We start from the raw sequence: 230686 nt of genomic DNA, 5'->3' as shown, positions 1-230686 counted from the left end.
GGTCTGAGTTTGCCTCTGGCTATCATTTCTTCTGCAAAATCCAGTTTTAAAAATCATTCTGCAAAAGAATTTTTTATCACAATCAAATCTTTTCTGAAACAAAAAGACCAACGAAATCTAAGCCAAGAAGAAATCAAATTTATCCGAAATCTACGCTGGAAAGAATTTTTCAAAAATTTCGGTTTATGAAAAGAATTGCTTACATAGAACTTGATACACACGCAGAATTAGCCGCTAACTTCTATGAATTGACAAAAAATTCATCGGAACTTTCTGTTGATTTCTATTTCTCGGAAAAAATTTTTAAACTGTTGAACATTCACGGGAAAAATGTTTTCCTAACCGATTATTCCCAGCTTTTAGAGATTTTGGATAAGATAAAGTATGATTTAATTATTATTGGAACAGTTCATCGTCATTTCATTTTCTACAAAGCAATTGTGCAGAAATTCAACACGGCAATTCTTGTTCATAATCTGAATTTTGCTAAAGCTTCAAAATGGGAATTATTCAAAAATATTTTCAAAAATGATTTTAAGTATCGTTTGAAATTATTTCTGAAAGAAGGACTCTTGGAAGCTCCAAAAGTCTATCAAAAATCAAAATATCTTTTGGGAATCGACGAATTGATTTCTCAGAAAAATAATCTGGAATTTTTGCCGGTTTATTTTAATCAATTCGATTCCGAAAAATCAGATAAGGAAACAATCAGGATTGTAGTTCCTGGTACTGTTTCGCAAAGCAGGAGAGACTATAATACGTTTCTTTACAAGCTGAAAAACTTTGATAATACCGAAGTCCATTATGAAATTATTTTCCTTGGGAAAGCTTCCGGAAAAGAATTGAAAAAATTAAAGTCAACTATAGATAAACTCCCACAATCTATTAAAATACAGTTTTTTGAACATAAAATTCATCAGCAACAATTTGATGAATGGATGAGAAAATCAGATGTTTTATATTGCCCAATTCAAAATGAAACTGAGTTTTTATCTGTCAAAGAAATCTACGGAAAAACTAAAATCAGCGGCAATATTGGAGACGCCATCAGATATGCAAAACCAGCGATCTTTCCCACAAGCTATGAAAGCGATTTAGAATTTATCATCCCTGAAAAAGAGGATTTACAAACTCAGCTTTCCGAAGTAAAAAATCAAAGATTCGGCTTTAAACTATACTCAAGGGAAATTACTTCAAGAAAATTAATTCAATTAATAAAAAAACTTTAAGACTTTTCTTTTTTAAAACTCTTTCTCAAAACAATTTTCGACTTTCTCAAACCTTTTATTGAATTAAACCTGATTCTCTCATTATACAAAAACCAACCACCAACACAGCCGATAACACTACCGATTAAAATCTCCAACAATCTCATTTTTAAAAGGTAATCAGGATTAAGTGAAGTGGAGCTTCCGGTTTCAGCAAGCAGAATTCCCATTGGAGTCAGAAACATTACTGCTAATGCATAATGCCTCGTAATCAGCATTTCCACAATGATCTGAAGACAGATAATTGCAATGCAAATCCACAATGTATCATTAATGTAAGAAAATATAAACCACGCAATCACAAGGCCTATCAATGTACCAATAATCCTGTGAAGACCACGTTTCCAGATGTGATATTGGTTGACACCTTGTAAAACTGCCAAGCTGGAAACCGGAATCCAGTAAGGATAATCAAGTTTAAAAATCTGTCCAATCAAAACCGAAGCAAACATACAGATCCCGATAATTTGTGATTCTACAAGATTAACATACGGATTGATCTGGAGCGTAGTTACATTTTTACTAGGTTCTTTTTTGGATTTTAATAAAGTATAAATCAAGCAAATAAGACAAGCATTCAAAGTCCCGATGGTGAAAACGCCGATTTTCTGCGGAATAGCTTCCGGATTGTGGGGAAGTCCGATAGCCAAAGAAGCCATCATAATAAAGAAAAAACTTCCCGGAGGTTTGAGATTGAAATATCGGACAATATAATAAACTATTGCTGAAAAAATCCCAAAAGCTAAAGGTGCAATCCACATATTGAAACTAAAAACCAAACCGAAAATGTAAGAAATAATCATCCCGAAAGAACAGACAAACATCTTCATCATCATTTCAAAAATATCTTTTGTATTCGGGATGTAAAGAATTACCAAGCCTGCCAGACTTGCTGTTAATGAAGCCTTTACATTTCCGGAATAATATCCGAATATCAAAGGAATCCCAACAGAAAGTCCCGCAAGAAAAGGAATGTGCCAGCTTCTGGGTGATGGTTTCAGTTCAAAAAATGATCCGATTTCTTTTTTTATATTGATTTTCAATGGATTGATTTTACTTTTAGAATTAGAAACAGCGATTTGAAAAACTATTTTTTGCCAGTGCAAAATTACCCATTAATCGTGGAAATTCAAATTCTAATGAAATGAGAAATTGCATAAAAATCGCTATTTTTGTTATCTTAAAATTTTGAGACTATAATGGATTATCTGAAAGGATTAAATGAAGCACAGTTTGAGGCAGTTACTACGTTACAAGGACCGTTGATGGTTTTGGCGGGCGCAGGTTCCGGCAAGACCAGAGTTCTGACGATGAGGATCGCGCATCTGATTACCAATGGTGTTGACCCTTTCAATATTCTGGCTTTGACCTTTACCAACAAAGCAGCAAAAGAGATGAAAGAACGTATCGCAAAAGTCGTTGGCGTCAGCGATGCGCGGTCACTCTGGATGGGTACATTTCACTCGGTTTTTGCACGTATTCTCAGAAGCGAGGCGCATTATCTCGGTTATCCTTCCAACTTTACGATTTATGATGCACAGGATGCTCTCAATGTTTTGAAGAAGGTGATAAAGGATATGAACGTTGATGCGGAAATTTATAAGCCAAAGAAAGTTTTGGCGAGAATTTCTCAATACAAAAATAATCTGATTACGGTTAACGCCTATTTCAACAACCCGGAATTGATGGAAGCTGATGAAAGAGCGAATATGAGATTGATTGGTGAAATTTACAGAAAATATGTCGAAGCCTGTTTCAAAAACGGCGCAATGGATTTCGATGATTTATTATTGAAAACCAATGAACTATTAACAAGATTCCCTGAAGTTTTAGCTAAATATCAAGACAGATTCCGATACATTCTGGTAGATGAGTATCAGGATACAAACCATTCTCAATATTTGATTGTCAAAGCTTTAGCTTCTAAATTCGAGAATATCTGTGTCGTTGGAGACGATGCACAGTCGATCTATTCATTTCGTGGTGCGAATATTTATAATATCCTGAATTTCAAGAAAGATTATCCCGATGCGGTAACCGTTTCTCTGGAACAGAATTACCGTTCTACCCAAAATATCGTAGATGCAGCCAATGTTGTGATTTCTAAAAATTTACAACAATTCAAGAAAAATGTTTTCAGCGAAAATGAAGTCGGGGAGAAAATAAAAGTCTACCGAAGTCTTTCCGATGCTGACGAAGCGAATTTTGTCTCAGCCAATATTTTTGAGTTGCATAACACACAACAGAGAAAATTCTCAGACTTTGCGATTCTTTACAGAACCAACTCGCAGACCAGAGCTTTTGAAGATGCGCTCAGAAAGAAGAATATTCCTTACAGAGTTTATGGCGGATTATCTTTCTATCAAAGAAAAGAAGTCAAGGATCTATTGGCTTACCTCAGGATTTTGGTTAATGAAAATGATTCCGAAGCCTTGTCAAGAATCATCAATTATCCGGCAAGAGGTATTGGAGAAACAACGCAAAATAAACTGATTGTTTTTGCAGATTCCCGCAATGTTCCGATAACTCAGGTTTTGGATAATCTTGGATTTTATGCACCGCAATTGGGTTTAAATAACGGAATCATCACCAAACTTGGTGATTTTTGGGCGATGATAAAAGCTTTTCAGGTGATGCTGAAAACCGAAAATGTTTACGATGTTGCCATGGAAGTAGCAAAACGAAGTGGTTTGATTAAATTCCTGAAAGAAGATCAAACGCCGGAAGGTATTTCCAGAGTTGAAAATATCCAGGAATTATTGAACTCAATGCAGGGTTTTATCGAGGAACAAAGACAGATTGAGGACGGCGACCCAAGCTTGTCCAATTTCCTGGAAAATATTGCATTATCATCCGATACTCAGAACGATAAAGATGAGGGCGAAAAAGTGTCGCTGATGACCATTCACTTATCGAAAGGTCTGGAGTTTCCTGTAGTTTATCTTGTTGGACTCGAGGAAAATCTATTTCCAAGTTTTATGAGCTCATCCACGAGAGAAGAACTCGAAGAGGAAAGACGTTTGTTCTATGTCGCATTGACAAGAGCGGAAAAGCAGGCTTATTTCACTTATGCTGTTTCCCGTTTCCAATGGGGAAAAATTACAGATTCGGAACCGTCAAGATTTTTGAGCGAAGTGGATTCGAAATATATAGAATTCATCAACCCAATGTTGGAAGCAAGATTTGTGAACAATTCCGGAATCAATTCTAATATTTTTGATGAAAGGCCGTCTGAACCTAGATTTTTCAAAAAGAAAGAGGAGAAAAAAACGCTGGAGAGAAATATCAATAATCCACCACCAAAAAAGACTTTAAAACCTGTCGCCACGGCTAAGATTATCAATCCAAGCGGCTCATCTTCAGAAAATATAGAAGTAGGTGACAAAGTTCGTCACGACCGTTTTGGTATTGGAGAAGTGACTTTTCTGGACGGAACCGATCCTCAGAATATCAAAGCTAAAGTTATTTTCAGTAACGAAGGCGAAAAAAACCTTATTCTGAAATTTGCTAAATTAACCAAGATTTAAATGATATAATCTGATAGTATGGTGATTCGATAATCTGACAATGTTTTTTTAATTATCGAATTAACAAATGATCACATCAACCTATTGAAAATAATGATTCGAGCAAAAAATATACATAAATTCTACGGAACGCTGGAGGTTCTGAAAGGTGTCGATATCCATATCAAACCAAGCGAAGTTGTCTCTATTGTCGGAGAATCCGGAGCCGGAAAATCAACATTGCTCCAAATTCTGGGAACGTTGGACAAACCTTCTGACATTGGTAGTTACGGAACAGAAATCTCATTAGACGGGAATTCCTTTCTAAATATGAAGGATAGGGAATTGTCAAAATTTCGTAATAAAAATATTGGATTTGTTTTTCAGAACCATCAGCTTTTACCAGAATTCACTGCACTTGAAAATGTTTTGTTGCCGACAAAAATCGGAGGAATTGCGGAAAGAGAAGTGATCGAAAAAGCACATTCACTTTTCGAAGACCTTAATATTGCGCACAGGCTGCATCACAAACCTTCTGAACTTTCCGGTGGTGAATCTCAAAGAGTTGCCGTTGCAAGAGCCTTGATTAATTCTCCAAAAATCATTTATGCCGACGAACCAACCGGAAATCTGGATTCCAAAAATGCTGATGCCCTTCATCAGTTATTTTTTGATTTGAGAGATAAATATCAGCAGACTTTTGTGATTGTCACACACAATCTGGTTTTAGCTGAAAGCACCGACAGAAAGTTGGTAATGAAAGACGGACAGATCATTAATAATTTATAATTAATAACTCAAATTGAGCATCAAATCCCTTGCGGAAGACGACCGCCCAAGAGAAAAATTCCTTTTGAAAGGCAAAGCAGCAGTTTCGGATTCGGAACTGCTGGCAATTATCATGGGAAGCGGGAATCGTGAAGAATCTGCCGTGGAATTAGCAAGAAGAATTTTGAAATCGGTGGAAAATAATTGGCACAGATTAAGTCAGTTATCAATCAAAGATTTGATGAAATTCAAAGGCGTTGGAGAGGCAAAAGCCATTTCCATTGCAACAGCCCTGGAAATCGGGAACAGAAAATCCCAGCAGGAAGTTCTTGAAAGACAACAAATCAGTAGTAGTAAAGACATCTTCGAGATTTTACAGCCACATCTTTCAGATCTACCAACAGAAGAATTCTGGGCAGTCTTTCTTAATCATCAAAATAAAATTCTATATAAAACCTGCCTTTTTCGAGGTGGAATTGCAAGTTCCGTAGCGGATGTCAGAGTAATTTTCAAAACAGCTTTGGAACACTTTTCCACCAGAATTGTTATAGCTCACAATCACCCGGCAGGAAGTCTGAAACCCAGTCAGCAAGATATTGCAATCACCAATAAAATAAAGGATGCAGGAAAATTATTGGAAATAGAGCTTCTTGACCACATCATTATTGCTCAAAATAAATTTTATAGCTTCAAAGAAGAAGGGATTTTATGATTAAACGACTATCTTATCAAGAAATTGATTTTGAAAAATATAATCAATGCGTAGAAAATTCTTTCCAGAAAAATTTCTATTGCAATAAAGAAACGCTTGATTTTTTATGTAAAAATTGGGAACTCCTGGTTTATAATGATTATGAAGCTGTGATGCCGATTCCTTTTGTTGAAAAGGCTTTTTTCAAAATCGTAATAATGCCTCTGTTTTGCCAGCAATTAGGAATCTTTGGAAATTCTAACAGGGAAATCAATCAAATTTTTCTTGAGTATTTTAAAAAGCATTATAATATTCTGAATTACGCTTTTAATTTTAATAATGAATTCAAAACAGAATTATTAACGAAAAAAAATTTTGTTATACCTGTTCAGGAATACGCTTTTCTCAGAAGAAAAAAGTATTTCAAAGGAAGAAAGTCAACTGTTAAAACTGCGCAATACTTAGAATTTAAAGAGGTTTTCACCCACGAGCATATTTTGGATTTTATTAAAAATAATTTCAAAGGCTTAGAAAAACAAAGTGATCAGGATTTTTTCTTGGAATATCTTTTCTTTCTTGAAAAATCAAATAAACTAAAAATGTTCGGAAGTTATTTTGAAAATCAATTGACAAATATCACAATACTAACAGATGATTCGGATTCGTACTCGCTTTTAGGATTGATAAATAATGAGGAGCTCAAAAATCATAATGGCGCTTCTTTTTTGATTGACAGGATTTTACAACAGAATATAGAATCCAAAGCTTTTAATTTTATGGGCGGAAGCATCCGTGGAATTGAGGTCTTTTTCAAGAGTTTTGGTGCAGATTTGCAGCAATATCAAGTAATTCAGAATTCTAAAAAAGATATCATCCTTAATTGTCTAAAAATTTCTTAATTTTGCAATCCGATTTCAAATATGTTTGACTCAGATTATTTACCTTATGCTGTTGCAGTTATCATCGCATTACCTTTTCTGGTTTTTGCGAAACAATTCGTGAACAGTTTTGTCAGGCTTAAAAAACAGGAAATAAATTTCCTGGCAAGCAAGTCTAATAATGAAATCAAACTTCAGGCTTTGGAAAGAATGACATTGTTTTTGGAACGTCTGAAACCTTCCAATCTTGTGATGAAATTTGATAGAGATCTTCAGCCGCACGAGTTTGTTTTCCTTACAGAAAAAAATATCAGCGAAGAGTTCGAATATAATTCTTCGCAACAATTATACATTTCGAAATCTTCCTGGCAGGATATTCTTACAAGCAAGAACAACGTCATCCAGCTTCTGAGAAAAACCTACGAAGAACTGAACGAAAACTCAAAACTGGAAGATTTCAAAACTGTTTTTCTGATGAGTTACGTCAATTCCGAAGATTATATCTCGGACACTATAGAAAATCTTAGAAAAGAACTTAACAAAATAATATAAAATAAACATGATTCCTAATTTTAAAGCACATCCTTGGCACGGGATCTCTGCAGGAGAAAAAGCGCCTGAGGTGGTAAACGTTTTTGTAGAGATTGTTCCTACAGATACTATAAAGTATGAAGTAGATAAGGAAACCGGATATCTTAAAGTAGACCGTCCTCAGAAATTTTCCAACATCATTCCTGCTTTATACGGATTCATCCCGAGAACATATTGCGAAGAGGAAGTTAAAAATCTGGCTGTGGCAACAGGCGCAACAGACGTAACAGTAGGCGATCACGATCCTTTGGATATCTGTGTTCTCAGCTCGCACAACATCACCTCCGGTAATATTTTGATGGAAGCTATTCCAATCGGCGGTTTCCAGATGATCGACAAAGGAGAAGCAGATGATAAGATCATTGCCGTATTGGTGGAAGATCAGGTTTACGGACACATCAGAGATATTTCGGAATTACCTAAAGCAGAGGTCAATCGTTTGCTTCACTATTTCCTGAGCTATAAAAACCTGCCAACTGAACCTGCAAAAGTTAAAATCGATTTGGTTTATGGGGCAGAGCACGCTAAAAAAGTGATTTTGGCTTCACAAAAAGATTACACGGACAATTACGCGAAGTAAAATATCCCAATCAAAAAAAATAAAAAAATGTCATCTCAAAAAGGTGGCATTTTTTATTTAGGTGCTTTTTTTCAACTGTAGTTTATCCTGAGGAAGATGAAGAATTCCCTTTTTTTCCTTTTCAGGAAAAGAGCTCTAGTTAGACCGGGGTGTGTTTCGCAAAGATTTAAAATTGGTCAGAAAAATTGAATCGATCAGAGAAGTTTGCCGGTAAGGAACAATCCTGCAACAGAAAAATAAATAATCAATCCCGTAACGTCCACTAATGTTGCCACAAAAGGAGCAGAAGAAGTCGCGGGATCGAGTTTTAGTTTTTTAAGAACAAAAGGAACCATTGATCCGGAAATTGTTCCCCAAAGAACGATCAGCATCAAAGAAAAAGCAATGCTAAGTCCTACAAAAACCCAATGTTCACCATAATTGAAAAGCCCGGTTTGCTGCCAAAGCGCAATCCTAAAAAATCCAATAATTCCTAAAATACTTCCAAGAAAAATTCCGGTAAATATTTCCTTTCTGATAACATACCACCAGTCTTTCAGACCGATTTCCTGTAATGCCATTGCACGGATAATCAAAGTGGCAGCTTGTGAACCTGTATTTCCTCCGCTGGAAATAATCAAAGGAACAAACAGTGCCAATACAACAGCTTTTTGTATTTCGTCCTCAAAATAGCCCATAGCAGAAGCCGTCAGCATTTCGGAAAAGAAAAGAACGACTAACCAGAATCCTCTTTTTTTCACCATCTCGAAAACTGAGGTTTGGGTGTAAGGAAGATCCAGCGCATCCAAACCTCCAAACTTTTGAATGTCTTCTGTATTTTGAGATTCGATTTGATCCAAAATATCATCAATAGTTACAATTCCAACCAAAACGCCATTTTCAGTAATGATCGGCAATGCACTTCGGTCATATTTCTCAAAATAAGGAACTGCATTTTCTTTGGAAGTTGTTGTCTTGATTGCAACAAAATGATCGTCACACAATTCGGAGATCAATTGTTCTTCATCTGCCAATAGGAGAGAACCTATTGTGATATCGTCTATCAATCGGTTTCTTTCGTCAACTACATAAAGAAAATTGAGTGTTTCCACTTTCTTACCAACTTTCTTAATCTGCTGAAAACATCTTTTAACTGTCCATTCTTTCCGGATCTGGACATAATAAGGTGTCATCAGACGGGCAATAGAATCCGCTTCATAACCAAGGAGTTTCAAAGCAACTCTACGTTCTTGCGGGTTAAGCAGATTGATTGAATACTTGATTAATTCATCCGGAAAATCCTCGAAAAGCTGAGTTCTGTCATCGGGTGACATTTCGTTCAGGATGTCAGAAACTTCGTGGCTTGCAATACTTCTGATGGTATCTTCTTGGAAATCAGGATCGAGATGAGAAAACACTTCCGCCTTTTCAGATTTCGGAAGTTTCAAAAACTGCAGAATACGTTCTTCCACCGGCAATTTGCTAAGTGATTCTGCAACGTCAGCAGGATTCAATATAATTTCTTGATTCTCGATTTTTTAAAAATTTAGCTTTGCAAAAATATTAAAATCTGAATAATTATCGAGAATAACAGGCATTAAAATTACTTAATAATTAAGTTGCATCATTATTCACAACCTGACGGTTTCTGAGCTCTTTACTGATTTTCCTAATGGCACCCTTTGTCCCGATAATTACAGAATTTTCTGCGGATCCCAGCAATCTGCCGTTACCTTTGTAAGTATCATAAGCAGTTTCCATTACAAAAATGCCTTCAGAATTATAAAGCTTCATACTCACAATTACCTGGTTGGAAAAGACATATTTTCCGAAACCAACTTTGAAATATTTCACTTTCGGAATCACTGCAAGATCTGCATTATTGTTTCTGCAGATTTCTTTAACAGTACCTGCATCAACATTATCGAAAGAAATTGGTGTATCAATTTTGAGATATTTAAGGTTGCCCAGAGATTTCATCTGGTCAGAAGTGGCTGTATAAAAAGCAGTATATGTTGGCTCTTTGATCTCTGAGATGTCCGGAAAAATCTCGGGATTGAAATATAGCACTGTTTTTACTTTCGGGATTTTGGCATTCTTATTAAAATAAATCAGGCTATCTCCCAAATTTGCGCAAGAAACAAGGATATTTAATAGAAGGAAATTAAAATAGAAAGGGTATAGTGTTTTTTTCATTATCGCATACAAAATTACGACCAATATTTGACATAATAAATATTTTTTTAAGAAAATTTAACATTATAATAAAAATAAAAACTGCCTAAAAATAGGCAGTTAAAAATAGTATTAGTTATTAGTTTTAATCTTTTTTAATAATTTTAAACGTTTCTGAATCGTTTACCGTAAATGTTTTAAGAATGTAAATTCCTGAGTTTAATTTCTCAATATTAATTCGTGTTTCTTTTTTATTTACAGTTTTTTCCAGGATTTTTCTTCCGGACATATCAAATATTTCTATCTTCCGCACTTCTTTTGGAGACTGAAGATACAATATATCTTTCGCAGGATTAGGAAATATGAGTACCTTCTCACTATTTATGTTGTCGACTGCTAAAGTTGAGCAATCTGACACTACATTGATATATCCTGTTTTTGTCATGGTATCTGTTCCGTTATAATTCGCTACTACCAGCTTAACCTGATACAGTCCCGGTGTATTGTAGGTAACATTAACCGTTTTTGTAGTTGCAGTAGCAGGAGATCCACCGGAAAAAGTCCAGTTCCAACCTGTTGGTTTATTTGTAGAGGTATCGGTAAAAACTACAGTCTGTCCTACGCATATGTTAGTCTTATCTGCCACAAAGTTTGCAACAGGAGGATTAATTGGGCAAACATCCTCAGTTTTGTCTTTTGCAAAACCATCTCCATTTCCGCCAAAATAAGCATAGAAATGATAAGGCGTAGGACAATTACTATTTTCGATAGTTTCCGTTGCAAATCCGTCGCCACTTCCCCCGAAATATGCATATTGATGAAACGGAGTAGAGCAGGTAGCATTTTCTAAGGTCTCTGTTGCAAATCCATCTGCATTTCCGCCAAAATAAGCATATTGATGAAAAGGGGTAGAACAGATTGCATTGGCTATAGTTTCTGTTGCAAATCCATCTGCATTTCCGCCACGGTAAGGATAAACTTCTTCTCCTTGGGCTTTGAGATGAGAATTCAGGAGAAAGATGAGACAGAAAACCGATAATTGGGTTAGGTATGTTTTCATCTTCTAATTTGATTTAATTGTTATTTTAAAAATTGGGTAGAAAGTTATCTTTCTTTTCAAATTAGAAATGATTATCTCACACCACGTCCACCATATCCTGCGTTCCTGGTTGCTAGAGCAGCACCGGATGCCCTATCAGAAATCCTTAAAAACGAACTGTTGTTTCCGTTAAAATTTGCTGCACCCAAAAAGTCTCCTCCTCTTAAGTAAACGCCTGTGTTATCCGGCCAGGAGGCCTGGTTAGCGTCTCCATCCGTTGCAGTAGTTGTTGATAATTCTCCGTCTCCAACCAATCCTGTATAAGTATTACCTGTTGCTTTTGTAGTGACTGCAAATTCATAAGTATTACCACTCATTTCCATAGCGCCGTAATACGCCGCTGCTGCGGTTGCTCTTCCTGAAGAATTGGTTGCAGAAAAACCGACTTTAACAGTTCTCCCGGCGCCAACATTTGTCCATCCACTTGACGCGTAATAATTAGCTCTGCCATTGGCAACAGTGTTGAATCCTTCGCTTGCAGTATAAGCGTTGGTAATACCTGTGGAAGAAGCAATATTTATTTCTGTTGTTCCCCAGGCATATTCTCCGGCAACAGGAGATAATGGACCTCTGCATATTTTTTCGAATTCCAGTTCCGTCATTGGTCTTAGTGCAGACCAGTCCAAAAATGCAGCAGTATCAGACCAGGAAAGTTGATTCATTGCAACATTCTGCCCATCATTCACATCATTATAATCTCCTGTGGTCACATCACAACCATACAATGCCGGTATAGATGCATTATTACCTGGAACCTGTATCTTGATACCATTTCCATAAGCATTGCTGAATGCAAAAGTTCCTGCAGCAGAATTTGGCGCAGCTACAGATCTTCTTGCCTGCTGGTTATAGGTAAGTGTGTTTAAAAATTCTGCATACTGCTCTTGAGTAATCTCATATTTCATGGAGTAAAAAGCATTATATCCTTTTGGAAAAGCTACCGGTGCACTGTCACCGCTTCCTAATGATGAGGTAGCGATTGAGCTGTTGCCAGTAATGGTATATTGTGTGTAAGTGGATGTAGACGTTCCGTCACCAACAGAAAATGATCCTGAAGGAATATTAACCATTTCAACACCGAACACTTTAAAATTGTAATTTTCGTAGTTTGCTGCAGCTACGTTCATCTTAAGAGTTACAGAAGTTGAGGAGATATTACCACCACCTATTGCACTTCTATAAACAAAAACGCCTTTGCCATCTGTAACAGCATCTATTTTAAGAGGAGAAGCAGTAGAATGATCAGAGGATGCAACACTTAGATTAGCATGCTTCCACAGCTTATCCGCACAATCCTGATACTTTACAAATACCCATACCGCATCATAATTGGCAGGAGCAATATTTGTCCTCCAGCTATTATCCCATTGGATGTTAAAAGTAACGGTTCCTGCACTCGTATCAACACTTGTACCGGTGATTTTTAAATTATTTGCCTGAACATTAAAAGCAAATAATCCCATTGCAGCAATTGCAATTTTCTTGAAGTAGTTTTTTGAATTCATGATATAATTTTTTATTAATTATAATTCACAAATCTAACTTGGTACATATTGTAAAGAAATAAGGCAAATGACGTATTTTTAATTTTCATTGACAGAACAAACAAATTCCTTACTTTTGTTTCTATGACTTCTACAGACAAAAGATTATATCTCATCGATGCCTACGCCATGATTTTTCGTGGGTATTTTGCCTTCATCAAAAATCCAAGAATCTCTACAAAAGGTGTTAATACATCAGCTATTTTTGGTTTTACCAATTCTTTGATAGAATTGATTAAAAGAGATCGTCCGACACATTTGGCAGTAGTATTTGATGTGGGAAAAACCAATGTTCGTCACGAAGATTTTACAGAATATAAGGCCAACCGGCAGGATACACCGGAACCTATTCTGATTGCAGTTCCATATATCCACAGGATTCTGGAGGCAATGCACATTCCTATTTTGGGCGTTGAAGGTTATGAGGCGGATGATGTCATCGGAACTATTGCCTGCAAAGCGGAAAAGCAAGATTATAATGTTTTTATGGTAACACCGGATAAGGATTTTGCCCAGTTGGTTACTGATAAGATCAAGATTTACAAACCCGGACTAAAAGGAGGGGATATTGAAATCCTTGGTGTTGAAGAAGTTAAAGCCAAATATGAAATCAGTGATCCAAAGCAGATCATCGATTATCTTGGAATGATGGGTGATGCCGTTGATAATATCCCGGGTCTTGATGGTGTCGGTGAGAAAACGGCTAAGAAATTTATTCAGGAATTTGGATCGATGGAGAATCTTCTGGCCAATACACATACATTAAAAGGAAAGCTTAAAGAAAAAGTTGAAGCCAGCGCAGAAAGAGGTTTGTTATCCAAAAAGTTAGCAACGATTCTCTGCGACGCACCGATCGAATTCATAGAAGAACAATATGACCTGGAAGTTCCGGATTTCGAAAAAGTAAAAGAAGTCTTTGACGAGCTGGAATTCCGGAGATTATATGAAAATCTTTATCGGGCTTTTGCTAACAAAGAATATGTGGAAGAACTAATGGAAGGTGACGATGATAAAGTTACAGTTAAAGAAGTTGTGGATGCAACGGTAACAGTACACAAAAACGGAACAATGGATCTGTTTGCCACTTTTGAGCAATTGGAACAGGCAACAACGACCAAAACCAATATCACGGAAAACGATCATCTTTACCAATATATTGATAGCCCGAAAGCGCAAAAGATCCTGGCAGACAATCTTCTTAAGCAAAAAGCGGTTTGTTTTGATACCGAAACGACCTCTCTTAATGAACTGGAAGCAGAGTTGATAGGAATGAGCTTTTCCTACAAAAAAGGATTGGCTTATTACATTCCGATTTCTGAAAATCAGGAAGAAGCCCAGAAAACTGTTGAGATATTTCGTCCGTTTTTTGAAGATCAGAATGTTCTGAAAATCGCTCATAATCTGAAATACGATTACAAAGTTCTTCAGAATTATAATATTGAAGTCGAAGGAAAGCTGTTCGACACCATGATCGCACACTATCTTCTGAATCCCGACGGACGACACGGGATGGATTATCTTTCCGAGATGTATCTGGATTATAAACCTGTTTCCATAGAGTCTTTGATTGGAAAAAAAGGAAAAAATCAATTGACGCTGCGTGAAGTTGACATCCAGACTCAAACCGATTATGCGGCAGAAGATGCTGATGTTACATTTCAACTTTATGAATTATTTGCACCACAGTTAGCCAAAGAAAACCTGGAAGAATTGTTTTACAATGTCGAAATGCCATTGATGAAAGTTCTTGCAAAAATCGAATTAACCGGTGTAAAATTAGATAACAATTGGCTGGCTCAGGAAAGTAAAGACCTCGAAAATGATCTTAAAAACCTGGAATCGAAGATATTTGAACTGTCAGGAGAAGAATTCAACATGAATTCACCAAAACAATTGGGTGAGATTCTTTTCGAGAAAATGCAGCTGGATCCCAAAGCGAAAAAAACCAAGACCGGGCAATATGCTACATCGGAAGATATTTTGCAAAAATTAGCCAGTAAACACGAGATCATAGAACATATCTTAGAATACAGAACCTATCAAAAATTAAAATCTACTTATGTAGATGCGCTGCCGGGTCAGATTGACAAAACCGATAACAGAGTTCATACCAATTTCTCGCAGACAACGGCTGCAACAGGAAGATTAGCTTCCGTTAACCCGAACTTACAAAATATTCCCATCAGAACTTTAAGAGGTCAGCAAATCCGTGGTGCCTTTGTCTCTGATGTAGGCAAGAAGATCATTTCTGCCGATTATTCTCAGATCGAATTAAGGTTGATTGCAGAGATTTCCGGGGAACAAAATATGATTGCAGCTTTCCAGAACAACGAAGACATCCACGCTTCTACAGCGGCAAAGTTATTTGATATAGAATTGTCCGAAGTGTCAAAAATCCAGAGAAGTCAGGCAAAAACAGTAAACTTTGGTATCATTTATGGACAAGGTGCATTTGGATTAGCAGATCAAACCGGACTTTCCCGAACCGAAGCCAAGAAAATGATAGATGCTTATTTTGAAACCTACCCAAGGTTGAAAGAATATATGAATGAGCAGATCGAGAAAGCCAGAAAGCTCGGTTATGTGGAGACGATTCTCGGAAGAAAACGTCATTTGAAAGATATTAATTCTACCAATTTTGTAGTCAAAGGTCACGCCGAGAGAAATGCTGTGAATGCGCCAATCCAAGGAAGTGCTGCTGATATTATCAAACTGGCAATGATAAAAATCGACAGCGAGCTGGAAACTCAAAAACTGGAAACCAAAATGCTTTTGCAGGTTCACGATGAATTACTTTTCGAAGCACCAATTGATGAAGTGGAAACTGCAAAATCACTCATTAAAAAAGAAATGGAATCTGCTTTTCCAACTAATGTTCCTCTTTTGGTGGAAGTTGGTGTGGGCGATAATTGGCTGGAAGCGCATTAAAATAATGATTATAAATAATTAATTTAAAAATATACAAATATGAAAGCAGTAATTTTTTACGAACACGCAACTGACAAATCAATGGATGAATTTATGGCAGTTTTTCCCCGCCATGAAGAGTTCGAAGCGGAGTTTATAAAGTCTGGAAAAGTCTTAGGAACAGGCGCTTTTGGTAATCCGGGAGAAGGTGCAATGGCAATTTTTGTCGATAAAGAATCGGCTGAGGCCTTTGTTAATGGTGATCCTTTTGTTCAGGAAGGTCTGATCGCTAAAGTCACCATCAGAGAATGGAATGATGAATTAGCTTAAATTTTATAACTAAATAAAATTCAATATATGATTTCACAAATAATTCCCAAGCTGCCTTTTATTGATAAGCAGAATACAATCGATTATTATAAGAATTTGGGTTTCGAATTCACGGCAGATTATGGCAATTATTTGATTGCTGTTTATAATAATTCAGAAGTTCATTTCTTCGAGTTTAAAGAGTTGACGCCGGCAAAATCAGATTTTATGCTTTATCTGAAAATCTCAAACAATATTGATAAATTTTATCAACAGATCCAGGATAAAGGAATTGCAATTCATCCAAACGGTTCATTAGAAAGCAAATCCTGGAGCATGAAAGAATTTTCTCTGATTGATCCTGCAGGAACTTTACTGACATTTGGAGAAAAAATATAAATAATTGGAAAATTGACTTTAATTCCTAATATAGAAAATTAGAATGTTGTTAAAAAATTTTCCAGCACAGATTATTCATTGAAGACTTTTATTTTGTTAACAGAAATTGATAATTCTTAAAACAGAATTTAAAATCAAAAAGTTTCAAAAGTCTTTGTAACATTCATTTTATTACTTCGACTTAATATTAAAAAATATATGAGAAATGTAAAACTGTACGGTTTTTTGATCGGAGTTGCCGTTCTTAACAGCTGCGCTTCCACAAAAAATTTCACTTATGAAGGAAAAGGTTTCAAAGATGCATATAACAGCATCACCGTGAACGAACTGAAGGAAAATCTTTACGTTATTGCTGATGACAAGATGGAAGGCAGAGACACCGGAAGTGCTGGTCAGAAAAGGGCAGGAGAATATATGATTGAACAATACAAGAAGAATGGCATTGGATTTCCTCCGGCATTAGGTTCTTATTATCAGAAAGTTCCTTCCGAGGCTATGAAAAAATATGGTGAAACACTTCCTGATTCAGAAAATATTTTGGCTTTCATTCCCGGATCAGAAAAGCCTGATGAAGTCATTGTTGTTTCTGCCCATTACGATCACGTTGGGATGAAAAAAGGTGAAGTTTACAATGGTGCAGACGATGACGGAAGCGGAACAGTGGCTGTGATGGAAATTGCCGAAGCTTTTCAGGAAGCCAAGAAAAAAGGTTACGGACCAAAGCGTTCTATTCTTTTTTTACACGTAACAGGTGAGGAACACGGACTTTTTGGTTCAGAATATTATTCGGATCATCCTGTTTTTCCTTTGGCTAATACCGTAGCAGATCTCAATATTGATATGATCGGACGCGACGATCCGGAAAACAGAGGCAAACAATATGTATATGTTATCGGTTCAGAAATGTTGAGTTCGGAATTGAAAAAAATCAATGTTGCAGCCAACGAAAAAACGGTAAATCTTGAACTGAATTATAAATATGATGATCCAAAAGATCCGCAGAGATTATATTACAGATCAGATCATTATAACTTTGCTAAGCACAATATCCCTGTCGCATTTTTCTTTGACGGAATCCACGAGGATTATCACAAACCAACCGATACACCAGATAAAATTGATTATCCATTGTTGCAAAAGAGAACGCAGCTTGTTTTCGCAACGGCTTGGGAACTTGCTAATAGACCAGACCGGATCATTGTTGATGGAAAAAATACAAGATAAAAATTAAAAAAAGCAACTCAATAGAGTTGCTTTTATTTATCCAGAAAATCAGCATTTGAAATTTTGGGATTATCCAGGAATCTGTAAAGATAGGGCGCTTTGTTGGCCGATCCGCTGTAATGCTTTTCTAATCTTTCCAAAATATTGAGGCTTAACATTTTTCTCTGGAAATTATTGCGTCTCAGAGGTTCTCCAAGAATTGATTCATAAAGATGCTGGAGTTCTTTCATCGTAAACTTGTCCGGAAGAAGGTTGCTTCCCATTACCTGATAATCAATATTTTTTCTAAGATATAAAAGTCCTTTTTCGATCATCTCCTGATGGTCAAACGCCATGTTAGGGATTTTATCAATATCAAACCATTGGCAAATCTCATTAAAAGAATCGGGGAAAGTATGTGTCAAGGTGTAATCTACTAAAGCACAATAGCCTACGGATATAAATCGTTGATAAATCCAGTGGTTTTTTTCGACTTCGATATTTCTGTTTTCTAATAATTTCTGGTGTGTATTATTCTCTGTTCTTTTGCTATCCCCAAAAGTGTAAAACTGCTCCAAAAAAACGTCCGAAAGATGTGTTCTTTCATATAAAGTTCTGGCAGCAGCATCATTCAGATTTTCATCATTAAAGATAAATCCCCCCGGAACAGCCCAAAGATCAAGGTCGTGATATTTGAGCAAAAGAACCTTTAAAGTATCCTTATGGAAACCGAAAATCACACAATCCACGGAGACATGTTCTACAAAGTCTTTGGTGTCGATAAGTTCTTTAAGATTCTGCTTGATTTTATTGTTTTTGGCCATTGATTATTGAAGTTTTATTTAAGAAAAAAGTGAGTCCAAATATAATTAATAATGGTAATGAAATGAAGAAAGGATAAAAATAACTTAATTTTTCATGAAAAATCATTGCCATATACAGCGATCCGACCGAACTTCCCAATGATGAAAATATTACAACCCACGAGACAAATAAATGGGTTTTCTGCTTAGAAACCTGGTTCAATATCTCTGAATTATAGAGCGGAAACAGTGGCGAAAGAAATAGTCCGATGATAGGTATAATGAATACAAGTAAAAATTTGAAATCATTATAAAAATATATTATCACAATTTGGGAAATTGCCAATATAAACAATACCATGCACAAACATATTATAACAAATCTGTACCAATGAAATCTCAGTATTAATCTGCTTGTAATTAACCTTCCAAAAAAAGAAAACAGTGCCAGGAAAGCAGATGATTGTAGTGCAAAATAGGAGTTAACTTTAAGATTATTTTTGAAAAAACTTGGCAGCCAGGAATTAAAACTCTGTTCTACAAAGACCACAAAAAAAGCGACGATAAAGAATATGATTATTTTGGGCTTGAAAAAAAATTTCCACTCTCCGGGCATTGCTGGCTCTATAATTTTGTCTTCTTCAATTTTTAAAGATTTCAACATTATTACATTAATGATGCTCAATAATGCAATAATCCAAAACCCAAATTTCCAATAGTTAGCGTAAGAACTTGTCAATAAACTTCCAAAACCTATGTTGACAAAGAAAATACCGATCATAAATGCCGCATCAACACTACTTATAGCGCTAGCCAGTTGCCTGTCTTTAAAATTATTTTTTATAATACTGAAAACTGAAATTTTAGCCAACGCAAAGCTGACTCCAACAATACTCAGCCATATTTTAAAAAACCAAAAAGCATCCACAAGTGGCAATGCAACACAACTTATTATAACAAACAGGAGAGAAATAATCAATGCGTTTTTATTACCCGTCTTATTAATCAGATTAACACATAACAATGAGACGATAACAATTGGAATATCTTTAAAAGATTCTAAAACCCCCAAACCTTTATAGGAAACCTGATTGGAAAGTTGAAGAATAATTACCCCCATACTGTTAAGCAGCATTGAAAAGATCAAAAAATTCAAAATCAATGGCGCTTTTATCTTATTTCTATTAACAGTCATTTAAATCGTTATTAACTTATTATTAACATTAGACATCTTTTTTGGGGATTCCAAATATAATAAAAATAATAATTTTCTATGATAATCATCTCTTTAAATGTCTCATTAATAAAGGAATATTTAAAAAATTAAAAAAAAATTTTGTCGTATCAAAAAAAAAGATACTTTTATTGTCTCAGTTTGAGATTAACAAAAATTAATTAAATATGAACTTAAAGTATTCAAAATGTCTTGGGTTAGCAGCTGTGCTTTATTTCACAGCCAACTACTCAGCTCAGCAACAGGTAAGAGATACTGCTTCTAAGGAAAAAGCAATAGAAGAAGTAGTTGTTATCGGTTATGGGGCTCAAAAGAAAAGCAATGTAACGGGGGCCATTGCAAGTATCAAAGCTTCGGATATTGAAGAAATCCCAGCCGGAAAACCGGAACAGGTTTTACAAGGTAGAGCTGCTGGTGTATCTGTTGTTACTAACTCTGGACAGCCAGGATCTGGAGCAACTGTAAGAATTAGAGGTCTTACTAGTTTTGGTGCTGGTGGTAATGATCCAATGTGGGTTGTAGATGGAATTATAGTTGATGGAATTGGTTGGTTAAATCAATCTGATATAGAAAGTATTGAAGTTTTGAAAGACGGAGCTTCTTCAGCTATTTATGGTGTAAGTGCTGCACGCGGTGTTGTTCTCGTTACTACAAAAAAAGGAAAAAAAGGAGTACTTAATTTATCTTACAATGGAAGTTTTGGAACTTCTTCTGTAGCAAGAAAGCTTGATTTATTGAATGCTACTCAATATGCAACCATTATTAATGAAGGTTTTGCAAATGACGGTTCGCCTATTAGATTTTCAAATCCAAGTGCTTTTGGACAAGGTACAGATTGGCAAAATACTATTTTCAATACAGGAAACAGACAATCTCATGAGGTAAGTATCAATGGTGGAAATGATAAGTCTACTTATTACGCTTCTTTTGGGTATTTTGATCAGACGGGTATTGTAATGGGAGATATCTCTAATTATAAAAGAATTAATGCTCGCTTAAATTCTACCCATAAAGTTACCGATTTCTTAACTATTGGACAAACGTTTTTGTATACTCATCAAAGAAGTCAGGGGATTGGAGTTAATGAAACTTTTGGAGGACCGTTAAGTTCTGCAATCAACTTAGATCCTACAACACCAGCTGTTGTAACAGATTGGTCTTTAGTTAATCCCGATACTTATCCAGAAAATAGACCTATGATTAGAGACGCTAATGGTAATCTTTATGGTATTTCTCCATGGGTAAATCAAGAAATGTCAAACCCTTTAGCTTATCGTTACACACAACAAGGAAGAAATGGATGGTCAGATGATTTTGTTGGAAATGTTTTTGTTGATTTAAAGTTAGCACCCGGCCTAAATTTTAAAACTACTCTGAATGGTAAAAAATCTTTTTGGGGTAGTGAAGGATTTACGCCTAAGTTTTATTTAAGTTCAACATTAAGTAATCTTATTTTTAATAGTTTGAATAGGACCACTCAGACTAAATTTGAATGGAGCTTTGAAAACACTTTAACATATCAAAAAAGATTTGGAGATCATAACTTTAATTTAATGATCGGTCAAGGTGTTTATAGATATAATGTTGGTTCTGGCGAGAGTGTGACCTATACCAATTTACCTGTAGAAAATTGGTATGAAGCTGCCTTTTATTCCGTAGATGCTAAGAACATCACAGCAAGTGCTTGGGATACTTCTCAAACCAGAAGAGCATCTTATTTCGGACGCTTCATATATGATTATCAAGATAAATATCTATTTACTGGAACATTCAGAAGGGATGGCTCGTCCAAGTTTTTAAAATATTGGGGTAATTTCCCTTCATTCTCTTTAGGTTGGAACGTACATAAAGAAGGTTTTTGGAAAGATAATGAGATTATTAACACTTTAAAAATAAGAGGAGGATATGGAGTCTTAGGTAACGATGCTATTGACGATTTTATGTATAGGAGTTCCTTAGTTGCTGGCAGTAATTATCCTAATGGAGAAATTAATCCTGCTATAATTATTGGTTATAGCCCTAATACACTAGGTAATCCTAATCTTAAATGGGAAGAGACAGCTCAAACTGATGTTGGAGCAGATATTCGTTTTTTAAAAGATTTTACACTTGGGTTTGATTGGTATTATAAAAAAACGACTGATATCTTACGTAGAGTTGCAATCCCTGGATATGTAGGTGTACCTACAGATCCATTTGCCAATATTGGAGATATGGAAAATAAAGGTTTAGAATTTGAGCTTGGATACAAAAAAAATTGGGAAGATTTTGGAATTTCATTTACAGGTAACTTCTCTACAAATAAAAATAAGGTTCTTAGACTTGAAGATGATGTAGAATGGAGAGAATTTTCATCATTACATTCAATGGGAACAGTTTCTAGATTACAAGTGGGTAAACCTGTAGGAACTTTTTATGGTTACACATACAATGGTGTATTTCAAAACCAGGCACAAATCAATTCTTATGTTAATTCAAATGGAGATATGATTTTACCGAATGCTAAACCTGGTGATTTTATTTGGCAAGATAACAATGGTGACGGTAAAATTACAGAAGATGATATGGTGGATATCGGAAGTTCTTTACCAAAATATACTTATGGATTCACAATAAATATGAATTATAAGAATTGGGATTTAATGGTATTTGCTCAGGGTCAAGGGGGTAATAAGATTCTTCAAGGGCTTAGAAGATTAGATATGTTGGATGCAAACTATCAAACATCCATTCTTGATAGATGGACTGGAGAAGGATCCACTAATGACAATCCAAGACTAACAAGATTGGATCCTAATGGGAATTACACAAAAATGTCTAGTTATTATTTACAAAAAGGAGATTATATGAGAATCAAATTAGTTTCACTAGGTTATACATTGCCGAAAGATGTTACTACTAGATTCGGTGCTAATAAGGTTAGAATTTTTGTAACTGGAGAAAATTTATTCACATTTACTAAATATACAGGATATGACCCTGAAATAGCAGGAGGTAATGAGTATGGTATCGACAGAGCATACTATCCACAAGCAAGAACATTTTTATTCGGAGCAAATATTCAATTTTAATTATAACAAAAATGAAAAATAAAAGAATTATATATAAAAGTTTAGCAATATTTATGCTTACTGGGATTAGTCTTGGAAGTTTAAGTTGCACTGGAGATTACATCGGTGATGTAGAAAATATAGGCTCATTTGATGACGTTAATTATTTCAAAACAGAGGATCAATGCCTAAGCGCAACAGCATCTGTGTATGATATAATGAAAAAATACGCTGGCGGTTTTGAAAATATGGTTACTTTTTTCAATGCCGGGTCCGATGATTTTTATGCTGGTGGGGGTAGTTCAACAGATGGAGCAGGAATTCAGGGATTTAATAATTATAGAATTAACCCAATTACAATGCCCGCAAGTTATTGGAAAGATTATTATCAAGGAATAGCGCGAGCAAACTGGGTAATTGATAGAATCCCTAGTGCACCTGTTAATGATGCTTTTAAAAAGAGAATCTTAGCAGAAGTAACAGTTTTGAGGTCATTATACTATTTCGAGTTAATAAAAATGTTTGGAAACATTCCTTTAATTCTAAAACCGATTAATTCTGATGATGATTATTGGAATATTCCGCAAACACCTCGTGAGGAAATATATAATAAAATCGAAGGAGATATTGTTAATGTTCTAGCTGATTTACCAATGACAGTTTCAGGATCCGAAAATGGACGTATTACGCAAGGAGGAGCAAGGGCTATTCTAGGAAAAATATATTTGTATAATAACAAAAAGACTGAGGCAGCTGCTCAATTTGCACAAGTAAATGGAACTCCTGGCCAAATTAGTCAATATGGTTATAAATTGGTAGATGATTATAAAACTTTGTTTGAAATGTACAAAGTTTCAAATGACAAGTATGAATATCATAAATTTACATCTGAATCAATTGTCGAAGCAGTTTATACAAATGCTGGTATGTCAGATTGGAGTTTTTGGGGACAAGGTAAAGATGAAGGAAACTCAATTTGTATTATGACAGGGCCAAGATCTTATACTTTATCATCAGGTAGTAATGCCCCAGATATTGTTTCTGGTTGGGCTTTTAATACTGTTACAGATGATTTATTCAATTTTATGCAAGGCGATCCAAGAGCTGACGTAACTATTCTTAATGCAAAAAAACTTCAGCAAGACGGTCAAATAACCTACTCTCCTGCATATTCCGACACCGGTTACTTTTTGAAAAAATATGCTCCATATAGAACTGGTGTATCTGACTTGCCTGGGTCAATGGAGCTTAATTTTAGACAAAACTATATTTTAATCCGTTTAGCAGATACTTATCTAATGGAAGCAGAGGCTCTTGGTGCAACAGGCTCTCGAGCACAAGCATTATTAGATGCGGTAAGAGCAAGAGTCGGATTAGCATCAGTACCTGTTTCTTTACAAGCTATAAAAGATGAGAGAAGACGAGAGCTGGCAGGCGAAGGACATCGTTGGTTTGATCTTGTAAGATGGGGAGATGCAGCTTCTAAACTTTCTTCTAAAGGATTTGTAAGTGGAAAAAATGAAGTATTACCAATTCCTTACACTGAATTACTTAACACAGCTTTAAATCAAAATCCACAATATTAATATCGTAAAATTAGTTTTATGAAAACAAAAATTTCGAGAAAAATTTTAAGTATAATATCAGCTTCTCTGTTGATTTTGTCTTGTGTACCCGATACTGTAGATGGGGATGGAAATGGTCTAACACCTACCAACTCTGATGCATCTTTCACAGTAACAAAGACATCCGAAAACCACTACAGATTAACGTCATCCAATAACAATTATATTCAATCAAAATGGGATATAGGTATTGGAACATTTTCGCCCGGACCCAATATTTATGATATTTTTTTACCTGATGAAGGTACTTATGATATCAGGCATCAAATCATTGGACAAGGTGGAATGGTTGGAGGTACGGCCAGCCAATCTATTACAGTACCTGTACGTGATCCTAAAGCAGGAAATTTGATTCAAGGTGGAAAGTTTATGGACGCTGCTGATGTGGCAAAATGGACTTTAACATTCCCTAATCCTTCCAATACAGCTCTTTGGGCTTGGGGAACTGGAAATGCAACTTTTACATCATCTGGATGGAATAGAAATGTTATGTATCAGGCTGTGGAAGTAGTTGAAGGTACAAAATATCAAGCCGATGCTATTGTAAGCTCAAAATCTGGTGTAGAAGACTCTTGGTTTGAAATCTATGTAGGCTATACTAAACCAACCCCAAACAATGATTACACTGGCGATGGTAATGATACAACGTGGTTAAGAGGTATCAACACCTGGGCAGGAAGTGGAAAAAATCCTTTTGAAAAAGCTAAAATATCTGTAATAGGATCAAAAAATGTTAATAATCCTGATGGTTATTTCACTGCAACTAAAACCGGCACAGCGTATTTTGCAATCCGTTCCGGGGGTAATAACATGAAAGACGGAATAACTATTACAAGTGTAGAATTCCGAGGAGTAAACTAATTTTTTCTTATCATATTCTTAGGGTGAAAGAGGTCCTCAAAAACCTCTTTCATTTTTTTCACACTCAATTAACATCAATTAAGCTTCTCTTTTAAAAAGAGAGCTGTATTGGAAAATCTAAATTATTTCAATACAATTTTCTTTGGAAGCTGTTGATTTTCAATAAATCTATTAAAATGTACAATAATAAAATTTTCCCTAACAAGTTATTTTTCTTAGGAATTACGTTTTTTTCTCTCCTGTTTTGTCAAAGCAGCAGTGTAGATGAACAAGCCAATCCTCCCGGTGACAATGGAGAAGATAATGGAAATTATACTTCTGCATCATTTTGGCTGACAAAAGCAGATGAAACGGTTAAACTTCAAAAGCAAAACGATATTTATTTCAAAAATGCTTCTAATAATTATCAAACGATAGATATTGACTCAGAGCAGAAATATCAAATGATTGACGGTTTTGGCTATACCTTGACAGGTGGTAGCGTTCAGGTAATCAATCAATTATCAGCATCAAAAAAAGAGGAATTGCTTCAGAATCTTTTTTCCAATAATGAGAATTCAATCGGAGTAAGCTATCTCAGACTAAGCATCGGTGCATCTGACCTTAACGCAGAAGTTTTTTCTTATGACGATATGCCTGCAGGACAGACAGATCCTTCACTTTCTCAATTTTCATTAGCAAAAGATCAGGCAATGATTGATATGCTTAAAAAAATCCTGACAATCAACCCAAATATCAAAATCATTGCAACGCCCTGGTCACCACCGGTTTGGATGAAAGATAACGGAAGCAGTGTTGGTGGCAGTTTATTACCTCAATACTATAGTGCTTATGCTCAATATTTTGTAAAATACATACAGGCGATGAAAGCGCAGGGAATCACTATTGATGCTATTACACCTCAGAATGAACCTTTGCATCCGGGGAACAATCCAAGTATGTATATGACTTCTGCACAACAAGGGGAATTTATTAAAAATCATTTGGGACCTGCTTTTCAAACAGCTAATATCAGCACCAAAATTATTCTTTATGATCACAATTGTGACAAGCCGGATTATCCAATGAACATCTTAGCAGACGCTGAAGCTGCAAAATATGTTGACGGCTCAGCTTTTCACCTTTATGCTGGAAATATCTCAGTTTTAAGTAATGTACATTTAGCATACCCAAACAAAAACTTATATTTTACAGAGCAATGGACGGGTGCTAATTCTTCATTTTCAGGAGATTTTGTTTGGCATACTAAAAACGTCATCATTGGCTCTATGAGAAACTGGAGCAAAGTAGCACTGGAATGGAATGTTGCTAATGATGCTTCATTTAATCCTCATACACAAGGCGGGTGTACAGAATGTAAAGGCGCCATTACAATTAATTCGAGTGAAGCTTTTACAAGAAACGTAGCTTATTATATCATCGCTCAGGCTTCTAAATTTGTTCCTCAAAATTCTCAAAGAATTGCATCAACGCAGCCGGGAAATCTGAGTTCGGTTGCATTTACAAGACCCGATGGAAAGACAGCTTTGATTGTTCTGAATGAAGGTGATACTACCGAAAATTTTAATATCAGATTTAAAAATAAAACCGCAGTTACATCATTAACGCCAAAGTCTGTCGCAACATTTGTCTTTTAATTTCAAACAATTAGTATGAAAAGAGTTTTTTCTATTTCTAATATTATTTTGTTGTCTATAGCAATATCCTGTTCCACAGCAAAAGACAAAAGAGAGTTGATTTTTCAGGATGAATTTAACGGAGCGATGATTGATCCTTCAAAATGGACATTCGAAGTGGGAGGAGATGGTTTTGGTAATAATGAGCTTCAGTTTTATACCAAAGACCGAAAAGAAAACGCTAGAGTAGAAAACGGAAATCTCATCATAGAAGCCAGAAAAGAAAAATGGGAAAAGAATGATTATACTTCCGCAAAGTTAATTACAAAAGAAACTTTCCCTTTTCAGTATGGAAGCATTGAAGTGCGAGCTAAGTTACCAAAAGGAAAAGGAACATGGCCAGCTATCTGGATGCTAAGTAAAAATATCAAGGAATGGCCGGATGACGGGGAAATCGACATAATGGAACACGTGGGTTACAACGAGGGTTTTGTCCACGGATCTGTTCATACCAAAAAGTACAATCATATCATCGGAACTCAGAAAACTGATACGATTATTGTGAAAGATGCAACCAGCCAATTTCATGTTTATAGAGCTGATTGGACTCCTGACAAAATAGAAATGTTCGTAGATAACAAAAAATACTTTACTTACATCAATACAGAAAAAACTTACGACGCCTGGCCATTTGATCAGCCGTTTTATTTGATTCTTAATCAAGCTGTCGGCGGTAATTGGGGTGGGAAAGAAGGCGTCGATTCGGGGATTTATCCTCAGAAATTCTTAATCGATTACGTAAGGATTTATAAATCAAAATAACTAAAATACAATTCTATATTTTATAGATTTTCATCTAATGAATAGATTAATTTTATCTTGCTTTTTGACAGGAATGATCATTAATGCCAATGCGCAGAATTACTGGAAAAAAGGAATGAAAGAGGGTAGAGTCTTCATGACTTCCCAAAAAAATAACGAAAAATTTGCCAAGAAAGCGAATGCCAAATTCATAGATTTTCCTCAACCTAAAGAAACCGACATCTGTGTTTTCGTAGATCCTGATTTCAAATACCAGAAACTGATAGGATTTGGTGGTGCCATTACAGACGCGTCTGCTGAGGTTTTTGCTAAACTTCCAAAAGAAAAGCAGAAAGAATTGATCGAAGCTTATTATGGGAAAACCGGTTTGGGATACAACGTTATCAGAACCAATATGAATTCTTGTGATTTTTCCAGCGACAGCTATACCTATGTAAAAGATAATGACACTTCGTTAAGCTCATTCGATATCAAGCACGATGAACAGTATAAGATTCCATTGATAAAACTAGCACAACAAGCTATCGATCCAAAAGATTTCAGATTTTATTTCAGTCCGTGGAGTCCGCCAGCGTGGATGAAATCGAATAATAATATGCTGAAAGGCGGGCGTCTTTTGGATAAATATTATCAGGTTTGGGCCAATTATTATATCAAATTCATTCAGGAATATGAGAAAAGAAATATTCCGGTCTGGGGACTCAGTGTTCAGAATGAACCAATGGCGACTCAGACCTGGGAATCTTGCCTTTATACAGCGGATGAAGAAGCCAAATTGCTAAGAGAAAATCTTGGTCCGGCATTGTGGAAAAATGGCTACAAAGATAAAAAAGTAATTATCTGGGATCATAACAGAGACCTGATGTATCAACGCGCTACAACCACTTTACAAGACCAGGAAACTTCCAAATACGCTTCCGGTATTGGTTATCACTGGTATGAGACGTGGAATAACAAATCGCAATTATTTGATAATGTGGCTGAAACTTACAGAGCTTTTCCTGACAAATTCCTGATTTTCACAGAAGGTTGCAAAGAACAATTTGATTTTTCTAAAATTTATGATATAAGCTTAGGCGAATTGTATGGACGAAATATGATTAACGATTTCAACAAAGGAACTTCTGCCTGGACAGACTGGAACATTCTTTTGGATGAAAAAGGTGGCCCCAATCATGTGGGTAATTTTTGTTTTGCACCAGTTATCGCAGATACCGGAAAAGGGGAGTTGCACTACACTTACGAATATTATTACATTGGCCATCTTTCAAAATACATCAAACCCAATGCTCGGCGTGTAGGAAGTTCTACCAACAAAGACTTCTTATTATCAACAAGTTTTATGAATGAAAATGGGAAACTGGTCGTTGTAGTGATGAACGAAGGTAATACCGACACAGATTTTAATTTATGGATCGAAGGAAAATCTTCCAAACTTTCGGCGCCGGCACATTCTATACAGACTATAGTTTTATAAATTATATATTTTTAAGGGTAATACAGCAGTTTTTAGCTGCTGTATTTATTTTAAATGTTTACAATCAGTTGGTGTTAATCGTCTTCCTTTGGAATAATTAATTGCTTTGGATGAAACGTAAACTTGGTTTGGAGAATTATTATTTGAATAACTTCCGATTCCTTCAAGCAAAACACCGCTATCCTGTAAAAAGTAAACTTCGCGCTCGCTTGTCGTACCTTCAGACATAAACTTATAATTCAGTTTCAAAGTATCACCGGAAACGGTTCCGGAAACATCACCGGTTGAAGAATCTTTTTCAAAATTTTTGTATGCCAATTTACCGGAAACTTTTCCGTTAACAATTTTATAGGATAATGTCATAGAATCTTTAGCCAACACATTCATGTAACAATAATCAACATTTTCTGTTGTAGAAATCTGATTTTTTTCATTATCAGGAATGGCTAACGTATCAGGTTTTCGGTTTTCAACATTCAGTTGTTTGCCGTCATTTTTTTCACAAGAATGGATAATTGTAACGCCTGATAGAATTAAAATAATTTTTTTCATAATAGATTATTTTGTGACAGAATAAAATTAGAAAATATTATACCAAAATATCACATAGAAATAGTGTCGGATATGCTCAGTTTAGCAATTATAAAATGTCCTATAATTTATATTATGTTAAATAGAGTATTGCAACCAACTCATAAAAAGCTGATTAATAAAGGTTAAATTACTGATTTATTCTATAACGAAATCGACCAACGATTCAAGTTTTGGAAATCTTTTTTGTGAAATAAATTTCTTATCTGTACAGTCAATTTCCTGCCAGCCTTTTTTATGATTCAGATCACCAACTTCAACAACGTATGGCTGATAAGTCAGATTATTATTTTCATCAAGAATTTCTCTATATTGTATGGCGATATCCAAAATACATTCGAATTCTGTATTGAGCCTGACATTCCTGTAGATCAGATCAAAATGAGATTCTTTGTTCTGAGGAATGTCAAAATAAGTTTCATAGCTCAATGTGTCACCTTTAAGGACTGACATTGCCTTTAAAGCAAAATATAAAGCTTGAGTATAAAATTCCCGAGTCTTACCCCGTTCCAAATCATTTTCAAAATATCCACCTTCAAACAATATTGCAGGTATCCCGGCTTTCATAAAATTATCACCACTGGATGTTGGGTAAAATTCGTCTGTATATTTGGCAATCCTGTCAGGGAGAATTTGTTTCATCTGCATATAGATCGCAGCGATTACAGCCATACTTCTTTTTCTGTTTTCTGTGATATCACGATCAGCATTTTCCGATGGCGCCAAAAATGATAACGTTGCAGGATGTTTTCCATCGGTCGTAAAAATTGTTCTCTGATCATGAAGATTTAAAAGATAGCTGTAATTATTATTGAGAATTAATGATTTCAGTAATTTCATTTCAACACTCGAAGTCCTCAAGAAATCTCTGTTGATATCGATGTCAAAAGCATTTCGTCTTGTCCAGGCTTCAGAACCATCAGGATTCAGCATAAAGATGAAATCTAACTGTATTAATTCAAATAATTTCTCTTTCAGTTCCGGATGCTTTTCAAATATAGCTAATAGATCCAGCATTGCCAAAGTCGCTGTAGATTCGTTACCGTGCATTTGCGACCAGGCAGCAACCTTGATGTTACCTTTTCCGAGGGTCATCATGTAGATAGGTTTCCCGAGACTGGATTTTCCTACCTCTTTGATGTAATCGCTGTAATCGTCCTGTAAGTAAGAAAATAATTTTTCAGGGGAAATATAGCGTTCTGGGAAGTTTACATTTTTAAAATAAGGGAAACTGAAATTCATTTTTACGGTATTTGATTTTTCACAAAAATAACATTTAATCACAAATATCAGTGTTTACATTTGTAAAATGATTAAACATTGACAAATGTCACTTTGTCTGTTGATTATTTTGTGGAATACATTATTTTTAATTTATTTTCATATAAATTTAAATATCAATATTTTACGTATTTTAAATTAAGTAATTATTTATATTTACTTTAAGTATAGAAATAGTGTTAATTACTAATTTGTTCAGGAATTCACTAAACGATTTTCCATACATTTATTACTGTTTTTTACAAATGTACAACGCATTAAATCACAATTAATTCGCTATTTTTGTCCATTAAAAAGTTATGATGAGCAACGAAATTCTATTTCTTTCAGGATTTTTGGTATTTATAATTACGATACTACTTTTAGATCTGGGCATTTTTAATAAAAAGGATTCTGCAGTTTCTCTTAAACAAGCCGGGTTGATGAGTGTTTTCATTATTCTGTTATCACTAGGTTTTTATATCCTACTCACCTATTACGGCCATCTGATTCATGGGATAGACAGTATGGAAAGACTACAGGAGATCGTAGCAAAGCACAAACATCCTATAAAAATTGTACCCGGGAATCTGGAACATAGCATAATGGTATATGACAAAAACCTGGGATTGGAGTTTCTTACAGGTTATCTAGTAGAATATGCTTTATCGGTCGATAATATCTTTGTCATTCTTCTTGTCTTCAGCGGATTCGGAGTTGCACCGCGTAATTATCACCGGGTTCTTTTTTGGGGAATTTTTGGGGCAATTGTAATGCGTTTTCTCTTTATATTTATAGGAGCAGCACTGATTCAGAAATTCGAATGGATAATGTATGTCTTTGGAGCATTTCTGGTTTATACAGGGATTAAAATGTTTATTGACAGAAATAAGGATGAAGAAATTGATCCACAGCATCATCCGGTTGTCAAATTTGCACAAAAGCATTTTAAGGTTCATAATCAGTTCGTTGGGAATAAATTCTTTGTGGTCGTTGATGGAATCAAGAAAATGACACCTTTATTCCTTGTATTAATTATCATAGAATTAACAGATTTGATTTTTGCGGTTGATAGTATACCGGCGATTTTTTCTATAACCAAAGATCCTTATATCGTGTTCTTCTCAAACATATTTGCAATTATCGGGTTAAGATCTATGTTCTTTCTTTTAGCCGGGATTGTTAATAAGTTCAGGTTTTTAAAAATTGGTTTGGCTGCGTTATTAGCGTTTATAGGTCTGAAAATGATTTTTCACCATTACCTGGAAGATATTGGTTTCGGGACTTCAGAATCACTAATCGTGATCATGTCAATTCTTCTGTTAAGCATAGGTACATCCCTACTCTTTCCTGAGAAAAAATCAAAAATGCTTAAATCTTAGGCTTAAAATTGAGACATTTAAAGACTTCAAGCTTCCTTTAGGAGGCTTTTTTTATGGTCTAAATCAAAGTTTTCAATGCTTCATGTTGTAATATTTATCTTTTTCACATTATCCACATAAATATTGAGATTATAATTCTTTTATTCACACTTATCCACAAATAATAATATAACTAGTTAAAAACTAAGCATTTATAATTAATAATCTTATCAATTTAATTTGTTTACAAAAGTAAATAACATGAAATTACATTTGTAACATTTCTTATCACTTAATTTATTACATTTGTAAAATGGAATTTAATGATAGAATTACAAAAGTTATCGAATATACAGAGCTTACTCCCGCTGAGTTTGCTGAAGAGATTGGTGTACAACGTTCAAGCATTTCGCATATCATTTCTGGGAGAAACAAACCCTCTCTTGATTTCATTTCTAAAATAAAAACCAAGTTTCCAGAGCTTGAATGGGAATGGCTAATTACAGGTTTTGGAGAAATGCTTATTAATAAGGAAGAAAATTCTCCTACAACTATTCAATCTATTGAAGAAGTTAAGTCTGTAAAAAAAACATTACCGGATTTATTTTCGTTAATCGATGACGAAAATTTTGGAAAGGAAGAAAACGAATTAAAATCTCAAAAAAATAATAACTCATCAGAATCGAATATTTCCGCACCTTCTATAGAAAAGAAAAATATAGCCGATTCTCAGCGATTAGAAAATTTTGATGAAAAGCAAGACAATTCATCAAAAAAAATCAAAAGAATTGTATTTTTTTATCAGGACGGAACTTTTGAAACTTATGAAAATTAGTTAACTTTAACTCCATCATTTTGGCCTCATAGTTCAACGGATAGAATAGAAGTTTCCTAAACTTTAGATCCAAGTTCGATTCTTGGTGAGGCTACAAATTTATAAACCTTAACTTTGCCGAAAATAATCTTTTGAAAGACCTTCTACTGATCACCCCGCCTTTCACCCAGCTTAATACGCCATACCCGGCGACAGCTTACATCAAAGGTTTTCTGAATACGAAAAACCTATCAAGCTATCAAATGGATTTGGGAATCGAAGTGATATTGGAACTTTTTTCTAGAGAAGGTATCCAAAAGGTTTTCAATACGGATATCGATTTCCATCATACTTCTGAAAATTCTCAGCGAATCTTTGCTTTACGTGAAGAATACATCAAAACCATAGATCAGGTCATTCTCTTTTTACAGAATCAGAACCCTACATTAGCAAGACAGATTTGTTCTATGAATTTTCTTCCGGAAGCTTCCCGATTCAATCAATTAGATGACATGGAGTTTGCCTTTGGAAATATGGGATTGCAGGATAAGGCAAAACATTTGGCAACATTATATCTGGAAGATCTTTCCGATTATATTGTAGAAAATATCGATTCTGATTTTGGCTTCAGCAGATATGCGGAGCGATTGGGAAAAAGTGCCAATTCTTTTGATGAATTATATTCTAAAATTAATGCAGATCCAACTTTCATCGATGATTTTACATTAAAGATTCTTAAAGAAAATCTGGAACTGGTTCAGCCAAAGCTGGTTTGTTTTTCGGTGCCGTTTCCTGGGAATTTATATTCCGCTTTCCGATGTGCAAAGTTCATCAAAGAAAATTATCCGAACATCAAAACTGCAATGGGCGGTGGTTTCCCGAATACAGAACTCAGAGAAGTTAAGGATGTGCGCGTATTTGAATTCTTTGATTTTATCACTCTAGACGACGGCGAATTACCATTGGAATTGGTTTATGAAAATATTTGTCATTCTGAACATTGTGAAGAATCTCAATATAAAAGAACTTTCCTACTAAAAAGCGGAGAAGTAACTTATAAAAACAATTCCAACAGACACGATTATAAACAATCCGAAATCGGAACGCCTGATTATTCGGATCTTCAACTGAACCGATACATTTCTGTCATCGAGGTGGCTAATCCAATGCACAGCTTGTGGAGCGATGGGCGCTGGAATAAGCTGACAATGGCGCACGGCTGCTATTGGGGCAAGTGTACCTTCTGTGATATTTCATTAGATTATATCAAGATTTATGAACCGATCTCTGCCAAAATCCTGGTGGACAGAATGGAGCAATTGATTCATCAAACTGGTGAAACAGGTTTTCATTTTGTAGATGAAGCTGCTCCTCCAGCTTTGATGAGAGAAGTAGCCTTGGAAATTCTGCGGAGAAATCTCGTCGTGACTTGGTGGACGAATATCAGATTCGAAAAAAGCTTTACTCAGGATTTATGTTTTCTCTTGAAAATATCCGGCTGCATTGCTGTTTCCGGAGGATTGGAAGTTGCCAGTGACCGATTACTGAAATTGATTGATAAAGGTGTTTCTGTGGAGCAGGTTGCCAAAGTTACCCGCAATTTTACCGAAGCTGGTATTATGGTTCACGCTTATCTGATGTATGGCTACCCGACTCAGACCGTTCAGGAAACAGTCGATTCTTTGGAAATGGTTCGTCAGTTATTCGAGATGGGAATTCTGCAAAGTGGTTTTTGGCATCAGTTTGCAATGACAGCACACTCTCCTGTCGGCATTAATCCAGAAGAATTTGGAGTGACACCAATTAAGCAGGAAATTAAATTTGCTAATAATGACATTGATTTTACGGATAAAACAGGAATCGATCACAGCCAATTTAGTTTTGGTCTGAAGAAATCTCTGTTCAATTATATGCACGGCATCAATTTCGAAATCCCTCTGCAGGATTGGTTTGATTTCAAAATCCCGAAAACGACTATTCATCCGGATTATATCCATGATTGTTTGTTGGAAGATGAGAATTTCATTTTCAAAGGCAATTCTAAACTGATTTTCCTGGATAAAAATGTCATAGCAAAAGACATTATCAAAACAAAAAAAGGCAACTCCTGGGAATTGAAACAGATTACTTTTCATCTCAAAACCAATATCGTAAAGATAGAGCTGGACAAAGACAAAGCTGATTGGCTGATTAAGATCCTGGAAGAGAATTCAATAGAAAATCCAAAAAAAATCACTCTGCAACAATTGAAGAATCAGTTTGAAGAACTGTTTGAAGATTTTGAATTGTTCTGGTTTTCAAAACCAATTCAGCAACTCAAAGAAAACGGAATCATCCTAAGTTTATAACATAAAAAAATCCCGAAAATTAGTTTCCGGGATTTATATTTACTTGATGCCTAAAAGTTCCACTTCAAAGATCAAAGTGCTGTTAGGTCCTATCTCTTTGCTGATCTGCTCTTCGCCATAGGCAAGATTTGGTGGCAGGGTCAGTCTCCATTTGCTGCCAACCGGCATCAGTTGCAAACCTTCTGTCCAACCAGAGATTACACGGTTCAATGGAAAAGACGCCGGCTTTCCACGTTTTACTGAGCTGTCAAAAACCGCTCCTGTAATTGTGGTGCCGTGGTAATGAACCGTTACCGTATCCTTCGCTTTTGGTTTAGCGCCCTCGCCTTCTGTGATGATCTCGTATTGCAATCCGCTTGGCAGGGTTACCACACCTTCCTTCGCAGCGTTCGCTTCCATATAAGCTTTGCCGTCATTAAGATTTTTTTCAGCTAAAGCTTTTTTCTTTTTTAGTAATAAATCTGCAACTCCCATAATATCTATTTAAGAACACAAAAATAAGGTTTTAAAAATAAAAGTGGTCACACAAGAGCCACTAAGTGATTACTGAGGAGGATTGTTATCTTGAGAATTATTCGGGAGATCCGAATTCTTTGCCGCTTTTACCAACTCATTGACATCGGCGTAGAAAAGTTTCCAATCGGTGACATCTTTCATTGCGGTGATGAGGTTGAGGAAAGATTTCAAAGACCTTTCCAGATCTTTGCGGATTCCTGATGCTGTTTTCTGATTCCGAAGATCGGCATTGGCAGAGGCTTGTTCTGCAAAGAGTGTTTCAAAAGCTTCCTGTTTATTTTTCATATCTGTGAAAGCATCTTCCAGAGACAATGCTTTTAACTTTTGGCTGTTATCAGATTTCTCCAGTTCCTCGATCAGTTTTTTCATTTGAGCGGTTTGGGAGGAATAGCTTAGCTTGTACAGCTCCAGACCAAACAATTTGAAAATCTGATACAGGTCTTCTGCATATTGATAGTTAGCAACCGAGGATAACTTTCTGTACCCATTTAAGAATCCTTTCAGATCAGAGAATGCGTTATCTCTTTCTTTATCCGCTTGAGCAACCGAATCTCCTTTCCCACTGTAGATTTGTTTAGCATACACGGCATCATAATCCGCATATTTCAATTTGAGTTCTGCCAATAGTGGATGAGCTGTGATGACAGCATAAGTTCCGGACTCTGAAACATTGATGGTCCTTTGGGCAAGTGTAGCCAAATCTTTGGTACTTAACTTTGATAGTGTAATTTTCATACATTTAGTGTTTTTGTTGTTAATTATTTAGTTTTTTACACATTTTAAATGTATAAAAATATTCTTTAGTCACAAAACTATAGTTGGGAAACAAAAGTAAAAGTCATTTTATTACAAAACGAAGGTTTTCTGACTTACGCCAAAGTTGTTTGCTTACAAAACCCTCGTTTGGAAACCAAAGTAAAAGTTGTTTTGTTATAAAACTAGGGTTTTGTGACTTCCGGAGGAGTTGGGTAGGTTGGAAAACGAAGGTTTTTAATTTTGGAAGTTTTTATTAATTGCAGTAGAAATACGGAAGGATGGGAATTTGGATTGGTTTATTTTTGAGATTACGGAAAACCGTAAGGTTAAAGCCTCCTTAATTTGTATATTTGAAGTTATTCTTTAATAGAACAAGATTTATTAAGGTAATTATATATTTATATAAAATCGAACATATGAAACTAATTAATTTTAAGGGTAACAGAATAAATGAGTACATTGATATTGACATTGAATTTAATGAAGATCTATCTATTTTAGTTGGAACAAATGGATCTGGTAAAACAACTACTATTGATCTTATTCAAGCTTTATTATTACCAAACTTATTAGACTTAGTTAGAATTCCTTTCGATTATATAGAACTTGAACTTGAAATACGAGGCGAATTATATAAAATTACGGCACTAAAAAAATCTGGCGAATTAACTATAAGTATTAAAAAAGGACAATTATTTGAAAAAGGACAGTTGTTTGAATTAGATTTATATGAACCATTAATTATAAATCGAAAAATTCTAGACGAATTTGAATATATAAAAATTGAAAAGCATACAAAAGCAAATACAATTATATTAAAGAGATATATTGAAAATCCTGTAATTATTTTCATCAATGATATTCAAAAACCAATATTTATAGGATTAGAAAGAACAAATAACGATGTGAGGGAAGATTATAAAAACTATCTGTACGAAAGAAATGTAATAAGCCGAAAATATTCTAAATATGAAGATACAGGTAATTTCTCTTCACTCACAAAAGATAATTTGGGGGTGTCAATATTGGAAACCGAATTATTGATTCAAAACGTATATAAATCATTAAAAATTATTCAAGAGAAATATTTTAAAAAAATACAGCGTGAACTAATTGCTACATCTTTTGATTTTATAGAATTTGATATTGACGACTTACCAAATGAAGTTAATATTAAAGAAAAATATTTAATTATTGAGCGAAGAAAAGAGATTGAGGACTCTTTAAAAAATATTGGTTTTTTAGATAAAGTTGTTTCACATAAATTAAATACATTTTTTGATAAAATAAATCAATTATTTGAGCCTAGTCCTGAGTTGAAAAATAAAGGAGTTACTATTGAATGGCTTTTAAATAAAGCTCAAGTCGACAAACTTATTAGAATTGTTGGAATTATTGATGAATATAATACTACCTATTCGGACACTTTCAAACCGGTAAATAAATTTCTAAACATCATTAATACTTTTTTTAAAGACACTGGAAAAAAATTGATTGTCGATGAAGTAGGTAGATTATTTATAAATAAACCATACGGTAGAGCATTAACTGTTGATGAATTGTCGTCGGGAGAACGACAGCTTATTATTTTATTTGCTAACGTTATTTTTAACAAATTAAAAGAGTCTAATAAGAATAATACAACAGAAATATTGGTGATTGACGAGCCTGAAATCTCATTACACATTAGGTGGCAAGAGCTATTTATAAATTCTCTTTTTGAAGCTTCAGATAAAACTCAATTCATCATTGCTACACATTCACCTGACATAATTGGAGATCATAAGTTTAAAACAAAAAAAATAAATAAAAAATAAAATGGCAGAAAGAAGTACTAGTTCAAAATCTGCTAGATCAGTATTACTTGAAGATTTTAATGAAATAGATGTTTACGTTGAGGACACCTCTGTAGAAACAAAAAAACTTTATACAATTATTTTAAATAAAGCTACAAATTCAAAATATTCAATTGAATCAGTATTACCATTAGGCAACTCAAAATCAGTAATAGATGAGTGGAAAAAACATAAAGGTATAAATGATGGGAGAAAGAAAGTTTTTATAATTGATGGAGATTTTTATCTAATAAATGAAGATATTAATGAGGTTATTAATGATGATAAAATATCAGATTTGACAGGTTTATATATTTTACCAAAATATTGTATTGAAAATTTTTTAATAGATGAATCTGCATTAATTTCTCTTATACACGATGATGATCCTATTCAAAATCATAGTCAGATTAGTGAAAATTTAAATTTTCAAGAATGGGTAGTAGAAAATGAAGAACAACTATATAATTTATTTATTCTCTACTCTATTATCATAAAATTTAAATTAGGAATTCAAAATGTCCAATTCGGAGTAGGTAAATTATGTACTGACTCAAGTGGGGTGGTTTGCAAAACAAAAATTCAAAATAGAATTGATGATTTAAAATCTGAAATAACTGCAAAAATATCTATTAATTTAGAGCAAGAAATTAAAATAAGGAAAGAAAAACTACATCTTGCGGAAAATAAATTATTAAAATTCGTATCAGGCAAAGATTATTTATTTCCTTTATTGAAAAGTCGAATTAAATCGAAACATAAATTCAATCCAGACCAAGCATCATTTAAAATTAGACTGGCTAAAAATTGTTCTTTTAATGAAATTCAAAATGTATTCGACAATATAATTTCCTAAAGTAAAAAAAACCTGCTTCACAGCAGGTTTTCATATTTATAAAGCAAAAATCTTAATGTCCAGACTTAGCATCCGCATCCTGCTTCACGTGGCTAAGATACTTAGTACAATAAGCTCCAAAAACAAAAATCACAAGATAACAGAACACAGGAATAATAAAAGAATGTTGTACCCCAAAAGTATCTGCCAAATAACCTTGGAAAATCGGAACAATCGCACCTCCTAAGATAGCCATTACAACTAAAGAAGAACCTTGACTCGTATATTTTCCTAAGCCGGAAATCGCCAATGTATAGATATTGGAGAACATAATCGAGTTGAAAATCCCGATTCCTAAGATGCTATACATTGCCAATGCACCGTGATTCAACATCGCTGAAATTAATAAAACAACGTTCACTGCAGCGAAAATGGATAATGTTCTTGCCGGAGCAGATTTCCCGATAAAAAATGCTACGAAATTCAAAGCAATAAAGACAAGGAAAAAGCTAATCTGTGCAAACGTCAAGTCAACAATACTAAAAATCACCAGGAAAACAGCGGCTGCCGTACCTAACATATACAAAGCTTTCTTCCCTTGACCGATAGAATGATTCAATGAAATCGCTCCAAGAAAACGTCCAATCATCGCACCACCCCAATACAGAGATAGGTAGTTTTTACTTACGACTTCGGAAAGATTCATGACTTGTGGCTGTTCCAAAAAGCTGATAATAAAACTTCCAACCGCCACTTCTCCGCCAACATAGCAGAACATCGCCAAAACTCCGAACTTCAAATGATTATGCTGCAAAGCACCAAAGCCTTTTACCAATTCTTCGCCTTTTACCTGGAAGTCAGGAAGCTTAACCCGCGAGATCAATAAAGCAACCAACAAAAGGATCGCTGCAAAGATCAGATAAGGAATTTTAGTTGCTGCTGCAGAGAAAGATCCATCCGGAGCAGAAAACAATTCGAAGATCAGATGTCCGCCCAAAACCGGCGCAATCGTTGTTCCGAAAGCATTGAAAGCCTGGGTCATATTCAGTCGGCTGGATGCGGAATCTTCCGGTCCCAAAAGAGAAACGTAAGCATTTGCGGTAATTTGTAATACCGTAAATCCTAATCCTAAAATAAATAATGCTCCTAAAAATAATGGATAAGAAGCGAAACTTGCCGCCGGATAAAACAGGACACAGCCTAAAGCCGCCAGGAAAATCCCGAAAAGGATTCCTTTTTTGTAACCTACCTTATCAATCGGGTCACCATTGGTTGTTGAGATTAAAAAGTAAATCAGCGAGCCGATAAAATAAGCTCCGAAGAAACAAAACTGCACCAGCATCGATTCAAAGAACGACAGGCTGAAAAGCTGTTTCAGGTAAGGAATGAGGATATCATTCATACACGTGATGAATCCCCACATAAAAAACAAAAGGGTAATGGTAATCAGAGGAACTGTGTAATTCCTCTTAGATTGTACTTCATTCGTCATAATCATTCATTTAAAAAGTGCCTAAAGATAGTCTGTTTTGTTGATAAAAGCTTATTTTGAGACATTATATTTCTTAAATAAATGCTATCGTTTACAATGTGATTCTCCTTTGGTTGGTTAGATTTTATTAATATATTTGTAATATTGAGTTTTTGTAATAAATATGATAGATTCTAAACAACAGTTTTTAAATCAGTCCAAAGAGGCTAAAGAATTTTTTTTACCCCATCTATCCGCAGACACCGTTGTTTTCGGATTTGATCAAAATGAATTGAAAGTTCTTCTTTTAAAAATGAACTACAGAAAGCAGTGGTTGTTACCCGGTGGATATATTGCAAAAGATGAAGATCTGGATGAAGCTGTTGTAAGGATATTAAAGGACAGAGCTGGTGTAACCGGTGTTTATCTTGAAGAATTTGGTGTTTTTGGGAAAAAGAACAGAAGTGAATTCTATTTTGAAGATTTTGATGAGACCTTATTTCAAAAACAAAGATTCATAACCATTGGATTTTATGCATTATACAGTGCTTCGGAATTGCACCCAATACCAGATCAATTCAGTGAAACTTGCGAATGGGTCTATCTGAGTCAGCTCCCTGAGATTGAACTGGCCATGGATCATCGGGAAATTATAGACAAAGCACTACTGACTTTAAGAGAGCGCATTTCTATTAAACCAATCGGATACAATCTGCTTCCTGAAAAGTTTACATTATCAGAATTGCAAAAGCTTTATGAGACAATTCTGGGTAAAGAACTTAACAGAGGAAATTTTTACCGTAAAATCAAGAATCTGGGTATTCTAAAAAGGCTTGATGAACAAAGACGTGGTGGTGCTCACAAAGCTCCAGATCTCTATTCTTTTGACAAAGAAAATTATAAAAAAGCTCTTCAAAATGGTTTGAGCAACTGGTAATTTTTATCATTCTATAAAACAAAAAAGAATCATTAAATAATTAATGATTCTTTTTTATTATGTGATTTTAAGGATTTTTATTCGCAAAGAATAATTCCTTTATCATTATTAAATTCTAAAACACCACTCTTAATTTCATAAGAAAAAACAGATTTAGCATCATTTTCTTTTGTAAGGTATTTTTGATAAGCAGAACCTACTTTATCTGTGTAGATCTTAACTTTACCACTTACCAAAGCAGAAACGATTGCCGCGTGGTTTTTGAATATCTGGAATTGCCCGCTTTTCCCAGGAAGAAGAATTGAATCTACCTCACCATCAAAAACAACATATTCCGGAGTTAAAATTTTTATATTCATTTTGTTAGATTAAAGAGTAAAGAGAAAAGAAAAAAGAGAACTATCTTGACTCTTTTTTCTTTATTCTATTTTCTAATTAAGCGTTCTCAGCTAACATTTTTTGTCCGGCTGCAATAGCTTCTTCGATAGTTCCTTTCAAGTTGAAAGCAGCTTCCGGATATTGATCCAATTCTCCATCGATGATCATATTGAATCCTTTGATGGTATCTTTGATATCAACCAATGATCCTGGGATACCAGTAAACTGTTCAGCAACATGGAAAGGCTGAGATAAGAATCTCTGAACTTTTCTAGCTCTGTAAACTACCAATTTATCTTCTTCTGAAAGTTCTTCCATACCAAGGATCGCAATGATATCCTGAAGAGCTTTATATCTCTGAAGAATTTCTTTTACTCTCTGAGCACAGTTGTAATGTTCTTCGCCAATGATTTCCGGCGCTAAGATTCTTGACGTAGAAGCCAAAGGATCTACTGCTGGATAAATACCTAACGAAGCGATTTTTCTATCTAGTACTGTTGTTGCGTCCAAGTGAGCAAATGTAGTTGCAGGAGCCGGGTCAGTTAAGTCATCCGCAGGTACGTAAACCGCTTGTACAGACGTAATTGAACCATTTTTAGTTGAAGTAATTCTTTCCTGCATCGCACCCATTTCAGATGCCAAAGTTGGTTGGTAACCTACCGCTGATGGCATACGACCCAAAAGTGCAGATACCTCGGAACCAGCCTGTGTGAAGCGGAAGATGTTATCTACGAAGAATAGTACATCTCTACCCTGACCAGTTTCTCCACCATCTCTATAATATTCAGCTAAAGTCAAACCAGACAACGCTACTCTAGCTCTTGCTCCTGGCGGCTCATTCATCTGTCCGAAAACGAAAGCAGCTTTAGAATCTTTCATAGCTTCTAGATCTACTTTAGAAAGATCCCAACCTCCATTTTCCATAGAGTGCATGAACTCGTCACCATATTTAATAATCCCCGATTCCAACATCTCTCTCAAAAGGTCGTTCCCTTCTCTTGTTCTTTCACCTACTCCTGCGAATACGGAAAGACCACCGTGTCCTTTTGCGATGTTGTTGATCAATTCCTGAATCAATACTGTTTTTCCTACACCAGCTCCACCGAACAACCCAATTTTACCTCCTTTTGCATAAGGCTCAACAAGGTCGATTACTTTGATCCCTGTGAAAAGAACTTCAGCAGAAGTTGATAACTGATCGAATTTTGGTGCTTCTCTGTGGATTGGCAAACCTCCTTCTTTTGACAAATTCTGGATCCCATCAATAGCATCTCCTACAACGTTGAAAAGACGACCGTTAACTTCATCACCAACCGGCATTGTAATTTGTTTACCTGTACCAGTTACTTCCTGACCTCTCTGAAGACCATCTGTAGCATCCATTGCGATACATCTTACCGTATCTTCACCAATGTGCTGCTCAACCTCTAAAACAACTTTTTCTCCATTGCTTTTAGTGATTTCTAAAGCGTCATATATTTTTGGTAATTCTTCAACTTCATTAAAAACCACGTCGATAACCGGTCCGATAATTTGTGAAATTTTTCCTTTAATTTGGTTTGCCATTACTAAATTTTTACTTGTGCGCAAAGATAATAAAAGTTTGTTAACGAGCATTGTCAGAAAAAAAGATTTTTATCATATTTGTATGACAATTTATAGCACACTATTTAGGTGTATTTTTACACAGGCAGATTTGATTACTTTTTGCCATAAAATTCAGAATTTGAAAATCATCAGAGATCTTACAGACTACCAATCTAGGATACCATTAGCATTATCTTTGGGTATGTTTGACGGTGTCCATCTGGGACATTTATCCATTATTAATAAACTAAATGAAATTGCAGAAAAAGAACATCTGGAATCTGCCATTCTAAGTTTTTGGCCACATCCAAGAAAATTTCTCAATCCGGATGATGATGTAAAAATGCTCAACACGCTGGAAGAGAAATTAGAACTTCTTGAAAAAAGCGGCATTAAGAATATCTTCTTAAAAACTTTTGATGAAGAATTCAGAAATCTGACAGGAACAGAATTTTGTGAAAAAATTTTGGTTAACAAGCTCAATGTCAAGCACATCATAATAGGTTACGATCATACATTCGGGAAAAATAAAAGCGGGAATTTTGAATTGTTGAAATCTCTTTCCAATGAATTAGGTTTTCAAGTCAATCAATTGGAAGCTATACAAAAGAATGACCTTAATATCAGTTCTACAAAAATCAGGATAGCACTTTCGGAAGGCAGAATCAATGATGCTAACCAAATGCTGGGCTACAATTATCCTTTGACTGGAAAAGTTATTCACGGTAAAAAACTCGGTAGAACTATTGGTTACCCAACCGCAAATATTGAAGTTCCAATCAACAAGCTACTTCCTAAAAAAGGTGCTTATATTGTTGAAGTGTGGATTGACAATCAATTCTACAAAGGAATGCTGAGTATTGGAACCAATCCTACGATTGACGACAAAAATCAATCTTTACATACCGAAGTTTATATTCTGGATTTTGACCAGGATATTTATGATAAAGAAATCACTATCAAATTCCGGGATTATCTACACGATGAAATTAAGTTTGAAGGTTTGGAGAAGCTGATTGAAAGATTGGATGAAGACAAAAGATTGACTGCAGAATTTCAGTTTTAAGAAATAGGAAAGGATAGCAATTGCTATCCTTTAATTTTATATTTCCAATAAAACTTATTTCAATGTAAACTTGATTTTAGTTCTGATATCAGAAGATGAACTTCCTACCAGCGCTTCGAAATCTCCCGGTTCTGCAACCCAATCGTGTTTCACCGGATCAAAGAAACTCAATGCAGATTTATCAACTGTGATAGAAACATCTTTGGATTCACCGGCTTTCAAATAAACTTTATCAAAGCCTTTCAGTTCTTTCAAAGGTCTTGGCAAAGATGATTTCAGATCGCTGATGTACAACTGTACCACTTCTGCTCCATCCACTTTACCTGTATTTTTCACATTAACTGTGAAGGTTATTTTATCATTCGTTGTCAGTTCAGATTTATCTGCTTTGACTTTTCCATATTCAAAAGTCGTGTAACTCAAACCGTGTCCAAAACTGAATAACGGTTTGATATTTTTGGTATCGTGCCAACGGTAACCAACGAAGATTCCTTCATTGTAAGTAATATTAATCGGATTTTTCAGTTCTTTTCCTTTTCCGGCAGCCAGCTCTTCTTTGTTTCCAGGATATTCTCCCAAAGCATGCGCCGAATTATCTTCTAACTTAACCGGAAAAGTGAAAGGCAATTTTCCGGAAGGATTGATATCACCAGCAAGAATTGCTGCAATGGCATGACCAGATTCTGAGCCGAGATACCAAGATTGTAATACGGACGGAACTTCTTTGATCCAGGGCATTGCAACAGCATTACCGGAAACCAGTACAACGGCAAGATTTTTATTCGCTTTTGCCAAAGCTGAAATTACTGCATCCTGATTGTATGGCAAACCATAACTTTCTCTGTCCATACCTTCTGCATCCTGATGGTCACTTTTATTAAGACCTCCGACAAAAACCACGAAATCAGATTCTTTCGCCAATTTTACGGCTTCAGCAATTAATTCAGCAGAAGAACGCGTCTCTTTAAGATTTTGTCCGGATTTTACACCATTATATTCGCCACCTACATCGCCAACATAACCTCTGGCATAAGCTACTTCTGCTTGTTTTCCGAAACGTTCTTTGATTCCGTCAAGTGGCAATGTTTCATATTTCACTTTAAGAGAAGAACTTCCACCGCCAACGGTCATCATTTTGATAGCATTCTCACCTATCACGGCAATTTTTTTAGTCTTGGCTAAATTGATTGGTAATATCGCTTTTTGATTCTGAAGCAAAACAATTCCTTCAGAAGCGATCTGTTTTGCTGCAGCAATATGAGCTTCTGAAGCAATAGATCCAAAAGGCTTGTTCTTGTTCATAGATGTTTTATAAGCTAAACCGAGAACTCTTCTCACTTTGTCGTCTAACTCTTTAGTTCCGATTTTTCCGGATTTGATCAGATCCAAATAAGGTTTAGCCAGATAATAATTGTCATAAGCATTGCTTGTTCCTTTTGACAAACCATTGGTCCATGTTCCGAATTCCAAATCCAAACCATTATGAATAGCCTGATTGGTATCTAAAACTGCGCCCCAATCCGAAACTACAACACCCTTATAATCCCATTCACCTTTCAGGATATCATTCAATAAGTATTGATTGTGGCTGGCATGCTGTCCTTTATATAAATCATAAGCACCCATTATTGTCCAGGAATCACCTTCCTGAACCGCTGCTTTGAACGGTGGTAAATAAATCTCGTACAAAGCTCTATCATCAACAATCACATTACTCGAGTGTCTGAAAGTTTCCTGATTGTTCAATGCAAAATGTTTTACACTTGTAGCAACACCATTGGACTGAACACCTTTGATATAAGGAACAACCATTTGAGAGCTTAAAAACGGATCCTCTCCCATATACTCGAAGTTACGGCCATTGAGCGGAGTTCTGTAAATATTGACCCCAGGTCCCAGAATAACATCCTTTTTTCTGTATCTTGCTTCTTCACCAAGAGATTTACCGTAGATGGAAGACATATTCCTGTTCCACGTTGCCGCCAGGGCTGTCAGCGCAGGATAAGCTATAATTGAATCATTGGTCCAGCCAGCCTGATCCCATTCGTCCCAAAGCACTTCTGAACGTACACCATGAGGTCCGTCTGCAGTCCATAATTCCGGAATTCCCAATCTCGGAACTCCGTGCGAACTGAATTTGGACTGAGCATGGATAAGATTAATTTTCTCCTCCAAAGTCATGCTTGACAAAGCATCTTCAATACGTTGTTCAACAGGTTTGGAATCGTCTAAGTAAATTGGGGTTGTTTTCTGAGCGAAGCTAAAATGTGATATACAGCTAAGTACAGAAAGTAATATTATTTTTTTTATCATAAAATTCACTCTTTTCAAATAGAAATTTTCGAATGCCTAATATACAAATTATTTTATTATCTCAAAATGAGAAAATAAAAAACATAAAGGTATTAACAAGCTTAAATGTAAGACATCTCTCTTTGTTGTACATCTAATTCATTTGAATTTAAAACCAGAAAATTAACTATTCAGAATTTCTTCTCTTGATTTTTTAGTTAACGAATTAAAAACCAAATCGTAAGAATGATCAATTAATTTAAGAATCAAATCTTTTTTGAGACCTTCACAGAGAACTGAGTTCCAATGAGTTTTGTTCATATGATAAGCGCCGGAAATCTGAGGATGATTTTCACGGAGTTCTTCGCTCCATTCCGGATCAGCTTTTGCAGAGAATGTTGCAGGTTGCTTTTCTAAAGAAATTAAAAGAAACATTTTACCGCCAACCTTGAAAACCAAAGTCTCATTATCAAAAGGAAAGCCTTCTGTTACAGCTTTTTTGGATAAACAATATTCGCGGATTTCTTCAGTTTCCATTTTGACCAAATCAGAATTTAAAAGTATTTTTCGGTAATTCTTTGTTGATTTCGATTTTATTGATCATCATTACATAATCGCTGTCTTTTTTAGGTGAAGACGATTCGATTCTGTATGGCATTAGTAAGTTTCCAACCTTTCTGTAATCTGAATAAGTCAGGATTTCATCTTTCTTGATTTCACGGAACAACATATAGTTTTTGACATCAAAAAAGTAAATAGTTTTATTCACATTTTTCGTCAGTTCCACTTTGAAATACAATTGTTCCCCGATTTTTTCCTTGCCTAACAATTCAGCTTCAAAACCCTTGTTTTCCCAATCGATAAAGTCATTATCAAAATTTTCAGGAATGTAATCTGTGTATTGCTGGAGCTTGTTCTGAGCATAATTCATTGCATAACCATTCTTTCCGTCAAAACCTTCAACAGGTGTTTCTTTTCCACCCATTACAATTGCTGTTTTTGTCAGATTCGGACGTTGCTGATAGATTTTAATCGGGTAAGAATCATTAACTCCCAAGGTCACTCTCCCCTGTATCTGAACCGTATTCAGAAGTTTCCAATTGGTAAGACCTCCAGAGTTTTCTATGTTTTTATCGATGATATCCTTTGCCGATTGAGCAGACAAAACGATAGAAAATATAACAGAAAATATGAGGATTAATTGTTTCATTCAGAATTTTTAAGGTTGCTAAGATAAAATTTTCATTTGGCTTCTTGTCTTAAAGAACGTTAATTTTAACATTAATAACGGCTAAATTAAATCAGTTTTTTTGCCTTATCCAAATCTTCCGGCGTATCGATTCCAATGCCAATGAAATCTGTTTCGACCAATTTAATTTTCATCCCATTTTCCAAATAGCGCAGCTGTTCCAATTTTTCAGAAATTTCCAAAGGTGTCATTTCCAGAGAAGAGAATTTAATCAAAGCTTCTTTCCTGAAAGCATAAACGCCAATATGTTTGTAATATTTGACATTGTAAGCCAATTCGCGGTGAAAAGGAATTACTGAACGACTGAAATATAAAGCAAATCCATTATTATCTGTGATAACCTTGACGTTATTCGGATTTTGAATTTCTTCAGATTCTTTTAATTGAATTTTTAAAGAGGCTAAAGAAATTTCTTTTTTATCATCATTAGAAAAAACATCAATCAATTGCTTCAGTGGTTCTTTTTTGAGAAAAGGTTCATCGCCCTGAACATTAATAATGATATCACAATTGATATTCTGAACAGCTTCCGCAATTCTGTCGCTCCCGGTTTCGTGTTCTCCTGTCATAACAGCTTTTCCACCATTTTTTGAAATCTCATCAAAAATCAATTCAGAATCCGTAGCGACAAAAACGTCATCAAACAAACCAGTATCGACAACATTCTGATAGGTAGTATTAATCACGGTTCTGTCCCCTAAGATCTCCATTAGTTTTCCGGGAAACCTGGTTGAATTATAACGAGCAGGAATAACTGCGATAACTTTCATATTAGTGAATATATTTTATTAAAAAAATGACTCCATAAATCCATGATATATATAATACAGAATAAAAAAGTCCAAATCCTAAACTTTTAACGAGATTATCTTTACATCTTTTTGAATTTTTGAATATTAGTCTCAAAGCTCTAAAATATATCCAGTAAAGAATTGCTAATAAAAGTAATAAAACTGACCAAAAGAAAACACCTACAAAGTATAGAGCGAATAATACTGCTACAGTAAATGCAATCCAAGCAAGTACCGATAAAATAACACCTCCAATTCCATCCGCACCAATGCTTGGAACATCAATATTTGGAGTAAAATCAGAGGTGGATCTCATTCGTTTATTAAAATTTTCTTTCGTTAAAATCTTGCCAAGATTATCTCTTAATCCAACTCCTCTATACAAACTAATACTCACAAAAAGAAAAAATGCAATCGCAAGAATAGAAGTTGAAAGAATCGAATTTTGAAATAATGTTTGATGAGAATTTTTTCCAGAAATCCAAACACTTAAAATCACTAATAGCATAATTACTATTGATGAATAAAAAGTAAACTTGGTTTCAAGAAATATTCTGCTTCTCAATTTATTTTAAATTTTCTAAGGCTTTTTGCAACTTCGGAAGACAATCCTTAATATCATCCAACGAACAGCCTCCAACAGAAGCTCTGAACCAAGGCACTGACTTATCATTTCCAAATGCTGAGAACGGAACCAAAGCCATTCCTGCATTATTAATCAGATAGAAAACCAAATCTGTAGAATTCTCGATCATTTTTCCCTCTGGAGTGGTTTTGCCCAAATAATCCAATTTAATGGTTAAATAAAGCGCACCCATTGGCGAGATACTTTCCACAGCCAATCCTTTCGATTTTAAATCTTGGATTCCTGCGTGAAGTTCTTTCAAACTTGTATTCAGTTTTTGTTTGTAATCATCAAGAAATTTATCCACTGCAGAATCATCAGTTAAAAATTCAGCAACCGCTTCCTGTTCTGGTTTTGGCGCCCAAGCTCCAACGTGTGTCAAAAGAGCTTTCATTTTATCAATTACCAAACTAGGTCCGAAGCCCCAACCTACTCTAACACCTGTTGCAGCAAAACATTTAGATGTTCCGTCAACATAAATCGTGTAATCTTTCATTTCAGGGAAAAGACTTACCGGATTGTAATGGTCAGCACCAAAAGTCAACATTGCGTAGATTTGGTCATACATCAGGTAAAGCGGTTTTTCGTCTGGTCCTCTTCTTTTATTTTCTTCCAGAACCAATTCGCAAATCTCAGACAATTGCTCTTTTGTGAACATTGTTCCTGTTGGATTCAGAGGAGAACAAAGACAGAGCAAAACAGCGCCATCAACATAAGGACGAAGGTCGTCCGCTGTCGGTAAGAAATTATTTGATTCCTGTGTCTGAACTTCAACTGCATTAGCTGTCGTTAAGTAAGCGTAATGGTTGTTGTTCCAGGAAGGAATCGGGTAAATTACCTTGTCTCCTTCGTCAACAATTGTTTTGAAAACCGCATAAATTAAAGGTCTTGAACCAGCCGTAATCAAAATATCATTGGCTGAATAATCCAGATTCCAACGTTTTTTAAGGTCATTGCTTACGGAAGATCTTAGAGATTGTAAACCGTTTGCCGGTGGATAATTGGTCAGATTATTTTTATAAGCTTTCTCAATTCCCTGTTTCAATTCGGATGGAATTGGATAGATGTTAGAATTAAGGTCGCCAATTGTAAGATTTGAGATTTGTGCACCTTTGGCTTTCAGATCATTGACTTCATTTCCGATTTTAATGATTTCTGAACCAATCAGGTTAGATGCGAGTTTTGATACTTTCACTGAGATATTTTTTGATGTTGTTCCGGAGTGCATCCGGATTTTTACTTTTTATGATTTGCAAATTTGTTAAATGTAACAGATTAATTCAAGTTACACAACAAAAAAAGTTCTCAAAACTAAATCGCTTCAGTAATTGAGAACTTTAGGTTAAAAATATTTTAGATTATATTTCTATTCTGATAAAATTTCAATTACAGATTAAGGTCCTGTTTTACCTTCGCAATTTTCGCTTCCAACACAGGAAGTTTTGCAACAAAATCTTCTTTGGAGGTGATGCTGTCTTTTACAGAAACATAGAATTTTATTTTTGGTTCGGTTCCGGAAGGACGAACACAAACTTTAGTTCCGTCTTGAGTATAGAAAATCAATACATTAGACTTCGGAATATCGTCCATTACTCTTTTTTCGTTTTTAGAAACAACAAAACAAGTCTGTTCCTTGAAATCCTTCACTTCTTCTACAGGAGAACCGGCAATTTCTTTTGGCGGATTACTTCTGAAATCGCTCATCATTTGTGTAATTTCTTCAGCTCCTGTTCTACCCTTTCTTACAACATTAATCAAGCCTTCGTAATAGAAACCAACTTCTTTGTAGATTTCAATCATATATTCGTAAACCGTTGTTCCATTAGCTTTACACCAAGCAGCGATTTCACAGGCTGTCAGGATTGAACCACAAGAATCTTTGTCACGAACAAAATCTCCAGTCATAAAACCGAAACTTTCCTCGCCGCCGCAAATAAACTTTTCCTGACCTTCAAAATCACGAATCATCTTGCCGATCCATTTGAAACCTGTCAAACCAACCTTGCAATCCACTCCGAATTTCTCTGCAACATCAAAGAACACGTCAGAAGTTACAATGGTAGAACCAATGAACTCTTTTCCGGTGATTTTTCCTGCTTTTTTCCACTGGTCAAGAATATAATATGTTAAGATTGTATTGGTTTGATTTCCGTTCAGAAGCTGCATTTCGCCTTCAAGATTTCTAACTGCAATTCCTAGCCTGTCGCCGTCCGGGTCTGTTCCGATAACTATATCAGCATTGGTAATTCTTGCCAAATCCATTGCCATAGACAATGCTGCTGGTTCTTCCGGATTCGGGGAAGCTACGGTTGGGAAATTTCCGCTTGGAATCATCTGTTCCTTAACCAAATCCAATTTTGTAAATCCGGCTTTCTTCAATGCTTTTGGAACGGTCGTATAAGTTGTTCCGTGGATGGATGTGAAAACAATGTTTAAGTTATCTCTTCCAACATTTTGATAAAGAGAATTTTCCATACAAGCATCGATGTAAACATCATCCTGGTCTTCGCCAACCCATTCGATTAAATCATCATTTCCGTTGAATTTGATGTCCTCAAACTTAGTTGCATAAACTTCTCTGATGATATTTTCATCATCCGGCGGAACAATTTGCGCACCGTCATTCCAATATACTTTATAACCGTTGTATTCCGGTGGATTGTGAGAAGCCGTCAAAACGATTCCTGCATTACATTTTTTATCTCTAACTGTGAAAGACAATTCCGGAGTTGGGCGATGTTCTTTGAACAACAGAACTTTGATTCCGTTTGCTGTTAAAACATCTGCAACAATTTTCCCGAATTCTTTGGAGTTATTACGAACGTCATAAGCAATCGCTACTTTAATTTCTTCATTTGGAAAAGATTGATGAAGATAGTTCGCAAGTCCCTGAGTAGCCTGACCTAACGTGTATTTATTTAAACGATTGGTTCCAACTCCCATTACACCACGCATTCCTCCTGTTCCGAATTCTAATTCTCTGTAAAAAGAATCTTCCAAATCAGGTGAATTGGAATCGATTAAAGTTTGTACTGCATTTCTGGTTTCTTCATCAAATGCTTCTGCAAGCCAAAGTTTTGCTTTATCTAATGTTGATAATTCTGACATTATTTATAGTTTTTTGTTTAATTTAATTTCCTGTTCTCTAAAGTCGCTTTATCAGTTACTTTCAGTTTTTTCGAAGGATTTCCGTAATAAATCAATTTTGATGTATTACCGATTTTCCCTTTGATTTCTTCATCGACATTCAGTTCTGCATAATTCCCGTTCTGAGACTCTATTTCCAAATCTTTGATATACCAATACGGCGAAATAATACTCGCGGTATCTTTGATATTAAGCTTGGCTAAAGTTGTTTTTCCCAGCAGATTAGCCCGGCTTTTGTTTGCCATTTCTATCTCAGCCTTTTCCGAAATCACTGAACCGATAAATTTAGCATTATCTTTTAAATGAAGTGCAAAATTTTCAACTTTCATTTGGCTTGAGATGTTAAGCTCTACAGAATCAGCTATTTTAATCACATCAAACGGAGTTTTTCCGTAAATCGTAATATTATAAAAATCAACTTTATCCGTTTCGTTTTTCTCAGAAATTGACAGATTTTTATCTTTAACTTCAATATTAAGATTATCAAAGAAGCTAGGATAAGTTTCCACGTTCACGAAATTGTGCGGACTCTGAACATAAAAAACACGGAATTTTCCTTTTAAATCCAATTTATTAAACTCGGCCAATTCTACATCTTTGGATTGGATTTCGCCTTTTGGTTTTACTTTTCCGCAGGAAATGGCTGTGAAAATTAGAAATAAGTATAAATAATATTTCATTTTTAAATTATATCAATTCCTCAATATGATAATTCTTATGCTCACGATTAGTCCTAATAATCAATTCGCCTAAAAATCCAGCTACAAACAATAAACTTCCCAGAATCATCATCGTCAAAGCAATGAAAAACCAAGGATTATTAGCAATCAGATTACCGTAAATTTTGAAGATATAAACATCAATCAGTTTTGAAACGCCTAGCCAAACTGCCGATAAAAATCCGATAATGAACATCAATGTTCCGGCAGCGCCGAAGAAATGCATCGGTCTCCCACCAAATCTGCTGACAAACCAAAGTGTCACCAAATCCAAAAATCCACGAACAAAACGCTCAGTCCCAAATTTTGAGGTTCCGTAAGGTCTTGCCTGATGCTGAACCGGTTTTTCGGTAATATTTCTGAAACCTGCATTAGCCGCCAAAACCGGAATATAACGATGCATATCGCCGTAAACATCAATGGATTTTACGACTTGCTTTCTGTAAGCTTTCAAACCACAATTGAAATCGTGAAGTGAAACGCCGGAAACTTTTCTGGCCGCCGCATTGAACAGTTTTGATGGAATATTTTTGGTCATTACATTATCGAAACGTTTCTTTTTCCAGCCGGAAACAATATCATAATTGCCCAGAGTTACCATTTCGTACAATTCAGGAATCTCTTCCGGAAAATCTTGTAAATCTGCGTCCATTGTAATAATCACATCGCCATTGACTTTTTCGAAAGCTGCGTGAAGCGCCTGAGATTTTCCGTAGTTTTTAGAAAATTTAATCCCATGAATCTGTGGATGTTGGATTTTCAAATTTTCAATAATGGACCAGGACAAATCCGTACTTCCGTCATCGATGAACCAGACTTCGTAAGATAATTTGTTATCTCGGCAAACGTTGTCGATTCGGGTGAACAACTCTTCCAGAGAGTCTTGCTCGTTAAGTAATGGGACAATTATAGAAAGATTCATTTTTTTATAAAAGATGTTAGATGTTAGATTTTAGATATTAGATTTTATAATCTTAGGGATAAATAATTAATTTAATAATTTAAAAAGAGCCCCATAATTATTTATTATCCAACATCTTACTCGTATCGTTTTTTATTTTTCAAAAAGCCAGCAATGATAATAGACAAAAGTAAATAAAATAGTAAAAATCCACCAAAAACAGCAGACAAAAATTGGAAAGAAAAATAATTGCGGTTCTCTTTCTGAGCCGCTACTCTAGCTTCTTTGGCATTTTTATAATCTGTTTCCAGCTCTTTGATTTTAGTCTGGTCCTTCAGATTCGCTGCTTCCAATTTTTTCTGTTCATAAGCTACGTCTAGGTTATCCAATTCGGTTTGGATGTATTGATGACTCAGCATATCTCTAGCATCGGTATCAACATAATTCAGAAATACAAAAATAGACAACATTGAAAGAAATCCACCAACGAACAGTGTCACAAAAGATTGTTTAAAAGCCTGCGGATAAGTGATTTTATCTTTTCCACGAAGCCAAAGCACAGAAATAAATCCACCAAACACGTAAAGAAATGTCATTCCAAAAGCATTGACTCTCATCGTCGTGTTCCAATAATTGGCGTCTGCAAAAAAGTAATAAACAACGAAGAACACTAACATTGTCGCTAAAAATAAACCAAAGCCAACGGTTACAGGATTTTTTGTCATAATTTTATTTTTCTAAAAAAATTGAAAATTTTTAATTCTGAGAATCAGTTTTTTAAAATCATAATTATATAATTAGTCTTAATATCCTGTATTTCTCATTTTTTAATTCAATATTAAATTTTTATCTTTGCACCGGCAAGTCCTAAACAACCAGCTCCTGAGAATCCTCCAGGGTGGGAACGCAGCAAAGGTAATCGGTTGTAGCGGTGTGATTTAGGTAGCTTGCCATTTTTTGTATCTATACATCAAGAAATTCTGAGATTAAGTGATTTAGAAATTATTTAATCTCAGAATTTTTTTAATTAAAATTCGAACTCCTCGCCTAGTTTTGGTAAAGTAAACTCGATGTTTTTATCTGAGAAATGCTTTTTCGCATCTTCGTGATTGATTTCAATCGCAGGAAAAGTATCAAAATGACAACCAATAACTTTAGGGGTTTTCAATAACTCTGATGCTGCAAAAGCGGCTTTTCTAGGACACATCGTATAATGTTTCCCAACCGGAAGGATGGATAAGTCCAAAGTTCCGAAAACCTGCGGAAACAAGCTCATTTCTGAAGTTACACTTGTATCTCCGGCCAGATATAAATTTCTTTTATCCTCAAATCTGAAAATATATCCTGCAGCCAAACCGCCGTAACTTCCGTCTGGGAAAGAACTTGTGTGTAAAGCAGGAACCATAGAAATCTTCAAACCTTCCAATTTTGCAGAACCTCCAAAATTGATATCAATATTATTGGAATGTCCAAAATAACCACAAATCTCAGGTTGTCCGATAACCGTTGCGTCAGGATGATTTTCAAGAACTTCTTTTACGTCTGCAATGTGGTCGCCGTGTGCGTGCGTAATCAAAACGTAATCAATTTTCTGAGCTTTGATATCAAAACCGGATTGCTCTTTCTGGTAGTTGTAAAAAGGATCGGAAAGAATCGTTTTCCCGTTATATGTGAACAAAAAACAGTTTTGTCCTAAGAATTTTATTTTCATTTTTATTCGATTTATTAATTAACAAAATTAAGTCCGACAGCCGTTAAGACAGCCATCATAAGAGTTAAGATTCCTACCTGTTTTAAGAAGGGATCAAGCAATTTTGGTTCTTTGATTTGCATAATGGTTCTTCTTAATTTCATAAAAGGAAATATCAGAATCATCACAATGAATGGGTAGTAATTTCTCTGATCCTGAGCAAAATTGATCATCAGGAACATCAGCATCAAAAGGATTGGTAACTGTAACAAAATAATCTCATAAATCATGGCTTTTTTATAGCCTAATCTCAGCGCAAAAGTTTTTTTTCCGGACAATTCATCATTTACTATATCTCTCATATTATTGAGATTAAGAACGGCCATACTCAGCATCCCGATTGCAGAAGCCGGAATCAGAATATCATAATCAAAGGTTTTTGTGAACAGGAAATAACTGCCGCAAACTGAAACCAAGCCGAAAAATACGAACACAAAAATATCACCTAATCCCAAATATCCGTAAGGTTTTTTACCTACCGTGTAACCAATTGCAGCTAAAATGCAGGCAACTCCTAACCCTATAAAAATCCAGAATTCTTTGGTATAATCAGGATAAAAAGCTACATACAATAGAGTAACAGTTGCAGCAAAAGACAGAACCGATAATAAAATTACAGCATTTTTCATTTGATTTGCTGTGATTTTTCCGGAGGCTACCGCTCTTTGCTCAGCTTCTCCTATTCTGTTTTTATCTGTTCCTTTCACCCCATCACCATAATCATTAGCGAAGTTGGAAAGGATTTGATATAATAATGTTACGAGAAGTGCCAGAGCAAAAATTTTCCAATCCCAAGTTCCTCCATTCTCAGAAAGTCTCCATTTTGCAATGAAACTCCCCATAATAATTCCACTCAAAGAAAGTGGTAATGTCCGCAGCCGGGCTGCCTTTATCCAATCAGTCATTTTTTATTTTTAATCTGTAATTATAGATTCGCCATTCAAATTCGTTGTAAGTACCTCACTCATATAATCAAAAAAGGGGCGCATCGCAAGAAAAGTAGAAATAATTTCTTCCTTAAAATCATCAGAAAAGACCTCCTTATCAGAAAATTTTCTCTTCACGACATATTGTTTCTTTTTGATTAAATCAATAGCTGGGTGATTTTTATCAAATCCTTTAGGCGCGGTTTTCACAGCATCTTCTCCTTCCAGTTTTCCGAAATAGTTAACAAAAGTTTTGTCCGAAGTAATTCTATTGATTTCTGTTGTATTGCTTTCAAATTCCTTTCGGATTCGGATCAGATCTTCAGAATTTGGTCCCCAAAACCCTCCGCCAACAAAACTGTTATCGGGTTCTAAATGAATATAATATCCACCTCTCAAAAACGGTTTTCTACGGGATAATCCTGCACCGAAATTGGTTTTATAAGGCACTTTGTCTTTAGAAAAACGTACATCATTATAAATTCTGAAAACATGGAGATTTGCTAAATTATCATATTCCTGAAAGTCCGAGAATATCTTATCAAAGAAAATTTTATTAGCTTTCGCAATCGCATCGTATTGCAGTTTATGTTCAGAAAACCACTCACGATTGTTGTTTCTGCAGAGTTGTTTCAGAAATTCAAATCCTTTCTTCAAACCGATACAATTTTACTGATTTTTATGATATCCACTGATTATCTCCGAAATCAGGTTTACGTTTTTCCAGGAAGGCATTTCTGCCTTCTTTCGCTTCTTCTGTCATATAAGCTAAACGCGTTGCCTCTCCTGCAAAAATCTGCTGACCAACCATTCCATCGTCTGTTAAATTCATGGCAAATTTCAGCATTCTGATGGAGGTTGGAGATTTTGCAAGGATTTCCTGAGCCCATTCGTAAGCTGTGTCTTCTAATTCAGCGTGAGGAATTACCGCATTGACCATTCCCATATCCGCCGCTTCCTGGGCAGAATAATTTCTGCCTAAGAAGAAAATCTCCCTTGCTTTTTTCTGACCAACCATTTTCGCTAAATAAGCAGAACCATAACCTCCGTCAAAACTCGTAACATCAGCATCGGTTTGTTTAAAAATCGCATGTTCTTCGCTCGCCAAAGTCAAATCGCAAACCACGTGAAGCGAATGTCCACCTCCAACAGCCCAACCATTTACAACAGCGATCACAGCTTTTGGCATAAAACGAATCAAACGCTGAACTTCCAAAATATTAAGACGATGTCTTCCATCTTCGCCAACATAACCTTGGTGTCCACGTGCTTTTTGGTCGCCACCGCTACAGAACGCGTGACCGCCGTCTTTTGGACTCGGACCTTCGCCTGTCAGCAACACGACCCCGATTGACGAATCTTCATAAGCATCATAAAAAGCATCGTAAAGTTCTGAGGTTGTTTTTGGTCGGAAAGCGTTTCTGACTTCTGGTCTATTGATAGCGATCCTTGCGACGCCATTTGATTTTTTATAGGTAATATCTTCGTATTCTTTGACGGTTTTCCAGTCTGCCATTTTTTAAAAATTTAGAGTGTAAATATACGGAGATTAAAGTCCTCCTACAAAGTATTAGACTATTAAAATAAATGCTCAAACAAAAACCATAAATGATTATATTTGACAAAACTTTCAACCATTATGGCAAGAAAATTATACTCTTTTATTTTATTTTACTTTTTTACATTTTCTTTTTCTCAGAATGTAACTATTCCAGACCAAATTTTTAAAGCTTATTTGCTTAATATTAATCCAACAAAATATCAAGCTAAAGATTTACAGGGAAATTTCACCAGTATTGATTTAAACAATGATGGAGAAATTCAAGTAATTGAAGCGGAAAACATCAGTTATCTTGCAACAACTTATCAAAACAATATCATTGATATTACTGGTATCGAAGCTTTTAAAAATCTAACAGAATTAAATATTGAACATAATACTAATCTTAAAACTTTATCATTATCAAATAATACTAAATTAAAAAAGATCAAAGGCTTATATAATAAAGCTTTAGAAAGCATAAATATTGAAAATTCTATACTATTAGAAGAACTTGATTTATTTGATACTATAATAAATTCAGTGAATGTTACCAATAATACAAAACTTAAAAAACTCGTGATTACTGGACAGTATAATTCTTTGGATTTGAGTAAAAATATAAATCTTGAAGAAATAAGGATTGGGTCTAACTATTTAAAATCATTAAATCTTGACAATTGTAATTTGCTCACTAAAATAAGAATTGATGACGACGATTTAGTGACATTCAATTTTTCTCCTTTACAAGGATTACAAGATATTACTTTTGCAAATACAAATATGGTATCCATAGATTTCAGTAATTCGAACGTTATGTATGTAAACTTTGGGTATAACTCTCCTAATTTGAATTCGCTTTTGCTACCACTGCAAAATTCAAATCTACGAGGAGTAAATATTCCTGAGAATATAAATTCTATTGATTTAACAAAGAGCTTGAATTTGGAATATTTTTCAATAAGTAATAATAAAATTTCTAGTCTCGATTTCAGCAAAAATCTGAAATTAAAAAAAATTCTTATTAGTGATTCAAACTTAATATCCTCTATAAACGTCTCACAAAATATAAACTTAGAAACTTTAAATGTTTTTAGACTACCAAATCTTTCAAGTATTTATATTAAAAATGGGAAAAAGCAAAATTTTGATGAAGGCTTTTTAGAATGTCCGAAACTCAATTATGTTTGTTGTGATGAGAATGAAAAAGATTTTTTCATTAATAAAGGAATTCCAAATGTAACAACTGATTGCTTGCTTGCTTCTCAAGAAGTTAATTCTTTAAATGATTTTAAAATTTACCCTAACCCTTCTTCAGATTATTTGAACTTTAATCATAAAATTGAATATGTAAAAATATTTGACATTCAAGGAAAATTAGTTTTAAATAGAAAAATCAATTCTAATAATCTAAATGTTTCTGAACTAAAAAACGGAGTATATATTGTAGAAGTCTTCTCTGAAAATAAAAAAAGCAGTCAAAAATTTATAAAAAAATAAAGCTGATTCTTTAATCAGCTTTATCTTAAATTTATCTTAATCAATTTACTCTACAACCTTGATGGCGCTTGCCAAAAATCTTGTTTCAGTCTTTGGTTCTGTAATCGCATCGATTTCAACCTGAGGTTTTTTAGCATCTTCCGCGTAATGTTGCAATTCTTTTACAGAAGTCGTTTTGCTTTCTGCGCTACCTTCCAACACTACAGTTTTGCCTTCCAAAGCAGTCGGAACGAAGAATGCATAATCTTTCATTTTAACAAAAAAAGTTTCGCCGGAATCTGTAGCCAGACTTACCCAACATCCTTTTTTAGGACACACGCCAGTAACTTTTCCTTTCACGGATGTTTTAGAAATTTTCGGTGTTAATTTTAATTCTTTATTCAGTTCGTCTGTAGAAATTGCTTTCTTAATAGCTTTTGCGGAAACATCCTGACCATAGAACTCTCCTGCTTTGGCATCACCAGCCGGCGGACCGGATTGTGCGAATGCTGAAACAGAAAGGCCTATCAATACGAAAGCAAACAATATGTTTTTCATAATCAATAATTTATTTTTAATGCTGTAAATTTAGAAAATTAATTAAAATGAAAATTTTTATTTTTTGAATGTAACGAAAAAGACTTTTCAATTGTCATATTAATAACAAATCAAAAACTATAAAAAATTATACTTATGAAAATAAAACTTTTATCCCTAATTCTTTTGGCTTCTGTTACCAATTTTTCCTGCATACAGAAAAATGGTTCCAATGACGTGATGTTTTCTCACCTATTATCTGACTCCGGAAAAGGCGAAGTGATCGAGAAATCTTATTCGATGGATTTTGATGAGTTACAAATCTCAACTTCTCTTAGCGCAGAAGTTTTTAAATCCAGCGAAGAAAAAATTGTGGTGTATGCTCCTTCTGACCTGATGAAATATGTAGTCGTAAAACAGGAAGGCAGAAAAGTCCAGGTGAAAATCCAATCGGAAGGTAAATTGAACATCTCAACCGACAGAATCAAAATTAAAGTTTATGCTAAGGATTTTGACGGATTGGTAGCTAACTCAAGCGGAAGCATTGTTTTGAAAGATGATTTCAAATTTTCTGACCTTGATGTGAAAGTTTCAAGCTCCGGAAACATCAAAGGAAATATCAACGGAAGCAACATTAATATCCAAGCTTCCAGCAGTGGTGATTTTTATGGAGAAATCAATGCAAGGAATCTAAATCTGCAGTCTTCTTCATCCGGAGGAATCAATATCAAAGGAAAAGCAGATACTGTAAGTGCTCAGGCATCTTCAAGCGGCGATATCAAAGCTGAAAATTTAACGGCAGACAGCGCGGTTCTTACCACTTCTTCTTCGGCTGACATTACGATTGGTGTTCGTAATAGCTTAACAGCAAGCGCTTCTTCCAGCGGAGATATCAACGTTGTGAAAAGAGGTGACCTGAACAAAGTGACCAAAAACGAAAGCAGCTCCGGTTCTGTTAATATCCGGTAATTTTATATTAATTTTCTCTCAAACGAAAAGAGACCTGAATTTCAGGTCTCTTTTGTCTTATATTTTAAAAAAATCTTAGTTGAATTTGATAATATCTAACATTTTAGCAGTTTCTTCGTTCACCAGCTCATCATCTACCAAGATTTTTCCAGAATGCTCATCGATAATAATTTTCTTTCTTTGAGCTATTTCCATTTGTTTTTGTGGCGGGATTGTGAAGAAAGAACCTTTTGGCGCTCCTCTTTCCAAACCTACAACGGCAAGACCTGTAGATGAACCTTGACGGATTCTTTGGTAAGAAGCCAACAATCTGTCATCGATTTTCTCAGCAAATTCTTTAGATTTTTCCAATAGATAATCTTCTTCTTTCTGTGTTTCAGAAATCAAATTATCCAATTCGTTTTTCTTGTGCGAAAGGTGGTTTTTCAATTCGTCAATCTTAGCATTAAGATCAGACAAAGTTTCTTTCTTATGATCGATTCTGGATCCGAATTCTTTAATTCTTTTTTCAGCTAATTGGATCTCTAACTCCTGGTATTCTACCTCTTTTGCTAACGCTTCGAATTCTTTGTTATTTCTAACGTTATCTTGTTGAGCTTTGTATTTATCAATAAGGTTTTGAGCTTGCTTTGCCAACTCTTTTTTGTTATTGATCTCAGCATTTTGTTCAGCAATTTCAGCCTCAAATTTTTGTGCTCTTTTTTCAAGACCTTCAATTTCTATCTCAAGATCTTCTACTTCAATTGGCAATTCGCCTCTTGTATTGCGAATCTCATCCAAACGGGAATCGATAATTTGCAAATCGTAAAGAGCTCTTAATTTTTCTTCAACAGAAATTTCGTTTACTTTAGCCATATCTATATAAAATAATTAACAGGATTTGTTTTTTTTGTCGTTTTAGCGATTGCAAATGTAGTGAATTTTTCGGACAAAATTTCAAATAATTGTTGAGTTACAAATTGTTCTGATTCGAAATGTCCAATATCGCAAATCAGCATTTTATCTTCCCCGGAAAAAAAGTCGTGGTATTTCACATCGCCAGTCAAATATGCATCACATTTTGCGGATAATGCAGACTTGATTCCGCTTGCTCCGCTTCCACCCAAAACACCTACTCTTTTAATTTTTTTCTGAATTAAATTATTGTGTCTGATAACATTAAGATTGAATTTTTCCTTTACGAATTTCAGAAAATTAATTTCATCCATTTCTATTTCCAAATCCCCAAATCTTCCCAAACCAGTATATTGATTTTCGTTTTCGAGAGAAATTAATTGATAAGCGACTTCTTCGTAAGGATGATTTTGTTTCATAACAAACAGAATCTGATGCTTTTTATAGTCTTCAAATATTACAGAAAGTAAAACTTCATTAGCATTTTCTCTTTCATTATGACTTCCTGTTACCGGATTTGAACCTTCCAAAGGTCGAAAAGTTCCGTTGCCATTGATTGAAAAACTGCATTGATCATAAAAACCAATATTTCCAGCTCCAGCTTCAAATAGAGCATTTTTCAACTTCTCAGCAGAATCAACAGGAACATAAACTTCCAATTTTTTTAATTGATTATGCTTTGGCACCAGAACATTTTGATTCTTCAAACCAAGAACTTCGCAGATTTTATAATTTACGCCAAAATAATCATTATCAAAAGCCGTATGAATCGCATAGATTGCAATTTTATTTTCCAAAGCTTTCAGAACAGCTCTTTCTACATAATTCTTTCCAGTAATTGACTTCAGCCCGGAAAAAATAATGGGATGAAAACAAAGAATCAGATTATAATTCTTTCCAACCGATTCATCAACAACGGATTCCAAAGCATCGTGCGCAATCAAAATACCGGAAATATCTCTGTCAGGACTTCCACAAAGCAAGCCAACATTATCGAAATCTTCTGCCTGTCTTATTGGAATGATTTGTTCAAATTCCTTTATAAATTCTTTGATCTTCATTTAATTCTATTTTTATCTGATGAATAGTCTGTCATCAAAAGTAAACTTTTCTATTTTCTTGATTTTAACATCAGAAAAATCAATATGTTTTGGATTAATAATATAATTGAATTCTCCTTGTACAGCCGCAGAATGAACCTTCATAAACAGGAATTTGTTTTCTTTGAGAAATCGATCTCCAATTTTCTGCGTGCTGTCGGGATGAGGAAAAGTATTCCAGTCTTTTGGTAATCTTTTGGGTTCAAAAAAATCAGTATCCGGAATTTCTATATGAATCAAACGGTAATCTTTTGGTAAAATCCCCAAAGGAATATGAACAGCTATTTCCGTTACGCATAGCGCAATGGATTGTGCCGTGTATAAAGCAGCACTGCCTTTGCTGTTCCATCGCCCGCCGGCTATTTCCGCTCCTTTTCCGGAAAGGTCGTTTGCATAAACTTCCTTCGAAAGCCTGTAAACTATCATGGCTTACGCTAAAATACCGTGCTCTATACGAGTTAACTCATCCATAAGAAGTGATATCCCAAAACTACTTCCTAACAAATCTTGCGGCTTTGTTTTTCCCAAAGCCACATTCTCTGTTTGCAACCAAATCAAGAAATGCTCTGCAGAACCAAACACCTTCTCTCCTCTTGTGTATAACATCTCTATCTGAAGAATCTTTTCTGACTGTAGTGTATCAAAGGTTTTTTCTTCTTTCTGATAGCGAGACAGTGTTTTACCTGAGATATGTAAAAACTCCGCCCACTCCTGAAAAGTGAACGGAAACTTCTTCACCAGATTATCAAAAAACTTGAAAGAAATACCCTTTTGTGCTATATCTATTATTTTAAACACACCAGCATCATCAAAGTTCTGATAACCATACAATGCGATAGGCTCATTAACAACATTGGAATCGTCTATTGTCTTATACTTTTTCATTTCTTTGTTTTTATATTTACAAATATAAGACTTTTGTCCAAATAAAAAAGACTTTTGTCTATAATTTATCAATCTATTTACATTTTTTTTTATTAACTTCATATTTTATTTTAAATCAATGAAAATAAAACCAGAATTTGATCTTATTCCGGAAGAAGGCTGGAGAAAAAAAATCTACGAAATCGTTTATTTATCCAACACAAAAGCCGGAAAAATTTTTGATATAAGCTTATTGACATTAATCCTAATTTCTACCATTCTATTAATGGTAGAAACTATTCCTATCATAAGACTACAATATTATCGAGAATTTTATTACGCCGAGTTTTTCATCACATTGATATTTACGATAGAATATATCCTGAGAATTATTTGTATAAAAGACAGGAAAGAATACATTTTCAGTCCATTAGGAATCATTGATTTTTTATCAATTATACCATTTTATATCAGTTTATTTTTTCCTGTATGGCATTTTGTCGCAGTTATAAGAATACTCAGAATACTCAGGATTTTCAGGATCTTTAATCTTGCCGACTATATGCACGATGGGAGATTCATTGTTTCTGCATTACGACACAGCTCCAGAAAGATTTATATTTTCCTTTTATTTATGATTATTTTTATCATAATTATTGGCTCACTGATGTATATTGTTGAAGGAGGAAAAAATGGATTCAGTAGTATTCCTCAAAGTGTTTATTGGGCTGTTGTCACCATTACAACCGTAGGGTACGGCGATATCTCTCCGGGAACCCCTGTAGGAAAAATCCTTTCCATCATTGTGATGCTATGCGGTTACAGCATTATTGCCGTCCCAACCGGCATTGTAACATCCGAGTTCAGAAAACAAAATAGGAACAATTTCCAATGCAAAAGATGTGGTAACCAAGACAATGATGATAATGCTCGTTACTGCAAAATTTGTGGTGAAAAAATAATTTGAATCTCATCTTATAAAAATCTGCTCAAATTCTTCTTCATTTTCGGAAAAAGTTCGTTTTGCTTCTTCGTAACCGATTTGAAAAATCTCTTCTAATCTTTGTGGTTTTCTTTCAAAGGTACCATATTTTGAAAGTTTTTTGGAAGTAATAAACCAATCACAAAATGCAAATTTGTAAATTTCCGTCCTGTGTGATAATAACTCATAGGCGCGCGTAGTTACCGAACGAATACTTCTCAGGTCATTAGCTTCTACATCTTGTGGTGGCGTCACATAAACACCTATCATTGTATCACACTCATTATGAATGACATCCGCAGGAAAATTATTGAGAACACCTCCGTCACTATACATTTCTGTTCCTATAAAATAAGGTGTGGAAATCCCTGGAATACAAGACGAAGCAATAATTGCATCAACCACTTTATAATTTTTCTCGAAAACTTTCTGTTGTCCCGTAATCAGTTCCGTTGCAACGATCCTGACATCTTTTTTCAAATCACCTAAAGTCGAATCTTCAAAAATCGGATTAAGATAAGTTGAGAAAATTGCTGATGAAACCAAGCCCGGTTGGTTGAATGTAAAATGTTTCCAGTTGAAAAAATATACAGACTGGAAAAAATCCAAAATTTCTTCTGGTGATTTCCCAAATGCATAAAGAGAACCAACGATTGAACCAGCACTACAGCAGGAGATAATATCCGGCTCTATATTTTTTTCATTTAGAAATTTCAATACTCCTGCATGGGCCAAACCACGCGTTCCTCCACCTGACAAAACCAATCCCAACTTTGAATCTTCCATAAAGTAAAATTAAAAAAACCACAGAACAATCTGTGGTTTTATAATATGAATATTATGTTAATCTCATTAAATATGAATCACCTCTCCATAAGCAGCAGCAGCAGCTTCCATAATAGACTCAGACAACGTTGGGTGTGGGTGGATAGATTTGATGATCTCGTGACCAGTTGTTTCCAATTTTCTTGCAACAACAGCTTCAGCAATCATATCAGTTACACCGTCACCAACCATATGACATCCTAACCATTCACCATATTTTGCATCAAAAATCACTTTGATAAATCCGTCTGTATCACCGTTTGCAGTCGCTTTTCCTGATGCTGACAATGGGAATTTGCCCACTTTAAGCTCGTAACCTTTTTCCTTAGCTTGTTTCTCAGTCAAACCAACGGAAGCAATTTCCGGATGGCAGTAGGTACAACCAGGAATATTGCCATAATCGATTTTTTCAACATGAAGACCTTTGATTTTTTCAACACAAGTGATTCCTTCAGCAGAAGCGACGTGAGCCAAAGCCTGAGTCGGGATAATATCGCCGATCGCGTAATAGCCAGGTACAGAAGTCTCATACCATTCATTAACCAAAACTCTTCCTTTATCGGTTTTGATTCCAACTTCTTCCAAGCCTATTCCTTCTAAGTTAGCAGCAATCCCGACAGCAGAAAGAAGAATATCAGCTTCCAATGTAATTTCTCCATTGGCAGTTTTTACTTTTGCCTTTACGCCATTCCCGGAAGTATCCACAGATTCCACAGAAGAATTGGTCATGATCTCGATACCTGATTTTTTCAGAGATTTCTCAACGTGTTTTGAAACTTCTTCATCTTCCAAAGGAACAATGTTTGGTAAAAATTCCACCACGGTAACTTTAGTTCCCATAGAATTATAGAAATCAGCAAACTCAATTCCAATGGCGCCAGAACCTACAACAATCATAGATTTTGGCTGCTCAGGAAGAGAAAGTGCCTGTCTGTATCCGATTACTTTTTTACCATCCTGAGGAAGATTTGGTAATTCTCTGGAACGTGCTCCGGTTGCAATAATAATATGTGTTCCTGTATATTCCGTAGTTTTTCCTTCAGCATCTACAACAGAAACTTTTTTACCAGCTTTTACCTTGGCAGTCCCCATGATCACATCGATTTTATTTTTCTTCATCAGGAACTGGATTCCACTGCTCATCTTAGAAGCAACCCCTCTACTTCTCTGGATTACTTTGGTGAAGTCAAATCCTGGGTTCTCCACTTTATTAAGACCATAATCCTCGGCATGTTTCAAATAATTGAAAACGTGAGCCGATTTCAGAAGTGCTTTTGTTGGGATACAACCCCAGTTAAGACAAATACCTCCAAGATTTTCTTTTTCGACAATGGCTGTTTTGAAACCCAATTGAGCAGCTCTGATTGCAGTCACATAACCGCCAGGTCCACTTCCTATAACTATGATATCGTAGTTCATGTGATTAAAAAATTTTATGCGAATTTACGGATTTTTTTTGAGCTTTATGTTAATACCATTAATGCTTGATGAAAATCATTAAACTGAAACTTAAATCCATTTTCCAACAAAATCTCAGGATAGACATTCCTGCTTTTTAACATAAGTTCTGTTTCTGTTTTGATGAAGACTGAAGCTAATTCCAATAACCAAACTGGACTTGGAATCCCAAATGAGACTTTAATCTTTTTCCGAATTTGACCCATCATATTTTCGTTAGATAAAGATTTTGGAGCTGTAATGTTAATTGCACCTTCAAGGTTTTCGTTTTCAATAATAAAATTAACGGCTTCACAAAAATCATTAATATGAATCCAGCTCATCAACTGATTGCCTCTACCCTGCTTTCCGCCTAATCCTAATTTTGAAATTTGTTTAAATTTTGGAAAAGCACCTCCATTTTTTCCAAGAACGATAGAAGTTCTGAGCGCCACTTTTCTGATATTTTGATTTCCTTTTTTGAAAAATTCTTTCTCCCAGGATTTACAGATATTCATTGAGAAATCGTCACCGATGATTCCGTTTTTTTCTGTATTGAGATGCGTCTCTGAGTGAACATAAATAGTTGCAGAACTTGCATTAAGCCAGATTCTAGGTAGATTTTGACATTTATCGATTGCTTTTTGCAAAACTCTTGTTGAATCTATTCTGGAATTGTAAATTTCTTTCCTGTTCTTATCATTATAACGACAGTCTACTGACTTCCCGGCAAGATTGATGAGAACATCTGCATGTTCCAGCTCGTCTTTCCAAATCCCGATTGTTTTTGCGTCCCAAAAAATTTCGTTTTTACGCTTTGGGTTTCTTGTCAGTATTTTGACCTCGTAATTTTTATCAAGAAAATAGTTTTCGAGATTTCTTCCAAGGAAACCGGTTCCAGCTGCAATGATTATTTTCATTTTGATAAATTTTAAGTTGTTAATTTCTTTTTACTGCCTAATGTTATTTTGTGAAACTCGCGTAGGCTTGAGCGGACTCTTCTAGAACTTCAGAATGATAAGCGGAAAAGAGGAAGGATATTAGGCATTTATGAATTCGAAACAATGTATAAGAGAATAGCTCCGAAAGTGATTCTGAACAACATCCAGGAAATGGTTGGTATCATCCCAAATTTCAGAATTGTGCATCGTCTGAGATGTTCCAAAAACATTAAGAATACTACAGTTCCGAAATAAATGAAGTAGAATATTTGACTAAAGTTGAAGAATAATGCCGGAATTAAAAGCAATGTTCCAAGCAAGGAAACCGTCATCATATTTCCCAGATAATCCCAAATTCTTCCTTTGAGATAAATTCCCATAAATGTTCCTTGCCAAACGATTTGCATACAGCAGATGAAAAATTCGAGACCAAAATTATTTTTGAAATTCGGAAACAATCTTTGATTATAAAATCCTAAAACATAAGCGGAAAATATTAAAACAAATCCAAGATAAAGAAGTCTATATTTTAGATTAAAATCCGGAACGCAATTGTCTTCTGTCAAATCTTTTTCTGAAGGAATAATTTGTTTTCTATTGTAAGAAACGAATTTGTAAAGTCTCTGAAAAAACCAATGAAAAGGTTTTATTCTTGCAAATTTTTCCAAAATCGGAAAAGAATTACCGATGATTGTGAGTAGGCTTTCTAATCCGTAGATTACTCTATTATTTTTTGTATCAATCAATGCGATTTCATTTTTTGACCGATGAACATCAATCTTATTTTTGGTTTCGGATGTGATTTCTGAAAAAGCTTCTCTGCCGTTTTTATCCAACATCCCGGATTTGACAAACCCTTTTGAATAGATATTGCACAATGGACAATCATTGTCATAAATGAGAATGTGATTTTGTAATGTTTTCATTTTGCTTGATTTTATAGTTTGAGGAAATCGCCTTTTGTTCTTTTGCTATTTCTGAAAAGAATTGTCATAAAAATCCTAAATAACAGGTTTCTCATAATTTTAAACATTTTATATTTTCAGTAATTTTTGAAAATTAATCCGAAATAAAAAAGGATTGATCCTTTTCTATTTTAACAAGCTGGTAATTTTCCCTACCAGCCAGTGATCATCACTTTTTATCGCTAAGTCCATTATATTGTTGATTTTGTTAGTCACGTTTCCAAAATCATCCATTAGTTTAACAAATTGTTTTGCTTCTTCGGAATCTTCATCTACATTCTTCAGCTCTTCCAAAAATGAAACAACAGGTTCTATTTCTCGCTTTCTACGTTCTTTTGTAATCTGTTTGAAAAGAAACCAAACATCTTTCTCGGCAACAAAATATTCTTTTCTGTCACCTTTTACCAGTTCTTTTTTTACAATTCCCCAGTCCATCAGATTCCGAAGATTCATATTGGCATTACCTCTTGAGATTTCCAGTTTATCCATCACTTCATCCGTGGATAAAGGTTTGCCTTCTGCTAAAAGCAAAGCATGAACCTGCGCCATTGTTCTGTTGATACCCCAATTGGTTGCAAATGTTCCCCAGGTTTGTATGTATTTCTCTTTAGCTTCGTCGAGTTTCATTTTTTATTGGTTTGAATTCTTGTACAAATATAATTAAAATTTCTAAACTTTCAAAAATAATTGAAAATAAAATAATCTAGGTTTAATTAAGAAATTTAATATTCAAATAATATTTTGTTTATAAAATGTATACATAAAAATTAATTTTTAATTAATAAAAAAAATAAATTGATTTCGTTACATTTGCTGAAAACTTTACATCTAATGAAGTATACTTTGTTAAAAAGAAACAAAAGCTTCCGGACAGATTCTCATACAAATTTTATCAGATGGATGAGAAAGATGGATCTGCAGCAATGGAATGATAACAAAGACTTTATGGAAGGTTATGCTTACCGAAAATCAACTTTCGAAAATATTGAAATCCGTTTTCATAATGAAGAATCTTTCATAGAAGATCTGCAAAAAAATAACCTTTTGAAAATAGAATCTTCAAAAGGTTTATTTGGCTTATTTTAAAATTTCAATTTAGTAAATCGCTGGATATTTCTCCGGATTCAATTCATTGAACAATTGATATACTTTTTCCACAATATCATCTGCGGAAGGCTTACTGAAATAATCTCCGTCACTTGCATAAGCTGGCCTGTGATTCTCAGCAGAAATTGTCAACGGATCCGAATCCAAATATCTGAAGGCTTTTTGTTTTTCCAAAATCTGCTGAAGAATAAACGCCGAAGTTCCTCCTTCAACATCTTCATCTATTATTACCAATCGGTTTGTTTTTTTCACACTCTCAGCAATCTCGTGAGATAGATCAAATGGAATCAGGGACTGAACATCAATAACTTCTGCAGAAATCCCTAGCTTTTCTAATTCATTTGCAGCTTCAGTCACAATTCTCCAGGTAGAACCATAAGTTACTAAAGTTACATCTGTACCTTCTTTTGTTACTTCTATTTTTCCAACTGGAACTGTGAATTCTCCTAAGTTGTCCGGCTGTTTTTCTTTCAGTCTGTAACCGTTCAGACATTCTACAATCACGGCTGGTTCGTCACTTTGGAGCATCGTATTGTAAAATCCTGCGGCTTTTGTCAAATTTCTTGGAACCAAAATATTGATCCCTTTGGAAAGATTAAGAATTCCTGCCATTGGCGAACCGGAATGCCATACGCCTTCCAACCTGTGACCTCTCGTCCTGATAATGACGGGCGCTTTTTGCCCACCTTTGGTCCTGTATTGAACCGTTGCCAAATCGTCGCTCATCCCTTGAAGACAGTACAAAATATAATCAAGATATTGGATTTCGGCAATTGGTTTCAAACCTCTCATTGCCATTCCAATTCCTTGTCCAAGAATTGTAGCTTCACGGATTCCTGTATCAGCGATTCTTACATCACCATATTTTTCCTGTAGTCCTTCCAAACCTTGGTTGACGTCTCCGATATTTCCCGTATCTTCGCCAAAAACCAAAGATTGAGGATATTTTTCAAAGATTTTATCAAAGTTATTTCTTACAACTACTCTACCATCTACTTCTTCGGAAGAATCAGAAAATATCGGCTTGATCTCTTTAACATTAGTCGCTTTCCATTCCGATTCAGAATACAGATGAGAAGAATAATTATCTTTTTCGATTTTTAAGATTTCTTCGTATTTCGATTTCAATATATTTCTTTCAGCTGAATCTTGGTTCCTTGTCAACAATAATGTCTTTCTTATCAATTGGAAAACATCCTTTTTGCTCACAGAAATGATTTTATTGAAAGTCTCGATCAAATTTCCAATTTCGAAGTTTTGGTTTTTAATGGATTCTACTAAAGGTAAAACGTCAGACTTAAGATCAGAAATTGTTTTTTGGTAAGCTTCCCAAGCTTTTTTTTGTCCTTCTTTTACTAATTTTTTAGCCTCCGAATCAATTGAATCTAACTCCTCAGCGGTTGCCAAAACTTCTTCCTGGCCTTCGATTTCGATGCTGTAATCCAAAATCCATTCTCTGAATTTAATTAATCCATCAAATTCAGATTCCCAGCTTAATCTGTCTTCAGATTTATAACGCTCATGCGAACCAGATGTTGAATGGCCTTGCGGCTGTGTTACTTCCGTTACATGTATTACAACAGGAACACTTTCATATCTGGCAAAATGTTCGGCTTTCGCATAAGCTTCCATCAGCGCCGGATAATCCCAGGCTTTTACCTGGATAATTTCACAGCCTTGATTTTCACCTTCATTTCTCTGAAAACCTGAAAGCATTTCGGATATATCCGCTTTTGCTCTTTGATTCTGAGTAGGAACCGAAATTCCGTAACCATCGTCCCAAATCGAAACGATCATTGGAACCTGTAATGCACAAGCCGCATTCAGAGTTTCCCAGAAATGGCCTTCTGCTGTAGAAGCGTCACCAATTGTTCCAAAAGCAACTTCGTTTCCGTCTTTCGAAAATTTCTCAGAACCTTCAAATTTTACAGATTTATAAATTTTAGAAGCCTGAGCCAGTCCTAACAACCTCGGCATTTGTCCCGCCGTTGGAGAGATATCAGATGAGATATTTTTCTGAGCTGTCAAATCTTTCCAACTTCCATCAGCATTTAGGCTTCTTGTAGCGTAATGCCCGTTCATTTGACGACCTGCTGAAGCTGGTTCTCTTTCTACACTTGTATCAGCATATAACTGTGCAAAAAAACTTTCTACAGAAACCGCATCAATTGCCAAAGCAAAAGTCTGATCCCTGTAATAGCCAGAGCGGAAATCTCCATTTCTGAAAACTTTTGCCATTGCCAGTTGCGGCAATTCTTTACCATCTCCAAAAATTCCGAATTTTGCTTTACCAGTAAGTACTTCCCGTCTTCCTAAGTATGACATCTCGCGGGAAATTCTTCCTAATCGATAATCATCCAGAATACTGTTTTTGAAGTCCTGAAAAGAGATCTGTTGAGTTTCTATATAAGTTGATTGCATATCAAAGAGTTTTGACAAATATAAAATTTTTTAGCTAATTTTTGTGAAAATGACATTTTGACTTTTTAAAGAATTTTTAATTAATCATAAACTATCATAAAGATCGGTAAGACTATACGATATTTTGATATTTTTAAACAAAATAAATTAAATGAGAAAAACTGCACCACATATACTTAATGCATCAACAAATCTATTAGGGTTTTGTCTTGTGATCCTGACATCCTTGAAAATTGCAAAATTTCAGCATCATTCTTACCTAAACGAGTTTGCAGTTTGTGCTATTTTATGTTTGGTAATGAGCTGTACACTTTCATTTCTTGCTATTAAAACTGACAAAGAAAAGGTTTCCGGAAAGCTCGAAAATTTTGCTGATGTGCTTTTTTTTGCAGCATTGCTATGTATCACATTAGCAATATGTATAGTAAGTATCGATGTTGTCTAACCAATTTTTATCGTTTCCAAAGCTTTCGGCAGAAAAGAGTTAGGAAAAATCTGTCTTGCCTCATCCGTCATAACACTTAAGTCACTGTAACGATTGGAAAAATGTCCTAAAATCAGCTTTCCGACTTGTGCTTTTTTGGCTATAGTTGCAGCTTCCAAAGCAGTGGAATGCCCCGTATAATCTGCCATTTCTTTCAGATTATGAAGGAAAGTGGATTCGTGGTAGAGAATATCTACATTTTCTATGATCTGGATAATGTCTTCTTTATATTTGGTATCACTGCAGAATGCATAAGAAACCGATGGTTTTGGATCTGTCGTCAGTAATGCATTATTGATGACGGTTCCATCTTCCGTTACAAAGTCTTTTCCTAAACGTAGATTCTGGAAATCACAGATTTCGATTTCTTTATATTTGGAAATCTCCTTCATGTTTAGATGACGCTCTTTTGGTTTTTCCCTGAAAAGGTAACCATTGCAATAGATCCTGTGATTAAGTGGAATAGTGAAAACCTCTACCCTTTTGTCTTCATAGATTTTTACAGATTCTTTACCCTCTAGCTCGTGATAAATGACTTCAAAACCTTTGTATGTTTCTGTAATTTCAAAAATAGTATCCATCATTTTCTTGATACCTTTTGGGCCGTAGATATTCAGCGGGGTTTTTCTTCCTAATAATCGGAAAGACGCTACCAATCCCGGCAAACCAAAACAATGATCACCATGAAGATGTGAAATGAAAATATGATTAATCTTAGAAAAACGGACTTTAGCCTTACGCATCTGCACCTGAGTTCCTTCGCCACAATCTATAAGGAAATGACGTTCTTCCATTTCCAGAAACTGAGAAGTCGGAGAAGAGTTAATAGTCGGAATTGCTGAATTGAATCCTAAAATTGTAAGATATGTACTCAATTTTTCTTAGATGTATTGAAATTACGAGGTAAATATACAAAAACATTATAAAAATCACACAACACCCCCTCTGGAATTAAGAAAGTCTAAGAATTTTTTCAAAGCTTCACTTCTGTGACTGATTTTATTTTTTTCTTCGGGCTGCATTTCAGCAAAAGTCAAATTGTAATCGTCCGGAACAAAAATCGGGTCATAACCAAACCCTTCTTCTCCGAAAACTTCTTTTGTCAAGTTACCATAAACCCGGCCTTCGAAATAATGCTCGCCGCCCTCATCTTTGTAACACAAAACAGTTATGAAGTAGGCTCTTCTATTTGGTTGATCCTTCATTTCTTCCAAAACTTTTTCGATATTTTTTTTGAAATTGTGATTGCCAGCATATCGCGCAGAAAAAATGCCCGGCCGCCCACCTAATGCTTCTACAACCAGTCCACTGTCATCACCAACACTTGGTTTGCCTGTCTTCTCGAAACAGTATTTAGCTTTGATAAGGGCATTGGCCTGGAAAGTATCACCGTCCTCGATGATTTCTTCATTCAAATCGTAGTCCGATAAACTGGTCACAACATAATCGGTTCCTAATATCTGCTGTATCTCTTCTTTTTTATGTAAATTATGTGTTGCTACTAAAATCTCCATTTATATATAATTGATGGTTGATAAATTATCATTGATTATGTTTGAAATGTTCTATTTTCTTGACATTTGTTTTTATGACCAAATTGCAGCCCGGCTTGAGCGGAAATCCTTTTTTGCTTGTACTCAATTTCTATTTAATCTGAAAAATCTCTGCAAAAAAGATTGGGAGCGGAAGACGGATTAAGCTGCCCTAAATTTAATCTTTATAAATAATATTCTTCTGGATTGCGAAAAAATAAAACGGTATTATAAAAATCGCTAATCCTGCTGCTAATAGTAGTTCAGGTTTAATTTTTAACAAATCAGAAAACGTTTCTGAATCTGAGTATAACATCATCATCGCCGACAACAAATTGTTGAATGCATGAAGCAAAATTGGCATCAGCAGCGATTTGGTTTTGTAATACACCAAACCTAATACCAAACCGAGCAGCAATGCGCCCGCAAATTGCCACGGATTGAAATGGACAACGCCGAAAATGAATGCCGAAACAATAATTGCCGTAACTGGTTTGACTTTGTTATTCAGCATTCCTTTCATAATGATGCCTCTAAAAAGGATTTCTTCCAGAATTGGCGCCAGAATGACTGTCATTATCAGTAACGAAATGGGTTCTTTAGCGAGTTTTGCAAACTGTTCTGAGTACATTTTGTAAATCTCGCCAAGTAAATCGCCTGTAGTCGGAATGAGTTGTGTGGTGTAATCTGCAACCAGCATCATCCCGAACATCATTGGAAATATCAATAGATAAACCCGAAATGGTTTGGTTGAGAAATCGAAATTGAGTTTGTTTCCGTCTTTTCTTACAATAAAAAAATCGAAAAAGAGAATGGGAACTACCATTGTTGCCGTATACATCAAAATATTAAAAATCCCAGTATCACTAATATCCTGTCCAAATAACGCAGACAATCCTAAACCAATTGCATACATCAACGACTGACCGATAAACAGCCCGACAACCAATAAAATCCCAACAAAAAAATCGACTTTATAATTCTGTTCTTTCATTATTTGAGCGCTTTCATATAAATTAAAGGTTCTGATTTGAAAGTTACATCTTCCGGATGAAATATCTTGAAATAATCTCTCAAAACCAAATCGCATCTTACAACACCCGATTCGAAATAGTCATTGGCATTGTCTTTTTCGCGATTGTTTATCATATATAAGTTCCCAGAATTGAAGACTTTCATTTTGCTGTAATTTGGATTGAGAGTCAATAATTCTTTTTTGTTCCTATGCGGACTGATATTGATCCAATAATTGACATTCTCTGATTTCACAAAAACTTCCTCAAAACTCAAAGGCACAGAAGATGATTCTTTGTTGTCTTTCAGAATATAATGCCCCCCAGCATCATTGATTAATCTTGCGACAAAGGAATTCCCGCCTGGTAAAAACCATTGACTTCCATACATTTCATTGCAAAGAATATTTGGTTTGTTGAAGGTTTTAGACGCTAAGGTTTGAATTTTTTTATAATTGTTCTCAATATTTTTAAACGTTTCCTCCGCTTGTTTTTCTGCTCCAAATAGTTTTCCAAATAACAGAAGATATTTTGATTTTTCTAATGGATTTTGCTCTAGAAATTCGTCCAGGAAAATCAATGTGATTCCGTTTTTCTTTAAGATGTCATAAGTATTGGCAAAATTGGGAACGTAATTGGTAAAAATAACGTCCGGTTTGTTGGAAAGGATTTTTTCTATGTCGTATTTCTGTTCGTTACCGATATTTTGGATTTTATTTTCTTTGATTAATTGATGGATTTTTTCAGAAAAAATATACTCGGGACTTGAAACGCCTGTTATTTTATTTTCTAAATTAAGTTCAGAAAAATAGCCAATCAGGCTTGAATTAAGCAACATTGCTTTCTGAAATGGTAATTTTTTTTTTGGAATGACATTTTTAAATTTTCCTGAGTTAATAACCAGATTTTTTGACTCATCCGAATAATTAACTCTTTCCGAGATAGTTATATTTCCAAAATCTGATTTTGAAATTTCTTTTTTACAAGAAAATGCAAAAAGAAAGAAAATTAAAAGTAAAAAAATGCGTTTCATCTTCCAAAGAAAGCAAAAAAGTGCTATATTTGCAAACCTTTAAACAGGGCCTCGTGGCGCAACTGAATAGCGCATCTGATTACGGCTCAGAAGGTTACAGGTTTGAATCCTGTCGAGGTCACACATAATCAAAATAAAATAGCGTCATTAAAAGTGACGCTATTTTTTATTAGAATCCTGTTGACTTGAATTATAATTTCAAATAATCTCTGATAATACTTACTACACCGAAGTCATCATTTGTGAGAGCAGAATAAGTTGCATTTTCTTTTACAAACGGATGTGCATTTTGCATTGCATAGGAAAATTTGGAGTTTTTCAGCATTTCAATATCATTCATATAATCGCCAAAAGCCATTGTTTCAGAAGGAAGGATATTTAATTTTTTCTGAATAATTTCCAGAGCTTTTCCCTTATTGATGTTTCGGTTCATAATATCAACCCAGTATTTTCCTGAGACTACAACCTCAAGATTCTCATTTTCAAAATGTTTAAGATATGGATAGATATTTTTCTCTGAACCTTCCGGATGGTAAATAGCAATCTTAAAAGCATCATCATCCACCTCCAAAGTCAAATCATCAACTTTCTGATTTTCCGTATAATATCTGGTAAAATAATTCACAAATGCTTCATCCTCGCTTTCATAGTACGCTTTTTTCTTTGCAGAAAGAACAGCTCTCGCACCAGGTATTTCACGGATGGTTTTTATAATTTCGACTATGAATTGATGATCCAGTTTATCTGCAAACAATTCCTCATTTTTATAGATAACATAACCACCGTTCTCAGCAATAAAACCGATTTCATTTTCAATTTCTGTAAAATACTGCGTAATTCCCGGCATTTGTCTTCCGCTTGCAGGCACGAAAAGGATATTTCTCTTCTTCAATTCCTGATAAATCTGAGGGAAATCCGGACTGACTTCGTATTGAGAATTTAGAAAAGTACCATCCATATCGGTGACAATCAGTTTAATGTCTTTCATAAATTTAATGTAATAGAAAAATCGATTGATTTTCTCTGATTAATAAAAGTGTTGCAAAGATAAAACTATCTTTTTATCCGCATTTATAATGTGTGTTAGAAAGACTTTTCAATATCTCCGCACTCTGCTCCGGTGTAACGTCACGCTGCGCTTCAGCAAGCATTTCATAGCCGACCATGAATTTTTTCACTTCCGCACTTCTCAGCAATGGCGGATAAAAATGCATGTGGAAATGCCATTCAGGATGAGGTTTTCCATCAGTTGGCGATTGATGAATCCCGGCTGAATACGGAAAAGAAATCTCAAAAAGATTGTCGTATTTCGTAGTTAAATCTTTTATTATTGATGCTAAAGATAATTTTTCGTTTTCGGAAAACTCAATCAGATTTTCAATCTTTCTTTTGCTGACAATCATGGTTTCGTAAGGCCAGACCGCCCAGAAAGGAACTAATGCGACAAAATCCTCATTTTCAAGAATAATTCTTTCATTAATTTCCAGCTCTTTTTTCACATAATCTTCCAAAAGAGAAGTTCCGTTTTTATCAAAATACTTTTTAAGGTTTTCCTGTGTCTTTGCCACAATAGAAGGAACTGAAGACTGCGCCCAGATCTGCCCGTGCGGATGCGGATTGCTACAGCCCATCACCTGACCTTTATTCTCAAAAATCTGAACGTGGCTGATATAATCTAGTCCTCCCAATTCTTTATATTGCTGTTGCCAAACATCAACGACTTTTTTGATGTCATCAACTTCCATTTCAGGTAGTGTTAGACTGTGATTTTTCGAAAAGCAAATGACACGATTGATCCCTCTTTCAGGTTTTAATGAAAAAAAATCAGAACTTTCCTCAGAAAATTCCACATCATCTTTCATCAGAGAACCGAAATCGTTATCAAAAACGTAAACACCTTTATAATCAGGGTTTTTCTCGCCGTTTACACGAACATTTCCTGAACACAAATAACAATTCGGATCATGAGCCGGAAGCTGTTCTTCTGATGTTTTTTCTGTTTGTCCCTGCCAAGGTCGCTTTGCACGTTGCGGAGAAACAAGAATCCACTCGTCCAAAAGCGGATTATATCTTCTGTGAGGATGGTCTTTTTGATTAAATGACGATTTCATTTCTGTAGTATTCATTAATTCCGTCCGATATTTTTACTTGATAGACTTTCATGTCGATGTTGTAAGCCTGTTTATATTGAGCACTGATATTTTCAATGACCTGACTTACATTTTCATCTTTAATAAGGTTAATGCTGCAACCGCCAAAACCGCCGCCCATAATTCTCGCGCCAAGAACGCCATTTTCCTGTAAGGTCTTTTCAACCATAAAATCCAGTTCGTTACAGCTTACTTCAAACTCGGTCGAAAGTCCGGAATGCGTTTCGTTCAAAAGTTGACCAAGATATTCTACATCACCTTCTGACAAAGCTTTTGCAGCTTTTTCCACCCTTTTGATTTCTTTGAGAAGATAAAAGCATCTTTTATAGGAAATCTCACCCATTTCTGTTCTTGCCTCATCCAGCATTTCAAAAGTAAAATCTCGATATTTCTTTATTTCAGGAAATTTTTGCCACAATATTTTTTTGCCGTTATCTACATCATTTCTACGGTCATTGTAGCCGGAAGTGAGGTGTGTATGCTTCACACAACTGTCAAACAAAACCAGACTGTAACCTTCAAGATTGGCCTCAAAATACTGATGGTCCAAAGAGTTACAATCAAGCATTATCACCTGATGTTCTTTCCCGAAAACAGAAGAAAACTGGTCCATAATGCCACATTTTACACCTACAAAGGTATGCTCGGATTTTTGTCCAATCAAAGCGAGTTCTTTTTTATTTAAATGTAAATCGAAAAGTTCATTGAGAATATAAGCAAATCCACATTCCAAAGCTGCCGAAGACGACAAACCTGAACCCATCGGAATTGTACTGCTGAAAGCAATCTGCAAACCTCCTACTTCTTTTCCTGCTTCCTGAACGACATTGAAAACGCCCAACAAATAATTAACCCAGGTCTGCGAAACCGGAAACTGTTTTTCATTAACATCAAAATTGAAAGAATCGTTAAAATCTTTGGCAAAAAAAGAGATTGTAGAATCATCCGTTTTTTTTACGGCAAAGCAAATGTGTTTATCAATGGCAGCCGGAAGCACAAATCCGTCGCTGTAATCTACGTGTTCTCCAATGATGTTGATTCTTCCAGGAGCGAGAAAAATTCGTTCCGGCTCCGATTCAAAAGCCGACCGAAAGGCCTCTTTTGTGTAATTGATTAAATTCTCCTGCATAAAATCTGCAAATTATATTGAATGGAAAGTTTAAGTTTAAATTTAAATTAATGACTAAAGTTACGGTTTTCTGTTTAGGTGACTGTCCTGCTCAATCGGAGAAGACAGTTGGTGACGTGACAGGATTCATATTGATAACCGAGACCTTTCTATTTTTCTGTTTCGATGACCTTCTTTTTAACCACTAAGAGCACAAAGAGATTCACAAGGAGCACAAAACTTGTGACCTTTCTGCGAATTTCGTGTTCCTTGCGGTAATAAACGCATTTTCTAACAATGCAATATTACAGACTTTCTGCTCATCACTTTTTTAACCACTAAGAGCACAAAGAAATTTACAAGGAACACAAAACTTGCGAACTTTGTGAAAAACCTAGTGTACTTTGTGGTTAAATAACCGCATTTCTAACAATGCAATATTACAGGCTTTCTGACTTTCTGCTCATCACTTTTTTCACTGCTTCAACAATATCATTCGCTGTTAATCCGTATTTTTCCATAAGCTGATCAGGCGTTCCGCTTTCCCCGAAACTGTCATTGACGGCAACATATTCCTGAGGCGCAAGATATTCTGTAATCAGAAGCTGTGCAACGCTGTCGCCTAGTCCGCCTAGTCTGTTGTGTTCTTCCGCAGTTACTACACAACCCGTTTTTTTAACGGAATTAAGAATGGCTTCCGAATCCAAAGGTTTAATAGTATGAATATTAATAATTTCTGCATCGATGCCCTGCTCTTCAAGAATTTCTCCGGCTTTAATGGCTTCCCAAACCAAATGTCCTGTTGCTACAATCGTTACATCTTTTCCTTCATTCACCATCCAGGCTTTCCCGATTTCAAATTTCTGATTTTCATCGGTAAAAACAGGAATTACCGGTCTTCCGAATCTTAGATAAACCGGACCTTCGTAATCTGCAATCGCAATGGTTGCCGCCTTGGTCTGGTTGTAATCGCAGGTATTGATGACCGTCATTCCGGGAAGCATTTTCATCAATCCGATATCTTCGAGAATTTGATGCGTTGCGCCGTCTTCACCTAAAGTTAAGCCAGCGTGGGAAGCACAAATTTTCACATTTTTTCCGGAGTAAGCAACTGACTGACGAATTTGGTCGTACACTCTTCCCGTAGAAAAGTTAGCGAAAGTTCCGGTAAACGGAATTTTGCCTTCCGTTGCCAAACCTGCTGCCATTCCAATCATATTAGCTTCCGCAATTCCGATTTGGAAGAATCTTTCCGGTGCTTTTTCGATGAATTTTTCAAATTTTAAAGAACCGATAAGGTCTGCGCAAAGTCCGACAACATCGGGATTTTTATACGCCAATTCTGCCATTCCCGCTCCGAAGCCGCTTCGGGTGTCTTTTTTTTCTGTGTAGGTATATTTTTTCATTTGATTAATCTGTTGATTTTGTTTTAAACGCAAAGAGCGCAAAGATTTTTTTTATCTTATTGAGGATATTTTCCGTTCGCAAAGGCGCTTCGCTCAGCTAAGAAAGTGGATTCCTCAAGTAAGTTTTATCCGATGTTTTTACAAAATATTTTTTTTGTGAATACTAAAAGCTTTACAGGTCACTTCTACGAGGTTTTGTGATGCCGAATTATTTTTGATCTATTATCAGTTCGCTCCTACGGAGCATTTATTATTCTAAAACGTATTTAGATTGAGCCACAGCGTGGCGAGCTGTTAATAGAAAAATTAATTCTAGAGAATCCAGCTCCGTAGGAGCGACCTGTAATTTAACATCACAATAAATTCCATTGTTCTTCCCGAAAACTTTTTCTCTTGAATGTTTTGTTCGTTGATTGATTTGGAACGGCGAATCTATCTCCACTTTATTATTTTTTATTTTGAATCGATGAATCTCGTTCCTCGATTTCTCGCAGCCCGGCTTGAGTGGAGCTCTTTTTGCAAATTTGGTATGGGAAAAAGCGTTGGCAAATTTGCAAAAAAGCGGGAACGGAAGACGGATTAAGCTGCCCAAATAATTCTCAAATTAATAATCACCTAAAGTTTCCTCGAGTTGATCTAAAGCTTTTTGTAATTGCTCGTCATTCGGTGCTTTCCCGTGCCACGAGTGAGTTCCCATCATATAATCGACACCGTAACCCATTTCTGTTTTCAGAAGAATACAAATCGGCTGACCTTTCCCTGTCAAAGATTTGGCTTCGTCCAGAACTTTCAGAATTTCTTCCATATCGTTTCCGTTTTCTACCTCAAGAACTTTCCAGTCAAAAGCTTCGAATTTGGTTTTAAGATTTCCGAGAGATAGTACTTTGGATGTTGGCCCGTCAATCTGCTGACCGTTGTAATCGACCGTTGCGATAAGATTGTCAACTCTGTTGTGAGAAGCGTACATAATCGCTTCCCAGTTCTGCCCTTCCTGTAATTCGCCATCGCCGTGAAGACTGAACACCAAATTCGGATCTTTATCTAATTTTTTTCCGACCGCGTGACCAACTGCCACAGACATTCCCTGTCCAAGCGAACCGGAAGCAATGCGAACTCCGGGAAGATGCTCGTGCGTCGTCGGATGTCCCTGCAATCTGGAATTCAGCTTTCTGAAAGTTGCCAGCTCAGATTTGTCAAAATAGCCTGCGTGCGCCAAAACACTGTAAAAAACTGGGGAAATATGGCCGTTGGAAAGATAAAAAACATCTTCACCTTTTCCCGTCATATCAAATTCCTCTTTTCTTTTCATCGCATCAAAGTAAAGAGCTACGAGAAAATCTGTACATCCTAATGAACCTCCCGGATGTCCCGACTGGCATGCGTGAACCATTCTTACAATATCTCTGCGAACCTGCGAAGCAATACTTTTTAATTTTTGAATATCGTGCATATATTTTATTGCATTTTTTGTGAATCTTTGATGAACTGCTCCAAGCCGGAATCCGTTAAAGGATGCTTCAGCAATGACAAAATCGGTGGCAAAGGACAAGTTACGACATCGGCGCCAATTTTTGCACAGTTGATGATATGCATAGAATGGCGAACAGATGCTGCCAAAATCTCAGTTTCATATCCATAATTATCGAAAATGGTTCTGATTTCCTGGATTAAATGAAGACCGTCTGTGGAAACATCATCCAGCCTTCCTAAGAATGGAGAGACATAAGTTGCTCCTGCTTTTGCTGCTAAAAGTGCTTGTCCGGCTGAGAAAATCAGAGTACAGTTGGTACGGATTCCTTTTTGGGAAAAATATTTGATGGCTTTGATTCCATCTTTGATGATGGGAACTTTTACCACGATATTTGGATGAATGGCTGCCAATTCTTCGCCTTCTTTGATCATTTCTCCATAAGTTGTGGAAAGGACTTCTGCCGAAATATCGCCGTCTACAATTTCGCAAATGTCTTTGTAATGTTGCAAAATAGCTTCTTTCCCGCTGATTCCTTCTTTTGCCATCAGGGACGGATTGGTTGTAACGCCATCAAGAATTCCCAGATCCTGAGCTTCTCTTATCTGCTCCAGGTTGGTAGTATCGATAAAAAATTTCATAGATTATATTGTTAATTTTATTTAAGTGTTGAAATTACACTTAATTTACAAAACAAACAACTTCCTGTCTCAAAAAGATTCAGAAAGTTATTTGTTTAAGTTTAAATAGATTTATTAATTGTGATGTCCCATATTGAGCTTGATTTTCTTTAAATCGTCAAGCTGGTGAACAGGTTTTTCAATATCAGACGGAATTAGTCTTTTGGAGAATGTCTGAAAATATAACAGGCACGCATCTTTCCACCAAACGGCATCTTCAGCCTGAATCTTCAATTTATTCTGAACTTCTGAAAACCTTTGCTGATCAATATAAGGTTGCATTTTGTCCCAGGTTTTCTGATAATCTCTCACTTGGTGAACTCCAGAATCATATTTGTAACACAACTCATCCCAAAGTGTTTTTCCGTCTTTCATTTTATAATCCCAAGGAACGTGATGGAACCATAAAATCAGATTTTCAGGAGTTGTCTTGATGTTGCCGTAAATTTCATTCAATGGCGGAAAATATTGCGAAACGGCATTGCTTCCCGTTTTTGTTCTGTCAAATCCGATTCCTTCTGCATTGGCCTGATGATAATACACCGGTGACCAATCGGGTCTTCCGCCTTTGTAATCGCCCCACGGTTCCGGACCGTAATGGTGTCCACCGGCAAAAATGTGGTGAAGACCAAGCGGCATCATATAATCTACGGCAGTTTCACGTGAAGTAAGCATTATTTCTTTGACCGGATTTACAAAGTTTTTGTTATCCGTGAAAGTCATTTTAATCCATTCATCTGCAATCTGTTCTGAGGTTAAATCGTGATTCCAGGCCAGACGTCCGAAAGCGTACCAATTAGCTTGTGCAAAGTGATGCCCCGTCCAGTTTTTATCTTCCCCTATATTGGCAACTGCTGAAATGGCCGTCAGTTTTGCAGGTCTTAAAGTTCCGTCTGTAATTTTAGCAATCGTAGAACCTTTCCCATCCGAAAAAGTATCACTGTCCAGAGTTTCTTTGAATAACGGCGCCAAAAAAACCAGATGATTGGCCTGTCCCAAATATTCCTGGGTAATTTGAAATTCGACCATTTCCGAAGTTTTTCTCAACGCTCCAAAAAGCGGATTGAATGCTTCTCTAGGTTGAAAATCTATGGGTCCGTTTTTAATCTGAATAATGACATTATCTCTAAATTTTCCGTCTAACGGAACAAATTCCAGATGCGCCTGTTTCGCACGGTCTTCTTTGCTCGGACTGTAAACAAATGCCCTCCACATAACGATTCCGCCATAAGGTTTCAAAACATCTGCCATCATATTGGCTCCGTCTGCGTGCGTTCTTCCGTAATCCTGCGGTCCGGGCTGTCCTTCGGAATTGGCTTTTACCAAAAATCCTCCGAAATCAGGAATTAATTTATAAATTTCTGCCGCTTTATCTTTCCACCATTTCTGAACATCCTGATTCAATGGGTCTGAATTCTGTAATCCACCCAAAACTTTTGGTGAAGAAAAATTGACAGACAGATAAACTTTGATTCCGTAAGGTCTGAAAATATCGGCTAAAACTTTGACTTTTTTAAGATAATCTTCACGAAGCATATTTGGTGAAGCATTCACATTATTCAATACTGTTGCGTTGATTCCGATGGATGCGTTGGCTCTTGCATATTCTTCGTATCTCGGCGAAATTTTATTAGGTAAATCTTCCCACTTCCAAAGCGAATGGCCGGCATAACCACGTTCAATGGTTCCGTCGAGATTGTCCCAATGGTTAAGAATTCTTACATCATAGGAAGGTTTTTCTTCAAGTTTCAGATTAGAAAAATCGGCTTTCTGCTGCTGTAAATTCAACAGATGATAGCTTCCGTACAACAATCCTAAGTCTGTTTTTGCCAAAATGCTGATTTTTTTCGGAGTAGAAACGATCTTATATCCGTCTTTAAAATTTTCCGGAAATCTATCAATTTTTAAATCAACGGCTTGTCCTACCCAATGTTGGTTCAGTTCCTTTTTGGCGATTTCAATGGTAGGACTTTTACTGTTTGAATTTACAATATTTCTTGGCTTCGGATTGACCGGATATCTCAGCCATAACTGACTTCCGTCTTCAGCAAAAGCCATTAACGGAAGAATTAGAAACAGTAATATGTAATGTCGGAAATGTTGCATTCTTAAATTTTTAAAATTATTTAAGTTTTGGCTAAAGCCAAATGGTATGTCACTTTTTTAAACGGGCTAAAGCCCGTTCCTATTGATGGCCTTCCAGTCCTTCAATCGTCTTGATTTTACCGTCGTTATCGTATTCAATTTCTACGACCTTCATACTTCTCAACCATGTTCTTCCACCGCTTGGGACGGAATCGTGGAAAAACAGATACCACTTTCCTTTGAATTCTACAATACTGTGATGTGTAGTCCAACCTACAACAGGCGTCAAAATTTCACCCTGGAAAGTAAACGGACCGTAAGGATTATCACCAACGGCATAACAAATCAAATGGGTATCTCCTGTGGAATATGAAAAGTAATATTTTCCGTCGTATTTATGCATCCAGGACGCTTCAAAAAAACGATGCTTATCGCCGTGAAGTAGAGGATTTCCGTTTTCGTCCAAAATCACAACATCTTTCGGTTCTTCGCCAAATTCCAGCATATCATCGTTTAACAACACTACTTTTGATGAAATGGCAGGCTCATTATCGGCAGGAAGAATGGCAGATTCCAATGCTTTGTTATTTCTGTAACGTTGCAATTGCCCGCCCCAGATTCCGCCAAAATACATATAATACTTTCCGTTATCCTCAAAAAGACAAGGGTCGATACTGTAACTTCCCATCATCGGATGCTTTTCAGGAATGAATGGTCCATAAGGTTTATCGCTAACCGCAACCCCGATTCTGAAAATATCATTTTTGTCCTTCAGTGGAAAATACATATAATATTTGCCATTTTTGAAAGCCACATCGCAATCCCACAGCTGTCTTCCCGACCAAGGAATATCCTTTACCGAAAGGACTACGCCGTGGTCCGTAACTTCGCCATTTTCCACGTCATCAAGGGAGAAAACGTGGTAATCGTTCATATCGAAATGATCGCCGTTGTCGTTTTCTTCAATACCACTTTCACGGTCGTGTGATGGATAAATATAAAGTTTTCCTTCAAAAACGTGTACGGAAGGGTCTGCCATATAATCTTTCGGGAAAAGGTATTTTGCTTTGTTCATTTTTATAGTTTAGATATTTAGATAATAGATTTTATTTTTTAACCACAAAAGACACAAAAGAAATGATTGAAAATTTTAGCTAATCAAAAGTTCAAAAAAGGAAGCCGCAGTAGACGTTTTGCTTTTTTGTTCTTTTGATGCTCTTAACTGTAAAGTAAGTCTTTTGTTACTTTTGTGGTTTAATAATTATTTTTCTTTCGTTAATTGAATTAATTTCTCTACAACTGGTTTTGCCTGATAATTTCTGTCGAATGGAAGCGGATAATCGGTTCTGCCTTTTACAGGGAAATCGTTTTTCCAGGATTGATTGTCGGTAACGCCCCACAATGTCACTCGTCTGATTTTATCCTGATGTTTCAGGAATAGTCTGAAGAAATCCAGATAGCGGTTTTCCCACTCTTTCGTCACATTTTCAGGTAATCCTTTGGTGTAAGGATTCATTTTTGCTTCGTATTCTACTTTGTCGGAAACGTTGGCTGAAGTTCCCCACGGTGAAGGCAGTGCGCTGATTTCCATTTCGGTAACGTTGATTTTTACTCCTGCCGCTGCGTAATTGGTGATTGCTTTTTCGTATTCTTCCAGTTTTGGATTGTCCAATCCAACGTGGGTTTGCATTCCAATTCCATCGATACGGATTCCTCTTGATTTCAAATCTTTAACAATTTTGGTAACGGTTTTTACTTTTTCCGGAAACCATTCGTTGTAATCGTTGTAATAGAGTTCGGCATTCGGGTCAGCTTCCTGCGCATATTGGAAAGCGAGCGGAATAAATTCTTCGCCCAGAATTTCGTAAAATTTGCTTTTGCGGTACGTTCCGTCTTCCATAATCGCTTCGTTTACGACATCCCAACCTTTTACACGGCCTTTGTATCTGCCAACCAAAGTTGAAATATGGCTCTTCATTCTCTGTTTCAGAACTTCGGGTGAAACATCTTTTCCGTCATTGTCCACGAAAAACCATCTTGGTAACTGAGAATGCCAAATCAAGGTATGACCGATGATAAACATTTTGTTTTTCTCCCCGAATTCTACGAATTTATCCGCGTCACCAAAGAAAAACTTCCCTTCATGAGGCTGGATAAACATCGATTTCATACAGTTTTCCGCAACAATGGAGCTGAATTGCTTCTTGATGATGTCATCCGATTTCACATCGGTACCGTCAATTTGCGGAAGGCTCATTGCGGTTCCGATGTAGAATTTATTTTTGTAGGCATCTTTCAGGGAATCTTTTGAGGATGCCGAACTTGCTGTTTTGCAGGAAACGGTCAAGGCTAAAATTCCTAATAATGCGGCTATTTTTTTCATTGTTAATTTTTTAAATTTTAAACGCAAAGAGCGCAAAGATTTTTTTGACTACTATACTTTTTTAAGGTTCGCAAAGGCGTAAACTCAGCTAAGAAATACAGAACTTAATTTTTTAATTATCATTAAATTAAAAAATCGAATCTCTCGCAGCCCGGCTTGAACGGAGCTCTTTTTGTGGAGCAAAGCGGAACAAAAAAGCGGGAGTGGAAGACGGATTAAGCTGCCTAAATAATCAAACCAATATTAATCTTCTTTTTTCCTTCTTTCTTTGAGTTCCTGTTCGATTTGGGTTTCCATTTTTTTGTTGATTTCGTAGAACATTAACAATCCACACGCCGCAAAAAACGGAATGGCCGGAAAAATACTGACCAGCATCTGAGCACCGTTTGCAACGGATTCCGGTTGGATAACATTTTCGGTTCCTTCGGATGAAATATAGCCGTAATGACCAATGATGGAAGAAACCAACGAACTTCCGATGCTCAACCCAACTTTTAATCCCACCATCATTGCGGAAAAAATAATTGCTGTGGCGCGTCTGTTGTTTTTCCACTCGGAATAGTCGGCTACATCGGCAATCATTGCCCAAAGCAACGGTGTACTGATTCCGTAGAAAAAGCCGTGTAAAATCTGGGAAAGGAACATTAATCCTACCGATTTTGGCGGATAAAAGATGAATGCAACAATAAATAAAGTTGAAATAAACAGGGAAGCGATGAACGCATCTCTTTTCCCGTATTTGTCGGCAAATCTTTTTGAGAAGGTAATCCCAACAATCATCATAATGATTCCGCCAGCATTGAAGAGCCCGAAACCTGCTGAACGAGGGTCTTCACCGAAGAAATTCATTCCGATGGAACTGAAAAATGCGGTAATCGGCGAAATGAAATTTTTCAAAGAAGTTTCATCCACATAATTGTTGAAATAATAAACGTATGAACCGCCTTTCATTGCCAAAGTAATGAAAATCAAGGCTGTAACTACCAACATTATTATCCAAGGCTTGTTTTTCTTTAAGTCTTTTAAATCGGCTCCTAAAGAGGACTCCTGCTCCGGTTTTGGAATGACTCTTTCTTTGGTGGTGAAAAATGTAATAAGCAACATAATCGTTCCGATAATCGCCAACCAGGTCATTACAATTTCGATTCCGGCTGCTTTGTCGCCTTTCCCTGCCGATAAAATTATTGGCAACATAAATACCTGAACGAAAAACTGTGCAAACATCACCGCTACAAAACGGTAAGATGAAATACTATTTCGCTCGCCCATATCGCCTGTAATCACGCCGCTCAGTGCTGCGTACGGTAAATTATTAGCTGCGTACAGGAGTAATAAAATTGTGTAGGTTGCTGCTGCATAAACCATTTTTCCCTGATACGAAAAATTGGGTGTGCTGAATGCAAAAAGTGCTGCTGCACCGAGCGGAACGGCAGAAAATAAAATCCACGGACGGAATTTTCCCCATTTGGTTCGTGTTCTGTCTGCCAAAGCGCCGACCAGCGGATTGAACCCGAAACCGGCAATAAGTCCGACGATCAGAGTGATAATGGAGGCGTCTTCCGGCTTTAATCCGTAGATATCGGTGTAAAAATAAGCTAAGTAAGTCACCAAAGTCTGGAACACCAGATTGGCCGCTAAATCTCCCAAACTGTAGCCGATTTTTTCAACGACAGATATTTTCTGAGATGGATTGTTCATATAGTTTATGGTTGTTTTTTATTGAGATAAATAGATAATAGACTGATAGATGAAAGATTTTTAAACATTAAGAATTTAAGAGACTTAATTTTTCTTAAATAAAATTGACTTGTTAATTTCTTAAAATTTTTACTTATTATTAAATTTCTTAAATCCTTAATGTTTAAATAAATTAGAAATAAACAAGTTTATTTAAATTAAGGAATTTAAGCTTTAAGTTATTCCGTTGTGAAAGGCGATGCGGGAAGTCCCGTTTTATTTTTCAGGTTTCCATCGGGATTGTCTGCCCAGTCGTAACGGACTGCAACTGGAGTTGTTACCGAATCATCCCAAACCACAATTGTTTTTCCTTCGATTTTTGCTTTTGCCCAAGCCCATTTTCCATCGGCATTTTTGATGGCAAAACCTTTCAATTCTGAAACTGGCGCAAAATCATCGGTTTCTTTTTTGAAAGTAAGAACGATTTTATTTCCGTTTGATTTCATTGACTGATAAACCGGTCCGTCTGCAACGATGTTTTTCCCGTAAGCCAATTTCATCGCCTGCAAAGCCAACCTGTCTCCTACTGTTTTTTTATCGAGTGGATGAATGTCATTCCATTCTCCGACATCGATTATTACGGCAAGTCCGGCATTTGGAATCTGTAATGAAACTTTACGCTGCTGGTCTCTGAGTTCCGCCCAGTTACTTTCTATCGGCTGTGATTTTGACTCCATAAAATTAGCCAATTGAACGGTGATGAATGGCATTTCTTTGTTATTGAATTTATTTCTCCAGTCTGTAATCATCGTGGTTAACAAATCGCCATATTCTTTTGGTTTTCCGGTGTTGCTTTCGCCTTGATACCAGATTGCTCCCGTGATATTATAATTAATTAAAGGATTGATCATCGCATTGTACAATCCTGTCGGCTTCCAACGGATAAAGGTCGTTCCGGGCGCCATTTTTTCCATTTTTGTCCCGATTTTATATTTCCATTCGGATTTTAAATCGATTTTCTGTCCGTAGATTTCAAGGTAATACGGTTTGTCTGCAATGAACTGTCCTTTTCCGCTTCCGTTAGAAACTCTCACAGCAATGACGTTTTTACCTTCTTTTAAAACTCCTGCTGGAACTTCGTACCAACGCGGAGGATATTCGTAAGTTACGTTTCCGACTTTTGTCCCGTTGATATAAGTTACATCAGCATCTTTGATTCTTCCAAGATTTAAAAATGCTGCTTTTCCCGCCTGATTTTTAGTTAAAGTAATTTCTTTTCTGAACCAAACCGAACCTTCAAAAGAACCTTCTTTGTCTTCCCAAGCCCCGGGAATCTGCATCGCTTTCCAGTCGGAATCATTTAAATCAAATTTTTCCCAGTGTTGATTGAATCCAATATCGCTTTGGTCTAATTCCGCATACCAAGCCTTACTAAGCGCCTGTTCTGAAGATTCTGTAGATTTTATTAAATCATCGTTCTGCCATTTTTTGGCTTCGTCCAGATATTCAGGATATTTTTTCAAAGAATTTTCGTCCATCCAAGCCTGGATTGGCGAACCACCCAAACTGGAATGAATAATTCCTACCGGAACTTTATTTTTTTCACTAATATCTTTAGCAAAAAAATAAGCAACACCAGAGAAATTCAGAATGGTTTGAGGATTTGTAGCTTCCCATTTCCCACCGTCCAGTTCGGTCTGTGGCGATTTGAAATTATATTTCTGAGGAACTGTGAAAAAACGGATATTCTGATTGTTTGCATTTTTGATTTCGTTTGAATAAAGCGGCGTCAGTCTGCGCATAGGCAATTCCATATTCGACTGTCCAGAAGCCAGCCAAACATCGCCAATAAGAATATCTTTCAAAGTAATTTCGTTGATGGTCATTGTGTACGGACCGCCCGCTTTCTGCTCCGGAAGCACGATTTTCCAGTTACCGTTTTGGTCTGCAGTGGTTTTGTAACTTTTATTGAGGAATTTCACTTCCACTTTTTCATTGGCATCGGCTTTTCCCCAAATGTTTAATTTCTGATTTCGTTGTAAAACCATACCATCTGAAACCAATGCAGGAAGTTTAATTTTAGCCTCAACACAAAGACTGAAAATCAACAGGAACAATCCTAGAATTCTAGTAAAAATATTATTTGACATATTAGTTTTATTTTGGTAATTCGTTCAGTAATCTCACTTCAATAATTTTTGGAGTAAGAGATCTTTCGCCCGAAATAAATTTTATGGAGAGTGTTTCTTTTTTCTTTTCCGATTCAGGAACCGGGATTAATAATGATTGTGGTGAACTTCCCATTTTTCCTTCAAAATCTTTTGAAAATACTTTGATTCCGTTGATTTCGGCATTCAATGTACGATTGTTATTCGCATCAAAGTACAAAAGGTAAAGGTATTTTGCATTTTTGTCCTTATTTTTCATCTGATAGCTGAACCAACCTTTAGCGTCGCGGAAATGACGGTCTTCCATATAACCATCGTAAGCATCTTTGCTGTCGAAAAAATGGTCGGATTCCGGTTGTTGCTCGCCCAACTGAATTTTGTCTATGGTGATGTTATCCAGTTTTCGAACAGCTTCTTCTTCCTGAGATTTTTTCTGCTGTATGGTTTCGATTTTATCCTGAGTTGCCTGAGGAAAATAAATGATGTAACGCTCTTCCTGAACCTGATAAAACGGAACAAGCTCCAACCCGTTGCTGAATTTATTCTGAGGATAAAGACCATTAATTTTAAATGTCAAATCTTTTTCATTAACAGGTTTTAAATGATCCAAAACCGTTGAAGAAGTTCCTAAAATCGTTGGAATATCATTCAGCGGAATCTGTAGTCCGTGCGCAATGTGTCCGCCACGGCTGTCATCGGCAAACAATCCCTGCTGATTTTCTTTGCCATATTTTGCTGCCAAAACGATGGGGCCATATCTGAACGCATAATAATCTGAATTGTCAGGAAGCTGTTCCGCAGAAAGATGCATCGGCATTTTCATCTCGATGACATCGCCTTTTTTCCATTTTCTGCTGATATTGATATAACCTTCGGAATCGACAGGAATATTGATATTTTTTGAATTAATGAAAACACTTATCTGTGAAGCATTCGCCCATTCCGGAGCTCTCAGTTTGAGGTTGATTTCGGATTTTGGGGCAAGGTCAAAAATTAATTTTGTGGAAGGTGTCTGTGGGAAATTATTTTCCTGTCTCAAAATCAATTTCTTCTCCGACCATTTTAAAACAGACGGAATAAACAAATTGACATACAAATCGTTATCCGAATGTGCATAAATCATTTCGCCATATTTCGCGTGGTTTTCCATTCCCGAACCGACGCAACACCAGAAGCTGGTTTCCGGCTGGGAATAGACTCTGTAATGACCGGGACGCATCGGTGTGAAATACACAAAACCACCCTTTTCAGGGTTTTGCGTGGAAAGAATATGATTGTACAAAGCTCTTTCGTAATAATCCAGATAAGACGACTTTGGATTGGTGACGAAAAGCTCTTTGGTCAGTTTCAGCATATTGTAGGTATTGCAGGTTTCGGGGCCTTCAATACTTTTAATCATTCCACTGAAATCGGTCGTTGGATTGAAATGTTCACTCACACTGTTTCCACCGATAATCGCTGAACGTTTTTGCGTGACATTAGCCCAGAAAAAATCTGCCGCACTGCTCCACTCTTTATTATGTTCCAAATCGGCAATCCTTTTGAATCCAATCACTTTCGGGATCTGGGTATTGGCGTGAATTCCTGTCAGCTTATCTTCGTGGATCAGCAAAGGATTTAAAATTGCCAAATGTGAAAACCGATGCGCCAACTTGAGATATTTTTCATTTTTTGTAATGTCGTAAACATCAGCAAAAACCTCATTCAGTCCGCCGTGTTCGCTTCTCAACATCTCCTGAATCTGCTCATCGGAAAGTCCGGAAACTTCATCCGCCATCCAATCAGTTAGCTTGATGAGCATTTTCTTTGCCTTTTCGCTGTCTGCATACCAATAGGCATCTCGCAAACCCGAATATATTTTGTGAATATTATATAATGGAACCCAACGGTCATTCAATCCGAAAGCCGATGCGCGGATATTGCCATCCGAGATTTCTTTCCAGATTTTTTTGCCATTCGGAACGCCGGAAAGATAGCCGTTTCCTGAAAGATCCTGGCAACGTTCCAGCTCATCGATCATATAATCGAGTCGCTGCTTTACTTTGGCATCGCCTGTAGAAGCGTACATCAAGGCCAATGCTGAAATATAATGACCGCCGATGTGACCATCCAATCCTGTGTTTTCCCAGTTGGGATAATTTGTTTTTTTAGGATTAAGTCCTGCTTCTTTCAGATAGGGCGCCAGTAAACGGTCGGCATCCATCGACATAATGTAGTTCTTATCCGTCTGCATCGCCCTGCTGAAAACACTTTCCGACAAAGCAACCTTATTCAGCGGAAAATAACTGACCGTTTTGCTCACCTGCCCAAAAGCAAGCGTGCCTAAACCTAAAAATACTATCAGCGATTTTTTATTCATTAATAAATGTCTATTCAACATTTCTAAAAATAAAAGAAAGAATCAATATGACAAAGAATTTTGCAGAATAAGCCGATGGAATCAAAAAAAAGTATATTTTAAAGTTCTGAAAAAAAGCTGAAAATGATCAGGACTTATCATAAAAATTAAGATTATTAAAAATCACGATAATCAGAACCATACGGCTAAATCGCTTGTATAAAAATGAATACGGAATACCGGGTGAAGGCGTCAGTAATTTATATAAATAGCTTATCGTATTTTTAAGACTAAGCCTTGGCAATTGTTTTCAAGTAAATTTAAAATGAAAGGAAACTTAATTTTAACATATTTTTAACATTAAGTTCATCTGTTTTTAATGTTTTTGATGAATAAAATTTAAGTTTCAGAGCTATTAATTGCTCCCAAAATATTAAGGCAAATGATGAAATTTGGATTTTTTAAAAATAAAAAGTAAAATAAAGTGTATAAAATACATTTATGTTGTTTCAGCTGTAAAAACAAAGCTTAAAAGCATTAACTTTGCATAAAAATATAATCGATGACACAAGACTATTCTCATTTTCCGCGACATTTGGTAGCTGTTGACTGCATTATTTTCGGTTTCGATGGCGAAAATCTTAAAATCCTCTTAGTGCAAAGGAATTTTGAGCCAAAAATGGGAGAATGGTCATTGATGGGCGGTTTTATCGGGAACGAAGAAACTTCTGATGAAGCGGCGCAGCGTGTCTTGAATACACTTACCGGACTGGAAAATATTTATCTTGAACAGCTCAATTCCTACACTCAAATCGACCGCGAACCGACGGCGAGAATTATGTCTATTTCGTATTATGCATTGATCAATATTGAAAAAAACATTCAGATCAATGAAAAATATAGTGCGAAATGGTTTGATCTTCAGAATTTTCCAAGCCTGATTTTTGACCATAACGAAATGGTGAAAGATGCAGTTTTGAGACTGAGAAGAAGAGCTTCCACACGACCTATCGGCTTCGAGCTTCTGCCGGAGAAATTTACAATGAAAGATTTGCAGAGTTTATATGAAGCGATTTTCAATGAACAGTACGACAAACGGAACTTCATCAGTAAAATCAATGCTTTGGATATTCTTGTGAAAACGGAGGAAAAGGATATGACCTCGTCTAAAAAAGGCTCTTTTCTGTACCGATTTGATGAGGATAAATATAAGAAAAAGCTTGCGGAAGGGTTTATGTTTAAGATTTAAATTCAATGAGATAGAGATTTCTGCTTGTGTTTAAAACGATATTTTTCTACACAGATATTTCTCCTACGGAGAAGCCAAGCTTACTTGTGAATTTACACAAAAAAACAGGACTCCAAACGGAATCCTGCATTTATTTTATTACAATTAAATTTTACCAGAACCTTACATAAAGTGCAGTCAGTAAAAGTAACGTCACAACAATTAAAACCAATGTTCTGTTGTCTACTTTGAACATTGTGGCATCGATAACAAAAGCTTTCGGATTCACTTTTGGTCCTGCAAGACTGATGAGGATCATTGCTATAATTGTGATCACGAATGACCATCCCATATTAATTAAAAACGGAATTTCAGTAATAGTGTGAACTAAGCCATTTTCCAGTTTTTCATACGTGAAAGCTGTGTATAACCAAGTTTCTTTCCCGAAAATATCAACTGCAAAACTGTTGAAGAAAATTGCAAGAACAAATCCTAAAATTACGCCCACCAAAGCTGCAGTTCCTGTCGTTCTTTTCCAGAACATTCCCAAAAGGAACATCGCAAAAACACCCGGACTGATGAATCCTGTATATTTCTGGATGAAAGTAAATCCACCTTCACCACCGATTCCCAAAACATCCGTCCAAGTAAATGCCAATGCCAGAAACATCGCAATGATAATCGCCCATCTTCCGGTTCTCACCATCTGGATTTCCGTTGCATCAGCCTTCAAATATTTTTTGTAAATGTCTAACGTGAAAATCGTTGAAATACTGTTCACTTTTCCTGCCAAAGAAGCAACGATTGCCGCCGTCAAAGCTGCTACAGCAAGACCTTTTAGACCAACCGGCAAAAATCCTAAAATCGCAGAGTAAGCACCATCTTTCACACCATTAAAACCTGCCAAATGTCCTTTAGAGTACAAAACATAAGCTGCAATTCCCGGAAGCATTACAATAATCGGCATAAATAATTTAAGGAACCCTGCGAATAAAATCCCGGTTCTCGCTGTTTTCAAATCAGCTCCCAAAGCTCTTTGCGTGATGTATTGATTACAACCCCAATAATTTAAATTAACAATCCATTGTCCTGCAAAATACATCGCTAAACCCGGTAAAACCACATATTTTTGAACATCCAGGTTTTCAGGCATAGCTAAAGTTGTCGTTGTCTTAACCGGCTTCTCAAGCATCAATTTGAAATGCTGCGGAGCTTCGTTCATCAAGGTCTGAAAACCCGTCAAAGCATTTCCTACAGCCGCTCCGTTGATTCTCTGATCAACAATCTGAAGCGCCATATAAACCGTCGCAAAACCTCCGATAATTAAAACCGCCACCTGAATTACATCGGTGTAACCGATTACTTTCATACCGCCAAGACCTATTAATAAAGCCATTAAAAGCAATCCAATCATAATGATGTGAAGATTGTCGCCTCCAAGTAATGTATCAATCGCCAAAGCACCTAAATAAAGAATAGAAGTCAGATTGACAATCACATATAAAAACAGCCAGAACACCGCCATAATCAGGGAAACCGATTTGTTGTAACGGGTTTCCAGGAATTGCGGCATCGTATAAATTTTATTTTTGAGGTAAATCGGGATGAACCAAACTGCAATGATAATCAGTGCAATCGCGGCAATCCACTCGTAAGCTGCAACGGCAATTCCCACAAAAAATCCTTCACCGGACATTCCGATGAACTGTTCCGCAGAAATATTGGAAGCAATTAAACTCGCTCCGATTGCCCACCAAGTGAGTGAACCTTCTGCCAGGAAATAATCTTTACTGCCTGTTGCCGCAGATTTTTTCTTTTTGTAAATCCAGATTCCGTAGCCTGCAACCACCACAAAATAAACCAGAAATATGATGATATCAAGAGTTGCTAAATTTCCCATACTTTATTTTTTAACTGAGAATTTATAAATTGTTTTCGACTGGTATTTCTGTCCCGGCTTCAGTTCTGTAGAAGGGAAAGATGCCTGGTTTGGAGAATCCGGAAAATGCTGGGTTTCTAAACAAAAACCTGTTCTGAATTCATTTTTTCCACCGGTTTTGGTATCGAATTTTCCATCAAGGAAATTCCCGGAATAGAACTGAACGCCCGGTTCATCGGTCAAAACTTCCATTACTCTCCCCGACTCAGGATGATAAACTTTGGCAATGCTTCTCAATCCGCTTCCGTTTAAAATCCAGTTGTGGTCGTAGCCTTTTCCTTTTTTCAGTTGGTCGTCATCAGCATTGATATCTTTTCCAATCGCTTTTGAAGCTGTGAAATCGAATGCACTTCCTTTCACGGCTTTTTGTTCACCAGTAGGAATCAAAGTTTCATTCACCGGTAAGAATTTATCAGCGTTGATTTGTAATTCGTGGTCAAGAATTGTTTTTGAGAAATTCCCTGAAAGATTAAAATACGAATGTTGAGTTAAATTCACCACAGTCGGTTTATCGGTTTCCGCTTCGTAAGAAATTTCAAGAGCATTATCATCTGTCAAAGTATAAAAAACGGTTGTCGTTAATTTTCCAGGATAACCTTCTTCACCGTCTGCGCTTGTGTAAATCAGTTTCAAAGTTGGGAATCTGGCATCTTTTACAGGTTCAATATTCCAGAATTTGGTATGGAATCCTTCTTTTCCTCCGTGAAGACTGTTTGGACCGTCATTTTTGTCGATGTCATACGATTTGCCTTCCAAAGTGAATTTGGCATTGGCAATTCTGTTTCCGTAACGACCAATCAATGCTCCAAAGTAATATGGATTTCCATTAAAATAATCTTCAGGCTTCGTGAAACCTAAAACCACATCTTCATATTTTCCGTTTTTATCGGGAGCGGTAAGTGAGGTGATAATTCCGCCGAAGTTAATGACTTCCAGCTTCATCCCGTTCTTGTTGGTTAAAGTATATTTTTTGATGGAATCGCCTTTTGACGTGACTCCGTAATCTGAAACCTGTATGTTTTCCATTGTTTCCGGTTGAGTTTTTGATTGATTTTCTTTTTTATTGCACCCGAAAATACATAAAACGGCAAAAAGAATTATCAGGTTGATACTTGTTTTTCTCATTTTTTAGAAGTTTTGCAAGTTTAACGATAATATATTTCATTCCAGCGAAGTGTGTTCTTAAAATCACGGATTTTTGTATCTTCATCAATAACAAGCGATTCGATACCTGCAATTTCCGCAAAATCTTCCAATTGTTCCACGCTGATATTCTCACTGTAACACGTGTGATGCGCACCACCTGCCAAAATCCAGGCTTCAGCTGCAGTGTACAGGTCAGGAAGCGGTTTCCAAAGAACTCTCGCAACAGGAAGTTTTGGTAATTCTTCGGTGATTTCCAATGCTCTTGTTTTGTTGATTAACAGTCTGAAATGATTTCCGAAATCCATCAAAGCGGCATTTAAAGAATCGATATTTCCTCTCGAATTAAACACCAGACGAACCGGGTCAGCTTTTCCGCCAATTCCTAACGGATGAATTTCACAAGAAGGCTTGTCAACCGCTAAAACAGGATCAACTTCCAACATATGTGAACCTAAAATCGAAGGATTGGAAGGATTTAAATGATACGTATAATCTTCCATAAAGGCGTTTCCGCCATCCAAACCTTGTCCCATCGTTTTCATTGCACGAACCAAAGCGGCAGTTTTCCAATCGCCTTCTCCGGCAAATCCGTAACCCTTTTCCATTAATCTTTGAACGGCAATTCCAGGCAATTGTTCCAATCCGTGAAGATCTTCGAAAGTATCAGAGAAACCTTTGAAATTTCCGTCTTTCAGGAATTTTTCCAAACCTAATTCAATTCTTGCGGCAACTTCCAGAGATTTTCTGTTTGAACCTCCGGCAAGAAGGGATTCTGCCATTTTGTATGAAGCTTCATATTCTTCAATTAATGTTTTGATTTCACCATCGCCAATAGAATTGACAACACTCACCAAATCCCCAATTCCCCAAGTGTTTACCGAAAAACCAAATTTAGTTTCCGCTTCCACTTTATCTCCATCCGTAACGGCTACAAATCTCATATTATCACCAAAACGTGCGAACTTCGCACCTTGCCAATCATCCCAACCTGCGGCAACTCTACTCCATTCTCCAATCTGTTTCTGAACTCTTTCTTCAGCCCAATGTCCTACGACCACTTTTCTGTTTTTTCGCAGACGGCTCACCATAAATCCGAATTCCCTGTCGCCGTGTGCAGCCTGATTCAGGTTCATAAAGTCCATATCCATCGTAGACCACGGAATATCCTGATTGAACTGCGTGTGAAGATGTAACATCGGTTTTTGCAAAGCGGTCAGTCCACGAATCCACATTTTTGCAGGTGAAAACGTGTGCATCCAGGTCACAATTCCGATACAATCTTTTGCAAAGTTGGCAGCCGTAAGGGTTTCAAAGATTTCTTCCGTCGTTTTTACGGTTGGCTTCAAAACCACTTTTACAGGAATCTGTGATGAAGCATTGAACGCTTCTACGATTTTCGCTGAATGTTCCGCAACCTGTGCTAATGTTTCAGGGCCGTATAAATGCTGGCTTCCGGTGATGAACCAGATTTCTTTCGTATTGAGAGGTGTTAACATATTTTATAAATGATGATTTATAATTGATAATTGATTTTTCGTTTTTCCATAGGTTTCACCTACGGCTATTGATATTGAATCCTTCGGATTCTGATATTTTTTATCAAACCTCATAGGTTTTAAAAACCTATGAGGTTTATAATATTAAAAAGCAGCATCAGGCTTAAGCTAATTACTGACCGTAATAGGCGTTTTTGCCGTGTTTCCGTTCGTAATGTTTTTTGATTAATGAATCTTTCAAACGTGGTGCGTTCGGATTAATTTGCCTTGTGAGATAAGCCATTTCAGCGATGGTTTCGAGGACTTTGCTGTTGTAAACCGCTTTGTCTGCATTTTTTCCCCAAGTGAACGGTCCGTGATTTCCGATGAGTACCATTTCCACTTCTTCGTAAGACAAGTTTTTTTCCTTAAAACAGTCGAGAATCTGGATTCCGGTGTTGTATTCATAATTGCCCTCGATTAAATCATCGTGCATCGGCGGTGCGCAAGGAATATCTGTTGTCAGATGGTCTGCGTGGGTCGTTCCAAAAATTGGAATATCTAATTGCGCCTGTGCCCAAGCTACGGAATAGATGGCGTGTGTATGTGAGATTCCCCCGATTTTTTCCCAGTTTTTGTAGAGATAAGCGTGGGTTTTGGTATCGGAAGACGGTCTTAAATTTCCTTCCACCACATTGGCATCGTAATCTAAAATTACAATGTCTTCAGGCTTTAAAATCTCGTAAGGAACGCCGCTTGGTTTGATGGCAAAGATTCCTTTGTCGCGCTCAACGGCGCTTACGTTTCCGAATGTGTAAACGACCAGCTTCAACGCATCGAGCTGCATATTGGCTTCGTAACATTCTCGTTTTAATTCTTTATAGATGCTCATTTTTTTGTTTTTAAACTTTCGCTTGTCATTCCATAGGAATCTCTACAAAGCTTGCTTAGATGACAAACGTCCGGGTTATTATCTTCTCCTATTTGACGCTGAATCTGCAGCCCGGCTTGAGCGGAGCTCTTTTTGTGTAGCATAGCGGAACAAAAAAGCGGGAGCCCTTCGACAAGCTCAGGATAAACTACAGACGGATAAAGCTGCCATAATTATTTTGGTTGTTAGTTTTTGGTTGATGGTTGGTGGTTTTTCACTTAATGTAAATATTTAACAGGCCGCCTCTACGAGGCTCTTTTTGTGATGATAATATTTACATATTTGCTATTAACAGGGCGCTCCTACGGAGCTTTTCTGCTTTAACTTCTATCAATTATAAACTGTCAACCGTCAACTTTTTTTTTGATTTGATGTTATTTTCTGTGAAATCTGCGAGAACCTGATACTGTTTCATAAATTCTGCATATTTTTCTACCTTTTCAGCCTGTGGGAAATATTCTGCTTCGAAATCGGAGCCCATTTTTTGGCTGGCTTCCTGAACAGTCGAGTAAATTCCTGCTGCAACGGCCGCATAAATGGCTGCTCCCAAAGCCGGAGCCTGGTCTGAAGCTGCAACAACAATCGGCATATTAAGAACGTTGGCCAAAGTCTGCATTATGAAAGGTGATTTTCTGGCAACGCCACCAATTCCGATTACTTTTTCGATTTTTACGCCTTCTTCTTCAAAACGGCCAACGATTTTTTTGGCTCCAAAGCAAATCGCATTCATCAAAGCTTTGAAAATATGCGGTGCTTTTGTCCCCAAGGAAAGGTTGCTGATCGCCATTTTCAGTTCCTGATTGGCATCGGGAGTTCTTCGTCCGTTAATCCAATCCAAGGCAACGGGAACTACCTCTGAAAGTGGAATCTTTTCTGCTTCCTGCGTTAAATTGCGAATAAGATTGTTCTCTATCTCTTCTTTCAGCAACTGCTTTTGATTTTCATCAATGACATTGGAATTCATCAGAATATTGTTTGTCGGCCAAGTCAGAATATCTTTGTACCACGCCAAAACATCACCAAATGCAGATTGCCCCGCTTCTAATCCCATCAATCCCGGAATCACGGAACCATCGACCTGTCCGCAGATTCCTTTAACCGTTTTGTCGCCGATGATTTCGTTGGGAGCCACCATAATATCGCAGGTTGACGTTCCCATAATTCTAATTAGTGTATTCTCCTCTACTTTTGCTCCCACCGCTCCGGAATGAGCGTCGAAAGTTCCGACAGCAATTACCGTATTCGTTGTCAAACCTAATTTTGTTGCCCATTCTTTATTCAGATTTCCGGCAACTTCATCTGACGTGTAGGTTTTATCGTACAGCCTGTCACGAAGTTCTGCCAGTGAAGAATCCAGCTGACCGAGAAACTCTTTGGAAGGAAGTCCGTCCCACGATTCGTGCCACATTGCTTTATGACCCGCTGCACAACGGCTTCTTTTAAAAGACGCTAAATCCGCGTTGTCGGAAAGCAAAAATGTAAGGTAATCACAATGCTCCATCCAGCTGTACGCCGCATTTTTCACCGCTTCATCTTCTCTGTTGATATGGAGAATTTTTGCCCAAAACCATTCGGAAGAATAGATTCCGCCTTCAAATTTTGTATAATCTTCACCACCCCAGTTTCTCGCTAGTTGATTGATTTCTTCAGCTTCGTTGATGGAAGTATGGTCTTTCCACAACACCATCATTGCATTAGGATTTTCTGAAAATTCAGGCAAAAGTGATAAGGCAATTCCATCCTTATTCACAGGAAGCGGTGACGAACCTGTCGTATCAATACAAATGCTGACGATATTTTCGGGTGCAACGCCACTTTCCTTGACAACGGTTGAAATTGTTTTTTCCAAACCTTCAATATGGTCGAGCGGATGCTGACGAAATTGGTTTTCTTCCGGCTTGCAGAACTTTCCTTCTTTCCATCTTTGGTAATAGCTTACGGAAGTTGCCAGTTCTGCCCCATTTTCCGTATCAATCAAAACGGCCCGAACAGAGTCTGTTCCGTAGTCTAAGCCGATAACGTACTTTTTCATTAACGAAAGTGATTTATTTTGATTATTGTTTTTAGCTCTTTTTAAAATAACTGATGCAATGGATTACATTCTACAAAGATTTTTCATTAAGTTTTCATTTACCTTAAAGAATTCTCCGGTTTTCTGTTTAAGAGCTAAAAACAAATATAAGATTCTATTTTAAATAAATGTAATATTTACACTTAATTTTAATTTTTCCTTTATTTATGGTATTTTGAAGCTATTTTATTTTCAAAATAACTAAAGAATTTGCCGGAATTTCAACAGAAATCTTTCCTTTTTTAATGGCCTGTGTTTCCTCTTTTGGTGTAATGGTTTCTGATTGGAAATTATTTTCATCGGAAAGTCCTGCGGAAGTCAGTACAATTTTGGTCATTTGACTACCAATTTTACTATTTTTCGGGTTGATTTCAACTAAGGTTTCCTGAGGATTAGCATTAACAATTTTAATAATGATTTCTTCTTTTTTAAGGTCACGAACTGCCGATGCATAAAGATTATTCTCGCCTTTCAATGGTTTTCCGTTTTCGGAGATTTTAATTAAATCTGTTCCTTTGTTGTTGGAGAATAATTTCTGAACATAATAATTTGGAGTAGCGTAAGATTTTAAATTATTGAACCAAATTAAATCCGGCGTCCATTGCCAGCCTTCTGCGTGGGCGAAAAGCGGTGCGTAGGAAGTCATTGTCACAACATCTGCGTTGCGCTCCAATCCGGTCATAAAAGCAGCTTCTGAAAGTGCGGTCAACCAGTTATTTTTATTGTCAGGTTTTACAACGCCAACCGATTGCGCGGCATATTCTCCGGCGAAAACTTTTGGTCCTCTTCGATCGTATTTATCGTATCGATCTGCATTTTTTAAAAACCATTCCGGGGAATTGTAATAATGTTCGTCAACAAGCTGTGCATTCAGTTTTTTAAGCTCTTTCCAGCCATAATCGAAAAATTCGCCATCGGGAGACGGGCCGCTTCCGGAAATGATTTTGATATCGGGATATTTGGCGTGAATCGCTTTTTCAAAAACTTTGTAACGTTCGATATAATCCGCTCCCCATTGTTCATTTCCAACGCCGATGAATTTCATATTAAAGGTTTTCGGATGTCCCATTTCTGTACGAATTTTTCCCCATTTCGTGTTGGAATCGCCGTTTGCAAATTCAATCAAATCCAAAGCATCCTGAACGTAAGGATCCAAATCCTCCATTTTTACAAGTTCGGCTGTATTGAACTGGCAAGCCATTCCGCAGCTGAGAATCGGAAGTGGTTCTGCGCCTAAATCTTCCGCCAATTGGAAATATTCAAAAAAGCCAAGTCCGAAAGACTGCCAATAATCGGGAGTAAGACGGTGGGCAAATCCATTGTTCCATTTATTAATCAAATTTTCGCGGTCTTCTACTTTACCAATTGTTTTTTTCCATTGATAACGTTCTGCCAAAGTTCTTCCTTCGACAATACAGCCGCCCGGAAAACGTAAAAATCCCGGCTGTAAATCATATAATTTTTGAACCAAATCTTTTCTCAAGCCTCCTTTTCTGCCTTTCCAAGTATCTTGAGGAAACAGTGAAATCATATCCATATTCACAACACCTTTTCCAGTAAAAGTGATTTGAAGCTTTGCTTTTTCAACAGTTTTGGAAGATGAGAAAACAGCATTGTATTTTTGCCAGCCTCCTCCTTTGATGATTGTAGAAACTGAAGAAATCACTGTTCCGTTTTCATCAATCAGGCTTGTATTGATGGCAGAAATATTGCCTGAAATGTTTTCTAAATTGAAATTTAAGTCATATTTCTCCCCTTGATGCAAACCAATTCCTCTGAAACCTTCGTTCTCAAGAATATAATTTTTATCATTCCAGACCGTGATTCTTGCGTAGTTTTTATTGGTTTTAGATTTGTCAGTTATAATTGTTAAAAAACCGGAATCTAAATTGGGAGACAATGTTTTTGTATTGGGTTGTTTCCAGCCTGTCAAAGGTTCGTCGAACTCGAAGCTGCGGTTTTTAATGAGTTCCGCATACAATCCTCCATCTGCCGCAAAGTTGATGTCTTCGAAGAATATTCCATACATCGTCGGCTGAATTTTGATGTTGGTAGAAGTTCCGTCCAAATCGAGGAAATGGGTTTTAATAGTTTTATTTTGGGCTGAAAAAAATGCAACACTTAGCGAAATAGCGGCTGTGAATATTTTGGTTTTTGTTTTCATTGATTGGTTTTTATCGCAGAGACACTTCGACTCCGCTCAGTGTGACATCTCTAATACTATATTTTTAAACTGACTTTATATATAAATTTTAATTGTAAGAGTTTAATTTACTTTCAATTCAAGACTTTTCAATCCGGATTCATCGGAAGTTCCGCCGTATAAAATGGTGTAATCTCCTGCTTTCGGAGCCAAATCATCTACTTTTTCATCATAAAATTTAAATGAATCTTTAGAAACAGTTAATTGAACATATTTTGTTTCCTTAGATTTAATCAAAACTCTTTCGAAAGCTCTCAAAGTCTTTACAGGGGCTGAAGCATCATTATTTCTTTTCACATAAACCTGGATCACTTCTTCTCCATCTCTTTCAGAATTATTGGTAACTGGAACTATAATCGTCAGATTTTCATTAGCATTGATGGTGTTTTTGTTCAGTTTAGCATTTCCGTAAACAAATTTTGAATAGCTTAACCCGTGTCCGAAAGCGTACAACGGTTTTTCAGTCATATAACGGTAGGTTCTTCCGACCATATCGTAGTTTTCAAAACCTTGGTGTTTGCTGGTTTTAGACAAATTATTATCAAGTTGTTCCAGGTTTTTGTAAAATGTAATCGGCAATCTTCCGGACGGATTATAATCTCCCGCCAAAACATCTGCAACCGCAGTTCCGCCAGATTGTCCGCCATACCAAGCGTTAATCAACGCATCATAATTTTTTTCATCCTGTTCCAAACCTAATGAACTTCCTGTACAAAGGACAAAAACCACAGGTTTTCCTGTTTTCCTTAGTTCAGCCAGCAATTCGCGTTGAACTCTTGGTAGATCGATAGACGTTTTATCGCCGCCTTTGAAACCTTCTGCATTCACCATCATTTCTTCGCCTTCCAGACTTGGAGAAAGTCCGCCCGCAAAAACAATCACGTCCGCATCTTTCACTTTTTCCCTAACCGCAGTGAAATTGACAGGATCTTTTCTGTACACGTCAAATGTGATGCTTACATATTTTCCTTTTTGGGTGTGACGTAATTCTATCAGATATTCTTTTCCTTTTTCCATTTTCACAGGAAATTCTGAAGGATGTCTGGCATCGGGGCCTTTTCTCGTGGCAATTTCTTTTCCATCAACAAAAAGTGTGTAAACATCGGATGTTGAAGGCGAAAGAATAACATCACCGGTGTAAGGACTTTTGAAAATGCCGGAAATAATCGCCGAAGTATTTTCCCTTCCAACGTTCGGGGCAAGCTGGGTTCCGCCAAAGCTGTTGTAGTTAATTCCTGCCTTATTAACTGAAATATTAGCCGGATTTCCTTTAAATTCATTATTGTTGAAAAACGCTACTTTCATTCCTTTTTCACCGTTTTTCTGGCTTAAAAAGTTTTGGTAAAGCGAAGTTCTGGATGATGGATCGGCAACTTCACTTCCCTTTTCATAAATAATTTCTGCGTTTGGAAATTTGGTTTTGATTCCGTCCAAAATCGTTACGATGGAAGAAGGTGTTCCGTTATAATTTCCCAGCTGCATCAGTCCGTCATCCGCATTTGGACCGACAACAGCGATTTTTTTAATATTTTTATTTAAAGGCAAAATATTCTTCTCGTTTTTCATCAGAACAATAGATTTCTGAGCCATTTTTAAAGCCTGCTTTTTATGCTCTTCAGAATCCACAACAGAATATGGAATTGAGTTCCAGTGAACGGAAGACTTCGGATCCAGCATTCCCAACTCAAACCAGCCCTTCAGAATTCTTCGCATCGAAATATCGAGGTCTTTTTCGGTAATTAATCCGCTTGCGAGAGATTTGTTTAAGTTATTATAAGTATCGCCACACTCTAAATCTGTCGAATGTTTCAGAGCATCTGCGGCGGTACTTTTTTCGTCAGGATGCGTTCCGTGATATTGTTTCTGGTAGAAATCTGCCAAAGCCCAGCAATCGGAAACTACCATCCCATCATAGTTCCATTTTCCGCGAAGAATTTCAGTTAATAAAGTATTGTTAGCACAACAAGGCTGGCCGTCGAACGCATTGTAAGCGCACATCACTTCCCTTACATTTCCTTCCAGAACCAATGCTTTGAAAGCCGGAAGATAGGTTTCGTACAAATCTCGTTTTGAAACTTCGGCGTTGTAAGAATGACGGTTCCATTCCGGGCCGCTGTGAACGGCGAAGTGTTTGGCGCAAGCATGCGTTTTAAAATATTTCGGATCGTTTCCCTGCAAACCTTTTACCGCAGCAACACCTAAAACAGAAGTCAGATACGGGTCTTCACCATAGGTTTCCTGACCTCTTCCCCATCTGGGATCGCGGAAAATATTGATATTTGGTGTCCAGAATGTTAAGCCTTCGTAACGTCCGGTTTTTTGAGATTCATCAAAAGATCTATTATATTTTGCTCTGGCTTCATCGGAAATCATTTCAAACGTTTTGAGATGTTCCGGAACGTCCCAGGTTGCCGCCATTCCGATAGCTTGAGGAAAAACCGTTGCTGTTCCTGCTCTTGCAACACCGTGAAGCGCCTCGTTCCACCAACCGTAACCGGGAATATCCAACCTCGGAACTGCTTTGGAATTGTCCATCATCATTCCGATTTTTTCATCAACTGTTAATAATCCGAGAAGATTTTCAATTCTCTGCTCGACTGGAAGTTTGGGGTTCTGGAACGGATATTTGAAATTCTGTGCGGATGAGATTGCGCAAATGAAAATGGATAAGGAAAACAGGATTCTTTTCATTATAATTGATTTAAAATATCAGATTGATTTCAAAGACTGACATTCGATATTGATTATTAACAAATATAAGATTCTATTTCTAATAAATGTATAAATAACACTTAATTTAAGATAATAATAATTACAGCTTGGCTACTGATCTATATTTTTATTCGAAAAAATAGGTTTTTAGCTTATATTAATTAAAAAAAGTCACCATAATAAAAGGGTGACTTTTAATAAAATTTGATTTGAAAATATGATAATTATTGTTTAATAAATTTCGTTCTGATGCTTTTCCCTGCTTCGTATATTTCAATAAAATATACTCCGGAAGTAAATTTAGAAATATCAATTCTATTTTTACCACCGACAAGTTTCGATTGATGTGAGATCAGGCTTCCTTTAGCATCAAAAATCGAATAAGCTGCATCGGACGATTTCCAATTAACAAAAATCTCGTTTTTAGCAGGATTTGGATAAAGCTGCAATTTGGAATCAGATATATCCTGAGCCGCAAGTGTTTCAAACTCCAATGGCAGAAGTGAAGCAGAATAAGCATTTTCTTCAGAAATATATGCGCTAAACGCCGCAACAGTTTCGCTTCCATTGCTTATTTTATAGAATCCTGTAACTCCCCCAACTGTTTTGAGAACATATCCTCCTGTGTAAGCTTTTACCGTGCTATAGTCTGCATTGAACTGATTAGAAACAATCGCTTTTGGTGTAGAAACAGATCCTGATCCTGTGAAAGTAAACGTTCCGTTTCCATTAATCAGCACTGGTTTATTAGCAGGAATTTTTCCATTCGGAACACTGGTGCATAAAACTTTTGATGACGAAGGCAGCATATTGTAAGCCTGTACACCAACCGGAACATTAGCTTCAAATGGCAATACAATCACGGCATATCCATTCAATGTTTTTGTATACGATGCGGCTGTTGCAGTGAAAGCGAAAGGTGCATTAAAGTCACCGCCCTGATCGGATAATTCCAATGATGCAGCAACAGTTCCTGAAACTACATTTGAGTTGGCAGCTTTGGAATTTATAAAGCCTGAACCTGAATTAACATAAAAAATACTGTTACTATTCGCCATTTTACTTTTCCAGTTAGCTGAAGTATTGATTGCTGTTACACTGGTAAAATCCAATGACGTGTAATATGTATTTTCATAAACATCCATCAGGTTGCTATCTCCATCTGAATAAACACCGGCAAACTTCATTGCCTTTTCATTCGAAATTGCAAAATAGACATCACCAAAATTGAATGTCAATACAGAACTGAAATTACCATTTCTAAGTCCAATAATTCCTTTGCAGCCGGTTGTAAGAACTGCTCTGGAGATATCGAATGTCAAATCGAAATTGGACGAACCGGACGATGGCAAGTTAACTGTTCCATAATTATAAGATTTCACAACACCTGCATTGTCAACATAATATAAAGTCGTGTTGGATGATGTTGGCAGATTGCTTGTTGTATAACTATTCACGTGGAAAACCAATTTATTATATCTGTCGTCCAGGCTGACATAGCCGTTCGCATCATTCATATTGGAACTGATCAAAGGTGTAGAATTATACAAAGTCGCTGTTTTGCCACTCAATTGATAAGCTGTACCAAAAGCAGGATTTGTAACCGTTTGACTTTCAATTTTAGTATAATTAATATCCTGGCCCGTCATATTGGAAACTTCTCTGATATTACTTTTATTAAAAACAAAAGTTATGAAACTGGAAGGATTGACCTGTATGGTCGGCCGAAATGTCTCAGTGAAATTAAGGTTGGAAGAAACCATATTGGTTGTTTCATTGGTAAGAATTTTCTGTGCGGAAGTGGTGTAAAACGGCAAATCTACTTTTAGGTTATAAGTATTAGCTGAAGAATTGAAAACCATCAGCGTAACTTTATCACCCGAGTCATTGATGTAAGCTGAACCCTGCATAGAGCCTTGATCACTCCATATCGCATCGAGTCTTCTGGAACCTGTGGTGTATTTTGCAAAATGAGAAAGTATATATCCTCTTTTCGTCATTTCTCCAGCTACTGTTCCGAATTGACCGTCTCCCATCATTCCATAATATCTTTTTGTAGCATAATGAATCCAGGCATTTCCTCCGCCTACCATAACATCATTGACACTTTTTGCAAAGTCAAACGCATCAGTACTCCAGGAAAAGTTTCTGGAACCGCCATTGGAATTCCAGTTGATCAGAAATTCGGTCATCCAGATTTCCTTATCCGTATTCAAAAATCCTTTGTATGTAGAACCAATCCCACCGTACTGATGTCCTGCGTAGATTTCAAATTTTGGTAATACGTCCGTCGCAAGAAGAGCATTAGCATAATTATTTGACATTCCTACAGTTTCGGGAGCAATAATTCTGCAGGTGATGACATCCGAATAATTCTTTAAGAAGTTTGTTATCTGGGCAGGTGTATAGGAACACCCGGCATAGGTGACCACATAATCCGGCTCATTCTGTAGAGATATAGCATACAGTTCCACCCCATTATTCCTTAGGTAAACCACAAATTCATTAAGGTAATTAGCAAAATCGGCATAATTTTCTTCTTTCAAAAAACCTTCAACACCATTATAGGTTCCTGCGTCATTTCCATTAGTTTTCCATTCGGCGGGTGGCGACCACGGACTTGCAAAGATAATCAGGCCTAGAGACTGTGCTTTTTGTGCAGTGGCTAAAGCGGCGCTCCAATTTGCTTTTGTAGTAGGAATATACAGTCGCATAATATTGTATCCAGCTTCACTATTTGTTCCCCACATTTTTTCTATTTCGGCAGGGCTCATATGGTCGTAGGCGAACTGCGGACTGCAAACGAAACCACCGAAACCTGTGATTTTCTGTCTGGGTGTAGTGTTGTCGATACGGACTTTTGGTGTTTGCGCTTCTACCAAAAAACTTAGAAATGCCATTGCAATAAAGGCAAATTGGCCAAGTGATTTTAAAATAGTTTTTTTCATAGCTTAAAGATTTTTACAATAGTTTTTGAATTTTTATTTTTTCAGATAAGGCATAAGAATGACCGGATGCTGTTTTGGAAAGCATCTTTGTAGAGAGAATGAAAAATTGTTGTAAAAGGAGTTAAAAATAAGTTTCGAACTGATTTTTATTTTTGTTTAATCCTGCCTCGGATTATCGGAAAGAGTAAATCTTTGCTTTCATATTAACTAAATTATTAAGTGTTATTTTAACACTAATATAATAAATAACACAATCAAACAATACTAAAACCACTAAAATTCTCAATATTTTTAGAAATTATTATCTAACAGAATAATTTAAATTTGAATTAATTATGATTATGTTATCATTATGTTAATGATTATGCAATATTGAAATATCGATTTAAAAGCGTATTCTAAAAATGAAAATTTAAAAGTGTATTTACTGTGCAATCATAGATTATGATAAGTATTTATACAAATACATCAAAAAAACCAATATTTATTCTAAAAAATCTAAAAATATCATCATTTTTTATTGATTTAAGTGCAAATTTAATCTGAAAATCTACTTCAGATTCCCCGAAATAGTCTTCAAAAATTAAAAAAAGAAATTATAACGGATACAAAATAAAAAAACCACTCAAAGAATTGTCTTTGAGTGGTTATTAATTTTAAATTTTAAAAATGAAGAATAATTATTTTCCTGAAATTTCACTTTCCGGTGCACCCAGATAAGAAGGCTGTAAACCTCCCGTATTGATCAATATTTTTTCCAGTACGATTCCCGGCTCAAGCACTCTGAATCGTAACGTATGTTTTCCAGGTTGGGAAATCTGGTGTTTCGTTATAGATTTAATAATATGTTCGGACTGCCATCTTCCTAACTCTCCTCTGTAATGACCATTGAAATTGACAATCTGCGGAGTTTCACCATCAAAAGAAATCTCATAACGCAATCCTTTATTATGATTGAAATTCAAAGTCGGGGCTAATAACAACTGGACTTCAAATTCACCTTTTGATTCAAAATTTATATCATATTCCAGATAGAGATTTTCATCAGATTTTGGATAGACATTTTGTGGAAAGGTCGTCACGCCGGATTTAGTTTTCCCGAAATCTGGAATCACTTCCCAATGGATTCGGTCCGAATTTTTCATTCTTGCAAAATTTTCCGCTTCTATGGAAACATAACCGTCTTTCTCCTGAAATACTTTTTCTTTCAGAACTTCAGACTCAGAAACACGGGTAACTTCAGGCATTATATTTTCTTTTCCGTCAAACCAGGCTTTGTAACCTATCTTCATCTGGTCCATCATATGCTGCCATTTTCCGCCTGCAATGACGTTGTTATACTGATTATCGAGATAAGCATTTCTGTCAAAACATTCTTTGACTTTATCGGCATAGACATTAGCTTCAATATCTTTTTTAGCTGCCAATTCTTTGTTTTTTGCCACCGCATAATACATTTCGTACAAATTGCTACACAGTGTTTCAGGCGTTACACGACGGTTGTATTTCGAATAAAGGTTGATCATTCTTGCTATTTCCTTAGCATATTTTTCACCAAATTGCTGTGCTGACCATTTTTCAGTGTATTTCAAAAGATTTTTCGAATTGAATTGTTTCGGATTCCAAGCCATTTCCAGGAAAAAGCTGATTGGGAATTCCATCGGTTTCAAATCTCCTACATTGACGACCCAAACCTTATCCACTTTATGTTCATAAGAAAGATTCATCTGCTCCCAAACTCTCTGAATCGGACTGATATTGATCCATTTTGAATTTCTCGGTCCGCCTACATAATCGAAATGGTAATACATACCGTAACCGCCTTTGTGTAAAGGTTTTGAAAGGTCCGGAAGTTTTCGCACGTTGCCCCAGTTGTCATCACAAAACAATAAAATCACATCGTCCGGAACCCGCATTCCTTTGTCATAATAATATTGAACTTCTTTGTACAAAGCCCAAACCTGAGGCGTTTTCTCTGCTTTTTTGCCTGTTACATCAGTAATAATTTTCCGCTGGTCTTTCACAATTTTTTCAAGTAAAGAAATATTAGTTCCCTCTCCCATGGCTTCGTCGCCGTCGCCGCGCATTCCGACTGTGACTAGTTTTTCCCAGTTTTTGCTTCTTTCCAGCCCCAATTTCCAGAATTCCTGTAAAACTTTCTCATTTTTAGAATAATCCCAAACATTCGGCAGATTATTTTTCTTGATGTATCTATGCCAATCGGTTTGAGCCTGAGCCATCGGTTCGTGGTGTGAGGTTCCCATAATGATTCCCATTTCGTTGGCTAAAGGTCCGTTCAAAACATCATCGTCATAAAACGCTTTTCCCCACATTGCAGGCCAGATATAATTGCCTTTCATTCGTAAAATCAATTCAAAAACTTTTTCGTAAAATTTAGAATTAATTCCTCCAAACGTTGCTCTTGCCCAACTTCCCAGCGAAGGTTCTTCATCATTCAGGAAAATTCCGCGATATTCCACCGCAGGTTCTCCATCAGTGTAAATTCCTTTTTTAAAATATAGATTTTCTTTTTTCTCAACCGGAACATCTGCCCAATAATACCAAGGTGAAACGCCAATCTGCTGCGACATTTCATAAATTCCGTAAATCGTTCCGCGTTTGTCGCTTCCTGCAATCACAATCGCTTCGGAAACGCCGGGAAACGGATTGCTGATATTTTGAATGATATATTTTTCATTTTTTCCTTTGATTGAATTTCCATCAATTTTTTTAGCTTTGATTAAAGCATCAATGGTTTTGCTTTTCCCGGCTTCACCAATAATGATGAGCATTCCGCTCGCTCCGGAACTTTGGGAAATAAGAGTAGGCTGAACCCCCGTTACTTTCTGAAAATCAGATTGAAGATTCGTAACCGCACGCAGAATTCCTTTATCCGAATCGCTATCCGAAAACAGCATCAAACCTGAATTACGCTCTTTCAATACCACCGAGTTTTCCGTTTTAGTAAAAGAAATAAAAGGGTCGGCTGCTTTTACAAAAAATATAGACAACAACGTAAGGAACAACGAAATGTTTTTTGTAAAATTCATAGTATATCTTTTTTGATTTTAATTTTTAAATAAGTTCAGATCGACAAATTCTCCCATTCTCCTGTAGCCTGCTTCATTGGGATGAAGGAAATCATGATCGTGCATATTGTTTAAGATGACCTCCGGATTTTCACCTTGCATATGTTTTGCAAAATCGATGACAGCATCATATTTTCCACTGTTCCTGATCCAGTCGTTTACTTTTTTCCAGGCCTCGATACGGAAAGGTTTATCATAAAACGACTTTGCGAAAGGTAGAATTGTTGCTCCGTACACTTTGATTCCGTTAGCATGTGCTTTGTCGATCATCATTTGATAAGCCGCAATCAGTTCATCTGCTCTTTTGGAAGCATCTTCAGCATCTCTTGTTCCTCCCAGGTCATTCACGCCCTCCAGAATGATAAGCCATTTTACGCCCTGCTGATTGAGGATGTTATAATCGAAACGATTGAGTGCTGTTGGCCCTAAACCACCGCGTACGACACAATTCCCGCCGATCCCGAAATTAAGGACACTTACATTGCGAGTGTATGGATTAGCCAATAACCGCTGCGAAAGAATATCCGGCCAACGGTTTTGTCTATTGGTTCCCGATCCTCTGCCGTCTGTAATGGAATTTCCCATAATGGCAACCGCATACGAGGGTTTCGCAGTCTTAACATCAATATTAAAAAGCGAATACCAATGATCCGTTTTTACAGGATTTTTAAATGCGGCAACATTGCTTTGCTCACCTTTAACAATAAAAGATGTTGTTCTTGAGCCGGGATGCCCGGTGATGGATTGAGTTACTTTTGCGTAAGAAATCGTAATAGCCAAAAGGGAATTAGATTTCAGATCAAAGTTTAGTTCATCGGAATAAATATCAGCTCCGGGAGCAATTTTAAAATCGTTTTTCTTATCAAATGTTAATAATTTTATGGTGGATGCATTCACATTGCAGCTATCGGAAGACACGGCAATAGAAACGGATTTTACTGCAAGACTATCTGTAGAGTAACGATTGGAAAAGCGCAATCGTACTTTTTCCCCGCCCACAGATACACGGACAATCTGACGAAGAGTATTCCCTGAAAGTCCCGGTTCCGGAGGAAGATTATTAGGTTCCACCAATTGAGGAGCAGTTGCCCACGTGGTGAGCCAACGGTCTTTGGATGATTGCTTTTCCAGACTGCGTGAAGGAGAACAGGAAACCAAAAATCCCGAAATGATGAAGATATACAAGCTTTTGAAATGCATTTTTTTATATTTTTTATCTCAAAGGTTTAAAGACCATTAATTTCTTAAAACAAATCCTCCGTTCGGCTGAATTTCAATATTAAAATCACCCTTCGCATTGAGTTTCACTTCTTTTTCTGACGAATTTCCCTGTACATCGTCGCTGATTAATTTTAACGTTTTTCCAGTGAACATCGGAAGATTGATTTTCAGTTTTTTAACCGTTTTTTCTGCATTAATTCCTGCAACATACCATTGATTCTGATGTCTTCTGGCAATCACAGAATATTTCCCGGGGTATCCGTCGATGAACACCGTTTCGTCCCAAAGCGTCGGGATTTCTTTCATAAAATCGAGCTGGAATTTCGGTGCGTCGCTCAGGTTATTCGGCATTACTCCAAACATCTGAACCGGATTTTGAAACAGAACGGCCGTTGCCAACTGGAAACCATCGGTGGTATATCTTTTATTTTTATCCTTATTGGATTTTGTTAAATATTTATTCAGGAAAGTTCCGCCAAACTCCATACTTCCGACCGTATTTCTGATGAATGGATGTAATGTTGCGAAAAAAGCTTCCTGTTTGCGGACGTCTTCTGAAAAATAAAGCATTTCCGAAGCTAAAACAGCTTCGCTTCCTGCATAATTCGGGTACATTACTTCCCAGCCTCTCGGTAAAGTTGCCCCGTGGAAAATAATTTTTAATCCAAAATCATTAGCATCGGAAAGAATATCTTCATAAAGACGCATCGTTTCCTGCTTGTCACCACCAAAGAAATCGACTTTTAGACCTCTTACACCGATATCTTTCAGCCATTTCATTTCCTTTTTTCGTTCGATGGATGAGCTCATTTTATTTCTCGGTCCCATCGGCGCGTCGTTCGCAGCACCGTTGGAATTATACCAAAGCAATACCTCAACATTTTTGGATTTGGCATACTGAATGAGGTCTTTCATTCGCTCTTTTCCGATATTTTTGTCCCAAAGTGCATCAATCAAAATGTATTCATAACCGAGTTTTGATGCTAAATCGATAAAGAGACTCTGGTCTTCATAATTCATACTGTTGTCCTGCCACAAAATCCAGCTCCAGGTCGATTTTCCGAAAGTGTATTTTTGTGAAGGTTCATACATTGGTTCTACGACATCAAAAGGAATCGTCGTTTCAACAATCGGTTTCAGAGAATCTCCAATGGTGATAGTTCTCCAAGGTGTTTTTCCGGGAAGTGAAATGGCAGCTCCGGTACTTCCGAAACCGTTATTTTCAGCCATATTCGGATAAGCAACCTGATAAAGATTTTTTTCTGAAGTCGTATCCAAATGAGAAGCGCAGTACAAACTGTTTACTCCTGTTTCGGACAATAAAATCCAGCCGTCATTTCCAATATGAAATAGTCCAGGGAAAACGTAACCATAATCGGCTTTTGTTCCTAATTCCGCATCAGCTTTGTAACCGCTTTCGTAGCTTGGAGCGGTTCTGGCAAAACCTGTCATCGGCTTCATCATCGGAGAAAGGAAAGTTGTAGTTTGAGACGGAAATCTGTAACCCGTAATTTCCGATTGTACAACTGCGCTCAAACGGTCTTTCATCGGCTGAATCTCATATCTGAATGCGACATTATTATCGCTCACCCGAAATTCAATCCCGATATCGAAGTTATCTGCATTGGTAAAATTGACTGTCAGAGTATTAGCCGTATAAGTAACCTGTGATTTTTTGATTTTTTCGTTGGTGTAATTTTTGGAAATTTTATCTTTTTTGCTGTCAATGAATTTTAAATTTTTAGAGAAATCAGATTCATTGGTGACTAAGCCCAATGGAGATTTATCAAGCATAGCTTTCCCTTGAAAAGTAACATTATAGAGTGCTTTTCCATTCTCTGAAAAGACATTCAATTTCAATTTTCCGTCAGGACTGGAGATTTCTGCAACCTGTGCAAAAACAGTATTCATAATGAGAATACTAAAGGCGAGTGATAGTTTAAAAAAAAATTTAATCATAATTAATTATTTTCAAGAAAAGTCCAATAATCGAAAAACATAATATCCTTTGCTGCTTTTCCATTACATACAAAATACACATCGTGAACGCCGGAAATTTTTTCCTTTACTTCAGTTTTCACGGTTTCCCAACGGTCGTCTCCGCCGGTCAACGGAACTTTTACCGTGGCAATAATAGGTCCGCTAATACTGTCCAAATGGACATCCATCGTCACATCGCTGTTGTGTGTCGTTCCAACTCTGGCCGAAAATGCTGATGCTCCTTTTTTACCAAAATCCACATTTTTCACACTGGTGTAAGCGCCACTTTTTTTAGCTTTGATAAAGACGCCTGCTTCTTTGTTCTGATAAGATTTTACATTTTCCGACCACGCAATCATTTCCGCCTGATTAAAAGCATAAGGATTAATGGTTGCAATGGCTTTGGTAATTCCATTCGTCATTTTGATAGGAGAAATAGAACCGTCTTTATTAAAATTAAGTTCTTCCACACTCACCGACCTTGTGAACCCGCTTCCTCCTGGCAAAGCGCCATTGTGATAAAAGAAATAGGTTTTCCCTCTGAAATCAACAATTCCGGGATGGTTGGTAAAAGATTTTTCTTCGGTTGGCATTACGATTCCGCCGTATTTCCACGGTCCCTGTGCACTTTTGCTGGTGGAATATCCGATGAATTCAGGGAGCGGACCGCCCGGCCAGAACAGATAATACAGATTTTTTCTTTTGTACAGCCAAGGTCCTTCTTCGTATTTTGTAGGTCTTTCAGGGTTTTCTTTTCCGTCCCTTTTTCCGAAAGATTCTGCGGTCATTGGCACTTCCACAATATCGCCGGAATAGGAAATCATATCCTGATTGAGCTTAACCATTTTAAGTTTCGGATTTCCCCAATACATATAGGCTTGACCGTCGTCATCAATAAAAACCGTCGGGTCAATATCACCCCATTCACTCTGGACCAATGGTTTTCCAAGCGGGTCGTGGAATGGTCCAAACGGACTGTCACCCACCGCAACACCGATCGCTCCTTTGTTGTTGGTTTTGGACCACATCGGAACATACATAAAAAATTTACCATTCCTTTCCACGCATTGCGCAGCCCAGGCATCTCGTTTTGCCCAATCGAAATCTTTATAGCTCAGAATACTTCCGTGGTCGGTCCAATTCACCATATCGTTGGTGGAATAGACCTTCCAGTCGTTCATTACAAACCAGGTGGAATCGTCCTCATCGTGAGTGGTGTAGACGTAAAGCCTGTCGTTATACACCATCGGAGCCGGGTCTGCCGTATAATTGGTCTGAATAATGGGATTCTGAGAGAATAATATTCCCGAATATGCTATTAAACAGAGATTGAGTATTGTTTTTTTCATATTTAACTTTTTGATTTTGAACACTAAGTGCGCAAAGTTTTTTTATAAATATTTCTTTAGTTTCACAAAGCCGCTAACGCTTGTATAAGCTGTATTATTTTTATCACGTAATTCTAATAAACCACCCCGTCAAAAAATCTACGATTTTTCGCCACCCCTCCAAAGGAGGGGAATTTTTATCTTATTTCTTTTTTAAAACTCCAGTGGTCGAAATTGAAAAGCACTCTTCCAGCTGTAATGTTTTTACCTTTAAAGACAAAATATACATCGTGAACGCCGGAAACCGATTCTGAAATTTTTGATGTCAGGGTTTTAAATTCTTCCCAACCTCCGGTTCTCGGAACTTCAATCTCTGCAATTTTATTTCCGTCTACTTTATCTAATCTCACTTCTAAAATCCCTCCGTCAACACCTGCGGCAATTGAAGCTGAAAATTCAGAGGCGCCTTTTTCAAAATCCACCGAACGAACTTTGATATAACCTCCCACTCTGGTGTCGGAAACATAAACTCCCGTCTTTTTGTTTTCGGAAGTGCTGCATTTTTCTGACCAGGCTATTGTTTCCGCTTCGTTTCTTTTATAGGGATTGAGTGTTGCAAACGGATTTACGCCCTCTTTAGTCATTGCAATTTTCGGGATGCTTCCATCCTGATTGTATTTGAATTCTTCAATAGATGTCGACCTTCCGTAACTTCCTGCGCCGGGCAATAATCCTGTGTGATAGAACAGGTAGGATTTACCTTTGAAATCAATAATTCCGCCGTGGTTAGTAAAACTGTTGGTCGGTTGGCCGGTCATTATTTTTCCCTGATATTTCCACGGTCCGGTTGGCGAATCGCTTATGGAATAAGACAGACATTCTGTTCGGTCGGTCATTCCGGCATACATCATATAATATTGCTTGTTGCGTTTGTAGAACCAAGGACCTTCCACAAAAACATCTTTAAACTGTTCCTGTTTCTGCAAAACCTCATCACTTCTTCCGGGACGTCTCAATCCGCCAAAAGCTTCCACCGATTGCGGAATTTCGGTGATTTTTCCACCATAGGAAACCATATCTTTGTTGAGTTTCACGTAAAATAATTTACTGTTTCCCCAATACAGATAGGCTTGTCCGTCATCATCAATAAAAACCGTCGGGTCGATATTATCCCAGGTTCCTGTTGTCACCAGTGGTTTTCCGAGTGCATCTTTAAAAGGACCTGTCGGACTGTCGGATACAGCAACGCCAATCGCCATATTGTTATCAACGGTCTGAACGCAGATGTACCAATAGAATTTGCCGTTACGTTCAATACATTGTGCTGCCCAGGCTCTGTCACGGGCCCAGCTGAAAGATTCCAGTGACAGTGGAGAACCGTGGTCGGTCCAGTTGACCATATCATTAGAAGAATATACTCTCCATTTCGTCATATAATAAAAATCATAGCCGGGAATATCATCTCCGGTGTAGACATACATCTTGTTTTTGTACACCATCGGTGCAGGATCTGGTGTAAAATGAGTTTGAATAATAGGATTCTGGGCGGAAATAAAAGTACTCGCCAACAGGAATGATAATGCAATATATTTTGATTTTAATTGAATCATATTTAATTATTTGATGAAATAAATTTATAATAAACCACACCGTGCGCAGGAATATCCAGTGATAATGCCTGATTTGATGTATTGATTTTTGCAATGTCCTTCTGTCTCCAGATATCTCTTACGGTTTGGCGACCGGAAATCCCGAGCTGCCGGAAATCTTTGTAAGACATATCCACTTTTTCCCTTCCGAAATTGGCAAAAGCCACCGCTTTTCCGCCGTCTTCAAGGTCTTTTACGTAAATTTTCAATTCGCCAATGGTCTGTAGGCAAACGCCCTGTTTTCCCAGAGTATCCTGATTTACGGCAATGACCTCATCATTCGTTAAAAGATTTAAAGTAAAATCATCCAGTTTCTCTAGGTCGCAGCCAATCAGTAATGGTGCAGAAAAAATGCTCCAAAGACTGATATGTAAATATTGTTCGTCCGGTTTCAATCGGCTCTGATGTGGATTTCCCCAACCTACGACGCCTACTACCAACATATCCGGGTCGTTCCAGTTGCCGGGTTTTGCATAAGGAGCGGCTTTATCCTGAGCCAAAGCAATATTTTTAACACTTGCCCAGGTATCGGTGATGTCATTGGTTGTTCGCCAGGATTGCGCATCGGCATCATTTCCCCATTTCCAGACATCGCCCATCCCGTATTGGCAAAGATTATACACAATATCACGAGGCTGGGTTTTTAATAAATCTCCCATTAATTTAAATGGCTTTACGCCTTTATCCAAATCTCCTCCACCCTGAAAATTGAGGGAAGAAACTTTATTCGGGTCGTTATCGGGCAAACCGTCAATCACGCCACCGTAGCTGCACCAGTCGTATTTCAGATAATCAATTCCCCATTTGGCGTAGCTTTCGGCATCCTGTTTTTCGTAGCCGTAGCTTCCTGCGCAACCGCCACAAGTCCAGGGTCCGGGAGAGGAATAGATTCCTGCTTTTAAACCTTTTGAATGAAAGTAATCGGTTAATTCCTTCATATCCGGAAATTTGGAATTGGTCAGAATATAACCGTTTTCATCACGCATTTTCCCTTTGAAAGACGGGTCTTTTCCGTCTCTGTTAAATTGCCAGGAATCATCAATGTTAATATAATTCCAGCCGTGATTTACCAATCCTGTTTTAATCAAAGCATCGGCGGCACGTTTCACTTTGTCGGCAGAAACTTCGTGTCCGAAACAATTCCAGCTATTCCATCCCATTGTGGGTGTTAAAGCTATTTTGTCTCCGCTTTCGATTCTTAATTTCTTTGAAACTGAACCTTTAGCATTTTTAGCGGATAAAAGAACTTCATAAATTCCTTTCGTATCTATTTTTCCGGTGATGATTCCGGTCTGTGAGTCTATTGTTAAACCTTTCGGAAGATTTTTTGCCGTAAAAGTCATCGGTCTGTCACCCGTTGCCGCAACCCTAAACAAAAAAGGTGAGCCGGGACGAACGCCATAAACACCTGCTGAATTAATTTTTGGCGTTGCCGCAGGTTTTGGTGTCAAAATATATGGTACTGATGAAATCGGATTAAATGTTATCAGTTTTGTACCGTCTGCTGTTTCAAATTTGGCATCTGCCCAATCGGCGTGGTCATAATAAGGTCCGTTTCCCCCGTCTGTTACGACTAATTCTACTTGTTGTACACCTTCAAGCGAAACGGAAACAGGCTTTGCTTTATCACCTAATTTCATTATTCCGCTTGACCAAAGCTTTTTGTTGTCGCCGTAAATTTCAAATTCGGTAGCGGGATTTTGCCCTTTCATTTCGTCATCCAATCCTACCAAAGCTGAAAAGTTTTTTGCTTTGCCATTTAATTTAATCAACAAAGAACTTTCAGCATGCGTTCCAAAACCTCTTTTGAAAACATCGCCGGCAATGGTTATAGGTTTTCCGTCCACCGAAGTATTGATGCCCGGTTTTCCGTGTCCCTGTGTTGCTACGTTTAAATCCAACTGGTCCAGCCAAACGGTTGACTGCGCCTTGGAAATATTTCCCGACAGCAAAAATGTTACAGCAATTAAAAGTAGTTTAGTCTTCAACATGATTTAAAAATTTGGGTTTAATTAAATTTCCACCAATCGAAATAGAAAAGGTCTTTTTCACCTTTAAAAACAAAATATAAATCGTGGATTCCTTTTACACTTTTCAGAGGTGTATTAATGGTTTTATATAAGTCGCCCTCACCTTTTCCTGTGACGTTAACAACTCCCAGCAATGGCCCATTAAGAGCATCTGAACGCACTTCTATTTTTCCTCCATAGAGAGAAGCAACATTTACATCCAAAGATTTTACGCCTTTGGAAAAATCTACCCCCTGGATTTTAATATAATCACCATTGTTAATTGAGGTAACAATGACACGGTCTGTGATTTTTTTGCCTCTGTTATAGGGTTGATTGCGTTCCCATTCTGTGACCATTTCTGTTTTCAGACCTTCGCTGTAAGCCATCGTTTCTGCTTCCACTTTTTTATAAGGGTCCAGAGTACCTACTCTTTTTGCACCATCCGTAGTCCAGAAAGGAAGCTTCTGAATGGTTCCATCTGCATTGTAGGTAATTTCTGTGACACTAACAGACCTACGTTCGTAATGTTTGCTCATCGTCTGCATTCTAAGCATATGGTTGAATCCGAAAACATAAGATTTGCCTTTGAAATCTATGATACCGGGATGATTTCCGCTGGATCTCTGGTCGCCATCCATTATTACACCTCCATAATTCCAAGGACCTGTAGGCGATTTTGCCATTGCATAACCAATCCCTTCCGGACAACATTTAGAAGCATAAGCCATATAGTAGATTCCGTTTCGTTTCCACGCCCAAGGTCCCTCCTGATATTTGAAAGGATCTGGCTGGTCTTTGACCTTCGCAAACGAAGGGTCTTTGGTAATTGGTCCGGCAAGAGATATCATATCTTCGTTGAGTTTAGCATACCAAAGATTCGGATTTCCCCAGTACAGGTAAGCCTGCCCATCGTCATCAATTAAAACTGTGGGATCGATGTCATCCAGAGAATTTTTGATCAAAGGCTTGCCGATAGGATCGGTGAAAGGACCATACGGACTGTCCGCCACCAAAACACCAATACCCATATTGTTGGGCATTGGACAATACATATAGAATTTCCCTTTTCTTTCAACAACCTGTGGCGCCCAGGCACCGTTGTCGGTATTTACCCATTTAAAATCCTTGAGCGAAGCCACTACACCGTGGTCTGTCCAATTGACCATATCTGTGGAAGTGTATAGTAACCAGTCTTTCATTTTAAATCCGAAAGCATCGTCTTCATCGTGGCTTGTGTAAAGATAAACCGTATCCTTATAAACCATCGGTGCAGGATCTGCAGTGTACTTGGTTTGGATAATCGGATTTTGAGCGAAGGAAATCTGAAAAAATCCTAAAATCGTCATTAAACTTAAACATCTCATAATCAATATTTTAATTTTACTTTAAATTTATATTTATCTTTTTCCCGGAATAATTAACCGATTTCTGCTGTCCATCAGGAAGCATTACATTGAAATTCCGTTTTTCAATCATACCTTTAAAATTTCCTTTTCGGGAATCTATCGTTAAGGTTTTTGATTTTTCGTTCCAGTGGAAAGGGATTTCAGTATAATCTCCTTTTTCGTAATTGTAATTATCGAATTCGTCTTCGTATAAGATAAAATCTGCGTCAGTTCCCGGATAGATTTTCACTGTAAGATTATCCCATTTTTTCTCCGTAGCATATTGTACATCTGGGCCGAACGGAATGATGCTTCCCGCTTTCACATACAGCGGAATACTTTGAAGATTTACCGTTTTCTGAATTTCCTGACCGCCTTTGTATTTTTCATTCGTCCAGAAATCGAACCAGTCTGCACCTACAGGAAGGTAAACTTTAACGGTTTTATTTTGTGTAAAATCTATATTGGAAAGAGAATTTTCTTTTTTGGTAGCATCGGTTTTATTCCAGCCTTCATTTTCATCGGTTTTAATGAATTTTTCAGGTGTGTATTGAGGATTGAGAATTGGTGCTACTAAGAATGATTTACCGAAAAGGTATTCATTATTAATGTCCCAGGTTTTTTGGTCTGATGAAAAATCCATCAAAAGTGCTCTCAAAAAACTCGAATTATTTTTAGAAACATCCCGCGAGGTCGAATAAATGTACGGCAACATACTGTAACGCAATCTGATGAATTTCTCGATAATATCATAAACCACATCACCTTTTTTCCCGAATTGATAAATTTCCCTGGGAACATCGGTTCCGTGCGAACGCATCATTGGCGTGAAAGTGCCGTATTGCAACCAACGAACGTACAATTCCTGAAACATCGGATTGTTGGCGCCTCCGTTTCTTTTATAAACACCGGCAAAGAAACCACCGATATCAGAGTTGAAATTCGGATTTCCAGTCAGGCTGAAATTTAAACCTGCCGGAACCTGATTGCGCAACATCTCCCACGAAGAGTTGACATCGCCCGACCAAGTGTTTACTGCGTATCTTTGCTGTCCTGCAAAAGCTGACCTGGTTAAAATAAAAACCCTTTTATCACTTGTAGTTTCACGCTGATGGTCATACACTCCACCAACGGTCATCAGCGGATACGCATTTCTCACTTTTCGGAATGACCCAAGATAAGTTTTGGTGTCCAAATCTTCCGGTTTTTGGCTGAGATGATCCGGTTCCGTAGAATCCATCCACCAAGAATCTACACCAAGACTGAAAACGCCTTTGTTGAGATATTTCCAGTAAATATTTCTGGCTTCGGGATTGAAGGCATCGTAAACACGGACTCCGGAAGGATAATTCATATCAGGCGGCCAGACTTCTCTGCCAGATTCCGGCCAAGTTTTGAAATTGAACAGCATTCCTTTTTTATCCATTTCACGGTACTGATTGGTCATCGGTCCGAAAGACGACCAGATGGAAACCGAAAGATGCGCATTCATATCGTGAATATCCTGAATCATTTTTTTGGCATCAGGAAAATCAGGGCTGATGAAATCCATCGCATTCCACTGGTAATTGTTGCCCCAATACTGCCAATCCTGGATAATTCCGTCTAAAGGAACTTTCAAATCACGGTATTTTTTAACAACCTCCAAAAGTTCATCCTGACTTTTGTAACGCTCTTTGCTTTGCCAATAACCATAAGTCCAAAGCGGAATCATCGGCACTTTTCCCGTAAGATTTCGCATTCCTGCGACTACGCCATCCGCATTTTTTCCGTAGATAAAATAATAATCAACAACTTCCCCAACTTCCGATGAGAATGATGTTTTGTCTGGTTTATCGGTAAATTGAGTCGGAGAATAGTTATCCCAAAAGATTCCGTAGCCTTTCACAGATTGAAAAAACGGCACAAAATCCCAGGTGTTATTCTGAATCATTTTTACATCCGTATTTCGCTGTGACATTTTCCCGTTCTGTAAAATTCCTAAACCATAGATGGGTTCTTCTTTTTCCAGTTGAAATGATTGAGACACAGAATAGGTTTGATTTCCGGCATCATTAAAAGGTTTGAAATCACTTCCGATTTCCTTTAAAAGTTCTTTTCCTGAGGATGAATTGTAAGTGATTTTTCCATTTTTAGCATCAATGAAAATATTCAAATCATTTGCTTTTAATGAAATAATATGATTGTTTTCTGAAACTGAAAATTTAGTTTTCTGTTCTTTTTTGATTACTGACAGACTGTTTTTGACAAATGATTTTCCGGCAGGATATTTAATAATTCTAATCGTATTTTCTCCATAAAATTTTACTTCAACATTCATATTATCATTAGAAAACTTCAAGCCCGAATCTGTCTTCTGATAAGATTGCGCACTGACATGCAGCATTCCGGAAACCATTACGATAGTAATGATGGAAGATCTTATGTTAATTTTTGTAAAGCTCATTTCATTTTAGATTTGAATTATTTTACTCCATTCTAATGGCTTTGAAACATTATTTAAAAAGTTCCTGCGCAAACTGGTACAGACTGTCTCTCCAAACCGGCCAGCTGTGACCGCCAGGATAATCTCTGTAAGAATATTTAATTCCGATTTTATCCAGCTCTTTCAGCATTTTTTGACCGTTTTCATATGCGATATCGTCTTTTCCGCCCATTGAAATCCAGAAATTTTTGACATTGGATGAAAAGGCAGATTTATTTTCATTTAAAAATTTGTACTGTTTATCGGCAATGTCCTGAAGCATTGGCAACATATATCCTGAACTGAAAACACCCAGATTGGAAAACATATCAGAATTCTGAATTCCTGTATACAGAGTATAGATTCCGCCCATTGAAAGTCCGGCCAATGCACGATTTTCTTTGCCTTTTTTTATTCTATAATTGGATTCGGCAAACGGAATAATAGATTCTTTCAGCTCTTTTTCAAACATCTGGAGATTGCGCTCGCCAAAATTTCGGAGTCCGCCCTGACCGATGTTAGCATCAGGCATAATAATTACCATTTTTTTGGCTTTTCCTTCCGCAATCAGATTATCCAAAATCAGATTGGTTTTACCCTGATTGGCCCACCCGCTTTCATCTTCGCCTCCGCCGTGGAGAATGTATAAAGCTGGAAATGATTCGGAAGCATTTTGGTCGTAACCTGGCGGCGTGTAAATGAAAACTCTTCGCCAAGAATTGGTCACTTTGGAATAGAAATTTTTGACTCGGATATCGCCGTGCGGAACGTCTTTTAATGCATAGAAATCATCGCCATCAAAAGGGATATCGATTCCACTAGCGTATCTTCCCATTCCGTAGAATGTTTCGCTGGACGGGTCTGCAACCGCAACACCATCAATCAGCAAAGAATAATAATGAAAACTTCCACTTTGTGCATCCGTCGTTCCTGTCCAAAAACCATCTGCGTCTTTTTTGAGGTCGTATTTTTTTCCTAAATCGATCTGAACTTTTTGTGCTTCCGGCGCTTTCACTTTGAACATCACTTTTCCGTCGGGAAGGATTTGAGGATACTGCGCATTCCTGATATTGGTTGCTGCAGGCGTTCCCAAAACGGTAAATCCGTCAAATTTAGTTTTATCAACAGGCTTAAATAAGAGCTGTGAAAAGATGTATAAATCATTTTTCCAGACCTTGAAATCGTGACCGCCCGGTTCGATGTAAAAAATATGCGGGATTTTATTTTTTTTCAGATAATCGCTGGTTCTTTTGCTGAAAGGCATCAATCCGTCCGCATCGCCGCAGGAAATAAATATAAGTTTCATTTTCAATGCTTCCTGTGGATTCGGCAAAAGCTGATTCGGTTCTTTTGTGTTGGGTGCTGAAGAAAATGCACCCAGCCACGCAAATTTATCGATATTTCCGAAAGCAAAATTCTGTGTTTGTCCACCTCCCATCGACAAACCGGCTAAAGCACGGTTTTCACGGTCTTTTTTAACAGGATATTTTTTCTCTACAAACGGAATCAGGTCATTCAGCAAATCTTTTTCAAAAGTTGCGAAAGCTTCTACTTTGTCCGGAGCCATTATATTTCCTGTTGCTCTGTCATCTTTCATCGCTCGACCATTCGGCAAAACAACAATCATCGGCTGCAGTTTTCCCTGTGCATAGAGATTATCCAGAATAACATTCGGCTTCCCTTGGTTGAACCATTCTTTTTCATCGCCGCCGATGCCGTGAAGAAGATAGAGAACAGGATATTTTTCCCCTTTTTTGAACCCCGGCGGTATGTAAACCAAAGCTTTTCTTGTAGTTCCGACGGTTTTTGAAGCATATTGAATGGTATCAATTTTTCCGTGGGAAACGGTTGGGTTTTCAATATCAAAACCTTGCGGGGCCTGTTTATCAAGTGTTTGTGCTGAAACAAACATTCCGGATAACATAAAGCCTACTGCTAATATGATGGATTTGTTCATGATTTTTATTTGTAATTTTTACACTTATTAATTTAGACAAAAAAATAAGACCGGCAAGGGTTTTATCTTTTTTACATTTTTAATGTTAATTATCATTGCTGTAATTAACAGGTCGCCTCTACGAGGCTTTGATTTGATGGTACAATGTTTTGCTACTAACAGTTTGCTTCTACGAAGCAATAATTTTCATTTTTTTCAGACAGTGAATCTCTCGCAGCCCGACCTGAGTGGACTCTTCGAGAGCCTCAGAGTGACAGATTGCGAGTCCTTCAACCAGCTCAGGATAAACTACAGGCGGATAAAGCTGCCCAAATTATTCAACTCTAATTATTCCGAACTTATATTTACTCTGAAAAAATCAACATCTACAAAACCTCCCAGATTTTTGGTTGCATAATTGAAAATCGCAAACTTTGAACCCATAAAAAATCTCCGGTAATCGAAAATCATTTTGTAATCTTTTGCCATTTCGGTCCAGTTCTTTTGGTCGGTGCTGTAATAAAAATCGGCCAAATCTTTTCCGAGATTAAAATCGGCATCAATTTTAAAATAGACTTTGTCCGAGTTTAATGGGATTCTCTTTTTTTCTTCTTTTTTAACACCTGTAACCGTCTTCGTTTTATTATCTAAACTGACTTCATTGGTTGAAAAGACAATAAACTTTTTACCATTTTCCATTACCACAGACAAAATCCCTGAATCGCCGTTGAAAGCACTGAAACCAGCAACATCGCCGTCTTTCATTCCTTTCACATCCAAAGCAACGATGCCACTGGATTTCGGGCCTTCCATTCTTTGGGTCAACGTATTCGGAGCGAGGTACAGATTATCAACGACTCTATTGGTTTTTAACCTTAAAAAGCCTTTCCTGTCGGATAAAGACCAAGCTGTGTTGACAGGATTATGATTCCATTGCCACTGGATTTTCATTTTTTTGTCGGAGAATTCGTCGCTTTCCACCAGATGATTTTTTGGTTTAAATGGCGAAAGCGGGACTTCACCTGTCAGAGGCACTTTTCCGTTGTCGCCCAAAACCGGCCAGTCGTTTTCCCATTTTACCGGAAGCAAAATCGGGACACGGCCTACACCATTTCTATCCTGGAAAATCAGCGAATACCAATTACCATTTTTATCATCGATTAAAGCACCTTGTCCGGCGTATGAAAATCCAAGAAAATTGTCTTCAAGAATGACTTTTTTCTCATAAGGTCCGGTTACTTTATCAGCTCTGTAGACTTCCTGACGGCGTTTTCCTCCTCTTGGCCAGGAAATCATCATCATATAATATTTTCCGTCTTTCTTAATGATTTGATTACCTTCCAAAAGTCCGGTTTCCGAAGCATCTTTCTGAAAAACTTCCGTTCCGTCCTGATTCCCGATAATGGTTTTAAAATCCGGGCTTAGCTCAAAAACTTTGTTGGAAGTGAAAACGTAAACTCTGTCATCATCATCAAAAAGTAAAGACGCGTCGTGAAAATGCCTGGTTCTCGTGATAAGCTTCCAATTACCTTTTTCAGGGTTATCGGTGACATAAAAATAGGATTTAAAAGGCTCATCATTTGGGGAAAACAGAACGTAATATTTTCCTTTGTGATAACGGATGGACGATGCCCATTGTCCGCGCCCGTAAACGCTTCCGTCAATCAAATCGTATTTTGAATTATCATTTAGTGTATCAAAAACATAGCTCGACATTTCCCAATGGACCAAATCTTTGGAATGCATTACCGGAGCGCCTGGCATAAGATGCATTGTAGTGCTTATCAGATAAAAATCGTCGCCGTTTCTGGTGATTGATAAATCCGGGGCATCTGCCCAAATGATTGGGTTGGTAAATCGGGTTGTCGCCTTTTCAGAGTGATTTACCTGGGCTGAAAGGTTATTCAGCCAGATAAATCCCAAAAAAGAAACTATATAAAATGATTTATTAATTTTCACGGTTTTGATATTTTGGTTTGGTTGATTTTAAGCAATCTTAAAAAACACTTCGACAAGCTCAGTGTGACATTACTAATACTTGCTGTTTATTTCAAATTGGCTTATCAAATCAAGCTTATATTATTGTAAATTGGGCTAAAGCCGATTGATTGTTTCCTTTGAAAACGGGCTAAAGCCCGTTCCTATTGATTTTATATTGATACACTTTACAAAACCTTCAAGGTTTTTGAAACCTTGAAGGTTTAAAATAGTTAAATTAATTCGGCACAATATCATTGGATGAAGTGCTGTACAAGCCAATTAAACTTCCTGTGAAACCGCCTGCAACATCCGTTGAAAGGATATCTCCTGAAACCGGACCACCAAGATTTTTGAAATTTTTGCCGTCCAAAGAATAATTGAAGCTAATGTTATCTTTCTCACCAACTGCCTGGAATTTAATGGTCTTACCTAATGAAATTTTCTCACTTGCAATCAGTTTTGAACTTCCTTTTTCAGTTCTTTCTAAAACGATGTAGAAGTCTTTGTCTTTCTTCGTAACTCCGAAAACATAATTGAACGTTTCGCTTTGGTAGAGCGTGATTCCGGCCAATTCTTTTTCAGATTTAGGTTTAAAATCAAGGGTTACAGATGTCTCAAAATCTTCGTGCTGTAATCTGTGGAACAAAGATGAAATCGGAGCCAACGCTTTGATATTTGTTTCCATAGGATTCACTTTAACACCATTTTTTGTAGCAGTGATAAAATTTTCACGAGGTCCGCGCATTGCAATCCAACGGAAATCAAGGTTTTTATCGGTTAATTTATCGTTATAGGTAAAATTTCCGTTCGGGAAGAATCCGGTTTGTCCGGTTTGATTCTGAACACCTTGTGGCATTTTCAATTTCGGTTTCATCGGAACCAGGCCATTTTGGAAAACAGGATATGTTCCGCTCCAGTCAACCGGAAGAATGAAGGTTTCACGACCTTTGTTGACACGATTATTGACATTCGGGCGAATGGCTAAAAATACGCCGTACCATTGTCCGTTAGGACCCTCCACCAAATCGGCGTGACCTGCCCAATCTACTTTTTCTTTTCTGTCTCTAGGAAAATATCTTTGCGTAAGAATCGGATTGTTTTTAGCGGGAACAAATGGTCCTTTCGGAGAATCTGCCATAAAAATTACTTCGCTGTGGTTGCCTCCGGTTCCGCCTTCCGCACACATCAGGTAATATTTTCCTTTGTATTTGTACAAATGCGGACCTTCAATCCAAATCGGTTTTTGAGAAAGGTCGACTCCACCGTTTACGATAATTCTGTCTGAACCCGCCACAACCTGGTCTTTTTCCAGATCGTAATCCCACATTTTGATAACGCGGTGACCTTGATATTGCTCGGTTCCTTTTGGTGGAGCGTCGTTGTGAACGATGTAAGCTTTTCCGTCATCATCAAAGAAAATGGCAGGATCAATACCGTCAAAATTCAATTTCTGGACTTCACTCCAGCCTTTTGATGGATCTTTGGTTTTCACGACCATATTACCGACTCCACCCGCGATTTGGGTTGTAATCATATAAAATGTGTCGTTGTACTTGTTGTATTTGATATCCGGTGCATAAATTCCCTGAGAAACGCCACCTTTTTCTACTTTCAGTTGTGAAGGTCTGTCGAGAATGTGCCCAACCTGCTTCCAATTCACCAAATCTTTAGAGGTAAAAATCGGAACACCCGGAAACATTGAGAAAGAAGAGTTTACCAGATAATAATCATCTCCTTTTTTGGTGATGCTTGGATCAGGATAACAGCCCTGAAGAATCGGGGAATAGAATTCGTCCGGCTTCAGAGGGTTATCGTTATATATTTTGTCGTTTCCACGGTAATTGAAATCTGAAAAAGTCTGGGCAGAAATATTGCTTACAGAAAGTAGAGCTGCTGCTGCAATAATGCCGGTTTTGTTTTTTAGGAAATTGGGATTCATTGTTATCTTTTTCATATATAATTTTTTATTTTTTTATTGAACATTTTTAGGATTCGTGGTTGTGTTGTTATTAATCTTTTGAATCTCTCGCAGCCCGGCTTGAGCGGAAATCCTTTTTTGCTTGTACTCAAGTTCTTTTTAATCTAAAATCTTCTGCAAAAAAGATTGGGAGCCCTTCGACAGGCTCAGGATAAACTACAGACGGATTAAGCTGCCCAAATAATTATTTATTTCATTTTTAAAATATAAGTTTTTCCTGCTTCAGTCGGGAAATCGTACATCATTGATTCTTTTATTTCTACAGGGTTTAATTTAGCTTCGCTAAAAATCATTGGTTCCTTAGTTTCAGGTGTTTCAAAAAAAGGATTCGGGTTTTTGCCTTCTGCTTTTTTGAGTTTTGTTTTTGCTTTTAATTCCATTTCGTTCGGAATTCTTATTCTGCAGTTTCCGCCTAAATTTGATTTTATAGTGATTTCCTTCGCTTTATTATTTTCCCAAACAATGCTGACTTCAAAACCGCCGTAGGTTTTCAGGCCTGCAATTTTTCCGTTTTTCCACTCGTCTGGAAGTGCGGGAAGAATGTCGATGAAACCATTTTGAGTTTGCAAAAGCATTTCGGTAATTCCTGAAGTGCAACCAAAATTTCCATCTATCTGGAACGGCGGATGTGCGTCGAAAAGATTCGGATAAGTTCCGCCTTTGCTGCCCCAGCCGTCTTTTTCTACCAGCGTTAATTGGTCTTTGATTAATTTATTGGCGTGATTTCCGTCTAATAATTTCGCCCAGAGATTGACTTTCCAACCCATACTCCAGCCTGTGGAAACGTCGCCACGATGAAGTAAAACGGTTTTGGAGGCATCCAACAATTCAGGCGTCGTAAAAGGATTGATTTGGTTGGACGGAAACAATCCGTAGAGATGCGAAACGTGCCTGTGATTATCTTTCGGGTTGTCCCAGTCTTCTACCCATTCCTGCAATTGACCATATCTTCCGATTTTCATCGGTGGTAATTTTGAAATAATATTGTTCCAAACCGGGATTTTATCTGAGTCTATATTAAGAATTTCTGCCGCTTTTTTTGTCTTCGTAAAAAGGTCAAACATCAGCTGATTATCCATCGTATTTCCTGCTGCCAAAGCACTTCCCTGATGTCCGTCCGGAATATTCTCGGGAGACATTGAAGGACTCACAACCAGCCAATGGTGCGTCGGTTCTTCTATCAGAAAATCTTCATAGAATTGAGCGGCAGATTTTAGAATTGGATAAATGGATTGAAGATAATTTTTATCGCCATTGTACAAATATTTTTCCCAAAGATGCTGGGAAAGCCAGGCTCCGCCCATCGGCCACATTCCTGCGTTGGCAAAATCTACAACGCCTGTGATTCTCCAGATATCCGTATTGTGATGTGCGACCCAACCGCGGCTTTTGTACATCGTTTTTGCCGTTTCTTTTCCGGATTCGCTTAAGTCTTTTACCATCTGAATCAGCGGTTCGTGCATCTCGGAAAGATTGGTCTTTTCCGCCGGCCAGTAATTCATTTCCGTATTGATGTTGATGGTGTATTTGCTGTCCCAGGCGGGTTTGTTGGAATTGTTCCAGATGCCCTGGAGATTGGCTGGCTGACCGCCCGGCTGTGAGGACGAAATCAGGAGGTAGCGACCAAACTGATAATATAACGAAATCAATTCCGGGTCGTAATGGGTTGCGAAATTTTTAATCCGAATGTCGGTTGGTTGTTTTGCTGCTTCGGAAGTTCCTAAGTCGAAATCCACTCTTTTGAAATATTCTTGATACGAAGCCAGATGATTTTTCAGTAACGTATTGAAACTTTTGTGTTCTGATGCTTCGATGTATTTTCTGCTTTTTGAAACTTCGTCTGTGTTTAGAGTTTTGTAATCTGTAAAGTTAGTTGCAATGGAAATCAGAATTGTAACTTCATCGGCATTGCTTACCGAAATCCCGTTTTCTGAAACTTCTGTTTTGCCACCTTTGTTGATAATTTTTGCGATGGCATTAAATTTAACCTGACCCTGAACGCCGTCTAAAGTTGAAGACAATCCGTCCATTTGCAAAGTTTTTGAATCATTGGCTTTGCTGTTCTTTTTGAGTTCGCTGTTGAATTGAGCGAAGAAACTCAGTGCATTTTTCTTGTCCGAACTTAATTTAATTACAATAACATTATCAGGAATTGAAGCGAACACTTCCCTTTTGAAATTAATTCCACTGGAAGTAAATGTCGTGGTTGTGATTGCTTTTTCGATGTCTAATTCCCTGTAATAATTTTTAACATCATTAATATTACTAAAATCAAGCGTAAAATCACCAATATTCTGATAGGCAGAACCGTGAAGGCTTTTCGCTGTCAATCCTTTATCCGCAAGAATCTGAGCTCTTTTGTAATTTCCGTTAAATAAATAATACCGGATAGAATCCAACACTTTCGAGCCATCCGGATTATCATTCCGGGAAGGTCCGCCCGACCAAAAAGTACCTTCGTTCAGCTGAAGTTTTTCCCGGGAAGGGTCACCAAAAACGATTGCAGCCAATCTTCCGTTTCCAACTGGTAATGCTTCCACCCACTGTTTGGCGGGTTTGTCGTACCAAAGCTTGTTCTTTCCTCCTTTTTGAGCAAAGGAAAATCCGCTTAGGAAAAGACAGAAGGTTAATATGGAAAACTTGAAGTTCATTTTTTTAAATTTTCTTTTCTGAGACAGAATTGACGGTCGTATTTCTATTAATCAACCAAATAATTCCCCAAGCTGCAATGTAAGAAACACCAGCTATGAAAAATATGATATTGTAACCACCATTGATATTTCCCGCTTTTTTGAATGTATCCAAAACAATTCCGATGAAAAGTGGAAAAAGAATTCCGGCAGCTGACCCCAGCATTCCGCCAAAACCAATGACCGAACTCACATAATTATTAGGTAATTTATCGCCAACTGTTGTCATCAGATTCGCGCCCCAACCCTGATGCGCAGCTGTTGCCAACGCAATGATAATGGTAATCATCCACATATTGTCTACATATTTTGAAAACATTACAGGAACGACCATCAAGGCAAAAAGCAACATTGTAAAACTCCTCGCTCTTCCAATCGTCCAGCCTTTTTTAATTAATAATGAAGACAGATAACCGCCACCAATACTTCCAATCGTAGTTCCGCTGTAAATGATAATCAACGGGATGGAAGGTTTGGTTAAATCCATTTTAAAAACGTCTGCGAAATAAGCCGGAAGCCAGAACATAAAGAAATACCAAATTGGGTCGGTAAGGATTTTTCCGATGGTAAAAGCCCAGGTTACTTTATATTTTAATAATTCCGAAAGCGGAACTTTGGACTGTTCTTCCGTTTGTCCAGCCTGGTCACTTTTGATGTATTGAAGTTCTTCCTTACTTAGTTTTTTAGTTTTTTCCGGAATATTGTAAAATCTCCACCACAAAACAATCCATAATAAACCCAATGCGCCAATCCAGACAAAAGTTTCTCTCCAGCCATAATGCCCTAAAATAAAAGGAACAAGAAGCGGTGCTAAAATGGCTCCAACTGTTGCACCCGAATTGAAAATTCCGGTTGCTAAGGCTCTTTCTTTTTTCGGAAACCATTCGGCGACAGATTTTATGGCTGCCGGAAAATTTCCCGCTTCACTAATTCCCAAAGTACTTCTCGCAATTAAAAATCCGACCGTACTTTTCACAAAACCGTGTCCGATAGATGCTAAACTCCAGACTATCAAAGAAACTGCATAACCAATTTTAGTTCCTACTCTATCTATGAATCTTCCCATTGCGAGATAACCGACAGCATAAGTCGTCGTAAAAGCCATCACAATGTAGCTGTAATCCTTCTCGTCCCAGCTGAATTCCTTTTCCAGAACAGGTTTTAGCAAGCCCATTACCTGACGGTCGAGATAATTGATCGTCGTTGCGAGAAAGACCAAAGACAGCATAAACCATCTGATATTTCGGTTTTTAGGAGCCTGCATTAGTTTTGATTAAGTTGTTGTAATAAATTTTTCACTTTTTCGGTAAGTTTCTCTTTGTTTAAATCTGATTTTATCAAGGAACTGCCCAATCCAACAGCAATTGCTCCACCTTTGAGCCATTCATTGATATCCTCAACATCGGCATTTACTCCACCGGTTGGCATAAAATTCATTCCCGGAAAAACAGGTTGGATGGATCTGATATAATTTTTACCTAACGCATCAGCCGGAAATATTTTAACTAAATTAAGTTCGCTCTGAAAAGCTAAATTAACATCAGACGGCGTAAAACAACCCGGAATCAGCAGCACATCTTTCTTTATCGAATGTTTGATGATTTTCCTGCTAATAACCGGTGTAATGATGAAATCAGCTTTTGCATTGGCATAATCGTCCATTTCTTCGGTATTTTTAACAGTTCCGATTCCTAATAAAAGTCCGGGAAATTCTGTAGAAGAAATTTCTTTAAGCCTGGTAAAATTTTCCAATGCCTGATCGCCACGGTTAGTATATTCTATGATACGGATTCCACCGTCATAAAGCGCTTTTATGGTACTTTTTGAAACCTCAAAAGATTCGTTGTAGAACAACGGAACAATTTTCTGGTCCTTTATTTTTTGTATGATCGGATTCATAATTTTTCGATATTAATTGTTTCATTGATGGTGTCACCTTCTACAAAAAGTTTTCTGAAAGCCACTTTTACAGCATCATCCAGGATTTTTTGGATTGAATTTCCTTTTATGCTTCCGTGAATCAAAGCTGCCATAAATGAATCGCCGCTGCCGACTCTTTCCAAAATCTTATCCGAATAATATTGCTCTGAAATGAATAATTTCCCTTCAGAATATAAGGTGGCAAAATAATTGACCTCATCGCCTTTTGTAAACCTGAAAGTATTGGCAATCTGTTCCACGTTCGGGAATTTTTTCTGAATTTCTGTAGCTGATTTTTCAGCTTGTTTCAAAAGGTTCTCATCATTAAAATTTCCATTCAATTCATATTCGATTGGGATATTTAAGAATTCCTGAATCGACCAGATATTTCCCATTAAAACCTTAACAAATGGCATTAATTGAGAGATTTTATCGTAAGGATTCTGATGTTGCCAAAGTGATGCACGGTAATTCAAATCCAGAGAAACTTTGATATTTCGGGCATTGGCTTTCTTCATCAAATCAAGACATTTCCGGAAAGCGTTCTCGCTCAAAGCAGGCGTAATTGTACTGATATGAAGCCAGGTTACATCCTTAAAAACTTCGTCATCAGAAAAACCTGAAAAATCCGATTCTGTGAAAACTGACGGGAAACGGTCGTAAATGACTTTCGCATTCTGCATATCGCCATCAAAAGGAAGGTAAAAAGCTCCCATCCTGCCATTTGACTTCTCTGCAAGAACTTTTATTTTTTCATCATTTAATTTTAATTCCAACTGATTGCCGAGATAATTTTCCGGCAATGCAGAATATAAAGAAACCTGATTTCCCCATCTCGAAAGTGCAGAAGCAACATTATACTCAGCTCCGCCAACGTAAATTTTGAGAGCTTGATTTTTCAGCCAAGTTCCTTCAGAATCCGGAGCGAAATGCAAAAGCAATTCGCCGAAACATAAAATTTTATTTGAAGTTTCCTGAGCCATTCTTAAAAATTGAAATAGTTTTTCGCATTATAATAGGAGATATCCTGAATGATTTTTCCAACCCATTTTTCGTCATCGGGAATAAGACCTTTTTCCATCTCGTTTCCGAACATATTACAAAGCAATCGTCTGAAATATTCGTGTCTCGAGAATGACAAAAAACTTCTGGAATCGGTCAGCATTCCGACAAATGTGCTTATAAGTCCAATGTTGGAAAGCGTGTTCATCTGTTTTTGCATCCCATCCAGCTGGTCCAGAAACCACCAGGCTGCGCCGAACTGTACTTTCGACTTGATTCCGGATTCGTTGAAATTGCCTGCAAGAGATGCCAGAACTTCATTATAAACCGGATTCAGATTGTAAATAATTGTTTTTGCAAGCTTACCTTCGGAATTGAGCTCGTCAAAAAGAATGCTCATTCTTTGTGCAAAATATTGTTCTCCAATTGCATCAAAACCTGTATTTGCTCCGATATTTTTCAGCATAAGGGAATTGTTATTTCTGGTTGCGCCAACGTGAAACTGCTGAACCCAGCCTTTATCAGAATACATTTTACAGAGCTCTTTCAAAAGAAATCCGCAAAGCACATCCGGATTGGAAAATGTAAGTTGGTTACCTTTTAGAAATTCTGAAAATTCTTTTTCTAAATCCGAATTCCACCGGGTCGTGTCCGGAAAATATTCGAAGCCATGGTCTGAAACTTTGGCTCCAATCTCATCAAAGTAATTGATTCGAGATTCAAGCGCGTTTAGTAAATCTGAAACTGAATTAATATTGATTCCTGAAGCTTTTTCAAGTTTTTTAATATTGAGAATATAAGATTCGGAATCAATAATGTTGATGTACACATCCGGACGAAAGCTTGGTAAAACCGTTGTAGTAAAGTTACTTGCTTTTAATTCTTTATGATAATCCAGATTGTCAGCCGGGTCATCTGTTGTACAAAGAGCTTCGACTTTATAATTTTTGAGCAGATTCTGTGGCGTAAATCCGGGTTGCTGTAAAGCATCCTGCATCGAGCTGTAAATTTCGGCCGCATTTTTGCCAGACAAATATTCCATAATTCCGAAAGAATTTTTTAGCTCCAGATGTGTCCAGTGAAACAAGGGATTCCGAAGCGTGTAAGGAACTGTTTCTGCCCATTTTTGGAATTTTTCTGAGTCTGAGGCGTTTCCGGAAATGAATTGCTCATCAATCCCGAAATTCCGCATCGCGCGCCATTTGTAATGGTCGCCATCCAGCCAAATCGCAGTAGGAGAACGGAAATTCTGATTATTTGAAATGACCTCAGGCTCCAGATGATTGTGATAATCGATAATCGGCATCTCTTCCGCATAGCCAAAATAGAGATTCTCCGCCTTTGCCGATTCCAGCAAAAATGATTCTCCGAAAACTTCTATCTTGCTTGTGAAATAATTCATTTTTAAATTTAAATTGATTTTGACTTTTGTGAAAAATCTTTAAAACAAGACCTTAACTATGAGAAAATCATTAAGGCCTTGCTCACTATATAAAGAAAATAATATTCAATTTTAAACGCCACTGAAGGCACTGAAACCACCGTCAACAGGTATTAAAGCTCCGGTAATGAAGCTTGCGGCATCTGAACAGAGAAACTGTACAGTCCCGTTTAATTCTTCCACCTCTCCGAATCTCTGCATTGGTGTTTTGGCAATCACTTTTTTGCTTCTGTCTGTTAAAGATCCATCAGGATTCAGTAAAATAGCACGGTTCTGATCTCCAATGAAAAACCCGGGAGCCACTGCGTTTACACGAATTTTATCCCCGAACTTTAAAGCCAAATCGGAAGCCAGCCATTGTGTAAAATTGGTAATTGCTGATTTCGCCGCCGAATATCCAGCTACTCTCGTAATCGCCGAATAAGCTGCCATTGAAGAAATATTGATGATACTTCCTTTTTTTTGTTCTGCCATTACTTTTCCGAAAACATAGCTTGGATAAACGGTTCCGTTGATGTTAAGGTCGGTTACCTCATCCCATCCGCTGATGTTCATATCGAAAAATGATTGTTCAGGAGATAATGTTGCTGAAGGAATATTTCCTCCGGCAATGTTCAGCAAAATATCAATTTTACCGTACTTTTCTATGATTTTCTTTGATGCATTCTCGAGGCTTTCGATGTTCATTACGTTGGCTTCAACGGCAAATGCATCACCACCCGAATCTGTAAGTTCCTTTACACGGGAATCCAGCGTTTCCTGATTTCTTCCCAAAGCCACTACTTTTGCCCCCGCTTTGATAAAACTTTTGGCAAGACTTCCTCCCAAAACGCCGGAAGCTCCTGTAATAACCGCTACTTTATCTTTTATACTGAATATTTCGTTCATTATGATATTGATAATAATTGATGGTTGATAAATGATATTGAACCCTTCTGGTTCGTTGAAAATTGTCTTCCACTTTTTCCATAGGTTTTACCTACGGCTATTTATAATAAACCCTTCGGTTTTTTTAAAGTTTTTTGGACATTTCGTTTTGTACGGTTGCCATTACCCCTTCAATCTGTCCTAAAGCCAACATTCTTCCTAAGAAAGAATAGCCGGGATTATAACCTTTATCAATATCTTCCGATAGCAGTCTTCCGTGGTCGATCCTCATTGGCAAATCCGGATTTTCTTTCTCAAATACCCTGATTACGTCGATTAATTTTCCTCTTCCCCCTAAATGATGCGCTTCAATGAAGTCTCCGTTTTCAAAAACATTGGTGCTTCTCAAATGAACAAACTTTGTTCTGTGGGCAAATTTCTGAGCCAGCTTCGGAACGTCATTCTGAAGATTGGCACTCAAAGAACCTGCGCAGAAAGTCAATCCGTTGTGAGGATTATCCACAGCATTCAGGAACCAATCGATATCTTCTTCGTTGGTTACAATTCTCGGTAAACCTAATAAAGCAAAAGGTGGATCGTCGGGATGAACACACATTTGAATATTCCATTCTTCACAGACAGGCATTATTTTTTCAAGGAAATATTTTAAATTTTCCCGAAGCTGGTTTTTATCAATTCCATCATATAAAGCCAATAAATTATTGAACTTTTCTACAGGATTTAGATCCCCTTCTTTAATATTTCCGTTAACGAATCCCTGTGTTTTTACAATGACAGAATCTATCAGATCATTGTTATCCTTTTCTGTGAGCGTGTTTTTTAATTCTTCCACTTTTTGCAGAATTTCAGGACTATAATCATTTTCTGCACCCTCTCTTTTCAGAATATGAATTTCAAAATAAGCAAATCTTGCTTTATCAAAATACAACGACGACGAACCGTCTTCCCATTCGTGGAAAAGATCTGTTCTTGCCCAATCTAAAACCGGCATAAAATTATAACAAACCGTAGTTACGCCTGCTTTTCCTAAGTTTTCGAGACTTTTGATATAATTTTCTATCAAAAAATCACGGTCTTCACCTCCGTATTTGATTGCTTCGCTTACCGGAAGACTCTCCACAACAGACCAGCGAAGACCGTGACTTTCTATATAATTTTTGTAATCGTTAATAGCCTCTAAGCTCCAGATTTCTCCGTTAGGAATATCGTGCAACGCTGAAACAATCCCTTCAACACCGATTTGCCGAAGTGTTTGTAATTTAATTTTATCGTTCTTCCCAAACCAACGCCATGTTTTTTCCATAATACTTGTAAATTTATTTCATTAAACAAAGCAGGTGCAGTATTACACCTACTTTGCTAATGATTGATATGAACTTAAAATTTATTAATTGTAACCAGGATTCTGGTATTTTGCTTTTTCTTCAGCAGACATTTCATTCATTGCATCCAACTGTGACTGAGGAATTGGTCTCAGATAATGGTATGGTTGAATATTTCTGGTAAACGTCTGAGGAGTATGATTACCATAATTAACTCCCCCAATTTGATAAGTCGCAGCATATTCTGCCCACTTTTGAGTTCTTACCAAATCAAACCATCTGTAAAACTCTCCATAATATTCCCTTGATCTTTCTGCTAAAATATAATCTATAGTAATAGTAGCAGGCGTTGCCGCAATCATAGCTGCACTATTGTCGGCAATATATGCGGCATTATTTTTGTTATTAAATTTCCATTTTCCCGCTCGTGCACGAATTACATTAATTAAATCTCTCGCACTCATACTTCCAGAAGCTCCTTTAACAGCAGCCTCTGCCGCTATAAAGTAAAATTCTGAAAATTTAGCTACTGGAAAAGGTCTAGTTAGAGCAGCATTAGGATAACCTAACCCTGTTGGATCATTTGTTTGGTAAGTACCAATTTTCCATAAACCGGGGTATACAATTCGGCTGATTCCATTTGGTGAGATTACATAATCGGCACGTCCTGGCAATGTACCCGCACCAATATTATTTTGCCCACTACCAGAAGGGTAAACAATATTTGAAAGTTGAGAATCGTCATCCAAAAAGCTTAAAATTGCTCCTCCAACTGCAACCGGAAGATTATTAGCATTGTACATTGTTGTCAAAGATTCCAGATTAGTACCTTTCTTTTGCCAATTTCCTCTATAAGTTGTTACGAAAGTACCATCATAACGAGAATCATTAGTTTTATCTGCAAAAGTATTTTTTATCACTCCTATTGGTGGAGCCATACGTACCCAAGGTCTTCCCAGAGGTTGTGCGGCTTCTCTGGTTATTGGGCTTACGGGATCCCATGATGTGGCAGACTTACTACTCTTAATATTCGTATAGTTCCATGTTTGCATCCATGCTGCAAAATTATCAGGAGCCCATCCAGAACCATATCCAACCGGATCGCCTTCATTATAAAAAATACTTGAAGCTGTGTGATCTGCATATAGCATTTGCTCGGAATTACGATCTTTAGCACCATCATTTACATCATAATAAGTTGGTTGTAATGCATATGGCCCTGGATTATTAATACCTTCTAATGCCAAATCATAAGCCTTTTGGAAATACCATTGTACATTATGACCATCTGGATCCGTTCTTGGTGTATCAGGATATGTTGGGATATTATTTGGATTTTGCAACCACCATCCATAAGTTAGATATGCTTTTGCCAAAAAAAGTCTTGCAACATTTTTTGTTACACCTCCAGTTACTCTAGGCCCAGTAGGTAAATTATCTATAGCTTTTAATAAATCAGGAAAGATACCTCTTGTATAAACTTCAGGAACTGTATTCCTTTTAGACAAAGTTGTAGGAGAAATATTTAAAGCTAATTCTCCTGATCCTAAATCTAAAGGTACACCGCCATAAGTCTGCACTAATTGAAAGTAATAAAATGATCTAAAAAAACGAGCTTCTGAAACAAGGTTCTCGGATATATTAAATTTAGGAGCTCTTTCTATAATACCATTAGCTGTATTAATGTAAGGGAACAATGATCCCCAAACCATACTAGTAGGAAATGTATTTGAGTTGATTGCACCTGTAGCGCCGGTCATATCAAGATCTCTAAAATTACCATCCGCACTTTGAGCCCAAGTAGCTTCATCCGTACCATTTTGTGTTGCGCTCATATAATAACCATTACCATAAAGCAGACGTAGACTTCTATATAAAGCAGTTATTCCTGATGTTACGCCATCTGCAGAATTGAAATAATCAACTGTATATCCTGATCTAGGTTGTTCGTCCAAAACTTCATTACAGCTGGACAAGCATAATGAGCTAACTAAAACTCCCAAAACTATTTTTTTATTAATTTTTATCATGATGATGTGATTTAAAAAGATAAATTAATTCCCATTATAAAATTTCTGGTCGCAGGATTATTGGTACCAATAATCAACTGGCGATTTTTATAACTACTTACAGCTTGATTTTGATCTCCTGTAGAGTTAGGTTCCGGATCCATACCGGATTGTTTGTGGTAAGGAGAAAACAATACTAGGGGGTTAGTAACTGTAAAATAAATTCTTAAACTATTTAGTTTTAAATCATTAAGAAAATCTTTGTTTACATTATACCCCAAAGTTATAGTTCTTAACTTTAAGTATGACCCGTCAAAAAGAGCCAAAGTTGAAAGATATTTTGGATTGTCACCACTTAACAAGCCTCCTGGTTTTGGATATCTTGCATTAGGATTATCATCTGTATAATAATCTACATCTACATTGTTTCCTCTTCCGGTTAATCGATTAAGATATCCTGCAGACCCATAAATAGAGCTAATCAAGACCCCCCCTTTCTGGAATGCTCCAACTGTACTCAACTCAAAACCTTTATAAGCAAAACGCATATTGAAACCACCTTGCCAATCCGGATTAGTATTAATAACTTGCATATCATTCGGACCAATTGCTCTTTCAGGAGTACCATCTGCTTTATAGCCTCCAGTATAAAGCACTTTAATCATTCCAACTGCAGACCCATCCTGTGGTTCTAAAATTTTTAAGTACGGATCCCCATTTTGCCATAATCCAATATATTGATAATCATATAGAGCATTAATATTATAACCTACAAACCAAAGATTATTTATGTCTCTATCTGCACCAGATGCAAGAGAAAGGATTTTATTTCTATTTGCATACCAGTTGATTCCTGCATCCCAACTGAACCCATCTGGATTATCAATGATATTTGCATTAAGTGATGCTTCCCATCCTTTATTTTCTACATCTCCAACATTTTGTAATACCCCACCCGGTATTCCCGCAGTAGGTGGTAAACTTTTGTTTTGCAAGATACCGAATGTATGTGTTCTGTAATATTCTACCGTACCAGTAATTCTATTATTTAAAAGACCAAAATCCAGTCCTGCATTATGAGTCTTGGAATATTCCCATCCTAAAGAAGGATTAGGCGCTGTATTAATAGATACACCAGTAGAGTATGCCGTTCCGAAGTTATACGGATTAACTGATAAACTACCTAAAGTTGTATATGGGTTAATTGCTTGGTTAGAGGTCTGCCCCCATCCATATCTTAATTTGAATAGATTAATGACTTTTAAATTCTGCATAAAGTTCTCATTTGCCACATTCCAACCTAGTGAAATTGCAGGATATGTATGCCATTTGTGACCTTCCGCAAGTACAGATGCACCATCACCGCGTAACGTAGCAGTAATCATATATTTGTTATCATAAGTATACATTGCTCGGCCCATATAAGACATTAAACCAGTTCTAGCATAATACTGATCGTTAGGACTTACAGTGATATCCGCTTGTGGTGATTGTCCCAGATTATAATATTGGAAAAAATCCGCTGGTACATTTTTGGCACTCATATAGTTACTTATATATGTGTTTTGCTCTGATGAATATAGTCCAACAGCATTTATTTTATGCTTTCCAAAAGTTTTATCATATGTCAACAAATTTTCTATAGTCCAGTGATAAGTTTGATTATTCCCTCTACCAGCAGAAGAAATAGCTGCAGGATTAATATTAAAAACACCTACGCCTGTATAATTACCACTATTAGAAGTTCTAAAATCCAAGCCAACATTTAGACGATATTTTAATCCGTCTAATGGAAGTTTTATTTCGCCATAAATATTGTTGTATGATGAAAAAGCTTTTGTTTCATCCACATACTTATCTCCTAATGCATTAATACTCTGCCTAATATACACCCAGGCTTGATCCATATTTGATGAAGTTGTAATTGTTCTTCTTAAGTTTCCAAATTCATCATATGGACTTGCTAAGGGAGAGTATCCTAAGGTTGGAGCAGAAGCAATACCATTACCTTCTGTCTGTACGTAATTAGAGTTTGTAGTAAATCCGAATTTAAAATTTTTCCCAACCTGCTGATCCAAACCTATTCTTATAGCCATACGCTCATAATTCTGTAATGGAACAATTGCATCCTGTTTCAAGTATGACAACCCAACATTATAATTTCCGCTTTCTGTACCACCTGAAACTCCTACGTCATGACTTGTCATTATTGCCGGCTTATAATATAACTTTTGCCAGTCTGTATCAATGCCGTACTTTTCATTATCCCCATTCTTTATAAGATCATTTGCATCGTGTCTTAACTTAGTCAGTTGATCAGCATTCATCATAGGATACTTTGAAAATAAAGTTTGAAAGCCTGTGAAAGAATTGTAAGTAAATCTTGGTTTCTGACCTTTTACTCCTCTGTTCGTTGTTACCATAATAACACCATTTGCACCTCTGGATCCATAAATTGCTGTTGCAGAAGCATCCTTTAGAATATCAATACTCTTGATGTCACTTGAACTGATATCACCTAGAGATCCTGTAAAAGGAATGCCGTCCAAAACAATAAGTGGATCATTTGCTGTTTCAGTTAAAGATCTTGTTCCTCTGATCCTTATTTTCATTGTTGCGCCAGGTTTGCTTGATGTTTGATTAATCTCTACCCCTGCGCTTCTACTTTGTAAAGCCTGTGAAATATTAACCGTTGGTACTTCTCTTAATGTTTCTCCCTTTACTGTAACAACAGATCCTGTAACAGCTTCCTTTTTCTGAGTTCCATATCCAATAACAACAACCTCCTCAATCTGCTTCTCCTTTTGTACAGTGTCCCGTTTGCTTTGCGCATAGACAAGACCTGTTGGTAATAGAGTCATTGCGAAAAACAATGCTGCTCTATTGGTTTTACTTAAATGAAATAGATTCATAATTATTATTTTTAAAGTTAGTTTGATAAGAAAGTTGTCGGTTCCCGGTATTGAGATTGGCGTAACTCTCTTATTTATTTTTTAGATATACATATTCACAATAGCTTCGAAAAGTTCCTGTTTACCACTTTTCGGCATTGGTTCTCCTGACTCGTGTGCAATCTTCTGAAGGTCTTCTAATGTTAGTTTCCCTTCTTCAAATGCTTTCCCATTACCATTGTCAAATGATGAATATCTCTCGTTTCTCAGTTTATTGTAATCAGAATTTTCAAGAATATCCGCAGCTACCAATAATCCTTTTGCAAAAGCGTCCATCCCCGAAACGTGTGCGATGAAAAGGTCTTCCGCATCCGTAGAGTTACGACGGATCTTCGCATCGAAGTTAACACCTCCTGTTCCCAAACCGCCAGCCGGAAGAAGTACCAGCCAAGCCTGGATCATCTCATAGTAGTCCACCGGAAACTGATCTGTATCCCAACCATTCTGATAATCGCCTCTGTTGGCATCAATACTTCCCAACATTCCTGCATCTACAGCTGCCTGAAGTTCGTGCTCGAAAGTATGTCCGGCCAAAGTAGCGTGATTGACTTCAAGATTCAGTTTGAAATCTTTGTCAAGACCGTAATGTCTCAAAAATCCAATTACCGTTTCAGCATCATAGTCATACTGATGTTTTGTCGGTTCCATTGGTTTCGGCTCAATCAGGAACGTTCCTGTGAATCCTTGTTTTCTTGCATAGTCTCTGGACATCGTAAGAAATTGTGCAAGATGGTCTTTTTCACGTTTCATATCGGTATTCAGAAGACTCATATAGCCTTCTCTTCCACCCCAGAAAACATAATTTTCTCCACCAAGCGCAATTGTTGCATCGATAGAATTCTTAACCTGAGTACCTGCGCAAGCTACCACATCAAAGTTTGGATTAGTTGATGCACCATTCATGTATCTCTCGTGAGTGAAAACGTTAGCAGTTCCCCAAAGTAATTTGATTCCGGTTTCCTGCTGTTTTTGTTTGGCATAATCTACAACGGTCTGAAGATTTTTTTCATAATCTCTCCAGTTGTCAGCAGGATCTACTAGATCAATGTCGTGGAAGCAATAAAAATTGAAACCCATTTTCTGCATGAATTCGAAACCTGCATCCATCTTGTGCATTGCCCTGCTCACAGCATCAGTTCCCATATCCCAAGGATGATGGATCGTTGGTCCCCCGAATGGATCGCTACCATTTGCACATAGCGTATGCCACCAAGCCATTGCAAAACGTGTCCAGTCTTTCATAGGTTTTCCCATCACTACTCTGTCTGCATCATAATAGCGGAATGCCAATGGATTTCTGCTTTCTTTTCCTTCGAATTTGATTTTGTCGATACCTGTAAAAAACTCTTTTGTACCTGTTAAAGTGTTCATTCTTTTTATATTTATTTTTTAATTATTCTCGATTTTGACATAAAATCTCCCTTCCTCATTGATTTTTTAACATCAATAAGTTAATTGATAAATTTTCTTTTTTGTGGGAATTAAATTATTTCGTTAAGATGATTCTTCCATCTTGTATAGGATTCTAAATATTGTTCTCGCTTCTCGTGTTCCGGTTCTATGACAGCAATTTTTTCCAGTGAAGAAAAAGCCTCGGAAGAATCCGAGTAAAATCCAATCCCCATGCCTGCGGCTCTTGCGGCTCCTACAGCACCGTCCGTATCATAAAGTTCAATCATTGCATTGCTCACGCTGGAAAGTGTCTGGCGGAAAATCGAGCTTAGGAACATATTGGCATTTCCTGCGCGGATTACATTGATATCCATCCCGATATTCCTCATAATATCCATTCCATATTCATAGGAAAATACGATTCCTTCCTGTGCTGCGCGCAAAATATCACCTTTCGAATGGATGTTAAAGTTGATACCGTGGATAGAGCAACTTGTGTCCTTATTCTCCAAAACCCGCTCTGCGCCATTTCCGAAAGGAATAATGCTCAGCCCTTTTGACCCAATCGGTGAGAGCGATGCCATATCATTCATATCACCATAAGACGCGAGCGATGTTGCAAAGTTGTGCTTTAGCCAAGAGTTCAGAATTCCCGTTCCATTGATGCATAGCAAGACTCCTAATCTTGTCAATTCTTCGGTATAGTTCACATGGGCAAAAGTATTGACTCTGGAAAATTTATCATAATCCAGCTTATCCAAAACTCCATAAACCACTCCCGAAGTTCCTGCTGTGGAAGCAATCTCTCCCGGATTAAAAACATTCAGAGACAAGGCATTATTTGGCTGGTCACCTGCTTTGTATGATATTGGTGTCCCTTCTTTCAGTCCCAGTTCCTGTGCTGCAGCTGCAGAAACTGTTGCCTGAATCCCGAACGTCGGTACAATTTCAGGGAAAAAGCTTTTCGGAATTCCATAATAATTGATTACATCATCGGAGATGCAATTATTTTTAAAGTCCCAGAAAATCCCTTCGGATAAACCTTCAATCGTCATCCCGATTTCTCCGGAAAGTCTCATCGCAATGTAATCTCCGGGAAGCATTATTTTATCTATTTTAGCAAATAATTCAGGTTCATTGTCTTTTACCCAAGCCAATTTTGAAGCGGTAAAATTACCTGGTGAATTAAGCAGATGCGACAGACATCTTTCTTCTCCTATTTCTTTGAAAGCCTTTTCACCATAAGGCACTGCACGGCTATCGCACCATATTATGGACGGTCTAAGGAGATTTTGATCCTTGTCAACCATTATTAATCCGTGCATCTGCCAGGTAATACCAATTCCCTTGATGTCTTCTGCATGTACTCCGGATTCGTGCATTACGGCTTCATGTGCCAATTTCAGGTTTGTCCACCAATCGACAGGATTCTGTTCTGCCCAGCCAGGATGGATTGCTGTGATTTTCATCTCTTTCTTCGGAGAAAATTCTGATGCCACAACTTTTCCGCTGGATGCCTCTATGAGACAAACTTTTACAGAAGAACTGCCTATATCATAACCTAATAAGTACATAATTTCTTTAAACGTTTTTATTTTATGAGCTTGGTATTATTTTTCTTATAAACCTTGGCATCAAACTTATAATACCTTGCTGCACGATGTGAGACATTGGTCTCTATCTCATCCAGCGGAATAATGTAGTTGAATGAAGAAATTCTTTTATGAAAATTCTTGATGTCAATCTTTTTTTCACTAAGTGCACTATATAGCTGATATAATTGTCTGATTGTAAATTTTTTTGGCAACAATTCGAATATAATGGAGAAATCCATTTCAATCCATCTTCTTACCTCTACCAAAGACTCATTGATGATTTTATTATGGTCAAAAGGCAGAGCCGGAATTTCATCAAAAGGAAACCAGTCTACAGTATCATATTTTGAGCTGTTGATCTTGTGATCAATCTTGCATAATGAGAGATAGGCTACGGTAATGATCCTGTCAATATCCTGCTTATACTCCTTTCCCATCCATTTGATATCATTCATGTTATTGGCTCTTTCCGGGTCTGCAAAACATTTGAACTGTTTCAGAACCATTTTTTTGATTCCTGTCAATTCATGAAGTACACGTTCCGCAGCATCATCCACATCTTCATCGCTAAATATCAAACTTCCTGGTAACTTCCTTTGTCGCTCCACAGGAATATCATCTACATGACGCTGAACCAATAAAATGTTCAATCGGTTCTCATAATCGAAGCCGAAAACAACACAATCTACAGATACATAAGTATGGATAAAATTTGGACTCATTGTTTTGTTAACATTTATGTAACATTACAAATATAAAAATTCAACTGAATAAAAAAAATAAATTACACATTATCTACTGCTTATCAATACTTTACATATCTATTTTTTATGATATCATATGTATAATTTTTATGATAAGCTTATCATAAAAAAAACACTTAGTTAATTTGTAAAATGTGAATTAACAAACAATTAGTAAAATTTTCCAACGAAATTTTATTGATGATTTTTTAAGAAAATTTTATGATAAGAATCATTAAAAAAAGCCTGAAAAAAAATAAATAAAAAGTGTAAAAAACACACTTTTGAATAAAAAAAACACTAAAATTTAACATTTTTTTTTCCATTTTTCATATGCAAGCAATCATAAAATTGTCAATATGGGAATTTTATGATCAAAAAAATAAAATATAAAACCAGTAATTGAAGATAGGAATTTATAAACTGGTAAAGAAGAAATTTATGTTTATTATCTGAAACATTATGCCCTACTCCAATCCAAATCAATTACAATATTAAGTCTGTAACTATTTAATTTTCGATAAGTCAATACCTAGTTTGGTAAATTCTTTTTCCCCAACTTCAGTGATATAAAAATGCTTATCCCCAGAGTTTTCCTTAGCAAGCCATCCTTTTTCAATAAATTGTTCAAGCAAGAGACTGCCAAGTTTTCCGCCAATGTGTTCGTAACATAACTTAGCAGTTTTTTTTTCAAATAATTTGTTCTTCATTATCTTTTAGATAAATACAATTGATGTTGGTATAAAGCTGTATCATACAAATATACTAATCTTCTTTGACGCGCTTCTGTCTGAACAATAGCGTTTCATTATAAAAATAATTTAAACAGTAATAATTGAGTAAAAAAATATTACTCAATTGTATAGTTAAGCAATTAAAAATCTCTTTCGTCTTTTATATAAAAAAGCAGAAAAAGGACATATTTTTAAATATATCGATATAATGATTGATTTTTAAAAGTATTGATTTGATTTTTAAAAACAATACGATTCGCAGCCGCCTAACTTTGCAATAAGAAATTTAACTACTGATCAGGGTTAAGCATTAATAAACAATAACACACAAAAATCAAAATTATGAATACTAAAGAAAAAATCAGAAATGCAGCACAGCAAACTTTTAAAAACCATTTGGAATTTTTGTCTTCCGGAAGAATAGAAGAATGGGTTGACCTGTTTAAAGAAGACGGAATACTAGAGTTTCCGTATGGACCTAAAGATTTCCCTACTTCAGTAAGCGGTAAAAAGGAATTATATGAATATATGAAGAATTTTCCTAATCATTTCAAAGTTAAATTTGATAATTTACATTTTCATTCAACAGAAGACCCTACGCTGGTTATTGCTGAGTTTACAAGTGATGGCCATGCTGTTTCCACCGGGAAACCCTACATTCAGAAATACATTTCCGTTGTCACTACGGATGAAGAAGGGAAAATTATACGATATGTAGACTTCTGGAACCCTATGGTTGCTCTGGAAGCTATTGATGCTCCTTTAAGCAGTTTTGTTAAGGAATAATCTGACCATTAACACATCAATTCTAACAGCCGTAATCTAAACCTATGATTTCAGCTGTTAGAATTCACCTTCAAATACATTGGAATGAATATATTACGTAAATTTGCGCAGATACATTTTCTCTTAAACCGATATTTTAGACTTCATAGAATGATGAAACCCGAAACCGTAGAGGAATATTATGCGCAGCGTCCCTTTATAAAAACTTCTGATTTAAATGGAGAAGAAGGGCATTTTAATGTATTTAAAATTGAAACCCTCAGTCAGGACGATCCGGAAACCATTGCTTATGGGCGTAAAGACTATTTTAAGATATGTGTAGTATCCGGCAAAAGCAATATCCATTATGCGGATAAAAGTTTCGAAATTAAAGAGCACGGATTCCTTTTTGCTCATCCGTTAATTCCTTACAATTGGGAGCCTCTGGATAAAAGACAAAAGGGCTACAGCAGCATTTTCACGGAATCTTTTTTTGAAGGTCAGGGTAATTTAAAAAAATACCCCTTTTTTCAACCTGGCGGATATCCGGTTTATGAACTCAACGAAGCCGAATATCTTACTCTTACCGATATATTCAGGCAAATCGAAAAAGAAAAGAAGTCTGATTTCGAATATAAAAATGATGTCATCTGCAATTTAATTTTTCAATTGATACACAGCGCTTTGAAAATGAGACCTACAACAAATGTGATCACAGAAAAAAACAATGCTCCGGGAAGAATTACTGCTTTATTTATGGATCTTCTGGAAAGCCAGTTTCCGATAAAAAATACAATTGACGGATTAACTCTTCGAAGTGCTTCCGAATTTGCTTCGCAAATGGCAGTTCATGTGAATCACCTTAACAAATCCGTGAAAGAGATTACGCAGAAAACTACTTCTGAGCTTATCGCCGAGCGACTATTAAAAGAGGCCAAAATAATGCTTAAACACAGTTCCTGGGCTATTTCCGAAATTGCATATACACTGGGTTTCGAGGGTCCTGCACATTTTAGCACTTTTTTTAGAAAACAGCTTAATTTATCTCCTTCACAATACAGAAACAGTATAGGCGGATAAATAAATTCCTCTGTAACTTTTCTTAAACGAATTTAATACTGTTTAATACATCATATTAAAATAGCTAACTATGCTTATCACCGAAAATGTACGTTTAAACCGTATCCTTAGCGGAACATGGAAAAATTTTGTATTTTCTATCGCAGCATGTTCCGTCGCTTATATCATCAATGAGCTTTTTGTAAAGAGTTTATTTTCATTTCCTGTTTTTATTCCTACCGTATTAGGCACTGCGCTGGCATTTTTTATTGGATTTAACAATAATCAGGCATATGACAGATGGTGGGAAGCCCGTAAGATTTGGGGCTCTCTTATCAACAACTCCAGAACTTTTGCCCGGGAATTGATCAGCTATACCACAAATAATAAAGATGGTGAAGAAAAGGAAAACTCATCAATTATAACGGAAAAATTAATAACAAGGCACATTGCTTTTTTATATATACTTAAAAATAATCTTAGAAATACCGCTCATGAAAATCACCTTAGCTATCTTTCAGCAAAAGAAACAGAGATTATAGCTAAGCATTCTAATCAGCCCAATGCGTTACTATTGCTACAATCCTATGATCTTAACGCATTATACAGGAATAAAATTTTAGATGGTTTCAGGTTTCTCGAGATCAATCATGCACTTACTGCATTTGGTGAGGATATGGGAAAGGCTGAAAGAATCAGGAACACCGTTTTCCCGACAACCTATTATTTTTATGCAAAAAACTTCATCTGGATCTTTATCTATTGCGTAACGATGGCAATGGGCAATTCTATCGGAATGTGGTCTATCTTATTTGGAAGCCTGCTCGGATATGTATTTTTTACCATTCAGGCTATAGGACAGAAGCTTGTGAACCCATTTGAAAAAGACAATGTCATGGGGGCTCCATTGGATCAGATGACCAGAACTGTCGAAATTACCCTTCTTGAAATGCTTGATAAAAAAGAAATCCCGGATCCCATAGTAAGTGCAAATGCCGATTATGTAATGTAAGATTAATTTGACTTTAAATTGCCAATAAATTTTTATTAGTATTCTCATCGTGAACAATCATCGAAAAGTCTTCTGGGAAAATTTAATGCAAAAAATACTGTTATTTGATTAGCAAAAAATTATTACTAATTAAATTATTTATTAAATACGTTAAAATTCGATCAATGTCAGCAAGAAGTAAGTTTAGGATAATTCTGTCAATTTCACAAATAGCAAATGACACCAACTGTCTTTAGTTGGTGTCATTTTTATTTCATTTTGAATTCTTTAAAAATTCTCTCAAACCCTTTCCTTTATAAACTCTTCAATCTCTTCATTTCGAAGTTTCGGATTGGCTCCCGAATAACTCGCTACCAAAGCACCAACCGCACTCGCAAAATCCAGTGCCGTTTCAGGATTTTTATCTGATAACAATCGGGCAATCAAACTCGCCAGAAACGAATCCCCAGCTCCAACCGTATCGGCCACTTTCACAGGATAGCCGCCGTGTTTGTAAAATTTATCGTTCCAAAGTAAAATCGAACCGTGTTTTCCCAAAGTAACACAGACAGAACCTGTATTTGTCTTTTCTGAAATGAAACGGATGTTTTCTTCCAGATCATCCGATTTAAAACCTAACTCAGCAGCAATTTCCAGGATTTCTTCATCATTAAATTTAATGAAATCGGCTTTATTCATCAATTCTTCCAGAAGCCCAATGTGGTAGAAAGGTTTTCTCAGATTAACATCAAAAACCTTGAACATTCCAGGGTTTGAATCCAGTAAATTAAAAAGTGTATTTCTTGAAGCATCATTCCTGCAGACAAGGCTTCCGTAAAAAAAAACATCGGCATTTTTAACGATATTCAAAGTATCATTATTGGTTTCAATAAAATCCCAGGCAGACGGAAATTTGATTTCATAAGTTGCAGAACCACGCTCGTTCAATGTTACCTGAACAATACCCGTATCATAATCTTCTGTCGTAATAATTCCGCTGGTATCAAGCTGGTTTTCTCTGACATAGTCACAAATTATTTTTCCATCCTCATCATTTCCAACAGCACTTATCATCGCTACCGGAAATCCGAAAGACGCCGTTCTGAGTGCCAGATTGAGCGGAGCACCGCCAATTTTCTTTTCTTCTCCAAAGACATCGAAGAGCACTTCTCCAAAACTGACTGCATTTATTTTTTTATTAAGGAACATTAATTAAGGATTTTTGACATTAATATTACTGAATGAACTGTCTGCAGTACCAAAAATACTCCATTTTTTGTTAACAACATCATACACACGATTGCTGAACGCCAGTTTATCATTCACATAGACCACACAAACATCATTGCTGATGAAAACCGTTACATTATAGTTGGTTCCCGAGATTCCGGACAAAGGATAAGTATTGGCAAAATCCTCACTTCCGCCGTTCATTACATAACTCGCCATTCTGTTGGAAGAAGGTTCGAATGAAATTTTAAAACCATTCTTTCCGTCATTATCCTGCGCCAGAATCAATCCTGATTTTCCGTTAGGTGGAGCATTCAGTGTAAAGCTGATTTGATTGGCCTTCTGGAGTTTCCCGAACATTACCTGGGAATTCGCAGAAAGGTTAAAGCTATTCCCGCTCTGAGATACATTACCTGTAATCTTATCTACGGAAAGCGGAGCATTTTGTCCATATACAGATTGCAAGGTAGAAACAGGTTTCACCGCCAACGTTCCATCCGGATTCTGAACTAATTGATGTGCTACGAGATTTCCCGCCCAGTCTTTTCCACCGGTGTTGCTTTCAGGGACTTTTCTGGCAGTCCAGCCTACCAGATAACGATTGGCATTGTCCGAAACGGTTTTTGCAGCGTAGAGATAAGAGCCGTCCAACCGGTCATTCGTAGGTGTAGCCCAAGGTCCGTTTGGCGAAGTTCCGATTCTGTAATGCGTTCCACTGTTGTTACTCCAGTTTTCAGAGAAAACAAGATACCAGTAATTGCCCATTTTGAAAAGGTCGGGACATTCCAGCATAATGTAATTTTCTGACGAAGTTGTCGTGTAAATCGGGTTTTCAACCGTCCAGTTTCCGTTTGCTGGATTGGTTGTAGTAAATTTAAGAACAACTGCTTTTTTAGCTGAAGTCTGTGCAGAAACCAACATCCAGTATTTTCCATCCTCAGCATTGAAGAAAACGTGCGGATCGCGGAATTCATAATCATAATAGCCAGCCGGAGCAGTGATTTTAAAATTTTTCACTTTCGTCCAATTTTTCATATCGGTACTTGTTGCCAAAAGCACACTTTCCCTCGGATTTCCCGCTAAAAACGAAGCAATTGCATTGTGCCCGGTGTAATAGTAATAATACGTATTTCCGACTTTCACCAGACTTCCTGTTCCAACACCAAAATCCGGTTCAGAAGCTGTTCCGTAAGGAATTTGTCTCCCTTGATAAGTAAAATCTTTAAAATTGGTCGTCTCAAAGCTGTGAATATCGTGAAATCCTTCGCCTGCAGGTTTGGTTTTAGCATCGTGCAGAAAGAAAAGATGGAATTTTCCGTTTTCGTAATATGGCATTACATCGCCAACATAACCGGCAGTATAATACGGATTAGTGTTTCCCATCCATTGATTGGGCGGTTGTGGAAAGATGTTCGTCTGTCTGAAAATATCATCCGGATTCACATCGGCCACCGAATCATGATTCTGGCAAGAATAAGTTGCCAAAGCCATCACAGCGGCTAAATATATTGTTTTGATTGTCATTGATTCTGATATTAATGCGTTACAAGATAATTAAGGCTGTTCTCCGTGATTTTTTTGATGTTATCCAAAAATCCGTTCGGCTGGCTTGGCGTTCCGTTCGAGGTTTCGTTATACCAGTCATAAGCGCCCATTGAGATAGTGATGCACTTTTTATTGGCAGTTCCGCCAGGAAATTCGGCCACGGCAACACGTCCGTCCAAAGTATTGTCCCAAGCTTCACTGGCAAGGTTATTTCCTCCTGTTTGCGTTCTCCATCCGGCTCCGTTCACATAGCCTCCCCAATCCGGCAAGAACCACCACGCGGTGTGATTCAATCTGAATGTTCCTTTCTGAAGAAAATTGGCTTTCCCGGATTCGTAGGTCTGAAGCCCGTCAAAAACAGGATGCGCTTCGTTACCTTTGAAGGAAATTCCCCAATCGCTGTTCGCATCTACAAACCCGTTCGGTAAGAAATCCCCGAAAACATTATTCGGACCTTTTCCCGAAGGCACAATTCCCAAAGCATCCACATATTGAGCAGCAAATCCCGTTAAAAGAATATTTCCGCCCGCATTCAGATAGGTTTTGATTTTGGAAGTTACATTTGCATTCAATGCATCGCCCGGTAAAGCGGTAGCCGAGTCAAAATGCCACCAAATCACATTGATACCTGTTAGGTTGGCTGCACCGCTCGCCACATCTGCCATTGAAACGTAGACCGCTCCGGAAAATTTACCGAAAAGCCAGTCAGAAGCTGCAATTTCATCAGGATTGGTAAGACCTGTCCTGGTTGCCGCCGTTCCGAGGAAAGCCACTGTTGGTCCTGAAACCGGAGTGGTTACTTTTGCCGTGTAGATTTCAGTCAGATTCGCATTGGAAACGGTAAATTGTACAGGGCTGCTGAAATTAATCGTGGTTCCTGATGCAGGATTGATGCTTACTACGCTCGCCATTTCTATTACAGGCTGCAATGCAGTAAGATTAGTTCCTTCCGGCATTGTGAGTGAAATCGTCTTGCTGGAATGGTTGATGGTTGCCGATAATCCGTTGATTTTAAAACTGATAATCGGAACCTGAGCCTGAACCGTCACCTGATAATCTTTATAAATATTACCATTCTTCACTCTGAATTTAACAGGCTCCGAAAAATCAATTACAGCTCCCGAAGCCGGGGAAATCAATGCACCTTGCGGAATTTCTATTATTGGCGATAAAGCCTTCACACTCGTTCCGTAAGGCAACGTTACCGTGATTTTATCATTTTTATTATCAATGTCTCCAGAAACGCCGTTTACTTTAAAGGAAGAAACATTCACCGAAACATCTGTTACCAGACCGTCTTCCATATTGTTGTCGCAAGACCAGATCAACATTGTCGAAATCAACAGCAGAAAAAATATTGGGAGTTTATTAAATATTGTTTTCATAAATCTTTCGTTTTTAATAACCGTTATTTTGCTTATACAATCCCTGGCTGAAATTGATCTGAGCCAATGGAATCGGGCAGTATTCTTCAATTCCGTGGTCGAATCCTGCTTGGGAATAGTAAGATCTTTTCGTTTTTTCTCCGGAATAATAGGTATTCATCGTACCTGCCGCAGTTCCCCATCTCACCAGGTCGAAGAAACGGCTGCCTTCCATTGCAAATTCCATTCTGCGCTCCCATCTCAGGGCTTTTCTTGCAAAATCCTGATTCCATGTACAGTTCACGCCCGGTTCATATTTGCTGATCAGATTGTTTGAAGTGTAACTTCCGGTCAAAACGGTACTGTTTGCTGCACGTTGTCTCACCTGATTAATCAATGGCAACGCTTCGTTGATCTGTCCAAGCTCTATCAGCGCCTCAGCTTTCATCAGCAACACATCGGAATAACGGATGATGATCCTGTTTTTAGAATTGGCATAAAACGGGTCTACATTCACGGTACAGCCACAGCCAACCGGTACATTTTCCTTTAACGAAGCATAATAGCCATACGTTCCTGGGCTCCTGTTCCAGCTTTCCTGATAGATTTTGTTTTCCTCATATTTCCAGGGCAATCCCGGCAAAGCAACTGTGTGGTAAAGTCTTGGGTCTACTTTGTAATTATTGAGCTGATTGTAATTCAAATCCGTGTCATTATACGTATCAAACATTGGCAGACCTTGAGGCGTTGTCTTGAAAGCATTCACCAGATTCTGGCTTGGCTTGTGGAAATCACAACAGCCCAAACCTTGTGGGAGAGAAAGCACATCACCATAATTCAGTCTTCCGAAAAGCGTTCCGTCATTGTCCGAATATTGAATTGAGAAAACCGATTCCGGACCGTTTTCGTGCGTTCCCGGAAGAAAATTATACCCGAAATCTGATTCCAGAGTATAATTTCCTATTACCTGATTAGCCGCATCAATAGATTTTTGAAGGGTTACCGGATTAATTTGGGTTACCGTATAATTGTCGTCCTGCTCATAAGCCTGATACAATCTCACTTTTGCCAAATATGCATAAGCCGCACTTTTCTTTGGTCTTCCGACTTCGGATTGCGTTGACGGCAAATCGGCGGCGGCATCTTCAAAATTGGAAGCAATGGCATCCCACAATTGCTGGTCGGTCTTCGCACGGTTGGAGATTTTCGGATAATCATCAATCGGCGTATTTTCATCTACATAAGGTACATATTTGAAAAGGATTTTCAACATAAAATAAAAATGCCCTCTCACGAATTTCATCTCGGCAATACGTTTTTTCTTGTTCGGGTATTCCGCTTCAGAAAGCTGATTAAGCGCACCAATTGCTTTGTTGCATCGTCCGATTCCTACATAATGCAAGTACCATAGACGATCCAATTCACCAAAATCCGAACGGATATTATTAGAAATTTCAAAAAAATGGAATGCCTGAATATCACTGGTTCCGCTTCCGCCTTTATAAGCATCGTCCGAACGCACATTACCGTAAGGCCAAAGACTGAAAGGCGTATCATAATGGTCGTTTCCAAGCGCCGCATAAGCGGCAATCACGAAACCGTCAACACTTTGAGGCGTTGCTACATCGGCTTCGGAAAGCGTACCTCTCGGCTCGTTATCCAGAGAATCGTTGCAGGAAGTTGTTCCCAGAAGGAAAGCACAGGCAACTGTCAAAACTATATATTTTTTCATTGTTTTAATATTTAAAAAATTTAAAGGGAAAAATTAACTCCAAAATTGAACGTCAGCGGAAGCGGATAACCGAAAGCAGGTGTTTCCGGATCGATACCCGTGAAGCTTTTGGATTTGATGGTCAGAAGGTTCTGTGCGCTGATATAGATTCTAAAATTGGTAATTTTATACTGCTCCAATAGATTTTTGGGAATGCTGTAACCTAGCTGTAAAACCCTTAGTTTCAGATAACTTCCGTTCTCTACATAATAAGATGAAAATCTACTCTCCCCGTTGCTGTCCACCGTTGTAAGCGCCGGAATATCGGAATTCGGGTTCTGTGGCGACCACGCATCGAGCAATCTTGTTCCTTTGTTGGAACCAATGTCGTCTACGCTCCAGAAATCGGTCTGATATTTTTTGGAATTGATGACATCCACATCGCCGATGCCCTGCCAGAAGGTTGACAAATCGAAATTTTTGTAAGAAAAGTTAAGATTGACGCCATACATAAATCCCGGATTCGGATTTCCAATCCACGTTCTGTCTTCCTCATTAATCATACCGTCTCCATTTAAATCGGCATAGCGAATTCTTCCCAGACCTTTGCCTTGCTGAGCTGCGGAATTATCTACCTCAGCCTGCGTTCTGAAAAGTCCGTCAGCAACATAACCGTACATCGAACCAATTGGTCTTCCCAAGATATTATCCGTAGTTCCGTTTCCACCATAATTGTTGATAACCGATTGCGGCAATTCCGTGATTTTGTTTCGGTTCATCGAGAAATTTCCTGAAATTTCATAACCAAAACCGCCGGAAGTTTTATCTGTATAACCTAAAGCAACCTCAATCCCTTTGTTTTCCATAGATGCACCGTTAACCCATCGGTCTCCGCCTTCGCCAATTACAGCCAGATAAGGTGGCAATACGAGAAGGTCTTTGGTTTCTTTTTTATAAATATCCACACTTCCCGTCAGCTTCTGATTGAAAACTCCAAAATCTAAACCTAAATTGGTTTGCGTGGTAGTTTCCCATTTCAAATCGTCATTTTTAGTTTGTGTGGCGATGAAACCTGAAGGTAATAAACCGCTTCCAACACCGGAAATATCATAAGCTGTTCCGTAAGAAGTCGCCCAAGTAGGATTTCCGCCTGCATAATTAGCCATGTAAAGAGAATATATTGCCGAGTTGCTGATTTCCTGGTTCCCCGTCTGTCCCCAACCTGCTCTTAGCCTCAAATCAGAAAAAAACGGAATCCATTTCTCCGCAAAATCTTCGTTGTTGATTCTCCATCCAGCCGAAAAAGCAGGGAACGTTCCGTAAAGGTTGTTCTTCCCGAATCTTGATGAGCCGTCATAGCGCAGCGTAGCAGAAAAAAGATAACGGTTGTCATAATCATAATTTAACTTTCCGAAGTATGACAGTAAGCTGTAATAGGTAGAACTTCCGCCATTGAAAGCATCACCGGTTCCAGCCTCAGGATACATATAATCCGGCGTCTCTATTAGAAATCCTTCTTTTCTGAGCCAGGTGTTGTTGAATGTTTCTTTATACATTTCCATACCACCTAGCAAATCGAAGTGGTGATTTCCTGCTTTGGCGGTGTATTGAGCTGTGTTGGTCCAGGTCCATTTTTCAGTATCGGACTGGTCGATGTTCACAGCGTTGGTTTTATTCTGAAGATAGCCGGAAACATAACTTCTTTGCAACATTCTTTTATAGTAATTCGAAAAATCTACCCCAAAACTTGATTTCAATGTCAAATTTTTCACAGGCTGTAATTCGGCATAGACATTTCCGAAAAAACGCTGGTAACGGTAGCCGTTGTCTTTGTTGTATTCCAAAAGACGGACAGGATTCTGACGGTCATTCATCCCGCCAACCGGACCGCCCCATCCAATTCCGTCCACGGTATGAACAGGAATTATCGGTAATGCTCTCAAAGCTGGATCTAGAACGCCCGGATCCATCAATTCGTTGGTTTTATTGTACGTAAAATTTTCCCCGATTTTTAATTTACCATCGAAAAAATTATAGGAAGTATTAACACGGGCGGACAATCTTTTGAAATTGGTCAGCTTTACGATACCGTCATTGTCATAATAACCCATTGAGAAGAAGGCAGAACCTTTGTCCGAAGCACTTGAAGCCGAAACATCCAAAGAATTGGCAACACCGGTCTGGGAAACCTCATCATACCAATTGGTATTGGCAGATTTGATGGTTTTTGCCGCATCCAGATATTCCGGAACGTAGCTGTTGTACAAGGTCGGAACACCGTTCTGAACGCCCCAGTCGAAGCTGTAGCTCAGGTTATTATTGTTCGGATTCAGACCGTCATTGATATTAGCCTGCCAGAGCACCTGTCCGAATTGTTTTGCGTTGAGAACAGGTGTTTTTTTTGCATATTGGGAAAAAGCAGTATAATAATTAAGGTCGACTCTCATCTTGCCTTTTTTACCTTTTTTGGTGGTAATAATGATGACACCGTTTGCCGCTCTGGAACCGTAAATACTTGCGGAGGAAGCATCTTTCAGCACCTGCATCGTTTCGATGTCGCCCGGATTCAGCTCGTGCATTCCCGCTTTTGTGGGAACGCCGTCTATCACGAAAAGCGGGTCAGTATTGCCACTTGGCAAGGTACTAATCCCACGAATGAGGATTTTGGTATTGCCTCCGGAAGGCGAACCATCCGTAGAGATGTTTAACCCTGCCACTCTTCCTTGAAGGGATTTGATGGGGTTAGGTTCCCCTTGTTTGTTCAGATCTTTCATATCGACAACAGAAACCGCACCCGTGATGTCGGCTTTTTTCTGTTTAGTATAGCCTGTTACCACCACCTCTTCAATGTTTTTGACTCTATCAGATGCCAAAATGATGTTGAGTACAGTTTTTTCATCCACCACCACTTCTTTTGTGGTATAATCGGGATAGGTAAAAACCAGTGTGTTTCCTTTCTTCAAATCATTGATCTGAAATGTTCCATTGCTATCAGTCGTTGTAGTAGTACCCGTTTCGGAAACAGTCACGGTTACACCACTGAGCGGTTTCTGATTGGAAGACAGCACCTTTCCTTTCACAATTTCCTGCGCAAAAATGTAGGAAAACGGAAGAAGGCAAAAGGCGACTGCAATTTTATATTTCTTCATATCATATAGTTTTAATTTTAATTGATTGTCTACGGAATGTTCTACACAGATATTGTTTATTTAATATCAAGCTGATTTGCATAGATATTTAACGAGCTTCCTTTCGTGTCGGTTGATAAGGTCAATTCTGAAAAATGTTCGTTCGGGAAGAAGATTTCGGTCATTACTTTTTCGCCGTCGTTGAAGAAGATTTCAATCGAAGTCTTGTCGATGACCAGTTTCATTTTGGCTTCGGAATAGATCTGATTCAAAGGTGCTTTGGTAACCGGCGTGGCGTAATGGTTTCCAAAGCCTGTTTTCCCTGATTTAGAGCGGTCTACAAACAATTCTTTTGTTTTATTATCAATTCCAAAAACGACTTCTTCTCCCAAAGAATTTTTCAGAGAAAAGCTATAAGTTCCGGCAGTCATTTTCTTTAAATTTAAATCGAGAACTGCTTTAGTCAGGTCAATTTCTGAAGGACTTACTAATTTATTTTCAGCCTTAAGATCGATTTTTTTCCGGATAGATTTTCCTTGATAATTTTTCAGTCCGGCAACCGGAATATTTTTAAGGAGATAGCCATCCTTTGTTTTTTTGAGTGAAACTTCCCTCGCCATTGTAGTACTGCTTCTCCACGCTTCCGTAGGAACTTCCTGTGCATATTCCCAGTTGCTCATCCAGCCGATAATCACCCGTTTCCCTTGCGAAACATTATCAAATGAAACACTGGCATAATTATCTTTTCCCCAATCCAGCCAGGCAGCTTTTTCTTTCTGAAGCTGTTTTGTGAAAAGTTCATCGATTTTAAACGTTTTTCCGTCAAAATCACCGACAAAATATTGTCCTGCAGAGCCATTATTCGGTCCGCCCGGATTGATATTTACAATCAGAACCCACTTTTCTTCGTTGGAGCCTTCTACTTTTAACGGAAATAGATCTGGACATTCCCAAACGCCGCCGTGACCGCCCAGATCTTTTCCAAATTCGGATTGAAACGTCCATTCTTTCAGGTTTTTTGAGGCGTAAAAGTGCGTTCTGTCCTGAGCCGCCAAAACCATAATCCATTGCTGTCTTTTGCTGTCCCAAAATACTTTAGGGTCACGAAAATCACGGATTCCCGGGTTTTTAAGAACTGGATTTGCACTATATTTTGTCCAAGTCTTGCTATTATCCAAAGAGTAAGCAATTCCCTGGGATTCTACATCTATTTTACCGTCTTTTTCACGGTTGGGATTGTGATAAGTGTACACCGCAACGACAGGATTATTTTTGGAATCTCCAAAACCTGAAGTATTGTTTTTATCGACCACCGCACTTCCTGAGAAAATGTATCCCAAATCATCCGGGTAAAGTGCAATCGGATGCTCTTCCCACTTGACAAGGTCTTTGCTTGTGGCATGTCCCCAGTGCATCGGTCCCCATTTGTTTTCATCGGGATAATGCTGGAAGAACAGGTGATAAACACCGTCTTTGTAATAAAGCCCGTTCGGATCATTCATCCATCCTTTTTTGGGGCTGAAATGGAAATTGGGTCGGTAAAGCTGCTCTTCCTTCTTGGAATCCGACTGAGCGTTGAGATTAGAAAAAAAGACAGAAGCGACAATTAAACTTGATATTATTTTTTTCATTGGATTATTTTTTCTCGAAGATTTTTGAAGAGTTTATTCTTTTGTAAGTGTTTTGCTTAATTTTTCCAGTGATACTCCTTTGGTTTCTGGCATCATAAAAATCACAAATAACAGCTGGAATACCATTGCGATCGTAAATACCAGAAATACCGTTCCGGCGCCAATCGTAGAAAATAATGTCGGGATAAGGGACGGAATGATCGCTGCCAAAACCCAATGCGTAGAACTTCCGAATGCCTGTCCTGATGCACGGAGATGATTCGGAAAAATCTCGGAAATAAAAACCCAGATCACCGTTCCCTGTCCGATGGCGTGAGAAGCGATAAACAGGAATAAAAATACAGGAATCGCCAAACCCGACCAATGGAAATAAAATGCCATAGAAACGAGTCCCAAAGAGATAATATAACCTATGGAACCAATATACATCAAAGTTCTTCTGCCCACTTTGTCGATAAGATTAACACCAACCAACGTGAAAACCATATTGACAACTCCAATTCCGATACTGCTGAGAAGTGCGGTTTTCTCGCCCAATCCAGCCTCACCAAAAATTCTCGGTGCATAATATAAGAATGCATTGATGCCCGACATCTGGTTGAAAAATGCGACAAGGAAAGCGAGCATCAGCGGAAAACGATATTTTTTCATAAAGATATTTTCCTTTGGTGCTTCGGCATGATCGTCTTCCATCTGAGAAATGAGTAGGTCAGAATCCTGATCCGGATTTACGATTTTAACTACATTTTTGGCTTCGTTTATTCTACCTTTGGAAACGAGCCATCTTGGGCTTTCCGGAATTATAAGCACACATAAGGTGTAGATACTTGCCGGAATTGCCTGAACACCAAGCATCCATCTCCAGTCGTTATCTCCGATTCCACTGAGTAGGTAATTGGATAAAAAGGCAACCAAAATCCCCAAAACAATATTGAACTGATACAGGGAAACCAATCTTCCGCGGTCTTTTGCAGGAGCAATTTCAGAAATATAAGCCGGTGCTGCAACGGTAGATGCTCCAACGCCCAAACCTCCCATAAATCTGAAGAAAGCAAAAATATAAGGATCATGGGAAAGTGCTGTTCCGATTGCTGAAAGTGCATATAAGACACCGATTGCCAAAAGTGTTTTTTTCCGCCCGAATGTGTTGGTCGGGATTCCACCAAAGATGGCGCCGATAACGGTTCCCCACAATGCCATTCCCATTACTACCGCACCGTGGAATGCGTCTGAACTCTGCCAAAGCGCCTGTAGTTTTTTATCGGCTCCGGAAATCACCACAACATCAAACCCGAAAAGAAATCCTGCCAAAGCCGCAGTGACAGACCACATCAAAATTTTATTCATATATAGATTTATTAATTTGTTTGTGGCTAATATATCCCGGGGGCAGGAATGCGAAGGTCTAATTATGTAACAAAATATTTCGTCAAGGTTAATTATTTGTTAACTTATTTTAATTAACTGAAAATCAAAATTTTAGAATTAATATAATGTCAAAATACAATAATGATGTTCTAAAAATGTAACATCATTCTATAAAAATGTTACGTAGATTATAAGGATTTTTAGAAGGATGAACGAATGTTAGTGTGGGAAGATTGACCGAAATTTGAGGTCGGGTTTTGGGAAACTACGGCTTTAGTTTTTATAAGATGAATACTTCGAGCAAGCAATTTTTGAAAACTGTGGAGAAATAATTTAATAAATTTCAAAATACACGATAGGAAAGTTTACTCCTAAAATATTGAATTTTCAAGAGTCCATTCTCCCTTATCTCCCTCAATAAAAACAGCTGCATCAAACAAACAAGGTTCTATATGGCATTTTTCGCAAAGATTTTGAATAGCATCCGAAACGAAACAGTAGAAATTCAAATCCTGCAAAGTTGTCACAGAAACTGTAATTGGAAAATTTAATTCATTATTGAGCCATTTTGTAATTCTGCTGTCAATCGGTATTTCGTAAACCGTTAAACCCAACATTTGAAGAAGATTTCGGGATTGTTTCGGGCCAAAACCCATCAGTTTGTCTTGAACTTTCTTTGCACATTCTCTCTCCAATTGAATCTGAGTTTTTACATTTAAGTTTCTATTTTCTAAAGATGTATTAATTTCACTCAAAATTATCCAGTTAGACATTTCCAAATATTCAAAATTCTTTATCAAAAGGTTTGCAATTCTATCGTAAAACCTTATTCCTCCAAAACTTTTCAATTTGTCTGCTATAAATTTCTCCAATTGTTCTGATTCAGATTGACAAATTTCTAAACTTAAAGGAAATGGCTTTAAGCCCGAAAATCTTGCAACCGGGCTTTCTGCGCTTGAATTTTGTTGAGAAGTAAGAAGACAAACAATGATGCTTTTCCAAATTCTTTCTCTATCAGAAATCACTTCTTTTTTATATATATTCTTCTCTAAACGTTGTTTATAGAAAATTTTATTTTTATTTCTATCTATTAAATCATTAACTTTAAGAATATCTTGACTTTCGATAATCCAATCTAGTTTCATATTTATAATTTTAACATCACTTGCAGCATTTTTCAGTTAGAACTATTCATCACCAACGCTCTTCCTAAAAATATTCGGAGAAACCCCAAACTTATTTTTGAAGACCGTGGAGAAATAATTCGGGGAAGAAAAGCCGGTTTTATAAGCAATTTCGGAAATCGTCAGTCCTGGATTTTGCAACATTGATTTTGCCTGTTCCAAACGGATATTGTTGATGTAGTCGCTTACATTTACGTCAAACATTGCCTTTATTTTTCTGTAAAGCTGGATTCTTGAAATATTCAGTAAATCTGCAAGATTTTCCACTGAAAAATCCGGATTGTCGATATTGGTTTTGATGATCTGATTCAATTTGTTCACAAACGTCTGCTCCATACTTCCGAAGGATTTGCTGTCCACAATTCTTCCGATGTTGTTGGTGTAATAATAACGGAGTTTTTCGCGGTTGTAAAGCAATGAACGCAGCGACTGTGTCAGAATCGGATAGCTGAATGGCTTCGTAAGATAAAGATCAACCCCGGATTTCAGTCCCTGAAGATAAGATTCCTTATTGTCCAAAGCTGTGAGAAGAATGACCGGAATATGAGATGTTCTGAGGTCATTTTTCAGAATTTCGCAGATTTCAAATCCGTTTTTTCCAGGAAGATTCACATCGCAGACAATGATGTCGGGAATTTCGCTTAGCGCTTTATCAATCGCATCCGTACCATCGGAAACCATCACATCAAATTCCGTCTGAAGTTTATTGCTGAGGAAAAATGACAAATCCGAATTATCCTCCACCAAAAGCAAAGAATACCGATCACCAGAATTCTCTTGATTTTGCATAAAACTTCCTTCTTCCACCGCGCCAAAAACATCTTCTTTTGCCAACGTTTCCGCATCCATAACACTCGGTTCTTTTATCATCTGATCTTCATTGAAATGCTTGTTTCCTTTGTAAAGACTGATGATAAATTCCGTTCCCTGAAAAGAACTGACCTCGATTTTCCCGAGATGAAGCTCCACAAACTGACGGCTGAGATGAAGCCCGATTCCTGAACTGTTTTTCCGGTTGTTGGAACCTTTAAAATAGGGTTCGAAAACGTTGCTGATCTCTTTTTCCGGGATTCCTATACCGTTGTCTTTGAAGCTGATAACCGCCTGATTTCCTTTTTCCTGAATTGTAATTTCAATTTTTCCATTGTCCGGCGTGAACTTAAAAGCATTTGACAAAAGGTTAAAATATACTTTATCCATCAGATTTCTATCAATATACAGTTCCAGATTTTTGTTTGCGGAATGGATTTCAAACTTAATATTCCTTTTTTTGGCCTCATTTTCAAAATCCCTGAAAATGCCATAAGTGAAATCGTAGATATTGGTTTTGGAAACCCTTAGATTGAAGGTTTTATTTTCTATTTTTCTGAAATCCAAAAGATTATCCACCAACCTAAGCAGACGGTTTGAATTTTTATTAATCAGCTCCAGCTCATAAGACGGCTTTGTACCTTTGCTTTTAAAAGTATCTTTCAATGATTCCAAAGAACTTAAAATGAGGGTTATCGGTGTTTTAAATTCATGGGACAAACCCGTGAAAAAGTTTACTCTTGTTTCATTACTTTCCTTGAGTTCATTGGCAATGGTTTCAATCTGATTCCTTTGAATCGTCACACGTTCGTTGGTGAGGGTAAGCTGTTTATTTTTAATTTTAATCGTATAAATCAGGTAAATAGCATAGGCAATCAGGCAAAACATCAGAATTAGAAGGACAACTGACCAGCGGAACAATTCTCTTTGGGAAGAATAGAGTTCGGTCTGCTTTTTCACGGCATTCACCTGATTTTCAATCACGCCCTGCTGTTCGATGATTTTATCGAACTGGTTGCGCATGATTTCGGCATTAAACCTGTCGATAATGGTTGTACTTAGCTTGATACGTTTCGGTGGAATTTGCCCGTGGTAGATTTTAATGGCGGTTTCAATGGCTTCCGTTCCGCCGGTAGGATAAAGTAAAGTGGCATTCAATTTACCGTCAAGAACCATCTGGATTCCACCATCTTTGGTGTTCAGACCATCCACACCAATAAATTTGATTTGATTTTCCACACCGATATTTCTCGCTACTTGCCACGCTTGTGTAGCTAATTCATCATTAAATGCAAAAACATACAGGCTTTGATTTCCCAATGAATCCAAAGTCTTTTTGAATGCTTCAGCCGGAAGACCTTTGAAGGTTTTTATCAGCCCGGTATTCGGATTGTTTTTGATCATCTGCTGGAATCCTAGACTTCTTTCAGTTGTGGGCGAAGAATTATCATCACCTTTTATTTCAATGATTTTTTTTAAATTTTTAGAATCTGAAATAATGTATTGCGCTGCTTCTTTGCCAATCTCTATATTATCAGCACCGATATAAGTGGCATATTTATCAGAATTGATTTTTCTATCCACCAAAATCACGGGAATTTTTTTTGCAAAGGCTTTTTCCACCACAGGAACCAGCGAATTGGGATCAATAGGTGAAATAATGATGATATCCGCTTTATTATCAATCATCTTCTGAATATCCCCTATCTGTTTCTGAACCGACCCTTCTGCTTTGCTAATGCTTAGCTGCACCTCAGAATGCAAAGACGCCTGAATCTCCATAGAATGATTCATGGCCTGTCTCCAGGGATGATTTCCCAAACCTTGTGAGAAGCCTATATTTATTTTATCCGATTTTGTTGAAGCATCCTTGCAACCATGCAAAATCATCAGCAACAAAAATAAAACGGTACCAACCTTGGGAAAACCAAACGTTCTAAAAGCTTTTTTTGTGGACATATGAACACAATATTAATAAAGATGTTTTACACCTACAATTTTTGGTGAGAGTATTTTATGTTAATTGAATATTAGGTTATTCATCTAACAATATCAAGAAGTTACAATTTTATAAGTTCTGTAACATCATTGTAAAAATCAATTGAAAGAATCATCATCCCAATCACAAAAAACCTCGATAGACAAAGGGACTGTAACGAAATTTAATTCATCAAAACAAAATCAAATCATTTTGTACAAAAAGTGAAATGTACAATTCTGCTTTGCCGATACATTTGAAACAATACGAATAACAATAATTAGAAAATATATATTAACCTTCAGTAAAAAAATTATGAAAAAACTTTATCTAAGCCTGTTCGCAGGAATAATGTTAGCTAATATCAACGCACAAACTAAAAGAATTGCGTTCATTGGTCAAGCCGACGTTTATAGCAGCAACATCCCGACAGCCAGCGACGGATTAACTTATGATGATGACAGAGCGGCAGCGGTCTGGTTTATGGAAACTTTTCTTCCTGCGCATTCCGCTAGTGTTTCCGGGAATTATTTTTCTTTTCAGGATGTTGCAGAAGGTGCTGATATCAGCAACTATGATGTGATCTGGATTCAAAGCGATGGCGCAACTTACACAGAAAGACTGAATGAATGGCCAAGAGGAACTGTTGAAGGAAACGGTGATAAACACTGTGTCCTACGAGAAGCCGGATTCCAGTGGAACGGTCAATGCTCGCAGCTGGAAGATGATTTTATGTGGAAAATCAAGCAATTTTACAAATCCGGTAAAAAACTTCTTCTGGGAAATTTTGCAGGAAAAGGGCTTGAAGTTTTTGGTGTCTTTGATGGGCTTTCCAACCCTTGGGAATACAGACCCAACCAATCTTTCGGTGACACGGCTGCAAATCCTGCAAACACTGCCGGAGCATGGGGAACCAACTGGAGCGGAACTGCAACATCTATCCTTCTCACAGGAATAACAACCAGCTCAGTAAGCTGTACCAATACTTCGCAAAGCATCGAATTCCTTGGGACGGGAACGGAAAAGAAAAACAGAGCGCTTCAATATAATCTGAACTGGGGAAGAATCTTTGATGATGCCGGCGGCTCAAGCTCAACTTTGGCACAAAGAAGACAAAAGTTTCAAACCACACTTAATGCCGAGATCCTTCTTGAAAACTGTGATGGAACGGAAATTCAGGCAGCAAGATTCAACCCGAGAAACACAGGCGATGGAACAATTATATGGTATGGCGCAGGTGTTTACGACTGGTATGCACCGGGAGGAAGTAATCAAAATGTAAAAAAACTGACAGAAAACTCACTGCTCTATCTTGCCGGAGGAGAATCTATGCTTTCATCAACAGATTTGCAGGGAAAACAGAAAGTCGGCATATATCCAAATCCTGTATCAGCAATCCTCAATATCCAAGCAGATGAAAATGTGAGCAGCGAAATCTATGATATGAATGGAAGAAAAATTATATCTTCCGAATCCAAAACCATTTCGGTTGACAAGCTGATTCCGGGAAATTATTCTATAAAGGTAAAGACAGGAGCTATATATAAAACTTTTAAGTTCATCAAGAAATAAAATTGAATCTCAATTAAATCTTATTAATATTTTCTTAATTACCAAAGACAGCTTATCAATCAGGGTAAGCTGTTTAAGTTTTCATTAAATTAGAACTTCAAAAGTTAATATTGTCTTTACAAAATACAGCAACAAAGTTCATCGGTGAAAATCAGTCCTTTTAATTTTTCGGATACTTCTGAAAATGTAATAGAATATTCATTATAATTTCGAGACAAAATAATCTTTTGTAATATTTAGTTTTGAGAAATGTAAAGAATAAAGAATCACTTTCTTTTAATGCTAATCAATAATATTCTGGGTTATTTTCCGGGAAACAGCAATATGTTCTCCCACCATTTCATGAATGGTCTCGTCGATCATGATGCACATGCTGTTCAAGGCTAAATCATTGGCATCAGTTCCAAAGGGTTCCTCAATTTCGTCGGCTATCGCTTCAAATGCCACAAAAGTATAAGCTACAAATACGACAATAAGTGGCATAAACCATCCCAAAGAATCCACCAATCCGAAAGGCAATAAAAAACAATAAATATACACCGTCCGATGTAACAAAACGCGATAACTGTAAGGAATTGGGGTAGAAACCAATCTTTCACAACCTCCCAAAATATCAGAAAGTTTATCAAAATTTTCATCAAAACGTGCCTGTTGAATAGAATCCAGAAAACCTTCATCTTTCGCTTTCTGAACCCATTCCGCAAGTAATCGCATGATAACTGCAGGTTTATATTTTGATTCTGCTACAATTTTCAGCTGGTCTTCATTAAGCCTTGATTTTAAATCTTCATAAGCATCTGTTCCTCGAAGTTGATGTTTCAGCGCAAAAACGAAGGCGCTAAGTAAGTTGACAAAGCTATGGACCGAAATCGTGTCATTCTTTATATTGCTCAAAGTCATTGCCTGTCTCGTCAATGCACGTGCAGTGTTCAACAGAGCGCCCCATAATTTTCGCCCTTCCCAAAACCTGTCATAACTGGCATTATTTCTGAACCCAAGGAATAAAGCCAATACAAAACCAAACAGCGTGAGCGGTGCAGGATTTAACGGAACTTTAAACGAAAGAATGATTCCATGAAAATAGGTCACCAATACAGAAAGAATTAAAAGCAATCCCAAACGGGGAAGCAAAGCAGGCAAAACGGAGCCATGCCACACAAAAAGCATTCTGAACCAGTGTTCCTTTTTTCTTATGATCATTACTGAATAATAATTTGTTTAAGTATTTATATATTTTATGGTTGTTCAAGACTCGTTCCGGCAGCTGCAATTACATGATCGTCAATCTTTTTAAAAATATCCGGATCATGTTTGCGGATTTTGATACGGACATATTTGGACGCCGGCATATTGGCACCGTTTACCACGTTATTGATGGATACCAGAACATTGGTTTCCGGAAAATAGGTCATGGTACTTTTTTGAGGAATAGGATATTTCACAACAATGAAAAGCGGTGCAATCCTTTCAATTCCGTCATCATAATTGAAAAGATCTACATGATCGCCTTCTTTGAGACCAGCCTTTTCAATATCTTTTTCGTTCATCATCACTACCCTTCTTTCATTGAAAATCCCGCGGTAGCGGTCATTCAAGCCATAAACAACCGTATTGAACTGATCGTGTGTTCTGGTGGTTCCCATCAGATATTCGTCTTCTGCAAGCGAATTATCCGGCACGGCAGTTATATTGAAAGCGGCTTTACCGGGATTAAATTCACTGTTGAAATTCCCGTCTCTTGGTCCGTTCGGAAGATAGAAACCTCCTTTCTGAACTACCCTTTTATTATAGTCTTCAAATCCCGGAATGCATTGTTCAATATCATTGCGAACAGCATCATAACTGTTGATAAATTTGTCCCAATCCACTACGGAACGTTCTCCCAGAACCGCTTTTGCCATTCTGCAGGCAACGTGAGTTTCGTTGATCAGATGTTCTGAAATAGGATCGAGAACTCCTCTTGACCATTCCACAACTCCCATTGAATTTTCCGTGCTTACATGCTGAAGCTCACCATTTATCATATCTTTTTCACTTCTGGAAATGACCGGTAAGATCAGGGCTTCTTTCCCATGAATAAGATGACCTCTGTTTAATTTTATAGAAACAATGACGGACATTTCTAATTTCCGCATTGCTTCCGCTGTAAAGGTCGTATCCGGTGCCGCTGAAAGGAAATTGCCTCCCATACAGAACATAAATTTCACCTTTTCTTCGTGCATCGCTTTTAGGGCGTTTACAACATCATAACCGCCTTCTCTAGGAACTTTAAAGCCATAATATTCCTCCAGTCTATCCAATTGTTCCGTTGTAGGATGATGATTAATCAGTAATGTCCTGTTACCCTGCACATTGCTATGTCCACGAACCGGACAGGCTCCTCCACCCTGAATTCCTATGCTTCCTTTCATCAACAGGAGATTCACGATGTTGTAAATCATTTCCACACCGTTGTGCTGTTGCGTGATTCCCATTCCCCAACAAATGATCACACGTTTTTTTGAAGCGATCATCTGTGCAGCCTCTCTTAAGTTTTCAACCGGAATACCGCATTCTTCCGATAGAAAATTGAGATCATAACGTTTTAATTCTTCAACCAATTCATTAAAGCCGGCAGTTTTATTTGTAATAAAATCATGGTCAAGAACTTTTCCCGGATTTTTAGTTTCTTCTTCCAGCACGAGAATTTGAAGTGCCTTTAGAAGTGCCATATCTCCGTTAATTTTTACAGGGAGATATAAATCCGACAATTCATATGGTTTATTGAGCAAAGCACGGACTTCCTGTGGATTTCTGAAACCTTTTAATCCCGCTTCCGGAAGCGGATTGATGGCCATAATTTCGGCTCCGTTTTTCTTTCCTTTCGTTAGTGCAGAAAGCATTCTCGGAGAATTGGTTCCCGGATTCTGACCGATGATCATGATAAGATCCGTATCGTAGAAATCTTCCAACTTTACGGTTCCTTTCCCAATACCTATGCTTCTGGAAAGCGCATAACCGGAAGTTTCGTGACACATATTGGAACAGTCCGGAAAATTATTGGTCCCGAATTCACGGGCAAATAACTGGTAAACCCAGGTCGCTTCATTGCTTGTTCTTCCTGATGTGTAAAATATGGCTTCGTTTGGCGAATCAAGAGCATTTAGTTTTTCGGAAATTTTTGCAAAGGCATCATCCCAGCTTATCGGCTGATAATGTGTTCCCCCTTTCGGTAAATACATGGGTTCTGCAATTCTTCCCAACTGACTGATTTCAAAATCTGTCAGTTTTGCTAAATCATACACCGAATTCTCCCTGAAAAACTCTGCACCGATCTTTTTAGAAGTGGCTTCTTCCGCTAAAGCTTTTGCTCCGTTTTCACAGTATTCGCCCAATTTGGAACGCTCATCATCCGGATCGGGCCATGCACAGCTCGGACAATCGAAACCGTCAAACTGATTCATACTGAAAAGTGCCCTTCCGCCACGAAGAACAGAGGCATTAAGCACCAATTGATCCAATGAATGAATCACCGCAGGAACACCTGCAGCCCATTTTTTTGGCGGTTTCAGCTTAAGATCGAGTAATTTATAAGGCGGTTCGGCAGAAGGTAATCTGCTATCCTCTTCTTTGTTATTGAACACATCTTTGTTTTCCATGATTTCTACATTTAAAAAATAAGTCCGTTTAAACTAATTTTAATTTAACCGCAAAAGAGACAAAAGACTTCATTGACTTCATTTAAAGTATTTCAAAAGTCTGCAAAGGGAAAAAACCTTTGATTTTTTTTTACCTGTGTACTCTTTTTTGTATTTAATAATTAAACTTAAATAGCTAAAGTGTTAATCAAGTTTAATGAAAAATTTAGCATTTCATATTCGGGTTGGGATAATTGTCGCTTTGATCTTCCAATGTATTATCGATACAAACAAAATCTTTTTCCACTAAAATCTTTACCAATCCCGATTGTCCGTCAAAACCCACCCTGTCTGTCGAAATCCATTCCGCAATCATTGCTGCAGGCATTTTCAGAACCATTCTGTTCTCGATGAAAGCGGCTGAAAGCTCTGCGTCTTCCGTTCTTTCAATAGCATATATAAACGGACGGTCTACAAATTCCGTAAAGCTTGAAATGACTCCGTCTTGCCCTAATTTTGCCACTTCGGACTGGGTAAGACGGAATCTTATGGAGTTGTCTTTAATTCTTATTTTCATAATATATTTTCAATGTTAAAATGGCTGCCGGAATGGTAAATATTAAACCGGTTGTCTCTTAGAAAGCCTAATAAAGTAATGTCAAATTCTTTTGCAAGGTCTATTGCCAAACTGGATGGAGCTCCTATTGCCGCGACAATCGTAATTCCCGCCATGGCCGCTTTCTGAATAAGCTCAAAGCTGGCTCTTCCGCTAAGAACCAAAATTTTATCGTCGAGAGGAAGCAAATCCGCTGATAATGCATATCCTATGAGTTTGTCCAGTGCGTTATGCCTTCCTACATCTTCACGCAGCGCCAGAAGATTCCCTTCCAGATCAAAGATGCCGGAAGCGTGAATACCACCTGTAGCACTGAAATTATTCTGGAAAGACTGCAGTTTTTCGGATAGCTGATACAGAGTTTCCAGGGAAACTTCTTTGTTATTTTTTGTATGATTATGAAAAGTGCTCACAGTTCTTATAGATTCAATGGAACCTTTTCCGCATACACCACAGCTGGAAGTGGTATAAAAATTCCGGTCTGCCTTCATAAGTTCAGGAACGAAGCCTTCTGCAAGCTCAACAATGACAATATTTCCGCTGTTCCTGGAACATTCCGCCTCCGGAGAATAGATGTCTTTAATCTGTTCACGGCCGGAAATAATTCCTTCCGTAAATAAAAAACCTGCGGCAAGCTCTGCATCATTTCCGGGAGTCCGCATGGTTACAGAAATATTTTTAGACTCTTTTTTATCTGCTACATGATAAGCAACCCTTATTTCCAAAGGTTCTTCAACAGAAACATCATCCGTATAACGAAAACTGACGTTGTCCTTCACTTTGACGATTTCTATCTGCTTTACCGATTTATCTGATAACAGATGAGCTTTCATAATTCAATAATTGATACATAAAGGTACAAAATTTTACATCTCAAACTATGGGTGTGCAGAAACCCATTCTTCTCCATCCTCAAAAATTTCTTTTTTCCAGATGGGAACAGTCTTTTTTATATTTTCAATGATAAAGCTGCATGCATCGAAAACCGCATTTCTATGTCCGTCACTTACCACGATGATCACTGCAGCATCACCGGGAAATAAAATTCCGGTACGGTGATGAACAACAATATTTTTTACCGAAAATAAGGAAATGGCTTTATCCGCTATTTTCTGTATTTCCTTTACCGCCATAGATTCGTAGCATTCATATTCCAAACGGGTAACAGATTTACCTTTGGTATGATTCCGTACTGTTCCTACAAATGATGCCATTCCTCCACAAGCGGGATCGGAAGCAAGGGTGAAACAATCCGTAAGATCAAGTTTATTTTCTGTTATTTTAATATCAAACATATCTGTTATCCGCCGCTTACCGGAGGTATTATTGCTATTTCGTTAGACACTGTTATGATCTGATCGTCTTCCGCATATTCATCATCAACGGCAATAAAATAGGATTTTAATCTTTTCAGTTCCGGAAAGTCTTTTTCCAGAAGCTCCTTGAGCGCTTTTATGCTCGCTCCTTCATTGATTTCTATTTCTTTTTCAGAAGTCCCGAAAATATCTTTCGTTATTCCAAATACTAATATTTTAAGTATCATTTTAAATGTAGCTTATTACCAATATTTTATTAAAACATTTATTCCGGCAACCAAAACCAGAACAGCTGTCATTCTTTTGATGACCAGAGGATTCCATTTCAGGGACATTCTGGAACCGATCTGCCCACCGATGAATACAGCAAAACACAAACTCAGAATTCTGAAATAATCGATGTCAGCAGATAATTTGGACAACTGCCCGAAAATACCCGAGACTGAATTTACCAAAATAAAAACGCTTGATGTTGCTGCAATTTTTCTTGGAGTATCCCATTTCATCAGATTTAACAATGGTGAAAGAAAAATTCCGCCGCCAATACCTACCAATCCTGATAAAAATCCGATTCCACCGCCTAAAAATCCGTTTCTGAGTAAAGAATTCCCGGCATTTTCTGAAATTTCTCCGTTATTTTTTGTGTCTGTTTTTATCCATAGTAATAGGGCTGCAATGATTAAAGTAATTCCCAAAGTCAGAAAGAAAATTTCCTGGCTGATTTTTAAAACAGCCCCGAGATACGCCATAGGAACGCTTATAAGTGTAAGAGGCAGTATTTTTTTCCACTCGACCTGATTATTTTTGATGTAAATAAATACCCCTCCTATTACTACAATAATATTACAAATAAGTGCCGTTAAGCGTATTTCCTGATAAGGAAAGCTGTACATTGCCAGAACTGCAAGATAACTGGAACCACCGCCAAATCCCACCGAAGAGTAAATAAAAGCGATGATTAAAAAAAATAAAAAAATTTCCCAGTGCCCCATAAATTTTGCAGTATTAATTTTCTTACAATAATACTCATTTTTGATGTGTTAGTAAGGCTTACCAAGTAAAAGTTTCTGCTGTAATTTGTGAAAAGAATATCCTGAATTGTTTATTTTGCAGAAACAAATCATATTATCCCAACGGCATTTATTAAATTTGATAATTAAAAACCGATAGATCCATGTCAATGAATAATACATTTTCTTCTGACTATAATGCACAGAATGTAACAGATTATCCGAATAACAACACGTATTTTTTAGTTTGGAATTTTAAAGACAATATTGATCCTGATAAAATAAAATCGGTTTTCCAGAGAATTTGCGCGTTGGTAATCAATCTGAATAATTCTGCACTCGACCGTTTTCCCGATTCCAAAGCCAGCTGTGTAATGGGAATCGGATATGAAGCCTGGCAACAGCTTGAATTACCTCAACCACTGCCCAAAGAATTCAAAAAATTCCAGGAAATAAAGGGCAGCAAACATACGGCAGTAAGTACGAAAGGGGATTTGCATTTTCATATTCGCGCCGATGAAAAAAGCTTCGCTTATGATATGGCTTCTGTCATTTCAGGATATATGAAAGAAATTGCAGATTGTGAAGTTGAAGTACAGGGATTCCGTTATTGGGACAGCCGGTCTATCTTAGGTTTTGTGGACGGCACTGAAAATCCGCATGGTAAAGACCGTGATCATTTTGCCATTATAGATGATTCTGATCCGCAATATGAAGGTGGAAGCTATCTTTTTGTACAGAAATACATCCATAATCTTGATGCATGGAAATCGCTTTCTGTGGAAGAACAGGAAAAAGTAATCGGCAGATCCAAAGATCAGGATATCGAAATGGACGATGATATAAAACCCAAAAACTCCCATATCGCATTAGCTAATATCGGTGATGATTTTAAGGTTGTACGTGACAATATGCCTTTCGGAAGCGTGGCAACCAATGAAATGGGAACTTATTTCATCTGTTATGCGAGCACATTCAGCACGGTTGAAAAAATGCTGACCAATATGTTCATCGGTAATCCGCCCGGAAATTATGACCGTATTCTTGACTTTAGTACAGCACAGACGGGAACATTGTTTTTTGTCCCTAGTATGGATATGCTGGATGGATTTTCGGGGTAGATTATTGGATTTTTTAATATTGGATAATGATGGATTATTATAAAAAATGACGAAGTTATCTTACATCAAGATTGATTATGTTTCCCCGTCTTACATTTGCTAAACAATAAACAAACAATAACATTAAAAAGTAAATTATGAGCACACTAAAATTAAAAGACGGAACAGAGATTTTTTACAAAGACCAAGGTGAAGGACCAGTATTGATGTTTCATCACGGATGGCCATTATCTTCAGATGATTGGGACGCGCAGGTCATTTTCTTCCTAAAAAGAGGTTATAGAGTCGTTACCCATGACAGAAGAGGTCATGGAAGATCCAGCCAGAATATTTATAATCATACCATAGAGCAATATGCTTCTGACGCAGCAGAACTGGTTGAATTCTTAGGTCTGAAAGATGTAATTCACATCGGACATTCTACAGGTGGTGGCGAAGTGATCCGCTACGTTAACAAATATGCTAACGGAAGAGCTAAAAAAGCGGTTTTAATCAGCGCTGTTCCGCCGATCATGGTAAAAAGCGAAAGTAATCCTGACGGAGTTCCGATGGAAGTTTTTGACAACATCCGAGACCAGACAATGAATAACAGAAATCAATTTTATTTTGATCTTACATTCCCTTTCTATGGCTACAACAGAGAAGGTGCCGATGTAAAAGAAGGAATCCAAAGAAACTGGTGGAGACAAGGATTAATGGGCGGTATTGTAGCTCACTATGACGGAATCAAAGCTTTCTCGGAAACAGATTTCACAGAAGATCTTAAAGCTGTTGATATTCCGGTTTTAGTTCTTCATGGTGAAGATGACCAGATTGTACCCATCGAAAATTCTGCAATAAAATCTGCAAAGCTGCTTAAAAACGGAAAGTTAATTACTTATCCAGGTTTCCCTCACGGAATGCCGACTACAGAGCACGAAACAATTAATAAAGACCTTTTGGAATTTATCCAGTCTTAATTAATTGATAGATATACAATTAAAAAAGGTGAAACGTTTGTTTCACCTTTTGTTTGTATGATAATTTTTTACGGAAACTGAGATTATCCATTCATAGCTTTTTCGTCAGTAAAAAATTGAAATCCTTCTTTTTTATTGATTAATTGCAATGGATATAATTTAGGATTGTATTCGCCATTCAAAACCTGATTCAAAGCATTTTTCTTAGATTCGCCAAAAGCTATTACCAGAATGTTTTCAGCTTTGTTGATAATTGGCTCTGTCAAAGTAATTCTGAACATCTCCTGAGATTCCAAATAATAAGCCGCCACCCATTTTTCTTTTTCATCAAGAACAGCCTGTCCGGGAAATAAAGAAGCTGTATGTCCGTCATCACCCATTCCTAAAAGAATAAAATCAAAGATACCTTCATTTCCCAAAACATTTCGGATTTTTTTCTTATATTCCTTTGCATAATCTCCGGGCTCTAATCCTTCTTTAAACATCGGGAAAACCTGGTTTTTATTTACAGGAACTTTGTCCAGAAGCGTTTCAGATGTCATTTTGAAATTACTTTTTTCATCGTCTAAAGCAACCCAACGTTCATCAACCCAAAAAAAATAAATTTTTCCCCATTCGATCTTTTGGGCATATTCTTCCGTTGCCAACAATTTGAAAACTGCTTTTGGAGAAGAGCCTCCACTTAAAGCAACAACAAACTTATGATGTTCCCTAATTGATTTTTCTGAAAGTTCAACAAAAGTATCCGCTGCTTTTTTGTATAATTTGTCCAGATTGTCAAATACTGTAATATTCATTTTAAGAATTTAATTAAATGTTACAACCAGTTGTGACCTTGTCTTTCAACCAGATCAAAACTTTCTTTCGGACCCCAGCTTCCTGCTTCATAATTTGGAAAAATTGCCTTTTTATTGGCCCAGTCTTCCTGAATTGTCGTCACAACATCCCAAGCTTCCTCCACCTGATCAGAACGCATAAACAATGTAAGATCACCTTCTAATGCATCCTGCAACAATGTTTCATATACTTCGGGCGTATCTTCTTTACACGCAAAATAATCGAAGATCATCTCCACCGGTCTCAGAGCCATTGAAAGTCCTTGCTTTTTTGTCATAAACTGAAGTCTGATGTCCATTAATGGCTGAATATTAATGATAAGACGATTAGCGGACAATGGATTTGTGTCAGAGAATGTAGAATGTGGCAATGGCTTGAACTGAATAGAAATATAGGACTGCTTTTCCTTCATTTTTTTACCTGTGCGAACATAGAAAGGAACATTCTGCCATCTTTCATTATCTATATAGAATTTTGCTGCTACAAAAGTTTCTGTATTAGAATCCGGATCAACCCCATCTTCTTCACGATAGGCTTTTGTCTCCACCCCATTTATTATTCCTTTTCCATATTGACCTCTCACAGCATAATGGTCAACTTTATCTGCCGGGATTCTGCGGATGGATTTAAGCACATCAACTTTACGATCTCTGATTTCATCAGACTCTAAAGAGGCTGGCGCTTCCATAGCAACCATACATAAGATCTGCAGCAAATGATTCTGAACCATATCTCTCAAAGCGCCGGTCTGCTCATAGAAACTGCCTCTGGTTTCTACACCAACTTCTTCTGCAACTGTAATTTGAACAGATTCGATATGTCTGTGATTCCACAAAGGCTCGAAGATGGAATTTCCAAACCGGAAAGCCAATATATTCTGAACAGTTTCTTTTCCCAAATAATGATCAATACGATAAATCTGTTTCTCTTCAAAAGTCTCGGACAAAAGCTGATTAAGTTCAATAGCCGATTGTTTGTTGTAACCAAAAGGTTTCTCGATAATGATCCTGTCTTTGTCCGGCTCAGAAGCTAATGATGCATTCTTGATATGATTGGAAATGGTAGAAATAAAATTAGGTCCGATTGATAGATAAAACAATCTGTTTCCTCTTACACCAAAACCGGAATCAAATTCCAGCAATTTCCGATTTAGATTTTTGTAAGAATTCTCTTCGTCCAACTGATGCTGAAAATAGGTGATATGGGATTGAAAAGCTTCCCAGTGCTCAGGTGTAACATTTTTTCTGGAGAAAGCTTCAAGGTTGACTTTAATATAATTCCTAAAATATTCATCATTGTGATCCGACCTTCCTAAAGCGATAATATTAAAATTCTCCGGCATTCTTCCATCAATGAAAAGATTATAAAACGCAGGGAAAAGTTTTCTTTTTGCCAAGTCTCCGGTAGCGCCAAAAATTACAATATTAGTGGCCGATAATACATTAATATCTGTCATGGTTTAATTTTAATTGTTTGTGCTTTTCCAAGATGTGTGGAAAACGCCTTCTCTGTCGATTCTCTGATAAGTGTGAGCTCCAAAATAATCACGTTGAGCCTGAATCAGATTCACCGGTAAAGATTCTGTCGTGTAAGCATCAAAATAACCTAAAGTCGTTTGAATTCCTAAACTCGATATGCCATTATGGACAGCATAAGCAGCAGTGCTTCTTAATGATTTGAGTTTTGATTTGACGATTTCGGAAATGTCTTTGTCTAGTAAAATATTAGACAGATCAGGATTTTGAGTATAAGCTGAATAAAATTTTTCTAACAACACGGAACGGATGATACATCCGCCTCGCCAGATCTTAACAACATCTTTCAGCGGAATATCAAAAGCATATTCTTCTGAAGCCTTAACCAATAGTGACAGACCTTGCGCATAGCTGATCAAAGTCGCCAGATATAATGCGTCACCAATTTCTTTGATAAAGGATTCGATATTTTCCGGCGCGGTGATTTGTTTTTCAGAATATAATTGAGAGGCTTTCATCCGTTCATCTTTGTAAGCTGACAAGATTCTTGAGGTTACAGCAATATCAATCGTTGGGATAGAAACTCCAATTTCCATAGCCTGTTCTGAGGTCCACTTGCCAGTTCCTTTTGCGCCAGCTTTATCTAAAATCTGATCAACAAGATAACCATTGGTCAATGAATCTTTTTGTTGGAAAATATCTCTTGTAATCTCTATCAGGAAAGAATTCATTTCACCGTTATTCCATTCTTTAAAAACCTCGTAAAGCTGATCATTATTAAGGTTTGCACCTTTTCTCAAAAGATCATAGGCTTCGCTGATAAGCTGCATTATGGCATACTCGATTCCGTTATGAACCATTTTCACATAGTTTCCGGCTGAGCTTTTTCCCATATAAGCGGTACAGGCTTCTCCATCAACTTTTGCAGCAATCGATTCCAGCATAGGTTTCAGAAGATTGAAGGCTTCCAAATCTCCACCAGGCATAATGCTTGGACCGGTTCTGGCCCCTTTCTCACCTCCGGAAACACCCATTCCCATAAAATGCAATCCTTTTGACGCGAGGTCAGCAATACGCCGTTCGGTATCCTTGAAATAAGAATTACCAGCATCAACAACAATATCACCTTTGTTCAGAAGCGGCGTGATATTTTCCAAAACAGCATCTACAGGCTTACCCGCAGGAACCATTAGAATAATTTTTCTTGGTGTTTCCAATGCAGATACAAAATCCTCCAAAGAAGCTGTTCCCTTGACAACCGTATTCTGTGTAGCACCCTGTTCTAGTTCTCTGGCTTTTTCTGCATCAAGGTCAAATCCTGCAACAGAGAAACCGTTGTCTGCAATATTGTAAAGGAGATTTCTTCCCATTACTCCGAGGCCGATAACCCCGTAATTATACTTTTCCATTCTTTTTTATTAGAAATATTGATTAATTACAAACAATAAATTTACGCAAATATGAATGAATCAAAAAATGAAACCATAAAAATTGATAATTGATAGTATGAATAAAGTGTCGAAAATTTTCTTGACCCATTGTGTAAAAATTGACTGTCATTACATAAATAAAAAACCTCGTTAAAAACGAGGTTTTGGATTTTTACTTTTTTGATTCTTCAACAGAAACTTTACGGAAATCTTTGAAAAGTTTGCTAAGTTCCAAAGCTGATTTTCTGGCTCTGGTTCCAGCTGCTTTGTTCCCTTTTTCAGATTGTTGTTCTGCTTCTTTGCTGAAAGCTTCAAATTCAGCATTAATCTTTTCGATTAGTTCTTTCATAGCTTATAATTATAATAAATTGGAATGCAAATATAGTAGTTTACATCACTCTGCAAATAGATTTTACAAATAATTAAAACAAAAATTATTTTTACAAGAGTTTTAATTTTTCGTTTCTGGCAATCTTGACCGATAAACAACTCTTTTATTATAATTATTATTTCTTTCCAGCGGCTTGCATCGGATTTACTTTTCCATTAGATGCACCTCTGGCTGCATCTTTTTGCTTTTGCTTGAAAACCTGAAACTTGCTTGGTGTTTCTGATGAACTTGAAGCGGTCCAGAAGTTGTTAGACGTATCAATATCGGCCGTTTCTCTCATTGGATCTAACTGAACAGACTTCAGTTTCTTATCAAAATAATAAGTTTTAGAAGCCTTTTGCTCATTATGTCTCCAGATTTGAACACTGATTTTATCCGTTGCTTTCGAACCATCTTCAAAGGTGAATTCTAAAATAATTGGCATTACAAGACCTCCTTTATTAGAAAAATCAATTTGATAAGCCGTAACATTATCTTCTTTTTTAATATCTTTTTTATCAACTTTTTCCAGATTGCCTGTTGTAACAGAATATTCTTTTGAAGTATCTACTTTCTCCTGTCCACGGTCATATCTGTAATAGAAATCCTGAACATCTTTGTCGGTATCAGCATAGAATTTGATATTCTTATCTTCTCTGTTTCTGATTTTAGAAACATCTTCAAACTCATTCAATACCGGTTTTTCAACAGTATATTTCACCGTTTCGGATTTTGGAACAGCATCAAAATCAGGCGTTGCAATCGTCACTTTATCCAACGAGATATCTACTGGATCTGTTCCGTAGAACCAACCTCTCCAGAACCAATCTAGGTCTTCCCCACTCGCATCTTCCATTGTTCTGAAAAAATCTGCCGGTTCAGGGTGACGGAAAGCCCATCTTTTGGCGTAAGTCTTGAACGCTTTATCAAACAACTCTCTTCCCATAATCGTCTCACGAAGAATGTTAAGTCCGGTTGCCGGTTTTGAATAAGCATTCGGGCCAAATCTTGCGATGTTTTCGGAATTGGACATAATCGGTTCCAATTCATCTTTCGGAAGCTTCATATAATCCACGATTGTCCAAGCCGGACCACGTTTTGACGGGAATTTGTTATCCCATTTCTCTTCTGTCAGATATTCAACAAAAGTATTAAGACCTTCATCCATCCAGCTCCATTGTCTTTCGTCTGAATTGATAATCATCGGGAAAAAGTTGTGTCCAACTTCGTGAATAATTACGCCCAACATTCCGTTTTTGATTGCTTCGGAATAAGTTCCGTCTTTTTCTGTTCTTCCGTAATTGAAACAGATCATCGGATATTCCATTCCGTTCGCCGCTTCTACAGATTGCGCTACAGGATATGGATAAGGAATCGTGAATTCTGAATAAGTTTTAATCGTATGTGCAACGGCTTTTGTAGAGAATTTCCTATACAATCCGTAAGCTTCTTTTCCGTAGAAACTCATTGCCATTACTTTGTTATTATTTTCAGGAATCGTTACGCGCATCCCGTCCCAGATAAATTTTCTTGAAGAGGTCCATGCAAAATCACGAACGTCATTGGCTTCAAAAATCCAGGTTTTTCTCTGTTTTGAATGATTCTTTTCTGCTTTCTTCGCTTCATCAAGCGTTACGATTTCTACAGGTTCGTTGGCAGATTCTGCTTTTCTATATCTTGCTAATTGCTCAGAAGTTAAAACCTGCTCATAGTTCTTGCATTCTCCAGTTCCACCAACAATATGGTCAGCAGGAACGTTCATTTTTACTTTATAATTTCCGAAAACCAAAGCAAACTCGCCACGTCCTGTGAACTGATGATTCTGCCAACCGTGGAAATCACTATAAACACACATTCTCGGAAACCATTGTGTCATTGTGTAAAGGTCGTTCCCATCCTCAGGAAAACTTTCATAACCACCTCTTCCGCCCATTTCGATACGATTCGGGATATTGTAATTCCAGTTAACTTTGAAAACGAATTTCTCCCCTTTTTTCAATGCTTTTGGAAGGTCAATACGCATCATTGTCTTATTGACAACATATTTCAACAGATTGCCGGAAGCATCAGTTACTTTCTCCAGATTAACACCATAACCATTATTCGAAACCGGAAGTTCTGTTGCTTTTAAATTTTCTAAAACCGTTCTTTTCGGTAAAGTTGAAGAAGAAGGATAATCTGCATTTTTCACAGATGACTGTTGATTTTCGTCCAGCTGTAGCCAAAGATAATCCAGATCGTCCGGAGAATTGTTGTAATAAGTTATGGTTTCTGAACCTTTCAGATTTCTTTTATCCTCGTCCAGATAAGCTTCTATGTCATAATCTGCACGTTGCTGCCAGTAGGCTTGTCCCGGTGAGCCAGAAGCGGTTCTGTAAACATTAGGTGTTGGAAGGATGGTTCCGAGTTGTTCAAATTTGTTTCCGTGGTTGCTTCCCGGATTATTCTGGATATTCTGTGCCGACACTACAGCAGAACAGAATAAAAGTCCTAAAACTTTTAACTTCATTTTTTCAAAACAATTAGATAATAATTCTTTACAAGTAATCAAATTTAGGAAATTGTTACGAATGAAATAAAGATTTGTATTTATTTTCACCAGTAAAGATTAATTCTAAATAGTAGAATATTAAAACACAGAATTGATCGCAGCCCAAGCTGAGTGGAGCTCATTTTTTTGCGAGGACTTTTGGAAGGCAAAAAATAGCGGGAACGGAGCGCGGAATGGCTGCCCAAATCAAAAAAATTGATATTAAAAAGGAAGTCGCTCCAAAGTCATTTTTAAAGCCAATGCGAAAACACCAGAGGAAACGAATAAAATCCAGTCTTTTCTGTTGACCCGGAAAAGCTTAAACAGAATGAAAAGTAAAATCAAAATCGCGATGACCAAAGCAACCTGACCCAATTCCAACCCAATATTGAAGCCTAAAAGTGGAACGAAAATACTTTGTTCTTTTGCCAGCATCATTCTGGCAGTGTTCGCAAATCCCATCCCATGGATGAGCCCGAAAATCATTGCCAAATAATAGTTCATTGTCATTAGCGTTTTCTGATTGTTTTTCATTAAAATATTATCCAACGACGTGATAACAATAGTCAAAGGGATGAGAAATTCTACCCAGTTGCTCGGAACTCTCAAAACGTTAAGCGAACTGAGCGCTAAAGTGACAGAATGCCCAATGGTAAAGGCTGTTACAAGAATCAGGATTTTTTTGAAATCGTTGTAGGAATAAACTGCAATCAAAACCAAAATAAACAACTGATGATCCAGCGCATCCAAAGAAATAATGTGTTCCCAACCCAACTTCAGGTAAAAAATAAAATCCTGCATTCTGTCATTTTAAAAAGAATTACGAAAATAATGATTAATTTCGATTTAAATTTTGGGTCTGATGAAGAACTTTTTTTCTGCGGTTGTTGTTTTGTCTTTGTTTGTCGCACTTTTTTCGTTCAGGGTTCATCCTTATCATGTTGGTTCTATGGAATTTAATTATAACCAAAAGTCAAAAACTTTTGAAATTTCCGGACGGTTTTTTATGGATGATTTGGAAAACGCCATCAATAAAAAATACGGGAAAAGTCTTCATTTCCTCAATCCAAAATCTGAAAAAGAAATGAACGAAGCCTTGAAAAATTATGCTTCCGAATATGTAAAACTGAAAGTAAATAATCAATTCGTAAAAGTTAAATACGTTGGTTATGAAGAAGATAAGGAAAGTGTTGATATTTTTCTGGAATCCGAAGCTGTGAGTAATCCTAAAAAAGTGGAAACGGCCGTCAGCTTTCTCTATAATCTTTTCGATGACCAGATGAATATCATCCACATTGTTATCAACGGTCAACGTAAAAGTGAAAGACTGAATTATCCTGACCGTTATCTGTTTCAGGAGTTTTAACTACTTCAGTTCTTCGAAAGTTTTATCCACAAGCATTTTTAAAGCATTCTTAATTTTCGATCTTCCTTCATTGGTTTTAACATCCAACCCGCAAAAAACACTTCCGTTAACTTCGGAATAGAGGTTAAGGTAATACATCCCCGAAACAAGAATTGCAGCAACTGCGCGAAAATCTTCACTTTTATCCTGAAAGTACGGATCCGTTATGCTTTTGAAAAGCAATTCGCCATTCTTTTCCTGCCCTTCTGTTAATTTCCTCAACGATGTACGCTCTTCTGTCAGTCGCCAGATCAGGATTTTTTGTAAATCTTTGTTTACGGCAACAAAATCAAATTGCTCAATCAGCATTTGTTTGGTAAATTCTTTTCCGCCGTCAGTAATTTCCAACTCCGAATTTTCATTCTTTACATTGCTCCAAAAATCCTGTGTTTTTATATACTCATCCAAAAGCTGATCAACTCCACCAAAGTAATTATAGATCAATTTCTTATCAAGACCAGCTGTTGCTGCAATCTCATTAACTTTAAGATATTTATAACCTTTCGTTTTCAAAATATTTCCAACCGCGTCCAGAAATTGCTGTTTGCTTCTTTCTTTATTTCTTGTTCTGTTTTTTGGGTTTTGTTTTGCCATGATTTCGGAGGTTAAGCAAATTTAACAATTTTTATTGTCACCATTTGGTGACTTTGATTATATTTGTGCAAAATTTTAGGGTTTCTAAATTTAATCTTAAAAACTAACAGACTGATAACCATGAAAGCTTTCTTTACATTTTTAATTTACGGAAGCAATAAAAGCTTTATATAAATAATTTTTTGAAGCTACCAATACAAGTTCATAAATTTGTATGTTGTTATAAAAGCAGCAATCGTAAGTGATTGCTGCTTTTATTTTACGATTAATTAAGTAAATTTATCGTTTGATATAATTTATAAAAAATGAAGCATATTGTAGTTGTAGGACTTGGCGGCGTTGGCGGTTATTTCGGTTTTAAGATTAATCAGTTTAATGAAACGGCAAATCAGTTTACGATTTCTTTTATTGCGAGAGATCAAACTTATAACATTGTAAAAAGTAATGGATTGACATTACTTTCTCCAGAACATCCAAACAGCATTACAAAACCGAATCACCTCTTACAGAGCGTTTCTGAAATCAACGATCCTGATTTGGTTTTGATTTGTGTGAAAGAATATGATCTGGAAAATGTTTGCAAGCAATTGAAGCAAGTCATTACGGACAAAACCATTCTCCTTCCAATGATGAACGGTGCAGATATCTATGATAGAATCAGGAAAATAATTCCTGACAATACAATTTTGCCGGCTTGTGTATACGTCGCTTCCCACATCAGAGAAAAAGGAATCGTTGAACATAAAGGAAAAGCAGGAAAACTGATTTTTGGAAAAGATCCGGCCAATCTTTTCACAGATATCGATTGGATTATCGGGTTGATGAAAAACAGTCAAATTGATTTCGATTTTAAAGAAAATTCTTTTGCCGACATTTGGACCAAATTCTTTTTTGTATCGAGTTTTGGATTGGTTACAGCTAAATATAATTCTTCCATCGGAACAGTTTGCGCAGATGAAATTCAGAAACTGGAAGCAACGGAAATAATGAAAGAAGTCAAATTGATTGCTGACAAAAAAGGAATCAATTTACCCGATGACATTATTGAGAAAACATTTGAAAAAGCCATGACTTTTCCTCCTGCAACCCCAACTTCTTTACAACTGGACATCAATGTAAAAAAGGAAAATAGCGAGTTGGAATTATTTGCAGGAGCAATTATCAATTACGGAAAAGACCTGAATATTAAAACGCCTTTTACAGAGAAAATCTATTCCGAGTTAATGGAAATCGTAGAAAATTATTAAATTAAATTTTTTATTAGAAAATAATTTCCGGAAAAGATTTTCCGATGATTTTTTTTACTAATTTTATTTGATTAAACCCTTTTTGAATGAAAACACTTTTACTGGTTAGACATTCCAAGAGTGACTGGCCGGAAGATATGGATGACTTTGACCGTCCGTTGACCGAGCTTGGAAGAACAAACGCTCCAAAAATGGCTGAATTTCTAAGATTCAACAATATAGATATTGACAGCTTTGTCACAAGTCCCGCTGTTAGAGCCAAACAGACTTGCGAGTTATTTTCTCAGGTTTACGGAAAAGATTACAGCACCAAAGAAAAGTTGTACAGACCGTCTGAGGAAAATTTTCTCTCAGTTATATTTGATACGGATGACAGTGTCAACAGTTTAGCCTTGTTTTCTCACAACAACGGGATCTCCAATTTCGCCAATTCTCTTTCCGATGAGATCGTAAATTTACCAACTTCGGGTGTTGTTGCTTATGAAATTGATTGTGACAAATGGAGTGATTTCGAAATGGCAAAGAAGAAGTTTCTGTATTTCTATTCGCCTAAGAATTTTAATCAATAGTTTTTAAATAAAAAAACGCCCAAATTTGGGCGTTTTCTGTTATTTGATTTAATAATTAAATTTCTAAAGCTTTCTGATAAGCATTCTCGATTCCTTCGATATTTTTTCCGCCGGCTGTAGCAAATCCCGGATTTCCGCCGCCGCCGCCTTGGATTTCTTTGGCTAATTCTTTTACGATATTTCCCGCGTGGTAATTCGCTTCCAGATCCGCAGAAACACCAACTGTTATCATTGGTTTTTCACCCGCATCTGAAATAATAATTGTAACAGAATTCGGAATTTCTTTTTTCAGTTGGAACACGATGTCTTTTACAGAACCTGCATCCAGAGAAGTTTTCTTAACTAATAATTTCTTTCCGTTGTTATCTTCGAAATCATTTTTCCAGTTTTGTATTTCGCCTTTTGCTTTTTCTTTTTTGAAAGATTCGATTTCAGATTTCAGAGCAGAGTTTTCTTCCAACAATTTTTCAATTGATTTTGACAAATCTTTTGATTTTAACAATTGTGAAATTTCTGTAAACTGAGTTTCCAAATTCTTGAAATATTCTTCCGATTTTTCTCCGGAAATTGCCTCGATTCTTCTGATTCCTGCAGCCGCGGAACTTTCAGAAACAATCTTGAAATGACCAATTTCACTTGTAGATTTAACGTGCGTTCCACCACAAAGTTCTTTCGAACTTCCGAACTGAATCATTCTTACATTGTCACCGTATTTTTCGCCAAACAACGCCATTGCTCCCCTATCCAAAGCTTCCTGAATCGGAATAGTTCTGAATTCCTGCAACGGAATGTTTTCTTTGATTTTTGCATTCACTTTTGATTCTACCAAAGCCAACTCTTCTTCAGTCATTTTAGAAAAATGAGAAAAATCAAATCTCAAATAATCCGGACCAACATACGAACCTTTCTGTTCAACATGCGTTCCTAGAACTTCTCTTAAAGCTTCGTGCAACAAATGCGTCACCGAGTGATTAGCCTGGGAGTTCTTCCTGTCGGCAACATTTACTTTTGCATAGAAAACTGCGCCAGCATCCTTTGGAAGCGCATTGATCAAAGAAATGATCAATCCATTTTCTTTTTTAGTTTCAAGAACTTCAAAGCTTTCTGCTGCATTTTCAAGCGTTCCTTTATCACCCACTTGTCCTCCACCTTCCGGATAGAAAGGTGATTCGCTTAAAACAACCTGGTAAAATTCGCCGTCTTTATTTTCTACTTTTCTGTATCTTGTGATGTAAGTTTCCGATTCTAATTGATCATAACCTACAAAGTTTTCTGGTTTTTCTTCTAAAGTTACCCAATCGTAAACTTTCTGAGCCGAATCTGCTTTAGAACGCTGTTTTTGTTGATTTAAAGCCTGTTCAAATCCAGCTTCATCGATGGTTAAGCCTTTTTCCTCAGCAATGATTCTTGTTAGATCATCAGGAAAACCGTAAGTATCATACAATTCAAAAACTTCTTCTGTAGGCAATATTTTTTTACCTTCGGAAATGGTTTGCTGAATTAATTTATCAACTCTAATTAATCCTGTCTCAATGGTTCTTAAAAAAGATTCTTCTTCACTTTTAATTACTTCAGTAACCAAAGTTCCTTGTTTTTCCAATTCCGGGAAGAATTTACCCATTTGTTCCTGAAGAACAGCAACCAATTGGTAAAGGAAAGGTTCTTTTCTATCCAAAAATCTGTAGGAATAAGAAATAGCTCGTCTCAATATTCTTCTGATAACGTAACCTGCACCACCATTGGAAGGTAGCTGTCCGTCCGCAATTGCAAAAGAGACTGCTCTGATGTGATCTACAACCACACGGATTGCGATATCTTTTTCATCCGTTAAAATCCCTGTATATTTTTTACCGGAAAGCTCCTCAACTTTAGCAATTAATGGTGTGAAAACATCAGTATCGTAGTTGGATTCTTTATGTTGCAAGGCCATACAAAGACGCTCAAATCCCATTCCTGTATCAATATGTTTTGCAGGAAGATTTTCCAGAGATCCGTCCGCTTTTCTGTTAAATTGCATGAATACCAGATTCCAGATCTCGACAACTTGCGGATGATCGTTATTAACTAATTCAAGTCCGGAAACTTTGGCTTTTTCTTCAGCACTTCTCAAATCAACATGGATTTCAGAACAAGGTCCGCAAGGTCCGCTTGCTCCCATTTCCCAGAAATTATCTTTCTTGTTTCCATTAATAATTCGGTCTTCGGAAATGAATTGTTTCCACAAATCGTAAGCTTCTGTATCTCTTTCAAGATTCTCTTTTTCGTCACCTTCAAAAATGGTTACGTAAAGGTTTTCTTTCGGAATTTTGTAAACTTCCGTCAACAATTCCCAAGCCCAGGTAATCGCTTCTTTTTTGAAATAATCGCCAAAAGACCAATTCCCCAACATTTCAAACATCGTATGATGGTAAGTATCACGACCAACATCGTCCAAATCATTATGCTTTCCGGAAACTCTAAGACATTTTTGTGTATCGGCAATTCTGGATGATTTCGGTTCTTTGTAACCTAAAAAATAATCTTTGAACTGCGTCATTCCGGAATTGGAAAACATCAGGGTCGGGTCATCTTTCAGGACAATTGGCGCAGAAGGAACGATCAAATGTTCTTTGCTTTTGAAAAAATCTAAAAATTGCTGTCTTATTTCTTGTGAAGTCATAATTTAATTTTGCTTATTTGAAGCTTTTTGTGGTTGGCAAATTTAATGAAATTATGTGATTTTGAGAATGTTTTTCTATGTCTAAAATTGAAATTAATGACAAATCTGCGGATAGTAAGGGCACGAGTGAAACGAGCAGTCTTATCAGAAATTTTTAATTTTTAACAAGATGAAACCCTTGAATAGCCCGAAATGTCCGCCCAAATATTATTTATAATGTCTGAAAATCCCAAAATCCGTTGGTGTCCAAAGCGCCGCTTTTTGTCCGGCAGCTTTTAGGCCGTCATTTGCCCAGGTGTTGCAGGTGTAGGTAAAGTTGTAGCTGCCTTTTGCATCGTAAAAAGCATCATTATTTCCATAAACTGCATCGGTTTTTATCAAGATGTATTTGCCGGCAGAATCTTTGTCAAACTTATCATCTATGAATTTAATCAAATTCTGATATTGTTTTTCCGTCAGCATTATCTTCTTGCAGTCATCGGCTACAGTCATTTTTTTGTAATAAGTACAATGCATCGCAGATTCGCTGAGCCAAAATGCCGCTTTGAAAGCTGTAGAAAATTTGAGATCAGCCCAGGTTGGCGTGTCAAGATAGAAACCTTTATCACCCCAACCAAAAGAGATATAATTGAAATCTGTCTCTTTTCCTTTGGTGTTTTCAAACGGCAGTTTTTCGCTCCAGTCTATATATTTTGTTTTGATGGGAAGCACCAGATCGGTATGGACACCATTGGTCAGGATATAAGCTTCTATTATTTTAGGATCATCTGTCTTCTTGGCTTTTACAGGAATCAATGGCAGCAACAATCCCAAAATGATATACAAAAAAACGACTCCAATAATGAAGCCGATGATTTTTATGATTACTAGTAATTTCTTTTTCATCCGGACGTTTTACGAATCGTATAGAACAATAAAGATAATAAAATTTTTAAAGCAAAACGGTTATGTTAATTTTTTTTAATTTTCCTTGGATTTTTTAAAATTTATTTTGAAATTTAATAACGAAAAATCACTGATATATGCCGAAAAAACGTCAATCCAACAAAAGATTAAAAATCAGAGTAAAAGTTGCACCGAAGAGAGCTCAAAAGAAAAGATAGCTTGACAAACGGGATTTTACTCAGATAAGAAGTCGAGATTCCGTTTTAGGCCTGCAAATTTTGTTCGTTTGATTGCAGATTTTCTGAAAACCGAGGAAAAAATCTCCTGGGTAATGTCTTTCCACTCTTGTTTTGTAAAATTTTTGAGCTGGGAATTCGGATGAAATTTCTCTTCCAGAGTTGGAGCGGAAAAACGGTTCCAGGGACAAACATCCTGGCAGACGTCGCATCCGAACATCCAATCATCCATTTTGTTTTTGAAAAAATCAGGAATCTGATCTTTCAATTCTATGGTTGCGTATGAAATACACTTGCTCCCATCGATAATTTTATCTGAAATGATGGCATGAGTCGGACACGCATCGATACATTTGGTGCAGCTTCCGCAATGGTCTGTCACAGGAGAATCTTCGACCAAATCCAAGTCACAGATAATCTCCGCCAGAAAATAAAAAGAACCATATTTCTTAGTGATTAGGTTTGAGTTTTTTCCAACCCAGCCGATTCCGGATTTCCGGGCCCAGGCTTTTTCCAAAACCGGCGCCGAATCTACAAAAACACGAAAAGAGAATTCCCCAATCTCATCCTGGAGTTCAGCAACCAGAGATCTCAGTTTTTCTTTAATGACCTCATGATAATCTTCACCGTAAGCATATTTTGAAATTTTGAAATTTTCATTCTGCAATTTTTCTTCGGGGAAATAATTATAGCTTAGAGAGATCACAGATTTGGAACCCTCCACAAGCAATCTTGGATCCAGACGCTTATCAAAATGGTTTTCCATATATTTCATCTCACCATGAAATTGATTTTTCAACCAGTTTTCCAGATGTAAGGCTTCTTCTTCCAAAAAATCCGCCTTAGAAATCCCACACGACTGAAAACCAAAAGCCAAAGCCTTGGTTTTAATAAGTTGCGTGTATCTTTCTTTAAGATTCATAAAATATTTTGCGAAATTAAGACATTTAATTAATTCCGACGGGAATCGATTTTTGACACTATCAATTTTATATGGAAATTTGAATTTTATATTGTAGTTTTGTTACTATTTAACTGTAAAATTTAAAATTATGGCAATAGAAGATGTTTTAAGAGCAGGAAACTATCACTTGATTGATGTACGCGAGCCTTTGGAACTGGAAGTAGACGGAAATATCGCTGAAGCGCAGAATATTCCTTTAGGAGATATCGAAGCTCATATTGATGAGATCAGAGCGTTGGAAGGAAATGTGATTTTCTTCTGCAGATCAGGAAACCGTTCCGGAAAAGCTACAGATTTCTACAAATCACAAGGTTTTGAAAATGTTTATAATGGCGGAGGTTATAATGATCTTAGCCAGACTTTGGATAATATTTAAGATTTGGTCTTATAAAAAAGTAAAGCGGGAATTAATCCCGCTTTTTTTAGTTTTTACCCCTTGATAACAACCACATTACTAAGCCGATAACGCCAACTACAAGAATAATTCCCCACCACATTCCGGCTTTGAAAATAGTTTCCACTGCTTCACAACTTGTCAATAACCCTAATATTAGGAATAATGGAATAATATTGATATATCTTTTCATAATTTATTTATTTGTATTAAAAATTCAAAACTTAAGCCAAAATGGTATTTTTTTGATAAAATGGTATTTTGTATTCTAAGTGGTCGGTACTTTCCAAAATAAATAACCACTGAGATTCAGTGGTTATTCTATACTTTTACTGGTACTTTTGTTTTCTTTTTATTGGCTTTCTCTTCTATTTTATTCACAATATAACCAATTATAAAAGGCGCAGCCCAGGTCAGAGCCATTCTTAACAATCTTGTTTTCATATTTTAAATTTTCAATACTATTACAAGAAGTGAGCCATTATTAATTTTCATCAGAAGCATAGTTCTGAACAGCTTCTTTTAAACTTTTATAAATTCTTTGCTTCAATTTCCGAGGTCCTAAAACTTTTATAAATTCACCCATTCCCAGAATCATTCTTTCCAATTCGAAGTTCAGCTGAACACAGATTCTGAAAGTTGTTCCAGATTCTTCTTCTTTGACAATCTCCTGAGAATGATGGAAAGGTTTGGTCTTCACATAAGGTGCGTGTTTTCGTGTAACGAAGAAAATCACATTCTGAGGGCGTTGGGTTTCGGAAACAGTAGCGCCGATTACTTCTCCAAAATATCTGTCTGCATTGAAGTCTTTATCAACATACTCGATTTTATCTTCAAAGGAAATTTCTTCCATTCTGTCCAAAGCCAGATTCATAATCTTGTTTTTGTGCCAACAGATTAGAAACCAACGGTTATTATATTCTTTCAGTAATTGCGGATGAACAATAAAGTGATTGGATTCTCTGGCTTTGAAACTCTTGTAAAGAATCTTCAGGACCTTTTTACTCAGGATACTTTCGTACAAGACATCGATATACTCCAGGCCTTTCAGTTGTTCATTTTTATCAAGATGAATAATCGATTTCTGATTGGTCGACTGGATCGAATCTTCCAATTTCTGAATGACACCATTCATCTCTTTGAACATGGAAAAATCCTTGAATTGTTTCAGAATCTGAACGGCATTATTCATGGCTTTCAAATCACTTTCATTAACCGAAATATTATGAATACTGTAATCAGGATCACTATATCGATAAAAGCGTTTTTCGTAAACCTCGATTGGTGCTTCATAACCGAATTTTTCACTCCGCATATTCTGCAAATCCAACTGAATGGTACGTTTGCTAACAAAAGATTCTTTGCCTTCAAATTCAAACAAAGCTTCGGAACATTCGTCCATCAGATCTTCCAAAGTATATTTTTTATATTTATTTTTCAGGCATTTGTCGAGTGTTTTGTAGCGGATTAAAGCATTTTTGTTGGAAGACATAGAATAATTATAAATGATTAATTATGAATTATGAATGAATTTGAATTGCCGTAAAATTTGACAATTTTCTAAACTCCAGTAAATCCTAATCTTTTTTCCTTAAAGCTTCTCCTTCAAAAGAAATCCCGTCCCATCCAAACTCGATAAAATTTCTGATATTTTGGTGGTCTGTTCCTTCAGGGTTTTTCAAAACATCAGTTTTATAAAAGTCCCCGAACAACGCTAAAGTTTCTTCCTTTGAAAGTTGATTCAATTTTGCAAAACTAAAAACCTTGCAAGAACCATTATTTTGATTGGCTTCGTTAACCGTATTTCCGTTCGTGAATTTCGTTGGTGTGAAATCATAATTCTCATCAATAAAAGCAATTACTTCTTTGAAATCAATTGTTTTCTGAGTGTTTTTCAGTTGTTCTAAAATCAATTTAATAAAATTTTAGTAAAAATATTTAAAATAATTTTCCTGCGCAAAAACATTGCGCACTTGCATAATTACTTTGCATCATCAAAATAAACAAAAATGAAAACAATTACAGGAAACGACTTAATCGCTTTAGGATACACACCAAAAAAATGGTTTGCCGAAGCTTTGCAATATATCAACGAAAATAACCTTGATGAAACTCAAATGAAAGAATATCTGGAGCAGTTCAAATCTCCGGAACCGATTTCATTATTGGACACTCCTGCTGAATTTGTCATCAACATTCGGGCAGAAGATGAAAGCGAAAATGACAACGTAGAAAAAGTCATCAATACAATGAATGTCTTAATGAAAACACCAACCTTAATAACTGGAGCAATTATGCCAGACGCTTGTCCAACAGGACCAGAAGGTCATATTCCGGTGGGTGGTGTTGTAGTGGCTAAAAATTCGATTCATCCCGGATTTCATAGTGCAGATATCTGCTGTTCTGTGATGTTGACAGATTTTGGAAAAGTGAATCCGAAAGATGTTTTGGATGCAGCACATTCTATCACACATTTTGGTTATGGAGGACGACCAAGAGGTGAGCAAATGCTAATGTCTCAGGAATTAATGGATGCTTTCAGAGAAAATCTTTTCCTGAATGACGAAAACCTCATCAGCATCGCACGTTCGCATATGGGAACTCAGGGTGACGGAAACCACTTTCTGTTTGTCGGAATTTCTAAAAATACAGGAAACACAATGCTAGTGACACATCACGGTTCAAGGGCGCCAGGCGCAAAATTATACGACAAAGGGATGAAAGTCGCCAACCGTTTCCGAATGGAACTTTCGCCGGAAACATTGAAGGAAAACGCCTGGATTCCGTTTGAAACTGAGGAAGGACAGCAATATTGGGAAGCTTTGCAATTAATCAGAAAATGGACTAAAGAAAATCACGAATCCATTCATAATGCGACTTTAGACAAATTAAATATTGAAAAACAACACAGATATTGGAACGAACATAATTTTGTATTCAGAGATGGAGATTTATTCTACCACGCGAAAGGAGCAACGCCACTGGACGAAAAATTTTTGCCGGATATTACAGGTCCAAGACTGATTCCTCTGAATATGGCGGAACCTGTACTGATTGTCCAAGGAACAACCAACGACAGAAATTTAGGTTTTGCTCCTCACGGCGCAGGAAGAAACTTCAGCAGAAGCTTTCATAAAAAATCTCTGGCGCACAAAACTATTGATGAAGTTTTTGCTGAGGAAACCCAAGGTCTGGATATCCGTTTTTTCACCAACGAAATTGATATTTCCGAATTGCCAAGTGCCTACAAAAGTGCCAAAAACGTAAGAGCCCAAATCGAAGAATATGGACTTTGCGAAGTTCTGGACGAAGTGATGCCTTACGGTTGTATTATGGCAGGAGACGTTGGGAAGAATGCGCCCTGGAAAAATAAAAAGAAGAAGTATTTTGTGAAAAGGTAATTTTATAAGTATCTGTCTTCTAAGCAGACGATCAAAGGTTCGAAATCGAAGATTCGACGAAGTCAATCTTTTCACGCTCACTTAGAAATTTAAAAACAATGAAAACAAAAATAATAGATAAATTAAAAACTCTTGAGAAAGAGAAAAATATACAGATACTTTTTGCGATAGAATCAGGAAGCCGTTCTTGGGGATTTGCTTCTCCCGACAGCGATTACGATATACGTTTCATATACAAACATCCTATAGATTGGTATCTTTCGCCGTGGGAAAAGCGTGATACAATAGAATTTATGACCGAAGATGATTTGGACGGTTCCGGTTGGGACTTGAAGAAGACTTTTCATTTATTGAACAAATCGAACGTTCCGCTTTTGGAGCATCTGTTTTCACACATATTTTATATAAAAAATGATACATTCCTGGAAAAGATGATACCTTTAGCAAAAGAAGCTTTTTCTCCTGTTTCGGTAGTTTTCCATTATTTATCAATAAGTAAAAAATATTTGGAATCGTGTAACAAAGATAAAGTGAAACTTAAAGATTATTTCTATTGTCTAAGGACAACTTTAGCCTCAAAATGGGTTGTTGAGAAAGGAGCTTTTCCGCCGATAATATTTCACGAAATGTTAGATTTGTTACCCGAAAATATGTTCTATAAAGTTCAATTTTTATTGAATGTAAAATCTGAAAATGGAGAAAAGTATTTCCACGCTCAAGATTGGGAACTTTTCGAATATCTTAAATCAGAAATAGAAAGTCTTTCAGAAAAAGCAAAAACTTTGAGAGCAGGAAATCTTGATAAATCAGAAGCTGAAAGAATATTTGTAGAATTATTGAAATCGTAACAATGATAACTATCGATTTTTTAAAACAAAACAACCTTATCCTTTTCGAAGCCATTTCCGGAAGCAAGTCTTTCGGATTGGCAACGGAAAATTCGGATACTGATATAAAAGGTATTTTCTATTTACCGAAAGCTTTGTTCTTTGGTTTAGAATATATTCCACAAGTTTCAAATGCAACTAATGATATTGTCTATTACGAGATTGGAAGATTCACTGAACTTTTATTAAAGAATAATCCAAATATTCTGGAAATATTAGCAACGCCGGAAGATTGTATTCTTTACAAAAATCCGATAATGGATAAATTTCGTCAGGAAGATTTTCTATCAAAACTTTGTAAAGATACTTTTGGTGGATATGCGTCAACTCAGATTCAGAAAGCAAGAGGACTTAATAAAAAGATTGTGAATCCTGTTGAAAAAGAACGAAAAGGAATTTTGGATTTTTGTGTGATTTTGGAAGATTCAAATTCAATTCCTGCAAAAGATTGGTTGAAGGAAAAAAGCTTTTTACAAGAAAATTGCGGTTTGGTAAAGATGCCCAATTCAAAAGGTGTTTTCGCTTTGTTTTATGATGAAATTGGAGATAAAAAATACAGCGGAATCTATAAAAATGCATATTCTAACGAAGTCAGTTTATCATCTGTCCCAAAAGAAGAAAAGCAAAAAGCTTATCTGTTTTTCAATCAGGATGCCTACTCTATTTATTGCAAAAACTATAAAGAATATTGGGATTGGGTCGAGAAAAGAAATGATGACCGATACAATACCAATCAACAGCACGGCAAAAATTACGACAGTAAAAATATGATGCATACTATTCGTCTTTTGCAATCGGCTGTTAATATTTTCAAAAATAATAAGATTGAAATCCGTATTAAAAACCGTGATGAACTTTTGGATATCAAAGCTGGAAATTGGAATTATGATGATTTGCTTTTGTTAGCAGATAAGCTAATTGAAGAACTGAATTCACTCGCTAATAGATCTTCTTTACCAGATTTACCAGATAAAGAAAAAGCTAAGAGAACATTACTAGAAATCAGAATTCAGCTGTACAAATAACACCATCAGATTTTGATGGTGTTATTTTTTTCACCCACTTTGTAACAAATCAAAAACAATCACAACCAATTAATTGACATATCAATAATTGATAAATCATTTTAAAATTTCAAACTATGGAAAAATTAAATTCAATCATATTTTACAATATCGATAAAGCCATCCGAGCTTACAGAAATTACGCACAAAGACAACTGAAAGCGAATGGCTTCAATATCACAATCGACCAATGGCTCATCATCAAAGCGATTCTCGAAAATCCTAAAATCACTCAAAATGAAATCGGAAATCTGGTGTTCAAAGACAATGCTTCGGTTACGAGGATTATTGATTTATTAGTCAAATCGGGATTCATCATTCGTGAAATTCATCCCAATGACCGAAGAAAAACCAATTTGAAAGTAACCAAATCTGGTAAAGAAATCATCGAAAAAGTCCAGAACCTTGTAGAAAATAACAGAAGTGTGGCTTTAGAAAATGTTTCTAAATCTGAGTTAGAAATAATGAACTCTGCCCTTCTCAAAATAGCAGAAAACTGCATCAATACAAAGAAATAAACAGAGCATATTCATCTGCAAAAAATCAATTAAATCAACGAGAAACAAATAATCAACCTTAATTAAAAAAATAACACAATGACCAGAATATTTTTAGCCATACTCATTTGGATAGTGTCTTTCTGCACCACATTGTTTGCGCAGTCCAGCCAGAATTTTTCTTTGTCGGGAACGATTGATTCCGGCAATACGAATCAGGTAGAAATCAATCTATTCAATTCGGAAAACAAATTGGTAAAAACCGAAGTCACCGATCAAAACGGAAAATTCTCTTTCAATGATTTGATATCAGGAAATTACCTTCTGAAAATCAATAAGAACGGTACCGAAGTTTATCAATCGGAAGTTTCCGTTAATGAAAATGTTATACTTCCTTCGATTGCACTCAACGAGAAATCTATTGAAGCGGTAACCATTACCAAAACAAAACCTTACATCGAAAGACAGGACGGGAAAATGATCCTGAATGTAGAAAACAGCATCGCTTCAACCGGAAATTCTGCCTTTGAAGTGTTGGAAAAAGCGCCCGGCGTCAACATCGACAGCAACGACAATATCAGTATGCGCGGTAAAGCCAATCTGCTTGTTCAGATCGATGGAAAAAACACACCAATGACCGGAACCGACCTTGCGAATTACCTCAGAGGAATTCCGTCTTCAAATGTTGAAAAAATCGAATTCATTACCAATCCTTCGTCAAAATATGATGCGGCGGGAACATCCATCATCAACGTCAAGCTCAAAAAAGATCAGCGAAAAGGTACCAACGGCAGTCTTTCTACGTCTCTCGGAACCGGAAAATATATTAAAAACAACAACAGTTTCAGCATCAACCACAGAAACAAAAAAGTCAATCTTTTTGCCAATTACAGCTTTGCTTACAGGGAGTTTTACAACAAGTTGATTCTCGACAGGAACTTCTATGAGAATGGAACTTTCAAGAATGCTTATGTTCAGGATAATTTTTTGAAAATGAATTTCCGCAATCACATCGCAAAAGTCGGTATGGATTATTACGCCAATGATAAAAATGTTTTAGGATTTTCAGTAGGTTTTGTCAGCAATAGATTTGACCCGACAAGTAATAACGACACGCAGGTTCTGAACCAAAATTACCAGCCCGACGGAACATTTAACACCAAAAGCAACAACCGCGACCATTGGAAAAATGTATCTCTGAACTTCAACCACAAATATAAAATCGACTCGTTAGGTTGGGAACTCACAACCGATCTGGATTACATCAACTATTCCAACACATCGCTTCAGAACTTCAACACAAGGAACTTTGATGTTGCCGGCAATCTTTCGCCATCTACCGACGACAGTCCGAATCCATATATTTTAAAAGGCGATCTGGACGGCAATCTCAATATCTATTCCTTAAAATCTGACCTTACCAAAGTATTCAGAAACAACTGGAAATTGGAAACAGGAGTCAAAACAAGCTTCGTGAAAGCGGACAACGACCTTCAGTTTTTCAATGCAAGCTCGGGCAATTCTGTGATTGACAGATCAAAAACCAACCATTTCATTTACGAGGAAAACATCAACGCAGCTTATGGAAACGTGATCAAAAACTGGGATAAGTTCAAAGTTAATTTTGGTCTTAGGGTAGAAAACACCAACATTACAGGAAATCAAGTCACAACGAACCAAATCAACAAAAAGAATTACACACAGTTATTTCCAAGTGCCGTTTTTTCTTATGATGTGGATGACAAAAGCACGGTAGAACTCAACTTCAGCCGAAGAATCACAAGACCGAATTACCGTCAGCTCAACCCGTTCAAATTCTATCTGGACCCGACAACCTACCAGGCAGGAAATCCCAATCTCGATCCGCAAACTATGATGAATTATGAGTTCACCTACAGTTTGAGCAACAAATATTTTGCAACCTTGAGCTACAGCAAAACCAACAAAAACATCACCGATGTTCTGATGCCCATTATCGAAGACGATAAAACAGTGGTGGTACAGACCAACGAGAATCTGAGTTCCGCATCTTATTACGGACTCAACCTGATTGCACCTGTAAAAATGACCAAATGGTGGGATATGAATAACAACGCCAATTTCTATTATGGAACTTACACAGGGAACATCTCCAATACTTACATAAAAAACGAAGGGAACTTCACCTTCAACATCAACAGCATCAACTCTTTCAAGATTGGGAATGGTTATTCGGCAGAATTATCAGGAAACTACCAGGCAAAGCAAATCTATGCTTATATGCACCTGAAACCGATGTGGTCTGTAAACATCGGTGCTCAGAAGAAATTCAAGAACAACAGTACCCTCAAGTTTTCTTTCAACGACATCTTCTTCAAGAGCAATCCGGAAGCCCGAAACATCTATTCCGGCTATGTAGAAAACTTCATTGTGAGAAGAGACACCAGAGTGGCGACGCTTTCCTACACTTATAACTTCGGTTCAGGAAAATCCGGACAGGCTAGAAAAACTGGTGGTGCGGATGATTTGAAACAGAGAGCTGGGAATGGGTAAAACGAGAAATTCAGCACTGTCATTGCGAGAAACGAAGTGACGAAGCAATCTCTTGCAAACATCCTCTTTGTCATTCCGGAGGAATCTAAACAATACATATGTATTAAATTGCTTATTTCAGATGTCGCTTTATAGCTGTATAAACTATATGCCTACGTTTACGTAACTGTTTTTCAAAATGATTTGACTTAAAAATATCACAACATCTCTTGACATAACCCATATAATTTGAATTTTTAAATTTGGATTTTATTTCACTTTTAACGAAATAAAACTCACCTTTTTCATTTAACTGCAATGTTGATCTAGTTCTAAATTTTTGTTTAAGTTCATTGTTTTCGGCGTCAAGATCACGCAAAGGTCTGTTATAAAGTTTTTTTATTTGATTCAAATAAATAGCTTTAGTTTGAAATGGATCTTTTTGATTCACTTTAAGAGTTCTACGTCCCCTTCTTTTTACAATACTTATTAATCTTCTATAAAACTTAGCAAGATTAGTAGATTTTATGTGAACATTATAACCTCTAAATTCAAAGCCCAAATAGATTAATGGCGAATTAATCGACCTACTTCCGTCTCCATTTATTTTTACTGACGTTAATCTCTTTTGTTTTAATTTATTAAATATAAGATGTTCAAATATGAAAACTTCTGTCTTCGCAGTGCTTATTTCAATTTTACTTTCTTTAATTAAACTTTCAATATATTTCTTAATTTCATCAATCTCACCTGTTTTACAAATAATAACAATGTCGTCCGAATATCGCCTGTAATAAACATTTTTAACATTAACAAGATTTTGAATAATTGTTTTATCAAAGTCAAATAAGTAAATATTTGCTAATACAGCACTAATAGGCAATCCCTGAGGAATTCCAACAATTTGTTTCTGCTTATTTCTAAAAGGATTTTTGTAAATTCTTAATCTACCAGCTTTTATATGCTTTCGAAAATCTTCATTTGAATCAAAAAAACATTTAAATCCTCTTTTCCTTCTAATCTCAGCCAATCTACTTTCATCAAATTGAGATTTTCTTCCTGTTTTTTTATTGAATTTTCGCAGGTCGTCTTTTAAAATATAACTGAAATTGGTACAGGATTTAAAAACATTGTAATGGTCATTCGGGAGTTTTTCTTCATCAATAATGAAAGCCCATTTTTCTTTTAAAATTTTATGATCTAATGAAGAAAAGAAACCTTTAATATCGAAAGTTAAAACCGCTGTCTTTTCATTTTTTTCAGTTCTTAATTTAATTTCATCAAAAACCTCTTTTGCAAAATGTATTGTACTTTTTCCCTTATCCGAATTTTCTTCGGTTTTTATTTTCCTATAAGCAGTAACGCAGTCAGACAATTTCACAGTCGCCAAAAGCTTTTCTTCATATTTTGCATTTAATAAACTTGCATAATAGCCGTAGATTAAAGCATCATAATGACTCGCATAGTGTAGTGGTCTTAGCTTAGATGACTTTTCTGTATGTCCAGTCTTTTCTACAGTATGTTTGTGCGAACGTCCAATTGCTATATGTTTTGTGGAATCGTGCTTTTTAAACTTTCTTTCTTTAATAAATGAATGCATTAAGGGATAAAATGCATATTTCGATACAAATTCTTTATTCTCAATTTGTCTTTTATATACTCGCCAATTTTCACCAATTTTTAAACTTGGTGTAATGTGTAGATAACCTTTTGATTTTAACCAATCCGGAATGTTCTGAGAGTTATTCATATTAAAAACTTGTGCATCAAGTTCTAGCGATAATGATATTCTATTTTACATACATCCCGAAGGAGCGGACCAGTACCCAATAACTGAGTCATCGTGTGTTTCGTAAATGTTTAGAAGCTTTAACTAAATCAGTAACCCAATTTGATATGAGTCCAATTTGTTGTATATTAGCTTCAATTGTGAGTGCCCTGGTAGAGGCAGTCATTAGTAAATCTACATCCTGAATATCTCACATATTCAGTAAAGCTAAAAGCCCTTTAGTCCTAACTAGTTGTAAAAAATCAACTTTCTGCACAAGCATAGCAAATATAACATTATAATTATTATATTTATAAAAACTGAATAATTATAACTTTATGAAAGCTATTAAACTTGGAGATTTGTATTCTTTAAAAAATCATCCATATGAAAGTGATGCAAATAAAATCAAGATATCAGCTCTTGCTTCAATGACTCCGCCAATACTAGTTGTTTCGGAAATTCAAAACTCTCCCAATCAATATGATTCCGATACCGGTATTGCTAAAGCTAAACAAATCAAATGCATTTACTACTCACACAAGAATCATAAATTTGAAGAATCTTGGTTTGATTTAAACTTACTAAAACCTATTAGCAAAATTCAAGTAGAAGATAATAATGATGTTAATCCAGAGAAACAGTCAAAAGATGAAGACAAAAATGAATTTTTGGAAGACAATGGAGAAATTCGAACTGTAAAGATTGTACCATTACAGTATAATAAATCTTTAACTATTGATAGTATAAAGGAAACTTTTTTGCATAAACAGGTTATTTTAAAATCGTGTGATTTAGAACTTGGTAAAATAAAAACAACTTTTAGTGAAAGTAATAATAATCCTTCGCAAAAACTAACCGCACATCTTGACTTTCTGCCCCCCGTTTTAACTGTAATTGATGTAAAAATCAATGAGGAAAAAATTGGTTATAATCCAAAAACAGGTAATTTAAAAAAAATATCTTCAGTCTATCTTCTAAAATGTAAATGGTATAATCCATTTTCCGGTTCATTCTCAGAAGATTTTATTCCTATCGAAACTTTAAAAATTGTAGAACCTCAAGAGAAAATCAGCTTAATAGCTGAGATAGTTGGTGGGAATACTTTTCTTAGAAAAGAATTAAATAATAAAATTATTTTGGAAAACGGAATAACTCTTACACATACATATATAAAACCTTTAGAAATAATTTTCAATCATTACAAATACAAGGTAAAATACTACGACTTCTTCAGAGAAAAATATTCAGAAACAGATTTGTCAAATCTTCATTTAGATGATGACACCGCAAATATAGAGGAATTGATTGTAGAAAAAATTCCATCATATAATTCCTCATCACAAACTTTCACAAGTGTTGAAAATTTTGTTTTTACGAAAGGAAGTTATTATAGAATTACTTATAAAGATTTACAGGATAGGATTACCAAAAGGATTATTTATGTCAAAGAATTTGTCCCTAAAATTGTACTTATAGCTGACTGTTTACTTCGAAATGGTGAGGAGAGACATTTTAGAATAAAAGATGCTATTTTAAAAATAGAAGTTTTGGACTCAAAGTATTTTAATACACAAACTAGTGCAAACGTACCGCCTCCACCACCTCAAATAGTTTAATAAAAGCTTTTAAATCCCGATAGCGCGGATTTGCAATCCGTGCTTCCCCACAACAAAACCCAAAAACCCTAGCCTCCCGCTAGGGTTTCCCATTCCCCAATTTAACATAATATCCTGATAATAAAATATTTAACCTAAAAATAATTTCAATTCAAAATAAATTCTATATTTGAAAAAACAATTTAAAACACAAATATTATGTCTAGTACATCCGAAGTAGGACACGCTAAAAACGTAGCCAACCTGCAAAAACTAATCGAACAAGTTAGCGTTTACACACTTTACAATCCACCGGTAGCAAATCTATCGGTCAACAGTCTCCAAAACCTCTACACCACTGCCGTTGCAAAACTCAGCGAAGTAGAAGAAAAACGAACCGCCAACAAAAATGCCATTGCAGTGCGTCAAACCGCTTACGAAAATCTAAAACCAATCTGCACCCGTATTGTCAGCTTCTTAGACATTTTAGGATTACAGCAGGCAACTATCGACCAAGCCAGAACTTTAAACCACACCATACAAGGCGGACAAAAGAAAAAGACAACCTCCGAAAATCCCGACAACGGACAATCATCAAACAACAACTCAATTTCCACTTCCCGCCAATCCTACACTCAACAGGCAGAGAATTTTGGGATTCTGTTACAGTTGCTGGCAACGATCCCCGCTTACACGCCTAATGAGGACGATTTAAAATTAAACAATCTCACTTCCTATCACGCATCACTGGTGAGCGCTACCCAACCAGTAAACCAGACCGAAGCAGAACTGAATATCAAACTCACAGAAAGAGATCAGGTTTTATACGCAGAAGAAACAGGACTCTACAACATCGCCCAAAACGTCAAAAAATATGTCAAGACGATTTACGGAGCAACCTCCCCGGAATTTGAAACAGTATCTGCAATAAAATTTACAGTAGTAAAAAGCTAAAATCTACAGATATTCACAGATTTAGCATCAAAACATAACACTATACATCCTGACTGAATTTCCAGTCAGGATGTTTTTTATATGCTTTTAACAAGATTAATATTGCCATAACTATTAATCATATTCTTATGACTGCAAACTATATTCTCACTACTGCAGAGCATATTGTCATTACTTAAAATCACATTACCCCTACTGTGAAAGATATTGTCGCTACTGTAAATCATATTCTCATTACTTTAGAGCATATTTTCCCAACTGCAAATCATATTCTTGTCACTGTAAAGTATATTCTCATTACTTGAAATAATATTCTTAAGTCATAAACAATATATAATCTAATAGTAGCGGTGTCATCCTGATGCTCTCAAAGGATCTCCAACAAAAACCCACAAAAAAACCACCGAATTTCGGTGGTTTTCTATATGATTAAGATAATCTTAAGCTTCGTTCAAAGGCTTGTGCTCTCCCGGCTGGTCTTTACCTTCAGGATTTACTTTTCCTTCCGGTCTCGCAGGTCTTTCCGGTCTGTTCTGACCTTCAGGTCTTGGACCTCTCTGCTCACCTTCTTTCTTTTCAGGTCTTGGTGGTCTTGGCAACAAAACTTTTCTTGAAAGTTTCATTTTCTTACGGTCATCATAACCCATAAATTTCACCTCCACTTCATCACCTTCTTTGTAAGGAACTTTATCCAATCTCGCCCATTCGATTTCAGAGATGTGAAGCAATCCTTCAGTTCCTTTAGCAATCGCTACAAAAGCACCGAAATCCATTACTTTTACCACTTTACCTTTGTACACTTCACCTACAACCGGTACGAAGGTGATTTCATTGATCTTGGCAACAGCAGCATTGATTTTCTCTCTGTCTGTACCTGCAATCTCGATACGTCCGATCTCCCCGATTTCTTCAATCGCGATAACCGTATCGGTATCTTTCTGCATCTGTTGGATAATTTTACCTCCAGGTCCAATCACTGCACCAATAAAGTCTTTCGGAATCTCCATTACAACCATTTTCGGAGCGTGTGGCTTCACATCTGCTCTTGGTGATGCAATGGTTTCAGTAATTTTATTAAGGATATGTAACCTCCCTTCTTTAGCTTGTAACAGAGCTTTCTCCATAATATCCATAGAAAGACCCTGGATCTTGATATCCATCTGGCAGGCTGTGATTCCGTCTTCAGTTCCAGTCACTTTGAAGTCCATATCACCAAGGTGATCTTCATCTCCTAAAATGTCGGAAAGAACTGTCCATTTACCCGACTTTTTATCCGTAATTAATCCCATTGCAATTCCTGAAACAGGCTTCGTAATTTGAACACCTGCATCCATTAGCGCCAAAGTTCCGGCACATACAGTCGCCATAGAAGAAGAACCGTTAGATTCAAGAATATCGGAAACGATACGGATTGTGTAAGGATTCTCTTCAGGAATTACTGCTTGTAAAGCTCTTTGGGCAAGATTTCCGTGGCCGACTTCTCTTCTGGATGTTCCTCTTAGAGGTCTTGCTTCACCAGTTGAGAAAGGAGGGAAATTATAATGAAGGAAGAATTTCTCATCATATTGTGCCATTACGCTGTCCACCATATTGGCATCCTTTACGGATCCAAGTGTTACTGCTGTTAATGACTGAGTCTCCCCTCTTGTAAAGATGGCAGAACCGTGTGCGCCCGGCAGATAATCAATTTCGCTCCAGATTGGACGAATGGTTTGTGGATCACGACCATCAAGACGGATTTTGTCATTCAAAATCATCTGGCGCATCGCTTCTTTCTCCACATCATGATAATATACTTTTGCGAAAGGCGTTACTCTTTCCAACTCTTCAACATTATCAACGTATTGAGATAAGAATTCGTCAAGAACAGCTTTGAACTTCTCGCCTCTTTCCTCTTTTCCGGAAGGTGTTCTGGCAACTTCATATACTTTATCATAAGTTTCTTTCCATACTTTTTCACGGATGTCCTCATCATGAACTTCATGAGAGTATTCTCTCTTAGGGAAAGCTTTTCCTACTTTTTGAGCTAATCTTTCCTGAGCTTCGATTTGTTTCTTGATTTCTGCATGCGCAAACTGGATGGCTTCAAGCATTTCTTGTTCAGAGATTTCTTTCATTTCTCCTTCTACCATTACGATAGAATCCTTGGTAGCACCTACCATAATGTCCAGTTCAGAATCTTTCAAAGATTCATAAGTTGGGTTAACCGCCAACTTCCCATCAAATCTTACGACTCTTACTTCTGACATTGGCCCGTCAAAAGGGATATCTGTAATAGCGATAGCGGCTGATGCTGCTAATCCTGCCAAATCATCAGGGATAGAAGTTCCGTCATAAGAGATCAAAGAGATCATCACCTGAACTTCCGCATGGAAATCTTCCGGAAACAATGGTCTCAGAACTCTATCTACAAGACGCATTGTCAGGATCTCCTGATCCGAAGGTCTGGCTTCTCTTCTGAAAAAGTTACCTGGGATTTTTCCACCCGCATAGAATTTTTCTCTGTAATCTACTGTTAAAGGTAAAAAGTCAACACCCGGGTTGGCTTCTTTGTTGGCTACAACAGTCGCTAAAAGCATTGTTCCGCCCATTTTTACGACAACAGATCCGTCAGCCTGTTTTGCCAGCTTCCCTGTTTCTAGTGTGATTTCTCTGCCGTCTGCAAGAGTGATCGTTTCTGTAAACGCTTGAGGTATACTCATAAATTAATTTTGTTTAGACACTCCGTATTGAGTGTGATTGATATAAATTCGTCTAAAATTCGTGTGCAAATTTAAGCTTTTTAAAGTATAAAAATCATACTTTAATATAAGTATGAAAATAATTATTAAAACCTTTTCTTTTTTGGATTAAGGAATGTCGGAAAAACCATTACTTCTTCCCCAAATTCCTGAGCAATTCGCTCTTCGATATTGACCAGTTCGCTTTCCATGAATTGGTTGCGAAGTTCATCATTATCAAACCAAAGAAAAAGATTGGTATTTTTACCTTCATTCAGCATTTCAGAATATACTTCTGACAAGATGTACCTGTCGACATCCATTAGATTTTCAACCATTTGATGTAGCTCATTTTCAAGATAAAGATCCCATTCCTGGATTTTATTTTCTGTTGTATGAAAAGTAATACTAAGGATGCTCATTTTTTTATTTTTTATGATTAATGTTGATAAATTCAGAATGCAAAAATCGTATTTTTTTTGTAAATTAGCCCGTTATAAAAAACAGAAAAACTCAACAGGTCAGAAACTAATACAGCGTTCTGATTTACAATAAATTAAAAATATTTATGCATAAGGAAGGAGAAAGGTTAATACCGATCAACATTGTTGACGAAATGAAAACCTCTTACATCGATTATTCGATGTCGGTAATTGTATCAAGAGCGTTACCGGATGTAAGAGACGGATTAAAACCCGTACACAGACGTGTTCTTTACGGTATGTATGGGCTTAATGTATTTTCAAACAGAAAACATTTGAAATCTGCCAGAATCGTTGGAGACGTTTTAGGTAAATATCACCCACATGGTGACAGCTCGGTTTACGATGCAATGGTAAGAATGGCACAACCTTGGAGCTTGCGTTATGAGCAGGTAGACGGTCAGGGTAACTTCGGTTCCATGGACGGTGACCCACCTGCAGCAATGCGTTATACGGAAGCAAGACTGAAGAAGATCTCTGATGAGATTCTTGCCGATCTTGATAAGGAAACCGTTGATTTTCAAAATAACTTCGACGACTCTTTACAGGAACCTACTGTCCTCCCTACAAAAATCCCAAATCTTTTAGTTAACGGAACTTCCGGTATTGCGGTTGGTATGGCAACCAATATGGCACCGCATAACTTATCGGAAAGTATTGATGCCATCTGCGCTTACATAGACGACAGAGAAATCACGATTGATGACCTAATGAAGCACATCATTGCCCCGGATTTCCCAACAGGTGGTATCATCTACGGTTATGATGGAGTTCGTGACGCTTTCCACACAGGAAGAGGACGTATTGTTCTGAGAGCAAAAGTTAACTTCGAGGAGATTGGAAACAGAAACGCTATTATAGTAACAGAAGTTCCTTACCAGGTTAATAAAGCAGAAATGATTGCCAGAACAGCTGAGTTGGTTAAGGATGAAAAAATCACCGGAATCTACGAAATCCGTGATGAGTCTGACAGAAAAGGACTTCGTATAGTTTATGAATTAAAGAACGATGCAATTCCAAATGTCGTATTAAACCTTTTATATAAATACACCTCTCTACAAACTTCATTTTCAGTTAATAACATCGCCTTAGTTAAAGGAAGACCTGAACAACTGAACTTGAAAAACCTCATTCACCATTTCGTAGAACACCGCCACGAAGTGATTGTAAGAAGAACCGAATATGAATTGAGAAAAGCCAAAGAAAGAGCACATATTCTTGAAGGCTTTATGAAGGTAATCGGAACTCAGGATTCTCTTGACAGAGCTATTGCGATTATCCGTCACAGCGCTAATCCGCAAGCAGCAAAAGAAGGTTTGATTAGTGAATTCGAATTATCAGAAATTCAGGCTCAGGCTATTCTGGATCTTCGTTTGGCTCGTCTTACCGGAATGGAGTTGGACAAAATCCGTGCTGAGTATGAAGAGATAATGGCTTTGATCAAAGATCTGGAAGATATTCTTTCCAATGAGCCAAGACGTTATCAAATCATTAAAGATGAATTGATTGAAATCAAAGAAAAATATGGTGACGAAAGACGTTCAGAGATCGATTATTCTGGTGGAGAAATGTCTATCGAAGATATTATTCCTGACGAAAAAGTGGTTCTGACGATTTCTCACGCTGGTTATATCAAGAGAACGCTTCTTTCCGAATATAAAGTCCAGTCAAGAGGTGGTGTTGGAAACAGAGGTGCTACTACAAGAGACGAGGACTTCCTTGAATATATTGTAACTGCAACCAACCATGAGTATCTCCTGTTCTTCACAGAAAAAGGAAAATGTTTCTGGCTAAGAGTTTTCGAAGTTCCGGAAGGTTCAAAAACTGCAAAAGGCAGAGCTGTTCAGAATTTGATCAACATCGAACCTGATGATAAAATTAAAGCTTACATCAGAACAAAGGATCTTAAAAATCAAGAATACATCAACCAAATGAATGTGGTAATGATTACCAAAAACGGTACGATCAAGAAGACATCTTTGGAAGCTTATTCACGACCGAGAACCAACGGTGTTAACGCCATCGAAATCCGTGATAATGACCAATTGTTAGGTGCAAAATTAACGGACGGCAATTCTGAAATTATGATTGCTACCAAGAATGGTAAATGTATCCGTTTCCCTGAGGAAAAAGCAAGAGCAGTCGGGAGAAGTTCAATAGGTGTGAGAGGGATTTCCCTTGAAGATAATGATGAAGTAATCGGAATGATTGTTGTTAATGATCTGGAGAACGATACCGTTTTGGTGGTGTCTGAAAAAGGTTATGGAAAACGTACAGCTGTTGAAGATTACAGAGTTACCAACAGAGGCGGTAAAGGTGTAATTACACTTAACATTACGGAGAAAACAGGTAATCTGATTGCCATTCAAAGTGTAACAGATGAAGACGGATTAATGATCATCAACAAATCCGGTGTTGCAATCCGTATGAATACTGCCGACCTGAGAGTAATGGGAAGAAATACCCAAGGTGTAAAAGTCATTAATCTGAAAGGAAATGATGAGATTGCAGCGATTGCCAAAGTTGAAATGGATAAGGATGTGGAAGAAGAAAATGAAGAAGGACTTGAAAATGACAGCAACAACCCGGAATTCAAGGACCAACCTCAGATCGGTGACAATCAAATCAATCTTGGAGATAAAGAGGAATTAAGAAAAATTGAAGATGAAGAAGCCAATGATAATGCTGATGAATCTGAAAATAACGATTAAATTATAAAAGTAAATAAATGAAAAAATTAATTTTAAGTTTAGCTATTTTGTCTGCATCATTAGTTTGGGCACAGAAAAAAGAGATCGCTAATGCTGTAAAAGCAGTTGATTCAGGCGACTTGGCAACTGCAAACTCAGAAATATCAAAAGCTGAAGGTATCTTTGGCGATAAAACTTATCTGCTGGAACCTTCTGTTCTTGAACAATATTATTATGCAAAAGGCTTATCTCTTTTAAAAGCCGGAAAAAATATTGAAGGTGCAGAATATCTTGCTAAAATTTCAACGCTTGGAACCGAAGAAATCTACACCGGTAAGGATGCTGAAAAGAATAAGGTATATTTTGTCGGGAAAGCAGCAGCAGATAAGTCAGGAAGCGGACTTTCTCTTAAACAAGAAAAATATTCACCTGCATTGACGGAAAAATTAAGAGAGGCCATCGATCCCCTTTTACGCAAAGCAAATGAGGCTGCAACTACTAGCTATAACAACAAAAAATTTGATGTTGCCGGTGAAAAATTTGCAGAAACATATTATCTTTTCAAAGCTGCAGGTCAGGACAACAAAAATTTACTTTATTACGCAGGTGTAGCCTATGCTCAGACTCCTGATAAAAAAGCTCAGTCGACTGATATTCTCCAATCATTGATCAAATCAAATTATACAGGCGAAGAAACTGTTTACACTGCAAAAAATACAAAGACCGGACAAGTAGAAACTTTGGATAAAGCGGCATTTGATCTTTACAAAAAAGCAAACGCCGGTTACTCAGATTTCAAAATTGAGAAAACACCGAGCAAACAGGAAGAACTTTATGAGGTAACAGCATCTCTGTTATTCGAACAAGGAAAATATGACGAAGCTGGTAAAGTTGCAGAAGAAGGATTAAAAAAATTCCCTAAAAATCAATCTTTAGGACAAGTTCAAAGTAATTCTTATTTCAAATCTGGTAAAACCGATGAGTTTGTAAATAACCTGAAGGCAAAAATAGCTGCTAATCCAAACGATAAAGAAAGTTTGTACAATCTTGGGGTGATGCAGAGTAAAGATCCTTCAAAACAAGCTGAAGCAGAGGCCACTTTCAAAAAATTAGTTGATCTTGATCCCAAATTCCCAAATGCACTTAACAATTTAGTTTTTGCAATTTTAGGAGAAGATGAAGCAGCTATCAACCAATACAGAGAGCTTAAAAAAGCAGGCAAAATTGATGAAGCCAACAAAGTTCTGGAGCAAAGAAGAGCAAGATTCCAAAAAGCTTTACCTTATGCAGAAAAACTTTATGCAAACGATCCTAATAATAAAGAAGTCGTAACACTTCTAAAAGGCATGTACATGACCACTCAGAATACAGCAAAGTATAATGAGTTTAAAGCAAAAGAAGCTGGAATGAAATAAATCAAAAAAGAAGTCTCCGGACTTCTTTTTTGATTTTTTCAGTGCCAACTAAAAATGTATATTTGCGAACAAACATTTAAAAACAAATAAAAAATCTATATATGAAATTTTTCATTGATACAGCTAATCTGGATCAGATCAAAGAAGCACAGGATCTAGGAATTTTAGACGGTGTAACAACTAACCCTTCCTTAATGGCAAAAGAAGGAATCTCGGGCAAAGAAGCAATCAACCAACATTATATCGATATCTGCAATATCTCGGACGGTGATGTTTCTGCAGAGGTTCTTTCAACCACTTATGAGGAAATGATCAAAGAAGGAGAAGAATTAGCAGCACTTCATGAGAGAATTGTTGTAAAAATCCCAATGATCAAAGACGGTGTGAAAGCTCTTAAATATTTTTCTGACAAAGGCATCAAGACCAACTGTACATTGATTTTCTCAGCCGGACAAGCCCTTTTGGCAGCAAAAGCAGGAGCAACTTATGTTTCTCCGTTTTTAGGCAGATTAGATGACATTTCTGTAGACGGTCTTAATTTGATCGAAGAGATCAGAGTTATTTTTGACAACTACGCTTTCGATACAGAAATCCTTGCAGCATCTATCAGGAGTCCAATGCATATTATCAATTGTGCAAAAATCGGGGCAGATGTTATTACTTCTCCTCTGGCATCAATTCTTAATCTATTAAAACATCCTTTAACAGATTCTGGACTGGCCCAATTCGTAGCGGATTCTAAGAAATTAGGGTAAAATTATAAGGGCGCCTTTATCCGTGCTCCACTCCCGCTTTTTTCTTTTTTTACAAAAAAGAAAAAGAGCTCCGTTCAGCCCGGGGGGCGCGCAAAACAGCATTGATTATCAAAAAATCAACATAAAAAACCGAATCCAAGTGATTCGGTTTTTTGATTTATGGAAAAATAGTTTCCTTTAAAAGATAAAGATTCAGGATGATGATAATTGCGCTAATAATCCAAGCCATGATTTTTAACCAAGATTTATTTGCAAACTCTCCCATTTTGGCTTTACTACCTGTAAACATCACCAATGGAACTACAGCAAAACTCAACTGCATTGACAAAATCACCTGACTGAAAACCAACAATTCTGCAGTTCCCTTTTCTCCGTAAAGAATTGAAACAATTAAGGCGGGAATAATGGCAATTAATCTTGTAATCAGTCTTCTGACCCAAGGTTTTAGCCTGATATTCAGAAAACCTTCCATTACGATTTGTCCGGCTAACGTTCCCGTTAATGTAGAATTCTGCCCTGAAGCAAGTAGAGCGATACCAAAGAAAATACTCGCCAAGGTTGTTCCTAAAAGCGGTGTCAAAAGCATATATGCATCATTAATGTCAGCAACGTCCTTATTGCCGGATGTATGGAAAGTCGCAGCAGAAATAATCAGAATTGCAGCATTAATGACAAAAGCCAGCATCAGAGAAAGGCTACTGTCAAGACTTGCAAATTTTAATGCTTCTTTCTTCCCTTCATTGGTTCTTGGATAATTTCGTGTCTGAACAATGCTGCTGTGCAGATAAAGATTGTGAGGCATTACTGTCGCTCCTAAAATCCCAATGGCAATGTAGAGCATTGATGGATTAGTAATAATTTCCTTTTGAGGAATCAAACCTTTCAGCATTGGAAAAACTTCAGGTTTACTTAGAAAAATTTCATAGAAAAAAGCCACAAAAATAATGAAGATTAATCCGCCAACAATACTTTCGATGTATCTGAAACCTCTGGATTGCAGAAACAAAATCAAAAAGACATCAATAATTGTTATCACAACTCCTATACTTAAAGGAATTCCAAATAGAAGATTTAATGCTATTGCTGAGCCTATTACTTCTGCCAGATCACAGGCAGCTATTGCAATCTCACAAAAGATCCAGAGAATAAAATTCACAGCAGGATGAAAATGATCTTTACAAGCCTGGGCCAAATCTCTTTCAGCAACAATTCCCAGCTTAACAGACAAATGCTGCAAAACAATCGCAAAAAGATTCGAAATCAAAATCACAGACAGAAGTGTATATCCGAATTGTGCTCCACCCGCAATATCCGTTGCCCAGTTCCCGGGATCCATATAACCTACAGCAACCAATAATCCGGGCCCAACATAGGCCATAAATTTCTTCCTGAAGCTACCACTCTCAGGAATAGGAATGCTTGAAAAAACCTCATTCAAGGAATTCGCAGTTTTTTCTTTTCGCCAGGCCTTATTTTTTTCTTTCAAAAATCAAAATTGTTAGATTAGACTAACAAAAATAATAATACTTTGCTTAACTCACAAACAGGCAATAAAAAAACTGCCAAATAATTGACAGTTTATATTCAATTGAAATTAGAATTTATTTCAAAAATCTGACTGCGGTTTTTCTGTCAGATTCTCTTTCTTTGTCAGAAGCTTCTGCAGGAACTTTCGCAAACTTAGATCCATAACCTTCTGCTTCTTTGACCTGTGGAGAATTGATTGATGTTTTTACAACATTTGCTCTCTCACCGGATAATTTGAGGTTGGTATTTTCATCTCCTTTTTTATCTGTATAGGCGCCGATTTTAATTTTTGCATCTGGAAATTCAGTTAAAATCATTTTCAGATTCTCCAACTGAACTTTAGATTCTGGTGTTAAAACTGCTTTTCCAAATTCAAAATTAAGATTATCAAAATTGAACCATCTATCTTTCAGTTGTTCATCTGTTGCATTTTTATACTCGTCAGATTTTAGAAAGGTGACAATTTGATCTTCTATTCCACCTTTGTATGCCTGTAAAGTTTTTCCGCTTGGCAATGTTACAACTGTTGTTTCTCTTGTGACGGCAACTGTATCTCCTGCAGCATTTGTCGAGTCTGTAACGACTGTTGTAGAATCAACTGTTGCTGTCGGAACTGTGTCTGCTTTTTTGTTGCACTGCTTCCAGAAAAACCAGCCTAGCAACAGAAGTAGTAACAACGGTAGCAGCCACTTCCAAATACTTCCTCCGGAATCCTGATCAGAAGTAATCTCGTGAGTAGCTCCGCTTCTGTTAACATCAATTTTCGGACTTGCGGCAGCTTCAGCTGTTGGTGTGTTGGGTGGTACATTTACAGTTTCTGTATCATTCCCAAACCAGTTTCCTAATCCTAAAGTACCAAAACTGAATCCAGCTGGTATAAGAGCAGATAAAAATCCTTTTTGACCTGACAATAAGCTTCCAAATGATGACAAATCAAGATTGCTATCGGAGATGTACCTTCCAAGACTGCCTGCAGTTGCGCCTGTAATCAAATTTAATAATGAATTTGTAGAATCATTGCTAATGCCCGCAAAATTTGACACAGAGCTGGTTAACGCAGATAACTTATCGCCATCTCCAAAGATCAGTGATAGAATTCTGGAAATTAAAGAATCATTTTCACCCAGATTACCAAGAAGATTGGATAAAACTCCGGATGAAGCAGCATCTTTCAGTGTACTGAAAAGTTCTGATTGGGCATTGCTGTTTGAAAATCCTCCAATAACCGCTGGTAATAATGCTGAAATTGCTTTTGAAACTCCTGACTCACTTTCTCCAAGTTGAGTTGCAGCCTGAGAAACCGTTTCCGGTCCTAGCTGGCTTTTTACAAGTTCGATTAGATTAATTGACATACTAGTTTATTTTTTGTGTTTGACTTTATAATATTACCAAATATTAATCCACCTTTTTATAGAATTAATAATTTTAATAAAATTTTAACAAGACAAAAACAAAAAATAAATTAATTTTCTAAACAAAAAACCGCCTCTTAGCTGATAACGAGACGGTTTTTTATATTAATATGACTTTGCAAATACAACTCTTTGTTTGGATGGTTTTCCTGATATTAGAGAAATGCCATCTTCCAGTTCATTATTCAAAGGAATACATCTGATAGTCGCTTTTGTCTCTTGTTTGATCTGCTCTTCTTCTTCTTCAGTTCCGTCCCAGTGAGCGAGAATAAATCCCCCTTTTTCCTCCAGAACCTTCTTAAAATCTTCATATGAGTCAACTTTTGTGATATTTTCTTCACGGAAAGTCAATGCTTTGTTATAGATATCCTTTTGGATTGTTTGCAATAATTCTTCGATGTAATTTTCCAAACCTTCAATAGAAACAGATTCTTTGGTTAAATTATCGCGTCTTGCCAACTCAACAGTTTTGTTTTCCAAATCTCTTGGACCCATTGCAATTCTCAGGGGAACACCTTTTAATTCATACTCAGCAAATTTCCAGCCTGGCTTGTTTTGCGTATCATCATCGAATTTAACCGAAATTCCTTTTGCCCTTAGTTTTGCCTGAATTTCCAAAGCTACTTCGCTGATCTGAGCCAATTGTTCTTCACCTTTGAAAATAGGAACAATCACAACCTGAATCGGTGCCAAGGTTGGTGGTAAAACCAGACCAAGATCATCGGAATGCGTCATAATCAAAGCTCCCATTAATCTGGTTGATGTTCCCCAAGATGTTCCCCAAGCGTGTTCAATCTTTCCTTCTCTTGTAGTGAATTTGACATCAAATGCCTTTCCGAAATTTTGACCAAGGAAATGTGAAGTTCCAGCCTGCAAAGCTTTGCCGTCCTGCATCATAGCTTCGATACAATAAGTCTCGTCAGCTCCAGCAAATCTTTCAGAAGGCGATTTGATCCCTCTGATAACCGGAATGGCCATAAAATCTTCTGCAAACTTCGCGTAGACTTCCAGCATTTTTTCAGTCTCTTCAACTGCTTCATCTTTTGTAGCGTGAGCCGTGTGACCTTCCTGCCAAAGAAATTCAGCAGTTCTTAGGAATAATCTGGTTCTCATTTCCCATCTTACAACATTAGCCCACTGATTAATCAGAATCGGCAAATCCCGATAAGATTGAATCCAGTTTTTATACGTATTCCATATAATTGCTTCAGAAGTTGGACGAACAATCAATTCTTCTTCCAGTTTAGCTTCCGGATCAACAATTAGTTTTCCGGGATTATTAGGGTCATTTTTTAATCTGTAATGGGTAACAACAGCACATTCTTTGGCAAAACCTTCTGCATTTTTTTCTTCAGCTTCAAACAGACTTTTGGGAACAAAAAGAGGAAAGTAAGCGTTCTGATGTCCGGTTTCTTTGAATTTTTTGTCCATCTCGTCACGCATTTTTTCCCAAATAGCATAACCATAGGGTTTGATAACCATACATCCTCTAACGCCTGAATTTTCTGCTAAATCTGCTTTAACAACCAATTCATTATACCATTTGCTATAATCTTCTGCTCTTGATGTTAACTTTGCCATAAATTTTTTGATATAGTTTTTTAACTTTTTTTAAACTTTTTAATCTAAATAAAAAGCCTAATTTTACACGTATTTTATTAAATTTAAATGGTATAAAATTTGGTTTCTTTTAAGAAATGCAAATATATGAAACTTAATACTTCTTATAAAATGAAAAATATCAACAATACAAGCCTTTTAAATCTAATCAAATCAAAAGGTTTGATTCTGATTTCCAGCAGCTTTCTTTTAACTTCCTGTGTAATTTATACCGGAGGCTATTCAGAAACTGATGGTGTATATTATGATCCTAACAAGGATTCTTTACCTGCAGGATCATATTCCGGTAATTATGGTAATCAAGTTGATGATTATTACAACTACCAGGACACCTATCCAAGTATCTATGACAACAACCAACAAAACATACAAGATCAGCAGAACAAGTATACAAAACCGCTAGCAAATGATTCTGACTGGGGAACTTTTACCGGAACTGAAACCAATTATACAAGTTTTAACAATTGGGGTTGGGGTGGTTATGGTGGCTGGGGTTATCCTTACTATGGTTGGGGATGGAACAGCGGCTTCAATTCTTTTGGTTGGGGACTAGGATTTGGCTGGGGATGGGGTAACTCATTTTATTCACCTTGGGGTTGGGGAGGATTCTACGATCCTTTCTGGAACTCCGGATGGGAATGGGGAGGTTATTACTATCCATATTATGGGGGTTATCATCATCCAATCTATTATAACAGATCAGGTTATAATGGAAGACTGTCGGGTATGATACCACAAAATAGAACCAATGGCTTCCGGGGTATTAATAGTACTGCAGGCTTGAGAAATTCTATCCGGATGTCTGATAATAGCAATTCCGGTATCAGAAATAACGGTGTGAGAAATGCCGGAAATGGCACCAGAAGTTATCCTTACTACCCTAACAATGGTGGAATTAGACAAAATTATCCTAACAACGGAGGTGTTAGAAATAATGGAGGAATTAGAACTCAACCAAACTTTCCCAATAATGGTGGCATCAGAAATAATGGAGGTATAAGAACTCAGCCAAATGGTGGTTTTAGAAATGATAGTTATAATGCACCAACAAGATCGGGCGGAAATTCTGGAGGATTTAATTCCGGAGGCGGCTTCCGAGGTGGTTCATCCGGTGGTGGTGGCGGAATGCGTTCTGGTGGCGGTGGCAGAAGATAAATTTCATTAACTAATAATAAAAACATTTAACGATAAAATGCTTAAAAAAACTTTATTACTGATTAGTATTCCTGTTTCATTTTTCTATCTAAAAGCTCAGGATGTATCGGTAATTACAAATACAATTGATGTATATTCCGGAAACCAGATTAATGGAACTTCAAAATATAATTCTATGGCAGGATCAATGGGAGCGCTTGGAGGAGATATTTCTTCCGCAAGCGTAAACCCTGCCGGGATCGGAGTTTTTATAACCAGTGATGTTAATCTTACCTTAGGTATTAATAGTAACCAAAATACTTCAACACTTGCAGGGAAACCTGTTAGTTACAAAACCAATAATACGGATCTTAATAACTCAGGAGGTGTTTTGTCTGTAAACCTTGGAGATACTTCAAAATGGAAATTCATCAATCTTGGAATCAATTACAATACCAGATCTATTGACAATTATGTAGAATCTGCGGGTAATCAGAACATACAAATTTCTAGTAATCCAACTGTAGCAACACCTGCCAAATATTCTTATTTGGGACATGTCTATAACAGAACAGGAGACATCTCAAAAACGAGTTTTACTGTTGCGGCTAATTATGATAATCGTTTTTATTTTGGAGCAGGGCTTAATTTTCATAACTCCTATTTGAGTCAGGATGATTTTGCTAATTTTCAAAATAATACAACGAATACGATTTCATCCTTTGATAAGCAATACACCAATTTTACAGAAAGAGCAGACGGATTTTCTGCCAACATTGGAGTCATTGCTAAATTAAATAATCAATTCAGGTTAGGAGCTGCAATAGAAACTCCTACCTGGTGGAATATGGATAGGGTTTTTAATCAATATTATAAGGAAGACAGTTATTATGATGTTTTTACTGAAGACAGAAAATTGTCAACACCTATGAAAGCAACGATTAGTGCTGCCTTTGTTCCAAGTAAAAATTTTGCTTTGAATGTCGATTTTATTCAAGGAATTACAAAACCAAAATATAAAGAATATGGTGGTGCAGAACAGGAATTAAATGATTTCTTCAGTGATTCTTATAAAAACTCCTCAGAAGTAAGAGTTGGAGCAGAATACAGAATTGCCGCTTTCAGATTAAGAGGAGGTTATGCTTACCAAGGAAATAGTTTTGATAATATCTCTATATCCAATTACAATGATAATGGTTCAACATCTAATCAGTCTTATTCTAATCTTTTTATTGGAAAAAGAAATGTAATTGGCGCTGGTATTGGTTATGATTTTCAGGCATTTTATATCGATGCTTCTTATCAAAACATCTCATCAACTTACTCAAGTCCGTTTTTATATGGTGTTGATACCGGAAATAATACAACTTCCGGTTATTATTCTGATCCGGCAGCCATAGAACTTTTAAGCAGTTCTTCCGCAGTTTCCAAAGTCAAAAATAAGAGAGATAATTTCTCTATTACACTTGGCTGGAAATTCTAAAAAGAGAAATATATAAATAAAAGATCCTGCAAAAATTTTTGCAGGATTTTTATTTCTGGTTAATCTCTTCTGCTTCTTCCATCAGTTTCAAATAGGTAATATATCTGGTTTCTTCTATTTCTCCAGTTTCCAAACCATGAATGACTGCGCATTTAGGTTCATTGATGTGGAGGCAATTATGATATTTGCATTCTCTTCCTGTCTGAAAAATCTCCGGAAAATAATGCTGTATTTCTTCTTTCTCAACATCAATCATTGCAAATTCCCGAACGCCCGGTGTATCAATTACCGAGCCTCCAAAATCCCAAAAATGCATCTGGGCAAATGTTGTCGTATGTTTTCCTTTCAGATGCGTGTCAGAAATCTCTCCTGTTCTGAGATCCAAACTCGGTTGTAATGCATTAACCAAAGTAGATTTCCCACAACCTGAATGTCCAAAAAATACTGAAGTCCTATTCTTGATTTTTTCTTCCAGAATATCAAGATTCAGTTTAGAGTAAGAAGAAATTTCTAAAGTTTCATAACCAATGTTTTGATATATTGCTTCGATGTTTCCTACAATTTCTATTTCTTCTTCAGAAAGAACATCCATTTTGTTGAATAAAATCAATGGAGCGATGTTGTAAGCTTCACAACAGGCCAGGAAACGATCCAGAAAACCTAAAGATGTCTCTGGAAACTTCAAAGTATAAATAAAACAAGCAATATCAATATTAGATGCAATAATATGGGCTTCCTTGGAAAGGTTAACTGATTTTCTGATGAGATAATTTTTCCGTGGAAAAATTTTGGTAATCCAGGCAACATCATCTTGCTCAAGGGAAAATTCTACCTCGTCTCCTACCGCTAATGGATTGGTAAGACGCGTTTTGATTAATTTGAATTTGCCGCGGATTCTGGCTTCATAAATTTGTCTTGTTTCCGATTCCAAAACCTGGTACCAGCTTCCGGTTGACTTAATGATGATTCCTTTCAAACAGTAGAATTTTGTATTTAGCAAATTTAGAAATTTAAAATTAGTCTCAATAAAAAAAGAAGCTAATAATTTAGCTTCTTTTAGTTTCTGTAATTAAATGGAAAATCTTATTACCTATCAATCATAATATTATTTTGTACTTCAATACTTTCTTCATGAATTGCTTTGAAAACTTTCTCAATAAACTCTTGTGACATACCTGTTTCGAATGCTTTCTGAGTTGCGTATTCCGTAATTACCTTCCAACGTTCCGGCTGGAAAATAGCAATATTATTTTCTTTTTTCAGTTTTCCGATTTTCTCAGATACTTTCATTCTTTGAGACAGCAATTCTATCAGCTGGAAATCCATATCACTAATTAATGTTCTGTGTTTTCCCATCTCGTCTTCGTATCCTGAGATGTCCGAATTACGAATCTGAAGATTGTTGATCATCTCTGCCAAAACTTCCGGCGTGATTTGCTGAGAAGCATCGCTCCAAGCATTGTCCGGATCACAATGGCTTTCTATAATTGCACCCTGATAACCCACATTGAAAGCCTCCTGCGCAACACCTGCCAAACCGGTTCTGTTTCCACAAATATGAGAAGGATCTATAAACAAAGGAATGTTAGGGAATTGATTTTTAAAATCCAAAGCAATTTGCCAGTTCGGGATATTTCTGTACTTGGTTTTTTGGTAAGTTGAAAACCCTCTGTGGATGGCACCGATATTTTCTACACCCTGACCTAAAAGTCTCTCCAAAGCGCCAATCCAAAGTGCCAGATCGGGATTTACAGGATTTTTAACCAAAACCGGTTTATCTGTCCCTCTCAAAGCCTGTGCAATCTCTTGAACTGTAAATGGATTAACCGTAGAACGCGCACCGATCCAAAGAATATCTACATCGGCTTCCAATGCTGCAAAAACATGATGCGCATTAGCAACTTCTGTTGCTGTTTTGAATCCGAATTCTTCCTTAACTTTTTTGAGCCAGTTAAGACCGATTACCCCTACTCCTTCAAAACCGTTTGGTTTTGTTCTAGGTTTCCAGATTCCTGCCCGGAATGCAGAAATTTCTGCGTTTGTTTCTTTTAATCTTCTTGCTGTTTCCAACATTTGAGCTTCACTTTCTGCGCTGCAAGGTCCTGCAATGATCATTGGGTTTGAAAATTCCTTAACCCAGTCATTTTTCAATTCGTTTAAGTTCATTTATTTTTAATGTTATATATTTAATATTAGTGCAACAGTTTATCTGTTATAAATCCTGATTTATAATTCTTTTTCAAAAAATACCGTTAAAAATTTTTAATTATGTTCGGAATTTGAAATTATTCCGTGAGTTTTTTGAGAAAGAAATTCAGCTAGCTAAACCAATAAAATCGGTAATAGTTTCTGAAATTTCCGTAATAAAATCCAAAAAAGCTAAATAATCCACCCCAAGTGAAGGCGGATTTTGTCGTTTCAAAATATGGAAATTGGTTTAATTCCATTTCATAAATCCTTAGTTAAAGAACTTTAGCTTGTTTTTGATTAATATTTTTTCTTCTTGTGTTGAAGAAATCCTGAACAAATATATAAATTAATATCAAACTAAACTTAATTCTTAGGCAAAAAATAAAAGCAGAATCATCTGCTTTTATAAATTTAATTCAACATTTGAATTCTGAGAATCTTAATTTGTGCTTTTATGTATAAGAAAATAATTTGGTGTCAATTAGAGATTTTATAGATATAAAGACTAACTTTTGCACTATTCAAAAGCGTTATATCAATTGGAAGTAATCCGGAAACATTGACAGCAAATGTAATCGTGTCTCCTGCTGCAAGCTGCACCAATGATGTCAATGAAGTAGAAGTTACAGGCACCGAAGCTAAGGTAACACCCAAAATAGAAACTCTGACACCATCAAAAATTTTTTCATCCCAAATAGTGCTCCCGTTCTTTATAATTCCTAATCTCTTACTGCCTAAGGCTTCCAAGTTCACTCCGGCAGGAAATTGAAATTCATAACTAATAGTATAAATTCCCGCTTGTGGAGCCGTATAGACCCCTGTGTTAAAAAGTGCAGGATTTCCGACTTTGGTGTCACTGGCACCTGTCAAATTAATTTTTGACCAAAAAGTTCCCAATCCAAGATCTAAAAGTGACCAGGAACCAGATTTTGATGCATAATAAGCACTGGCATTAGCAACAACCAATAAGTCTGAACTGATTTCTTTTATTTCAAAATCTCCTGTTGTGGAAGTTTTATCCCTTAACAAAATAGTTTGATTGCTATTGACAGAAGTTACAGAAGTTACATTACGTATTTTTAAATTTCCGTTGATATCAAGAGTCGATTTGGGATCTGATGTATTAATCCCTACTTGTGCTTGTAAAATATTCGTTAATACAAAAAAAACGAATAATAAGAAGTTTTTTTCCATGAATTTCGTATTAAAATATTATTTATTAAAAAGCCAAAAAATGATAAACATCCAAAGCCTCTTATTAATTCCTACTGGAAATGTAATTCTAACACTCCAAGAACTCCTTTCTTCTAGATATCGCTTACATAATTCTTTTGTAGGTTTTCATAGTTATTAGTTTTTATTTTCACCATTGATGTCCGTTTTTTGGTGGTGGATCACCTTCAACCAATTGGTTTTCGGGATTAGAAGTATTTACCTGGATGCTGTCTGTGCTTCTCTTAATAATTGATGGCTCTGTATTTTCAGTTTGATTTGGTATCAAATCTTCGTCTTGCGATCTGCAAGAATTCGTAATAATTAAAATTGATACTGCTAAGATTGTTGAGATAAACTTATTCATTGTTAATAATTTTAAAGGTTATCCCGGCCGGTTTATTTTAGAATTCTTTACCAAATCTATTGACAATCGTTAGCTCCTAAAAACAATAATGGTGCTTATTTGTAAATAAGCACACATCAATAAATATGTTTATTAATCTTTAAACTGTTGATTTATATGTAAATATTATTCGCAAAGAGTTTAATTTATTTTTAATAATTATAAATTAATAATACTTTTAATTTAGCACAAATTTTGGTTAAATTTGAGTATAAAACTTAACCATTATTTTAAGAAGTATGAAAAAAATCTATTTCATAACTGCAATTCTGTTTTTTAATCTCTACTTTTCTCAGCACAAGAAGTATAGTGATTATTATAATATCAAAAAGAATTATGAGAATTATCCTGAAAATGATTCAAGAGCTTTTGTTTTTCTAGATCAGTACATAAAACTGGCAAAACAAAAAAAAGATTACGATAGGCTTGCGCAGGGATATGAAGATGCTGTATTTTATTCCGCTTCTTCTGTGGATAAATTAAAATATGCTGACAGCACTGTTTATGCAGCATTGCTTTCAAAAAACAATGATATTATCAGTGATGCTTATCTTGGAAAAGGAATTATTTATTATTTCAATTACAAAAAATATAAACCTGCTCTTGATGAGTATTTGAAAGCATATGAATATTCTGAAAATTCTACTAATGACTATTTGAAAAATGAAATCCTGTATCATCTTGGAGTAGTAAAATGTTATCTCGGATATTATGATTCTGCTTTGGCTCATTTTCAGAAGGCCAATGATTATTTCTATCAAAAGCTGCAGGAAAAAGCGCATCCCAATATTATTTTTAACAACAAAAAAGGCTATTACAATAGCTTACACAGGATAATTGTTTGTTATAGAAATCTCAAGAGTTACAATGCAGCTGATTCTTTGATTACCAAAGGTCTTGCTCAAACACAAAACAATCCTGACTTCCAGCAGGAATACGGCTATTTTTTGAAAGAAAAAGGAATTGAACAGCTCAGAAAAAATGATGTTAAAAATGCTCTTAACTCACTGCAAAAATCAATAAAACCAATTAATCACATTAATGATTTTGCATGGTCAACAGTTAACTATTTTTATATTGGGAAATCATATTTAGCTTTAGAAAACTCTCATGAGGCCATTCAGTATTTCCAAAAAGTAGATTCTGTTTTTCAGGAACACAATTTCATTTTACCGGAACTGAGAGAAAATTATGAGCAGCTGATACATTATTATAAAGATCAAAAGGATAACTCCAAAGAACTTTATTACACCAAGCAACTATTGAAAGCCGACAGAATAATTTCTAAAGACTTTGCCTACTTATCTTCCACAATCCACAAAGATTACGATACAAGGACTTTGCAGGAGGAAAAAGAAAGGCTGGAAAGAACAACATCCTGGGGAAAATGGATTATCATTGGTCTTATATTTTTAGCTTTACTTTTGGTTGCAATAATTGCAGAAAAACTGAGAAATGAAAAGAACATCAAAATCAATTACAAAATTCTTGAGGACAAAATCCTGAATAATCTTTACACACCTTCCCATGAGAAATTTGATTCAAAGCCAAATGAAGATGAAAAATGCAACTTAAACGAAGAACTTGTTGGACAGATACTGTCAAAATTAAAATCTTTTGAAGACAAATGCGGATTTATAGAAAATGGACTAACAATCAACAAATTAGCTCACAAACTACACACCAACTCCAATTATCTTTCGCAGATTATCAATGAGTATAAAGGTGTCAACTTTAACAGATACCTCAGCGAATTAAGAATCCGTTATATTACAAACAAATTGTATAATGACAAGATCTATCTCACATACAAAATAGAAACTTTGGCAGAAAAATGCGGTATTGCTTCCAGGACAAACTTTTCAAACCTTTTCCGAGAAATTAACGGAATGCGTCCCACGGATTTTATAAAGAAAAGGCAGAAGGATATAAAAACCGGATGTCAAAATTTTCCGGTTTTTGGAACCGTCTAATTGGTTATGTCAAATCAAATTTCATCAGATCATCCAAATCTTTCAAAACGGGATTAATTTCTACAAATCTTTCAAAAATTTTGCGTTTGGTTATTACCTCTTTTTTGATAGTTAAGTCCGTTTGATAATCGATTTCGATTTTGAAATTATTGACTTTGTGTTTAAAATGATTAAAAAATTCAATGCTTAATCTGTCAAATTCAGCTTTTGCTGTTTCCGAAGAATACTTTACAGTAATCTGGTGTTCATCAAATTTTTCTAACTTGAAACTATTGATAGCGTTGTAGACAAATGTATTGGTCTTTGCAAGATTTTTAAGAAATAAATCCCATTCCTTGTCCAGATCTGTTTGCGTAAAATGATTGGAAGGAAGATTTTCATCTTTGACATCGGCAAATTTGTCTGTCTCTACTTCTTCTTTTTTCTCTAAAGCAGCTTTTATACTGAATTTTGAACCCGAATTGATTTTCGCAATTGGTTCAGATGCTTTTTGGATGATTTTTTTCGGTTCTTCAAAAACAGATTTTACAGGCTCAGGTTTGGATTCAATCTGAGTTTTAGCTTCTACAGGAACCCGTCTATTATCGGAAATCAAATTAGCTTCAAGAAGCGGCGCTAATATCAGGAACTTTTTTTTTTAGCTTCCAAACCTGCTGTCAGACTTGACAATTGCATCAGTGCAATCTCAACAGTCAGTCTCGGGTTTTTGGAATTTTTGTAATTGATATCGGCAAAATTGCAGATTTCGATCCCGTCTATCAGTTGTTGAGCTGACCATTTTTGGGATTGTTCAGCAAACTTAGCTTTTGTTTTCTCACCAACTTCAATGATGTTGAGTGTTTTTGGATTTTGCGCCATCATCAGATCACGGAAATGATTGCCTAATCCTGCAACAAAAATATGCGGATCAAAACCTTTTTTAACAATCT

The 230686-nt window shown here is 36.8% G+C and carries 184 protein-coding genes, 2 tRNA genes and 1 other RNA gene (2 of these 187 cut by a window edge); 57 read left to right on the top strand and 130 right to left on the bottom strand.

Going from position 1 to position 230686, the window contains the following annotated elements; translation table 11 throughout:
* Window positions 1–189, top strand: partial view of a glycosyltransferase family 2 protein gene (locus QOL71_RS01655; RefSeq protein ID WP_283415278.1) — the final stretch only. 723 nt of this gene lie to the left of the window's left edge; only the last 189 of its 912 coding nucleotides appear in the window; its start codon lies beyond the left edge, outside the window; it ends in the stop codon at window positions 187–189.
* Window positions 186–1229 carry a hypothetical protein gene (locus QOL71_RS01650; RefSeq protein ID WP_283415277.1) on the top strand — a complete coding sequence of 348 codons (1044 nt, stop codon included), beginning with the start codon at window positions 186–188 and terminating at the stop codon, window positions 1227–1229. The genes QOL71_RS01655 and QOL71_RS01650 overlap by 4 nt, the downstream gene beginning before the upstream one ends.
* On the opposite strand, the gene QOL71_RS01645 is transcribed toward QOL71_RS01650, so the two are convergent.
* The gene (locus QOL71_RS01645; RefSeq protein WP_283415276.1) at window positions 1226–2311 is read right to left on the bottom strand and encodes an FUSC family protein; all 1086 of its coding nucleotides are present in this window, start codon (window positions 2309–2311) and stop codon (window positions 1226–1228) included. The two genes, QOL71_RS01650 and QOL71_RS01645, sit on opposite strands and share 4 nt — an antisense overlap.
* A 156-nt stretch (window positions 2312–2467) precedes the next feature.
* Here QOL71_RS01645 and QOL71_RS01640 point away from each other — a divergent pair, with 156 nt between their 5' ends.
* The 6 genes from QOL71_RS01640 (at window position 2468) to QOL71_RS01615 (ending at window position 8282) form a co-directional block, all read left to right on the top strand.
* Window positions 2468–4795 carry an ATP-dependent helicase gene (locus QOL71_RS01640; RefSeq protein WP_283415275.1) on the top strand — a complete coding sequence of 776 codons (2328 nt, stop codon included), beginning with the start codon at window positions 2468–2470 and terminating at the stop codon, window positions 4793–4795.
* Between the two features lie 93 nt (window positions 4796–4888).
* The gene (locus tag QOL71_RS01635; RefSeq protein ID WP_283415274.1) at window positions 4889–5563 is read left to right on the top strand and encodes an ABC transporter ATP-binding protein; all 675 of its coding nucleotides are present in this window, start codon (window positions 4889–4891) and stop codon (window positions 5561–5563) included.
* Between the two features lie 13 nt (window positions 5564–5576).
* A complete protein-coding gene (gene radC / locus QOL71_RS01630; RefSeq protein ID WP_283415273.1) occupies window positions 5577–6254 on the top strand; it encodes a RadC family protein in 678 nt (225 codons plus the stop codon).
* Complete coding sequence (locus QOL71_RS01625; protein WP_283415272.1) at window positions 6251–7132, top strand: hypothetical protein; 882 nt, start codon at window positions 6251–6253, stop codon at window positions 7130–7132. Before radC ends, QOL71_RS01625 begins: the two co-directional genes overlap by 4 nt.
* A 21-nt stretch (window positions 7133–7153) precedes the next feature.
* Complete coding sequence (locus QOL71_RS01620) at window positions 7154–7663, top strand: DUF7935 family protein (protein ID WP_283415271.1); 510 nt, start codon at window positions 7154–7156, stop codon at window positions 7661–7663.
* Between the two features lie 7 nt (window positions 7664–7670).
* Window positions 7671–8282: an inorganic pyrophosphatase gene (locus QOL71_RS01615; protein WP_283415270.1), complete on the top strand. Its 612-nt coding sequence runs from the start codon at window positions 7671–7673 to the stop codon at window positions 8280–8282.
* Window positions 8283–8476: 194 nt separating this feature from the next.
* Here QOL71_RS01615 and mgtE read toward each other — a convergent pair whose 3' ends face one another.
* The 4 genes from mgtE to QOL71_RS01595 all read right to left on the bottom strand — a co-directional run bounded on the left by mgtE (window position 8477) and on the right by QOL71_RS01595 (window position 13040).
* Window positions 8477–9775 carry a magnesium transporter gene (gene mgtE / locus QOL71_RS01610; RefSeq protein ID WP_283415269.1) on the bottom strand — a complete coding sequence of 433 codons (1299 nt, stop codon included), beginning with the start codon at window positions 9773–9775 and terminating at the stop codon, window positions 8477–8479.
* Between the two features lie 100 nt (window positions 9776–9875).
* Window positions 9876–10457 (bottom strand): pyruvate decarboxylase, encoded by a 582-nt coding sequence (locus tag QOL71_RS01605; RefSeq protein ID WP_283415268.1) that lies wholly within the window; start codon window positions 10455–10457, stop codon window positions 9876–9878.
* Between the two features lie 124 nt (window positions 10458–10581).
* Window positions 10582–11496 carry a PKD domain-containing protein gene (locus tag QOL71_RS01600; RefSeq protein WP_283415267.1) on the bottom strand — a complete coding sequence of 305 codons (915 nt, stop codon included), beginning with the start codon at window positions 11494–11496 and terminating at the stop codon, window positions 10582–10584.
* A gap of 71 nt (window positions 11497–11567) precedes the next feature.
* Window positions 11568–13040 (bottom strand): SUMF1/EgtB/PvdO family nonheme iron enzyme, encoded by a 1473-nt coding sequence (locus QOL71_RS01595; RefSeq protein ID WP_283415266.1) that lies wholly within the window; start codon window positions 13038–13040, stop codon window positions 11568–11570.
* A gap of 123 nt (window positions 13041–13163) precedes the next feature.
* Here QOL71_RS01595 and polA point away from each other — a divergent pair, with 123 nt between their 5' ends.
* From polA to QOL71_RS01575, 4 genes are all read left to right on the top strand, one after another.
* Window positions 13164–16007, top strand: coding sequence for a DNA polymerase I (gene polA, locus QOL71_RS01590; protein ID WP_283415265.1), 2844 nt, complete (start codon window positions 13164–13166; stop codon window positions 16005–16007).
* A 39-nt stretch (window positions 16008–16046) separates the two neighbouring features.
* Window positions 16047–16316 (top strand): YciI family protein, encoded by a 270-nt coding sequence (locus tag QOL71_RS01585; RefSeq protein ID WP_283415264.1) that lies wholly within the window; start codon window positions 16047–16049, stop codon window positions 16314–16316.
* Between the two features lie 27 nt (window positions 16317–16343).
* Complete coding sequence (locus QOL71_RS01580; protein ID WP_283415263.1) at window positions 16344–16694, top strand: bleomycin resistance protein; 351 nt, start codon at window positions 16344–16346, stop codon at window positions 16692–16694.
* Between the two features lie 198 nt (window positions 16695–16892).
* A complete protein-coding gene (locus QOL71_RS01575) occupies window positions 16893–17918 on the top strand; it encodes a M28 family metallopeptidase (protein ID WP_283415262.1) in 1026 nt (341 codons plus the stop codon).
* A gap of 32 nt (window positions 17919–17950) precedes the next feature.
* On the opposite strand, the gene QOL71_RS01570 is transcribed toward QOL71_RS01575, so the two are convergent.
* Both QOL71_RS01570 and QOL71_RS01565 read right to left on the bottom strand, forming a co-directional pair.
* Window positions 17951–18721: an NUDIX hydrolase gene (locus QOL71_RS01570; RefSeq protein ID WP_283415261.1), complete on the bottom strand. Its 771-nt coding sequence runs from the start codon at window positions 18719–18721 to the stop codon at window positions 17951–17953.
* Window positions 18705–19895: an MFS transporter gene (locus QOL71_RS01565; RefSeq protein ID WP_283415260.1), complete on the bottom strand. Its 1191-nt coding sequence runs from the start codon at window positions 19893–19895 to the stop codon at window positions 18705–18707. Before QOL71_RS01565 ends, QOL71_RS01570 begins: the two co-directional genes overlap by 17 nt.
* A 206-nt stretch (window positions 19896–20101) precedes the next feature.
* Between QOL71_RS01565 and QOL71_RS01560 the strand changes: the two genes are divergently transcribed.
* From QOL71_RS01560 to QOL71_RS01535, 6 genes are all read left to right on the top strand, one after another.
* Window positions 20102–23005, top strand: a complete 2904-nt coding sequence (locus tag QOL71_RS01560) for a SusC/RagA family TonB-linked outer membrane protein (protein WP_283415259.1) — start codon at window positions 20102–20104, stop codon at window positions 23003–23005.
* An 11-nt stretch (window positions 23006–23016) separates the two neighbouring features.
* Window positions 23017–24570, top strand: coding sequence for a RagB/SusD family nutrient uptake outer membrane protein (locus QOL71_RS01555; protein ID WP_283415258.1), 1554 nt, complete (start codon window positions 23017–23019; stop codon window positions 24568–24570).
* A gap of 18 nt (window positions 24571–24588) precedes the next feature.
* Complete coding sequence (locus QOL71_RS01550; protein WP_283415257.1) at window positions 24589–25470, top strand: hypothetical protein; 882 nt, start codon at window positions 24589–24591, stop codon at window positions 25468–25470.
* Between the two features lie 176 nt (window positions 25471–25646).
* A complete protein-coding gene (locus QOL71_RS01545) occupies window positions 25647–27107 on the top strand; it encodes a glycoside hydrolase family 30 protein (RefSeq protein WP_283415256.1) in 1461 nt (486 codons plus the stop codon).
* 15 nt (window positions 27108–27122) lie between these two features.
* The gene (locus tag QOL71_RS01540) at window positions 27123–27908 is read left to right on the top strand and encodes a glycoside hydrolase family 16 protein (RefSeq protein WP_283415255.1); all 786 of its coding nucleotides are present in this window, start codon (window positions 27123–27125) and stop codon (window positions 27906–27908) included.
* 37 nt (window positions 27909–27945) lie between these two features.
* The gene (locus QOL71_RS01535) at window positions 27946–29385 is read left to right on the top strand and encodes a glycoside hydrolase family 30 protein (protein WP_283415254.1); all 1440 of its coding nucleotides are present in this window, start codon (window positions 27946–27948) and stop codon (window positions 29383–29385) included.
* A 45-nt stretch (window positions 29386–29430) separates the two neighbouring features.
* Here QOL71_RS01535 and QOL71_RS01530 read toward each other — a convergent pair whose 3' ends face one another.
* Both QOL71_RS01530 and QOL71_RS01525 read right to left on the bottom strand, forming a co-directional pair.
* The gene (locus QOL71_RS01530; protein WP_283415253.1) at window positions 29431–29937 is read right to left on the bottom strand and encodes a hypothetical protein; all 507 of its coding nucleotides are present in this window, start codon (window positions 29935–29937) and stop codon (window positions 29431–29433) included.
* A 177-nt stretch (window positions 29938–30114) separates the two neighbouring features.
* Window positions 30115–31218 (bottom strand): M14 family zinc carboxypeptidase, encoded by a 1104-nt coding sequence (locus QOL71_RS01525; RefSeq protein WP_283415252.1) that lies wholly within the window; start codon window positions 31216–31218, stop codon window positions 30115–30117.
* A gap of 341 nt (window positions 31219–31559) precedes the next feature.
* Here QOL71_RS01525 and QOL71_RS01520 point away from each other — a divergent pair, with 341 nt between their 5' ends.
* From QOL71_RS01520 to QOL71_RS01505, 4 genes are all read left to right on the top strand, one after another.
* Complete coding sequence (locus QOL71_RS01520; protein WP_283415525.1) at window positions 31560–32618, top strand: TerC/Alx family metal homeostasis membrane protein; 1059 nt, start codon at window positions 31560–31562, stop codon at window positions 32616–32618.
* A gap of 292 nt (window positions 32619–32910) precedes the next feature.
* Window positions 32911–33432: a helix-turn-helix domain-containing protein gene (locus QOL71_RS01515; RefSeq protein ID WP_283415251.1), complete on the top strand. Its 522-nt coding sequence runs from the start codon at window positions 32911–32913 to the stop codon at window positions 33430–33432.
* A 22-nt stretch (window positions 33433–33454) separates the two neighbouring features.
* A tRNA-Arg gene (locus tag QOL71_RS01510) sits at window positions 33455–33526 on the top strand.
* Window positions 33527–33563: 37 nt separating this feature from the next.
* Window positions 33564–35759 (top strand): B12-binding domain-containing radical SAM protein, encoded by a 2196-nt coding sequence (locus QOL71_RS01505; protein ID WP_283415250.1) that lies wholly within the window; start codon window positions 33564–33566, stop codon window positions 35757–35759.
* A gap of 39 nt (window positions 35760–35798) precedes the next feature.
* Here QOL71_RS01505 and bamJ read toward each other — a convergent pair whose 3' ends face one another.
* Together bamJ and QOL71_RS01495 are read right to left on the bottom strand one after the other, a co-directional pair.
* Window positions 35799–36233 carry a BamJ family beta-barrel-assembly machinery protein gene (bamJ, locus tag QOL71_RS01500; protein ID WP_283415249.1) on the bottom strand — a complete coding sequence of 145 codons (435 nt, stop codon included), beginning with the start codon at window positions 36231–36233 and terminating at the stop codon, window positions 35799–35801.
* Between the two features lie 69 nt (window positions 36234–36302).
* The gene (locus QOL71_RS01495; RefSeq protein WP_283415248.1) at window positions 36303–37010 is read right to left on the bottom strand and encodes a DUF6261 family protein; all 708 of its coding nucleotides are present in this window, start codon (window positions 37008–37010) and stop codon (window positions 36303–36305) included.
* A gap of 437 nt (window positions 37011–37447) precedes the next feature.
* On the opposite strand from QOL71_RS01495, the gene QOL71_RS01490 reads away from it, so the two are divergent.
* Window positions 37448–38848, top strand: a complete 1401-nt coding sequence (locus QOL71_RS01490; RefSeq protein ID WP_283415247.1) for an AAA family ATPase — start codon at window positions 37448–37450, stop codon at window positions 38846–38848.
* Window position 38849: 1 nt separating this feature from the next.
* Window positions 38850–39722 (top strand): DUF4435 domain-containing protein, encoded by an 873-nt coding sequence (locus QOL71_RS01485; protein ID WP_283415246.1) that lies wholly within the window; start codon window positions 38850–38852, stop codon window positions 39720–39722.
* A 52-nt stretch (window positions 39723–39774) separates the two neighbouring features.
* On the opposite strand, the gene QOL71_RS01480 is transcribed toward QOL71_RS01485, so the two are convergent.
* On the bottom strand, window positions 39775–41193 hold the full coding sequence (locus QOL71_RS01480; RefSeq protein ID WP_283415245.1) for a sugar MFS transporter: 1419 nt from the start codon (window positions 41191–41193) through the stop codon (window positions 39775–39777).
* A gap of 163 nt (window positions 41194–41356) precedes the next feature.
* Between QOL71_RS01480 and QOL71_RS01475 the strand changes: the two genes are divergently transcribed.
* Complete coding sequence (locus tag QOL71_RS01475; protein WP_283415244.1) at window positions 41357–42109, top strand: NUDIX hydrolase; 753 nt, start codon at window positions 41357–41359, stop codon at window positions 42107–42109.
* Window positions 42110–42186: 77 nt separating this feature from the next.
* Here the strand turns inward: QOL71_RS01475 and QOL71_RS01470 are convergent, their stop codons facing one another.
* Both QOL71_RS01470 and atpD read right to left on the bottom strand, forming a co-directional pair.
* A complete protein-coding gene (locus QOL71_RS01470; RefSeq protein ID WP_283415243.1) occupies window positions 42187–42468 on the bottom strand; it encodes a FoF1 ATP synthase subunit delta/epsilon in 282 nt (93 codons plus the stop codon).
* A gap of 76 nt (window positions 42469–42544) precedes the next feature.
* Entirely contained in the window at window positions 42545–44053 is a 1509-nt protein-coding gene (gene atpD / locus QOL71_RS01465; RefSeq protein WP_283415242.1) for a F0F1 ATP synthase subunit beta, read from the bottom strand.
* Between the two features lie 160 nt (window positions 44054–44213).
* On the opposite strand from atpD, the gene QOL71_RS01460 reads away from it, so the two are divergent.
* The gene (locus tag QOL71_RS01460; protein ID WP_283415241.1) at window positions 44214–45140 is read left to right on the top strand and encodes a bifunctional riboflavin kinase/FAD synthetase; all 927 of its coding nucleotides are present in this window, start codon (window positions 44214–44216) and stop codon (window positions 45138–45140) included.
* 54 nt (window positions 45141–45194) lie between these two features.
* Here QOL71_RS01460 and QOL71_RS01455 read toward each other — a convergent pair whose 3' ends face one another.
* The 10 genes from QOL71_RS01455 to QOL71_RS01410 all read right to left on the bottom strand — a co-directional run bounded on the left by QOL71_RS01455 (window position 45195) and on the right by QOL71_RS01410 (window position 55589).
* Entirely contained in the window at window positions 45195–47453 is a 2259-nt protein-coding gene (locus QOL71_RS01455; RefSeq protein WP_283415240.1) for a glycoside hydrolase family 3 C-terminal domain-containing protein, read from the bottom strand.
* A 162-nt stretch (window positions 47454–47615) separates the two neighbouring features.
* Window positions 47616–47969: an MmcQ/YjbR family DNA-binding protein gene (locus tag QOL71_RS01450; RefSeq protein ID WP_283415239.1), complete on the bottom strand. Its 354-nt coding sequence runs from the start codon at window positions 47967–47969 to the stop codon at window positions 47616–47618.
* 10 nt (window positions 47970–47979) lie between these two features.
* Window positions 47980–48642: a histidine kinase gene (locus QOL71_RS01445; protein WP_283415238.1), complete on the bottom strand. Its 663-nt coding sequence runs from the start codon at window positions 48640–48642 to the stop codon at window positions 47980–47982.
* Window positions 48643–48728: 86 nt separating this feature from the next.
* Window positions 48729–49451 carry a 3-deoxy-manno-octulosonate cytidylyltransferase gene (kdsB, locus tag QOL71_RS01440; RefSeq protein ID WP_283415237.1) on the bottom strand — a complete coding sequence of 241 codons (723 nt, stop codon included), beginning with the start codon at window positions 49449–49451 and terminating at the stop codon, window positions 48729–48731.
* 1 nt (window position 49452) lies between these two features.
* On the bottom strand, window positions 49453–49980 hold the full coding sequence (locus tag QOL71_RS01435) for a hypothetical protein (RefSeq protein WP_283415236.1): 528 nt from the start codon (window positions 49978–49980) through the stop codon (window positions 49453–49455).
* A gap of 58 nt (window positions 49981–50038) precedes the next feature.
* Window positions 50039–51292: a pyridoxal phosphate-dependent aminotransferase gene (locus QOL71_RS01430; protein ID WP_283415235.1), complete on the bottom strand. Its 1254-nt coding sequence runs from the start codon at window positions 51290–51292 to the stop codon at window positions 50039–50041.
* Between the two features lie 191 nt (window positions 51293–51483).
* Window positions 51484–53205: a phospho-sugar mutase gene (locus QOL71_RS01425; protein ID WP_283415234.1), complete on the bottom strand. Its 1722-nt coding sequence runs from the start codon at window positions 53203–53205 to the stop codon at window positions 51484–51486.
* Window positions 53206–53222: 17 nt separating this feature from the next.
* Window positions 53223–53924, bottom strand: a complete 702-nt coding sequence (locus QOL71_RS01420; RefSeq protein WP_283415233.1) for a GIN domain-containing protein — start codon at window positions 53922–53924, stop codon at window positions 53223–53225.
* Between the two features lie 7 nt (window positions 53925–53931).
* Window positions 53932–54885: a glycosyltransferase family 2 protein gene (locus tag QOL71_RS01415; protein WP_283415232.1), complete on the bottom strand. Its 954-nt coding sequence runs from the start codon at window positions 54883–54885 to the stop codon at window positions 53932–53934.
* A 116-nt stretch (window positions 54886–55001) separates the two neighbouring features.
* On the bottom strand, window positions 55002–55589 hold the full coding sequence (locus QOL71_RS01410; protein WP_283415231.1) for a DUF4199 domain-containing protein: 588 nt from the start codon (window positions 55587–55589) through the stop codon (window positions 55002–55004).
* Window positions 55590–55722: 133 nt separating this feature from the next.
* On the opposite strand from QOL71_RS01410, the gene ffs reads away from it, so the two are divergent.
* Window positions 55723–55820, top strand: an RNA gene (gene ffs / locus QOL71_RS01405) — signal recognition particle sRNA small type.
* Window positions 55821–55891: 71 nt separating this feature from the next.
* Here the strand turns inward: ffs and QOL71_RS01400 are convergent.
* Genes QOL71_RS01400 through QOL71_RS01385 form a run of 4 tightly spaced genes read right to left on the bottom strand, consistent with a single transcriptional unit; the run spans window position 55892 to window position 59056 of the window.
* Window positions 55892–56575, bottom strand: a complete 684-nt coding sequence (locus tag QOL71_RS01400) for a metal-dependent hydrolase (protein WP_283415230.1) — start codon at window positions 56573–56575, stop codon at window positions 55892–55894.
* Between the two features lie 14 nt (window positions 56576–56589).
* Window positions 56590–57519 carry a 1,4-dihydroxy-2-naphthoate octaprenyltransferase gene (gene menA / locus QOL71_RS01395; protein ID WP_283415229.1) on the bottom strand — a complete coding sequence of 310 codons (930 nt, stop codon included), beginning with the start codon at window positions 57517–57519 and terminating at the stop codon, window positions 56590–56592.
* 9 nt (window positions 57520–57528) lie between these two features.
* Window positions 57529–58197: a DUF2461 domain-containing protein gene (locus tag QOL71_RS01390; protein ID WP_283415228.1), complete on the bottom strand. Its 669-nt coding sequence runs from the start codon at window positions 58195–58197 to the stop codon at window positions 57529–57531.
* Between the two features lie 22 nt (window positions 58198–58219).
* Entirely contained in the window at window positions 58220–59056 is an 837-nt protein-coding gene (locus QOL71_RS01385) for a 1,4-dihydroxy-2-naphthoyl-CoA synthase (RefSeq protein WP_283415227.1), read from the bottom strand.
* Window positions 59057–59179: 123 nt separating this feature from the next.
* Between QOL71_RS01385 and QOL71_RS01380 the strand changes: the two genes are divergently transcribed.
* A complete protein-coding gene (locus QOL71_RS01380) occupies window positions 59180–60580 on the top strand; it encodes a T9SS type A sorting domain-containing protein (protein ID WP_283415226.1) in 1401 nt (466 codons plus the stop codon).
* Window positions 60581–60625: 45 nt separating this feature from the next.
* Here the strand turns inward: QOL71_RS01380 and QOL71_RS01375 are convergent, their stop codons facing one another.
* Complete coding sequence (locus tag QOL71_RS01375; RefSeq protein WP_283415225.1) at window positions 60626–61117, bottom strand: DUF4920 domain-containing protein; 492 nt, start codon at window positions 61115–61117, stop codon at window positions 60626–60628.
* Between the two features lie 135 nt (window positions 61118–61252).
* On the opposite strand from QOL71_RS01375, the gene QOL71_RS01370 reads away from it, so the two are divergent.
* Window positions 61253–62065, top strand: a complete 813-nt coding sequence (locus QOL71_RS01370) for a head GIN domain-containing protein (protein ID WP_283415224.1) — start codon at window positions 61253–61255, stop codon at window positions 62063–62065.
* Between the two features lie 75 nt (window positions 62066–62140).
* On the opposite strand, the gene QOL71_RS01365 is transcribed toward QOL71_RS01370, so the two are convergent.
* Genes QOL71_RS01365 through parS form a run of 4 tightly spaced genes read right to left on the bottom strand, consistent with a single transcriptional unit; the run spans window position 62141 to window position 65046 of the window.
* Window positions 62141–62920 (bottom strand): zinc ribbon domain-containing protein, encoded by a 780-nt coding sequence (locus QOL71_RS01365; protein WP_283415223.1) that lies wholly within the window; start codon window positions 62918–62920, stop codon window positions 62141–62143.
* A gap of 2 nt (window positions 62921–62922) precedes the next feature.
* Window positions 62923–64020: a Nif3-like dinuclear metal center hexameric protein gene (locus QOL71_RS01360; RefSeq protein WP_283415222.1), complete on the bottom strand. Its 1098-nt coding sequence runs from the start codon at window positions 64018–64020 to the stop codon at window positions 62923–62925.
* Between the two features lie 12 nt (window positions 64021–64032).
* On the bottom strand, window positions 64033–64485 hold the full coding sequence (locus QOL71_RS01355) for an RES family NAD+ phosphorylase (RefSeq protein WP_283415221.1): 453 nt from the start codon (window positions 64483–64485) through the stop codon (window positions 64033–64035).
* Between the two features lie 3 nt (window positions 64486–64488).
* Complete coding sequence (gene parS, locus QOL71_RS01350; RefSeq protein WP_283415220.1) at window positions 64489–65046, bottom strand: type II RES/Xre toxin-antitoxin system antitoxin; 558 nt, start codon at window positions 65044–65046, stop codon at window positions 64489–64491.
* A 16-nt stretch (window positions 65047–65062) separates the two neighbouring features.
* Between parS and QOL71_RS01345 the strand changes: the two genes are divergently transcribed.
* Window positions 65063–65890: an ion transporter gene (locus QOL71_RS01345; protein WP_283415219.1), complete on the top strand. Its 828-nt coding sequence runs from the start codon at window positions 65063–65065 to the stop codon at window positions 65888–65890.
* A 3-nt stretch (window positions 65891–65893) separates the two neighbouring features.
* On the opposite strand, the gene QOL71_RS01340 is transcribed toward QOL71_RS01345, so the two are convergent.
* The 5 genes from QOL71_RS01340 to QOL71_RS01320 form a co-directional block, all read right to left on the bottom strand.
* A complete protein-coding gene (locus QOL71_RS01340; RefSeq protein ID WP_283415218.1) occupies window positions 65894–66691 on the bottom strand; it encodes a patatin-like phospholipase family protein in 798 nt (265 codons plus the stop codon).
* Window positions 66692–66757: 66 nt separating this feature from the next.
* Window positions 66758–68149 carry a dihydrolipoyl dehydrogenase gene (gene lpdA, locus QOL71_RS01335; RefSeq protein WP_283415217.1) on the bottom strand — a complete coding sequence of 464 codons (1392 nt, stop codon included), beginning with the start codon at window positions 68147–68149 and terminating at the stop codon, window positions 66758–66760.
* 44 nt (window positions 68150–68193) lie between these two features.
* Window positions 68194–69087 (bottom strand): TIGR01777 family oxidoreductase, encoded by an 894-nt coding sequence (locus tag QOL71_RS01330; protein WP_283415216.1) that lies wholly within the window; start codon window positions 69085–69087, stop codon window positions 68194–68196.
* Window positions 69088–69215: 128 nt separating this feature from the next.
* Complete coding sequence (locus tag QOL71_RS01325) at window positions 69216–70034, bottom strand: DCC1-like thiol-disulfide oxidoreductase family protein (protein WP_283415215.1); 819 nt, start codon at window positions 70032–70034, stop codon at window positions 69216–69218.
* Window positions 70035–70199: 165 nt separating this feature from the next.
* Window positions 70200–70700, bottom strand: coding sequence for a GbsR/MarR family transcriptional regulator (locus QOL71_RS01320; RefSeq protein ID WP_283415214.1), 501 nt, complete (start codon window positions 70698–70700; stop codon window positions 70200–70202).
* 204 nt (window positions 70701–70904) lie between these two features.
* Between QOL71_RS01320 and QOL71_RS01315 the strand changes: the two genes are divergently transcribed.
* Window positions 70905–71159, top strand: coding sequence for a hypothetical protein (locus QOL71_RS01315; protein WP_283415213.1), 255 nt, complete (start codon window positions 70905–70907; stop codon window positions 71157–71159).
* Between the two features lie 9 nt (window positions 71160–71168).
* Here the strand turns inward: QOL71_RS01315 and QOL71_RS01310 are convergent, their stop codons facing one another.
* Entirely contained in the window at window positions 71169–73601 is a 2433-nt protein-coding gene (locus tag QOL71_RS01310; protein WP_283415212.1) for an alpha-ketoacid dehydrogenase subunit alpha/beta, read from the bottom strand.
* A gap of 151 nt (window positions 73602–73752) precedes the next feature.
* Here QOL71_RS01310 and QOL71_RS01305 point away from each other — a divergent pair, with 151 nt between their 5' ends.
* The gene (locus QOL71_RS01305; RefSeq protein WP_283415211.1) at window positions 73753–74046 is read left to right on the top strand and encodes a hypothetical protein; all 294 of its coding nucleotides are present in this window, start codon (window positions 73753–73755) and stop codon (window positions 74044–74046) included.
* Here QOL71_RS01305 and QOL71_RS01300 read toward each other — a convergent pair.
* The 4 genes from QOL71_RS01300 to QOL71_RS01285 all read right to left on the bottom strand — a co-directional run bounded on the left by QOL71_RS01300 (window position 74043) and on the right by QOL71_RS01285 (window position 77663).
* A complete protein-coding gene (locus QOL71_RS01300; protein WP_283415210.1) occupies window positions 74043–74960 on the bottom strand; it encodes a ribonuclease Z in 918 nt (305 codons plus the stop codon). The genes QOL71_RS01305 and QOL71_RS01300 overlap by 4 nt on opposite strands.
* 54 nt (window positions 74961–75014) lie before the next feature.
* A complete protein-coding gene (gene rdgB / locus QOL71_RS01295; RefSeq protein WP_283415209.1) occupies window positions 75015–75599 on the bottom strand; it encodes an RdgB/HAM1 family non-canonical purine NTP pyrophosphatase in 585 nt (194 codons plus the stop codon).
* 196 nt (window positions 75600–75795) lie between these two features.
* On the bottom strand, window positions 75796–76611 hold the full coding sequence (locus tag QOL71_RS01290) for a CPBP family intramembrane glutamic endopeptidase (RefSeq protein WP_283415208.1): 816 nt from the start codon (window positions 76609–76611) through the stop codon (window positions 75796–75798).
* Window positions 76611–77663, bottom strand: a complete 1053-nt coding sequence (locus tag QOL71_RS01285) for an ABC transporter substrate-binding protein (RefSeq protein WP_283415207.1) — start codon at window positions 77661–77663, stop codon at window positions 76611–76613. The genes QOL71_RS01290 and QOL71_RS01285 overlap by 1 nt, the downstream gene beginning before the upstream one ends.
* Window positions 77664–77710: 47 nt before the next feature.
* On the opposite strand from QOL71_RS01285, the gene QOL71_RS01280 reads away from it, so the two are divergent.
* Window positions 77711–77784, top strand: a tRNA-Arg gene (locus QOL71_RS01280).
* 69 nt (window positions 77785–77853) lie between these two features.
* Here QOL71_RS01280 and QOL71_RS01275 read toward each other — a convergent pair.
* From QOL71_RS01275 to QOL71_RS01215, 13 genes are all read right to left on the bottom strand, one after another.
* On the bottom strand, window positions 77854–78651 hold the full coding sequence (locus QOL71_RS01275; protein WP_283415206.1) for a Cof-type HAD-IIB family hydrolase: 798 nt from the start codon (window positions 78649–78651) through the stop codon (window positions 77854–77856).
* 73 nt (window positions 78652–78724) lie between these two features.
* Window positions 78725–79789, bottom strand: coding sequence for a UDP-glucose--hexose-1-phosphate uridylyltransferase (locus tag QOL71_RS01270; RefSeq protein WP_283415205.1), 1065 nt, complete (start codon window positions 79787–79789; stop codon window positions 78725–78727).
* A complete protein-coding gene (gene galK / locus QOL71_RS01265) occupies window positions 79758–80942 on the bottom strand; it encodes a galactokinase (protein WP_283415204.1) in 1185 nt (394 codons plus the stop codon). Before galK ends, QOL71_RS01270 begins: the two co-directional genes overlap by 32 nt.
* A 419-nt stretch (window positions 80943–81361) precedes the next feature.
* The gene (locus tag QOL71_RS01260) at window positions 81362–82327 is read right to left on the bottom strand and encodes a transketolase family protein (protein WP_283415203.1); all 966 of its coding nucleotides are present in this window, start codon (window positions 82325–82327) and stop codon (window positions 81362–81364) included.
* A 250-nt stretch (window positions 82328–82577) separates the two neighbouring features.
* On the bottom strand, window positions 82578–82769 hold the full coding sequence (locus tag QOL71_RS01255) for a hypothetical protein (RefSeq protein ID WP_283415202.1): 192 nt from the start codon (window positions 82767–82769) through the stop codon (window positions 82578–82580).
* A 162-nt stretch (window positions 82770–82931) separates the two neighbouring features.
* Window positions 82932–83777, bottom strand: a complete 846-nt coding sequence (locus QOL71_RS01250; RefSeq protein WP_283415201.1) for a transketolase — start codon at window positions 83775–83777, stop codon at window positions 82932–82934.
* A 5-nt stretch (window positions 83778–83782) separates the two neighbouring features.
* Window positions 83783–84436, bottom strand: a complete 654-nt coding sequence (fsa, locus tag QOL71_RS01245; RefSeq protein WP_283415200.1) for a fructose-6-phosphate aldolase — start codon at window positions 84434–84436, stop codon at window positions 83783–83785.
* A 114-nt stretch (window positions 84437–84550) separates the two neighbouring features.
* On the bottom strand, window positions 84551–86581 hold the full coding sequence (locus QOL71_RS01240; RefSeq protein WP_283415199.1) for an alpha-glucuronidase: 2031 nt from the start codon (window positions 86579–86581) through the stop codon (window positions 84551–84553).
* 79 nt (window positions 86582–86660) lie between these two features.
* A complete protein-coding gene (locus tag QOL71_RS01235) occupies window positions 86661–87635 on the bottom strand; it encodes a glycoside hydrolase family 43 protein (RefSeq protein ID WP_283415198.1) in 975 nt (324 codons plus the stop codon).
* A gap of 186 nt (window positions 87636–87821) precedes the next feature.
* Window positions 87822–88943, bottom strand: a complete 1122-nt coding sequence (locus tag QOL71_RS01230; RefSeq protein WP_283415197.1) for an endo-1,4-beta-xylanase — start codon at window positions 88941–88943, stop codon at window positions 87822–87824.
* Window positions 88944–89186: 243 nt separating this feature from the next.
* Window positions 89187–90641, bottom strand: a complete 1455-nt coding sequence (locus QOL71_RS01225; protein ID WP_283415196.1) for an MFS transporter — start codon at window positions 90639–90641, stop codon at window positions 89187–89189.
* 218 nt (window positions 90642–90859) lie between these two features.
* Window positions 90860–92770, bottom strand: a complete 1911-nt coding sequence (locus QOL71_RS01220; RefSeq protein ID WP_283415195.1) for a sialate O-acetylesterase — start codon at window positions 92768–92770, stop codon at window positions 90860–90862.
* Between the two features lie 7 nt (window positions 92771–92777).
* Window positions 92778–95147, bottom strand: coding sequence for a glycoside hydrolase family 127 protein (locus QOL71_RS01215; protein WP_283415194.1), 2370 nt, complete (start codon window positions 95145–95147; stop codon window positions 92778–92780).
* A 541-nt stretch (window positions 95148–95688) separates the two neighbouring features.
* Here QOL71_RS01215 and QOL71_RS01210 point away from each other — a divergent pair.
* Window positions 95689–96375 carry an NUDIX hydrolase gene (locus QOL71_RS01210; protein ID WP_283415193.1) on the top strand — a complete coding sequence of 229 codons (687 nt, stop codon included), beginning with the start codon at window positions 95689–95691 and terminating at the stop codon, window positions 96373–96375.
* A gap of 151 nt (window positions 96376–96526) precedes the next feature.
* Here the strand turns inward: QOL71_RS01210 and QOL71_RS01205 are convergent, their stop codons facing one another.
* The 32 genes from QOL71_RS01205 to QOL71_RS01050 all read right to left on the bottom strand — a co-directional run bounded on the left by QOL71_RS01205 (window position 96527) and on the right by QOL71_RS01050 (window position 151464).
* Window positions 96527–98254 (bottom strand): sodium:solute symporter family transporter, encoded by a 1728-nt coding sequence (locus QOL71_RS01205; RefSeq protein ID WP_283415192.1) that lies wholly within the window; start codon window positions 98252–98254, stop codon window positions 96527–96529.
* A gap of 3 nt (window positions 98255–98257) precedes the next feature.
* Window positions 98258–99418, bottom strand: coding sequence for an aldose epimerase family protein (locus QOL71_RS01200; protein ID WP_283415191.1), 1161 nt, complete (start codon window positions 99416–99418; stop codon window positions 98258–98260).
* 20 nt (window positions 99419–99438) lie between these two features.
* Window positions 99439–100935 (bottom strand): L-arabinose isomerase, encoded by a 1497-nt coding sequence (gene araA, locus QOL71_RS01195; protein ID WP_283415190.1) that lies wholly within the window; start codon window positions 100933–100935, stop codon window positions 99439–99441.
* Between the two features lie 172 nt (window positions 100936–101107).
* Window positions 101108–101806: an L-ribulose-5-phosphate 4-epimerase gene (locus QOL71_RS01190; RefSeq protein WP_283415189.1), complete on the bottom strand. Its 699-nt coding sequence runs from the start codon at window positions 101804–101806 to the stop codon at window positions 101108–101110.
* 373 nt (window positions 101807–102179) lie between these two features.
* Entirely contained in the window at window positions 102180–103877 is a 1698-nt protein-coding gene (locus QOL71_RS01185) for a ribulokinase (protein WP_283415188.1), read from the bottom strand.
* A gap of 220 nt (window positions 103878–104097) precedes the next feature.
* On the bottom strand, window positions 104098–106080 hold the full coding sequence (locus tag QOL71_RS01180) for an alpha-L-arabinofuranosidase C-terminal domain-containing protein (protein ID WP_283415187.1): 1983 nt from the start codon (window positions 106078–106080) through the stop codon (window positions 104098–104100).
* Window positions 106081–106182: 102 nt separating this feature from the next.
* Window positions 106183–108810, bottom strand: coding sequence for a beta-glucosidase (locus QOL71_RS01175; RefSeq protein WP_283415186.1), 2628 nt, complete (start codon window positions 108808–108810; stop codon window positions 106183–106185).
* 245 nt (window positions 108811–109055) lie between these two features.
* Window positions 109056–111779, bottom strand: a complete 2724-nt coding sequence (locus QOL71_RS01170; protein ID WP_283415185.1) for a T9SS type A sorting domain-containing protein — start codon at window positions 111777–111779, stop codon at window positions 109056–109058.
* Between the two features lie 680 nt (window positions 111780–112459).
* The gene (locus tag QOL71_RS01165; protein ID WP_283415184.1) at window positions 112460–114829 is read right to left on the bottom strand and encodes a glycosyl hydrolase 115 family protein; all 2370 of its coding nucleotides are present in this window, start codon (window positions 114827–114829) and stop codon (window positions 112460–112462) included.
* Between the two features lie 18 nt (window positions 114830–114847).
* A complete protein-coding gene (locus tag QOL71_RS01160; protein ID WP_283415183.1) occupies window positions 114848–116068 on the bottom strand; it encodes an SGNH/GDSL hydrolase family protein in 1221 nt (406 codons plus the stop codon).
* A gap of 36 nt (window positions 116069–116104) precedes the next feature.
* Window positions 116105–118048: a glycoside hydrolase family 97 protein gene (locus QOL71_RS01155; RefSeq protein ID WP_283415182.1), complete on the bottom strand. Its 1944-nt coding sequence runs from the start codon at window positions 118046–118048 to the stop codon at window positions 116105–116107.
* Window positions 118049–118050: 2 nt separating this feature from the next.
* Window positions 118051–119418: a glycoside hydrolase family 43 protein gene (locus QOL71_RS01150; RefSeq protein WP_283415181.1), complete on the bottom strand. Its 1368-nt coding sequence runs from the start codon at window positions 119416–119418 to the stop codon at window positions 118051–118053.
* Between the two features lie 176 nt (window positions 119419–119594).
* The gene (locus QOL71_RS01145; RefSeq protein ID WP_283415180.1) at window positions 119595–121007 is read right to left on the bottom strand and encodes a glycoside hydrolase family 43 protein; all 1413 of its coding nucleotides are present in this window, start codon (window positions 121005–121007) and stop codon (window positions 119595–119597) included.
* Window positions 121008–121009: 2 nt separating this feature from the next.
* Window positions 121010–123037, bottom strand: a complete 2028-nt coding sequence (locus tag QOL71_RS01140; RefSeq protein WP_283415179.1) for an NPCBM/NEW2 domain-containing protein — start codon at window positions 123035–123037, stop codon at window positions 121010–121012.
* A 17-nt stretch (window positions 123038–123054) separates the two neighbouring features.
* Window positions 123055–124422 carry a glycoside hydrolase family 43 protein gene (locus QOL71_RS01135; protein ID WP_283415178.1) on the bottom strand — a complete coding sequence of 456 codons (1368 nt, stop codon included), beginning with the start codon at window positions 124420–124422 and terminating at the stop codon, window positions 123055–123057.
* A gap of 16 nt (window positions 124423–124438) precedes the next feature.
* Window positions 124439–126889, bottom strand: a complete 2451-nt coding sequence (locus QOL71_RS01130) for a glycoside hydrolase family 31 protein (protein WP_283415177.1) — start codon at window positions 126887–126889, stop codon at window positions 124439–124441.
* A gap of 49 nt (window positions 126890–126938) precedes the next feature.
* A complete protein-coding gene (locus tag QOL71_RS01125) occupies window positions 126939–128864 on the bottom strand; it encodes an alpha/beta hydrolase-fold protein (protein ID WP_283415176.1) in 1926 nt (641 codons plus the stop codon).
* A gap of 327 nt (window positions 128865–129191) precedes the next feature.
* Complete coding sequence (locus QOL71_RS01120) at window positions 129192–130802, bottom strand: glycoside hydrolase family 43 protein (RefSeq protein WP_283415175.1); 1611 nt, start codon at window positions 130800–130802, stop codon at window positions 129192–129194.
* Window positions 130803–131058: 256 nt separating this feature from the next.
* Window positions 131059–132777 (bottom strand): glycoside hydrolase family 43 protein, encoded by a 1719-nt coding sequence (locus QOL71_RS01115; protein ID WP_283415174.1) that lies wholly within the window; start codon window positions 132775–132777, stop codon window positions 131059–131061.
* 212 nt (window positions 132778–132989) lie between these two features.
* A complete protein-coding gene (locus QOL71_RS01110; protein WP_283415173.1) occupies window positions 132990–135452 on the bottom strand; it encodes a glycoside hydrolase family 95 protein in 2463 nt (820 codons plus the stop codon).
* Window positions 135453–135456: 4 nt separating this feature from the next.
* Entirely contained in the window at window positions 135457–136755 is a 1299-nt protein-coding gene (locus QOL71_RS01105; protein WP_283415172.1) for an MFS transporter, read from the bottom strand.
* Window positions 136755–137390 carry a bifunctional 4-hydroxy-2-oxoglutarate aldolase/2-dehydro-3-deoxy-phosphogluconate aldolase gene (locus tag QOL71_RS01100; protein ID WP_283415171.1) on the bottom strand — a complete coding sequence of 212 codons (636 nt, stop codon included), beginning with the start codon at window positions 137388–137390 and terminating at the stop codon, window positions 136755–136757. Before QOL71_RS01100 ends, QOL71_RS01105 begins: the two co-directional genes overlap by 1 nt.
* Window positions 137387–138394 (bottom strand): PfkB family carbohydrate kinase, encoded by a 1008-nt coding sequence (locus QOL71_RS01095; protein WP_283415170.1) that lies wholly within the window; start codon window positions 138392–138394, stop codon window positions 137387–137389. The genes QOL71_RS01100 and QOL71_RS01095 overlap by 4 nt, the downstream gene beginning before the upstream one ends.
* A 2-nt stretch (window positions 138395–138396) precedes the next feature.
* Window positions 138397–139815 carry a glucuronate isomerase gene (gene uxaC / locus QOL71_RS01090; protein ID WP_283415169.1) on the bottom strand — a complete coding sequence of 473 codons (1419 nt, stop codon included), beginning with the start codon at window positions 139813–139815 and terminating at the stop codon, window positions 138397–138399.
* 111 nt (window positions 139816–139926) lie between these two features.
* Window positions 139927–140742: an SDR family oxidoreductase gene (locus QOL71_RS01085; protein WP_283415168.1), complete on the bottom strand. Its 816-nt coding sequence runs from the start codon at window positions 140740–140742 to the stop codon at window positions 139927–139929.
* 124 nt (window positions 140743–140866) lie between these two features.
* Complete coding sequence (uxuA, locus tag QOL71_RS01080) at window positions 140867–142045, bottom strand: mannonate dehydratase (protein WP_283415167.1); 1179 nt, start codon at window positions 142043–142045, stop codon at window positions 140867–140869.
* 84 nt (window positions 142046–142129) lie between these two features.
* On the bottom strand, window positions 142130–144094 hold the full coding sequence (locus tag QOL71_RS01075) for a RagB/SusD family nutrient uptake outer membrane protein (protein ID WP_283415166.1): 1965 nt from the start codon (window positions 144092–144094) through the stop codon (window positions 142130–142132).
* 11 nt (window positions 144095–144105) lie between these two features.
* Window positions 144106–146985: a SusC/RagA family TonB-linked outer membrane protein gene (locus QOL71_RS01070; RefSeq protein ID WP_283415165.1), complete on the bottom strand. Its 2880-nt coding sequence runs from the start codon at window positions 146983–146985 to the stop codon at window positions 144106–144108.
* 81 nt (window positions 146986–147066) lie between these two features.
* Window positions 147067–148395: a xylose isomerase gene (gene xylA / locus QOL71_RS01065; RefSeq protein WP_283415164.1), complete on the bottom strand. Its 1329-nt coding sequence runs from the start codon at window positions 148393–148395 to the stop codon at window positions 147067–147069.
* Window positions 148396–148505: 110 nt separating this feature from the next.
* Entirely contained in the window at window positions 148506–149990 is a 1485-nt protein-coding gene (locus QOL71_RS01060; protein ID WP_283415163.1) for a xylulokinase, read from the bottom strand.
* A 17-nt stretch (window positions 149991–150007) separates the two neighbouring features.
* Window positions 150008–150733: an NUDIX hydrolase gene (locus QOL71_RS01055; RefSeq protein WP_283415162.1), complete on the bottom strand. Its 726-nt coding sequence runs from the start codon at window positions 150731–150733 to the stop codon at window positions 150008–150010.
* A gap of 527 nt (window positions 150734–151260) precedes the next feature.
* Window positions 151261–151464 (bottom strand): ArsR family transcriptional regulator, encoded by a 204-nt coding sequence (locus QOL71_RS01050; RefSeq protein WP_283415161.1) that lies wholly within the window; start codon window positions 151462–151464, stop codon window positions 151261–151263.
* 366 nt (window positions 151465–151830) lie between these two features.
* Here QOL71_RS01050 and QOL71_RS01045 point away from each other — a divergent pair, with 366 nt between their 5' ends.
* The 3 genes from QOL71_RS01045 to QOL71_RS01035 all read left to right on the top strand — a co-directional run bounded on the left by QOL71_RS01045 (window position 151831) and on the right by QOL71_RS01035 (window position 154324).
* Complete coding sequence (locus QOL71_RS01045; protein ID WP_283415160.1) at window positions 151831–152274, top strand: nuclear transport factor 2 family protein; 444 nt, start codon at window positions 151831–151833, stop codon at window positions 152272–152274.
* Window positions 152275–152424: 150 nt separating this feature from the next.
* Window positions 152425–153333 (top strand): AraC family transcriptional regulator, encoded by a 909-nt coding sequence (locus QOL71_RS01040; protein ID WP_283415159.1) that lies wholly within the window; start codon window positions 152425–152427, stop codon window positions 153331–153333.
* 70 nt (window positions 153334–153403) lie between these two features.
* Window positions 153404–154324 (top strand): bestrophin family protein, encoded by a 921-nt coding sequence (locus tag QOL71_RS01035; RefSeq protein ID WP_283415158.1) that lies wholly within the window; start codon window positions 153404–153406, stop codon window positions 154322–154324.
* 279 nt (window positions 154325–154603) lie between these two features.
* Here the strand turns inward: QOL71_RS01035 and QOL71_RS01030 are convergent, their stop codons facing one another.
* From QOL71_RS01030 to QOL71_RS00990, 9 genes are all read right to left on the bottom strand, one after another.
* Window positions 154604–155512 carry a carbohydrate kinase family protein gene (locus tag QOL71_RS01030; RefSeq protein WP_283415157.1) on the bottom strand — a complete coding sequence of 303 codons (909 nt, stop codon included), beginning with the start codon at window positions 155510–155512 and terminating at the stop codon, window positions 154604–154606.
* Between the two features lie 3 nt (window positions 155513–155515).
* Window positions 155516–157057: a glycoside hydrolase family 32 protein gene (locus tag QOL71_RS01025; protein WP_283415156.1), complete on the bottom strand. Its 1542-nt coding sequence runs from the start codon at window positions 157055–157057 to the stop codon at window positions 155516–155518.
* A gap of 11 nt (window positions 157058–157068) precedes the next feature.
* Complete coding sequence (locus tag QOL71_RS01020) at window positions 157069–158463, bottom strand: DUF4960 domain-containing protein (RefSeq protein ID WP_283415155.1); 1395 nt, start codon at window positions 158461–158463, stop codon at window positions 157069–157071.
* A gap of 13 nt (window positions 158464–158476) precedes the next feature.
* A complete protein-coding gene (locus QOL71_RS01015) occupies window positions 158477–160174 on the bottom strand; it encodes a RagB/SusD family nutrient uptake outer membrane protein (RefSeq protein ID WP_283415154.1) in 1698 nt (565 codons plus the stop codon).
* A gap of 20 nt (window positions 160175–160194) precedes the next feature.
* A complete protein-coding gene (locus QOL71_RS01010; RefSeq protein ID WP_283415153.1) occupies window positions 160195–163302 on the bottom strand; it encodes a SusC/RagA family TonB-linked outer membrane protein in 3108 nt (1035 codons plus the stop codon).
* Window positions 163303–163358: 56 nt separating this feature from the next.
* Complete coding sequence (locus QOL71_RS01005; protein ID WP_283415152.1) at window positions 163359–164912, bottom strand: glycoside hydrolase family 32 protein; 1554 nt, start codon at window positions 164910–164912, stop codon at window positions 163359–163361.
* A 33-nt stretch (window positions 164913–164945) separates the two neighbouring features.
* Window positions 164946–166259 carry a sugar porter family MFS transporter gene (locus QOL71_RS01000; RefSeq protein ID WP_379953966.1) on the bottom strand — a complete coding sequence of 438 codons (1314 nt, stop codon included), beginning with the start codon at window positions 166257–166259 and terminating at the stop codon, window positions 164946–164948.
* A gap of 392 nt (window positions 166260–166651) precedes the next feature.
* Window positions 166652–167425, bottom strand: coding sequence for a hypothetical protein (locus QOL71_RS00995; RefSeq protein ID WP_283415151.1), 774 nt, complete (start codon window positions 167423–167425; stop codon window positions 166652–166654).
* 42 nt (window positions 167426–167467) lie between these two features.
* A complete protein-coding gene (locus QOL71_RS00990) occupies window positions 167468–170233 on the bottom strand; it encodes a substrate-binding domain-containing protein (protein WP_283415150.1) in 2766 nt (921 codons plus the stop codon).
* A gap of 334 nt (window positions 170234–170567) precedes the next feature.
* Between QOL71_RS00990 and QOL71_RS00985 the strand changes: the two genes are divergently transcribed.
* Window positions 170568–171824 carry a DUF4960 domain-containing protein gene (locus QOL71_RS00985; protein ID WP_283415149.1) on the top strand — a complete coding sequence of 419 codons (1257 nt, stop codon included), beginning with the start codon at window positions 170568–170570 and terminating at the stop codon, window positions 171822–171824.
* Window positions 171825–172106: 282 nt separating this feature from the next.
* On the opposite strand, the gene QOL71_RS00980 is transcribed toward QOL71_RS00985, so the two are convergent.
* The 7 genes from QOL71_RS00980 to QOL71_RS00950 all read right to left on the bottom strand — a co-directional run bounded on the left by QOL71_RS00980 (window position 172107) and on the right by QOL71_RS00950 (window position 178365).
* Window positions 172107–173024 carry a bestrophin family protein gene (locus QOL71_RS00980; protein ID WP_283415148.1) on the bottom strand — a complete coding sequence of 306 codons (918 nt, stop codon included), beginning with the start codon at window positions 173022–173024 and terminating at the stop codon, window positions 172107–172109.
* Between the two features lie 35 nt (window positions 173025–173059).
* Complete coding sequence (locus QOL71_RS00975) at window positions 173060–175462, bottom strand: FdhF/YdeP family oxidoreductase (RefSeq protein ID WP_283415147.1); 2403 nt, start codon at window positions 175460–175462, stop codon at window positions 173060–173062.
* Window positions 175463–175667: 205 nt separating this feature from the next.
* Window positions 175668–176018 (bottom strand): DUF7009 family protein, encoded by a 351-nt coding sequence (locus QOL71_RS00970; protein ID WP_283415146.1) that lies wholly within the window; start codon window positions 176016–176018, stop codon window positions 175668–175670.
* Window positions 176015–176890 (bottom strand): formate dehydrogenase accessory sulfurtransferase FdhD, encoded by an 876-nt coding sequence (gene fdhD / locus QOL71_RS00965; protein WP_283415145.1) that lies wholly within the window; start codon window positions 176888–176890, stop codon window positions 176015–176017. The genes QOL71_RS00970 and fdhD overlap by 4 nt, the downstream gene beginning before the upstream one ends.
* Window positions 176891–176935: 45 nt before the next feature.
* Complete coding sequence (locus QOL71_RS00960) at window positions 176936–177352, bottom strand: molybdenum cofactor biosynthesis protein MoaE (RefSeq protein ID WP_283415144.1); 417 nt, start codon at window positions 177350–177352, stop codon at window positions 176936–176938.
* Window positions 177353–177357: 5 nt separating this feature from the next.
* Window positions 177358–177600, bottom strand: a complete 243-nt coding sequence (locus QOL71_RS00955) for a MoaD/ThiS family protein (RefSeq protein ID WP_283415143.1) — start codon at window positions 177598–177600, stop codon at window positions 177358–177360.
* Between the two features lie 15 nt (window positions 177601–177615).
* A complete protein-coding gene (locus QOL71_RS00950; RefSeq protein WP_283415142.1) occupies window positions 177616–178365 on the bottom strand; it encodes a sulfite exporter TauE/SafE family protein in 750 nt (249 codons plus the stop codon).
* Window positions 178366–178553: 188 nt separating this feature from the next.
* Here QOL71_RS00950 and QOL71_RS00945 point away from each other — a divergent pair, with 188 nt between their 5' ends.
* The gene (locus QOL71_RS00945; protein WP_283415141.1) at window positions 178554–179504 is read left to right on the top strand and encodes a Dyp-type peroxidase; all 951 of its coding nucleotides are present in this window, start codon (window positions 178554–178556) and stop codon (window positions 179502–179504) included.
* Window positions 179505–179641: 137 nt separating this feature from the next.
* Window positions 179642–180463, top strand: a complete 822-nt coding sequence (locus tag QOL71_RS00940; protein ID WP_283415140.1) for an alpha/beta fold hydrolase — start codon at window positions 179642–179644, stop codon at window positions 180461–180463.
* 83 nt (window positions 180464–180546) lie between these two features.
* Here QOL71_RS00940 and pgl read toward each other — a convergent pair whose 3' ends face one another.
* From pgl to QOL71_RS00910, 6 genes are all read right to left on the bottom strand, one after another.
* Window positions 180547–181260, bottom strand: coding sequence for a 6-phosphogluconolactonase (pgl, locus tag QOL71_RS00935; protein ID WP_283415139.1), 714 nt, complete (start codon window positions 181258–181260; stop codon window positions 180547–180549).
* Window positions 181261–181280: 20 nt separating this feature from the next.
* Window positions 181281–182756, bottom strand: coding sequence for a glucose-6-phosphate dehydrogenase (gene zwf, locus QOL71_RS00930; RefSeq protein ID WP_283415138.1), 1476 nt, complete (start codon window positions 182754–182756; stop codon window positions 181281–181283).
* Window positions 182757–182765: 9 nt separating this feature from the next.
* Window positions 182766–184184 carry an NADP-dependent phosphogluconate dehydrogenase gene (gene gndA, locus QOL71_RS00925; protein WP_283415137.1) on the bottom strand — a complete coding sequence of 473 codons (1419 nt, stop codon included), beginning with the start codon at window positions 184182–184184 and terminating at the stop codon, window positions 182766–182768.
* A 193-nt stretch (window positions 184185–184377) separates the two neighbouring features.
* Window positions 184378–184554 (bottom strand): histone H1, encoded by a 177-nt coding sequence (locus QOL71_RS00920; RefSeq protein ID WP_240581025.1) that lies wholly within the window; start codon window positions 184552–184554, stop codon window positions 184378–184380.
* 157 nt (window positions 184555–184711) lie between these two features.
* On the bottom strand, window positions 184712–187084 hold the full coding sequence (locus QOL71_RS00915) for a M1 family metallopeptidase (protein ID WP_283415136.1): 2373 nt from the start codon (window positions 187082–187084) through the stop codon (window positions 184712–184714).
* A gap of 243 nt (window positions 187085–187327) precedes the next feature.
* Window positions 187328–187906, bottom strand: a complete 579-nt coding sequence (locus QOL71_RS00910) for a HupE/UreJ family protein (protein WP_283415135.1) — start codon at window positions 187904–187906, stop codon at window positions 187328–187330.
* 61 nt (window positions 187907–187967) lie between these two features.
* Here QOL71_RS00910 and QOL71_RS00905 point away from each other — a divergent pair, with 61 nt between their 5' ends.
* Window positions 187968–188471 carry a DUF6702 family protein gene (locus QOL71_RS00905; RefSeq protein ID WP_283415134.1) on the top strand — a complete coding sequence of 168 codons (504 nt, stop codon included), beginning with the start codon at window positions 187968–187970 and terminating at the stop codon, window positions 188469–188471.
* On the opposite strand, the gene QOL71_RS00900 is transcribed toward QOL71_RS00905, so the two are convergent.
* Entirely contained in the window at window positions 188472–189104 is a 633-nt protein-coding gene (locus tag QOL71_RS00900; protein WP_283415133.1) for a TetR/AcrR family transcriptional regulator, read from the bottom strand.
* 305 nt (window positions 189105–189409) lie between these two features.
* Between QOL71_RS00900 and QOL71_RS00895 the strand changes: the two genes are divergently transcribed.
* Entirely contained in the window at window positions 189410–190351 is a 942-nt protein-coding gene (locus QOL71_RS00895) for a ketopantoate reductase family protein (protein ID WP_283415132.1), read from the top strand.
* 86 nt (window positions 190352–190437) lie between these two features.
* Window positions 190438–190920, top strand: a complete 483-nt coding sequence (locus QOL71_RS00890) for a SixA phosphatase family protein (protein WP_283415131.1) — start codon at window positions 190438–190440, stop codon at window positions 190918–190920.
* Window positions 190921–190975: 55 nt separating this feature from the next.
* Here the strand turns inward: QOL71_RS00890 and alaS are convergent, their stop codons facing one another.
* The 3 genes from alaS to queG form a co-directional block, all read right to left on the bottom strand.
* Window positions 190976–193579 (bottom strand): alanine--tRNA ligase, encoded by a 2604-nt coding sequence (gene alaS / locus QOL71_RS00885; protein ID WP_283415130.1) that lies wholly within the window; start codon window positions 193577–193579, stop codon window positions 190976–190978.
* A 207-nt stretch (window positions 193580–193786) separates the two neighbouring features.
* On the bottom strand, window positions 193787–194464 hold the full coding sequence (locus tag QOL71_RS00880; RefSeq protein ID WP_283415129.1) for a TIGR02117 family protein: 678 nt from the start codon (window positions 194462–194464) through the stop codon (window positions 193787–193789).
* Between the two features lie 234 nt (window positions 194465–194698).
* A complete protein-coding gene (gene queG, locus QOL71_RS00875) occupies window positions 194699–195622 on the bottom strand; it encodes a tRNA epoxyqueuosine(34) reductase QueG (protein ID WP_283415128.1) in 924 nt (307 codons plus the stop codon).
* Between the two features lie 130 nt (window positions 195623–195752).
* On the opposite strand from queG, the gene QOL71_RS00870 reads away from it, so the two are divergent.
* Window positions 195753–196040: a rhodanese-like domain-containing protein gene (locus QOL71_RS00870; RefSeq protein ID WP_283415127.1), complete on the top strand. Its 288-nt coding sequence runs from the start codon at window positions 195753–195755 to the stop codon at window positions 196038–196040.
* Window positions 196041–196086: 46 nt separating this feature from the next.
* Here QOL71_RS00870 and QOL71_RS00865 read toward each other — a convergent pair whose 3' ends face one another.
* The 4 genes from QOL71_RS00865 to QOL71_RS00850 all read right to left on the bottom strand — a co-directional run bounded on the left by QOL71_RS00865 (window position 196087) and on the right by QOL71_RS00850 (window position 197971).
* Window positions 196087–196251 (bottom strand): phosphatidate cytidylyltransferase, encoded by a 165-nt coding sequence (locus QOL71_RS00865; RefSeq protein WP_283415126.1) that lies wholly within the window; start codon window positions 196249–196251, stop codon window positions 196087–196089.
* Between the two features lie 128 nt (window positions 196252–196379).
* Entirely contained in the window at window positions 196380–196502 is a 123-nt protein-coding gene (locus QOL71_RS00860) for a hypothetical protein (RefSeq protein WP_283415125.1), read from the bottom strand.
* A 40-nt stretch (window positions 196503–196542) separates the two neighbouring features.
* Window positions 196543–197550 (bottom strand): helix-turn-helix transcriptional regulator, encoded by a 1008-nt coding sequence (locus QOL71_RS00855; protein WP_283415124.1) that lies wholly within the window; start codon window positions 197548–197550, stop codon window positions 196543–196545.
* Between the two features lie 85 nt (window positions 197551–197635).
* The gene (locus QOL71_RS00850) at window positions 197636–197971 is read right to left on the bottom strand and encodes a HopJ type III effector protein (RefSeq protein WP_283415123.1); all 336 of its coding nucleotides are present in this window, start codon (window positions 197969–197971) and stop codon (window positions 197636–197638) included.
* 96 nt (window positions 197972–198067) lie between these two features.
* On the opposite strand from QOL71_RS00850, the gene QOL71_RS00845 reads away from it, so the two are divergent.
* The 5 genes from QOL71_RS00845 to QOL71_RS00825 all read left to right on the top strand — a co-directional run bounded on the left by QOL71_RS00845 (window position 198068) and on the right by QOL71_RS00825 (window position 204439).
* Window positions 198068–199459 carry an RtcB family protein gene (locus tag QOL71_RS00845; protein ID WP_283415122.1) on the top strand — a complete coding sequence of 464 codons (1392 nt, stop codon included), beginning with the start codon at window positions 198068–198070 and terminating at the stop codon, window positions 199457–199459.
* Window positions 199460–199557: 98 nt separating this feature from the next.
* Window positions 199558–200307: a nucleotidyltransferase domain-containing protein gene (locus tag QOL71_RS00840; RefSeq protein ID WP_283415121.1), complete on the top strand. Its 750-nt coding sequence runs from the start codon at window positions 199558–199560 to the stop codon at window positions 200305–200307.
* Between the two features lie 5 nt (window positions 200308–200312).
* The gene (locus QOL71_RS00835; protein WP_283415523.1) at window positions 200313–201371 is read left to right on the top strand and encodes a nucleotidyltransferase domain-containing protein; all 1059 of its coding nucleotides are present in this window, start codon (window positions 200313–200315) and stop codon (window positions 201369–201371) included.
* 116 nt (window positions 201372–201487) lie between these two features.
* Window positions 201488–201928, top strand: coding sequence for a MarR family winged helix-turn-helix transcriptional regulator (locus QOL71_RS00830; protein WP_283415120.1), 441 nt, complete (start codon window positions 201488–201490; stop codon window positions 201926–201928).
* A gap of 78 nt (window positions 201929–202006) precedes the next feature.
* On the top strand, window positions 202007–204439 hold the full coding sequence (locus tag QOL71_RS00825) for a TonB-dependent receptor (RefSeq protein WP_283415119.1): 2433 nt from the start codon (window positions 202007–202009) through the stop codon (window positions 204437–204439).
* A 112-nt stretch (window positions 204440–204551) separates the two neighbouring features.
* Here the strand turns inward: QOL71_RS00825 and QOL71_RS00820 are convergent, their stop codons facing one another.
* Window positions 204552–206168: a reverse transcriptase/maturase family protein gene (locus QOL71_RS00820; RefSeq protein ID WP_283415118.1), complete on the bottom strand. Its 1617-nt coding sequence runs from the start codon at window positions 206166–206168 to the stop codon at window positions 204552–204554.
* 356 nt (window positions 206169–206524) lie between these two features.
* Between QOL71_RS00820 and QOL71_RS00815 the strand changes: the two genes are divergently transcribed.
* Both QOL71_RS00815 and QOL71_RS00810 read left to right on the top strand, forming a co-directional pair.
* A complete protein-coding gene (locus QOL71_RS00815) occupies window positions 206525–207805 on the top strand; it encodes a hypothetical protein (protein ID WP_283415117.1) in 1281 nt (426 codons plus the stop codon).
* A 198-nt stretch (window positions 207806–208003) separates the two neighbouring features.
* The gene (locus tag QOL71_RS00810; protein ID WP_283415116.1) at window positions 208004–208738 is read left to right on the top strand and encodes a hypothetical protein; all 735 of its coding nucleotides are present in this window, start codon (window positions 208004–208006) and stop codon (window positions 208736–208738) included.
* 440 nt (window positions 208739–209178) lie between these two features.
* Here the strand turns inward: QOL71_RS00810 and QOL71_RS00805 are convergent, their stop codons facing one another.
* Together QOL71_RS00805 and QOL71_RS00800 are read right to left on the bottom strand one after the other, a co-directional pair.
* On the bottom strand, window positions 209179–211440 hold the full coding sequence (locus QOL71_RS00805; protein ID WP_283415115.1) for a polyribonucleotide nucleotidyltransferase: 2262 nt from the start codon (window positions 211438–211440) through the stop codon (window positions 209179–209181).
* A 125-nt stretch (window positions 211441–211565) separates the two neighbouring features.
* Window positions 211566–211880: a DUF4286 family protein gene (locus tag QOL71_RS00800; RefSeq protein WP_283415114.1), complete on the bottom strand. Its 315-nt coding sequence runs from the start codon at window positions 211878–211880 to the stop codon at window positions 211566–211568.
* Window positions 211881–212026: 146 nt separating this feature from the next.
* Between QOL71_RS00800 and gyrA the strand changes: the two genes are divergently transcribed.
* From gyrA to fsa (QOL71_RS00785), 3 genes are all read left to right on the top strand, one after another.
* Window positions 212027–214651 (top strand): DNA gyrase subunit A, encoded by a 2625-nt coding sequence (gene gyrA / locus QOL71_RS00795; RefSeq protein WP_283415113.1) that lies wholly within the window; start codon window positions 212027–212029, stop codon window positions 214649–214651.
* Window positions 214652–214668: 17 nt separating this feature from the next.
* Window positions 214669–216045 (top strand): tetratricopeptide repeat protein, encoded by a 1377-nt coding sequence (locus QOL71_RS00790; protein ID WP_283415112.1) that lies wholly within the window; start codon window positions 214669–214671, stop codon window positions 216043–216045.
* A gap of 101 nt (window positions 216046–216146) precedes the next feature.
* Window positions 216147–216800 carry a fructose-6-phosphate aldolase gene (gene fsa / locus QOL71_RS00785; protein WP_283415111.1) on the top strand — a complete coding sequence of 218 codons (654 nt, stop codon included), beginning with the start codon at window positions 216147–216149 and terminating at the stop codon, window positions 216798–216800.
* A gap of 157 nt (window positions 216801–216957) precedes the next feature.
* Here the strand turns inward: fsa (QOL71_RS00785) and QOL71_RS00780 are convergent, their stop codons facing one another.
* The 3 genes from QOL71_RS00780 to proS all read right to left on the bottom strand — a co-directional run bounded on the left by QOL71_RS00780 (window position 216958) and on the right by proS (window position 221320).
* A complete protein-coding gene (locus QOL71_RS00780; protein WP_283415110.1) occupies window positions 216958–218286 on the bottom strand; it encodes an Nramp family divalent metal transporter in 1329 nt (442 codons plus the stop codon).
* 115 nt (window positions 218287–218401) lie between these two features.
* Window positions 218402–219679 (bottom strand): OmpA family protein, encoded by a 1278-nt coding sequence (locus QOL71_RS00775; RefSeq protein WP_283415109.1) that lies wholly within the window; start codon window positions 219677–219679, stop codon window positions 218402–218404.
* 165 nt (window positions 219680–219844) lie between these two features.
* The gene (gene proS / locus QOL71_RS00770; protein ID WP_283415108.1) at window positions 219845–221320 is read right to left on the bottom strand and encodes a proline--tRNA ligase; all 1476 of its coding nucleotides are present in this window, start codon (window positions 221318–221320) and stop codon (window positions 219845–219847) included.
* A gap of 126 nt (window positions 221321–221446) precedes the next feature.
* Here proS and QOL71_RS00765 point away from each other — a divergent pair, with 126 nt between their 5' ends.
* Together QOL71_RS00765 and QOL71_RS00760 are read left to right on the top strand one after the other, a co-directional pair.
* Window positions 221447–222514 carry a prolyl-tRNA synthetase gene (locus QOL71_RS00765; protein WP_283415107.1) on the top strand — a complete coding sequence of 356 codons (1068 nt, stop codon included), beginning with the start codon at window positions 221447–221449 and terminating at the stop codon, window positions 222512–222514.
* A gap of 37 nt (window positions 222515–222551) precedes the next feature.
* Window positions 222552–223976, top strand: coding sequence for an OmpP1/FadL family transporter (locus QOL71_RS00760; RefSeq protein ID WP_283415106.1), 1425 nt, complete (start codon window positions 222552–222554; stop codon window positions 223974–223976).
* A gap of 49 nt (window positions 223977–224025) precedes the next feature.
* Here QOL71_RS00760 and rsgA read toward each other — a convergent pair whose 3' ends face one another.
* The 4 genes from rsgA to QOL71_RS00740 all read right to left on the bottom strand — a co-directional run bounded on the left by rsgA (window position 224026) and on the right by QOL71_RS00740 (window position 227745).
* Window positions 224026–224952: a ribosome small subunit-dependent GTPase A gene (rsgA, locus tag QOL71_RS00755; protein WP_283415105.1), complete on the bottom strand. Its 927-nt coding sequence runs from the start codon at window positions 224950–224952 to the stop codon at window positions 224026–224028.
* A 110-nt stretch (window positions 224953–225062) separates the two neighbouring features.
* On the bottom strand, window positions 225063–226142 hold the full coding sequence (locus QOL71_RS00750) for a chorismate mutase (RefSeq protein ID WP_283415104.1): 1080 nt from the start codon (window positions 226140–226142) through the stop codon (window positions 225063–225065).
* Window positions 226143–226643: 501 nt separating this feature from the next.
* On the bottom strand, window positions 226644–227360 hold the full coding sequence (locus QOL71_RS00745) for a hypothetical protein (RefSeq protein ID WP_283415103.1): 717 nt from the start codon (window positions 227358–227360) through the stop codon (window positions 226644–226646).
* 169 nt (window positions 227361–227529) lie between these two features.
* Window positions 227530–227745: a hypothetical protein gene (locus QOL71_RS00740; protein ID WP_283415102.1), complete on the bottom strand. Its 216-nt coding sequence runs from the start codon at window positions 227743–227745 to the stop codon at window positions 227530–227532.
* Between the two features lie 278 nt (window positions 227746–228023).
* On the opposite strand from QOL71_RS00740, the gene QOL71_RS00735 reads away from it, so the two are divergent.
* Window positions 228024–229757, top strand: a complete 1734-nt coding sequence (locus tag QOL71_RS00735) for a helix-turn-helix domain-containing protein (protein ID WP_283415101.1) — start codon at window positions 228024–228026, stop codon at window positions 229755–229757.
* Window positions 229758–229761: 4 nt separating this feature from the next.
* Here QOL71_RS00735 and QOL71_RS00730 read toward each other — a convergent pair whose 3' ends face one another.
* Together QOL71_RS00730 and dnaX are read right to left on the bottom strand one after the other, a co-directional pair.
* Window positions 229762–230352, bottom strand: a complete 591-nt coding sequence (locus QOL71_RS00730) for a hypothetical protein (RefSeq protein ID WP_283415100.1) — start codon at window positions 230350–230352, stop codon at window positions 229762–229764.
* Window positions 230353–230378: 26 nt separating this feature from the next.
* A protein-coding gene (gene dnaX / locus QOL71_RS00725) for a DNA polymerase III subunit gamma/tau (RefSeq protein WP_283415099.1) crosses the window boundary here: on the bottom strand, window positions 230379–230686 show its 3' end. 775 nt of this gene lie beyond the right edge of the window; only the last 308 of its 1083 coding nucleotides appear in the window; its start codon lies off the right edge, out of view; the stop codon is at window positions 230379–230381.

The sequence above is a fragment of the Epilithonimonas pallida genome, assembly GCF_900182975.1.
Classification (GTDB): Bacteria; Bacteroidota; Bacteroidia; order Flavobacteriales; family Weeksellaceae; genus Epilithonimonas; species Epilithonimonas pallida.
The sequence above is the reverse complement of the archived record's forward strand: the minus strand, read 5'-3'. Positions and strand labels throughout refer to the sequence as shown.

What these genes read in the sequence shown, in the direction of transcription:
- QOL71_RS01235 (WP_283415198.1), bottom strand. Translation starts at nt 87,635, where the DNA reads ATGAACAAAGCAAAATACCTTTTCCCGAAAGATTATATGGCAGACCCT.
- QOL71_RS00820 (WP_283415118.1), bottom strand. Translation starts at nt 206,168, where the DNA reads ATGAATAACTCTCAGAACATTCCGGATTGGTTAAAATCAAAAGGTTAT.
- QOL71_RS00760 (WP_283415106.1), top strand. Translation starts at nt 222,552, where the DNA reads ATGCTTAAAAAAACTTTATTACTGATTAGTATTCCTGTTTCATTTTTC.
- menA (WP_283415229.1), bottom strand. Translation starts at nt 57,519, where the DNA reads ATGACTGATTGGATAAAGGCAGCCCGGCTGCGGACATTACCACTTTCT.
- QOL71_RS01205 (WP_283415192.1), bottom strand. Translation starts at nt 98,254, where the DNA reads ATGGGAAATTTAGCAACTCTTGATATCATCATATTTCTGGTTTATTTT.
- QOL71_RS00900 (WP_283415133.1), bottom strand. Translation starts at nt 189,104, where the DNA reads ATGGCAAAACAAAACCCAAAAAACAGAACAAGAAATAAAGAAAGAAGC.
- QOL71_RS01445 (WP_283415238.1), bottom strand. Translation starts at nt 48,642, where the DNA reads ATGAAACAATTAATCCTCATATTTTCTGTTATATTTTCTATCGTTTTG.
- QOL71_RS01525 (WP_283415252.1), bottom strand. Translation starts at nt 31,218, where the DNA reads ATGAATTTCAGTTTCCCTTATTTTAAAAATGTAAACTTCCCAGAACGC.
- QOL71_RS01480 (WP_283415245.1), bottom strand. Translation starts at nt 41,193, where the DNA reads ATGACGAATGAAGTACAATCTAAGAGGAATTACACAGTTCCTCTGATT.
- QOL71_RS00805 (WP_283415115.1), bottom strand. Translation starts at nt 211,440, where the DNA reads ATGAGTATACCTCAAGCGTTTACAGAAACGATCACTCTTGCAGACGGC.
- QOL71_RS01540 (WP_283415255.1), top strand. Translation starts at nt 27,123, where the DNA reads ATGAAAAGAGTTTTTTCTATTTCTAATATTATTTTGTTGTCTATAGCA.
- kdsB (WP_283415237.1), bottom strand. Translation starts at nt 49,451, where the DNA reads ATGAAAGTTATCGCAGTTATTCCTGCTCGTTATAATTCAACCAGGTTT.
- QOL71_RS01545 (WP_283415256.1), top strand. Translation starts at nt 25,647, where the DNA reads ATGTACAATAATAAAATTTTCCCTAACAAGTTATTTTTCTTAGGAATT.
- uxuA (WP_283415167.1), bottom strand. Translation starts at nt 142,045, where the DNA reads ATGGAAAAAACATGGCGTTGGTTTGGGAAGAACGATAAAATTAAATTA.
- QOL71_RS00955 (WP_283415143.1), bottom strand. Translation starts at nt 177,600, where the DNA reads ATGATACTTAAAATATTAGTATTTGGAATAACGAAAGATATTTTCGGG.
- QOL71_RS01290 (WP_283415208.1), bottom strand. Translation starts at nt 76,611, where the DNA reads ATGAAAGAACAGAATTATAAAGTCGATTTTTTTGTTGGGATTTTATTG.
- QOL71_RS01075 (WP_283415166.1), bottom strand. Translation starts at nt 144,094, where the DNA reads ATGATAAAAATTAATAAAAAAATAGTTTTGGGAGTTTTAGTTAGCTCA.
- rdgB (WP_283415209.1), bottom strand. Translation starts at nt 75,599, where the DNA reads ATGGAGATTTTAGTAGCAACACATAATTTACATAAAAAAGAAGAGATA.
- QOL71_RS01125 (WP_283415176.1), bottom strand. Translation starts at nt 128,864, where the DNA reads ATGAACAAATCCATCATATTAGCAGTAGGCTTTATGTTATCCGGAATG.
- pgl (WP_283415139.1), bottom strand. Translation starts at nt 181,260, where the DNA reads ATGAATATTACAGTATTTGACAATCTGGACAAATTATACAAAAAAGCA.
- QOL71_RS01365 (WP_283415223.1), bottom strand. Translation starts at nt 62,920, where the DNA reads ATGGCTAAAGTAAACGAAATTTCTGTTGAAGAAAAATTAAGAGCTCTT.
- QOL71_RS01605 (WP_283415268.1), bottom strand. Translation starts at nt 10,457, where the DNA reads ATGAAAAAAACACTATACCCTTTCTATTTTAATTTCCTTCTATTAAAT.
- bamJ (WP_283415249.1), bottom strand. Translation starts at nt 36,233, where the DNA reads ATGGGAGTTGCAGATTTATTACTAAAAAAGAAAAAAGCTTTAGCTGAA.
- QOL71_RS01425 (WP_283415234.1), bottom strand. Translation starts at nt 53,205, where the DNA reads ATGTCAGAATTATCAACATTAGATAAAGCAAAACTTTGGCTTGCAGAA.
- QOL71_RS01320 (WP_283415214.1), bottom strand. Translation starts at nt 70,700, where the DNA reads ATGAAACTCGACGAAGCTAAAGAGAAATACATACAAACCTGGGGAACA.
- lpdA (WP_283415217.1), bottom strand. Translation starts at nt 68,149, where the DNA reads ATGAACTACGATATCATAGTTATAGGAAGTGGACCTGGCGGTTATGTG.
- QOL71_RS01020 (WP_283415155.1), bottom strand. Translation starts at nt 158,463, where the DNA reads ATGAAAACAATATTTAATAAACTCCCAATATTTTTTCTGCTGTTGATT.
- QOL71_RS01580 (WP_283415263.1), top strand. Translation starts at nt 16,344, where the DNA reads ATGATTTCACAAATAATTCCCAAGCTGCCTTTTATTGATAAGCAGAAT.
- QOL71_RS01310 (WP_283415212.1), bottom strand. Translation starts at nt 73,601, where the DNA reads ATGCAATCAACTTATATAGAAACTCAACAGATCTCTTTTCAGGACTTC.
- QOL71_RS01490 (WP_283415247.1), top strand. Translation starts at nt 37,448, where the DNA reads ATGAAACTAATTAATTTTAAGGGTAACAGAATAAATGAGTACATTGAT.
- QOL71_RS01210 (WP_283415193.1), top strand. Translation starts at nt 95,689, where the DNA reads ATGACACAAGACTATTCTCATTTTCCGCGACATTTGGTAGCTGTTGAC.
- QOL71_RS01535 (WP_283415254.1), top strand. Translation starts at nt 27,946, where the DNA reads ATGAATAGATTAATTTTATCTTGCTTTTTGACAGGAATGATCATTAAT.
- proS (WP_283415108.1), bottom strand. Translation starts at nt 221,320, where the DNA reads ATGGCAAAGTTAACATCAAGAGCAGAAGATTATAGCAAATGGTATAAT.
- QOL71_RS00865 (WP_283415126.1), bottom strand. Translation starts at nt 196,251, where the DNA reads ATGAAAAGATATATCAATATTATTCCATTATTCCTAATATTAGGGTTA.
- zwf (WP_283415138.1), bottom strand. Translation starts at nt 182,756, where the DNA reads ATGACAGATATTAATGTATTATCGGCCACTAATATTGTAATTTTTGGC.
- QOL71_RS01250 (WP_283415201.1), bottom strand. Translation starts at nt 83,777, where the DNA reads ATGCACGATATTCAAAAATTAAAAAGTATTGCTTCGCAGGTTCGCAGA.
- QOL71_RS01560 (WP_283415259.1), top strand. Translation starts at nt 20,102, where the DNA reads ATGAACTTAAAGTATTCAAAATGTCTTGGGTTAGCAGCTGTGCTTTAT.
- QOL71_RS00975 (WP_283415147.1), bottom strand. Translation starts at nt 175,462, where the DNA reads ATGGAAAACAAAGATGTGTTCAATAACAAAGAAGAGGATAGCAGATTA.
- QOL71_RS00940 (WP_283415140.1), top strand. Translation starts at nt 179,642, where the DNA reads ATGAGCACACTAAAATTAAAAGACGGAACAGAGATTTTTTACAAAGAC.
- QOL71_RS00980 (WP_283415148.1), bottom strand. Translation starts at nt 173,024, where the DNA reads ATGATCATAAGAAAAAAGGAACACTGGTTCAGAATGCTTTTTGTGTGG.
- QOL71_RS01190 (WP_283415189.1), bottom strand. Translation starts at nt 101,806, where the DNA reads ATGAGCATCTATAAAGAATTAAAACGAGAATGTTACGAAGCCAATATG.
- QOL71_RS01325 (WP_283415215.1), bottom strand. Translation starts at nt 70,034, where the DNA reads ATGAAAACATTACAAAATCACATTCTCATTTATGACAATGATTGTCCA.
- QOL71_RS00740 (WP_283415102.1), bottom strand. Translation starts at nt 227,745, where the DNA reads ATGAATAAGTTTATCTCAACAATCTTAGCAGTATCAATTTTAATTATT.
- QOL71_RS01375 (WP_283415225.1), bottom strand. Translation starts at nt 61,117, where the DNA reads ATGAAAAACATATTGTTTGCTTTCGTATTGATAGGCCTTTCTGTTTCA.
- araA (WP_283415190.1), bottom strand. Translation starts at nt 100,935, where the DNA reads ATGTTAACACCTCTCAATACGAAAGAAATCTGGTTCATCACCGGAAGC.
- QOL71_RS01550 (WP_283415257.1), top strand. Translation starts at nt 24,589, where the DNA reads ATGAAAACAAAAATTTCGAGAAAAATTTTAAGTATAATATCAGCTTCT.
- QOL71_RS01470 (WP_283415243.1), bottom strand. Translation starts at nt 42,468, where the DNA reads ATGAATATAAAAATTTTAACTCCGGAATATGTTGTTTTTGATGGTGAG.
- gndA (WP_283415137.1), bottom strand. Translation starts at nt 184,184, where the DNA reads ATGGAAAAGTATAATTACGGGGTTATCGGCCTCGGAGTAATGGGAAGA.
- QOL71_RS01380 (WP_283415226.1), top strand. Translation starts at nt 59,180, where the DNA reads ATGGCAAGAAAATTATACTCTTTTATTTTATTTTACTTTTTTACATTT.
- QOL71_RS00825 (WP_283415119.1), top strand. Translation starts at nt 202,007, where the DNA reads ATGACCAGAATATTTTTAGCCATACTCATTTGGATAGTGTCTTTCTGC.
- QOL71_RS01260 (WP_283415203.1), bottom strand. Translation starts at nt 82,327, where the DNA reads ATGAAAAAATATACCTACACAGAAAAAAAAGACACCCGAAGCGGCTTC.
- QOL71_RS01620 (WP_283415271.1), top strand. Translation starts at nt 7,154, where the DNA reads ATGTTTGACTCAGATTATTTACCTTATGCTGTTGCAGTTATCATCGCA.
- galK (WP_283415204.1), bottom strand. Translation starts at nt 80,942, where the DNA reads ATGCAGGAGAATTTAATCAATTACACAAAAGAGGCCTTTCGGTCGGCT.
- QOL71_RS01455 (WP_283415240.1), bottom strand. Translation starts at nt 47,453, where the DNA reads ATGATAAAAAAAATAATATTACTTTCTGTACTTAGCTGTATATCACAT.
- QOL71_RS01570 (WP_283415261.1), bottom strand. Translation starts at nt 18,721, where the DNA reads ATGGCCAAAAACAATAAAATCAAGCAGAATCTTAAAGAACTTATCGAC.
- QOL71_RS01000 (WP_379953966.1), bottom strand. Translation starts at nt 166,259, where the DNA reads ATGAATAAAATTTTGATGTGGTCTGTCACTGCGGCTTTGGCAGGATTT.
- QOL71_RS01105 (WP_283415172.1), bottom strand. Translation starts at nt 136,755, where the DNA reads ATGCAGGCTCCTAAAAACCGAAATATCAGATGGTTTATGCTGTCTTTG.
- QOL71_RS00915 (WP_283415136.1), bottom strand. Translation starts at nt 187,084, where the DNA reads ATGAAGTTAAAAGTTTTAGGACTTTTATTCTGTTCTGCTGTAGTGTCG.
- QOL71_RS00775 (WP_283415109.1), bottom strand. Translation starts at nt 219,679, where the DNA reads ATGTCAATTAATCTAATCGAACTTGTAAAAAGCCAGCTAGGACCGGAA.
- QOL71_RS01410 (WP_283415231.1), bottom strand. Translation starts at nt 55,589, where the DNA reads ATGACAAAAAATCCTGTAACCGTTGGCTTTGGTTTATTTTTAGCGACA.
- QOL71_RS00745 (WP_283415103.1), bottom strand. Translation starts at nt 227,360, where the DNA reads ATGGAAAAAAACTTCTTATTATTCGTTTTTTTTGTATTAACGAATATT.
- QOL71_RS01115 (WP_283415174.1), bottom strand. Translation starts at nt 132,777, where the DNA reads ATGAAAAAGATAACAATGAATCCCAATTTCCTAAAAAACAAAACCGGC.
- QOL71_RS00830 (WP_283415120.1), top strand. Translation starts at nt 201,488, where the DNA reads ATGGAAAAATTAAATTCAATCATATTTTACAATATCGATAAAGCCATC.
- QOL71_RS01520 (WP_283415525.1), top strand. Translation starts at nt 31,560, where the DNA reads ATGAGCAACGAAATTCTATTTCTTTCAGGATTTTTGGTATTTATAATT.
- QOL71_RS01095 (WP_283415170.1), bottom strand. Translation starts at nt 138,394, where the DNA reads ATGGCTCAGGAAACTTCAAATAAAATTTTATGTTTCGGCGAATTGCTT.
- QOL71_RS00895 (WP_283415132.1), top strand. Translation starts at nt 189,410, where the DNA reads ATGAAGCATATTGTAGTTGTAGGACTTGGCGGCGTTGGCGGTTATTTC.
- QOL71_RS01130 (WP_283415177.1), bottom strand. Translation starts at nt 126,889, where the DNA reads ATGAGCTTTACAAAAATTAACATAAGATCTTCCATCATTACTATCGTA.
- QOL71_RS01575 (WP_283415262.1), top strand. Translation starts at nt 16,893, where the DNA reads ATGAGAAATGTAAAACTGTACGGTTTTTTGATCGGAGTTGCCGTTCTT.
- QOL71_RS00870 (WP_283415127.1), top strand. Translation starts at nt 195,753, where the DNA reads ATGGCAATAGAAGATGTTTTAAGAGCAGGAAACTATCACTTGATTGAT.
- QOL71_RS00905 (WP_283415134.1), top strand. Translation starts at nt 187,968, where the DNA reads ATGAAGAACTTTTTTTCTGCGGTTGTTGTTTTGTCTTTGTTTGTCGCA.
- QOL71_RS00950 (WP_283415142.1), bottom strand. Translation starts at nt 178,365, where the DNA reads ATGGGGCACTGGGAAATTTTTTTATTTTTTTTAATCATCGCTTTTATT.
- QOL71_RS01555 (WP_283415258.1), top strand. Translation starts at nt 23,017, where the DNA reads ATGAAAAATAAAAGAATTATATATAAAAGTTTAGCAATATTTATGCTT.
- QOL71_RS01615 (WP_283415270.1), top strand. Translation starts at nt 7,671, where the DNA reads ATGATTCCTAATTTTAAAGCACATCCTTGGCACGGGATCTCTGCAGGA.
- QOL71_RS01635 (WP_283415274.1), top strand. Translation starts at nt 4,889, where the DNA reads ATGATTCGAGCAAAAAATATACATAAATTCTACGGAACGCTGGAGGTT.
- QOL71_RS00840 (WP_283415121.1), top strand. Translation starts at nt 199,558, where the DNA reads ATGAAAACAAAAATAATAGATAAATTAAAAACTCTTGAGAAAGAGAAA.
- QOL71_RS01385 (WP_283415227.1), bottom strand. Translation starts at nt 59,056, where the DNA reads ATGGCAGACTGGAAAACCGTCAAAGAATACGAAGATATTACCTATAAA.
- fdhD (WP_283415145.1), bottom strand. Translation starts at nt 176,890, where the DNA reads ATGAAAGCTCATCTGTTATCAGATAAATCGGTAAAGCAGATAGAAATC.
- QOL71_RS00855 (WP_283415124.1), bottom strand. Translation starts at nt 197,550, where the DNA reads ATGTCTTCCAACAAAAATGCTTTAATCCGCTACAAAACACTCGACAAA.
- QOL71_RS01135 (WP_283415178.1), bottom strand. Translation starts at nt 124,422, where the DNA reads ATGAGATGTTTAAGTTTAATGACGATTTTAGGATTTTTTCAGATTTCC.
- QOL71_RS01400 (WP_283415230.1), bottom strand. Translation starts at nt 56,575, where the DNA reads ATGAAAATAAAATTCTTAGGACAAAACTGTTTTTTGTTCACATATAAC.
- QOL71_RS01420 (WP_283415233.1), bottom strand. Translation starts at nt 53,924, where the DNA reads ATGAAATATTATTTATACTTATTTCTAATTTTCACAGCCATTTCCTGC.
- polA (WP_283415265.1), top strand. Translation starts at nt 13,164, where the DNA reads ATGACTTCTACAGACAAAAGATTATATCTCATCGATGCCTACGCCATG.
- QOL71_RS01435 (WP_283415236.1), bottom strand. Translation starts at nt 49,980, where the DNA reads ATGCTATTAGTGATTTTAAGTGTTTGGATTTCTGGAAAAAATTCTCAT.
- fsa (WP_283415111.1), top strand. Translation starts at nt 216,147, where the DNA reads ATGAAATTTTTCATTGATACAGCTAATCTGGATCAGATCAAAGAAGCA.
- QOL71_RS01285 (WP_283415207.1), bottom strand. Translation starts at nt 77,663, where the DNA reads ATGAAACGCATTTTTTTACTTTTAATTTTCTTTCTTTTTGCATTTTCT.
- QOL71_RS00880 (WP_283415129.1), bottom strand. Translation starts at nt 194,464, where the DNA reads ATGAAAAAGAAATTACTAGTAATCATAAAAATCATCGGCTTCATTATT.
- QOL71_RS01595 (WP_283415266.1), bottom strand. Translation starts at nt 13,040, where the DNA reads ATGAATTCAAAAAACTACTTCAAGAAAATTGCAATTGCTGCAATGGGA.
- QOL71_RS01315 (WP_283415213.1), top strand. Translation starts at nt 70,905, where the DNA reads ATGAAGTATACTTTGTTAAAAAGAAACAAAAGCTTCCGGACAGATTCT.
- QOL71_RS01100 (WP_283415171.1), bottom strand. Translation starts at nt 137,390, where the DNA reads ATGAATCCGATCATACAAAAAATAAAGGACCAGAAAATTGTTCCGTTG.
- QOL71_RS00970 (WP_283415146.1), bottom strand. Translation starts at nt 176,018, where the DNA reads ATGAAAATAAGAATTAAAGACAACTCCATAAGATTCCGTCTTACCCAG.
- QOL71_RS01155 (WP_283415182.1), bottom strand. Translation starts at nt 118,048, where the DNA reads ATGATTAAATTTTTTTTTAAACTATCACTCGCCTTTAGTATTCTCATT.
- QOL71_RS01565 (WP_283415260.1), bottom strand. Translation starts at nt 19,895, where the DNA reads ATGACTGTTAATAGAAATAAGATAAAAGCGCCATTGATTTTGAATTTT.
- QOL71_RS01360 (WP_283415222.1), bottom strand. Translation starts at nt 64,020, where the DNA reads ATGAAGATCAAAGAATTTATAAAGGAATTTGAACAAATCATTCCAATA.
- QOL71_RS01215 (WP_283415194.1), bottom strand. Translation starts at nt 95,147, where the DNA reads ATGAATAAAAAATCGCTGATAGTATTTTTAGGTTTAGGCACGCTTGCT.
- QOL71_RS01200 (WP_283415191.1), bottom strand. Translation starts at nt 99,418, where the DNA reads ATGAGAAAAACAAGTATCAACCTGATAATTCTTTTTGCCGTTTTATGT.
- QOL71_RS01145 (WP_283415180.1), bottom strand. Translation starts at nt 121,007, where the DNA reads ATGATTCAATTAAAATCAAAATATATTGCATTATCATTCCTGTTGGCG.
- fsa (WP_283415200.1), bottom strand. Translation starts at nt 84,436, where the DNA reads ATGAAATTTTTTATCGATACTACCAACCTGGAGCAGATAAGAGAAGCT.
- QOL71_RS01060 (WP_283415163.1), bottom strand. Translation starts at nt 149,990, where the DNA reads ATGTACTTATTAGGTTATGATATAGGCAGTTCTTCTGTAAAAGTTTGT.
- QOL71_RS01070 (WP_283415165.1), bottom strand. Translation starts at nt 146,985, where the DNA reads ATGAATCTATTTCATTTAAGTAAAACCAATAGAGCAGCATTGTTTTTC.
- QOL71_RS01230 (WP_283415197.1), bottom strand. Translation starts at nt 88,943, where the DNA reads ATGAAAAAAATAGCCGCATTATTAGGAATTTTAGCCTTGACCGTTTCC.
- QOL71_RS01185 (WP_283415188.1), bottom strand. Translation starts at nt 103,877, where the DNA reads ATGAAAAAGTACGTTATCGGCTTAGACTACGGAACAGACTCTGTTCGG.
- QOL71_RS00890 (WP_283415131.1), top strand. Translation starts at nt 190,438, where the DNA reads ATGAAAACACTTTTACTGGTTAGACATTCCAAGAGTGACTGGCCGGAA.
- QOL71_RS01475 (WP_283415244.1), top strand. Translation starts at nt 41,357, where the DNA reads ATGATAGATTCTAAACAACAGTTTTTAAATCAGTCCAAAGAGGCTAAA.
- QOL71_RS01625 (WP_283415272.1), top strand. Translation starts at nt 6,251, where the DNA reads ATGATTAAACGACTATCTTATCAAGAAATTGATTTTGAAAAATATAAT.
- QOL71_RS01025 (WP_283415156.1), bottom strand. Translation starts at nt 157,057, where the DNA reads ATGACAATCAAAACAATATATTTAGCCGCTGTGATGGCTTTGGCAACT.
- QOL71_RS01180 (WP_283415187.1), bottom strand. Translation starts at nt 106,080, where the DNA reads ATGAAAACAAAAACCAAAATATTCACAGCCGCTATTTCGCTAAGTGTT.
- alaS (WP_283415130.1), bottom strand. Translation starts at nt 193,579, where the DNA reads ATGACTTCACAAGAAATAAGACAGCAATTTTTAGATTTTTTCAAAAGC.
- QOL71_RS01045 (WP_283415160.1), top strand. Translation starts at nt 151,831, where the DNA reads ATGAATACTAAAGAAAAAATCAGAAATGCAGCACAGCAAACTTTTAAA.
- QOL71_RS01005 (WP_283415152.1), bottom strand. Translation starts at nt 164,912, where the DNA reads ATGAAAAAAATAATATCAAGTTTAATTGTCGCTTCTGTCTTTTTTTCT.
- QOL71_RS01305 (WP_283415211.1), top strand. Translation starts at nt 73,753, where the DNA reads ATGAGAAAAACTGCACCACATATACTTAATGCATCAACAAATCTATTA.
- QOL71_RS01220 (WP_283415195.1), bottom strand. Translation starts at nt 92,770, where the DNA reads ATGTCAAATAATATTTTTACTAGAATTCTAGGATTGTTCCTGTTGATT.
- QOL71_RS00920 (WP_240581025.1), bottom strand. Translation starts at nt 184,554, where the DNA reads ATGAAAGAACTAATCGAAAAGATTAATGCTGAATTTGAAGCTTTCAGC.
- QOL71_RS01110 (WP_283415173.1), bottom strand. Translation starts at nt 135,452, where the DNA reads ATGAACTTCAAGTTTTCCATATTAACCTTCTGTCTTTTCCTAAGCGGA.
- QOL71_RS00800 (WP_283415114.1), bottom strand. Translation starts at nt 211,880, where the DNA reads ATGAGCATCCTTAGTATTACTTTTCATACAACAGAAAATAAAATCCAG.
- QOL71_RS01160 (WP_283415183.1), bottom strand. Translation starts at nt 116,068, where the DNA reads ATGCATTTCAAAAGCTTGTATATCTTCATCATTTCGGGATTTTTGGTT.
- QOL71_RS01530 (WP_283415253.1), bottom strand. Translation starts at nt 29,937, where the DNA reads ATGAAAAAAATTATTTTAATTCTATCAGGCGTTACAATTATCCATTCT.
- QOL71_RS01585 (WP_283415264.1), top strand. Translation starts at nt 16,047, where the DNA reads ATGAAAGCAGTAATTTTTTACGAACACGCAACTGACAAATCAATGGAT.
- QOL71_RS01270 (WP_283415205.1), bottom strand. Translation starts at nt 79,789, where the DNA reads ATGAATACTACAGAAATGAAATCGTCATTTAATCAAAAAGACCATCCT.
- QOL71_RS00845 (WP_283415122.1), top strand. Translation starts at nt 198,068, where the DNA reads ATGAAAACAATTACAGGAAACGACTTAATCGCTTTAGGATACACACCA.
- QOL71_RS00945 (WP_283415141.1), top strand. Translation starts at nt 178,554, where the DNA reads ATGAATAATACATTTTCTTCTGACTATAATGCACAGAATGTAACAGAT.
- QOL71_RS01275 (WP_283415206.1), bottom strand. Translation starts at nt 78,651, where the DNA reads ATGAAAGACATTAAACTGATTGTCACCGATATGGATGGTACTTTTCTA.
- QOL71_RS01330 (WP_283415216.1), bottom strand. Translation starts at nt 69,087, where the DNA reads ATGAAAATAATCATTGCAGCTGGAACCGGTTTCCTTGGAAGAAATCTC.
- QOL71_RS01225 (WP_283415196.1), bottom strand. Translation starts at nt 90,641, where the DNA reads ATGAACAATCCATCTCAGAAAATATCTGTCGTTGAAAAAATCGGCTAC.
- QOL71_RS01165 (WP_283415184.1), bottom strand. Translation starts at nt 114,829, where the DNA reads ATGAATTTTACAAAAAACATTTCGTTGTTCCTTACGTTGTTGTCTATA.
- QOL71_RS01370 (WP_283415224.1), top strand. Translation starts at nt 61,253, where the DNA reads ATGAAAATAAAACTTTTATCCCTAATTCTTTTGGCTTCTGTTACCAAT.
- QOL71_RS00960 (WP_283415144.1), bottom strand. Translation starts at nt 177,352, where the DNA reads ATGTTTGATATTAAAATAACAGAAAATAAACTTGATCTTACGGATTGT.
- QOL71_RS01485 (WP_283415246.1), top strand. Translation starts at nt 38,850, where the DNA reads ATGGCAGAAAGAAGTACTAGTTCAAAATCTGCTAGATCAGTATTACTT.
- QOL71_RS01640 (WP_283415275.1), top strand. Translation starts at nt 2,468, where the DNA reads ATGGATTATCTGAAAGGATTAAATGAAGCACAGTTTGAGGCAGTTACT.
- QOL71_RS01450 (WP_283415239.1), bottom strand. Translation starts at nt 47,969, where the DNA reads ATGGAAACTGAAGAAATCCGCGAATATTGTTTATCCAAAAAAGCTGTA.
- QOL71_RS01150 (WP_283415181.1), bottom strand. Translation starts at nt 119,418, where the DNA reads ATGAAAAAAACAATACTCAATCTCTGTTTAATAGCATATTCGGGAATA.
- QOL71_RS00790 (WP_283415112.1), top strand. Translation starts at nt 214,669, where the DNA reads ATGAAAAAATTAATTTTAAGTTTAGCTATTTTGTCTGCATCATTAGTT.
- parS (WP_283415220.1), bottom strand. Translation starts at nt 65,046, where the DNA reads ATGAAGTTAATAAAAAAAAATGTAAATAGATTGATAAATTATAGACAA.
- QOL71_RS00735 (WP_283415101.1), top strand. Translation starts at nt 228,024, where the DNA reads ATGAAAAAAATCTATTTCATAACTGCAATTCTGTTTTTTAATCTCTAC.
- QOL71_RS01010 (WP_283415153.1), bottom strand. Translation starts at nt 163,302, where the DNA reads ATGAAGAAATATAAAATTGCAGTCGCCTTTTGCCTTCTTCCGTTTTCC.
- QOL71_RS01035 (WP_283415158.1), top strand. Translation starts at nt 153,404, where the DNA reads ATGCTTATCACCGAAAATGTACGTTTAAACCGTATCCTTAGCGGAACA.
- uxaC (WP_283415169.1), bottom strand. Translation starts at nt 139,815, where the DNA reads ATGAATTATTTCACAAGCAAGATAGAAGTTTTCGGAGAATCATTTTTG.
- QOL71_RS01015 (WP_283415154.1), bottom strand. Translation starts at nt 160,174, where the DNA reads ATGAAAAAATATATAGTTTTGACAGTTGCCTGTGCTTTCCTTCTGGGA.
- QOL71_RS00860 (WP_283415125.1), bottom strand. Translation starts at nt 196,502, where the DNA reads ATGAAAACAAGATTGTTAAGAATGGCTCTGACCTGGGCTGCGCCTTTT.
- QOL71_RS01340 (WP_283415218.1), bottom strand. Translation starts at nt 66,691, where the DNA reads ATGGAAGATTCAAAGTTGGGATTGGTTTTGTCAGGTGGAGGAACGCGT.
- QOL71_RS01030 (WP_283415157.1), bottom strand. Translation starts at nt 155,512, where the DNA reads ATGTTCCTTAATAAAAAAATAAATGCAGTCAGTTTTGGAGAAGTGCTC.
- QOL71_RS01515 (WP_283415251.1), top strand. Translation starts at nt 32,911, where the DNA reads ATGGAATTTAATGATAGAATTACAAAAGTTATCGAATATACAGAGCTT.
- QOL71_RS01415 (WP_283415232.1), bottom strand. Translation starts at nt 54,885, where the DNA reads ATGAATCTTTCTATAATTGTCCCATTACTTAACGAGCAAGACTCTCTG.
- QOL71_RS01600 (WP_283415267.1), bottom strand. Translation starts at nt 11,496, where the DNA reads ATGAAAACATACCTAACCCAATTATCGGTTTTCTGTCTCATCTTTCTC.
- QOL71_RS00985 (WP_283415149.1), top strand. Translation starts at nt 170,568, where the DNA reads ATGAAAAAACTTTATCTAAGCCTGTTCGCAGGAATAATGTTAGCTAAT.
- QOL71_RS01495 (WP_283415248.1), bottom strand. Translation starts at nt 37,010, where the DNA reads ATGAAAATTACACTATCAAAGTTAAGTACCAAAGATTTGGCTACACTT.
- QOL71_RS01650 (WP_283415277.1), top strand. Translation starts at nt 186, where the DNA reads ATGAAAAGAATTGCTTACATAGAACTTGATACACACGCAGAATTAGCC.
- QOL71_RS01170 (WP_283415185.1), bottom strand. Translation starts at nt 111,779, where the DNA reads ATGAAAAAAACTATTTTAAAATCACTTGGCCAATTTGCCTTTATTGCA.
- QOL71_RS00910 (WP_283415135.1), bottom strand. Translation starts at nt 187,906, where the DNA reads ATGCAGGATTTTATTTTTTACCTGAAGTTGGGTTGGGAACACATTATT.
- QOL71_RS01240 (WP_283415199.1), bottom strand. Translation starts at nt 86,581, where the DNA reads ATGCAACATTTCCGACATTACATATTACTGTTTCTAATTCTTCCGTTA.
- QOL71_RS01050 (WP_283415161.1), bottom strand. Translation starts at nt 151,464, where the DNA reads ATGAAGAACAAATTATTTGAAAAAAAAACTGCTAAGTTATGTTACGAA.
- QOL71_RS01140 (WP_283415179.1), bottom strand. Translation starts at nt 123,037, where the DNA reads ATGTTGAAGACTAAACTACTTTTAATTGCTGTAACATTTTTGCTGTCG.
- QOL71_RS01040 (WP_283415159.1), top strand. Translation starts at nt 152,425, where the DNA reads ATGATGAAACCCGAAACCGTAGAGGAATATTATGCGCAGCGTCCCTTT.
- QOL71_RS00815 (WP_283415117.1), top strand. Translation starts at nt 206,525, where the DNA reads ATGAAAGCTATTAAACTTGGAGATTTGTATTCTTTAAAAAATCATCCA.
- QOL71_RS01055 (WP_283415162.1), bottom strand. Translation starts at nt 150,733, where the DNA reads ATGAGTCCAAATTTTATCCATACTTATGTATCTGTAGATTGTGTTGTT.
- QOL71_RS01355 (WP_283415221.1), bottom strand. Translation starts at nt 64,485, where the DNA reads ATGATAGTTTACAGGCTTTCGAAGGAAGTTTATGCAAACGACCTTTCC.
- QOL71_RS01345 (WP_283415219.1), top strand. Translation starts at nt 65,063, where the DNA reads ATGAAAATAAAACCAGAATTTGATCTTATTCCGGAAGAAGGCTGGAGA.
- QOL71_RS00750 (WP_283415104.1), bottom strand. Translation starts at nt 226,142, where the DNA reads ATGAACTTAAACGAATTGAAAAATGACTGGGTTAAGGAATTTTCAAAC.
- QOL71_RS00810 (WP_283415116.1), top strand. Translation starts at nt 208,004, where the DNA reads ATGTCTAGTACATCCGAAGTAGGACACGCTAAAAACGTAGCCAACCTG.
- atpD (WP_283415242.1), bottom strand. Translation starts at nt 44,053, where the DNA reads ATGGCAAACCAAATTAAAGGAAAAATTTCACAAATTATCGGACCGGTT.
- QOL71_RS01175 (WP_283415186.1), bottom strand. Translation starts at nt 108,810, where the DNA reads ATGAAAAGAATCCTGTTTTCCTTATCCATTTTCATTTGCGCAATCTCA.
- QOL71_RS00990 (WP_283415150.1), bottom strand. Translation starts at nt 170,233, where the DNA reads ATGTCCACAAAAAAAGCTTTTAGAACGTTTGGTTTTCCCAAGGTTGGT.
- QOL71_RS01085 (WP_283415168.1), bottom strand. Translation starts at nt 140,742, where the DNA reads ATGAACGAAATATTCAGTATAAAAGATAAAGTAGCGGTTATTACAGGA.
- xylA (WP_283415164.1), bottom strand. Translation starts at nt 148,395, where the DNA reads ATGAACACTTTAACAGGTACAAAAGAGTTTTTTACAGGTATCGACAAA.
- queG (WP_283415128.1), bottom strand. Translation starts at nt 195,622, where the DNA reads ATGAATCTTAAAGAAAGATACACGCAACTTATTAAAACCAAGGCTTTG.
- gyrA (WP_283415113.1), top strand. Translation starts at nt 212,027, where the DNA reads ATGCATAAGGAAGGAGAAAGGTTAATACCGATCAACATTGTTGACGAA.
- QOL71_RS00765 (WP_283415107.1), top strand. Translation starts at nt 221,447, where the DNA reads ATGAAACTTAATACTTCTTATAAAATGAAAAATATCAACAATACAAGC.
- QOL71_RS00995 (WP_283415151.1), bottom strand. Translation starts at nt 167,425, where the DNA reads ATGAAACTAGATTGGATTATCGAAAGTCAAGATATTCTTAAAGTTAAT.